We start from the raw sequence: 225,772 nt of genomic DNA on the forward strand, positions 1-225,772 counted from the left end.
GGAACGCGTCAGGCCGCTGCTGCAGCAGCTGGCGCAGGCGAGCGAGGGGCTGGGGTCGGCGCAGCAACCGGTCACGGGCTCTATCACGCTGGGCCTGACCCCCACGATGATGGTGCTGTTGGGGCTGCCGCTGATCCAGGCGGTGCGCGACGCAGCGCCCGGCGTCAAGCTCAATTTCCTGACCGGCTATAGCGGCTACGTGCATGAATGGCTATCCGATGGGCGGCTGGACATCGCCATCCTGCACGAGGCGCGGCGGTCCCAGCATATCGCGGTCGACCCTTTGCTGGACGCCCGGCTGTTCCTGGTTTCGTCCGCAGGCCGCAGCCCGAAGACCGGGCGCGCCCGGCCCCGCAGCTTCCCGGTGCGCTCGCTGGCGGGCCTGCCGTTGGCCCTGCCCAGCCAGACGCACGGATTGCGCCGGGTGCTGGATGCGGCCGCGGCGAAACAGGGCATCCGGCTGGATGTGGCGTACGAGCTGGACACGCTCAGCCTGATGAAAGAGGTAACCGTGGCGGGCATTGCGCATACGGTGCTGGCGATGCCGGCCGTAATGCGCGAGGTGGTCGCGGGCCAGCTCGAGGCGATTCCCCTTTGCACGCCGGACCTGAGCACGCGCCTGTCGATTGCCACCTCGCTCAATCGGCCATTGACCAGGGCGGGCCGGCTGGTGATCGACCGGCTGCGGCCGGCGCTGCAACAAGCCATCAAGGCGGCGCCTGTCGCCCTGCACTTGCGGGGCTTGCCGTAGCCGCAAGCTAGGCCGGGCAGGCATAGCTGCTAAACGTGCTGGAACATAGGCCGCCAGGCCATGGCTATGCATAATCTCCCAAGCGTCGGCCAGCGGCAGGCCGCGATGCCGAAAAGATCAACGGGAGACAAGCATGCTGCAGAAGATGATGCGGATTTTGGCGGTATCGGCAGGGCTGGTGGCGATATCGACGGCGACCGCCGCCAGCGATTACCCGAACCGGCCGATTACCCTGCTCATTCCGGTTGCGGCGGGCGGCACCACGGACATTGCAGGCCGGGCCCTTGCCAAGCAATTGACCGACGAGCTCGGACAGACGGTTGTAGTCGAGAATCGGCCGGGCGCGAGCGGGGGCATCGCCAATGCCCAGGTTGCACGCGCGGCGCCGGATGGCTATACGCTGGTGCTGTCGTATGAGGGATTCCATACCGGCAACCCGGTGCTGACCAAGCAACTGACGTGGGATCCGGTCAAGGACTTCACGCCGATTGCGGAAGTGATACGCGGGCCCCACTTGATTTTGGTTCCGGCCAATTCGCCCGCCAAGTCGCTTCAGGACCTTATCGACCTGGCCAAGAAGAACCCGGGCAAGCTCAACTTCGCATCGTCGGGCGTGGGCTCGATCCAGCACCTGGGCGGCGAGCTTTTCCAGATCACCACCGGCACGGATATGGTGCACGTGCCCTACGGCGGCGCGGCGCCTGCCATGCAGGACTTGATTGCATCGCGCATCGAAGTGTTCATCACCACGCCCCCCACGGCAATGGGGCACCTGCAGGCAGGCACGCTGCGCGCCTTGGCGATCACCAGTGCGCAGCGTCATCCTCAATTGCCCGATATTCCCACCACGGCCGAGGCCGGCCTGCCCGATTTCCAGCTTGAAGCGTGGTTCTCGGTGTTCGGGCCAGCGGGCATGCCCGACGAGGTCGTGCAGAAACTCTCTGGCGCGATGGAGAAGGTCATCACATCAGACACCTTTATCTCGGCCATGCGCGAGCAAGGCTCTAATGCCAGCTACCGCTCGCCGCAGGAATTGGGGCAGATCGTGAAAGATGACCTGGCCAAGTGGACCAAGGTGGTGCAGACCGCAGGTATTGCGGCCAACTGAATCATCCGGGGGAGCCTGTCCGCTTGAGCATCGCCTGCGCGCTGGCGATGATTTCGCCATCGGCCTGCAGTTCCCCCTGCATGAACACCAGGCTGGACGTCTTGCGCATGACGCGTCCGCGCACGGCCAGAAATTGCCCGGGGCGGGCAGCGGCAAGATAGTGGGTGTCGAGCTGCACCGTCACGCAGGGCTGGCGTGCCATGGCGTCCCAGGCAATGGTGCTGAGTGCATGGTCGAGCAATGTCGCGATCAGGCCGCCATGCACGAGCCCGGCGGGGTTGGCGTGCGCGTCGCTGGCAAGCAGCCCGTATGCCCAGCCGTCGGCTTCGCGCCGCGTCCATAACGGGCCGACGAGCTGCGAAAACCCCTTGCCGGTACGCGGGGCCCAGCCCTCGGATTGCAACCATGCTTCTGTGTCTGCCCCGGCCATTTTTCGCTCCCTGGATATGTGCGGCGCCAAATACGTTGCTTTACCTGGCCATCATCTGCGACAGCGCCTCGGCCTCGGCCTGCATGCGCTTGGCCAGGTCCAGCGCCCGCGCGGCGCTCATGTGGTTGGCCAGCGCCGCGCCCACCAATGAATGGCTGAGACGGCCGCGTGCATCGAAGACCGGCACGGCCACCAGCGCCACGCCGTCGATGTAGTTGCCGCGATCGATACTGAAACCCTTGCGACGCACAGTGTCGACTTCTTTGCGCCAGGCTTCCATGTCGGGCGGCTGATCCCAGCGCAGTGACTTGAAGCGGCGTTCGAGTTCGGCGTCGTCGATGTCTGCGTAGGCGGCAACCAGCCGCCCCGTGGCGCTGAGCAGCGCGGGAAACCGGCTGCCCACGTCGACGTGCAGGCGAAACGGCGCGCGCGAACGCGACAAGGCCAGCACCACCATGTGGTCCAGGCCCGTGATCTCGACGCCTATGGCCGTGATGTTGTCTTCTTGCGCCAGCTTGTCCAGCACCGGCTGGACCAGGCTGGGGAAAGGGCTGGTTTCCAGGACGTTGCGCGCCAGCGCAAGCATGCCGACGCCCAGGCTGTAGCGCTTGCTGCTGCCATCGACCTTGACGAGCCCTTCGCTGACCAACACCCGCAAGATGTGCAGGCAGGTGCTGGTGACCATGCCCAGTTCTTCGGCAATGGCCTTCAGGGTCATGGGCCCCTGCCCGCGGCCCAGCAGGCGCAGGATGGCAATGGCGCGCGATACGGCGGGCACCTCGCGGATGCGCGGGCCTGACGGGGCTTTCGCCGGTTTGGTTTCGCTCATGCGGATTCTGTCTCCGTACAAAACTTTGGCAAGGATACGCCGGCCGCGCGAGATCAGGAATTCCGGGACGCATGCTGCATTTCCTATAATTGTACATATACAATTTTAGAACGCTATTGACAATTTTATTCGGGCGGCGCAAAGTTTGCCCGACACGATTGAGGAGACAAGGCGCCATGGCAAAGTTGACGGACTACCTTTCGTATGCCGATGCGCAAACCCACTGCACGCCGTCCGGGCTGTGGGAATTGTTCGATGGCGACCGCGAGCGCCTGAACATCGCGCATGAATGCATCGACCGCCACGCAGGCAGCGGCCGGCCGGCCGTGATCCTGGTGCGTGCGTCAGGCAATGACGAAGTGCTGGGCTTTGACGAACTTGCGCGCGAATCGTCGCGCTTTGCTCATGCACTGGTGGCGCGCGGCATCCAGCCGGGCGACCGCGTGGCCGTGATGCTGGAGCCGTCGCGGGAGTTCTACGTAGCCCTGTTCGGCGCAATCAAGATGGGCGCCATCGCCGTTCCCTTGTTCACGCTGTTCGGGCCGGACGGCATCCGCCTGCGCATCGAAGACTGCCGCCCCCGCCTGTTGATCACCAACGCCGAAAAGGCCGGGCAAGTACCGTCGCTGCCGAACCTGGAGGTGGTGGTCGCGGACCAGGACCTGATTCCGCCGCCCGGGCAGTATCCCGATCACTTCCAGACGCAAAGCCGTGCGGACGACCTGGCCATCTTCCAGTACACGTCAGGCACGACGCGCGAGCTTCCGGACGCCGTCAGGCACAGCCACCGCGCCATCGTCACTTTGATGCTGGCCGCGCTGTACGGCACGGGCATACGGCCGGGCGACCGCTATATGTGCCCGTCGTCTCCGGCATGGGGGCACGGGCTGTGGCATGGCACGCTGGCGCCGTTGGCGCTGGGCGTGACCATAGGCGCCTATTCGGGCAAGTACAACGCCGAACGCCTGCTGCAGGCTTTGCAGGACCACCGCTTCAACAATCTGTCGGCGGCGGCCACGCATTACCGCATGATGCGCAACTCGGGCGCGGCCGGCCAATACCAGTATTACCTGCAGAAATTGTCCTTCACGGGCGAGCCCATCGATAGTGAAACGGCGGAATTCGTGCAGGCCACCTTCGGCCGGCCGGCCTGCAGCATGTACGGCACTACCGAAATCGGCGTGTGCCTGGTCAGCTACCCCGGCGCGCCGGACTTCAAGGTCAAGCCGGGTTCGCTGGGCAAGGCGGTGCCGGGCCTGCGCGTGCAAGTGCAGGATCCCAGCGGCGCCCCCTGCCCGCCCGGCGTAACGGGCGAACTGAAGGTTTGGCGGCGCGGCGAATGGGTGCCCACCAAAGACCTGGGACGCACGGATGAAGACGGCTACTTCTGGCATGGCGGCCGTGCCGATGACGTGATTATCTCGGCCGGCTGGACCATGAGCGCCGTCGAGATCGAAGACGCCATTCTGAAACACCCCGACGTGGCAGAGGCCGCCGCCATCGGCGTGCCCGACGCCGTGCGCGGCCAGGTCGTGAAGGCCTTCGTAGTCGCACGCAGGCCAGGCGACGAGGCCTTTATCCGCGAAATCCAGGACGGCGTACGCACGCAGCTGAGCCAGCACGAGTATCCCCGCCAGGTGGTGTTCGTGGCGGAACTGCCCAAGACCCCGGCAGGAAAGATTCACCGCAAGAAATTGCGCGACCAGGAAGCGGCGCAGCGCGCGGCCGTTGCCGAACATTAATTCGAGAGAGGACACGGAGACACCATGTTGACCAAGACCGAAACCGCACGCAGTTTTCCCAAGATCACCGAACGCGGCCTGGACGAGCTGCGCGCCCGCATCGGCGTAAAGATCGGCGCCACGGCCGAACCCTGGTGCTACGAGGCCACGCGCGACAACATCCGCCACTATGCGCACGGCATTGGCGACGACAACCCGTTGTGGTGCGACCCGCAATACGCGCAGAACACCCGCTATGGCGGCATCATCGCCCTGCCCAGCTTTCTGTTTGCCACCAGCCGCATCGTTTCCGGATACGTGGGCGGCCTGCCCGGCGTGCACGCCATGTGGTCGGGGGCCGACTGGACCTGGCACAAGCCCGTACGCCGCAACGACGAAATCCGCACCGAAGCCTATCTTAAAGACCTGATCGAGCACGAAACGCGCTTTGCGGGCCGCGCGGTCCAGCAGATCTACCATGTGGATTTCTTCAACCAGGAAGGCGACAAGGTTGCCGAAGCCGACAGCTGGTGCTTCCGCACCGAGCGCGACCACGCCCGCGAACAGGGCAGCAAGTACAAAGAAGTGCGCGCCCGCGAGCCGCGCCGCTACACCGAAGAAGAGATCCGCGCCGCCTATCAGCTGTATGCGCAGGAAGAAGTGCGCGGCGCCAACACCCGCTACTGGGACGACGTGCAAGAAGGCGAAGAACTCCCGGTGCTTTTCAAGGGCCCCATGACGGTGACCGGCTTCATCGCCTACGCACAGGGCTGGGGCGGCCTGTACATCCGCGCCAACAAGCTGGCATGGCAACTGATCGACGCGCACCCCGGCGTGGGCATCACCAACCGGTTCGGCATCCCCGACGTGCCGGAGCGGGTGCACTGGGAAGAAGATTTCGCCCTGGAAGTGGGCGCGCCGGGCGCGTACGACTACGGCCCCGAGCGCAATTCCTGGCTGACGCACCAGCTGACCAACTGGATGGGCGACGACGGGTTCCTGCGCAAGTCGTACTGCAAGATCCGCCGCCACAACCCCGAGGGCGACATGCTGTTCTTCAAGGCACGCGTCAAGCGCAAGTACGTAGAAGACGGCAAGCACCTGGTGGAAATCGAGCAAGAGGCGCGCAACCAGGATAACGAGTTGTCCGTGCTGGGCACCGGCGTCGTAGAGCTGCCCGCGCGCGGTTGAACCACGGCCCCTTTTCTCCCCGGCCAGGGCTGGCCGGGGTCTTACGTTTGTGAGGGTGCGATCATGTTCGACGCTTCCGAACACCATGGCGGCGCGCTTGCAGGGCTGAAAGTCATCGACCTGTCGCGCGTTCTGGCCGGGCCGTTGTGCACGCAGATGCTGGCCGACAACGGGGCGGATGTCATCAAGGTTGAGCCTCCGCTGGGCGACGAGACCCGCACGCTGGGGCCGCCGTTCGCCGACGACGGCAATGCCGCCTACTTCGGCTCTGTGAACCGTGGCAAGCGGGCCATTACGCTGGACCTTACCCAACCCGGCGCGCACGATGTCTTGTTTGCGCTGCTGCAGGATGCCGACGTGCTGGTCGAGAATTTCCTGCCCGGCACCATGCGCCGCTGGGGGCTGGACTACGACACGATACTGGCGCCCCGCTTTCCCGGCCTGGTGTACTGCACCATCAGCGGCTTCGGCGAAGACGGGCCGTTGGGCGGCCTTCCCGGCTACGACGCCATTCTGCAGGCGATGTGCGGGTTGATGAGCATCAACGGCGAGAACACCAGCGGACCCACGCGCATCGGCATTCCCATCGTCGATCACCTGACCGGCTACACGGCCATGACGGCCATTCTGATGGCGATCGTCGAGCGCAGCCGCAGCGGACGAGGCCAGCGCGTAGAGGCGACGCTGTTCAATACCGCCCTGAGCTTGCTGGTGCCGCATGCCGCCAACTGGCTCGCTTCGGGGCAGGCGCCACGCCAGATGGGCAGTGCGCATCCCAATATCGCGCCGTATGACAAGTTCAATTGCCGGGACGGGCAGATTTTCCTGGGCATTCTGAACGACCGACAGTTCGGCCGCTTCTGTGAACACCTGGGCCTGCACGACGTGCTTGCGGACCCCCGATACGCGCACAATGCCGACCGCCTGGCCCACCGCGACGCCCTGCGCGTGGCCATCGAAGCGGCGCTGGCAGGGCGCAGCCGCCAGACGCTGTGCAAGGAACTGATGGCGCTGGGCGTGCCTGCGGGCCCCGTCAACAGCGTGCCCGAAGCGTTCGAGCAGCCACATGCGGCCGGCATGCTGGTGCAGCGCGACGGCTACCGCGGCGTGGGTTTGCCCAACCGCCTGTATCGCACGCCGGGCCAACCGGGCGGCAATCCACCCGGCTTTGCCCAGCATACCGATGAAGTCTTGCAGCAAGCGGGCCTGTCCGCCGTAGCCATCGCGCACCTGCGCGAAAGCGGCGTGCTGCCCGGCAGTACCCAGTCGTGTGACGCAGTCGTTTCAGATCTACAACAAGCCAATAATTCCACCGGGAGACGTTCATGAAACAGAGATTGAGTGCCTTGTTCATCGCAGCGGTTTCTTTTTGTTCAACGGCATGGGCCGATACCTATCCCACCAAGCCCGTGCGCGTGATCGTGCCGTACCAGGCCGGGCAAGGCACGGACGTGGCCACGCGCTTTTTGTCCGAGCGCCTGGCCAAGGAACTGGGCCAGCCGTTTGTCGTCGAGAACCGCCCGGGCGCCGGCGGCAACATCGGCACGGCCGAGGTCGCGCGCGCCGAGCCCGACGGATACACCTTGTTGATGGGCACGAACGGGACGCACGTGCTCAACCAGTATCTGTTCAGCACGCTGAACTTCGACCCGGCCAAGAACTTCGATCCGGTCATGCTGGTCAGCACGTTCCCCATGGTGATCGTCACGCGTCCGGAGTCTCCGTACAAATCGCTGGACGACGTACTGAAGGCGGCCAAGAGCAAGCCGGACGGCGTGGACGTGGGCCTGCCCAGCACCACGGCCCGCCTGGTGCTGGAACTGCTGGAAAAGCAGACGGAAACCAAGATCGTCGGCATTCCCTATAAGGGTTCGGCGACGGCGATGACCGACCTGATCGGCGGCCGGGTAAGTCTGGGCGTGGATACGATCAGCGCAGTGTCGGCGCAGATCGACGGCGGCAAGCTCAAGCCGCTGGCAGTGACGTCGCTGAAGACGTCGCCCTTGCTGCCCGGCGTGCCCTCGGTCGCCGAAGAAGGCGTCAAGGGATTCGAGGTCGTTGCCTGGAACGGCATGTATGCGCCCCACGGCACGCCGGCGCAAGCCATCCAGTCATTGAACCAAGCGCTTGCAAAGATCCTGAAGGATCCCGAAGTGCAAAAGCGCCTGCTGGCGCTGGGCCACGTGCCCGCGGGCGGCACGCCGAAGGATCTGGGCGACTTTGCGCAGAATGAACGCCAGAAGTGGGCGCCCGTGATCGCCGAGGCCGGCCTGAAGGCCAACTGAGCAGGCCGCGCAAGGCGGAGCCGCCTCAGGTTCCGCCCTGCAGGGCCGCGGCCACGCCGCGCCCGGAAACATCCAGCACCTGCGCCATGACCTGCGCCTGCCAATCGAAGTAGGGGTTGAATGTCAGGCGCGCGTGGGTTTTGCCTTCTTCGCGGTATCCCCAATCCGAAAACCATACGGGCGCGCCTTGTTCGCACGCGGCACGCTCGGCTTCGGCCTGCCCGTTCCAGCATATGCGCAGGCTGCCGGCATCGCCATAGAGCGCATTTGCTGGTGAAAACAGCGGCCCCATATGGGAAAACTGGCTGATTCGCCGTTCGGGCAGGTAGTCGGGGCGAACCAGGATACGCTGGTCGCGCGCGAATTCCGCGCGCTCGCGGCCATACCACACCAGCCGGCTGGCGGGGTGGGTGAACCGCGTCCGGAACACCTCTGCAAGGTAGACGCTGTCGAGCACGGAGTCATGCTCGGCCACGATCATCAGCACGGGCTTGCCGTAGGGCGCGCGGCCAAGCGCCTGGCGCGCCGCCTGGCTGCTGCGGTAGAACTGGGCGAAACCATTAGTGGGCACCGTCAGGTATCGCACGGTGTTCTGCATGGGCCGCACACCATCGGGCTCGCGCAGCCAGGGACGCGCCCAGCCTATCCAGGGGGCCAGCCAATCGTATGCACTATTTGAGCGCAATGCCGGCGAAAACAGCAGCAGGCCGGCGACGTCCGGGTGCGCATAGGCATAGTCCACCACCAGGTTGGCGCCGGTGGAAAACCCGCCCAGGTAGACCTGGGCGGCTTCCTTGCGCAGCGCCTGCGCCTGTTCGGCCAGCACCTGCCGCCAGTCTTCGAGAGTGACGTCAAGCAGGTCGGCGGGATGGGTGCCGTGACCGGGCAGCAAAACCGTGCGCACCAGGAACCCGCGCGCCGCAAGCTGTTCGCCGATATCGTGGAACGACCACGGCGAATCGCCCAGGCCGTGCACCAGCAATATGCCTTTATCCGCGGGCCGGGCGGAACGCCATTCGCGAGGCGCATTCCAGGCCAGCTCGGCGGCGCGATCGTTGCTTTGGAAGTGGCGCCGCTGCTGCAGCGCCCGCAGGGCATCCTGGCGGTGGGCCTCGAACGTAACCTGCCGGACGGCATCGTAGCGACCCGCCGGTGACGTGCAGGCGATAGTGAGCAGCGACGCGCCCACGGCCAGCGCGAATCTCGCGAAGATCATAGGGAATACTTGATTTTCCGGTCCACAGCATAGCGGCCGCCCCCGCGCGCCGCAATATACAGCGCCAGGAACAGCATCAGCACGGGGAACTCGATGCCGCGGTCGATCCATGGCCAAGTGGGGCCGAGCGCATAACAGATGCCCGCCATCTGCACGGCAATGGCCAGCGCGACCGGACGAGTCCACAGGCCGATGGCCAACATGACCGCGCCCAGCGTTTCGAGCAGCATGACCAGCAACGCCAGCTGCGGCGCAAACGGCAGCCCCATGACGTTGCGGATCAGGTTGATGGACCCTGCCATCGGGTCGGCCATGGACCCGTGCGGGATGCCCAATGCCTTGGGCAGGCCATGGGTAAGCATGATGATGCCGAAGGCCAGGCGCAGCAACGCGTACAGGCAGGGTTCGGCGCGGTGATAAAGGCGCTCCAGCCCCGGAAACAGCAAGCGCGCGCCAGTTGGCGCCTGGGCGTCGGCGTCGGTGTGCCGGGCCGGCGTAGAAGTCGTCATGTCTGTCGCCTCTTGAAGATGAATAACCGGACAGGCGCGCCTTCGATGCCACGCCATGGGCGGCATGGTGGCACGCGGGCGTCATCGGATAAATGCCGCGCGTCCGGCTTGTGAATTCAACGGCACTCAACAATGCGTCGACGCGGGAAATGCCGGCAATCCTGGCCAGAAAGCAAACAAAGTTCACGACATGAAATTCCCGCGCCGCGCAGGCATTCCCGCAAGCGCGAGGCGGCGCTATGGTGCCAGAACCCACATCACACGCGGCCCTGCATCGACCATGACATTGACTTCTCCGTCCGTTGCGCTACCGCCGGGCGCTTGCGACAGCCACACCCACGTGTTCCTGGATCCCCATGACTATCCGTGGGCTGAGGTGCGGCGCTATACGCCGCCGCCCGCCTCGATAGCGCAACTGATCGAGCTGCACGACGCCCTGGGCATAGACCGCGTGGTTATCGTGCAGCCCAGCGTCTACGGCGCGGATAATGCCGCGACACTGCATGGGCTGCGCGTGCTGGGGCCGGGACGCGCGCGCGGGGTGGCGGTGATCGACGAAAACGTGACCGATTCCGAACTGGATGCCATGCACACACTGGGTGTGCGCGGCGTGCGCGTCAATCTGGAAATCGACCAGGCCAGCAATGCCGACACGGCGACGGCGCAGCTGCGCGCGACGGCGGCGCGCGTGGCGCGGCTGGGCTGGCACGTGCAGATCTACGCGAACCTGCCGTTGCTGGCCGCCTGTGCGCCCGTGTTGAGCGCCCTGCCGGTACCCGTGGTGCTGGATCACTATGCGGGCGCGACCGCCCGCGGCGGCCTGCAGCAGCCGGGCCTGCAAGACGTGCTTGCGCTGGTGGCCGAGGGCAATGCCTACGTCAAACTGTCGGCCCCGTATCGCCTGTCGCAGGCGCCGGGCTACAGCGACATGGAACCGCTGGCGTGCGAGTTCATACGCACCCGCGCCGACCGCATGGTATGGGGCAGCGACTGGCCGCATCCGCAGCCCGGTGTGCGCGCCGACCCCCGCGACATCAGCCCGCCTTTCGACGTGGATTCTGCCGCCGTGCTGGATGCGCTGCGCAGGTGGGCGGGCGATGCTGCCACGTTCTACCGCATTCTCGTGGAGAACCCGGCCATGCTCTACCAATTCGACGGCTAAGGCGACGCACCTGCCGCGACCTCATACCAACAAAGGAGACAACCATGCTGAAAACACCCCTGATCCGGGCCGCCGCGCTTGCCCTGCTGTGTGCCGCCCTGGGCGGCGCCCACGCACAGTCGCCCCAGGTCATCAAACTGGGCTGGCCCACGTCGGACAGCGCCACCGACCCCCTGGCCATGAGCGCGCGGGCCTTCAAGGAAGCCCTGGAGCGCCAGTCGGGGGGCACGATGCAGGTGCAGCTTTATCCCAACCGCCAGCTGGGCGATGACAAGCAACTGGTCGAAGGCACACGCTTTGGCACCGTGGACGCGGCGGTGGTCACCAATGCCGTCACGGCGCAGACCGAGCCCGCATTCGGCGTGCTGGACCTGCCCTTCCTGTTCGAGAATGAAGCCCATGTGCACAAAGTGCTGGACGGCGCCGTGGGCGACGAGCTGGCCAAGCGCATGGCTGCCAAGGGAGTGGTCGTGCTGGGATACTTCGAGGGCGGCTTTCGCAGCATGATCAACAACACGCGCCCCGTGTCGCAGCCCGCCGACCTGCAGGGCGTCAAGGTGCGGGTGATGCAGAACCCCATCTACATCGACCTGGTCAATTCGCTGGGCGGCGCCGCCGTGCCCATGGCCTGGGGCGAGACCATCACGGCTATCCAGCAAGGCACCATTGACGGGCTGGAACTGCCTGTGGCCCTGATCGAGCCGTTGAAGGTCAGCGAGTTCGCCAAGTACCTGTCGCTTACCAACCATACGTTTACCGCCTACGAACTGCTGATGAACAAGCGGCTGCTGGACAAGATGACGCCCCAACAGCAAGAGTGGGTGCGCGCCGCCGCCAAAGAAGCCGTCAGGGAACAGCGCCAGGCCATGGCCGGGCAGACGCCCAAGGCGCTGGCCAGCCTGCAGAAAACCTCGATGCAAGTGAACCCGATTGCGGAAGTCGCCAGCTTCCGCAGCGCGGTCGCGCCCATATACGACAAGGCCCGCAAGGCGGGCCAGGGCGACCTGATTGACGCAATACTGGCCGCCGCGCCCGGCGCCAAATGAGGAAACTGATGCAGGGGCTGGCGGCAGCCACCAAGGTTGCCGTGCGGGTGCTGACGGTTGTCATGCTGGGGGCGTTGGCGGTGCAGGTCATTATGCGCACGGCGTTCAATGCACCGCCTTCCTGGACCGAGGAAATCGCCCTGCTGGCCTTCAGCTGGACGGTGTTGCTGGGCATGGCTTACGGGGTACGCGAAGGGGTGCACGTGCGCATGGATCTGCTGCTGGATGTGCTTCCCCGCGCGCTGCGCCGCTTGACGGAACGCCTGGTGCTGAGCGCGATCGTGGCGGTGGGTGTGTACCTGGTGGTGGCCGGATGGCAGTACACCGAAAGCGCGTTCGGCATCACGTCTGCGGCCACCGGTTATCCGATGCCGCTGCTGTACGCGAGCTGTGTCGTCAGCGGCGCGCTGGTTGCTGCCTTTGCGCTTGAGCGGCTGCTGGCGGGCGCGGCCGCCAGCGACGATCCGGACCCTGCCGAGGCATTGCAATGAGCGCAGTTGCGGCGATTCTTTCCCTGGGGTTCGCGGGGCTGGTGCTGCTGGGCGTGCCATTCGCGTTTGCGCTGGCGATCTGCATCATTGCGTCGATCACCATCAGCGGCATCGATCCCATGCTGTTGCCGCAGACGCTGGTGGCGGGCACACAGAGTTTCAGCCTGCTGGCGATTCCGTTCTTCATGCTGGCCGGCGAAATCATGTCGGCAGGCGGCCTGTCCAAGCGGCTGGTCAACGTGGCCGACGTATTCGTGCGCCATCTGCCGGGCGGCCTGGGCCTGGTGGCCATTCTGGCGGCGGTCGTGTTCGCGGCGATAAGCGGCTCGGCCCCGGCCACGACGGCAGCCATCGGCGCGGTCATGATTCCGGCCATGGCCGAACGCGGCTATTCGAAAGCGTACGCCACCGCGCTGTGCGTGGCGGCCGGCGTGCTGGCGCCGCTGATTCCGCCGTCGATCGCCTTCGTGATCTGGGGCGTGATCGCCGAGCAATCCATCGTGAAGCTGTTTTTGTCCGGCGTGCTGCCGGGGCTGCTCATGGCCGGGGGCATGGCGCTACTGGTGCTGCTGCACGCGCGCCGGCACCATGTAGCCTGCCGCCCGCGCGCCACGCTTGCCGAGATCGCCACCGCGCTGCGCCAGGGGGTATGGGTATTGTTGGCGCCCCTGCTCGTGCTTGGCGGCATCTACCTGGGCCTGTTCACACCCACCGAGGCGGCCGTGGTGGCTTGCCTGTATGCCTTGCTGGTTACGCTGTTTATCGAACGCACGCTGAAAGTGACGCAGCTGGGCGCCATCATTACGCGGGCCATCTCGACCACCGCCCTGGTGCTGGCCATTGTGGGTTTCTCGCAAGGGTTCGGCGTGCTGGTCGCGCAAGAGCAGCTGGCATCGACGCTGACCACCTGGCTGGCCGACCACGTGCATACCAAATGGGTGATGCTGGCCGTGCTGAATATCGGCTTTTTCTTGCTGGCCGCGGTAATGGATGAAGTGGCGATCATGGTCATCCTGGGGCCCATGCTGATTGCCATCGGGCGGCAATACGGCGTGGACCCCATCCATTTCGGCAGCATGATCGTCACCAACGTGGCTATCGGCATGGCGGCGCCGCCCATCGGCTATTGCCTGTTCATCGGCATGGCCATCAGCAAGCTCAAGCTCTGGGACGTGGGCCGCGCCATCATTCCGTTTGTGCTGGTGATGCTGGTGGTGTTGTTCCTGGTGACCTACGTGCCGGCATTTTCGCTGGCGCTGCCGGCGAGCTGGTAGCCCTGCGCGACGGCGTCGGCGATGCCCGCCACCACCCGCCCGCGGGCGTCGTCGCCGCCCGCCCGCAGCGCATACGAAGGATGCCAGGTGGCCAACAGCCATGCGCGGCCCAGGCGCATGGGCCGTCCCATGCATTCTTGCAGGCGGGCCCCGGGCCCCGCGATGGCTCGCAGCGCCGTGGCGCCCAGGGCAACGATGACCTCGGGACGCACGCGTTCGAGTTCTTCTTGCAGCCAGAGCGAGCATGCATCGATTTCGCGTTGGGCCGGCGTCTTGTGGATGCGCCGTTTGCCGCGAGCCACCCATTTGAAATGCTTGACGGCGTTGGTAAGGTACAGCGCATCGCGCGGCACGCCGGCGCATTTCAGGGCTTCGTCGAGCACCTGGCCGGCCGGCCCGATGAAAACCTGCCCGGCCAGGTCTTCGTGGTCGCCCGGTTGTTCGCCCACCAGCATGACGCGCGCCGCATCGCGGCCCTGCCCCGGCACCGCCTGCGTGGCGTGGCGCCACAGTTCACAGCGGCGGCACGCGTCGAGCGCGGCGGGCACGGGCCGCTGCGGCTGCGCGCGCTGCGCGTCTACCGCCACCGGCTTGCCCGGCATGTCGCCCACGCCCTGTGCCTGGGCGTGCCGGCGCGCGCCATGGCGCGCCTGGGCGATCATGGAGGGAATCAGCGCCGCTTCGGGCAGGCCCTTCCAGAAACGCACGGGCATGCGCTGGTGCAGCGCCGCTTCGTTCAGGCGCGCCGGGTTGAAGGTGCTTTGGTAATACAGCCGCCACAGCGCCTCGGCCGGATCGGCTGCAGCGTCGGCCCGCAACGCCTGCGCGTCGGCGGGCGCGTCGGTAATGCGCAGGGCGCTGCCATCCCAGTGGGCCAGGCCGTGCGGCGTGCCTATGCACCACGTCGCATGGCCCATGCGGCGTGCGAAGTGATCGGCGGCGTCGGCCAGCACATCGTGCCGGGGCTCATACCAGGCCACGTACTGCGGCATGCCGGGGCGATCGCTGCGACGAAAGCGGACATAGGCGATCATGTCATGGTGGTCGCGGCGTACGGCCTTGGCCATGGCATGCAGCCGCGCGCCGTCTTCATCGGCCGCCGATACGCCGGCCCGGTCGCCGTGCGTATAGCGCCACAGAACGCGATACAGCAAAGCCCACGGCCGTGGCGACCGATACTGCGCGGCCTCGCGCAGCAGTTGCGCGAACTCTCTGGAAACACGCACCTGCGGCGGCGCCGGAGGCAAGCCCGGGCAAGGCGCTTCGGCGTGGGGCTCATCGCCAGGCGCGGCATAGTCCAGCGCAATCTGCGCGGCCTGTGGCTGATGCGGCGCGTCTTCCCAGGCAAGGGTTTCAGGGGGCCATTGCGCCGCGAGCGCGATCAGGGCCTGTTTGCGCCAGCCGGCGTAGGTGGGCGTCACGACAAGCCTGCGTTGAACGGCGTGGCTCATAGCAGGGACAACTGTGCCGGGGCGGGGCTGAGCGCCCGGCGCAGTTGTTCAGAGGTGGGGTCGGCCAGCGGCGGCCGGTAATCTTGCACCACGACGAAGGGCCGCAGTTTTTGCATGGGGCAACGCAGGCGCACCAGGTCTTGGTAGCGCACGGCTCGCAGGCGGCGCAATTCGACCAGGCGCTGGGCGTTGCGTATGCCTATGCCGGGCACGCGCGCCACCAGCCGTAGCGGCGCGCGGTTAAGGTCCACCGGAAACAGGTCGCGGTGCGCCAATGCCCACGCCAGCTTGGGATCGATGTCCAGCGGCAGGTCGCCCGAGCCCTGGAACAATTCTTCGGCGCGATAGCCGTAGCCGCGCAACAGGAAATCGGCCTGGTACAGGCGATGCTCGCGCAACAGGGGCGGCGCCTGCGCGGGCAGGCCGGAGGGGCTGTCGGGGATGGGGCTGAAGGCGGAGTAATACACGCGCTTGAGCTTGTACGCGCCATACAGCGCCTGCGCGGTATTCAGGATGGCGCGGTCGTCCGCGTCGTCGGCGCCGACGATCATCTGCGTGCTTTGCCCCGCCGGCGCGTTGCGGCGTTTTTCTTCGCGCGCGGTTTCCTGCGCCAGGCGGATCGAGCCCATGGCCCGCTTGATGGTGCCGGCGTTCTTCTCGGGCGCCAGGCGGTACAGGCCCTTGTCGGTGGGCAGTTCGATATTGACGCTGAGCCGGTCGGCATACTGGCCGGCAAGCGTAATAAGGCGCGGGTCGGCGTCGGGGATGGTTTTCAGGTGGATGTAGCCGCGAAACTGGTGGGTTTCGCGCAGCGACCGGGCCACCTGCACCAGTTGTTCCATGGTGTAGTCGGCATTGCGGATGATGCCCGAGCTCAGGAACAGCCCGTCGATGTAGTTGCGCCGGTAGAAGTCGAGCGTGAGATCGACCACTTCGCGCGGCAGGAAGCGCGCGCGCGGCACGTTGCTGGATCGCCTGTTGACGCAGTACTGGCAGTCGTACTGGCAGAAATTGGTAAGCAGTATCTTCAGTAACGAGACGCACCGGCCGTCGGGCGTGAAGCTGTGGCAGATGCCCGCGCCCGTGCTGGCGCCCAGCCCCGCGCGCCCTTTGGAGTCGCGGCGCGGCGCGCCGCTGCTGGCGCATGACGCGTCGTATTTGGCGGCGTCAGCCAGAATTTCGAGCTTGGTGGCGATTTCCATATACTGCATATTTATACAGCAAAATTGCCTGCCGCCTGGTGTTGCAATGCCCTGCATGCCGGGTAAATTGTGGGGCACGTCCCGCCGCCACTCCACGGAGCCAGCCGTCATGACCGCCACTTTCACTCCCGCCTGCACAACCTTCCGTGCCCTGCACGAAAACGGCTGCTTTATCCTGCCCAACCCCTGGGACGCGGGCAGCGCCAGGTTTCTGCAAAGCCTGGGTTTCAAGGCGCTGGCCACCACCAGCTCGGGCATGGCCTGGTCTCGCGCCCGACCAGATGGCGGCGCAAGCCTGGACACGGTGCTGGCGCACCTGCGCACCATGGTGGCGGCTACGCCGCTGCCGCTGAACGCCGACTTCGAAAACGGCTATGCCGACGACGCCGAAGGCGTGGCGCGCAACGTGCGGCTGGCCGTCGAAACCGGCGTGGCGGGGCTATCCATCGAAGACGCCACCGGCGACGCCGCCCAGCCACAATATTCACTTGGCGTCGCAGTGCAGCGCCTGCAGGCAGCGCGCAGCGCCATCGACGCGGCGGGCACCGGCACATTGCTGGTGGGGCGCGCCGAAAATTTCATCGCGGGCAACCCCGACCTGCACGACACCATCGCCCGCCTGCAGGCGTACGCCGAGGCGGGGGCCGATTGTCTGTACGCGCCGGGCATACACACGCGCGAACAGATCCGTGCGGTGGTCGCCGCGGTCGCGCCCAAGCCAGTCAACTTGCTGGTAGGCTCGACCACCGAACTCAGCCTGGACGACATCGCGTCGCTGGGCGTGCGGCGCATCAGCGTAGGCGGCGCGCTGGCGCGCTCGGCATGGGCAGGGTTTATGCGCGCCGCGCAATTGCTGGCACAGGGCCACCTGGACACCGCGTTTGCCGACGCGGCCCAGGGCAGCCAGCTCAATGCCTTGTTCGGCGCCCGCCCATGACCGGAAACATCCAGCGCAAGAAGGCGAGTGTGCGCCATGACGGCGACGCCTACACTGACATGACCACGCTTGCCTGCGCCCCCACGCGCAGGCAGCGCCCGCAAGGAGCCTGATCATGTCATACACCTGCAAGACCATCGCCACGCCCGTAGGGCAGCTTACGCTGGTGGCGCGCCAGATGAAGCTGGTGGCCGTTCTCTGGGAAAACGACCGGCCCGGCCGGGTCCCGCTGGGCCCCCTGAATCACGATCCGCACGATCCCGTGTTGTGCGAAGCCGAACGCCAGCTCGGCGAATACTTCTCCGGGCATCGCGATACGTTCGATCTGCCGCTGGACTTCCACTACGGCACCGAATTTCAAAAACAGGTCTGGAACGCGTTGCTGACCATCCCGTACGGCCAGACCCGCAGCTATCGCGACATCGCCGCGCAGATCGGCCGCGACAAGGCGGTGCGCGCCGTGGGCGCGGCCAATGGTCGCAACCCCTTGTCGATCGTGGCGCCTTGCCACCGCGTGGTCGGCGCCACCGGGCAGCTCACCGGCTTTGCAGGAGGCCTGCGCGCCAAGGCCCTGCTGCTGGCATTGGAAACCAAACAAGGAGAACTCGCGGCATGAACACGCAGCGCAGCGTCATCATCGGACAGGACGGGCTTGCCCGGCCGCCCTGGGCAGCGCACGATCCGATGCTGCAGCACTATTACGACACCGAATGGGGCATGCCGGTGCGCGACGAACAGGGGCTGTTTGAACGGCTCAGCCTCGAATGCTTCCAGTCGGGGCTGTCGTGGGCCACCATCCTGCGCAAGCGCGAGGCCTTTCGCAAGGCATTCCGCCATTTCGACCCCGATGCGGTGGCGGCCTTCAACGCCAGCGATATCGACCGCCTGATGGCCGACGCGGGCATCGTGCGCAACCGTGCCAAGATCCTGGCAACCATCAACAATGCGGCGGCCACCATCACGCTGCGCGCCGACGGCGGCCTGGCGGAATTCATCTGGTCGTTCAAGCCCCCCGCCACGCCCGAGCCGCGCACGCTGGACGAAATCCCCACGGTGTCCGAAGCATCCACCGCACTGAGCAAGGCCTTGCGCAAGCGGGGGTTCTCGTTTGTGGGGCCCACCACGATGCATGCACTGATGGAAGCCGTGGGCATCGTCGACACGCACCTGCTCGACAGCCATCGGCGGGGCAGTTCGGGGGTTTGGCCGCGCTGACGTTGCCGCGCGCACAAACGCCCGTGCATGGCGCACGGCGCGGAAGTCGCGCCATAATCAAGGAGTCGGCCTCTCTGCAGGCAGCTACCGGGAAAGCCCATGTATCGTTCACTGTGCCGCTTCTTCCTCATCAGCGCCGCGGGCATGCTGGCCGCGTGCGCCACCAGCCCGTCGTCCGATTCCGCGCCAGCCGCGCTGTCGGCCTATCACTGGGACCTTGCCCAGGCCCATGACGGCAATGGCGCGCCGCAGCCTGATTGGGCGCCCCCCGCCACCCGCCAGGGGCAGCCCCTGCGCCTGAGTTTCGCCGACGGCCGCTTGTCGGTGTCGGGCCTGTGCAATCGCCTGGGCGCCAGCTATACCCTGCAGGGCAGCAGAATCAGCATTTCGCCTGTGGTGGGCACCATGATGGCCTGCCCGGAAGCCGCCGTCATGCAATACGAACAGGCGTTGGGCCAGCGCCTGCCGCAGGCCGCCGCCTGGCGCATCGACCAGGGCCAGGGCGGCCCCGCGCTGACACTGACCTTCAACGATGGCGCGACATGGACGCTGGCGGGCACGCCTACCGACCAGACACGCTTCGGCACGGCAGGCCAGACCCTGTTCATGGAAGTCTCCGCGCAGCGAGTTCCCTGCTCGCACCCCCTGGTGCCCGGCAAACAATGCCTGCGGATCCGCGAGGTTCAGTTCGATGCGCAGGGCCTGAAAACCGGCCACGGCGAATGGCAGGCCTTCTATGACGAAATCGAGGGGTACACCCATGAGCCCGGCGTACGCAACGTGCTGCGCGTCAAGCGCTATGAACGCCCGCAGGCGCCGGCCGATGCCTCGCGCTACGCATACGTGCTGGACATGGTAGTGGAAAGCGCCCGCGAATAATCGATATCGCGGCCGCGGCGCACGGCCCGGCGCAGGCTTGATCGCCGTCAAGGGCGCCGCGGCCTGCGTCGATACAACATCGAACCTGCGCGCCGCCCTCGCCCCTTTTTCCGCCCCATGCCATGGCCTATCCCATCCTGCTGATCGTGCACCTGTTTGCCGCCATTGCATTCGCCGGCACGGTGTTCTTCGAAATCATCATGCTGGAAGGCGTACGCAGGCACGTGCCGCGTGAAGCTATGCGCGTCATCGAAGCGGCCATAGGCGCGCGCGCCCGCCGCATCGTGCCGTGGATCATCCTGGCGCTGTATGGGGCCGGGCTGGGCCTGGCGTGGCAGCACCGGCACGCGCTGGCCCTGTCACCGGCCGGCAGCTTCGGCGTATTGCTCTGGTTGAAGATCGCATTGGCCGCAAGCGTGTTCGGCCACTTTGTCGCGGCCATGGTGTTGCAGCGCCGCGGCCGCCTAAATGGCCGCAACTCGCACCGCATCCACGTCAGCGTGTTCTGTCATGTGCTGCTGATCGTCTTGCTGGCCAAGGGCATGTTCTACCTGCACTGGTAGACGCCGCGCTATTGGCCGGCGTTCGGGAAGAACAGCTGCTGGCCATTTACCTTATAGGCGGCAATGGCGTCCTGGCCGGCCTTGGACGTCACCCAGTCTACGAACTGCTGGGCCTGCTTGGCCTTGACGTGCGGGAATTTGGCGGGGTTCACCACCATGACGCCGTACTGGTTGAAAAGCCGCTTGTCACCTTCGACCAGCACAGCCAGATTGCCCGGGTTCTTGAAGCTGAGCCAGGTGCCGCGGTCGGTCAGCGCATAGGCATTCATCGATGACGCCATATTCAGGGCGGGGCCCATGCCGCAGCCACAGGCCTTGTATCCCTTGCCCTGGTCTTGAACCTGTGCCGCCTTCCAGAATCGCAGCTCGGCAGCGTGGGTGCCGCTCTTGTCGCCGCGGGATACGAACGGTGCGTTGTCCTGCGCGAGTTTGGCCAGCGCCTTGACGATGTCGTTGCCCTTGACGCCGACCGGATCATCTGCGGGCCCCACGAGCACGAAATCGTTGTACATCACCGGATAGCGCTTGGTGGCATAGCCGTCGGCCACGAACTTTTCTTCTGCGACCTGGTCGTGCACGAACAGCACATCGGCATCGCCGCGGCGCGCCATGTCCAGCGCCTGGCCCGTGCCCTGCGCCACCACTTTGACGTCCACGCCGCTTGCCTGCTTGAACGCCGGCAACAGATGCGAAAACAGGCCGGACTGCTCGGTAGAGGTGGTGGACGCCATGACGATTGTTTCGGCGTTGGCAGCCGGCGATGTAACAAGCGCCGCCGCCAGCAGCGCCGGAGCGGCGGCGCGCCGCAATAAGTTGGTGAGTTTCATGTTATGCGTTCTCCTTTGACGAACAGGCGCGCCGCCTCGGGCAACGGGCCATAGAAAAAATCGTCGACGGGCAGGTCGGTGATTACCTGCCCGCGCTCCAGGTAAATCACGCGGCGCGCCAGGCGCTTGACCTGCCCCAGGTTGTGGCTGCTGAACACCATGGCGGGCGCGCGATCCGCGCCGCCGCTGGTGAACGCCTGCATCATCTGCTCGACATCGCGCTTGGCGTGCGGATCGAGGCTGGCGGTAGGCTCGTCCAGCAGCAGGACGTCGGGCTGCAGCGCCCAGGCCCGCACCATGGCCAGGCGCTGCTGCTGGCCACCGGACAAGGTCTTGGCATTGCGCTGCGCCAGTTCCGACATGCCCGCGCGCGCCAACGCTTCCTGGCCCCGCATGCGCGCATCCCGCCAGCGCATGCCGCGCAGCCACAGGCCCAGCGTGACGTTGTTCAGTGCCGATGTGCGCAACATGTAGGGGTGCTGGAACAGCATTGCCTGGCGGCGGCGCGCCAGGCAATGCGCCACCCCGCGCGTGGGCTGGATCAGGCAATGCAATAGACGCAGCAAGGTGCTCTTGCCGCTGCCATTGGCGCCCACCAGGGCCACGCATTCGCCGGCGTGGATCTTCAGCGACACCCCGCGCAGCGCCCGCACCGCGCCGTAAGCGACGTCGACCTCGTGCAGATCGAACAAGGGCCTAGGCGGGGCGGGCGCACGGCTGTCGGTTGCACCGCCGGGGCCCGGAGCCGTTTCGGTGCGCAGGCCTTTCACTGCACAGCCCCCGCCGCCCCGAACAGGCCCGACAGTCCGGCGTCGCGCCGCTCGCGCCAGCGCCGCACAAGTGCCGCCAGGATGTTGAGCAACAGCACTACCAGCAGCAATATCAGGCCCAGCGCCACCGCCAGCGGCAGGTCGCCCTTGCTGGTCTCGAGTGCGATGGCCGTCGTCATGACGCGCGTGTAGCCTTCGATGTTGCCGCCCACCACCATCACCGCGCCCACTTCGGAAACGGCGCGCCCGAAGGCGGTAATCACGATGGTCAGCAAGGTGAAGCGCTCGTCCCACACCAACAGCAGCGCGCGTACCATGGAGCGCGCACGCAATGAACGCAATTGCTCGCCATGATGGCGCTCGGCGTCTTCGACCGTCTGGCGCACAAGCGCGGTAACGATGGGCACCACCAGCACGGTCTGCGCCAGCACCATGGCCTGGAACGAGAACAGCCAGCCCAGAAAGCCCAGCGGGCCGGAATGAGACAGCAGCAGGTACACCACCAGGCCCACCACCACCGAAGGCAGGGCCAGTGACGTATTCAGCAGCGTCAACACGATGCCGCGGCCACGAAAACGCGCTACGGCCAGCCACGATCCGGCGGCCATGCCGAACACGCACGCCAGCAGGCACGCACAGGCGCTGACGGCCAGCGATCGCGCCACGATGGACAGCAGCACTGAGTCGGCGGTCGCGATAAGGTGGATTGCGGTCAGGACGCTGTCGGCCAGGGTATTCATGATGGTCTTGGTCTGAGGTGTACTGAGGGTATCGCAGCAGTATCATGCAAGCCATATGAAACGGATTGCATAAGCCCGACGGCCTATCCGGCCCGCGCGCTTAGGGCATACTCGCGAACGTGCATCGTATCGACCTTACCTACCAGCTCGGCGCCGACAGTGACGCCGCCCCGGCCACCATCGGCAATGCGCTGATGGACCTTCTGTTTGCTGTGCGACAGCACGGCTCGATATCGGCCGCTGCCAAGGCGCTGGGCCTGTCGTACCGGCACGTGTGGGGCGAACTCAAGAAATGGGAACAGACCCTGGGCCGCACCCTGATCGTCTGGGACAAGGGCCAGCCCGCGCGCCTGAATGAGTTCGGCGAAAAACTGCTGTGGGCCGAACGGCAGGCGCAGGCTCGGCTGGCTCCGCAGATCAACGCGCTGCGCGCCGACCTGGAACGCGCCTTTGCGGTGGCGTTCGACGACGCTGCGCATGTCGTGCCGCTATACGCCAGCCACGACGACGCGCTGGGGGCGCTGCGCGACCACGCGGTTTCCAGCGCGAAGCTCTATCTGGACATCCGCTATACCGGCAGCGTCGATGCCATCCGCGGCCTGAACGAGGGGCGTTGCGTGATCGCGGGGTTTCATACTCGCAACGATCCGGTGCCCGGCTCGCTGACCGAGCGCATCTACAAGCCGTTGCTCAAGCCCGGAATGCACAAGATCATCGGCTTTGCACAGCGCAGCCAGGGCCTGATCGTGGCGCGCGGCAATCCGTTAGGCCTGCGCACGCTGGCAGACCTGCTGCGGCCTGGAACACGGTATGTAAACCGGGCGCTGGGCACGGGCACCCGCGTGCTGTTCGACGAATTGCTGGAGCAGGCAGGCCTGGCATCGGCCGATGTCGCGGGCTATGCGCGCACCGAGCCGTCCCACACTGCAGTGGCCCATGCGATTGCGGCGGGCACGGCCGACGCGGGCCTGGGCATCGAGTCGGCGGCGCGGCAGCACCATCTGGACTTCTTGCCGCTGGTGCAGGAAAGCTATTTTCTGGTGTGCTTGAAATCAACGCTGGACCTGCCGTCTACGCGCGCCCTGCTGGACGTGCTGCGCAGCGCGGCCTGGCAGGCCGCGCTGGCGCGCATGCCGGGATACGCGCCGGCGCAGAGCGGACAGGTGCTGTCGTTGCGGCGCGTGCTGCCATGGTGGAGCTTCCCGCCCAAGCCGCCCGCACGCGGCGGGCGCGGCGGCCCGCGCTAGGTCGCGGCCAGGCGCGAGGCCGCCAGCTCGGGCTGCAACACCAGCCGCTCGGGCGCTGTGTAGCACACGAAATGCCGGTTCACGGCCCTGCCGATGGCGCACAGGCCCAGGCCGCGCGCGAGCTCGTAACCCATTTGTGTAATGCCGCTGCGAGACACCACGACGGGCACGCCCATCTGCGCCGATTTCATGATCATCTCGCTGGTCAGCCGGCCGGTGGTGTAGAACACCTTGTCGGCGCCGCCCTGCTGCGCGGGCGGCTGCAGCCACATCCAGCCGGCCAGGGTGTCAATGGCGTTGTGGCGGCCTACGTCTTCCACGAACATCAGCATCGTCTCGTCGCGAAACAGCGCGCAACCATGCACCGACCCCGCCGACTTGTAAGTGGTTTCCTGCAGGCGAATAGCGTTGAGCAGGCCATACAACTGCGCCTGCGTCAGGCGGGCGTCCGGGTCCAGCCGCACCTGGTCGAGCTCTTCCATCAGGCCGCCGAACACGCTGCCCTGCCCGCAGCCCGTGGTGACTACACGCTGGGCCGTACGGGCCTCGATATCCGCGATGCCGTGGCGGGTGACGACGGACGCGGCGTTGACCTCCCAGTCGACCATAATGGATTCGACTTCGTGCACGTCGCGGATCAACCGCTGGTTGCGCAAATAGCCTAGCACCAGCAGCTCGGGCATTGCGCCCAGCGTCATCAGGGTGACGAGTTCGCGGCGGTCGACGTAGATCGTCAACGGCCGCTCGGCCGGAATCGAGATGACTTCTGACGCGCCGTGCTCGTTGACGACAGTGACTTCGCGGGTAAGCGGCGCGCGCGCCTGCGTCAGGGCCGGCAGCGATGCAGCGCGTGCTGTGCTCACTTGGACGACTTGTCGCCTTCGGCCTCGGTCTGCGGCGAACTGGGCGGACCGGCGGCCGGCTCTGCCGGAGAATGCGCGCCGGACCCTTCGCGCGGCTGCACGGACGCCGGCGCGTACACAAAAGGCCCCGGGTCCACGCAGGCCGAGGTAGGCACGGGCTGCACAGGCTTCTTGCCGGCGCCCTGGACGCGGGACAGATACTCTGCGGCCACCCGGTCTTGCGCTTCGCACAACTGGTAGGCCGCCACCTTTGCGGTCCAGGCGGCGCGCGCCTTGGCTTCTGCGGCCTTGGCCTGTTCGGCGGCAGTGGGCTGTGGCAACGCCGCCTGCGCGGTGGCGGCAAGCAGGGTAAGAGAAAATGCGGCAAGCAGTTTCATGGCGTACTCCTTATCAGGCGCCGGCCGGGCGAGCGCCCTGGCGCTTGGCGCTCTTGGGACGCGTGCGCTGGGCCGGGATCTTGCCCGCCTTGATGTCTTCGTACCAGACGTCATGGTGCTCGCGGGCCCAGGTCTCGTCAACGTAGCCGGTTTTCATGGCCTTGTAGGCGCCCTGCATGCCTATCGTGCCCAGGTAGATGTGGCCCATGATCATGCACATCATCAGGATGACCGACACGGCATGCACCATGTGGGCGATCTGCATGTTGCCACGGGTGTACACCAGGCTGCCCGGAATCACGCGATCAAGGAACAGGCCCGAGGCCACGACGATGATGCCCAGCGCCAGCATACCGAACCAGAACATCAGCTTCTCGCCCGCGTTGAAGCGCCCGGCCGGCACGTGCTGCGACCGCAGCAGGCCGCCGCCCTTGCGCAGCCACGTCCAGTCGTAGCGGCGGAATATGTTGTCTTTGACGAAGGTAAGCAGCACCACCGCCAGCGACACCGCAAACACCGGTCCGACAAAGTTGTGCACCGTCTTGAGCACCCACGTCAGCCAGCCGAACAAGGCGCTGCCCATCCAGGGCAGCATGATGTGCCTGCCAAAGGCCATGACGATGCCGGACAACGCCAGGATGACGAATGCCGCCGCATTGACCCAGTGGGCCGCCCGCTCGAAGTAGGTAAAGCGCTCGATCTTGCGGCCGGTCTCGGCCTCGCGCAGCTTGATGGAGCCCTTGGCCAGGTAGAACAGCAGGATCGCCACCAGGGCGATCAGCAGCAACCCGCCGCCATAGGGAATGATCCAGTGATTGCGCACCTGGCGCCAGGCCTCGCCCGCGTTGGTGTACAGCGACCCGGGATACTGCACGAAGCGCTGGATCAGCACGCCGGCTTCCGGGGCCTGCGTGCGCGGCAGGCTGCTGTAGCCCGGCTCGCCGGAGTTGACCTGGCGCCACATGGGGGCATTGTTGCCGGGCTGTACCTGGGCACGCTGCGCGTTGGTCTGTTCGGCGTAGCCCGGCAGCTCGGCCGCGTCGGGCTTGACCTCGAAAATATTGGCGCTCTTGATGCCGCCCAGGCCGCCGTCGGCCGGCGCGGCAGTCTGTGCCGCCGCCGGCGCCGCCAGGGCCGCGCCGATCAGGATTGCCGCGAAGATTGACCGTACCATGGCAGCCTCCGGTCAGTTGACTTTGTTGTACTCGTTCTGCCCGCGCTGCGTGCGCAGGTTGAGCTCACGCGACCAACTGGCTTTATCGCCGGGCTTCCAGCCCGGCGCGACGAAATTGCTTCCGGTTCCTGCATACAGGGGCTCGCCCGTATTGGTGCCGGAGCGCACTTCTTGCGAGGGTTCGGAACACGCCGCCAGCGCCAGTGCCAGCAGCCCTGCGTAGGCTATGCGCGTCATCATGATTTGCCCTTTGCGTCTGCGGCGGGCGGCTGGCCCGCCTGTTGCGACCCATAGGCCGTGCCCCAGCCCCAGACTTCCGCGCCCTTGCCGCGCGTGACCACGCGGGTACGGAAGATATCCGCGACCACATCGCCATCGCCGGCCAGCAGCGCCTTGGTGGAACACATTTCGGCACAGGCGGGCAGCTTGCCCTCGGCCAGGCGGTTGCGTCCGTACTTTTCGAATTCGGCTTCGCTGCCGTGCTCTTCGGGACCGCCCGCGCAGAAGGTGCACTTGTCCATCTTGCCGCGCACGCCGAAGGTGCCCTGCGAGGGGAACTGCGGCGCGCCGAACGGACAGGCGTACGAGCAATAGCCGCAGCCGATGCAGGTGTCTTTGTTATGCAGCACCAGGCCTTCTTCGGTGTGGTAGAAGCAATTGACCGGACACACCGCCATGCAGGGCGCGTCGCTGCAGTGCATACAGGCCACCGAGATCGATTTTTCGCCAGGCACGCCATCGTTCAGGGTGACCACGCGACGGCGGTTCACGCCCCATGGGATCTCGTGTTCGTTCTTGCAGGCGGTGACGCAGCTGTTGCATTCGATACAGCGTTCTGCATCACACACAAATTTCATTCTTGCCATGACGCGTCTCCTCAGGCCTTCGCAATGTTGCAGATGGTGGTCTTGGTTTCCTGCATCATCGTCACAGAGTCATAACCATAGGTGGTGGCGGTATTGACCGCTTCGCCGCGCACCACGGGCGCCGCGCCTTCGGGGTAGCTCGACAGCAGGTCGGCCCCTTGCCAGTGGCCCGCGAAGTGAAACGGCATGAAGGCGGTATCCGGACCCACGCGCTCGGTAACCAGGGCCTGCACGTTCAGCCGCGCGCCAGTAGGCGTGCTGACCCACACGCGGTCGCCGTTGCGGATGCCCCGCTCTGCCGCCGCCTTGGGGTTGATTTCAACAAAGCTCTGTTGTTGCAGCTCGGCCAGCCACGGGTTGGAGCGCGTTTCGTCGCCACCGCCTTCGTATTCGACCAGGCGGCCCGACGTGAGAATGATGGGGAACTTCTCGTAGAGCCGGTCGGCCACGTTCTTTTGCTGCAGCGATGTGTACAGCGTGGGCAGGCGCCAGAACGTCTTGAGGTCGTCGTGCGACGGATACTTGGCGACCAGGTCCGGCCGCGTGCCGTAGATGGGCTCGCGGTGCTGCGGAATGGGGTCGGGGAAGTTCCAGACCACGGCCCGCGCCTTGGCGTTGCCGAACGGATAGCACCCGTGGTTCTGCATCGTCACACGGATAATGCCGCCCGACGGGTCGGTTTTCCAGTTCTTGCCTTCGGCCGCCTTCTTTTCGGCGTCGGACAGTTCGTTCCACCATCCCAGCTTCTTGAGCAGGATATGGTCGAACTCGGGGTAGCCGGTGGTCAGGTCCGCGCCCAGCGAATGCGAGCCGTCTTCGGCCAGCAGGTTTTCGCCGTCGCGCTCTACGCCGAAGTTGGCGCGGAAGTTGCCGCCGCCGCGCATGACGTGCAGGCTGGTGTCGTACAGGTTGGCGGTGCCGGGATGCTTGAGTTCGGGGTTGCCCCAGCACGGCCAGGGCAGCCCGAAGTAATCGCCGGTAAGGTCATAGCCCGTTTCGGGGTCTTTGCCGCCCTTGGCGCGCAGGGTCTTGACGTCGAACACATGCATGTTGCGCATGTGCGCCTTCAGGCGCTCGGGGCTCTGACCCGTGTAGCCGATGGTCCAGACGCACCGGTTGATTTCACGCAGCACGTCTTCGATCACGGGCTCGTCCATGCCCTTGACCTTCTGCATTTTGTAGTTCTTGACGAACTCTTGTCCGAAGCCCAGCTTTTCGGCCAGCTGGTACATGATCATGTGGTCGGTGCGGCTTTCCCACAGAGGCTCGATGACGCGCTCGCGCCATTGCAGCGAGCGGTTCGACGCGGTACAGGAGCCGCTGGTTTCGAACTGCGTGGCCGCCGGCAACAGATAGACCGCCCGGTTGGGGTTGAGGTCTTCGGGCTTGCCCGGCATGGCAGCCATGGCCGCGGTGGCCGACGGATACGGGTCGACCACCACCAGCAGGTCGAGCTTGTCCATGGCGCGCTTCATTTCGAGGCCGCGCGTCTGCGAGTTGGGCGCGTGCCCCCAGTAGAACACCGCGCGCAGGTTGGTGGGCTGGTCGATGACGTCGGGGTTCTCGAGCACGCCATCGATCCAGCGCGACACGGTGATGCCCGGCTTGGTCATCAGGTCGGGCGAGGCGTACCGGCTCTTGATCCATTCGTAGTCGACGCCCCACGCGTCGGCGAAGTGCTTCCACGAACCTTCGGTCAGGCCATAGTAGCCAGGCAGGGAGTCCGGGTTGGGCCCCACGTCGGTGGCGCCTTGCACGTTGTCGTGGCCGCGGAAGATGTTGGCGCCACCGCCGGAACGGCCGATGTTGCCCAGCGCCAGTTGCAGGATGCACGAGGCGCGCACCATGGCGTTGCCGATACTGTGCTGCGTCTGTCCCATGCACCACACCACGGTGCCCGGGCGGTTCTCGTGCAGCGCCTTGGCCACGCTGAACATGGTGGCTTCGTCAACGCCACAGGCCTCTTCGACTTTGTCGGGCGTCCACTTGGCCAGGACGTCGGCCTTGACCTTGTCCATGCCATAGACCCGCGCATCGATATAGGCCTGGTCTTCCCAGCCGTTCTTGAAGATGTGATACAGCAGGCCGAACAGAAACGGGATGTCGGTGCCCGAGCGGATGCGCACGTATTGGTCGGCCTTGGCCGCCGTACGGGTAAAGCGCGGATCCACGACAATCATCTTGCAGCCCGATTCCTTGGCATGCAGCATGTGCAGCATGGAAACGGGGTGGGCTTCGGCGGCGTTGGACCCGATGTACATGGCGACCTTGGCATTCTGCATGTCGTTGTACGAGTTGGTCATGGCGCCATAGCCCCACGTATTGGCCACGCCGGCCACCGTGGTCGAGTGGCAGATGCGAGCCTGGTGGTCGCAGTTGTTGCTGCCCCAATAGCTGACGAACTTACGCAGCAGGTACGACTGCTCGTTGCTGTGCTTGGACGAGCCGATCCAGTAAATGGAATCCGGGCCGCTTTCCTTGCGCAGCTGCATGAGCCGTTCTGAAATCTCGGTCAGGGCGGTGTCCCAACTGATGCGTTGGTACTTGCCGTTGACGAGCTTCATGGGATAGCGCAGGCGATGTTCGCCGTGGCCGTGCTCGCGCACGGCGGCGCCCTTGGCGCAGTGCGCGCCCAGGTTGATGGGCGAATCGAAGACGGGTTCCTGGCGCACCCACACGCCATTCTCGACCACCGCGTCGATCGCACAGCCCACCGAACAGTGCGTACAAACGGTGCGATACACGCTGGTCTTGGTATTGCCGACCGGCACCTTGCGGTCTTCGGCGGCCCGCGCGGGCTTCACAAGGGCCAGCGGCGCGGCGGCCAGGCCGGCGCCCACGCCTATGCCCGAACGGCGCAGGAAGGTGCGGCGATCCATGGTGGGCAGCGCCTGCGACATGCCGCGGCGCAGGCTGTGCATGAATTGGGTTTCGGCCGCGGTATCCCGTGCGGCAGCGGTTTTTTTGGTAAGCAGCATGCCGGACTCCGTCAGACGAGCGTGGTTTTGTAGTACCGCTTGACGTGTTCGCTTAAGCGATAGCCGCCGCCCCGCTCTGGCGGCGTAGGCGTGGCGGCCGCAGGTTGCGGCTGCGTAGCCGCTCCAGGCAGGGCGGCCGCGCCCGCTACGGCTGCGCCGGCCGTCGCGGCGCCAGCCAGAAACGCCCGGCGTGAGAGTCGTGGGGAGGTCTTGGACATGTCTGTCTCCTCTGGACCAGCGAGATATGAAATGCTTTGCATACTGTACCCTGTACCTTGCCCTGGGGCAATTTCGCCGCCACGGATGCGAATTAAGAATCAGTGCGCTCGCTCAGGCGAGCATGTCGAAGCCCTGGGCCTCTACGTGCATGAAATCACGCGTGAAATCGGCTGCGTGCGCATAGAAGCGCGCCGCGGGATGCATCGTTATTGCATCGCACAAATCGCCAACCCATGGCTGAAGGTGCGCCCGGAAAAAAGCACTTTGCTGCGTCAGGTTGGCCACCGCGGCGTCCGGCCCGGTAATGAGCCAGCGCATGACTTCGCAAAGGTAGGCGACGTGGTCTTCGGTTTCCGGCATGGCGGGGTCGCGCTCCAGCCCCAGGGCGGCCAGGTCGTCGCGCAGCCGCACCAAGGGTTTTTCGTTCAGGAAGCCCGCCAGGTAATGCGAGCCGAACAGATAGATTTCCGGCTTGCCGACACCGCCGTACAGGGCGTCATATTCAGCCTGTATGGCAGCCGCGTCGAGGTCGCGCGCGGCCGCCGCCAGGGCGTTCCAGGACACTTCGAGCAGGCTGCCGGGCGTAGCCGGGGCGGCGTCGCGCAGGGTCGCCAGCAAGTCGGCGCCCGGCGCGGCGTAATAAAGGTGCGCAAGCAGGCCGTAGATTTCGCCGCGGGCGACGTCTTCGTCGAGCCCGGCGGAGGGCATGGCAACAGGCGGAGCGGAAGCGTTCATAGGTCGGTGATCCGGACTTCGTCGGACGCTGAGTACAGGTCGATCACGCGGCAGTCGCCGCACATTTTCAGGCGCTCGAGCGCGGCGCCCTGGAACATGGCGTGGCCCTGCAGGCGCTGCAGCATGGCGCCTACGCCTTTTTGCGTGCCGAAGGCATTGCCGCAGCGCACGCAATGGAACGGCTGCGTTTCATTGAGCACCACAGCTTCTTTGCGACGCTCGGACAAGAGCAGGCGCGGCACCAGCCGGATCGCATTTTCGGGGCAGGTTTTTTCGCAAAGACCGCACTGAACGCAGTTCTTTTCTATGAATCGCAACTGCGGCAGCTGAGGGTTGTCTTGCAGCGCGTTGGCCGGACAGGCGCTGACGCAGCTCATGCACAGGGTACAGGACTGGGCATCGACTGCAACCGCGCCAAAAGGCGCGCCCGTACCGGGAACGCCGGCAGGCAATTCGATGGCTTCCGGCAAAGCGCCCGGTGCGTGGGCGATCAGATGGTCCAGCGCCAGGGCGAGTGTGGCGCGCTTTTCGGGCGCGGCCGCAAAACGCGCCGCCTGCGCAGGCCCGCCGGGAGCCTGCGGCGCCAGTTGCTGCAAATGCGCGTCCAGCGCGTCGGCCGTATCGGCGCGCAGCAAGTGCAGATGGCGGCCTTCGTAACCCAATCCGTTGAGAATGGCCTGGGCGGATTCCATCTGGGCCTGCAGGGCGTCGAAATACTGCGGCGCCTCTTCGTCGGTGGCCAGCACGGCGACTTGCGCGGCGCCGTAGGCGATGGCGGAAAGCCACAGGTCGACGCCCAGGCTGGCGGTATGCCACAGCGCCACGGGAATGACGTTGGCCGGCACGCCGTGCGCCAGCTTGAGCTGAGCGGCGCGGCCCAGGGTTTCGATAAGCTGCTGGCCGTGCTGCTGGCTGTGCAGCAGCAACACCGCGTCGCGCCCGCCCGCCTGTGCATAGGTGGACAGCAGCGTACGCAGCTTGCGGGCCTGGTCGGGGTTGCGCGGGTAGCTGTACGACATGGCCCCCGACGGGCACACCGTCGTGCATGCGCCGCAGCCCGCACACAGGTGCGGATCCACGACGATCTGCTGGCGGCGCTTGTCGCTGCGTATGGCTTCTGCCGAACAGACATCCACACAGGCACTGCAGCCTACCGTCTCGTTGCGGCTATGGGCGCACAGCGACTGCTTGTAATCGAAAAACTTGGGCTTTTCGAATTCGCCCACCATGTCGCGCAACTTGAGCAGGACGGCGGGGTCGCGGCCATCCCACACAAAATAGCCCTGCGGCAGCTCATGGCGGCGCAACTGCGGCGTGGCGCCAAGGTCGAGCACCAGATCATATTGCTCGGTGAACTGGCGAGGCGGGCGCTGGAAATCGATGGCGCCTGCCACCGTACAGGACGCCACGCAGTCACGGTGCGCCTTGCACAGCGTGGTGTCGACTTGGTAGTCAAAACCGATGGCGTTCTCGGGACAGGCAGTCAGGCATGCGTTGCAGCGGGTGCAAAGATCCAGGTCAATGGGGTTGTCCTGCGACCAGGTGAGCTCGAACGCCCCCAATCGGCCCTGCAACCGGTCGAGCCTGCCCGCCAATACGGGATAGCGGCGCGCCTGGGCGCCGCCATCGCGGCCCGCATTCTGCACGAACAATGTCACCTGCAAGGCGTCATCGAGCAACGCCGCGGCCTGCTCGGCGCGGTCGAGCGGGCCGATGATCAGTAGGCGGCCGGCGCTTTGGTAGGTAACCGTGGGCACCGGGTCGGGGTCGGGCAAATGGGCAGCCGCCAGCAGGGCCGCCAGCTTGGGCATGGCCTGCGCGGCGTCGCGGCTCCAGCCGCCGGTTTCGCGGATGTTGACAAACCGCACCGGCGCCACGGCGCCCTCGGTGGCGCGGCCCAGTTCGCCGAACAGGCGCTGTTCTTGCGTACAGGCCACCACAACGGGCCCCGCGCCGCGCACCGCCTGCTGGAAATCGCCCGCCTGGTTGCGGCACAGCAGGGAATGTGGCGCAAGGGGCTCGCCCAGCGCGCGGCCGAGCTCGTCGGGCGCCAGCGGCATGGTGCGGTTGCAATCGCAGATCAGAGTGGTCATAGGTTCTGTTGCGTAAAGAAGTCGAGCCTGCCCGCGCGCTTACCGGTTGACATCCGGGTCGGCGCCGGCGGCCGGCCGGACAGGGCACTGTACCCCTTCTTCGACCGAACGCGAACCGGCCGGCGGTTCAGCGCCGCCTTGCACAGGGGCATCCGGCTCGGCCTGCGCGTCAGAAGGGCCTGCAGCGGGCTGCGTGTCTTGCGCGTCGGGGGGATCAGCGGCGGCTTGCCCGGCGCGCGACCCCGGCGCGGCATCGGCCTCGTCGTCGTCGAACATGGCCAGTGTGCGCGCGCTGGCCAGCCGACGCAACATCGACGCAGGCATGGGCTCCATGGCCGAATAATCGTCAATATAGACATCCAGCCCGTCCATGATGTTGAAGTGCGGGTCGGCGAACAGTTTCTTCAGGGCGGCGTTTTTGATTTCGGGCGCCACCTGCCCGGAAACGAACGGCGAGAAATCGGAATCGGGCGTCAGGGCCCGCACGTCGTCGAGCGTCAGGGCCGGCGGCTCTTGGCGGGCGTCTGCCGGGCGCTGCTCCGGCGCCGTCGACACGCCAGGCGTGGCTTCGGCAGGGGCGGCCGGCTCAGCAGACGCGGCGTCTTGCGCCGGGTCGGCCGGCGCAGGCGCGTCGTGCTCGGACGTGCCTGCGCGCGCCTGTGCCTTGCGCCGCGCCCAGCGGCGCAGGAAACCGTCGTGCCCCGCGTCGTTCATGGCTGGCCTTCGCCACGGAATTTCTTGATCGTGGACACCGAGGCGGGATTGCCGAAGCGATCCTGCAGCGTCTGGAAGCTGGCGGGGCGCTTGCGCCGCTTGGGCTCGGGCACGTAGTAAAGCGCAATGAAGGCGTTGAGCCAGTCGATGATCATGGGCGGCGCCGGCACCTGCTCGACGGTTTCCTGGGCATCGAGCCAGCGGCCGGCATCGTGATAGCTGAGCGTGACGATTTCGGGCCGCGCGCGCGGTTCGCCGCCATCGGCGGGCTCGTGCATGCGCCACAGCACGAACCAGCACGGGGCGGGCGTCGTGGTGTTGAGCACGTAGCCTTCGACGTCGTCTTTGAACAGGCGCACGGTGAAGCCGGGGTGCAGCCACCGCTCGTGCGCATCGTCTTTATAGAGCAGCCGTTCGCTGTCGCCGAAGGTTTCTTCGTTGGCCACGACGTCATCGAGCACCCAGCGCCATTCCTGCCAGCGGCTCATGGGCCCGGTGATGCGCTCTTTGCGCATCACCACGGCAACGTCCAGGCTGATGGGAAGGGTGTCGTTCATGGCGAAGCCTACTTGACCCGGCTGATCGCAATGGCCGAAAGCTTGGAGGAATGGTCTTTGGCCATGCCCGCCATGGCCACCGCCACCTGGCGGGCCACCGATTTATAGATGCCGGCGATCTCGCCATCGGGGTCGGCCACCACGGTGGGCTGGCCGCTGTCGGCCTGCAGGCGGATGTTGATGTCCAGCGGCAATGCGCCCAGGTACGGCAGGTTGTAGTCGGCTGCCATTTTCTTGCCTCCGCCGGCGCCGAATATATGCTCGGCGTGACCGCACTGGCTACAGACATGCACCGCCATGTTCTCGACCACGCCCAGGATCGGCACGCCGACCTTTTCGAACATTTTCACTCCCTTGCGGGCGTCGAGCAAGGCGATGTCCTGCGGGGTGGTGATGACGACCGCGCCGGTCACCGGCACCTTCTGGCTGAGCGACAGGTGGATGTCGCCCGTGCCCGGCGGCATGTCGACGACCAGGTAATCCAGGTCTTTCCAGTTGGTCTGGCGCAGCAGTTGTTCGAGCGCCTGTACCGCCATGGGCCCGCGCCAGATCATGGCCTCGTCGGCATCGACCAGGAAGCCGATGGACATGACCTGCACGCCGTAGTTCTCGAGCGGCTCCATGGTGGTGCCGTCTTCGCTTTGCGGACGGGCGTCGATGCCCATCATGAGCGACTGGCTGGGGCCGTAGATGTCGGCGTCCAGCACGCCTACCCGCGCGCCTTCGGCGGCCAGCGCCAGGGCCAGGTTGACGGCGGTGGTGCTCTTGCCGACCCCGCCCTTGCCCGACGCCACGGCAATGATGTTCTTGATGTTGGGCAGCAACGCCACCCCGCGCTGCGCCGCGTGGGCCACGATGACCGAACGCAGGTTGACCGAGACATTGCCCACGCCCGGCACGGCGCGCGCGGCGGCGATCAGGGCGCTGCGCAGCGCCGGGATCTGGCTCTTGGCCGGGTAGCCCAGTTCGACATCGAAGGCGACGTCGGCGCCATCGATCTGAAGATTCTTGACCGTTTTGGGCGTGGCCACCGGCCGGCCCGTGTTGGGGTCGATGACGGCCTGCAAGGCCTGAATTAGTGTATCTGAGGCGACCATGGGGTCTTTTACGCAAAAAATAGAAGAAAGCCGCTGCCGCGGCCGCTCGGTTCATGTTAGCAGAGGGGCTTGCGCCGCCGCATGAGGGCCTGCATGCAAGCGCGTAGGCCGGTTGCCGCTGGTCTATACTGGCCGCCAGACCGCGACGTGGAGCGCGGCCTTTTGCATCGCGTGCCATGATCGATAAAGCAGACATCACGGGCCTGATACTCGCGGGCGGGCGCGGCAGCCGCATGGGCGGTGTCGACAAGGGCCTGCAGAACTACCAGGGAATGCCCATGGCCGTGCAGGCGCTGTTGCGCCTGTCGCCACAGGTGGGCCACACCATGATCAACGCCAACCGCAACCTGTCGGCCTACGAGGCCATGGGCGTGCCGGTATGGCCCGATACGCTGCCCGACTACGCCGGCCCGCTGGCCGGCCTGGCGGCGGGGCTGGAACGCTGCGAAACGCCCTATCTCGTCACCGTGCCGTGCGACTGCCCGCGCTTTCCGCTGGACCTGGTCGAACGCCTGGCCGAGGGGCTCGCGCAGCATGACGCAGACATCGCCATGGCCGCCACGCTCCAGAACGGCCAGATGCGCACACAGCCGGTGTTCTGCCTGCTCAAGAGCGCTCTGCTGCCCAGCCTGATCGGCTTCTTGCAAAGCGGCCAGCGCAAGATCGACGCCTGGACAGCCACGCATCGCTGCGTCGAAGTCAGCTTCGACGACGCCCAGGCCTTTGCCGGGGCCAACACGCTGGCCGAACTGCAACAGCTTCAGATATGACTCGCCCCTTGCCTCCCAGCCTGGCGTCCATCGCCTCTTGTATCAGCGGCTACGATCCGGCCGCCCTGCCGGTCGAACAGGCCCGCGCCTTCATCGACCAGCTGGTGCCCCGCCTGCGCGCCACGGAAATGCTGCCTTTGCGCTCCGCGCTGGGCCGGGTACTGGCGCGCGACATCATTTCGTCCCTGAACGTGCCGGCGCACGACAATTCCGCCATGGACGGCTACGCGTTCGCGGGCGCCCAGCTTTTGCCGGACGCCGACACCATCTTGCAGGTGGTGGGCAGCGGCATGGCGGGCGAGCCGTACGCCGGCCAGGCGGCCTCCGGGCAGTGCGTGCGCATCATGACCGGCGCGGTCATGCCGCCCGGCCTGGACACAGTCGTGCCACAAGAGTTCGTGCGCCAGGAGGGCGACCGCATTGTTGTTCCGGCGGGCGTCGTGCAAACGGGCGACAACCGCCGCCTGGCGGGCGAAGACCTGGCCAAGGGCGAGGCCGCCCTTGCAGCCGGGCGCGTGCTGCGTCCGGCCGATATCGGCATGCTGGCCTCGCTGGGGCAGGCCGAAGTGCCGGTCGTGCGGCGGCTGCGCGTGGCGTTCTTTTCCACGGGCAACGAACTGCGCTCCATCGGCGAGCCGCTGGACGAAGGCTGCGTCTACGACAGCAACCGCTACACCCTGCACGGCATGCTGCAGCGCCTGGGAGTCGACCTCATCGACATGGGCGTGGTGCGCGACGACCCGCAGGCCCTGGCCGACGCATTCAGCGCTGCGGCGGCGAACGCGGACGCGGTGATCACATCGGGCGGGGTCAGCGTGGGCGAAGCCGACCACACCAAGACAGTCATGGCGCAACTCGGCGACGTGCTGTTCTGGCGCATTGCCATGCGGCCCGGCCGACCAATGGCTATCGGCCGCATCCAGGCCGAACACGGCGACGCCATCCTGTTCGGCCTGCCGGGCAACCCCGTGGCCGTCATGGTGACTTTTTACGCGCTGGTGCGCGACGCGCTGCTCACCATGGGCGGCGCCACCCCGCAGCCGCTGCCGCTGCTGCGCTGCGCCGCCGCGCATCCCATACGCAAGAAGCCGGGCCGCACCGAATACCAACGCGCCATCGTCTCGCCGGCTGCCGATGGCGGCTGGCAGGCCGCCACGACCGGATCGCAGGGGTCGGGCATCCTGCGCAGCATGAGCCAGGCCAACGGCCTGATGGTGTTGCACCACGACCAGGGCAATGTCGCCGCCGGCGAACTGGTAGACGTACTGCCTTTCGAGGGCCTGCTTTGAACGCCATGCACGAGCCCCGCATGACCCGGATCATCGGCTTTGCCGGCTGGAGCGGCGCGGGCAAGACCTCGCTGCTCACCAAGCTGATACCGTGCCTGAAGGCGCGCGGCTACAGCGTATCGACGCTGAAGCACGCCCATCACGCCTTCGACATCGATACGCCGGGCAAGGATTCCTATCGCCACCGGGAAGCCGGCGCCACCGAAGTGCTGGTAGCCTCGTCGGCGCGCTGGGCGCTGATGCATGAATTGCGCGGCGCCACCGAACCGGAGCTGGGCGAGTTGCTGGGCGCCATGAGCCCTGTGGACTTCATCCTGGTCGAAGGCTTCAAGCGCAACGCCCACATCAAAATCGAAGTCCATCGCCAGGCCAACGGCAAACCGTGGCTTTACCCCGATGACCCCAGCATCGGCGCTATCGCCAGCGACATCAAACCAACGGGCGCCGCGCTGCCGTGGGTATCGCTGGACGACTGCGAAGCCGTGGCCGACCTTGTGGTTTCACTGGCCTGGCCGCTGCCCCTGGCCGTGGAACGGCTCGGCGCCCAGCCGGTTTGACCGCCGGCGCGGCCGGATAGGTGTCTGACACCCTTCGGGAGTCAGACACCACACATGCCAAGCGCGATGCCGGAATGACGCGGCCAACGCAACGGTAAAGGTGTCTGACTCCCGAAGGGTGTCAGACACCGCCAACGCCAAGCGCGATGCCGGAATGACATCACCGACGCAACAGCAAAGGTGTCTGACTCCCAAAGGGTGTCAGACACCGCCGATGCCCAGCACGATGCCGAAATGACGTGGCCAACGCAACGGCAAAGGTGTCTGACTCCCGAAGGGTGTCAGACACCCCCCTTACAGATACCTGAAGCCGCCTCGTTGACACTTGGTAACCGACTGGGGTTATCCCAATAGCGAAGCGTGCCCGATCTGGCATTAAATTACGCGCTGCGATCGACATCCGACCGGACACTTCGTAAGGAAGCACCCTTGAATTTCATTTTTCGTGGTAATGAGCTGCTGGTCCACGAAGCCGGCATCGCCTTGCCCGATGCCAGCGCCTGCGCATTGCTGGGCCTGCAGCCTGGCGCCTTGCAACAGGTTTGGCTGGACGACCCCTCTATCCGTACCACGCATGTACCGGCGACGTCCGAAGCGCCCCCGGGGTACGCGTTTCGCAGCCTGCGTGGGCTGCTGTCGGAACTGGGCGAACACGCGGCGCTGGCCGGCCGCGCATTCCAGATTTGCGAATGGGCCCGTACACATCGGTACTGCGGCGTATGCGCCACGCCCATGCAGCCGGCCGGCCACGAGTTCTGCATGCGCTGCCCTGCCTGCGGCATGTCGGCCTACCCCCGCATATCGCCCGCGATGATGGTGCTGGTGCGCAAGGGCGACAGCATCCTGCTTGCCCGCCATGCCACCTATGCCACGGCGCGCCATACCGCCCTGGCCGGTTTTGTCGAGCCCGGCGAAAGCATCGAAGACGCGATCCATCGTGAAGTCATGGAAGAGGTAGGGCTTGCAGTAGACAACCTGCGCTATTTCGGCAGTCAGTCGTGGCCGTTTCCCCATTCGCTGATGATCGCCTTTACCGCTGAATACGCGGGCGGAGAAATCCGCCTGCAGGCCGACGAGATCGCCGAAGCGAATTGGTACGGGCCGGGCGATGCCCTGCCCCAGATCCCCATGCGCGAATCCATCGCTGGCCGCCTGGTGCGCGCAAATCTTCCGGCCGGCGCCTGTACCTGACTCTGCACCGCCTTGTGCCGGTACCCGTGTACCGGTGCATGCCGGATCCTATGCGACATTCCACACTTCTCTTTATCGGCGCGGCCTACGCGTTGCTGACCCTGAGCCGCCTGGCGCTTTCCGCCTGGCAATGGCGACGCGTCCAAAAAGCCGGCGGCCTGCGTCCCATACTGCTGGGCGGGCTGCGTATCGACACGCACCAGATCGCGGTATTGGCCGCCCTGCCGGCGGTGCTGTCGCCCTGGCTGGGGCATCTGCCCCAGGCCGCCGCGGCCACCAGCATCTGGCTACAGGTGTGCTGGGTCCTGCTGGGTTTTCTGGAAGTCGCCACCCCGGCCTTCATCACCGAGTACGACACCCGGCCCAACCGCCTGTTCGTGGAATACCTGAAGCATCCGCGCGAAGTATCGGGCATGCTGTGGCGCGGCTACAAGCTCGAACTGGCCGCTGCCGTCGTATCTGTGGCGGCGCTCATTGCCGTGGGGCACGCGTTGTTCGGCGAGCCGCTGCCCGACGCGCGCTGGGCGTGGTGGCAGATGGCGCTGGGCAGCCTGGGCGCGCTTGCCGCGGTAATTCTGGCCATACGCGGCACGCTGGGCCATCGTCCCATCAATCCGTCCACCGTGGCGTATTGCAACGACGGCATGTTGAATACGCTGCCGCTGAACTCGCTGTACAACGTGTTCTACGCCGTGTACAGCATGAAGAACGAGAAATCCGCCGCTGCCGTGTACGGCCGCATGCCGGGCGACCGCATGCACGACATCGTGCTGTCGTGCGCGGGCCTGCCCGTTCCGCCCACGGTGGCCACGCACCCCAGCGTGCATCGCCAGGAGCCGACGCGGTCGCGCGGGCGGCCCGCCAATATCGTGATCATTCTGGAAGAAAGCCTGGGGGCGCAGTACAGCGCCGCGCTGGGCGGCGCCAACCTCACCCCGCACCTGGACGCCCTGGCACGCGAGGGTTGGGCGTTTGCGCGGGCCTACGCCACCGGCACGCGTTCCGTGCGCGGCCTGGAAGCGGTAACGGCAGGCTTCCTGCCAACACCGGCGCAGGCCGTGCTCAAGCTGCCTGCGGCGCAGCGCGGGTTCTTTACGCTGGCCGATGGCCTGGGGCGCCAGGGATATCGTTCGCGCTTCATCTACGGCGGCGAGTCGCACTTCGATAACATGAAGGCCTTCTTCCTGGGCAATGGTTTCGACGAAATCATCGACCTGCCGGACTTCAAAAACCCGGCGTTCGTAGGCACCTGGGGCGCGTCGGACGAAGACATGTTCACGCAGCTGGACGCGCGCCTGCGCGCCGATGGCGATCAGCCTACGTTTACGCTGGCCTTCAGCGTGTCGAATCATTCGCCCTGGGAATACCCCGCGGGGCGCATCCAGGTCGACGGCAACCCCGCCACGGTAGAAAACACGGTGCGCTACGCCGACTGGGCGCTGGGGCAGTTCTTCGAGTGGGCGCGCCAGGCGCCGTACTGGGAAAACACCGTGTTCCTGGTGGTGGCCGACCACGATTCGCGCGTGTTCGGCGACACGCTGATACCGGTGCGCCATTTTCATATTCCGGCGGTGATCCTGGGCGGCGGTATCGCGCCGCGCCGCGAAGACGGCATCATCAGCCAGATTGACTTGCCGCCCACGCTGCTGTCGCTGGCCGGCGTAACCTGCGCACACCCGATGCTCGGCCATGACCTGACCCGCAGCATTCCCAACCGCGCGATCATGCAATACGAAAGCCACTATGGTTATTTGAAGGGCGATGACCTGCTGGTACTGCTGCCGGGCAAGGCGCCGGTGCAGTTCCGCTACCAAATGCCTGATCACTGCGCGGCAGTCGAAGTGGACCAAGCCCTGGCCGAAGAGGCGCTGGCTCATGCGCTGTGGCCCAGCTGGGCCTATCGCGAAGAGCGGTATTGCTTGCCGCCTGCTGCCTGAGTGGCGGGACCTTTACGCAACGGCGCGCGCTTCACCGGAGACGGGAAAGAGCCAACAGGCCGGCAAGAATGCCAAGGTGTCTGACACCCTTCGGGAGTCAGACACCTACACCAAAAAGCACCAACCTCCGCTCCGGGCCTACCCTGCTAGGTGTCTGACTCCCAACGGGTGTCAGACACCCACGCCAAGAAACACCACCCTCCGCTCCTGGCCCCCCCCGCCCAGGTGTCTGACTCCCAACGGGTGTCAGACACCCACGCCAAGAAACACCACATCCACTCCTGGCCTACCCCGCCCCGGTGTCTGACTCCCAACGGGTGTCAGACACCTATGCAGCGTACCGATGCATCAGGTGCGATACGACGGATCGCGCCGGTTGAGCATGCGCAGCATGGCGGGCCATTCGAGAATGCCGTGCGGGCGTCGCACCTCGGGCTTGTACAGATGCTCGGTCTTGGCGACGACATCGGGATCGGGGATATTCAGCTCGGTGTTGCATGCCATGGCATCGACCTGCGCGCGGCAGGCCATCTCCAGCCAGTAGATGGTGTTGAACGCCTGCGGGATGTCGGCGCCCGTGACCAGCAGTCCATGGTTGCGCAGGATCATCGAATCGCGGCTGCCCAGGTCGCGCACCAGGCGTTCGCGTTCCTCGGTGTCGATGGCCGGACCTTCAAAGTCATGGTAGGCAATGCTGGCGAAGCGCATGGCGGTTTGTGTCAGGGGCAGCAACCCGCACTTGAGCGCCGATACCGCCATGCCGGCGCGGCTGTGCGTATGGATGACACAGTGCGCGTCGCGCCGCGCGCCGTGCACGGCGCTGTGGATGACGTACCCGGCCGGATTCACGCCGTAGTCCTTGTGCGGATTGAGCAGAACGTCGCCAGCCAGGTTGATGGTGATCAGGCTGGATGCGGTGATCTCTTCGTACAGGTACCCATAGGGGTTGATGAGCAGGCGATCGGCCTCGCCGGGAATGCGCGCCGTAATGTGGTTATAAATCAGGTCGCTCATGCCATACAGCGGCATCAGCCGGTATGCGGCCGCAAGCTCGACGCGGGTTTCCCATTCCTGGGCCGAAACGGCGGACTTCACGTCCATGGTCAGATCTTCATTCATGCGATGTCTCCTTCGCAACGAAAGGCGGGACTGCTCGCGGCGCGACATGCGCTGCTCTCTGACTACCGATGCTAGGGTGACGCGCAACCCGCCACAAGGCCGTCCGAGGCCGGCGCGGCCGCTTTTTTTCACGGCGCGAAATTTATACCGGCCGCGGCCGTGAACGATGCACATCCGACGCCTGGCAAAGCCTTAATGCACGCCGGCCGATCGGCGCCGCCCGGATCAGTATCCGCCCACATGTGCCGGAGGGCGCAACGACTGCCGCGCGTCGGCTTCGATGGCTGCCACGGCGTCGAGCATCTGTTCGTGATGGCCGGCAATGGCATTCTCGTGCAGCGTCGCATTGCTGCCGGTCAGCGTCAGGCCGGCAAACGGGCGGCCATGGGCGTCGCGTATCGCGACCCCCATGGCGGTGATCCCCGGTGCCAGGTCGCTGACGGTATAGCCGAACCCGGCCGCCGCGCTGCGCTCACGCATGCGCGCCAGATCTTTCAGGCGCGAAGATCCGCGTGAGCGAACCTCGCGCTGCGTGTTCTCTTCGATGATGCGCGAGCGCTCGTCGGGCGCCAACAACTGCAAAATGGCCAGGCCCGCCACGGCGGCGAACAACGGACGACGCGATCCCACACGGATAAGCATGCCGGCCAGATCGGCGCGAGAGCGATTCTGTGCAATGCAAACGGTGTCGTTGCCGCTGCGCAGGCTGAGACTGGCAATGCAGCCTGTACTGGCGGCGACCTGCTCCAGGCGGGGCGCAGTCAGTTCGCGAAAATGCGCGTACTCGGGCAAGGCCAGCCCCATTTCGAATAGCACCTGCCCCGGGTAGTACTTCACGTCCTGCGGAAATCGGTGGGCGTATCCTTCTTTGACCAGGCAGGTCAGCATGCGATGACAAGTCGCTCTGTCCAACCCCGCCTGTTCGGCAAGATCGGACAGGCGCCAGCCGAACTCGCCGCGCGTGCTCAATGTCTTGAGCAACCAGAGTGTGCGCTCGACACACCGTGTGCCCAGCACCGTACGCGACTTCGGTTCGTGCGCGGGGCCGTCTGACGGCAACGCCGCTGCATCGATCCCCATGGCTGTCGTCGCGATGGCCGCAGGGATATCTCGCCCACCCATGTTCCTCTCCTTTGCCGTTGCGCCGGCGTTTTTCTTGTGGGTGCGGGCGTCTGCCCTGATTTCTCGCCGGCCCGGGTCATTCTAGAAGCTGGGCTTCATCGCGCGTGCCGCGCGCGCGGGAAATTTCATGATATGAACTTTTTTAGCCCGCCTGGGTAACCGCAGATCGCCGGCTGGGCGATAGTGGCCCGCTACGACAGCTACCCCCATTCAACGCCATGCCCGACCCCATCACGCCCGAGGCCTCTTTCGATCTGACCGGCAAAACTGCCCTGGTGACCGGCTCCTGCAGCGGCATCGGCCTGGAAATCGCGCGCGGCCTGCTGCGACACGGCGCCCGGGTGGCGATTCATGGGCGCAATGTCCGGCGGGCGCAAGAGCTCGCCGAGCAACTGGGGCCTCATGCCGTGGGCTGCGCCTTTGATCTTGCGAACGCGGCGCAGCGCGAGCAAGGCCTGGCAACGGTGCGCCACGCGCTGGGCGAGATCGACATCCTGGTCAACAATGCCGGCGTTCGCAACCGGCAACCCTTATCGGGCCTGTCGCTCGACGACATCCGGCAGGTGTTCGAAGTGAATCTGTTCGGAGCGATCGAGCTCTGCCGCGCCGTATTGCCCGCGATGTGCCGCAACCGATACGGCCGCATTGTGAACGTGTCGTCGTTGAGCGGGCATCTGGCCCGCGACGATGATTTCGCCTATCCCATCAGCAAGCAGGCCCTGGAAGCCATGACGCGGGTGCTCGCGGTGGAACACGGCAAGCATGGCGTCACCTGCAACGCGGTGGCCCCGGCCACCATTGCCACCGACTTCAACCGCACCCTGTTGACCACCGAAGCCAACCTGGCCCGCATCCGGCAACGCAACCCGCAGCAACGCACCGGCGAGCCGTCGGAGGTGGTGGGCGCTGTGCTGTTTTTTGCCTCGCCCGCGGCGTCGTATGTCAACGGGCAGACCTTGCGGGTGGACGGCGGCTATAGCGTGCAGTTCTAGCGCCCGCCAAAACGGCCCGCCATGCCTCGGCCAGGCGGGCGGGCCAGAACCGGCTTGCCAATAGAAAAAGCCAGATCAGCTGAAAACTGATCTGGCCCTGGGAATTCGACCACATAAGTGGTCGGGGCGAGAGGATTCGAACCTCCGACTCCTGCGTCCCGAACGCAGTACTCTACCAGGCTGAGCTACGCCCCGATTTGCCTGCGGCTGTTGGTACTACCAGAGCCGCCGCGCTTTTCAGCGGTCTCGATTTACCGCGAAAGCGCAAAATTCTAGCAGGGATTCTTGATAAACGGAAATCGGGAAGCCGGACAGGGCCTGGCGGGCCGCGTCGGCCTCGGTTTCGGCTGCCAGCCGGGCGTGTTCCAGGGCGTCGGTGGACTGGATGGCCTGGGCCACGGCGGCAAAATCGGCGTCGCCCGTCTTGATGGCGTCGCGGATCAGCTCGCGCTGTTGCGGGGTGCCGGTTTCCATGACGCGGATGAGCGGCAGCGTGGGCTTGCCTTCGCGCAGGTCGTCGCCCACATTCTTGCCCAGCGCGTGGGCATCGCCGCTGTAGTCGAGTACGTCGTCAACCAGCTGGAAAGCCGTGCCGATGTGGCGCCCGTAGGCCGCGGCGGCGGCTTCCTGGTCGGGCGTGGCGCCGGCCAGCACCGCGCCCACCTGTGCAGCGGCCTCGAACAGCTTGGCGGTTTTATAGCGCACCACCTGCAAGTACCGCTCTTGCGAGACGTCCGGGTCATGCACGTTGAGCAACTGCAGCACTTCGCCTTCGGCGATGACCGTGGTGGCCTCGGACAGGATCTGCATGATGCGCATGGAGCCGGCCTCGACCATCATTTCGAATGAGCGCGAGTACAGGTAGTCGCCCACCAGTACGCTGGCGGCGTTGCCGAACATGGCATTGGCGGTTTCGCGGCCGCGGCGCAGGTCGGATTCATCGACCACGTCGTCGTGCAGGAGCGTGGCGGTATGGATGAATTCCACCACGGCGGCCAGCAGCCGATGCTGGTCGCCCTGGTAACCCAGCGCCCGCGCCATCATCAGCACCATGGCGGGCCGCATGCGTTTGCCGCCCGCGCCGACGATGTAGTCGGCGATCGTCCGGATGAGTACAACTTCCGAATCCAGGCGCGCGCGGATAACCGCGTCGACGGCCTTCATGTCATCGGCAATAGGGGCGATCAGCTCAGGGAGATTCAAGACGTATCCGGCACATGACAGGGCGAGCCGACCCGTGGCTCTTTGATTCGCCGGGGCGGCGAACCGCGCCGGAACCGGGGTCTGCCGAATTATACGGGTATGCGTCGCCGTGGCCCGCCGCGCCGATCACAGCCCCCGCTTGCGCAGGCTGGCGTACAGGGCGCGCACGCCGAACGTCCAGGGCGCAATCGCGTTGCACAGGCCCACCTTGTTGACCAGCGCACCCAGCCGGGGCGTCGAAATGCGCACGGTATCGCCCTGCCGGTGCGTAAACCCGCTGCCCTTGCCATCGCGGTCCTGGGTGGGCGAGAACATGGTGCCCAGGAACAGCATGAAACCGTCCGGATACTGGTGATACTCGCTGGCCTGCCGCACCAGGTCGAGCGGGTCGCGGCTGATTTCGCGCATGTGGCTGACGCCGTCCAGCACGAAGCCGTCGTCGCCCTCGATACGCAGCGACACGTCGTCCTGCCGCAGGTCGTCCAGCGTGTAGCGCTCGTCGAACAGGCGCACGAAGGGCCCGATGGCGCACGACCCGTTGTTGTCCTTGGCCTTGGTCAGCAGCAAGGCGCTGCGGCCCTCGATGTCGCGCAGGTTGACATCGTTGCCCAGGGCAGCGCCCACCGCCTGGTTGCGGCTATTGACGGCCAGCACCACCTCGGGCTCGGGATTGTTCCATTCAGACTGGGGCAGCAACCCCACCCATGCGCCGGTGCCCACCGAAGCCATGGGCGGCGCCTTGGAAAACACCTCGGCATCGGGTCCGATGCCCACTTCCAGGTACTGGGACCACTGCCCCCGCGCCTGCAGCTCGGCCTTCAGCGCCATGGCCTGGGGCGAGCCGGGCTGCAGTTGCGACAGGTCCGACCCGATCAGCGCATGGATGCGGGCGCGCACCTGTTCCGCCTGTGCGGGGTCGCCGCCGGCCTGTTCCTCGATCAGGCGTTCGAGCAGGCTGACGGCAAAGGTTACGCCCGCGGCCTTGACGGGCTGCAGGTCGCAGGGCGCCAGCAGCACGGGCCCAGAGCTGTCGCCGGCCAGGGTACGCGTCAGCAACTCGCCCACATTACCCAGGCTTTCGCCTTTGCCCTCGCGGGCGATGGCGACGCAGTCGGGGCTGTCGAGCAGGTCGGCCACCGTGGGCGCAAGCGCGGTCAGGTCCACGACCTGCCCCTGGCGCACCACCACCACGCAAGGGCCATCTATCGGCGCTGGGCGCCACACGCGGCCAACCAGCAAGGCATGGTCGAGGTCGACGGGCAAGTCATTGAGCGGGTTCATGCGTTGTCTCCGGTGTTGGGCTCGGCGCCCTGGTGGGGATGATCGGCAAAGTCTAGAAAGCGCCCGCGGCACTGTCCAATATAATGATTTTTTATCCAATATATTGGACAGCCCGTGTCGGTATCCGATTACGACGTGCCGGCGATACGCCGCACGCACGATCTTCTGCGTACGCTCGCCTGCCAACGCACGCCATTGCGGGCTGCCGACCTGGCCCGCGCCTGCGATATGCCCCGCAGCTCGCTGTACTTGCTGCTGGATACGCTGGTGCGTCGGCGCTGGATCGACCGGGCGGGCGACGGTTATGTCATCGGGCTGGAACTCATGGCCCTGGGCACGGCGTATCTGCGGCACGACGGCCTGCAGGCCGCTTTTCGCGCCGCGGCCAGCGAGTTCGTCGAGCGGCACAACGAAGTCATGCAGCTGGCGGTGCTGGATGGCGCCGAAGTGGTCTACCTGGCCCGCGAAGACGCCCGCCGGCCTGTGCGCCTGGTGTCCGAACTGGGGTCGCGGCTGCCGGCCCATGCCTGCGCGCTGGGCAAAGCCCTGCTGGCCAGCCTGCCCGATGCCCGGTTGCAGCAGTTGCTGCCCCCGGTGCTGGCGCCCGTCACCGAGCGCACCTGCACCGACCGCGCGACACTGCTCGCCGACCTGGCCCGCGTGCGCACCGAGGGCCTGGCCCAAGAGCACGAAGAGGTGGCGCAGGGGCTGCATTGCTACGCCGCGTACGTGGGCGAAACGGCATTGGGCAAGCGCGTGGCGGTCAGTACGTCCATCCCCGGCGACCGCCTGGAAGACCACCACGCGCAGGCCGTGGCCCTGGGCGTGCAACGGGCGGCGCGTTCCATTGCCGCGCGGGTGGCCCTGGCCCCGGAACCACGCTAAGCGCCCGGCCCGCAACAGGTTTTTGACTTTTCCACAGGCGCACGCTAGAATTTATGGTTCGGCGCACACCGATTTTGGCGCGTGTTACGTAACGGTGCCAACTTCTGTGCCAACCTCGCTGATCAACCCGGCAGTGCCAACCCGCATTGCCAGCTTGTGTTCTGGCGGGTGTATGCCGATGCAGTAATTGCCGTGGGCTTGCGGCCCCGGCCAACCCAGGACTCACGTCCTAGCAGTAAATACCCATAGCGGTAAAACCTAAGGAACTATCCCATGTACGCGGTCGTAAAAACCGGTGGCAAGCAGTATCGCGTTGCCGCTGGCGAAAAACTCAAGGTAGAACAGATACCTGCTGACATTGGGCAAGAAATCACCCTGGACCAGGTCCTGTCGGTGGGCGAAGGCGACCAACTGAAAGTTGGCACCCCTCTCGTCGCTGGCGCCGTGGTCAAGGCGACGGTTCTTGCGCATGGCCGGCACGACAAGGTCAAGATCTTCAAGATGCGCCGTCGCAAGCACTATCAGAAGCATCAGGGCCACCGTCAGAACTACACCGAGATCCGCATCGAAGCCATCACGGCTTGATGACTCTCCGGTACTGATTAGCAGGAGCTATTTAACATGGCACAGAAGAAGGGCGGCGGCTCTACGCGGAACGGTCGCGATTCAGAAGCGAAACGATTGGGCGTCAAGGTTTTTGGCGGCCAGCAAATCCCGGCTGGTTCGATCATCGTGCGCCAGCGCGGCACTCGCTTCCATCCCGGCACCAACGTCGGCATCGGCAAGGATCACACCTTGTTCGCGCTGATCGACGGCAAGGTTCAATTCGGCTTCAAGGGCCCGTTGAACAAGCAGGTCGTGTCGGTGGTTGCGGCCGAGTAACGGTCTACCGTTAACTACACGGCAAAAGCCCTGTCGCATGCGGCAGGGCTTTTTTGCTTCAGGAATACATATGAAATTCGTAGACGAAGCCACCATCGAAGTCATCGCCGGTAAAGGCGGCAATGGCGTGGCGAGCTTTCGCCGCGAAAAATTCATCCCCAAGGGCGGGCCCGATGGCGGTGACGGCGGGCGCGGCGGCAGCATCTTTGCCGTGGCCGACCGCAACATCAACACGCTTATCGACTTCCGCTACGCGCGCCTGCATCGGGCCAAGAATGGCGAAAACGGCCGCGGCTCCGACCAATACGGCGCGGCAGCCCCCGACATCACCCTGCGCGTGCCGGTAGGCACCGTGGTGTACGACGCCGACACCGGCGAACAATTGTTCGACCTGAGCCACCACGACCAGAAGGTAACGCTGGCCGCCGGCGGCCAGGGCGGCATGGGCAACCTGCACTTCAAGTCCAGCGTCAACCGCGCGCCACGCCAGTGGACGCCGGGCAAAGAAGGCGAGCAGCGCCGCCTGCGGCTCGAACTGAAGGTGCTGGCCGACGTAGGCCTGCTCGGCATGCCCAATGCCGGCAAGTCCACGCTGATCAGCCGCATTTCCAATGCGCGCCCCAAAGTGGCCGATTACCCGTTCACCACCCTGCATCCCAACCTGGGCGTCGTGCGCACCTCGCCGTCGCGCAGCTTTGTGGTGGCCGACATTCCCGGCCTGATCGAAGGCGCCTCTGAAGGCGCGGGCCTGGGTCACCTGTTTTTGCGGCACCTGGCGCGCACGCGGGTGCTGCTGCACCTGGTGGATATTTCGTCGGCCGACCCGGACGTCGACCCCATCGAACAGGCTGTGGCCGATGCGCGCGCCATTGTCGAAGAACTGCGCCGCTACGACCCCGAACTGGCCGCCAAGCCGCGCTGGCTGGTGCTGAACAAGCTGGACATGGTGCCCGCCCCCGAAGACGCCCGCAAGCGCTTCATCGAACTGTTCGAATGGCAAGGCCCGGCGTTCGGCATATCGGGGCTGAGCGGCGACGGCACGCAAGAGCTGGTCTGGGCCCTGCAAGACTACCTGGACGAACAACAGCGCAAAGACCACCTGGCTCAGGATCAGGCCGATGGCACCTATGTGGCCGAAGATCCGCGCTTTGATGAAACGCGCAGCGATGCGACGCCGCGCGGCGGTGACGAATAAGCCATAATCGCACTTTCGTCTGTCGCCGCCTGCGCGGCGGCCCACCGATCATCGCAACACCCGGCCATCATGACTGCCGACTCTACCGCCGTCTCTGTTGTCGCCTCTGCCACGCGCATCGTGGCAAAGGTCGGCTCATCCCTGGTTACCAATGAAGGGCGCGGCCTGGACCGCGCCGCGGTGGCGCACTGGGCCGCCCAGATCGCGGCGCTGCGCCAGCAGGGCAAGCAGGTAGTGCTGGTTTCCAGCGGGGCCATCGCCGAAGGCATGGCGCGCCTGGGCTGGCGCAAGCGGCCCTCGGTAATGCATGAGCTGCAGGCCGCCGCCGCCGTGGGCCAGATGGGCCTGTGCCAGGCCTACGAGGCGGCCTTCGCCGAATACGGCCTGCGCACGGCGCAGATCCTGCTTACCCACGAAGACCTGGCCGACCGCCACCGCTACCTGAATGCGCGCAGCACCCTCTTTGCCCTGCTGCGCCTGGGCGTCGTGCCCATCGTCAATGAAAACGACACCGTGGTCACCGATGAAATCCGCCTGGGTGACAACGACACGCTCGGCGCGCTGGTCACCAATCTGATCGAGGCGGATACGCTGGTCATTCTGACCGACCAGCGCGGCCTGTACGATTCCGACCCACGCAAGAACCCCGATGCCCGGTTCGTGGCCCATGCGCAGGCCGGCGACCCCGCGCTGGAAGCCATGGCGGGCGGCGCCGGCACAGGCATAGGCACCGGGGGCATGCTGACCAAGATTCTGGCGGCCAAGCGGGCAGCCCACAGCGGCGCGGACACGGTGATTGCGTCCGGCCGCGAGCCCAACGTACTGACGCGGCTGGCCGGCGGCGAATGCATCGGAACCGAGCTTCAGGCCGTGTTGCCGGTGTGGTCGGCGCGCAAGCAATGGCTGGCCGACCATCTGCGCCTGCGCGGTCGGGTGATCCTGGACGACGGCGCCGTACGCGCCCTGCTGCACGAGGGCAAAAGCCTGCTGCCCATCGGCGTGGTGGAGGTGCAGGGCGAGTTCGGCCGCGGCGACGTGGTGGCGTGCGTGGACATGCACGGCAACGAATGCGCGCGCGGCCTGATCAATTATTCGTCGGCCGATACTCGGCGCATTCTGCGCCAACCGTCGTCACAGATTGCCCGCATTCTGGGCAGCATGACCGACCCCGAGCTGATGCATCGCGACAACCTGGTGGTGGTGTAGCCGCGTGAACGTCGGGCGCGGCGCCGCCATCGGCCAGCAGGATATAGCCCCACTGCCTGACCGCCAGCAGCGGCAGCTGCACGCCCAGCCGCTGGGCCTTGGCGCGCAGGCGCGACACCAGCACGTCTACGCTGCGCGACGATTGCCGCCGGGCTGATCGTCGGGGCGGCGCGCAAACCAGTTGTTCCCGCGGCAAGCGGTGTCCGGGCGCCCCCAGCAGGCGCAGGAAGAAAGCGCTTTCGGCGAAAGTCAGGGGCAGGCGTTGGCCGTGCGGCCCGGCCAGAACCCGCCCCCCTTCGGCCAGGCGCCAGGCCGGCGAGTTCGCCTCGGCAGGCGGCGCGACACCGTCGCGCAGGCGCAGCAGCGCGCGCCCCAGGCAGGCCAGTTCGCGTACGTCGATTTCCAGCGGGCAAGCCATGTCGGCGCCCGCCTGCAAGGCCAGGATGCGCGATTCGACTTCGCCATAGGGCGCAAGCACGATCAGAACCGCCTGCGGCGCGCCATTGCGCGCCGCGACGATCAGGTGGCGCAGTGATGCCGCAGGCGCATCCAGCAGGACGACCTGCGCCGGCCCGGTACGGGCCAGCTCGCCCAGGTTGCCGGGCGCACCGTCGCGCACCGACCAGCCCACAGAGGCCAATGACCGCACCAGCTGCGGTCGGCGAGGCGAAATGCCGCCCTGGATCACGATGGCTTCTATCGTCTGCATTGGCCGCCCGAGAGAAAAATTACAAACGTAATAATTTAGATCGCCAATGTAATTCCTTAGCACGGTTCAATCGGCCGGTGAAGACATTTTCGGACCGATTGAAGCACGCCCGGGTGCTGCGCCAACATACCCAGCAGTCGCTGGCGCGTGCTTGCGGGTTGTCGCAAAGCACGATTGCCAGCTATGAAAACGGCGAGCGGCGTTCAAGCCGCTCGTTACGCAAGATTGCCCAGGTATTGCGCGTGGAGTCCGAATGGCTGGAAACCGGCAACGGCCCGATAGACCGGCGCACGGTCTATACCGCCCCGGATACGCCCGCGCCGGCGGGCAGCAAGGTGATGGAAGGCGACGCGCCAGGCAGCCCGCCGCCCTTGACGCCCTGGCCTTTTCCCAGCGTGGCGCCGTCGCGGGTCAACGCCCTGCCCGCCTCGGCCAGGCGTGAATTGGACAAGTGGTTGCGGATGATGGTGGATGGCTATCTGCAATCGTATGGCGAGGCCAGGCGACGCAAGGGCCGATGAGCCGGGCGACTGTTTCCCGGCGTGCGAGCCCGGAATTTTGTTTCTGTTTATGTAGCGCGTCCACCATTAACGACCGCGTTCTAGCGGGAAGGTGTCTGACACCCTTCGGGAGTCAGACACCGTATGCGATAAGGTCCGGACGTAGCGACGCGGTGTCTGACTCCCGAAGGGTGTCAGACACCATCGTGAGCACCGGCTCGACAGCAGACAAGTCCGGTTTCGGCAGGAACGGTCGGACGCCCCGATCGTGCGCATACGGTGTCTGACTCCCGAAGGGTGTCAGACACCATGGTGAGCACCGGCCCGACAGCAGACAAGTCCGGTTTCGGCGGGAACAGCCGTGCGCCCGGACCTTGGATGGCCCTGTTCCGTCAAGGCACCTTGGAGGCCGGCGCGGTGGGGGCGGCCGGCGAGGGCGGGGTGGCGCTGGCGCCGTTGGCCGGCGCGCCCTGGTCGCCGCGGATCTTCGCGGCGATTTCGGAAGCGGCCTGCGCCGACGACACGCTGAAAGCCAGCACGCCGCGGTTCAGCGGCTCGGCGATGCGCGGCGCGGCGACCAGTTCACGGTCGATGACCAGTGCCAGCATATTGCCGATGTTCTGGCTGCTGACGTCATTGAGCTTGCGCGCGCCTTCTTCGGTAAAGCGCAGGCCCACGAAGTTCTGGCCTTCGCGATCAACCAGGGCGGCCGCTTCGGTCAGGTCGGCGCGGGTCAGCACGGGCTGGCGCTGCATGAACAGCGAGCCGTCGGGCACTTTTACTTCCATCAGGCCGGGACCGCCCTGGGCCTGGGCCACGTAGAACTCCACCACCGATACCGTGGCTTGCTGCGTAGCCTGGGGCTGGGGCTGGGCGGCGGCATCGGCGTCTTTCTTGGACGCCGTCTGGCAGCCCGCGAGCACGAGCGACATCACCGCGAGAGCCGGAGCCAGTTTACGTAGAGACGTTTGCATATCGGTATTCCTTCTTCAATGACTGGGGGCTGGCATGCCAGGCTACGTGCTTCCCGGCGTTACAAAAAAGTGTACAGGTCTGGGGCGTGGTCCGACTAGCCCCAAGCGTATGCATATGTAAAGCGACAATACGGCCTATACTGCGGATTCGCGCAGGGGTACTCGCTGGCCGGCAACGGTCCGCGTGTTGAGAGAGTCCCTTCGTACCAGTACGGATAATGCCGATGCTGGGAGCGTATTCCGTACCTGCCGCACACGGCCTTTCCGGCCGGTCCAGCTCGGAATCCTTCCCGATTCGGCTCCAAATTCACCATTGGAGCTTTCCATGAACGCCAATCCCAAGTTCCTGGCAGCCACGGCGGAAGTCGATGCCGCTGCCGTCACGCCGCTTCCCCAATCGCGCAAAGTGTACGAAACCGGCACGCGTCCGGATATCCGCGTGCCGTTTCGCGAAATCGCGCAGGACGACACGCCCACCATGTTCGGCGGCGAGAAGAATCCGCCCCTGACGGTGTACGACACGAGCGGCCCCTATACTGATCCTGACGTTCGTATCGACATCCGCCGCGGCCTGCCGGCCCTGCGCAAGGCCTGGATTGAAGAGCGCGGCGACACCGAACTGCTGGACGGACCGTCCAGCGCATACGGCCGCGAGCGCCTGAACGACCCGAAGCTGACCGCCATGCGCTTTGACTTGCAGCGCCCGCCGCGCCGCGCCAAGGCGGGCGCAAATGTCACGCAGATGCACTACGCACGCCGCGGCATCATCACGCCGGAAATGGAGTTCGTGGCCATACGCGAGAATCTGCGCCGCGAACATTACCTGGAGACCCTGCGCGCCAGCGGCCCCGACGGCGAGAAGCTGGCGCGCCGCCTGACGCGCCAGCACCCCGGGCAGTCGTTCGGCGCATCCATTCCCGATGTGATCACGCCGGAATTCGTGCGCTCGGAAGTTGCGCGCGGTCGGGCCATTATTCCGGCCAACATCAACCATCCGGAAATCGAGCCGATGGCCATCGGCCGCAACTTCCTGGTCAAGATCAACGCCAACATCGGCAATTCGGCCGTCAGCTCGGGCATCGCCGAAGAGGTCGAAAAAATGACCTGGGCGATCCGCTGGGGCGGCGACACGGTGATGGATCTTTCCACAGGCAAGCACATTCACGAAACCCGCGAATGGATCGTGCGAAATTCGCCTGTGCCCATCGGCACGGTACCCATCTACCAGGCGCTGGAGAAAGTCGACGGCAAGGCCGAAGAACTGACGTGGGAGATCTTCCGCGACACCCTTATCGAGCAAGCCGAGCAAGGCGTGGACTATTTCACGATACACGCGGGCGTGCGCCTGCCGTTCATCCCCATGACGGCCGATCGCATGACAGGCATCGTGTCGCGCGGCGGCTCGATCATGGCCAAATGGTGTCTGGCCCATCACAAAGAAAGCTTCTTGTACGAGCGCTTCGAAGAAATCTGCGAGATCATGAAGGCGTACGACGTGAGCTTTTCGCTGGGCGACGGGTTGCGTCCGGGCTCGGGCTATGACGCCAACGACGAGGCACAGTTCGCCGAATTGAAGACGCTGGGCGAGCTGACGCAAGTTGCCTGGAAGCACGATGTGCAGGTCATGATCGAAGGCCCGGGCCATGTGCCCATGCACATGATCAAGGAAAACATGGATCTGCAGCTGGAACACTGCCACGAGGCGCCGTTCTATACGCTGGGCCCGCTGACCACCGACATCGCGCCGGGTTACGACCACATCACGTCGGGCATCGGCGCCGCGCTGATCGGCTGGTATGGCACCGCGATGCTGTGCTACGTGACGCCGAAGGAACACCTGGGCCTGCCCAACAAGAAAGACGTGAAAGACGGCATCATCACGTACAAGATCGCCGCCCACGCTGCGGACCTGGCCAAGGGCCATCCGGGCGCGGCGATTCGCGACAATGCACTGTCGAAAGCGCGTTTCGAGTTCCGCTGGCAAGACCAGTTCAACCTCGGGCTGGACCCCGACACCGCCCGCGAGTTCCATGACGAAACCCTGCCGAAGGACTCGATGAAGGTGGCGCACTTCTGCTCGATGTGCGGCCCGCACTTCTGCAGCATGAAGATCACGCAGGACGTACGCGACTACGCAGCAGCGCAAGGTGTTGCCGAGCAAGAGGCGTTGCAGAAGGGTATGCAGGAAAAAGCGGTCGAGTTCGTGAAGAAAGGCGCGGAGATTTACCACCAGACGTGATCGCTCGGGGGGTGTCTGACACCTTCGGAGTCAGACACCGGGGGGCCCGGGTTGCCTTGCGAACGGGCCGTCGGCCGTCGCGGGGGGTGTCTGACACCTTCGGAGTCAGACACCGGGGCAACCTGGGTTGCCTGGAGAGCGGACCGTTGGCCGTCACGGGTGGTGTCTGACACCTTCAGGTGTCAGACACCTATGTGTGGCGGGCGGCGCCGGCGATGCCGGATCTAGGCAGCGGTGTAGGCGGTTTTGACGGTGGTATAGAACTCGGCGGCGTAGCGGCCTTGCTCGCGCGGGCCGTAGCTGGAACCCTTGCGGCCGCCGAACGGCACATGGTAATCGACGCCCGCCGTGGGGCAGTTGACCATTACCATGCCCGCCTGCGCGTCGCGCTTGAACTGCGTGGCGTACTTCAGCGACGTGGTGCATATGCCCGCCGACAGGCCGAATTCGGTGTCGTTGGCCAGTTCCAGCGCATGTTCGAAAGAGTCGGCTGGAATGACGGTGGCCACCGGGCCGAAGATCTCTTCGCGGCTGATGCGCAGGCTGTTGTCGCAATCGACGAACAGCGCCGGATTCATGTAGTAGCCATCGGCTGCACGCTTGACGCGCTCGCCGCCATAGGCAAGCCGGGCGCCTTCGTCGCGGCCGATCTGTACGTACTTCAGGTTTTGCTCGAGCTGGCTGTCGTCTACCACCGGGCCGATGTCGGTGCCCGGCAGCAGCGCATCGTCGATCTTGAGGGTTTTCAGGCGTTCCTGCACGGCCTCGACAAAGCGCGGATAGATGCCCTTTTGCACGATCAGACGGCTGGAGGCGGTGCAGCGCTGGCCGGTGGAAAAGAACGCCCCGTTGACGCAGCTTTCTACCGCAACCTTCAAATCGGCGTCGTCGAGCACCACCATGGGGTTCTTGCCGCCCATTTCCAGCTGCACCTTGGCCATGCGCATCATCGCGGCCTGGGCCACGCGGCGGCCGGTCGCGACAGAGCCCGTGAAGCTGATCGCGTCTACACGCTTGTCGTCAAGGATGGTTTGACCCACGATGCCGCCACGGCCCATCACCAGGTTGAACACACCCGGCGGCAGGCCGGCGCGGCTGAGAATTTCGGCCAGCGCCCATGCGCTGCCCGGCACCAGGTCGGCGGGCTTGAACACCACCGTATTGCCATAGGCAAGCGCGGGCGCGATTTTCCAGGCGGGAATCGCGATGGGGAAGTTCCACGGCGCAATGATGCCGACCACGCCCACCGGTTCGCGGGTCACGTCGGCCTCGATGCCCGGTCGCGTCATGGGCAGCTTTTCGCCCTGGATGCGCAACGCTTCGCCGGCGAAGAACTTGAAGATATAGCCCGCGCGCGTGGCCTCGCCGATGCCCTCGGGCAAGGTCTTGCCTTCTTCGCGCGACAGCAGACGGCCCAGTTCTTCTTTGCGCGCCAGAATCTCGGTGCCCACCGCATCCAGAATGTCGGCCCGACGCTGGCCGGTGGTTCGGGCCCATTCGTATGACGCAGCACGGGCCGCGGCGATGGCATCGGCGGTCTGCGCCGCGTCTGCCTGCGCATACTCGCCCACTACGTCGGCCAGGTTGGAAGGGTTGATGTTGCTGCGCGTGTCGATGCCTTCGACCCACGCTCCGTTGATGTAGTTGGCATGCATATGTCTCTTCCTTCAAGTAAATGTGCAAAACGCGTTGCGCCGCCCCGGGCGGGCGCCGGACTTACAGCAGCTTGCCCGGGTTGAGGATGCCCGCAGGGTCGAGCAGGCGCTTGATATCGCGCATCAGACGCAGTTCAAGGGGGTTCTTGCTATGCAGGAAATGGTCGCGCTTGAGTTGACCGATTCCGTGTTCTGCGCTGATGCTGCCCCCGTAGCGATTGACCTCGTCCAGCACGACATCGGTTACGGCCGCACCGTGTTCGGCCGCCCATTCCCGGGGAGCGCCGGCCGGGCGCGACAGGTTGTAATGCAGGTTGCCGTCGCCGAAATGGCCGAAGATGAAAGGCCGCACATCGCCATGCGACTGGCGCAATCTGGCTTCGGCCGATTCCATGAAATCGGGGATGCGCTCGATGGGCAGCGAGATGTCGTGCTTGAGATGGGGGCCCTCCGCGCGCAGCGATTCGGAGATTTCTTCGCGCAGCTTCCACATGGCCTGCAGTTGCGCAAGCGACGCGGACACGGCGGCGTCCAGGCACAGCTCGCGTTCCAGGGCGTCGCCGACCACGCTCTCCAGCAGCGCATTCAGGGCCGTTTCGTCGGCCGTGTCCGCCAGTTCGATCAGCACATAGCCTGGATAGCGCTGCGCGAAAGGATTCTGCACGCCCTGCGCGTGGGCCAGCACCAGTTCAAGACATTCGCCGGTAAAGAATTCGTATGCCTGCAGCCGCGGCCCGCACTGCTCGTACACCAGCTGCAATAGCTGCAGGGCCTGCCTGGGCGACTGCACCGCCGCCAGCACCACGGAGCGCACGCCGGTACGCGGAAACAGGCGCAGCGCCACGGCCGTGATCACGCCCAGGGTGCCTTCGGCGCCGATCAGCAACTGCTTCAGGTCGTAGCCCGTGTTGTCTTTGCGCAGGGTGCGCAGGCCATGGAAGATTTCGCCGGTGGGCAGCACCGCTTCGATGCCCAGCACCAGCTCGCGCGTCATGCCGTAGCGCACCACATTGACGCCGCCGGCGTTGGTGGAAACGTTGCCGCCGATCTGGCATGAATCTTCGGCAGCCAGGCTGAGCGGCAGCAGGCGGCCGGCCTCGTCGGCGGCGCGGCGCAGGTTGCCCAGTATGCAGCCCGCTTCGGCCACCATGGTGTTGGCGATGGTGTCGATGGAGCGCACCTGGTTCATGCGGTCCAGCGACAACACGACGTTGGCGGCACCCTGGTCGGGCGTGGCGCCGCCGCACATGCCGGTGTTGCCTCCGCGCGGCACCACCGGCACGCCTTCTTGCTGGCACAGCGCCAGGCATTGTGCGACGTCTTCGGTGCGGCGCGGCCGAACCACGGCCTGGGCGTTGCCTCGGTACAGGCCTCGCCAGTCGCTTAGCCAGGGCGCGATATCGTCGGCCGCCGTCAGCACGGTATCGGGACCCAGCGCCTGCACCAGGCGCTGCGGGAATTCAGTGGGATTCATGGTGTAGACCCGGATTGGATAGAAGAGAAATCGAGCCGCAGCCGCTCGGCGGCGCGCTGCAGATGCCGTACGGCAGCCGCCCGTGCGCGCGGCGCGTCGCGGTCGGCAATGGCCTCGTACAACGCCACGTGTTCGCGATATACGTCTGCGGCAAGGTTGGCCTGGTGCTGCTGCGTGTTTTCGCGGGCGATGCGTACGGCGGCGCGCACTTGCAAGTTGAGGTACTGCAGCAACTGCTGGTAGTAGGTGTTGTGCGTGGCCACCGCAATGGCCGCGTGAAAGCCGATGTCCTGCTCCACGCCCTGTTCATCGGCATGGTATGCGGGGCTTTCCAGCGCGGCCAGGCAGGCCGCCATTTTTTCGAGGTCGGCGTCGTTGCGGCGCAGGGCGGCCAAGGCCGCCGCGCCGCCTTCGAGTTCCATGCGCAGTTCATACACGCAGGCCAGTTGGACGCGGTCGAGCGCGACCCGGCCGGGCACCTGGAAGCCCCGACTGGCCGTGCGCGACACCACGGTGCACCCGGCGCCCTGCCGGCTTTGCACCAGCCCCTGGGCGCGCAGCCGCTCGGTGGCCTCGCGGATGACGGCGGCGCTTACGCCATAAAGCTGCGACAGCGCCTTGCCTGCGGGCAACTTGGTGCCCACCGGGTAACGCCCGGCGGCAATGTCGGACGCCAGCTTGCCGGCGACCTGTTCGGTCAGGGTTAGCGACTTGGTCAGCATCCCGGTATTGTACGATGTCTTCAGGTTATCTGAGAACTTTAGTCGCGAAAGCCAGATTATTGCGTTGAAAGCAATTATCAAGTGACAAAACAGCGTATTCACGACTTGCATCGAGGTAACTAAGCTCTCGTCATGGCCCGGCACATGCCGGCCTCTCTGACGGAGACCCCGATGAAGCTCTACCACCACCCTCTTTCCGGTCACGCCCACCGCGCCCGCCTGTTCCTTGGACTGCTGGGGTTGCCTCACGAACTGATAGAAATCGATGTGACCCGGCGAGAGCACAAGACGCCGGAATTCCTGGCGCTGAATCCGTTCGGGCAGATTCCCGTGCTGGACGACGATGGCGTGATCGTTGCAGACTCGAACGCCATCCTGGTGTACCTGGCCAAGAAAGCCGGACGGACCGACTGGCTGCCCGAAGATCCGGAAGGCGCCGCCCGGGTGCAGCGCTGGCTGTCCGTCGCGGCCGGCGAAGTCGCGTACGGGCCCGGGGCGGCCCGCCTGGTGGCGCTGTTTGGCGCCCCATTCCATGCCGATGAAGTCATCGGCCGGGCGCATGCGTTGCTGGAAAAACTGGAAAACCACCTGGCCGGGCGGGACTGGCTGGCTGCCGGCCATCCCACGATCGCCGACATCGCGATCTATAGCTACGTTGTGCGCGCACCTGAAGGCCATGTCGACCTGGACGGCTACGCCGCCGTAAACCGCCTGCTGCGCCGGATAGAAGCACTGCCGGGCTTCGTGCCGTTTGCCCACACCCCTGCACAACCGGCGGCCTGAGCGGCGCCGGCACGCCCAGCGCTTTCCGCCTTACGCTTACCGGACGCCAACAATGACAGCCATCCTGCCCAAGCTGCCCGCCTGGCACGCGGGCGAGACCTTTCTTCAAGAAAATCTGGGGGTGGCCGAGCGCATGCGGGAACTGGGACAGCGTGTGATCCGCGATTACATGCCCGACCAGCATCGCGAGTTCTATGCGCAGTTGCCCTTTGTCGTGCTGGGTTTGGTCGATAGCGATGGCGACGCCTGGGCAACGCTGGTATGCGGCAAGCCGGGGTTCATGGCGTCGCCCACGCCGACGACGCTGCACATCGCTGCGCGCGCCGATGAAGGCGACCCTGCCGCGGCCGGCCTGCGCGTCGGCCAGTCTATCGGGCTGCTGGGCATCGAATTGCATACTCGCCGGCGCAACCGCATGAACGGAATCATTGCGGCGCTGGACGATGAGGTGCGCGTCGACGTCGACCAGAGTTTCGGCAACTGCCCGCGCTACATCCAGCTGCGCGACTTCGCGTTCACGCGCGACCCTCGCGAACGCGGGGATGCGCCGCGCGTGCGCCTGGACGGGCTGGACGCTGCGGCGCGGGCGCTGATCGAGGCGTCCGACACATTTTTTGTGGCCTCGTACGCCGACCGCGAAAGCCGCCGCCAGGTAGACGTATCGCACCGCGGCGGCAAGCCCGGCTTCGTGCGCATCGACGAAGACGGGCTGCTTACCATCCCCGACTTCGATGGCAACCTGTTCTTCAACACACTGGGCAATATCGTGCACAACGGCAAGGCGGGCCTGGTGTTCGTGGACTTCAGGACGGGCGACATGTTGCAGATGAGCGGCGATGCGGCAGTGATCCTGGATTCGCCGGAGATTGCGGCGTTCGAGGGGGCGCAGCGCCTGTGGACCTTTCGCCCGCGCCGCGTCGTGCAAAGCGCCGGCGCATTGCCGCTGCGCTGGTCGGTCCGCGAGCAAGGCGGGTCGCCCCATACGCTGATGACGGGCGACTGGCGGCAAGCCGCAACACGGCTGCGCCCCAGCCAACCCTCGACACGCTGGCGGCCTTTTGCGGTGACGCGCATCGTTGACGAAAGCGCATCGATACGATCATTTCACCTGGAGCCGGCGGACGGACAGGGGGCGCCGCCGCACATTGCCGGGCAACACCTGCCCATACGCGTCGGCCTGCCCGGCGGCGCGCGGGCGATACGCACCTACACATTGTCTGTCGCGCCGTCAGACGGAGGTTATCGCATCAGCGTCAAACGCCAGGGAACCGTTTCGCAATACCTGCACGACCGTATCCGCGCGGGCGACGTCATCGAAGCCGGCAGGCCGGCGGGCCAGTTCACCATGTCTGCCGCATCGGACAGGCCCGCCGTGCTGCTGGCGGGCGGCGTGGGCATCACGCCCCTGCTCGCCATGCTGCGCCATAGCATCCATGAAGGCCGGCGCACCGGACACATGCGGCCCGTCGTGCTGTTCTACGCCGCGCGTTCGAAGGCCGAGCGCCCCTTCGATGCCGAACTTTCCGAGCTGGCCGCCGCGTCGCAAGGGGCGCTGCGGCTGGTGCGCGTGCTTGGCGACACAACCGGCGCGCAGGAAGGCCAGGATTATGACGCAGCGGGCCGCATCGATATGGCGCTGCTGGCGCGCCGGCTGCCGTTTGACGACTGCGATTGGTTTCTTTGCGGCCCGCCGCCGTTCGTGCAGGCCCTGTACAACGGACTGCGCGGCAACGGCGTGGCCGACTCGCGCATCCATGCCGAAGCGTTCGGCCCGGCGTCGCTCGTGCGCACGCCGGATGCCCCGGGCACGCCCGCGTCCCCTGCCCCGGCGCGGCCCGCGCCTGCTGCCGGGCCCGTGCCGGTGATGTTTCTGGAGTCGGCAACAGAGTCACGATGGACGCCCGGATCGGGTTCGTTGCTCGAACTGGCCGAGGCATGCGGCCTGGATCCGGCTTTCGGCTGCCGCACAGGAAGCTGCGGCAGCTGCAGGACCCGGCTGCTCAAAGGCGCCATCACCTATACGAAGGAACCGACCGCCGCGGTTGCCGCCGATGAAGTGCTGCTCTGCTGCGCGGTGCCGGCGCAACAAGACGCCGACCGAGCCCAGGCGGTGCACCTGGCGCTTTAGCGCGCCGCCCTTCGCGCCATGGCGGCCGGGGCCGGGCCACGTAATATACAAGGCGGATCAACATGCGGGAGAAGCCCCGAATGGACCGCTGGCAGGCAATGCGCATCTTCGTAAAAGTGGCCGAGACGGCAAGTTTCGCGGGGGCGGCCCGTCAACTGCAGATGAGCGCGGCTGCCGTGACACGCGCCATTGCCGCGCTCGAAGACGCCATAGGCGCGCGACTGTTCGTGCGCACGACACGGTCGGTAAAACTCACGGAGCCCGGCGGACGATACCTGGACGATTGCAGGCGCATCCTGGCCAGCATCGAAGAGGCCGAAGCCGCCGCGGCCGGCTTTTATGCCGCCCCTTCCGGAACGCTGTCGGTCACTGCCCCGGTACTGTTCGGACGCATGTACGTGCTGCCTGTCGTGCACGAATATGTGCAGCAGTACCCCAATGTCGACTGCCGCGTGATGTTCGTCGATCGCCAGGTCAACCTGATCGACGAAGGCATAGATGTGGCGATACGCATCGGACACCTGCAGGACTCAAGCTTCGCCGCGGTACAGGTGGGCACGGTGCGACGCGTGGTGTGTGGCGCGCCCGAGTACTTCGAACAGCATGGGGTTCCGCTGACGCCCGCCGATCTGAAAAAACACCGGATCGCGGCGTCGACGGGGGTATGGGGTTCGCCGGAATGGCGCTTTGCAGGTGACCAGCGCGTCACCATACACAACTGGCTGCAGTTCAACACCAACGATTCGGCCATCGACACGGCGATGGCCGGCCTGGCGCTGACGCGGCTGCTGCACTACCAGATCGAGCCGGCCCTGCGCGAAGGGCGCCTGCAGATTGTGCTTGCCGATTATGAAGACCCGCCGCTGCCCATACACGTGGTCTATACCGAAGGCCGGCAGGCCCCGGCTAAAACGCGAGCGTTCGTAGACCTGGCGGTGGCGGCGCTGCGCGGACGCTGACGGCTATGCCGCTGCGGCGGGCGCCCTGTGGCCGCACACCTGGCATTCGGGGTCGCGCTGCACATTGACGCTGCGCCATTGCATCGTACGCACGTCCAGCCACAGCAGCCTGCCTGCCAGGCTTTCGCCGATGCCGGCCAGCAGCTTCAGGGCTTCGGCGGCCTGCGTGGCGCCGATGATGCCCACCAGCGGCGCAAACACGCCCATAGTGGCGCAGTTGGCCTCTTCGACTTCGTCGGCCTCGGGAAACAGGCAGTGATAACACGGGGAGTCGTCGCGCCGCAGGTCGTACACGCTGACCTGGCCGTCAAAGCGGATGGCAGCGCCGGACACCAGCGGCTTGCGATGCTGCACGCAAGCCCGGTTGATGGCGTGCCGGGTGGTGAAGTTGTCGGTGCAATCGAGCACCAGGTCGGCGGCCGCCACGGCGTCGCCCAGGCGTTGGCCGTCCAGGCGTTCGACACGGGCGGTGACACGGGTTTCGGGGTTGTACGCCGCCAGCGTGTCGCGCCCCGATTCGGCCTTGGGCCGGCCCACGCTGGCATTGACGTGCAGGATCTGGCGCTGCAGGTTGCTGAGCTCGACGGTGTCGTCGTCGGCCAGGGTGATATCGCCCACGCCGGCGGTGGCCAGGTACAGCGCGGCGGGCGACCCCAGGCCGCCCGCGCCGATGATCAGGACCTTGCCGGCCAGGAATTTTTCCTGGCCTTCGATACCCAGCTCGTTGAGCAGGATATGCCGCGCATAGCGCAGCAGTTGCTGGTCGTTCATTTGGCCTTGGCGGGCTCGACTCCGGACGGCGTGATGGTCAGGCGCTCGGGGTCGCCGCTGCCCGCCGCGGCCGATGCCTTGGCTTGCGCGCGGAGATTGCCCTTTTGCACCGGCTTGCCGGCCAGCAGATTCAGGGCCTGCTGCAGCTGGAAGTCGTCCTTGCCGCCGAACTCGAACATCTTGGCCGCGGGCGGCGGCGTGTCGAGATCGAGCGTGGATTTGATCTCGTCGCTCTGGTTGTTGGACAGGTGGCGTTGCAGATCGGCTTCGCGCGGCAGGCGGAACAGGTCGCCATCGGCCGTGTCGGCCACCACGTAGTCGGGCTCGATGCCGGTAGCCTGGATGGAGCGGCCGCTGGGCGTGAAATAGCGCGACGTGGTGAGCTTGACGCCGGTGTCCTGGCTGAGCGGCAGGATGATCTGCACCGAACCCTTGCCGAACGTGCGGTTGCCGAGCACTTTGGCGCGCTTGTGGTCTTGCAGCGCGCCGGCCACGATTTCGGAGGCCGAGGCCGAACCCACGTTGACCAGCACCACCATGGGCACCGTCTTGACCCACGCCGGCAGGCCCGCCAGGTAATTGCCTTCGCCGCGCGCGTATTCGGCCGGCGTGGCCAGGTACTTGTGGCGTGAATCGGGTGTGCGGCCATCGGTGGACACGACCAGCACATCGGGCGGCAGGAACGCTGCGGACACGCCGATGGCGCTGGTCAGCAGGCCGCCGGGATCATTGCGCAGGTCCAGGATCAGGCCCTTGGGGGCGCCCTTGGCGCCCAGCTCTTTGAGCTGGCGGGCCAGGTCGGAACCGGTTTTCTCCTGGAATTGCGCGATGCGCACGTAGGCGACGCCGCCATCGAGCATCTTGCTGCGCACGCTGCGCACCTTGATGATGTCGCGCACGATGCGCACCACCACCGGCTGCGGGTTGTCGGCGCGCATGATGGTCAGCGTGATAGGCGTCTTGGGCGCGCCGCGCATGAGCTTGACGGCTTCGCTGAGCGACATGCCCTTGGTGGGCGTGTCGTCGATCTTGATGATGAGGTCGCCCGCCAGGACGCCCGCGCGCGCAGCCGGAGTGTCTTCGATGGGCGAGATGACCTTGACGAAACCGTCTTCGGCGCCGACCTCGATGCCCAGGCCGCCGAATTCGCCCTGGGTGCTGGTCTGCATATCGCGGAACGCGTCGGCATCCAGGTAGGCCGAGTGCGGGTCTAGACTGGACACCATGCCGGAGATGGCATTGTTGATCAGGGTCTTGTCGTCGACCGCCTCGACGTAGTTGTTCTTGATGGCGGCAAACACATTGCTGAGCTGCCTGAGCTCATCCAGCGGCAGGGGGCTGCCACGCTGCGCGAGCGCAGTGACGCCCAGGCTGAGCAAAATGCCCGCCACCGCGCCGATGGCGACCAGACCGAAACCGCGAAACTTGCGAGTGCCCATGCACACTTCCTGATATTGATACCGGGTTATAGGGCCAGCCACTGGGCCGGGTCCACCGGAGCGCCACGATGGCGAATTTCAAAGTATAGGCCCGATTCCACCTGCCCGCCGGTGGCGCCCACCGTGGCGATGGCGTCGCCGGCACCGACCGGTTCCCCAACCTGTTTCAGCAGGCTCTGGTTATAGGCGTACACGCTCATGTATTGCTTGCCGTGATCGACGATGATCAGGTTGCCGAACCCCCGCAGCCAGTCTGCATAGACCACCGTGCCCGGGGCCACTGCCTTGACCGGCGTACCGGCGGCCGTACGCAGCACAATACCGCGCCAGACCCCGCCATCGGGCCGATCGACCCCGAATCGACCCTGTACCGTACCACGCACCGGCGGCGGCAGGCCCCGGCGCAGGCCTTCGCCACCCCCCGGGGGGAGCGCGGCGGTGCGGCGCGCGGCAGCTGGCCGGGCGCTGCCGGCGTCTTCGTACCGGGCTTCGGGCTCGGCCGCGCTGCCAGGCTGCCGGGCCGGGCGCGGGTCGGGACTGGCCTCGGGCGCAGGCGCGGGGGGCGCGGCCTGTGCCAGCACACGAGTCTGGCCCGATCCGAACGGCTTCAGCCCCGCGGCATCCGGGTCGGCAACCGCCACGGGGCCGCGCGGACGGTCGGGCTGCGGCTGGCGAGCCGCCGCCTCGACCTGCTCCCGCGCCCGGGCGGCATCGCGGGCCTCGGCGCTGCGGCGCGCCTCTTCGGCCTGACGCGCCGCCTGGGCACGCCGTTCGGCCTCGGCTTTCTGACGCGCCTCTTCGGCCAGGCGGGCTTCCTGGGCGCGCCGGACGGCTTCGGCTCGCAAGCGAGCCTCTTCGGCGCGCCGCGCCGCTTCGGCCTGTTCGACGATGGCTTTTTCGAGCTCGCCTATCAGGTTGGACAGCCGCGTGTCGTCACGGCCCAGCTTCTGGGCCTCGGCCCGTTGCGCGGCGATCTGCCCCTCCAGGCGGGCCAATAGCGTGGCGCGCTCTTTCTGCTGGGCCACGAGCTCGGCTTTCTGCGATTCGGCCTCTTTGGCCATGGCCTGGATATCGGCGCGGCGGGCGTCGGCCTGCTGCTGCAGCTGCGCCAGGCGATCAATATCGTGACGCAGCGCCTGCACGGCGCGGGCGCGCGCGCGAGAGACGTAGCCCAGATATCCCAGGTTGCGTCCGAGCTCGTGCGGGTCGTCGCCGGAAAGCAGCGCCGCCCAGGGAGACAGGCCGCTGGTGTACTGCGTGCGCAGTTGGTCGGCCAGTTCGGTGCGGCGCTGTTGCAGGGCCTGCTGCTGGGCGCCAATCTGGCTTTCGAGCTCGCCCAGTTGCGCTTCGGCGCGACGATTGTCGTCGGACAGCTCGCGCAGGCGGCGATTGATGCGCGAAATGGCGGTTTCGGAAGCCTTGAGCGCGTCGGCCGCCTCTTTGCGGGCGGACTCGCGCGCGTCGATTTCTTTTTGCAGCGATTCGAGCCGGTCGCGCAGCGCGGCCTGCTGCTGTTCGGCCTGCGATTGGCGCTGGGACAGATCCGCAGACGCCGCGACCGACGGCCATGGCGTTGCCGCCACCGCCGCTACCCACAGCAAACCCGCTGCAAACCGCATGAATCAGTCCTTTTTTGCCTTGCCCTGGGCCGCAACGGCCGCCATCGCGGCTTCGATCTCGGCGGCATCGCCCAGATAATAATGGCGGATCGGGCGCAGCTCGTCATCCAGTTCGTAGACCAGGGGCTGCCCGGTGGGGATATTCAGGCCCACGATGTCGTCGTCCGACATATTGTCCAGGTGCTTGATCAGGGCGCGCAAGCTGTTTCCGTGCGCGGCCACCAGCACGCGGCGGCCGGCCCGGATCGCCGGGGCGATGGAATCGTTCCAGAACGGCAGCACGCGCGCCACAGTGTCTTTCAGGCATTCGGTGGCGGGCAGCTGGTCGGCCGGGATTTTCGCGTAGCGGCTGTCAAAGCGCGGATGGCGCTCGTCGTCGAGCGACAGCGGCTCGGGCGCGATGGCATAGGCGCGGCGCCAGACCAGCACTTGCTCATCGCCATACTTGGCAGCGGTTTCCGCCTTGTTCAGACCCTGCAGGCTGCCATAGTGGCGCTCGTTCAGCCGCCAGCTGATTCCTACCGGGGTGTACATGGCGTCCATGGCGTCCAGCGCAATCCAGAGCGTGCGGATGGCCCGCTTGAGCACGGACGTGAAGGCCAGGTCGAACTCGTAGCCTTCTTTTTTGAGCAGTTCGCCCGCCTTGCGGGCCTGTTCGCGGCCGTTGTCGGTAAGATCGACGTCGGTCCAGCCCGTAAAGCGGTTTTCGAGGTTCCACTGGCTTTCGCCGTGACGCATCAGTACGAGTTTATACATGGTTTTCAGCCGCTCGCAGGCGGGTTTGGAGTTGACGAATGCGCTCATTTTATAATTGAGCGATTTTGCCCCTGGTTTTCTCTAGGCAAGCGGCCTGCGCCGCGCGCCAGGGCCGGCCGGGCCGCCGTTTATTGGCCGGTTGCGCGCCGTATGTGCACGCCCGGCTTATTTCAGTTCAGGAACCTCTGTGGATCTTCTGCAATTCTTGGTAGATAAGAACAATATCTTCATCGTGGCGGTTGCCCTGGTGTCCGGCATCATGCTGGCTGTGCCGGCGCTGCGCAAGGGGCGTGCCGGCCAGGGCATCAGTACCTCCGAAGCCATCCAGATGGTCAACCAGCGCCACGCGGTATGGATCGACGTGCGGCCGGCCGAGGCTTTCCGGGCGGGCCATATCCCTCAGGCACGCAACATGCCGGCAGCCGAACTCGAGCAGAAGGCCGGCTCGCTGCCCAAGAACAAGCCGCTGGTGCTGGTGTGCGAAACTGGGCGCGATGCCGGACGCGTGGCCAGCCGCCTGCGTTCCCAGGGTTTCGCGGAAGTGGCGGTCATGGAAGGCGGCATGCGGGGTTGGTCCGCTGCCGGCCTGCCCGTCACCCAGAAACCCTGATCCGGAGCCAGCGATGCCGAAAGTTGTCATGTATTCGAAGGACTATTGCCCCTACTGCGCCAGGGCCCAGAGCCTGCTGCAGCAGCGCGGCGTCACCGACCTTGAAGTCGTCCGCATCGACCAGGACCCGTCCCAGCGCGAAATCATGATCCAGCGCACGGGCCGGCGCACGGTGCCGCAGATTTTCATCGGCGACAAGCACGTCGGCGGCTGCGATGATCTCATGGCGCTGGACCGCGCCGGGGGCCTTGCTCCCCTGCTCGGCGACTAAGCTGACCGCGGGGCCGCCGGCCCCGGTCGTTTTTCTTTGCCCACCCTAACGGAAATATTCATGGCTGATCAGGATCAAAACACCCAGCAAGCAGGCAACGCGCCTTCGTTCAATCTGCAGCGCGTCTACCTGAAAGACCTGTCGCTGGAAATGCCCAACGCGCCTCACGTGTTCCTGGAACAAGAGCAGCCGCAAGTCGAGGTAAGCATCAACGTGGGCGGTCAGCGTCTGGCTGAAACGGTGTTCGAATCCACCGTCACCGCCACGGTCACGACCCGCATCAACGACAAGGTCCTGTACCTGGTCGAAGGCACGCAGGCCGGCATTTTCGAACTGGCCAACATTCCGGAAGAGCAGATGGATCCGCTGCTGGGCATCGTGTGCCCCACCATGCTGTATCCGTATCTGCGCGCCAACGTCGCCGACGCCATTACCCGCACGTCGCTGCCGGCGCTGCACCTGGCCGAAGTGAATTTCCAGGCCCTGTACGAGCAGCGCCTGGCCGAACTGGCCCAACAACAGCAGGGCGGCGACAACGGATCGGATTCCGGCATCATTCTTCCGCCGGGCGCCACCCGCCAGTAAGCCTGCGGCCGCGCCATGACCCAAGCGCCCGCCTCGTTGAGCGTCGCCGTTCTGGGCGCGGGTAGCTGGGGCACTGCCCTGGCCGCCATCGCCGCCCGCCGCCATCGCACGGTACTGTGGGCGCGCGACGCGGCCCAGGCCGGCGCCATGGCCGGCGACCGCACCAATGCGCGTTACCTGCCGGGCATTGCCCTGCCCGACGCGCTGGCCGTTACCAGCGACCTGCCGGCCGCGCTGGCGCCGCTGGCGGCCGATCCGCAACGCGCGCTGATCATTCTGGGCGTGCCCGTGGCCGGGCTGCACGCCACCTGTCTTGAACTGGCGGCGCGGCTGCCCGCCCTGGGCCTGGCGCAAACGCCCATCGTCTGGACTTGCAAGGGCTTCGAAGCCGATACGGCGCGGCTGCCGCACGAAATCGTGGCCGACGCGCTGTCGGGCATGCCCGAAGCCCGCGCGGGCGTGTTGTCCGGCCCGTCGTTTGCCCGCGAGGTCGCACAGGGCCTGCCCGTGGCGCTGACGATCGCCAGCACGCATGAAACCGTCCGAGACGCAGCCACCCGGGCGCTGCACGGCGGCCCGGTGCGCGTCTATGCCAGCACCGATGTCGCCGGCGTCGAAGTCGGCGGCGCACTGAAAAACGTAATTGCCATCGCCTGCGGCATTGCAGATGGCCTGGCCCTGGGCACCAATGCGCGGGCGGCGCTGATCACTCGCGGCCTGGCCGAGATGAGCCGCTTCGGCGTCGCGCTGGGCGCGCAGGCCGAGACCTTCGCCGGCCTGACCGGCCTGGGCGACCTGGTGCTGACCGCCACCGGCGATCTGTCGCGCAACCGCCGCGTGGGCCTTGAGATCGGCGCCGGCCGCAAGCTCGACGAAGTGCTGGCCAGCGGCGTCACCGCCGAAGGCGTGCGTTGCGCCCGCGCGGCGCTGCAGCGTGCCCAGGCGCTGGGCGTGGAGCTTCCCATTACCGAGGCAGTCTGCGCCGTGCTGTTCGAAGGCGTCGCCCCCATGACCGCCGTATCGGCGCTATTGGCTCGCGAAGCGCGGGTGGAAACCTGACTATCACCAAAGGAGCTTGCTTCATGTTTACCGTCCGTACCTTCCGGGCCCGTACGCTGCTGCGCCGACTTGCGGTGGCGCTGACCGCCGCAGCCTTGCTGCCCGCCGCTGCCATGGCGCAATGGCCCGAGCGGCCGATCCACCTGGTGGTGCCTTTTCCGCCGGGTTCGTCACCAGACCTGCTGGCGCGCACCATATCCGAACCCCTGTCGCAGGCCCTGGGCCAGCCCATCGTGGTCGACAACAAGCCCGGCGCTGGCGGCAATATCGGCACGCGCATCGTGGCCAGGGGCACGCCCGACGGCTACACCTTGCTCTACACCATCAACGGGCCCCTGGTTACCGCCCCCCGGCTCTACCAGAAGACGCTGGGCTACGATCCGCTGAAAGACCTGGCGCCCGTTACGCTGGTAGCCACCAGCCCCAACGTGCTGACGGTGCCGGCCAGCCTGCCCGTAGAGAACGTGGCCGATTTCGTGAAGCTGGCGCGCGAGCGCAATGGCGCGCTGAACTATGGGTCGGTGGGGCCGGGCAGCTCGGCTCACCTGGCCATGGAAATGTTCAAGAGCGAGGCCAAGGTCGATCTCGCGCACATTCCTTATTCCGGTTTCCCGCAGGTGATCAGCGCCATCATCGCGGGCGATGTGCAGGCCGGTTTCATGGTGCCCGCCATCGCCATGCCGCAGGTGCGCAGCGGCAAGGTCAAGGCGCTGGCCATCACCAGCCTGGAGCCCAGCGAATCGCTCGAAGGCGTTCCCACCATGGACAAGCAGGGCTACCCTGGCTTCGAAGCCATTTCATGGAACGCCATTCTGGCGCCGGCCGGCACGCCCGCCCCCATCGTCGAGCGCCTGAACCGCGAACTGGCCGCCATCATCAACAGTGAAGCGGTGCGCAAGCAATTGGCCCAGCAGTATTTCACCGCCGCGCCGTCTACCCCGCAGGGCCTGACCGAGCGCATCCAGAAAGACACGGCGCGCTGGGATGCGGTGATCGAGCAACTGGGTCTATCGCTGGATTGAGCAGGCCCCGGCCCCAGGGCATCCCTGGGCGTCGCGTCATCGGTGTCAGGCACCTGCCGGAGCCTGACACCAGCGATACCGCCATTGCCTGCGCTGGCGGCACGGCACGCACGGACTCGAGCCTGTCCCGAAGGATGCCACGGGCCGGTGTCTGACCCCCGAACAATGCCACGAGCCGGGTGTCTGACTCATGCCACGAGCCGGTGTCCCAGCCGGTGTCTGACTCCCGAAGGGTGTCAGACACCGACATGCGCCCGCTTTGCCGGCCGTTCTGCCGCCTCCATCCCAACGACCTCGGCAAGCGTGCGTCCATCTGGTACTGTCATGACCAGTCCCCGCCGTGGAGCCGCGCATGAAAGTCCTGATCGCCCGCCTTAACCACGAAACCAATACGTTTTCCCCCGTGCCCACGCCCCTGGCGGCATTCGGGGAAAACGGGCCCGACTACGACGGCGACGCGTACCGCGCCAACCACGGCCAGCGCACGGCGATGGGGGCATTCATCGACCTGGCCCTGGCGCGCGGCGCCGAGATCGTGACGCCCGTATCGGGCTGGGCATACCCCAGCGGCCCGGTGGCCGCCGACGCCTACGACGCCATGTGCGCCCGCATCGTCGCGGCGGCGCCCGGCTGCGGTGCGGTGCTGCTGGACCTGCACGGCGCCATGGTGGCCGAACACCGCGACGACGGCGAAGGCGACTTGCTGCGTCGCGTGCGCGAAGCAGCGCCGGACGCACCCATTGGCGTGGCGCTCGACCTGCATGGCAACGTGACGCAGGCCATGGTCGACCACGCCGATGTCATCGTCGGCTTCAAGACTTACCCGCACGTCGATATGTACGAAACCGGCGAACATGCGGGCCGACTGCTCTTCGGAATGCTGGAAGGCCGGTGCAAGCCGGTCATGGTGTGGCGGCAACTGCCCCTGATGACCCATACCCTGCGATCGGCCACCGACCAGGGGGCCATGCAGGCTGCAGTAAGTGCGGCGCAACGGCTCGAAGCAGACGGGTTGCTTGCGGTGTCGGTGCTGGCGGGCTTCAGCCTGGCCGATATCGAACGTCCGTGCATCAGCGTGATCGCCGTGGCCGATGGCGATGCCGCGGCCGCCGACCGGGCGGCCGACGACATCGCAGCCCAGATCTGGCGCGACCGCGACGGCTTCGTCTATCGCAGCGAACCGCTGCAGGAATCGCTGGCCCGCGCTCGGGAAATGGCGCATGGCCAGACCCGCCCCGTGCTGCTGCTGGACCACGGCGACAACTGCAATTCCGGCGGCACCTGCGATACGACCGCCGTCCTCGAGGCCGCGCTGGCGCAAGGCATGGAAGGCATCCTGGCCGGGCCGCTTTGCGACCCGCAAGCCGTGGCGCAACTGATCCAGGCCGGCGAAGGCGCGCAGGTGTCGGTGGCGGTGGGCAACAAGCGGTCGCTGGCCCATCTGGGCATACACGCACAGCCCCTGGTGCTGCACGGCACGGTGCGCGCCATTACTGATGGCCAATATCGCATCAGCGGCCCCACCTACACCGGCATGCTGTGCCACATGGGGCGCACAGCCGTATTGGATGCGGGCGGAGTGTGCCTGGTGCTGTGCGAACGCCCGCACGAACCCTGGGACCTGGGCGTATTCGAAAGCGTGGGCCAGGACCCACGCCGCGCCCGCTACCTGTTGTTGAAATCGCGCATGTATTGCCGGCCGGTGTTCGTGCCGATCTCGGCCGGGCTGGTAGAGTGCGACAGCCCCGGCGCCACCACCTCGGACTACACCATCTTTCCGTACCGCAAGCGCGCCCGGCCGCTATATCCGCTTGAGGCGGCCGACTACGGCGCACGTTGATGCCCGCCTAGACCGCGCCGGCGTACCCCTGCTGGCGCCAGGCCTCGAACACCGTCACCGCGACGGCATTGGACAGATTCAGACTGCGCTGGCCCGCGCGCATGGGCAGGCGCAAACACTGGCCGGGCTCGAACAGCGCCATGTGCTCTGCCGACAGGCCGGCGGTTTCGCGGCCGAATACAAACACATCCCCGGGCTGGAACGACACATCGGCCAGACAGCGTTGCGCGCGCGTCGTCATGGCGTAGACCCGCCCCTGCCCGGCCGCGGCCAGTGCCTGTGGCAGGCTGTCGTGCACCTGGACGGGCTGCCATTCGTGGTAGTCGAGGCCCGCGCGGCGCAGGCGCGCGTCGTCCAGTTCGAACCCGAGCGGCCGCACCAGGTGCAACCGGGCCCCGGTGTTGGCGCACAGGCGGATGGCGTTGCCGGTATTGGGAGGAATTTCAGGGCAGACGAGTACGACGTGGAACATGGATTTCATCCTGGCGCGGCCGCATGGGGCGCCGTGCATTGCCGCTATTGTGCCAGGGAGACGGGGCTTGTTGCCGGGCCTCTACTTATGCATGCGCTAAGTCTTCCTTTCAGAAAAGCAAAGCGCCGCACGGCCCCGAATACGCGCAGGCGCGCGCGCTTCGCGCCAAAATAGGCGGTTTGGGGCAGGCGGCAGGCCCGGCCATGACAAACATATAACGGAGGCAAGCATGAAGCGTTACCAACTCTACATTGACGGGCAGTATGTCGACCCTGCGTCGGGTGCGTGGTTCGAGTCCGACAACCCGTGCGACGGCAAACCCTGGGCCACCATGCCACGCGGCAATGCAGACGACGTCGATCGCGCCGTGCAGGCCGCCCACCGCGCCGGCACGCAGGGCCCCTGGGCCAGTTACACGCCCACCCAACGCGGCCAGCTGCTGCATCGCGTGGGTGACCTGATCGCCCGCGAGGCCGAGGCGCTGGCGCGTACCGAAGTGCGCGACAACGGCAAGCTGTACGCCGAAATGGCCGGCCAGCTCAAGTATGTGCCCCAATGGTTTTATTACTACGGCGGGCTGGCCGACAAGATCGAGGGCACCGTGCCGCCCATCGACAAGCCCGGGCACTTTGGCTATACGCGACGCGAGCCGCTGGGCGTGGTGGCGGCCATCACCCCCTGGAATTCGCCCCTGCTGCTCACGGCCTGGAAGATCGCGCCCGCGCTGGCCGCAGGCTGCACCGTTGTGCTCAAGCCATCTGAATTCACATCGGCGTCCACGCTGGAATTCGTCAAGCTTTTCGAACTCGCGGGCTTCCCGCCGGGCGTGGTGAACGTCGTGACGGGCTTTGGCGCCGAAGTCGGCACGCCGCTGGTCACGCATCCGCTGGTGCGCAAAATCACCTTCACCGGGTCGGACGCCACGGGCCGCCTGATCAACGAGCAGGCCGCACGCCACTTCAAGCATGTAAGCCTGGAACTGGGCGGCAAGTCGCCCAACATCGTATTCGACGACGCCAACCTGGACGATGCGGTAAACGGCGCCGTGTCGGGCATTTTCGCGGCCACGGGCCAGACATGCATTGCCGGGTCGCGACTGCTGCTGCAAGACAGCATCTACGATACGTTTGTTGAAAAGCTGGTGGCGCTGGCGCGCACGGCCCGCATGGGCGACCCGATGCAGCCGGACACGCAGGTGGGGCCGATTACCACTCCGCCGCAGTACCAGAAGGTGCTGGAATATATCGATATCGCCCGCAATGAAGGCGCGCGCCTGCTGCTGGGCGGCGAAGCGGTGCGCGAGGGCCCCTGGAAAGACGGACGCTTCATCCAGCCCACGATCTTCGGCGACGTAGACAACCAGATGCGCATCGCGCAGGAAGAAGTGTTCGGGCCGGTGTTGTCCATCATCCGCTTCAAAGACGAAGACGAAGCCGTAAAGCTGGGCAACGACGTGCGCTTCGGCCTGGGAGCGGGCGTGTGGACCCGCGACATCGGCCGCGCACTTCGCATGGCCGAGCGCATCCAGTCGGGCACGGTATGGGTGAACACGTACCGCCTGGTCAGCTACCTGATGCCGTTCGGGGGCTACAAAGACTCCGGACTGGGACGCGAAAGCGGCATCGACGCCATGCGCGAATACCAGCAGGTCAAGAGCGTCGTGATCAACGCCGGCTCGCCGGTCGGCAACCCCTTTGTAATGCGCTGAACGCCCAGCAGACCGTGCGCCGTCAGCGGAAGCCGGCGCAAGAAGGTGTCTGACTCCCGCAGGGTGTCTGACACCTTCGGAGTCAGACACCAGAACGCGATGGGATGCGCCACACCAGCACGGTGTCTGACTCCCGCAGGGTGTCAGACACCCCCGCGCATTTCTTTCGCCTTCGGCCACTTTGCTGCGCCATCGCCCGGCCGCTCGGCTGCGCGGCCGTCACGCCACGGGGTGCGGGCGGCGACCAGTACGATGACCTCGGCTGCTCCGGCCTGCAACAGCGCACGCGCCGCAGCGTCGACGGTGCTGCCCGTTGTCATCACGTCATCCACCAGCCCCACGCACTGTTCGTGCAATGGCCTTGTGCACGCGAACACGCCCTGCGCGCCCAGGCGGCGCGCCGCGCGATTGCCGCTGGCCTGGCGCGCGCCTTCGCGCACGCGGCGCAATAGGCCACGTCGCAGCGGCCGATGCAGCCTGGCGGACAGCCCTGCGGCCAACTCGGCTGCCGGATTGAAGCCGCGGCGGCGCAGCGACGCCTGGCTGGCCGGAATAGGCGCCAGCACCATATCCGCCGGCAAGGGCAGCGCCTGGCGCGCGGCCTGGTCGGCCAGCAACTGCGCCAGCGCCGTGGCCAGCCCATAGCGCCGCTCGGCCTTGTAGCGTCCGATCAGCGAGTCGAACGGCGGCTCATAGTCGAACGCGGCGATTGTTCGCGCGAAAGCCGGCGGGGTGGCGTGGCAGTCCGGACACGCGCGGCCCGGGCCGGCCAGCCGCAAGGCGCAGCGCGAACAGCGCGCAAGGCCGGCCCGCATCGTCTGTGAAATATCGTCGGCGCAACCGGCGCAAAGCAGCCCGCCGGCCGCCCTTCCTTCGCACAAGGGGCAATCGGAAGGCAGCAGGGCCACCCCCCGCCGCACAACCTGCCGCAAGACCCTTGCACCCGAATGCGCAATAATGAAAGGCATGACGGCCTCCGCAACATCGCCGGCCCCTATCACAGCACGTATCTGCAGCGCCGCCGCCGTGCGGCGCGCCCTTCATGTCACAGCCTGCATCCGCCCCCCTGCCCTCGCTACCCTTGGTGCCCGCCCACGTCGTACGCCAGTTTTCGCGCCGTGGCGATTTGTCTGACGCGCAGTTCCTGTATGCCGAGGTCGCCCGGCGCATGCTCGGGCGGCTGCAATACATCCGGCTGCAACCCGGTGCGCTGCTGGACGCCGGATGCGGCGCGGGTGACAACCTGCCGCTGCTGCGCGAACGGTACCCGGACGCCAGCTACCTTGGCTTGGATGCCAGCGCGGCGGTGCTGGACCACGCTCGTCAGCGCTACGCGCCACGCGGCGTCGCGCGGTTGCTCAACAAGCTGCCCGGGCGGCGCGGCGACGCCCCGCAGTTCGTATGCGCCGACCTGGCCGATACCCGGCTGGCGCCCGAGTCGCTGGACCTGGTGTGGTCGAACCTGGCGATGCATTGGCACCCGGCGCCGCACAGCGTGCTGGCAGAATGGCGCCGCGTATTGAAAGTGGGCGGCCTGGCAATGTTCTCGTGCCTGGGGCCGGCCACGCTGCGCGAGTTGCGCCAGGCACTGGACGACGCCGGCCTGCGCACCGCAACGCCGGCATTTGTGGACATGCACGACTTCGGCGATCTGTTGGTGGAAAACGGCTTCGCCGACCCTGTCATGGACCAGGAAACCCTTACGCTGACCTATCGCTCTCCTGAACGGCTGCTGGAAGACGTGCGCGCACTCGGCGGAAACCCCGCACGCGGTCGGCGCGGCGGGTTAGTGGGACGCTCCTGGCGCGACCGGCTGTGCGCCGCGCTAGAGGCCCAGCGCAATGCACAAGGGGTGATTCCCCTGACCATCGAAGTCGCATACGGGCACGCCTGGCGGGCCGCCGCCCGGCGCAGCGCACCCGGCGAAACGCACCTGTCGGTCAGCGCAATTGGCGGCCGGCGCAACGCGAGCTGACGCCGCCGCAGGCTGAAAGCGCCGGACTGCGCGTCCCGAACAGCGCGTCCCGAACAGCGCGTCCCGGACTACGCGTCTCGAACTACGCGTCTCGAACTGCACACTCCCGGACGAAACCCGGCTGGCGGGCGGCCGTGCGGCCCGCCATCTGGCGGCGAAGGTCAGTGCAGACGGTCGGGGTGCCAGCCGGCGGCGCCCCCTACATCGGGCGTGGCCAGGGCCTGCACCTCGTGCATCGGTTCGGAGTTCGCACGGATGCGGCGGCGCGGCACTTCGGAAGACGGCCCCAGTTCGCGTTCGCCGCGCCACGCGCGTGTCATCGATTCCACCACCAGCGGCAGTTCGCGCACACGATGGAACTGGCTGCGCAGCCAGCGGGAATCGTTGCCGTTGCGGATGGCTTCATCGCGCAACGCGCCGAGCATGTCGGCCGTGCCCAGCTCTTCGGCAATGGGCATCAAGCGCTGGAACAGGCTGCGCAGGTGGTCGATCAGGCGCATCCGCTCGCCGGCGGGGGTCACATAGCTGCCTTGAAGGCCGAAGCGGCAGGCCTGGAAATGGTTGCTGCGGTAAGCCAGCCACGCCGACGACGACGGCTCGGGGTCGCGGGCGGCCAATACCGCCAGGGCCTGGGCGAACGCAGCAAGCTGGCACGCGCGCTCAACTGTCAGCGGGGTGTCGCACACCCGGATTTCAACCGTGCCGAATTCCGGCTTGGGGCGGATGTCCCAATACAGATCCTTGATACTTTCGGCCAGTCCGCTAGTGCGCAGTTGTGCGATGTGCGCTTCGAAACGGTACCAGTCGGTCACCTCGGCCGGCATGTGGCCAGCCAGCGGGAAGCTGCTGACGGCATTCAGGCGGCAGCACGAGAACAGCGTGTCCACGCCTTCGTAGTAGGGCGATGACGCGGCCAGCGCAATGAAGTGCGGCACGTACGGCGACAAGCCGCGCACCAGGCGCACGGCGGCGTCGCCGGAAGCCACGCCCAGGTGGATATGCTGGCCGAACACCGTGAACTGGCGCGCCAGGTAGCCGTACATTTCTGCCAGGTACTGGAACCGCGGCGAATCAGAAATTGCGCGTTCCTGCCAGCGCATGAACGGGTGGGCCCCGCCCCCGGCCACCGACACGCCCACCGCATCAGCGGCCAGGCACAGCGCGTCGCGCATCTCGCGCATTTCCGCCAGCAGCCCCACGGGGTGTTCATGCACCGAGGAATTCAATTCGATCATGGACCGGGTGATCTCGGGTTTTACCCGGTCGGCAATGGGGTGGTTGGCCATCTGGGCCAGCAATTCATCGGCCGCGGCGGCCAGGTCGAAACTGCGCGGATTGATCAGCTGGAGTTCTAGTTCGATGCCGAGCGTGTTGGGGGCGGACGAATTGAACGGGATTTGTTCCATCTCCGACTCCTTAAGATTTAGTTTGTGGAAGCGCGCCGTTCGACCTTGAAGCCCGGCTGCTTCCCGGGGGGTACTCGACGGCGTCTTATGCGTGCATGATAGCCGCAACTTTATGTCTGGAAGAGTCAAAATCGTGACAAATGTGCGCAACTTCAACACACGATAGGTTTTCTCCTGTGACTACAAAGTAAGTAAGTGCTCGCAGCCTAGGCAGGGCGCGGCTCGTGGGGCAGTACCCCGCCAAAACCCGCATGAAATCGCGCCTTTGCACAGGAGCGGGATAACCCTTGCCCGGGTTATTCCTAGCCTTTGCCGGGCCGTTTCTTAACGCGAAGTGACGGCGCGAACGCCGATTTTGCGGCGGCGCACCAATGAAGTTTGCGCACGCTCGCCATGCGGATCGGTGCGCCCACAGATGAGGGGAAGGACGGCCGGCCGCAGCTGCCGCCGACGCTATTTGCGCCAGAACATGGGGGTGAACAGCACGACGACTGTCAGCAGTTCCAGGCGCCCGATCAACATCGCAAAGGTGCAAACCCAGGTCTGGAAGTCCGACAGCACCGCGAAGGTGCCCATGGGCCCAACGGGCCCCAGGCCGGGGCCGGTGTTGTTGATGCTGGCGAACACGGCCGAGAAGGCGGTAATGGGCTCCAGCCCGGTAACCAGCAGCAGGCTGGTCAGCACGCCGATAGACAGGCCGTACACGAGCATGAATGCCAGTACCGATGCCATGACGCGCTGGTCGACCAACCGGCCGCCCATGCGGATGGGGTTGACGGCATTCGGGTGCAGCATGGTCACCAGCTCGTTGCGCGCCTGCTTTACCAGCAGCAGCGCGCGCACCATCTTGATGCCGCCGCCGGTGGAGCCGGCCGAGGTGACAAAGCCCGAGAGCAGCAACATTGTCAGCGGCGCAATCAGGGGCCACACGGCGTAATCGACGTTGGCAAAGCCGGTAGTGGTAGCCACCGAGATGGTATTGAACATGCCGTAGCGCAGGGCCTGCAGCGGCTCGGTATACACGCCGCGGAAGTACAGGTAGCCCGAAATCACCAGGCCCGCGCCCAGCATGATCACAAGGTATGGGATGGTCTGGGGGCAGAGCACGTAGGCGCGCAGCCGCCGCTGCCGCAGCGCGCTGAAGTGCGTGGCGAAGTTGATGCCGGCCAGGGTCATGAAAACCATGGCCACCATTTCGACCGACACCGAATCGAAATAGGCAAAGCCTTCGTCGCGCGTGGAAAACCCGCCCAGGCCCATGGTCGTGGCCGTGTGGCACCACGCGTCGAACCAGCTCAGCCCCACCGCCCGATACGCCCCCAGGCACAGCAACGACAGCCCGAAGTACACCGCGTACAGCGCCTTGGCCGTGCTGGCGATGCGCGGCGTGAGGCGCTCGTCTTTCATGGGGCCGGGCGTCTCGGCGCGCACGACCTGGTGTCCGCCCACGCCCAGCAACGGCAGGATGGCCACGGCCAGAACCAGGATGCCCAGGCCGCCGATCCACACCAGGGTGGCCCGCCACAGGTTGATAGAGGCAGGCAGCTGGTCCAGATTGGCCAGCACCGTCGCGCCGGTGGTGGTCAGCCCCGACATGGCCTCGAAGTACGCATCGGTGAACGACAGCGCAAGGCCGGCGCGGTCGAAGTAGATCAGAAACGGAATGGCGGCGAGCAGCGGCAGCGCGACCCACACCACCGATACCAGCAGAAAGCCGTCGCGCGCATGCAGTTCGCTGCGCGCGCGACGCGTGGCCAGCCAGACGGTCGTGCCCGCGCCGAACGCCAGCAGGAAGCCGTCGAGAAAGGCCGTAAAGCCGGCGTCATCGCCCAGGTAGGCAACCGCCAGCGGCAACAGCATGGCGAGCGAAAACACCACCATGGTCAGGCCCGCCACGTAGAAGGTTGCCAGCAAGCGGTTCATGCAGATGGCCGTATGGATAAAGCGGGCTGGCGGGGGCAAAGGCGCATGGCTGCTTAGAAGAACGACGCCGAAACCTGGAACAGTTTTTCGACGCGCGGCATCATCTGCCGCGAAGGAGCAAAAACGATGACGTGGTCGCCGCTTTCGATGACCGTGTCATCGTCGGGCATGAGTATTTCGTCGCCACGCGCCAGCGCGCCGATGCTGGCCCCGCGCGGCAGCCGGATATCGCCCACCGCACGGCCCACCACCTTGGACGTGCGGGCATCGCCGTGCGCCACGGCCTCGATGGCCTCGGCCACGCCCTGCCGCAACCGGTGCCCCACCGTGATGTCGCCGCGGCGCACGTGGCGCAGCAGCTCGCTCATGGTGGCGTGCGATGGCGAAACGGCAATATCGATATGGCTGCCCTGCATAAGCTCGCCATATGCCTGGCGATTGATAAGGGCGATGACGCGGCGCGCGCCCAGGCGTTTGGCCAGGAGCGACGACATGATGTTGTCTTCGTCGTCGCTGGTCAGGGCCAGCCAGGTATCCATGTCGCCGATGTTCTCGCGTTCGAGCAATTCTTCGTCGGTGCCGCTGCCGTGCAGCACCAGTACGCTGCTGGGCAGCTCGGCCGCCAGGTATTCGCACCGCTTCAGGTTGCGCTCGATGATGCGCACGCTGTAGTTTTCTTCGGCCAGCTGGCGCGCCAGCCGCAGGCCGATATTGCCGCCCCCGGCGATCATGACGCGATGCACCGACTTTTCGGCCTCGCGCAGCTTCCGCACGGCGCGGCGGGCGTGGCGGGAATCGACCACCAGCACCACTTCGTCGCCCGGGGCGATGACCGTGCCGTGCCCCGCCTGCAGCGGGCGGCCATCGCGCACGACATCAATCACCCGGGCGGCCACGTCGGGCCATACGTCGCGCAATTGCGCCACCGGGTGATGCGCCATGGGGCTGCCATGCCCCACCCTGACGGTGACCACGCTGATGCGGCCGTCGGCGAATTCCACCACCTGCAGCGCCTCGGGAAACTCGATCAGGCTGTGCAGGTACGTGGTGACGCTTCGTTCGGGGCTGATCAGGGCGTCGATACAGAAGCCGTCTTCGCCCATCAGTTCGGGATGTTCGGCGAAATCGGGCATGCGGATGCGGGCGATGCGCCGCGGCACATTGAACAGCTGGCGGGCCATCTTGCAGCCCACCATATTGGCGGCATCGGATGCAGAGCAGGCTATGAACAGGTCGGCGTCGGCCGCGCCAGCGCTTTCCAGCACCGACACCTGGGTGCCATCGCCGTGAACCACGCGCAGATCCAGCCGATCTTGCAAATATCGCAACTGATCGACATTGGTGTCGATCACGGTGATGTCGTTCTGTTCCGACACCAGGTTTTCGGCCACGCTGGTGCCAACGCGACCGGCCCCCATGATGAGGATCTTCATGTGCCCCGCTTGCGTGCGGACTCGATGCCCAGCTGCTTGAGCTTGCGGTACAGGTGCGTGCGCTCGAGGCCGGTGCGCTCGGAAACGCGCGTCATGCTGTGGTTCTCGCGCGCCAGGTGGTACTCGAAATAAATGCGTTCGAACTCGTCGCGCGCTTCGCGCAGGGGTTGATCAAGGGCGATGGACCCGAGCCGGCCGTTGGACAGCGGCGTCTCGGGGCTGGCGGGCGCCGGGGCCAGCGCGCCGGGCGGATCGAGCTCGTCTTCGGGCAGGGCCAGGGGCGTCACGGCAGCCAGCGGGGCGACGGCCGGCGCGGGATGCGGCGCACGCCCTCGCGCCAGCCCCGCCGAGATGGTCTTGAGCAGGCGCTGCAGCGTGATGGGTTTTTCGAGGAAGTCCATGGCGCCGATGCGCGTGGCTTCGACGGCGGTATCGATGGTGGCGTGGCCGCTCATCATGATGACGGGCATGTCCAGCAGCCCCTGCGAGCCCCATTCCTTGAGCAGGCTGACCCCGTCGGTGTCGGGCATCCAGATGTCGAGCAGCACCAGATCGGGGCGGGTGCGCTGCCGCGCCGCGCGCGCTTGCGCCGCATTTTCGGCCAATTCGACCGTGTGCCCCTCGTCGTAAAGGATTTCGGACAGAAGCTCGCGAATACCGACTTCGTCGTCAACCACCAGAATTCTGGCCATAAACCTTCCACCTATTGCGTAGCCGCATTATCCTTTTCTTGCGCGGGCGCGTCCATAGCAACGGCGCGCGACGCCAGCCGGGTGAGCAGTATCGAGACTCGCGCCCCCCCTTCCTTGCGATTGGCCAGGTCGATCCTGCCGCCATGCTCTTCGACAATTTTGCGCACAATGGCCAATCCTAACCCAGTACCATGGGCCTTGGTCGTGACGTACGGTTCGAAAGCCCTTTGCATGACCTTCTGAGAGAACCCCTGGCCGGTGTCCGCGACGGTGAAACGAACCGCCGGCTGCGCCGCCTCGTCGCCGTCGGAACCCTGCATAAGCTGTGTGGTGACGCGCACCTGGCCCTCGTCGCCCTGGTCGGCCACGGCATCGCGCGCATTCGACAGCAGGTTGTGGATGACCTGCCGCAGCTGGGTGGGGTCGCCTTCGATCAGGGGCAGGCCGGGCTCCAGCTCGACACGCAGGTTCAGCGCTTCGCGGTGGCGCACCGCCCCCCTGTCGCCAGGCTCCCACCCGTACAGCGCCAGCACATCGGCCACCAGCGCGTTGAAATCGATGGACTGCATCACGGCCGGGGGCGTGCGGGCGTACTCGCGGAAATCGTCGACCATCTGCTTGAGCGAGCCCACCTGGTTGACGATGGTATTGGTAGAACGCTCAAGCATCTGGCGGTCGCCCGGCTCCAGGCGATCGGCCAGCTTCATGGCCAGCCGCTCGGCCGACAGCTGGATAGGCGTGAGGGGGTTCTTGATTTCGTGCGCCAGGCGGCGCGCCACCTCGCCCCAGGCCACCGTGCGGTTGGCCGAGATCACCTCGGTGATGTCGTCGAACACCACCAGGTACCCATTGCCCCGGCCATCCACGCGCAGATGCGTGCCGCGGGCCAGCAGGGTGAGCGTCTGCGGCGGTTCGTTCGAGTCGGCGGGCGGCGCCAGCGTGATCTCGAACTGTTGCTGCCAATGCAGGCGTTCCGAGCCCACGGCCTCGTGCTGCGCGAAGGCCTGGCGCACAACCTGGATGAACTCCAGCAAGCCATCAACGGTTTCGAGCGGCCTGCCGATCACCGAGCGCAGGTCGGCCTGCAGGATGGACTGCGCGCCCTGGTTCACCGTGGTGACGCGGAACCCTTCGTCGAACACGAGCACGCCCGACGACAGGTTCGACAGCACGCTTTCCAGGTACACATTGGAACGCTCGAGCTGCCGGCGGTTGCTTTCCACCATGCGGCGCGCCTCGTCGAGCTGGCGCGTCATGGCGTTGAACGAACGGGTCAGCTGGCCTACTTCGTCGCGCTCGGGCGGCTCGGGCAGCGGGCGGTAGTCGCCCACCGCCACGGCCTGCGTGCCGGCGGCCAGGCGCAGCAGCGGGCGCACCAGGCGCTTGGACAGCGACAGCGCCACGGCAATGGCCGCGAACACGGCCAGCAGCAACGCCAACGTCAGCGTAATGCCATACAGCTTGCGCAGCCCCAGCCGCGACAGCGCCAGTTCCTGGTAGTCGCGAAACCCCTGCTGCACGCGATTGGCGTTATCGGCGATCTGCTCGGGCACGGGCTGCAGCAGCTGCAGCCAGCGCGGTTCGGGCTGCAGGGCGGTCAGGCTGTCGTAGCGGGCCGGCGCATTCAGGGGGATGACCACGCGCAGCTGCAGGCTGGGCTTGCCCCCCGCGACGCTGTCATCGGCCTCGGCGGCCGAATAGCCGCGCCCCAGGCGCAGCTGGTTCAGCACCGTGGTGGGCGGAATCTCGGGCAGCAGCTGGCCGTACTGGTCCGTCGAAAACGCCACCAGCCGGCCGCTGCCGGTGAATACCATCACGTCCTGCACGCCGCTGGATTCGCGCAGCCGCGTCAGGGCCAGCGGAATATCGCGGTCGGCGACATTGTTGAGCTCGGCGGCCATGGCGCGCGCCTTGGCGTCCATATCGGCCAGCAGCGAATCGAGCGCGGCGCGGCCCAGGTTCAGCCCGGATTCAAGCGCGCTGTCGACGCGCACGTTGAACCAGGACTCGATGGACCGCGACATGAACTGCACGGATACGGTGTAGATCAGGGCGCCGGGCACCACGCCGATCAGGGCGAAGGCCAGCGCGAAGCGTGCCGTCAGGCGCGCGCCGAACTGCCGCCGGCGGATCTGCCGCACCAGCCGGGTGGTCAGCGCCACCACCCACACGAACAACGCCAGCGCGAACACGCCGTTCAACACCAGCAAGGTGTCGTAGTAGCGCGCAAAGCGCGATGCGTTGCCGGTAGACCAGGCCAGCAGGCCCAGCAAGGCCAGTCCGCTGACGGCGCCGATGATCAGCGCGATGCGCAGCAGCATTCTCATGACGGATCCTGGGGTTCAGCCAGCGAAAATGAAAAATCGGCCCAGGGGGTGGCCAGCGACCATGAACTGCTGTTGAGCGCGTTGACCTGGAACGGGCGCGCCAGGTGTGAAGTGTCCAGGCGCAGGCGCAGCTGGCCGCTGTACGGCACCCCGTAGTCGAGGTCGGACACATCGACCACTTGCCAGCCGCGGATGTGGCGCACGATATCCATGGCTTCGTCCAGCGACGACACCGGCAGGCTGAGTTCGCCCGCCCCCGCCCGCCATTGCCGCGTCAGGGCGTTGTACACCACGCGCCAGGTGAGCGACGTATCGACCACCGTTTCGTCGAACCACCACCACCGCGAGCGGCTGACGACGAGGTCGGCGGTGAAATACAGCGGCAGGCCCCGTTCGGCTGCGTCGCGCAGCTGGCTGTTCAGCGTGATGTCGACGTCGGCGTCGACTTCGAGCTTACCGTCGCGTATGACCGGGTCGATGCGCGCCACGCGGGGTTCCGCCGCGAACGCCGACCCGCCGGCTCCGAGAGGAAGCAGCAGAAATGCCAGCAGTAGCGCGCAACATAGGCGAGAGATCATCGACATTCGTCATCCGGCCGCATCGGCCAGCCTGTGTCCCTATTCTTGGTGATTCATGACTGCTTGGCAAATAGCGCGTAGAAAAAGCCGTCGTGCTGGGCCTGCAGTGTTGCGCCGATCGCAACAGGCAAAAGCTGGCCGGGCGCGGCCAGCCGCAGGGCGTCGGGGTGGCGGCGGGCAAATGCGTCGGCCTGCCTGGCTCCTTCGGCGGGGAACACCGAGCAGGTTACGTAAAGCAATCGGCCGCCGGGCGCGACGGTACGCCACAAAGCATCGACCAGCCGCGCCTGCAGGCGGGCCGTGCGGGCGATGTCGGGCGCGCGCCGCAGCCAGCGGATGTCGGGATGGCGCCGGACGATTCCCGACGCCGTGCAGGGCACGTCGGCCAGCACGGCGTCGAAGGGCTTGCCATCCCACCACGCATCCAGATCGGCGGCATCGGCTGCCGCCACGGCCACCCGGCCGCCGCGCAGCCCCAGGCGGTCAAGGTTCTGCTCGACGCGCGCCAGCCGCCCGGCATCGGCATCCAGGGCCAGCAGATCGAGATCGGCCAGTTCCAGCAGGTGCGCCGTCTTGCCGCCCGGCGCGGCGCAGGCGTCCAGCACCCGCTCGCCGTCACGCGGGGCCAGAAGCGGCGCGGCCAGCTGTGCGGCCGCGTCCTGCACCGACCACCAGCCTTCTTCGAATCCCGGAAGCTGCTGCACCGGGCGCGGTTGCGCCAACACCAGGCCAGACTGGCCGACCGGCACAGAGCCAATGCCGGCATCCTGCAACGCCTGGCTGACCTGGTCCCGCGCGGCCCGGCGCGTATTGACCCGCAGGGTCAGCGGCGCCGGAATGTTGGCCGCGTCCAGGACGGCCTGCCATTGGTCCGGGTAAACCCGGCGGAGCTCGTCCACCCACCAGGCCGGGTGGTTCCAGCGGGCTTCGGGATCATCGCTGATGGCGGCTTCCAGCGCGTCGCGCTCGCGCAGGAAACGGCGCAGGCAGGCGTTGAGCAGCCCCTTGTACGCCGCCAGGGGACGCTGGCCGGCGGCAGCGGTCACTGCCTGGTTGACCACGGTGTGTGGCGCATACACGGGCATGCCCGGCATGCTGGCCGCATGGGCCTGCTGCGTGTCGCCGGGCGCCGCGCGCAACAGCGCCAGCGAAACCCGCAGCAGCGCGTCAAAGAGCGGCCCGGGCGACCGCTGCACCAACTGGTGCCCGATCGCCGCGGCCCAGCCCAGCTGGCGCATGGCGTGGAACGATACCGCCTGTACCGCCGGGCGCAGCGGCGCCGGCACGGCGGCCAGCGCGTCGGTCAGCGACCGCCCCTGGTCGACAGCGCGCACGGCGCTGGCGGTAGCTTGCAGAATGGCGGATAGCGCCGGCCGGGGCGGCGCAGGGGGGGGGGAACCAGGGGTGACGAAGGGCGGGACCATAAGCGATACACAACAATGCAACCCCGGTATGGTAGCCGCTCGCTGGACGAATTCCGCACGTCGGATCAGACTGGCGCCTTGTGCGTGCATTTAGAGCGGCCTTCCCGCCCGCTACCCATGACACTTGCCACATTGCTGCTGTTTGCCATCACCTCGGGCATCACCATCGCCACGCCGGGGCCCACCGTGCTGCTGGCCATGAGCAACGGCTCGCACCATGGCGGGCGCCGTGCTGGCCGACATGGCGCTGGTGGCCATCGTGGCGTCGGGGCTGGGGGTGCTGCTGGCGGCCTCGGAGGCCGCGTTCCAGCTACTGAAGTGGGCCGGTGCCGGCTACCTGGCCTATCTGGGGTGGCGCCTGCTGCGCACCGATGCGGCCGCCGCCCTGCCCGGGCCGGCCGGGGCGCGGCCGCCCGAAGCGCGCGCGTTGTTCCTGCGCAGTTTCCTGGTGGCGGCCACCAACCCGAAGGCCTTGCTGTTCATGTCGGCATTCTTGCCGCAGTTCATACGCCCGGCCGCGCCGCTGCTGCCGCAATACCTGGCGCTGGCTGCCATACTGGCGATACTGAACCTGGCCGCCATGCTGGCCTATGCAACGCTGGGCGCGCGCATGATGCCTGCTCATGAAAACCTCAACAAGAAACAGGTGCCGCGCCGCACTCCTTCTCTTTCGGATTCGACCTGCAGGCGCCAGCCCTGCATGTCGCACACCCGTTTGGCGATAGCGAGCCCCAGTCCGCGCGGAAAGCCGCCGTCATCGTCCGGCGTTGTAGCCGGCGCATCTTTCAGCCGGCCGCTGTAATAGCGCTGGAACACAAACGGCAACTCTTCAGCCAGGATACCCTTGTCCGTATCGCGCAGCTCTAATGAGCCGTCGCCGCCAACGCCGCGACCAGCTTGGCCGGAGCAGCGTGTTCAATGGCGTTGCGCCCGCGCCACGCGGTGCCGGATATCACCCGGCAGCTCCGCGTTGAGCAACATGACTTCGCAGGCGGCCATGATACAAAGCGCGCCCATGCCCAGCACGATCAGGCCAAAGTCGCGCACCCGGGCTTCATGGTCAGTCGCGTCGTACAACACATACAGACGCCCGCGCGAAGTGTCGGCCACCATGACGTGCCAGGTTTCCGCGCCCGGCTCCAACAGATGCAACCGCGGCGGCAAACTGTTCAATTGCGAGGGCATGTTGCCGCCAGCCGCGCCGTCTTGCAGCCAGGCCCGCATCGACACGCCGAGTTCCCGCGCGCCTTGCGCAGGCCCATCTGCTCGAAGGCCAGATAGGCCAGCAGGGCCAGCGCGGCCACGAAAACAGCCACCGCGCCCGTCAGCGCTCAGACGACGCGTTGGGTCAGCGTGCCCCCTTCATTGGGCGGCTCCGGACGGCACGAGGCGCCAGCCTGATCCGCTCGGAAGCCTGACACCTGGACGGCTATATCAATCCACCGGCTGCGGCTCGCCCTCGAATGTGTACCGGGTGAAAGACTGGCCGAACGAGGGCATGGCGGCTATATCCATGGTCAGGCCGACAGGATCAATAATGATTGTTGCCACCGTGGCGGTGCGGCCACCGGTCAGGGTGCCGCGCGGCGGGCGGCACACCGAATAAGGCGTGGCCCAATCGTCGGCCAGGGCGCGCCGCACATCCGCCACACTGATGCGCGGGCCGCATGCATCGAGCAGTTCGCGCACGCGCCAGGCGCGATAGTACGTGTCCACTGCATTGCGAAGCCCGGCTTCGCGCACCTTGCCCAATGCCACCTCGCTTATGAAATGGTTGGAATGGGTCAGCAGACCGTTCTGCGGCAACAGCGTAAAGCTCTCGTCCGGCACGCACTCAAAGTCCATCAGCCAGCCATCCTGGCTGACGATCATGTTGCTGGAGCACGCCTTGGGCGTGGCCGCCAGCAGTTGCATCGCGACAGCCACATGGCGCTGCTCGAGCGCGGCGCGGCGGATGCTGCTGAGGGGCACGCCGCTCTGCGTGTAATCGCGGTCGCAGCTGATGTAGTTGCCGGTGAGCGCCAAGCCGGCCGAATTGAGGCCGTGGCGCGCCAGGCCGCCGGCCTCTACCAGCGTGACCAGGCTCAAGCCATCTTCGCCCTGCACCCGCAGCACGATAGTGCTATCGCGCGCGTCCGGATCCCAGTCCCAGTTATGGGCATGGATCATGCGGCCGTCGGCGCTGCGCTCGGGCATGACGATCGCGGCCGTGCACTCGCCTTCGGCCGGGTCGATGGCAGCCTGGCGGCCCAGCAAGCGGGCCTTGGCAATGACCTCGGTACGCGCGTTGATCAGGACGACATCATCGAACGACACGCCCGATCCGGCCGCGATGCCGCGCATTTCTTCGCCGTGCTCGGGCCGGAACGTCTCGATCTGCGCGGCGAACTCGGCAATCAGGGCGGCCTGGCCGGCCGGGTCGGTGCCTATCTTGTCGAGCTCGCCGCGATAGTAGCGGGCGCTGTGCGCAATGCGTTCGGGCACAGCGGCTCCGTATTGGCGGCCACGCTCAAACGGCGCGCCGGAGATAGAAACGAAAGGAAAGGGGGTCTGCATGTAAAGTCCGTATGAATAGTGTGGGCGGGAAATCAGCGGCCGGAAGGCGTCAGCACAAGGCTGTCGCCGCGCACCTGCAATGAAGTGCCCAGCGCCAGCGAGCCTTGCAGCAGCAGGTCGCGCTCATGGGGCAGTGCACTTACCGGACGCACCAGGGTCTGGTTGGCGGCATTGCGCTGGGTGAACGACAGCTCGATCTCGCCCACCGTGCCCGCCCCATCAATGGCCACCCGCAACATGCTGCCCACCCAGTCGGTATGGGGGTCGTTGTGGTGCGCCATCTGGAACGAAAAATTGCCCCCGCCATAGAAGATCGGCCGGCCGCGGTAGGTCTCGATGGGCAGAATCATGTGCGGGCCATGCCCGAACACAATGTCGGCCCCTGCGTCCACCGCGGCGTGGGCGAATTCTCGCTGGTACTGCAGCACTTCGCGCCGGAAGCCCCAATGCAGCGACGCCACCAACACGTCGGCCCGCTCGCGCAAGTCGGCCACGTCTTGCCGATAGCGTTGCAATGAATCCGGATCGGCCCAGGTAACTACCTGCGGGGGCACGCCCGGACGAGTACGGGCGGCCTGCTGCTCCAGCGCGGGGCGATAAGCCGTATGCCCCTTGATGACCGCCACGCCCGGCTGCCCCGGGCCTGCCTCATGGAAATCCGGCCAGTACACCGCGGTGCGCTGCAGAAAGCCGTAGCGCACCCCGGCCCGCTCGACGACCAGGCCGGCGCGCGCCTGCGTATCGTCCGCCCCCGCCCCCACATGGCCGATACCCAGGCGATCGAGCTCGACCAGGGACGCCATGACCGCCTCGCGCCCGATGGTCACATTGTTGGCGTTGCCCGCCACTTGAACGCCGGCCTGGGCCAGCGCCGCGCCGACCGCTGGCGGCACATAGAAACCGCGCCGCTCCACGGCGTCGCCGGGCAGGTCATACAGGCAGCATTCCAGGTTGGCGAACACCATGTCCGCCCGCCGCAGGGGCTCGCCGACGTGCTCGAACAAGCCGCTGGCGTCATTGACCCCGCGGAAGTTGATATCGCCTAGCAAATAAAGAACTTGTGGCATGGCCGCGTCAATCCTTCTTGCTGACTTCCCAGAGCTGCGGGGTGCCGAAGACCGACGACTCGAAGCCGCTGACGTTCTTGCGGTACGCGCCCGTGGCCAGCGTATTGAAGATCGGGATAAGCGGGACCTGCTCAAGCATGCGGGCATGAAGATCGTCAAACATCTTCTGGCGCTGCGCGGGATCGGTCTCGCGCATGGACTGCGTCAGCAATTCCAGCGACTCGGCATCATCCCAGACTTTGCGCGGTTGCGTGTCTTTCGGGCCCATCACGCCCTCGAAACTGAGAGAGGGGTCCATCCGGCTGGAGTACGAGAACGACATCATCTGGTAATTGCCCTTTTGCCACTTGTCCTGCTGGGCGCCCCACTCCAGTACCTCGATGTCCGCATTGATCCCGGCCTGCTGCAGCATGGCGTGAGCGATGACGGCAGCGTCGTAGTTGGGCTGGTTGCGCCGGTTAGTGGAAATAACGATCTTCTCGCCCTTGTAGCCAGCCTCGGCCAGCAGCTTCCGGACACGCGCCGGGTCATGCTGGAAGCCGCGCGCCTGTGCCTCGCCGAAAAACGGCGACTCGCTGGGCACCAGGGAGTTATTGGGCTCGGCCAGGCCGTAGGTCACGCCATCGACCAATTGCTTGTAATCGAGCGCGGCGGCAATGGCCTGGCGCAGCTTGGTATTGGACAGCAGCTTGTCGCGCGTCTGCAGCGGAAAGGTGGTGGGAGACAATTGCGGCGACACGGTCGTCGCGATATCGGCATGGTTCTGCAGCTCGCTCATCTCTGAATAGGGCACCTTCGACATGAGATCGATCGCGCCGCTTGCGAGCGCCGTCTTGGCAGTGGCCGGATCCGAAATGACCACAAAGCGCACTTCGTCGACCAGCGGGCGCTTGCTGCCCACATAGCCGTCGGGCCCGCCGGGCAGGCTGGCGTAGTCGTCATTGCGCACCAGGCTGATGTATTCGCGCTGGCGCCATTCGCCCAGCTTGAACGGGCCCGTGCCTATCGGCTTGTCCCACGTGCCGTCCGCCTTCAGCGAATCGCGGTGCGTAATAGCCGTCATGCCGCAGTCATTGCGCGCCAGCGAACTCAAAAACAGCGGATCAGGATGGTTAATGCGGAACACCACCGTCTTGGCATCGGGCGCCGTGACTTCCTCTACTTTCAACCGCACCCGTCCGTCGAAATCAGACAGGCAGCGCCACCCCGTCTTGGGGTCCATGAAACGGTTCCAGCTCCACAGCACGTCGTCGGCCGTCAGCGGCTTGCCGTTGTGGAACTTCACCCCCTCGCGCAGGTGAAACGTATACGCCAGGCCATCGTCCGACACCTCGATGCGCTCGGCCAGCAAAGGCTGCGGCTGCCCTTTCGCGTCGTAGCCCACCAGACCTTCCACCATGTGCAGGACCACTCCGTCGGTGTTGCCATCGCGGTTGACGCCGGGGTCAGTGCTGCGGATATCGGCGTCCTGGTGGACGCGCAGGGTCGTGGCAGCCACGGTGCTCGTGGCGCACAGCGCGGCTACGGCCGCGGTAAGAAGAAAATGCTTTTGCATTCAGATTGCTCCGTCTAGAAGGCAAAGAAAAATCAAAAACTGGCCTGGCTGCCCCGCGCTATGCCATACGTGGCATAGCGCGGCTCCAGGCAAGGCATGCGGGCCACGGCCATGGTTCCGGCGGCCGGCTCCATAAGCAGCGTGGCAGTAGTACTGGATGGGTAACCCTGACCGCCCATGCGCGGCGGCCGGCACACGGAATATGGGCTGGCGTGGCGGTCGTCAAAGGCCTGCTTGAGGTGGTCGAGGCCGACGAGGGGGCCCGCCGACCGCAAGGCCTGGAGTACGCGCACGTCCCGATTCGGGCTCTCGGGCGACGTCGCCATGCCGGTCTCGCGGAGTTTGCCCAGCGCCACGCGCGTACTCCAGTGATTGGCGTGCACCAGCAGCCCGTCTTCCGGATACTGCAAAAAGGTCTCGTCGGGCGCGCATTCCAGGTTCACCGACAGGCCCAGGCTGGTGCCCAGCATGACGTTGCACGAGCAGGCCTTGGGCGTGGCGGCAACAATCTGCAGCGCGACGGCATAGTGCTCTTGCTCGAGCGCCTTGCGACGCACCAGCGGCAGCGGTATGCCGCTCTGGGTGTAATCGCGGCTGCTAGCCAGGCCGTTACCGTTCAGGACGATCCCGGCGGAGTTCATGCCGTAGCGCGCCAGGCCGCCCGCTTCGACAAAGGTGAGCACGTCCGGGCCGTCTTCGCGAAGAACGCGCAAGATAATGACCGTATCGGCGCAGTCCACCCGGTTATCCCAGTTCTGGCCTTGCAGCAGGTTGCCGCTGGCGCTGCGCGCGGGCAGCACGGCCGCGCTGGTGCAGGCATCATCAGCGTCGGGTTGAGGCCCATCGGCGCGAGCCGCTCTGGACAAGCGGGCCTGCGTCACGATTTCGGTACGCGCGTTGATCATCAGCACTTCGTCAAAGCGCACACCGGCACCATCGGCGACGCCTTGCATTTCGTCCAGGTAGGCCGGTTCGAACTCGGCAATCTGGCGGCGGAATTCGCCTATCAGCTGGTCCAGCCGACTGGCCGGAAAGCCGAATTCATTGAGCGCGCGGGCATAAATGTCTGCGCTGCGCCGCACCCGGCGCGCCGCCTGCTCGCCGTGCTGGCGGCCGCGCTCATAGGGGGTGCCATGCACCTCGACCAGCGGAAAAAATATGTTGTCGTCCATGGGTTCTCTTCAAAAGCCGGCTCGTTGGCGCTTAGCCACCGGCCGGGCCTTGTTTGGCGACTTCCCAGAGCCGCGGGCTGCCAAATACCGATGCGCGATAGCCGGTTACGTCGTTACGCGCCACATCGTTGACCAAGGTGTTGAACAGCACGATCAGCGGCACCTGGTCGATAGCATTGCGATGCAACTGGTCGAAGGCGGCCTGGCGGGCAGCGGGGTCGGCCTGGCGCATGGCGTCGGCCAGCAAGGCGAGCGACGCCGGGTCTTCCCATACCTTGCGCGGCTGGGTGGCCTTGGGGCCCATCACCGATTCGTAGCTCAGGGCGGGATCGAGGCGGGCGGAATAGCCGAACGCCATCAGCTGATAATTGCCCTTTTGCCATTTGTCCTGCTGCGCGCCCCACTCCACCACTTCGAGCTCGGCATTGATGCCGGCCTGCTGCAACATGGCCTGGGCGATCAGCGCCATATCAAAATGGTGCGTGTACTGTTTATTGGTGGTGATCAGCAGGCGCTCGCCCCGATAGCCCGCTTCGGCAAGCAGCTGCTTGATGCGGGTGGCGTCGTGTGTAAACGCCTGCTTCTGGACTGCCGTGTGATAGGGCGACGACAACGGCACGACAGACTGGTTGGGCTCGGCCAACCCATAGGTCACGCCGTCAACCAGCTGCTTGTAATCGATCGCGGCGGCGATGGCACGACGCATGGCCAGTTTGCCCAGCAGCGGATCAGTCGTCTGGAACAAAAGCGTATTGGGCGCCCAGATCGACGACGGATAAACGGTAAGACTCGGGTCTTTCTTGAGTTCTGCCGCCTCGGCGTAGGGCAGGCGATGCAGAATGTCGATGTCGCCGCGTTGAAGGGCCGCCTTGGCGGTTGCCGCGTCGGGAATCACCACAAAGCGCACTTCGTCGACCAGCGGGCGCTTGCTGCCCACATAGCCGTCGGGCCCGCCGGGCAGGCTGGCGTAGTCGTCGTTGCGCACCAGGCTGATGTATTCGCGCTGGCGCCATTCGCCCAGCTTGAACGGGCCCGTGCCTATCGGCTTGTCCCACGTGCCGTCCGCCTTCAGCGAATCGCGGTGCGTAATAGCCGTCATGCCGCAGTCATTGCGCGCCAGCGAACTCAAAAACAGCGGATCAGGATGATTGATGCGGAACACCACCGTCCTGGCATCGGGCGCCGTGACCTCTTCTACCTTCAAGCGCACACGGCCGTCGAAGTCAGACAGGCAGCGCCAACCCGTCTTGGGGTCCATAAAGCGGTTCCAGCTCCACAGCACATCGTCGGCCGTCAGCGGCTTGCCGTTGTGGAATTTCACCCCCTCGCGCAAGTGAAATGTATACGCCAGGCCATCATCCGACACCTCGATGCGCTCGGCCAGCAAAGGCTGCGGTTGGCCTTTCGCGTCGTAACCTACCAGGCCTTCCACCATGTGCAGCACCACCGAATCAGTGTTGTTGTCACGGTTGACGCCGGGATCGGTGCTGCGAATGTCTGAATTAGTGTGGATGCGCAGGGTAGTGGCCGTGGCCGGCGCGGCATCCAGGACGCCCGCTGCAAGCAAACTGCCGGCAAGGAAAAAAGCGGGTAAGCGCGGTCGATGCATGGAAGTCTCCCAAGGTGGATAGTCGGCCTTGCGGCCGCTTATGGTTTTGTGTTGCCCGCGCCTGGCGGCTATTGCACACCGGCCTGGCGCGAGCCGCGGGGTGCGCCTCTAACCGGGCTGGGCCGCGGTATCGTCAAACCGCCAGCGCAGCCGCACCCCGCCCGCGTCATTGGCATCCAGCGCGGGAATAGCCGACAGCAGGCGGCGGGTATAGGATTCGCGCGGATGGTCGAAGATGGCATCGCGTGTCCCTTCTTCGACGATGCGCCCGTCCTGCATCACGACGACACGGTCGGCCACCTGTTCGACCACGCTCAGGTCGTGGCTGATGAACAGACACGAGAACCCGTGCTTGCGCTGCAACTGCGCGAACAGCTCCAGCACTTGCGCCCGCACCGTGACATCCAGGGCCGAAACCGGCTCGTCGGCAATCACGAAAGCAGGGCGCCGCACCACCGCGCGCGCAATGGCCACCCGCTGGCGCTGCCCGCCCGACAACTCGTGCGGAAAGCGGCGCGCATAGTTCTCGTCCAGCCCTACCTCGCGCAACACCTCTGCCACCCTGGCCAGGCGGTCCTGCCGGCCCAGCTGCGGCATCTGGCGCAGCCCTTCGCCCACCAGCTCGCCGATGGTCATCCGGGGGTTGAGCGATGAATAAGGGTCCTGGAACACCATCTGGCAGTTCAACCGGTAGTCTTTCCAGCCCGCATCCGACTGCTCGATGGAACGGCCGCGGAACATGATGGTTCCGGAGCTAGGCTGGATCAATCCGGCAATGGCGCGGCCCAGGGTGGTCTTGCCGGAGCCCGAGCCGCCCACCACCGCCACCACTTCGCCGGGCCGGATCTCGATATCGATGCCGTGCAGCGCCCGCTTGGGCGCCGTGCGCCGCAACAGTCGCTGCCGCCCCGGATACTCCACAACCAGCTTGCTGACAGACACCAGGGGCGCCGCGTCAGGAACCGCGCGCGCTTCGCCACGCCGCGGCATCGCGGCGAGCAGGCGCTGCGTATAGGGATGCTGGGGACGGGCAAGCAGGTCTTGCGTGGTGCCGCGTTCTACCGCTTCGCCGTTGCGCATCACTACCACCCGCTCGGTATAGCGGGCCACCATGGCGAGGTCATGGCTGATCATCAGCACCGCCGTATTGCGGGCCCGGGTCAGCTCCACCATCAGTTCAAGTACGTCGCGCTGCACCACCGCGTCGAGCGCCGTGGTGGGTTCATCCGCCACCAACAGGGCAGGCTCGAGCAGCATCACGGCCGCCAGCATCATGCGCTGGCGCATGCCGCCCGAGAACTCATGCGGCCAGGCCGTCAGTGCGGCCTGAGGGTCGCGGATTCCCACTCGAGTAAGCATGTCGAGAATCAGCGTCCGCCGCCTGCTTGCGTTCAGGTCTTTGCGATGCAGGGCCAGGCCCTCATCTAGCTGGCGCCCGATGGTCATAGACGGGTTGAGCGAAGTCATGGGTTCCTGGAACACCATGCCGATGCGCGCGCCACGCAATTGCCGCAATTGCGCCTGGCTGGCGTGCGTCAGGTCCTGCCCCTCGAACAGGATGGCGCCGCCCGCACGTACCAGCGGCGGCGGGGTCAAGCCCAGTATGGCCCGGGCCGCCTGCGTCTTGCCGCTGCCAGACTCTCCGACAATGCCCACCATCTCGCCCGGCGCGACGTCGAATGACACCTGCTTGACGATCTCGCGCCCATGGCGGCCCACCGTAAGTGTCAGGTCGCGCACCTCGACCAGCTTGCCGGCGCCTTTTACGCCGCGCTGCAATTCGCTATTGCCCATATTTACCGATCCGTGACTGGTTGCGGCCATCTCAATGGTCCCCGCCGCGCATGCGCGGATCCAGGCGATCGCGAATTGCATCGCCCAGCAGATTGATCCCCAGCAGCGTTAGCGCAATACACAACCCGGGCAGAACGCTCAAATACGCGGCCTGCGCCATGAATGGCCGCGCCGAGGCCAGCATGTTGCCCCAGGTGGGCGCGGGGGGCGGCACGCCCAGCCCCAGAAATGACAGCGCGCTTTCAGCCAGAATGACCCAGCCGAACATCGAAGTGGCCAGCACCGTCAGCGGCGCTATACAGTTGGGCAGCACGTGGTGCAGCATCGTGTAGTACTCGGAATTTCCCAGCACTCGCGACGATTCGATGAATTCCCGTTCGCGCAGCGACAGCACCGCCCCACGCACGATGCGGGTCACCGAAGGGGTATAGGCCAGCCCCAGGGCCAGGACGATGCCGTATTTGTTGGCGCCCACCACAGCCAGCAAGGCCAGGGCCAGCAACAGGCCCGGAAATGCCAGCAGCGCGTTATTGAAGGCCATGACGATACGGTCAGTCCAGCCGCGCAGGAAACCCGTCAGCACGCCCACCGAGGTGCCGATCACGACCGCGAAACCTACCGTCAGCACGCTGATCCATACGCTGGTGGACGCCCCGGCCATCAGCCGCGAGAGCACGTCCCGCCCGAATTCGTCGGTTCCCAGCCAATACTGGCCTCCCGGGGCCTTCAGGCGTGCCGTGAAATTGATGGCCAGGGGATCATACGGCGTCCATACGGCTCCGAGCAGCGCGGCGACCAACAGAATGCCGATCAGAATGCCGCCGAGAAGCGCGTTGGGAGCCAGCTTGCGCCGCCTGGCCGGCGCGGGGACCGCGCCCGCGGGCTGTGTCGTCGTAAGATTGGGCATAGTCATTCTGCGGTTACCCGCGGGTCGAAGACAGGATAAAGAAGGTCGATCACCAGATTGACCACAACGTACACCACCGCCACGAACAGCAAACAGCCCTGAATGACGGGGTAATCGCGGGAATAGATCGAATCGACCAGCAGCCGGCCCAGCCCGGGAATGGTGAACACGGTCTCGACCACCGCAATGCCGCCCAGCAAGTTGCCGAGCACCAGGCCTATCAACGTCCAGGTCGGGCCGAACGAGTTCTTGAAAACATGCCGCATCAGGACGACGCGCTCGCTGAGCCCCTTGGCGCGCGCGTGTGTGACGTAATCCAGCCGTAGCACTTCCAGCGCGCTGGCACGCGCCATCCGCATCAGCACGCCGATTTCGTGCAGAAACAAGGTCAGGATCGGCATGATCAGATATAGCGCCGCCGCGCGGGCGTCCTGCCCGAACGAGACGTAGCCCACCACCGGCAGCCATGACAGCTTCAGCCCGAAAAACAAAAGCAGCAGCAAGCCCAGCCAGAACGTGGGAATCGACACCAGCAGCGTTGCCGCTCCTACCATCACCAGATCCAGCGCGCTGTTCTGGCGCCAGGCCGCGATAATGCCGGCCGGCACGGCAACCAGCGCGGCAAGCAGAACCGCCGCCACCACGACCTGCGCACTGACCAGAAAACGGCTCCAGACCAGGTTCAGCACGCTTTCGCCGGTGCTGATCGACTGGCCCAAGTCACCCTGCAGCAGATGGCCGAACCAGATAATGAATTGCTGCAGCCAGGTCTGGTCGAGGCCCATGCGGCGACGCATATCTTCCAGCGCGGCCGGGTCGGCCAGATCGCCCAGCAGCAGCTGGGCAGGGTCTCCGGGAATCAGCCGGATCAGGACGAACACGGATACCGACACAATCAAAAGTGTCGGCAGCGCCATCCCCACCCGGGTCATGACGAAGCGAAGCATGAGTCGCGAGTCTCCGATTGGTGGCAGAAAACCGGCAGGCATGCCACCTGGTTTCTTATTGCGGGCTGGTCAAAGACCAAGGCGCCACTGTCGGCCATTGCAACAGATAAGTAAAATTAAAATTTATTTAAACTAATCGAAGAAAAACTTATCTATCGATTTCCAATGAGCTCGATCCGGTTCTTCCGCACCTTTGTGGCCGTCGCGCGCAGCGGCTCGTTTTCCGCCGCGTCAGAGCGCGTGGCGCTGACCCCGACGGCTGTCAGCCTGCAGATGCGTGCGCTAGAGACCGATCTGGGGCAAGAGCTGTTCGACCGCACCGGCAAGATCGTGGCGCTGAATGAACGCGGGCATCGCCTGCTTCCCAAAGCCGAAGCGTTGCTGAGCCAGTACGACGAAATGCGCAACGACGACGAAGGCCACCACGAAGTGGTGGGCGCCATCTCGGTGGGGGCGGTCGCCACCTCGATGGCCCTGCTGGCACGCACGGTGCTGGCGCTGCGCGTCTCGCACCCAAAGCTACGCGTCCACCTTGAAAACAATTATTCGGGCGACCTGTCCATGCGCGTCAAAGAAGGCAAGCTGGACGCCGTGCTGGCAGTGAAAAACTCACACCGCATTCCGGCGGGCACCACCTGGACGCCGCTCTATTCCGAGCCGCTGGTGTTTGTAGCGAACCGCCGCGCCGCGCAAGGACGCAGCGTGAAAGACCTGCTGCAAAAGCGTCTCTTCTTGCAACCGGCGCTCAGCACGCATACCGGCGCGCTGGTCGAGCGCTTCATGCGGCGCCAGCGCCTGCAAGTGCGCGACACCCTCGAAATGAACTCGTTGCGCACGATAGTCGAACTGGCCGAGCAAGACATAGGCGTAACTATCGTGCCCATGCCCCGCAACGCGTCCTGGGAAAGCGATGAACGCCTCAGTGTGCGGCGCTTCGACGATCCACGGGCGCAGCGCGCCATGGGCTTGTTCGAAAGCGAAAAACGCAGCCACCTGACGAGTGTCGTGCGGCGCAGCCTGCTTGATGAACTGGCAGGGTCGGCAACGCCTTAGGTAGCCCTGCGTGGAAAACCGGCCGCGAACCTATTCCACGAACTGGGAGTTCGCGCCCGATAAAGCGGCGCGGCCGCGCCAGTACTTCCGAGAAGGCTGCGACCAGCTAAAATCCCGCGTTTGGCTTCGCAATTCTGGGCACCCCTTTTCGCTCGGTCCGGGCCACACACGGAAGCCCATATGAAAATCCCCGCAAACTCCACACAATCCAAGAAACCCGCTCCCAAAGTGGGGTTCGTCAGCCTGGGCTGCCCCAAGGCCCTGGTCGATTCCGAACGCATCCTGACGCAGCTGCGCACCGAGGGCTACCAGATCACGCCCAAGTACGATGGCGCCGATGTCGTAGTCGTGAACACCTGTGGTTTCATCGACAGCGCCAAGGCCGAATCGCTCGAAGCCATCGGGGAAGCCCTGGCCGAGAACGGCAAGGTCATCGTCACCGGTTGCATGGGTGTGGATGAGTCGGCCATCCGCGACGTGCATCCCAGCGTGCTGGCCGTAACGGGGCCGCAACAGTACGAGCAAGTGGTGCGCGCGGTGCATGACGCCGCGCCGCCCAAGACGACCCACGATCCCTACATCGACCTGGTGCCGCCGCAAGGCATCAAGCTCACCCCCCGCCACTACGCCTATCTGAAGATTTCCGAAGGCTGTAACCACCGCTGCAGCTTCTGCATTATTCCGTCGATGCGCGGCGACCTGGTCAGCCGGCCCGTGGGCGACGTGCTGAGCGAAGCCGAACGCCTGGTCAAGGCGGGCGTCAAGGAACTGCTGGTGATCTCGCAAGACACCAGCGCCTATGGCGTGGACGTGAAATACCGCAGCGGGTTCTGGAACGGCCGCCCGGTCAAAACGCGCATGTCCGAATTATGCGCGGCGCTGTCTGAACTGGGCGTGTGGACCCGCCTGCATTACGTCTATCCGTATCCCCACGTGGACGAGGTGATTCCCCTGATGGCGCAGGGCAAGATCCTGCCGTACCTGGACATTCCGTTCCAGCATGCCAGCCCCAAAGTGCTCAAGGCCATGAAGCGGCCCGCATTCGAAGACAAAACCCTGGCGCGCATCCAACGCTGGCGCCAGGAATGCCCCGACCTGACGCTGCGCTCGACGTTCATCGTAGGTTTTCCGGGCGAAACCGAAGAAGATTTCCAGTACCTGCTCGACTGGATGAGCGAAGCCCAGCTCGACCGCGTCGGCTGTTTCCAGTATTCGCCGGTGCAAGGCGCGCCCGCCAACGCGCTGGACGGCGCGGTGCCTGACGAGGTCAAGCAGGAACGCTGGGAACGCTTCATGGAACACCAGCAGCAGATTTCGGCGGCACGCCTGCAAACCCGCATCGGCCGCGAAATCGATGTGCTGATCGATGAAGCGACCGACGAAGGCATCGTGGGCCGCTCCAGCGCCGATGCGCCCGAGATCGACGGCAACGTGTACGTAAAATCCCAGAGGCCGGTCAGCCCGGGCAGCCTGATCCGCGTGCGCGTCACCGATGCGGACGAATACGACCTGTACGGCGACGCGATCTGACGCGCCCTCTCTCTGGGCGGCGGCGGGTGTCAGGCGCCCGGCGGCAGCCTGTCGCCCGCAGCGCAGGCATCCCGCCCCGCTGTTTCCGCCGGGTCAGTCTTTTTCCAGAAAGTCCGACAGCTCATCGGCGTGCTCTTCCTCGACGGCCAGGATCTCTTCGAGCAGGCGGCGCGTGGTCGGGTCATTGTCGCCCACGTAGTCCACCATCTGCCGGTAACTGTCGATGGCGATGCGTTCGGCGATCAGGTTTTCCTTGATCATTTCTTCGAGTGAATTGGCCTCGACATACTCCGAATGGCTGCGCTCGAGCAGGCCGGCGGGCGACATGTCGGGCGCGCCGCCCAGTTGCACGATGCGTTCGGCAAGGCGGTCGGCATGGCTGAGCTCTTCGGCGGCGTGTTCCGCGAATTCGGCCGCAACGGGTTCGGCGTTCAGGCCGCGCGCCATGAAATGGTGGCGCTTGTACCGCAGCACACAGACCAGTTCGGTGGCCAGGGCTTCGTTCAGCAGCCGCAGCACCGTTTCACGGTCGGCCCGGTAGCCTTCGGTGACGGCGCCCGATTCGATATCCTGGCGCGCCTTGGCGCGAATGGCGCCGACGTCCATCTTGAACGCGCCGCCCGAGGCGGCTTGCGGTTGGGAAATAGCTTGGGTCATATCGCTGGCTCCTTGGTGGGTTCATAGGGCAAGACGATGCGGCGCACGGCGCCTTTACTGAAGAGTGTATCGGCCGGCCCGTGCCCGCGCTGTGTCCAAACATTGCCCCCCTGTCCGGAGACCGCCGCCAAGTTGCGTAAACTAGTTACCGTTGGCGCCGGTTGCGGCGCGGTGATTTGTAACGTGTCTGTGGTCTTATGAAGCTGAACAATGTCTGCGTGTACTGCGGCTCCAACCCTGGCAGCCTGCCCGACTACGCCGAAGGCGCGCGCGAACTGGCCCGCGAGCTGGTGCGGCGCGACATTGGCCTGGTGTATGGCGGCGCAAGCGTAGGCATCATGGGCATCGTGGCCGACACCGTCATGGCCGAGGGCGGCCGCGTCATCGGGGTGATTCCCGAGCCCCTGATGCGCAAAGAACTGGGCCACTCCGGCCTGACCGAACTGCATGTCGTGGCGTCCATGCACGAGCGCAAGACGATGATGGCCGAACGCGCCGACGCCTTCGTGGCGCTGCCCGGCGGCGCGGGCACACTCGAAGAAATTTTCGAAACCTGGACCTGGGCGCAGTTGGGCATGCACCAGAAGCCGTGCGGCCTGTTGAACATTGCGGGCTATTACGACCAATTGGCCGGGTTCCTGGATCACGCCGTGCAACAGGCATTCATGCGCGCCGAGCACCGCGCCATGCTGTTCGTGGAAGATCGGCCGGCCGCTTTGCTGGACCGCTACGCTTCTTATAAACCGCCCACCGTATCCAAATGGATCGAACGGGGCGAACACTGATAATACCCCTCACCATCGCGTATTCCGCCATGCCCTCCGCCATCCCCACCACGACTGCCGCCCTGATGCGCAACTATCTGCGCGCCAAGGACGAGAACCGCCCGCTGTACATGGCGCGCGCCTTCGCCAGCGATGCGGTGCTGAAGATGACGCTGCGTACGCCGGCCATCGCCTTTCCGCCCGAAGCGCGCGGCCTTGACGCCATTACCGAAGCGCTGGTGCGCACCTTCGGGCAGACCTACGAAAACGTATTTACGTTCTACCTTGCCCATCCGGGCGAGCACGCCGTGCTTACCGAGTACGCCTGCGACTGGTTCGTGGGCATGACGGAAAAAAACACCGGGCGCGTGCGCATCGGCTGCGGCAGCTACGACTGGGAATTCCAGGCCGCGCCGCACCTGGCGCGCAAGCTGACCATCACCATTGAAACCATGCTGAGCCTGCCGCCCGACACCGAGGCGCAGATTTTCGGCTGGCTGGCCTCGCTGCCCTACCCCTGGATCGATGCGCGCAACCTCGTCAACAGCGCGCCGCCCATCGAGGCCCTGGCGCCTGTCATGCACTGGATCCGGCGCGCCGACCGCGATGCCTACCCGCTGGACGGCACGGCTTGAAATACGACCTGGCCGCTTTTGACTTCGACGGCACACTGGCCGACACCCTGCCCTGGTTCGAATCCATACTGGATGGCGTGGCCGACAAGTACGGATTTCGCAAGGCGGGGCCCGCCGAACGCGAGCAGCTGCGCCATCGCGGCGCGCACGACATCCTGAAGATCCTGGGCATCCCTTTGTGGAAAATGCCGGCCATCATGGCGCACGTGCGCCAGCTGATGCGCGACGTCGACCCCAATGTGCAGGTGTTCGACGGCATCCCCGAGGCGCTGACCGGGCTGCGCGCCGCCGGCCTGCGCCTGGTGGTGTTGAGTTCGAACTCCGCGGCCAACGTGCAGCGTGTGCTGGGGCCGCGCGCCACCGAATGGTTCGACGATTTTGAATGCGGCGCCGACATGTTCGGCAAGGCGGCCAAGCTGAAACGCCTGCTTGCCCGGCATCGCGTCGCGCCGCAGCGCTGTGTGCTGGTGGGCGACGAAATGCGCGACATCGATGCCGCGCGCAAGGCCGGCGTGCAGGTCGCCGCCGTAAGCTGGGGCTACAACCACGCCCAGGCCCTGCGCAGCCATGCGCCGGACATCCTCGTCAACAGCCCCGCCGAACTCGTGGGCGCGCTCGCAGGCTGAGCGTGGTGTCTGACACCCTGCGGGAGTCAGACACCGTAGCACCGGGGGCGTCGCGGAGAACCGGTGTCTAACGGGAACAGGTGTCTGACTCCCGTAGGGTGTCAGACACCAATCATCAGACTTCTGGCTGCCAGCCGCGCACGAAGACATCGGCCGGCTGGCGTTTGCCGCCGGCCTTTTGCAGTTCGAGCACGCGCAGGATGCCGTCGCCCGTGGCGATGTCGATTCCGTCGGGCCCGGCGCGCAGCACGGTGCCGGGGGCTGCGGCCACCGACGCTTGCAGCGGCTGCGCTCGCCACACCTTCACGGGGTCCGCCAACCCCGGCAGGCGCAGCGTCGCGCCCGGCACGGGGTTGAAGGCGCGCACGCGGCGCGCCAGTATGGCGGCCGGCAGGTTTAAATCGAGCACGGCCTCGGCCTTGTCGAGCTTGGCGGCATAAGTCACGCCTTCGGCCGGCTGCGGCCGGGCGGGCAGATTTCCCGCTTCCAGGGCGCGCAGCGCCTGCACGATGGCTTGCGCCCCCGCCGCTGCCAGCGCGTCGTGCAGCTGCGCGGCCGTGTCTTCGGCCCCGATGGGCACGCGATGTTCCAGCAGCATGTCGCCGGTGTCGAGCCCATGGTCCATCTGCATGATGGTCACGCCCGTTACGGTATCGCCCGCCTCGATGGCGCGCTGGATGGGCGCGGCGCCTCGCCAGCGCGGCAGCAGGCTTGCATGGATGTTGAGGCACCCCCGCGGCGGCAGCGCCAGCGTCCAGTCCGGCAGGATGAGGCCATAGGCCGCCACCACCATGACTTCGGGCGCGGCGTCCTGCAATTGCGCCTGAGCTTGCGCAGCGTCTTCGGGGTAGCGGCCGTCAAGGCGCAGGCTGCGCGGTTGCGCCACCGGGATGCCCGCGTCCAGGGCGGCCTGCTTGACCGGGCTGGGCGTCAGTTTCAGGCCGCGCCCGGCAGGCCGGTCGGGCTGAGTCAGCACCAGGGGGACGTCGTGGCCCGCGGCCAACAGGGCCTGAAGCGCCACGCGCGCGAATTCGGGCGTTCCGGCAAAGACCAGGCGCATGGGATCAGGCCCGCAGCGCTTCGCGCTCGGCTTTCTTGAGCTTGGTCTTGATGCGGTTCTGCTTCAGGTTGGACAAATACTCGACAAACACCTTGCCGTCGAGGTGATCGAGCTCGTGCTGCACACATACCGCCAGCAGGCCATCGGCCTCGGCCTCGTACGGCTTGCCGTCGATGTCCAGCGCGCGGTAACGGATGCGGGCCGCCCGTTCGACCTGGTCGTAGATGCCGGGCACCGACAGGCAGCCTTCTTCGTATGTCTGGCGCTCGTCGCTTTTCCAGGTGATTTCGGGGTTGATCAGCACACGCAGCTCGTCGCCGTCTTCCGAGACATCGATGACGACGACGCGCTCGTGCACATCGACCTGAGTGGCCGCCAGGCCCACGCCGGGCGCTTCATACATGGTGTCGGCCATGTCGCGCACCAGTTGGCGGATGCGGTCGTCCACTACCGCCACCGGCTTGGCCTTTTTGTGCAGGCGCGGATCGGGATAATGAAGGATGGGAAGCAAAGCCATGGCGTACGAATGAGGGGGCTGGCAATTCAGCAGACAATGTAATGATAATTCATCAGGGGCTTGATATCTAATAGATTCCGGCTAATACGCACATTGGCCCCGGTGCGCGCAAGGCCGTTTTGGTCGCGCCGGCGCAACCGCAGCAAAGAGCCTGTGCGACACTACCGGACCCTTGCCAGGCCCATTGCCGAACCTATGCCGCTTACGCATACCCACGACGAGTTATCCGCCTGGCTGCGCCTGTCGCTCGAACCGGGGCTGGGCCCCGCCAGCGCCTATCCGCTGCTGTCTGCGGTGGGCCTGCCCGAGCACATCTACTCGCTGGGCGCAGCCGCCCTGGCGCGCCACGTGCCCCAGGACCTGGCGCGCCAGCTGGCCGCGCCGGCGCCGGCCGCCATGCAAGAGCAGATCGACCGCACCCTGCAATGGGCCGACGAGCCCGGCCACCATGTGCTGACGCTGGCCGACCCGGCCTATCCCCAGAGCCTGCTCACGATCGCGGACCCGCCCGTCCTGCTATATGTAACCGGCGACCCCGCGCGCCTTGCCCAGCCGGCGCTGGCCGTGGTGGGCGCGCGCAGCGCCACGCCCGGTGGCTGCGACAACGCGCGCGCGTTCGCACGGCATCTGGCCGGCCATGGATGGTGCGTGGTCAGCGGCCTGGCGCAGGGCATAGACGCGGCCGCCCACGAAGGCGCCCTGCAGGCCGGCCCGCAAGGCGCCGGCACGGTGGCGGTCATGGGCACGGGCGTCGACCGCGTCTACCCCGCCCGCCATCGAGACCTGGCGCACCAGGTCGCCGCGCACGGCGCCCTGGTGTCCGAATTGCCCCTGGGCATGGGCCCGCTGCCGCATCACTTTCCCCGCCGCAACCGGCTGGTGGCCGGGCTTGCGCGCGGGGTACTGGTGGTCGAGGCTGCGCGCCAGAGCGGCTCGCTGATCACCGCCCGGCTGGCGGGTGAAAGCGGTCGCGAAGTGTTCGCCATCCCCGGTTCCATCCATTCGCCCCTGTCGCGTGGCTGCCATGCCCTGATACGGCAGGGCGCCAAGCTGGTTGAGACGGCCCAGGACATTACCGACGAACTGGGCGCCCCCATGCGCGCCGGCCGCGCCAAAGCGTCGGGCGTTGCCACGCCGGACCAGGCACCAGCGCCCGCCACTGCGTCCCACGAACCACCGCTGCTGCGCGCCCTGGGCTTTGATCCGCTGCATCTGGATGCGCTGCAGGCCCGGACAGGGCTGGATATCGCGACGCTGAACGCCCAATTGCTCGAGCTTGAGCTCGCGGGCCATGTCGCCCGCCTTGACGGGGGACGGTTCCAGCGCCTGAAATAGCCGCCGGCTGCGATTATGATTATCGCAGTCGACGCCCACCGGGCGCGCTTGCACACACAGGAAGAGACATGCCGCTGCCCACCCGCGTCAAGATCGTCGAGGTTTCGCCCCGCGACGGCCTGCAGAACGAAAAAGAGATCATCCCCACCGATATCAAGGTGGAACTTGTCGACCGCCTCACTGCTGCGGGGTTTCCCAATGTCGAGGCCACCTCGTTCGTATCGCCCAAGTGGGTACCGCAAATGGCGGACGCCGCCGATGTCATGGCGCGCATCCAGCGCAAGCCTGGCGTGATTTATTCGGTGCTCACGCCCAACCTGAAAGGCTTCGAGGGCGCCCTGGCAGCCAAGGCCGACGAAGTAGTGATCTTCGGCGCGGCCAGCGAAGCGTTTTCGCAGAAGAACATCAACTGTTCCATCGCCGAGTCGATCGCGCGCTTCGAGCCCGTGGCCCAGGCCGCCCGCGATGCCGGACTGCGGCTGCGCGGCAGCATCAGTTGCTCGCTGGGATGCCCCTACCAGGGCGAAGTGCCGGTGTCGGCGGTAGTAGACGTGGCGCGCCGCTACGTGGCGCTGGGATGCGATGAAATCGATGTGGCCGACACCATCGGCGTGGGCACGCCGCAACGCGTGCGCGAAGTCATGGACGCGGTAACGCAGGTGGTCGACCCCGGCCGCGTGGCCGGCCATTTCCATGACACCTATGGGCAGGCCCTGGCCAACATCCTGGCCGCGCTCGAAGCCGGCGTCAGCATCTTCCACACCTCGGTCGCCGGGCTGGGCGGCTGCCCGTATGCCAAGGGCGCCACCGGCAACGTGGCCACCGAAGACGTGCTGTACATGCTGCGCGGCATGGGGATCGAAACCGGCATTGATTTCGACGCGGTGGTCGACATAGGCCAATGGATGTCGGCCCACCTCAGCCGCAAGAGCGGCAGCCGCGCCGGCAACGCCATAGCCGCCAAGCGCGCGGCCTGACCGCAACGCCGGAACCCTGACAGATGAGTTCGCTCTACGCTGCCCCTACCGCCGAAGAACGCGAAGCCCTGCTGCGCGAAATCGGCCCGCTGCCCCTGTCAGGCCAGGCCTGGCCCGACTGGGTACGCATCCTGGCCTGGATCATCCTGGCCATCATCGGGGTGCAGATTGTGTCCTCGGCCATCCGCCTGCCGCCTGGGCAGGTCAACACCGTGCTGGCCCTGACGGTTGCGCTGTGCTTCCTGGGCCTGACGCTGGTGTCGTGGCACATGCAAAGGTCTGTCACCACCATCGACGAAACCGGCCTGCGCCAGACCTGGATCACCCGGCGTGAGGTCGCCTGGCAGGATATTCACTTTGCCAAGTTCGTGCCCCTGCTGTTCTCGAAGCGGCTGGTCGTGTTCACGCAGCGCGGCCGCCCGGTCGTATTTCAGGGCGGAACCCGCGAACTACAGATCGCGTTCGCGAAAATCTCGCTGTTGTACCGCCGCAAGCGCTAGGGGCTGGCGCGGCGGCTTCAGGCCGCCAGCGACACCGATACCGGCGCGTTGGCTTCGCAAGCGTCGAGCGCCCGCGCCAGGCGCTCGATGCCCTGTGCGATCAGGCTTTCGTTCATGGTGGCAAACGACAGGCGCATGGCGTGCGGGTCGGCCTGCGCGGGGTCGGCGTAAAACGCCTTGCCCGGCACATATACCACCCCTTGCTCGATGGCGTACGGCAGCAGGCGGGTGGCATCGGCCTGGCCATTCAGGCGTGCCCAGAAGAACATGCCGCCTTCGGGCTTGATGAACGTCACGCGGCCGTCCAGGTGCTTGTGCAATGCCTGCGCCAGCGCATCACAGCGCAGGCCATAGGCTGCACGGATGCGCGGCACATGCTCGTGGTAACGGCCGTTGGCCAGGTACTGCGCCACGATTTCCTGCACCCAGGCCGACGAGGCCATGTCGTCGGCAGCCTTGGCCCCGACGCAACGACGCCGCACTTCGGCCGGCGCCACCAGCCAGCCGATGCGCAGCGACGGCGCCATGGTCTTGGACATGGTCGAGATATACACGGCCCATTGCCGCGCCTGGCCGTCGGCCAGCGCGGCAATGGGCGGGACGTGTTCACCGGCAAAGCGCAGCTCGCCATAGGGGTCGTCTTCCACGATCAGGAACTGGTGCTTGACGGCCAGTTCGAGCAGCCGCAGGCGCCGCTCGCGGCTGATCGTGGCGCCGCAGGGATTGGAAAACGAGGCCACCACGCATACCATCTTGGGCCTGATGCGCCCGGCCATTTCGTCGAGCTGTTCCAGGTCGATACCCTGCGGACCGGACGCGACGGGATGCACGGTGGCGCCGGTATAGCGCAGCGCCTGCACCGAATTGGGAAACGCCGGGCTTTCGATAAAAGCGTGGTCGCCCGGCTGCAACATGACGCGGCTGACCAGCGCCAGCGCCTGTTGCGACCCCCCGGTCACGGCCAGCTCGGTGCCGGGATCGCAGACGACCCCGCGTTCGGCGCTCAGGCGCGCCAACTCGTTCTTCAGGCTGGCTTGCCCATCGATGTCGGAATACTGCAGGCAGCCGCCCAGTCGGGCCAGCACCTGGGTGGATGCGATGGTGAGGCCTTCTACGTCGAACAGTTCCTGGGCCGGATAGCCGCCCGCCATGGAAATGCTGCCGGGGCGCATGGCATACGCCATTAACGAGCGGATGGGAGAAGCGGCGGGGGTCTGGAAAGGCGCCGCGAAGGCGTAGCTGGGTGCTGCGAAAGACATGGTTTGGGCTGGGCCGGCAAGAATGACGGGCATCGGCGCGGCGCCTGGCCGCGAGACGGCAGATAAGCTGCAACAATTGGCAAATGCCAGCTGATTCTATGGCCGCCCCCAAGGCGGGTCAATGCGCGCGCGCGGCGGCAGACGTGCTGCGCGGGCGGCGCGCGATAATCATGAGGTTTTTGTGTGATATCCCCCACAAGCATGCATTCTGAAGACACAATGGCCGCCCGCGTGGCGCAGGTGCGGCAGCGCATCGATGCCGCCTGCGCCCGGGCGGGCCGGCCGGCGGGAAGCGTGGCGCTGTTGCCGGTCAGCAAGACGTTCCCCCCGCAGGCTGTACGCGAAGCCGCCGCCCTGGGCCTGCGCCGGTTCGGCGAAAACAAAACCCAGGAAATCCGCCAGAAGGCGCCGGAACTGGCCGACCTGGATATTCAATGGGTCATGATCGGCCATTTGCAGACCAACAAGGCCAAAGACGCCGCGCGCGACGCCGCCGAGGTTCAGTCGCTTGACCGCCTGGACCTGGCGCACGCGCTGCAGCGGCGGCTGGAGGCGGCCGGCCGGCAACTTGACGTGCTGGTGCAGGTGAAGACCTCGCCCGAACCGTCCAAGCATGGCCTGCCGCCCGAAGAAGCGCCGGCTTTCCTGCGCACGTTGGCCAGCGAATGCCCCGCCCTGCGGGTACGGGGCCTGATGACCATGGCAGTGCAGTCCGACGATGCGCAAGCGGTACGCGCCTGCTTTCGCGCGCTGCGGATGCTGCAGGAGCAGCTGCGCCAGGAGGCGATCTCGGGCGTGGAGCTCGACCGCCTGTCGATGGGCATGAGCGGCGATTTCGAGATCGCCATCGAAGAAGGCGCCACCGAAGTGCGCATCGGCAGCGCGATATTCGGTGCGCGTAACTACGGGCAGGCCGGCTGAAACCCGCGCGCCCGGCGCCAGCGGGCGCTGACGCTCGGGTTGCGGTGCTGCCGCGGTATCTTGTGGACGGAAGTGGTGTCAGGCACCCTGCGGGAGCCAGACACCTGAGCTCGCGAGACGCCTGAGCCAGCAAGACGCCTGAGCCAGCGGGAGCCAGACGCCCGCGGGCACCTGGAAAGGGGGTGTCAGGCTCCGCAGGTGCCTGACACCGATGCGCCCGCACGGCGGGCGTGTTAATGCTTCATGTGTCCGCCATGGTGCTGCATGCCGGCGTTGTGGCCGATGGGCTTGACCTTGAACTTGACGGCCACTTGGCCGGCGTTCTGGAACGTCAGGGTGGCGGGAACCTCGGCGCCTTCGGCAAAGGGCTGCTTCAGCTTCAGGAACATCACGTGGTAGCCGCCCGGGGCCAGCTTGACTTCGCCGTCGGCCGGCACGGCAATGCCGTCGGGCAGGTGGCGCATGCGCGCCACGCCGTTTTCGGTTTCGACGGTGTGCAGCTCGATGCGTTCGGCCGCGTCCGACGTCACCGACACCAGGCGATCGGCCGTCTTGGCATCGTTGTCGATTTCCATGTATCCGGCTCCGTTGACCTGCCCCGGAGCGCTGGCACGCACCCACAAGTCGTCGATCTCGATCTCGCCAACCTTGTAGTCGCCGGCCCAGGCCGAGGTGGCCGCGCACAGACCCAGCGCCGCGACAAACGCCCATTGACGGATTTTCATGTAAGGCACCTCCGATACTGCCGGCCCGCATCCGCGCCGGCGGGTTAACGCCGCCGGACCAGGCTGCCGGCGGCCGCCAAGACCGACCGGGTCAAGGCTTCCATAGCCTGCGAGTTTACCCGCCAGTGCTGCCAGTACAGCGGCACGTCTTCGGTGGCGCGCGCCCGCAGCGGCACCAGGCGGCCGGAATCCAGTTCATGCTTGATCAGCGGCAAAGGGTTCATGGTCCAGCCCAGGCCGTCCAACGTCGCTTGCACGAAGGCCCGTGACGACGGCAACCACCACACCGGCGGCTGCCACGGCTGGTCGCCCATGACCTTGCGCGCAAAACGCGCCTGCAGTGCGTCTTTGCGATTGAAGACCAGCACCGGGGCGCTGGCCAGCGTGCGGGCGCTGACGCCCTGCGAAAAATAGCGCGCATGGAATTGCGGCGTGCAGGTCGCGACATAGCGCATGCTGCCCAGCGCGTGGATGCGACAACCCTGCACAGGGTCGCCCAGCGCCGTCACCGCGCCCAGCACCGAGCCGTTGCGCAGCAACGCCGCGGTGTGGTCCTGGTCTTCGGATTGCATATCCAGGGTGGCGCGGGTGCTCACGGCAAACAAGCGGGCTGCCTCCATGAACCAGGTTTCCAGACTGTCGTGGTTGACGGCTACCGCAATGCTGGCGTGCGGCACATCTTCGCCCTGCAGCCCCAGGCGGTCCAGCGCATCGTGTTCAAGCAGCGCCGTCTGCTCTGCCAGTTGCACCAGCACCTGGCCGTCCGCCGTGGCCACGGCCGGCACCGAGCGCTGCACCAGCAGGCGGCCCACACGGGCTTCAAGCGCCTTGATGCGCTGCGACACCGCCGAAGGCGTGACGTGCAGCGCGGCCGATGCCCGCTCGAAACTGCCTTCGCGCACTACGGCGGCCAACGCGCGCAGGCTGTCGTGGTCGAACTTCATGATTTAGTTTTACTTAATATGGTTAAACAAAATTAGCTTTATTTCACCATCAATACAAGCCAGAATTCAGTTCAAAGCCGCGGCAGGTCGCCGCGGCGCTGTTATTTCGGGCCAGTGACTCCATGTTTAGCGTAGCGACTCTTCCCACTTTGCTGACCGCCTGGGCCAGTGGCACCGCCACCGGCCTGGGGCTGTTTGCAGTGGTGGGCGCCCAAAGCGCGTTTATTCTGCGCCAGGGCCTCATGCGCGCGCACCTGTTCAGCGTGCTGGCGCTGTGCGCCACGCTGGACGCGGTTTTCATCTTTGCCAGCGTATGGGGCCTGCAGGCGCTGGCAACGTGGTTCCCTTGGCTGACGCAGGCGATCCTTTGGTTTGGCGTCGCCTTCCTGGCCTGGTATGCCCTGCAATCGGCCCGCCGCGCGCTGCGGCCGCAAGGCGGCCTGGTGGCGGCGCGCGCGGCCGTGCCGTCGCGCCGGGCGGCGTTGCTGGGGGCTGCCGGCTTCACGCTGCTCAATCCGCACTTCTGGCTCGACATCATGGTGGTGGGGTCGCTTGCCCACAGCTTCGACCAGGCCCGCCTGGCCTTTGCGGCCGGCGCGCTGACTGCCAGCCTGGTATGGCTGGCCGCCCTGGGCCTGGGTTCGCGGCTGCTCGCACCGTGGTTTGCCAACCCGCGCGCCTGGCGCGTGCTGGATGGCAGCATCGCCGTGATCATGGCCGCGCTGGCGCTGCGGCTGGCTTATAACGGGCTGTAGGCTGGCGCCGCGCGCTATTCGTACGAACGTACGTCGTCGATGACTTTACCGTCGTTGGGCAGTGTGCCGGGCAGCGCCCATTGCACATCGGCGCGCAGTTTGGTGATGTCGCGCACCGATTCCGCGACGCGGCGCGCCAGCGCTTCCGATTGCTCGGACGATTCCGCCTGCAGCATCATGCGGTCGGAGCCTGTTTCCCCGCTTACCACCAGGCGCGCGCGCGTGATTTCGGGGTGACGGGCCAGCACTTCGGCAACCTGCGACGGATGCACGAACATGCCGCGCACCTTGGTGGTCTGGTCGGCGCGCCCCACCCAGCCCTTGATGCGGATGTTGGTGCGCCCGCAGGGCGACAGCCCCGGCAGGATCGCCGACAAGTCGCCGGTGCCGAACCGCACCAGCGGGTAGTCTGGATTGAGGGTGGTGACCACCACTTCACCGACTTCGCCGTCGGGCACCGGTATCCCCGTGCCGGGCCGCACAATCTCCAGGACGATATCTTCTCCTACCACCAGGCCTTCGCGGGCCTCGGTTTCGAACGCAATCATGCCCAGGTCGGCGCTGCCGTAGGCCTGGTAGCCCTCGATGCCGCGCGCGGCCAGCCAGTCGCGCAGCGACGGCGGAAAGGCCTCGCCCGACACCAGCGCGCGTCGCAACGACGGCAAGGGCACACCCATTTCGTCGGCCTTTTCCAGAATGATCTTCAGAAAGCTGGGCGTGCCGGTGTAGCCGCTGGGCGCCAGGTCGGCAATTGCCCGCACTTGCTGTTCGGTCTGCCCCGTGCCGCCCGGGAACACCGCGCAGCCCACTGCATGCGCGGCCGTCTCCATCATCGACCCGGCCGGCGTGAAATGGTACGAAAAGCAGTTGTACGCCAGTTCGCCGGGCCGGAAACCCGCCGCATACAGGGCCCGGGCAAAACGCCAGTAGTCGGCGCGCCCGCTTTCGGGTTCGTAGATGGGCCCCGGCGATGCAAATACGCGCACGGCCTGGCCCCACCCTATGCTGGAAAATCCGCCAAACGCCTTCGCGGCGCCCGCCGGGCCGCTGCCGGCGCGGCTGCGCTGCTGCCGTTCGAGCAGTTCGTGCTTGCGCAGCACCGGCAGATCGGCCAGCGCCTGGCGAGAATTCACACTGCGCGGGTCAATGCCGCGCAGCTGTTCCGCAATGGCCGGGGCGCCGGCCATCGCGCGTTCGATCGCCGCGGGCAGCGCCGCCATCAGATCGCGTTCGCGCTGTTCAGGGGCGCGGGTTTCCAGTGCATCAAAAAACGCAGGCATGAGATCGCACTCTTCGGGGTACCGGGTGGGACGGAGCCTTCATCACTACGGGCCGCTCAGGCCAGCCAGCGCTTGCGGCGCCGGTAGAACTTGTTGTCGCGGAAACTCTTGCGCTCGCCGCTGGATATGCCCAGGTAGAACTCTTTGACGTCTTCGTTGCGCGCCAGGTCAGCGGCGGCCCCGTCCATCATGACGCGCCCGTTCTCCAGGATATAACCGTAGTCGGCATAGCGCAGCGCGATATTGGTGTTCTGTTCCGCAAGCAGGAAGCTGACCCGCTCGCGCTGGTTCAGGTCGCGCACGATCTCGAAAATTTCCTCGACGATCTGCGGCGCCAGGCCCATGGACGGCTCATCGAGCAGGATCATATTGGGGTTGGCCATCAACGCCCGGCCGATGGCCGTCATCTGCTGTTCGCCGCCCGAGGTATAGCCGGCCTGGCTGGTGCGCCGCTGCTTCAGCCTGGGAAAATACTGGTACACGCGGTCCAGGGCAGCGGCCATATCACCGCGGCTCAGGTTGCGCGTATAGGCGCCCGTGAGCAGGTTTTCTTCGATCGTCAGGTGGGCAAAGCAATGCCGCCCTTCCATGACCTGCACCACGCCGCGCTTGACCAGTTCGGCGGGCGACAGCTTTTCGATGCGCTGGCCCCGGTACTCGATGTAGCCCTTGGTCACGTCGCCGCGCTCGCCCTTGAGCAGGTTGGATACGGCCCGCAAGGTGGTGGTCTTGCCCGCGCCGTTCGCGCCCAGCAGCGCCACGATGCGCCCCTCGGGCACTTGCAGCGACACCCCTTTCAGCACCAGGATGACGTGGTTGTAGATGACTTCGATGCCGTTGACGTCGAGCAGCATGTTGACGGGTTCGGCGGCGGTTGCAGCGGTCATGGCAATTCCTGCGCATGGGGGCCGCCGGCGCGCACGCGCCGGCGGCCGATTCACATCAGCCTTCGCACTTGCGGGGCGAGATGTTCTTCTCTTTGGCGTACTTCTCGGCGGCTTCCTTCACCAGCGGGCGGGTCACCGACTTGTCCGACTGGTACCACTCGGACACGACCTTGAACTCCTTGCCGTCCCACTGCGCGATACGGGCCCAGTCGTCGCCCATATGGTTCTCGCAAGACGTCTTGACCGGCCGCATGATCTCGCCAAAGCCGAGCTCGTTCAGCCTTTCCTGGGTGAGGTTCAGGTTTTCGAAGCCCCAGCGCACTTGCTCCGGCGTCATGTGCTTGCCCTTGCCGAACTTTTCCTGGGCGGTGCGTATGGCCTCGACCTGCAGCATCGAGATCATCATGCCGCGCGTGTGCGCGATGGTGCCCAGCGTGGTGTTGCCCGACGCGTCGCTGCCCTGGCCCTTGTCGTATACGTACTTCTTCAGGTCTTCGTACACCTTGCCGTGCGCGGCGCTGTTGTGAATGGTGATGGCGTTGTAGCCCTTGGCCACCGTGCCCAGGTCTTTCACGTCGCCTTCAGACCCGGCCCACCAGATGGCGTACATCTTGTCGCGCGGATAGCCGCTGGCCTGGGCTTCGCGAATGGCGGTGGGAGTCATGATGCCCGCGCTCCAGAGCAGCACATAGCTGGGCCGGGACTGGCGGATCTGCAGCCACGTGGATTTCTGTTCCACGCCAGGCGCCGTCACGGGGTAGAGCAACAGCTCGAAGCCATGGGCCGCGGCACGCTTCTGCAACAGGGGGATGGGTTCCTTGCCGTATGGCGAGTCGTGGTACACCAGCGCGATCTTCTTGCCTTTCAGCTTGTCCAGCCCGCCTTCCTTCTTGGCGATGTCCTGGATCATCACGTCGGCGGCTGTCCAGTAGGTGCCCAGCAGCGGGAAGTTCCATTCGAACACCGTGCCGTCCACCGATTGCGACAGCCCGTAGCCCATGGTTTCCACCGGCACCTTGTCGACGACGGCCTTGTCCGAAACCGCGAAGGTAATACCGGTTGACTGCGTATCGAAGCCGGACGCACCGCCGTTCTTGGCCTTCAGGCGCTCGTAGCATTCCACGCCGCGGTCGGTGGCGTAGGCGGTTTCGCATTCTTCGTAGACGATCTTCACGCCGTTGACGCCGCCGTCGCGCGCGTTGACCAGCTTCAGATAGTCGAGCTTGCCGTCGGCCCACGGTATGCCCAGCGGCGCGAACGACCCGGTGCGGTACACCAGCAGCGGAACGAACTGCTCTTCTGCCGCCAACGCCGGCGCGGCGGCCGACGCCAGCGCACCGGTAGCAGCGACGATGGCCGCTGCCCATTTCAGGTTAAGACGCTTCATCTCCATTACCTCCTGCTTGGTGTGCTTGACACCGGGTTTGGCCCGGTCTGAAGCCGGGTAGTCAAAAGGCCGCGCAGCCGCTTGTGGCGGGCGCGCGGCCGGGAATCAATGCGGGAACGGCCAGATACGCAGCTTCTCTTTGCCGATGCTCCACAGGCGGGCCAGCCCGTGCGGCTCGGCAATCAGGAAAAACACGATGAGCCCGCCGAACACCATATGTTCGATGTGCGCGGCGGTGTCCACCGACAACGACAGGCCCAGCAGGTGCGGCACATTGGTCAGCGCCACCGGCACCAGCACGATGAACGCCGCACCGAAAAAACCGCCCATGATGGAGCCCAGCCCGCCGATGATCACCATGAACAGCAACTGGAAGGAACGGCCCAGGTCGAAGGCCAGCGGCTCCCACGAGCCCAGGTGGATGTAGCCCCACAACGCGCCGGCCACGCCCACGATGAATGAACTGACGGCGAACGCGGTGAGCTTGGCGTACATGGGGCGTATGCCGATCACCGCCGCTGCGACGTCCATGTCGCGGATGGCCATCCATTGGCGTCCGATGGCGCCGCGCACGAGGTTCTTGGCCAGCAGGGTGAACACCACGACGAACAGCAGCACGAACATGTAGCGCTGCGCGGCCGATTGCACCGGCAGGCCGAACGCGGTCAGGGCAGGCACCGACACGCTGCCCGAGGACGAATAATTGGTAAAGAACGCGATGCGCAGGAATGCCCAGTCGACGAAGAACTGCGCGGCCAGCGTGGCCACCGCCAGGTACAGGCCGCGGATGCGCAGACTGGGAATGCCGAACAGCACCCCCACCAGCGTGGCGAAGCAGCCCCCCAGCAGAATCTGCGCCACCAGCGGCATACCCGGAAAACGCACGCCGAAGTTCCATGCCGCATAGGCTCCCACGGCCATGAATGCGCCCGTGCCCAGCGAAATCTGCCCGCAATACCCCACCAGGATGTTCAGGCCCACGGCGGCCAGCGACAGGATCAGGAACGGGATCAGAATGGCGCGCAACAGGTAGTCGCTGGCCAGCAGCGGCACGCCCACGAAAGCGAGCGCGAGCAGCAGCCCGATGAAGATGCGGTCCTGGCGGATCGGGAAGATCTGCTGGTCGGCGCGATAGCCGGTCTTGAATTGGCCGTTTTCGCGATAGAACATCTTGTTTTCCCCTAGACCCGATCGATGATTTTCTCGCCGAACAGCCCCTGCGGGCGGAACAGCAGGAAGACAAGCGCCAGCACATACGCGAACCAGATTTCGATGCCGCCGCCCACCAGCGAGCCCAGATACACCTCGGACAGCTTTTCGCCCACGCCGATGATGAGTCCGCCCAGGATGGCGCCGGGCACCGATGTCAGCCCGCCCAGGATCACCACCGGCAGCGCACGCAGCGCGGCGGTCGACAGCGTGAACTGCACGCCGAACTTCGAGCCCCAGATAATGCCGGCCACCAGCGCCACCAACCCCGCCACGCTCCAGACAATGACCCAGATGCGGTTCAGGGGTATGCCGATGGATTGCGCAGCCTGGTGGTCGTCGGCCACGGCGCGCAGCGCCCGCCCGGTGCTGGTGTACTGGAAGAAAAGCGCCAGGGCCGCCACCAGCAAGGCCGCCACCACGGCGGCGGTGAGGTCTTCCAGGTTGATGAGGATGCCGCCTTCGAACACCGAATCCAGGATGAACGCCGGGTCTTTGGGCATGCCCACGTCGATGCTGTAGACCGAGCTGCCGAACGCGATCTGGCCCAGCCCGTCCAGGAAGTAGCTGATGCCCAGGGTAGCCATCAGCAGCGTGGTGACTTCCTGGTTGACCAGGTGGCGCAGCACATAGCGCTCGACTGCCACGGCCAGCACGAACATCAGCACGGCGCTGACGATAAAGGCCAGCACGTTGGCCAGCAACATGCTTTCGAAGCCCAGCCACGCCGGAAGCCATTCCGAAAACCGCGCCATCGACAGGGCTGCCACCAGCACCATGGCGCCCTGGGCGAAGTTGAACACGCCCGATGCCTTGAAGATCAGCACGAACCCCAGGCCGATCAGGGCGTACAACATGCCGCTCATCAAGCCGCCGAACAGCGTTTCCAGGAAGAATCCCATGTCTCTCTGCCTTGCTAATGCGACACGCCCAGGTAGGCCTGGATAACCGCTTCATTGGCACGCACGTCATCGGGCCTGCCATCGCCGATCTTCTTGCCGTAGTCCAGCACCACGACACGATCCGATATGTCCATCACCACCCCCATGTCGTGCTCGATCAGCACGATGGTGGTGCCGAACTCGTCGTTCACATCCAGGATGAAACGGCTCATGTCCTGCTTTTCTTCGATGTTCATGCCGGCCATGGGCTCGTCCAGCAGCAGCAGGCGCGGCTCCATGGCCAGCGCGCGGCCCAGGTCCACGCGCTTTTGCAGCCCGTACGGCAGGCGTCCCACCGGCGTCTTGCGATGCGCCTGGATTTCCAGGAAGTCGATGATGTTCTCCACGAACTCGCGATGCCGGATTTCCTCGCGCTCGGCCGGCCCCCAGCGCAGGGCCTGCGCCAGCAGGCCGCAATGCATGCGCAGGTTGCGGCCGGTCATGATGTTGTCCAGCACGCTCATGCCCTTGAAGAGCGCCAGGTTCTGGAACGTGCGGGCGATGCCCATCTCGGCCGCGCGGCGGGGGCTCATGCGCGCATAGCGCCGGCCGTCGAATTCGATGCCGCCCTGCTGGGGGGTATAGACGCCATTGATGACGTTCAGCATCGAGCTCTTGCCCGCGCCGTTGGGGCCGATGATGGCGCGGATTTCGTGTTCGCGCACATCGAACGAGATATCGGTCAGCGCCTTCACGCCGCCGAACGACAACGATATGTTCTGCAGGTCGAGCAGCACCTTGCCGATGCGCTGGTCGCGGTCTGGTTGGGTCATCTTCTACGCGGCCCGGGCAGTAATGGGAGGAAACGTCTTGACCGGCCGGATCTTCAGGTCGGCAGCGATCTTGCCCACCCGGCCGTCTTCGAACTTGACTTCGGTCTCGATGAACTGCGACGCCCGGTCCGAAAACAGCGCATCGATCAGCACCGCGTACTTCTGCGCAATGAAGGCCCGCCGCACTTTGCGGGTACGGGTCAGTTCGTCGTCGTCGGGGTCGAGCTCTTTATGCAGGATGAGGAAGCGCGCAATTTGCGAGGCCGCCAGCTTGGCGTCGCCGGCCAGGTCGGCGTTGATCTGCTCGATGCACTCGGCCACCAGCTGGTAGACCTCGTCCTTGCCGGCCAGGTCGGTATAACCGGCGTACGGCAGGCCGCGGCGCTCGGCCCAGTTGCCCACGGCTTCCAGGTCGATGTTGATAAACGCGCAAACATAGTCGCGCCCATCGCCGAACGCCACCGCCTCTTTGATGTGCGGAAAGAACTTGAGCTTGTTTTCGAGATACTTGGGCGCGAACAGGCTGCCGTCGGCCAGCTTGCCCACGTCTTTGGCGCGGTCGATGATCTTCAGTTGCCCGTCGGCGTCCAGGTAGCCCGCGTCGCCCGTATGGAACCAGCCATCGGCGTCGCGCGCTTCCTGGGTGGCCTGCGGATTGCGGTAATACTCCTTGAACAGCCCGGGGCTTCTGACCAGGATTTCGCCATTGTCCGCCACGCGGATCTCCACGCCGCTGACCGGCGGGCCCACCGTGTCGTCGCGCACCTGGCCGTCGGGCTGCACACAGACAAACACCGATGTCTCGGTAGAGCCGTACAGCTGCTTGAGGTTGATGCCGATCGACCGGTAGAACACGAACAGGTCAGGGCCGATGGCCTCGCCGGCGGTATAGGCCACGCGCACACGGCTCATGCCCAGGGCGTTGCGCAGCGGCCCGTACACCAGCATATCGCCCAAGGCATAGCGCAGACGGTCCCAGGCGCCGACCTGCTCGCCATCCAGGATGCGCACCCCCACACGGCGCGCCAGATTCATGCACCAGCGGAACATGGCCCGCTTGATGCGGCCCGCGTCTTCCATGCGGATCATCACATGGGTCAGCAGGCCTTCCAGCACGCGGGGCGGCGCAAAGTAGTAAGTCGGGCCGATGTCGCGCATATCGATGGATACGGTTTCGGGCGACTCGGGGTGGTTGACGGTAAACCCGCTGACCAGCAGCTGGGTATAGGAAAACATGTTCTGCCCGATCCAGGCCGGCGGCAGATAGGCCAGCACCTCTTCCCGATCGGTGAGTTTTTCCATATCGGCCACGGCGCGCGCGCGGTCGATCAGCGCATGGTGGGTCAACACCACGCCCTTGGGCTTGCCGGTGGTGCCCGATGTGTAGAACATGGCCGCGGCATCATCGGGCTGCACGGCGGCCACCGCCTGCTCGAAATACCCGGCGTGGGCCTGGGCATGGTCGCGCCCCGTGGCCTCGAGCTGCTCGTACGAGCGCAACATCGTGTCGACATAATGGCGCATGCCGCGCGGATCGTCATAGACGATGTGCGCCAGGTCGGGACATTGGCCGCGCACTTCGAGCAGCTTGTCGACCTGTTCCTGGTCTTCGACCACGGCCACCGTGATGGCGGCATCCTGCAGCACGTAGACCATCTCTTGCGCGACGGCGTCCTGGTACAGCGGAACCGGTATCGCTCCCAGGGCCTGCGCCGCCATCATCGCAATGTACAGGCGGGGGCGGTTCTCGCCGATGACGGCCACGTGCATGCCCTGACGGATGCCCAGCGCGGCAAGGCCATGCGCGGCCAGCCTGACATGCTGGGCCACTTCGGCCCAGGTCAGGGTTTGCCAAATGCCCAGGTCTTTCTCGCGTATAGCGGGCCGCGACCCGCGCACGCCGGCATGCTGCAACAGCAGGCCGGGAAAGGTGCCAGACGCGTCCGGCAGGTTGCCGGCTGCAGGCTGTGCATGCGCCACGTTGTCTCCTCCGGTTTGGGGGCCGCCCCTTGGGTGGAGCCTATGCTGGCGGCATAGGCACCGGGGCGGCACTTGACCAGTTCATGTTCGAATTACGGCAGCAGTTAAGGTATAAGCTTGGATTGCCACCGACTGTCACGATTGCGACATTCCAAGACCATTTAGGGTATTCCCCCATGCAGCTAGCCGATTCCCTGCACCTTGCCGCGGCCTGGTTCCGCGTCTTGACCGACGAGCAGCAGGCGCGCGTCGAGCGGGATATCACGGTACAACCCGCGCAGGCTGGCACGATCATAGAACGCAAAGGCGAACTCGCACAGGTGTGGATAGGCGTGCTGGCCGGTCTGGTGAAGGTATCGGTGGGCAACGCCGAAGGCAAGGTCGCGTCGCTTACCGGGGTGCCCGCAGGCGGCTGGATCGGCGAAGGTTCGCTATTGAAGCGCGAAGTCCGCAAATATGACGTGGTGGCGCTGCGCGATTCGGTGGTGGCGCGCCTGCCGGCGGCCACGTTCGACTGGCTGCTCGACAACAGCATTCCGTTCAACCGCTACCTGTTGCACCAATTGAATGAGCGCGTGGCGCAGTTCATCGGCAAGGCCGAATACGACCGCCTGCTCGATCCCGACGCCCGCGTGGCGCGCTGCCTGGCCGAGTTGTTCAATCCGCTGCTGTACCCCGGCATGGGCATGCGGCTGGCAATTACGCAGGAAGAAGTGGGATACCTGGCCCGGGTATCGCGGCAACGCGCCAACCAGGCGCTGGGCAAGCTCGAAGAAGCCGGCCTGGTGCGCGTCGAATACGGGGCGGTGCGCGTGCTTGATCTGGATGGGCTGAAAGGCTACGGCGCGGACACCACGGCCGAGTAACCACGCGGCAAGGGTGTCTGACACCTACCAATAGAGGCTGTGGCTGCACCCGTGCCGATGCGGCGAACGCGCGGTGTCTGACACCCACCAACAGAGGCAGTGGCTGCACTCGCGTCCACGCCGCGAATGCGCGGTGTCTGACACCTGAAGGTGTCAGACACCCACCAACAGAGGCAGTGGCTGCGCCCGTGTCCATGCCGCGAATGCGCGGTGTCTGACACCTGAAGGTGTCAGACACCCCACCAACAGAGGCAATGGCTGCACCCGCGTCCATGCCGCGAATGCACGGTGTCTGACACCTGAAGGTGTCAGACACCCCACCAATAGAGGCAGTGGCTGCGCCCGTGTCCATGCCGCGAATGCACGGTGTCTGACACCTGAAGGTGTCAGACACCCCACCAATAGAGGCAATGGCTGCACCCGCGTCCACGCCTCGAACGCACGGTGTCTGACACCTGAAGGTGTCAGACACCCACCAACAGGGGCAATGGCTGCGCCCGCGCCATGCCGCGAATGTGCGGTGTCTGACACCTTAAGGTGTCAGACACCCACCAACAGAGGCAGTGGCTGCACCCGCGTCCACGCCGCGAATGCGCGGTGTCTGACACCTTAAGGTGTCAGACACCCACCAACAGAGGCAGTGGCTGCACCCGCGTCCATACCGCGAATGCGCGGTGTCTGACACCTTAAGGTGTCAGACACCCACCAACAGAGGCAGTGGCTGCACCCGCGTCCATACCGCGAATGCACGGTGTCTGACACCTGAAGGTGTCAGACACCCACCAACAGAGGCTGTGGCTGCACCCGTGTCCATGCCGCGAATGCGCGGTGTCTGACACCTGAAGGTGTCAGACACCCACCAACAGAGGCAGTGGCTGCACCCGCGTCCATGCCGCGAATGCACGGTGTCTGACACCTGAAGGTGTCAGACACCCACCGACAGGGGCTGTGGCACCACTCCGCGCCCTGACGCGCCGCTTGCGCGGTGTGCGGATATGCCGCAACATCACCGCATCCGTCGACCCGCCCTGATTGCCTTGCCCTGATGTTTGCCCACGCGCAGTCCGACCCGTCGCTTTCCAAAGATGATTACGAAGCCCAAGAGGCGCGCCTGCGCGTGGCGCTGCTCAAGGCCCAGTACCGCAGGCTCGAGCGCGCCGAACAGGCGTTGCTGGTCGTGGTGGCAGGCATCGACGGCGCCGGCAAGGGCGACACTATCAATCTGCTCAACGAATGGATGGACCCCCGCCATATCAAGACGATGGCGTTCGGCCCGCCCGAAGGCGAAGAACTCGAGCGGCCCGCCTTGTGGCGCTATTGGAACGACTTGCCTGCCAAAGGCCGCACCGGCATCGTGTTCGGTTCCTGGTACGTGCCGCTGCTGCGGGAAGCGGCGCGCAAGAAGCCACGCACGCGCCGCATCGAAGCGCATGCCGAGTCCATCCGCCGCTTCGAGGCTTTGCTGGCCGCCGAAGGCGTGCAGGTCATCAAGCTGTGGTATCACCTGTCGGCCCAGGCGCAGCGGCAGCGCACACAGCAACTGCTGGCCACCCCCGAAACGGCCTGGCAGGTAACCCCGGCCGACCGCAAGGTGCAAAAGAAGTACACGCGCCTGTGCGAAGCCGGCCGCCAGGCCATCGAGCTTACCGACAGCCCGCACGCGCCCTGGACTGTCATTCCCAGCGCCGATGACCGCCTGCGCGCCATACGAACCAGCGAAACGGTGCTCGATGCGCTGAGCCGGCGGCCGCCCCGGGTGGCCGCCGGCCCGGCGCGCCCGGCGCCCGCAACCCGCCCGCCGCAGCGGCTGGCCCGCGTCGACGATGACGCCCGGGTCGACAAGGACGAATACGCGGCGGCCCTGCCGCTCTGGCAAGGACGGCTCGCAAAGGCGGTACGCTCGCCGGCATTCCGCGAGCGCTCGCTGGTGCTGGTTTTCGAAGGGCAGGATGCTGCCGGCAAAGGCGGCGCCATCCGACGCGTGACCCGCGCGCTAGATGCTCGCCAGTTTGACCTGACGCCGATCGGCGCCCCCGCCGCATACGAACTGGCGCGGCCCTATCTATGGCGCTTTTGGCGCCGCCTGCCGCGACGCGGCCGTATCGCCATCTTCGACCGGTCGTGGTACGGCCGCGTACTGGTCGAACGCGTCGAACGCCTGGCCAAACCGGCAGACTGGCGGCGCGCCTATGCAGAGATCAACGATTTTGAACAACAGCTTGCCGATCATGGCGCCATCGTGCTGAAGTTCTGGCTGGCCATCACACCGGACGTGCAGCTGCAACGGTTTCGCGAGCGCCAGCAGTCGCCGTTCAAGCATTTCAAGATCACCGCCGACGACTGGCGCAATCGCGAAAAATGGGACGCCTACACGCTTGCGGCCGACGCCATGCTGGCGCGCACCGACACGCCGCACGCGCCCTGGCACGTGGTGCCATCCAACGACAAGCGCTACGCTCGCATCCAAGTACTGAAACACATCGTCGAAACCCTGGAACGCTCTCTTTAACTGCTGCCCACTATGCAAAAACCCGTCAAATCCGCCCCCGATATCCGCGCCGTAACCGCCGCCAACTTCGAAGCGTGGCTCCCGCTCTGGAAAGGCTACCAGGCCTTCTACAACGTCGACATTGACGACGCCGTCACGCGCACGACCTGGGAACGCTTTCTTGATCCCGCCGAGCCCATGTACGCAGCACTGGCCTACGACAACGGCCGGGCCGTGGGCATGGTGCACTGGATATTCCACCGCTCGTGCTGGACGGCGGGCGATTACTGCTATCTGCAGGATCTGTTCGTGGCTCAGGACGTGCGCGGCGGCGGCCATGGCCGCGCCCTGATCGAGCACGTCTACGCCCAGGCTCGCGCAGTGAACGCGGCACGCGTGTACTGGCTGACGCACGAAACCAACCATACGGCCATGCAGCTTTACGATCGCATCGCCGAGCGGTCCGGCTTCTTGCAATACCGGAAGACCCCATGAGCGAACGCGACTCCGGCTGCCCGCTGTGTCGCGACGACGCGGGTGCGGCGCTGTGGCGCGGCTCGCAACTGCGCGTCATCGAAGTGGACGAGCCGGATTACCCAGGCTTTACCCGGGTAATCTGGAACCACCATATTTCCGAAATGACCGACCTGCGGCCCCAAGAGCGCGAGCTGCTCATGCGCGCCGTGTTCGCGGTAGAACAAGCGCAGCGCGACGTCCTGGCGCCCGACAAAATCAACGTGGCGTCGCTGGGCAACATGGTGCCGCACTTGCACTGGCATGTGGTTCCACGCTGGCGCGGCGACCGGCATTTCCCCGACGCCATCTGGGCCCCGCCGCGCCTGGCCCCAGGCGCCGAACCGCCCGAATGGCACGATCGACAGGCCCGCGTGCGGCAATTGCTGCCGCGCTACCGCAGCCGGCTTGTCGACGCCATGAATGCATTATCGAAGCAATGACGCCTACGCAATTGGTGTCTGACACCCTACGGGAGTCAGACACCTGACCACCGGCGCACCCCCCTGCAAATCGGTGTCTGACTCCCGCAAGGTGTCAGACACCTGACCGCCGGCGCACCCCGCTGCACATCGGTGTCTGACTCCCGCAGGGTGCCAGACACCTGACCACCGGCGCACCCCGCTGCACATCGGTGTCTGACTCCCGCAGGGTGCCAGACACCTGACCACCGGCGCACCCCGTTGCAAATCGGTGTCTGACTCCCGTAGGGTGTCAGACACCTGACCGCCGGCGCACCCCGTTGCAAATCGGTGTCTGACTCCCGCAGGGTGTCAGACACCTGACCACCGGCGCACCCCGTTGCAAATCGGTGTCTGACTCCCGCAGGATGTCAGACACCCGACCACCGTCGCGCCCCGCTGCAAATCGGTGTCTGACTCCCGCAGGGTGTCAGACACCTGACCACCGTCGCGCCCCGTTGCAAATCGGTGTCTGACTCCCGCAGGGTGCCAGACACCTAGGTCAGAAAACTGCGCAGCACGCTGCCCGGGATCCGTCCGGCATCAGACACCACATCAGCAACAGCGCCGCGTCAGCCGGGTTTGCCGTCTACTCGCGGGCGTGCCAGGCGCGGCGCGTAGGTGAGTGCGTAAAGCGCGAAGCCTGCCACCCAGCACACCGCCGCGCCGTATACCCAGTGCAGGTACCCTGCCGGCCACAGCAGCGGGCCGATGACGCGCAGCACGGCGGCCGCCACGATCAGCCAATAGGCCCAGACCTCGGCGCGCCCGGCAATCAGCCGGCGGCCGGTATGCCCCAGGGCCGTGCGCGTGATCATTGCAATGATGGCTGTACCCACCACGCCCACGGCGAACGCATGTTCGGCCACGCCAGGAGCCACCCATCCCAACGCGCCGGCGGCCAGCAGCAGAAAGCCCGCCGGCAACCACGCATAAGCCAGGTGCAAGATCCACAAGATGGGGCGGTTGCCGACGGCGTACCCGCGCCAACCCGCCACACGCAGCGCCAGCAACACACCGGCAATGGCAGCAAGCGGCGCCATCAGCCAGGCCGGCGCATGCAGCACCCACGCCAGCAGCGCCGCAACGGTAGCGGCCACGATGGGCTTGCCCAGGCGCGGGTCGTTCTTCAGGCGGAACCCGGGGACGGCATTGGTGGTGAACATGGGCAGCACGCGGGCGCCTATGACCGTAACAAACAGCACCGGCAGCGCCAGGCCGGCCACGCAGGCCTGCAAAGCCAGCGCGGCGTCGCCTTGCCATGCGTAGAAGTGATACGCAAAGTTGATGGCGGCATAGACCCACAACGCCAGCGCCAGCGGATAGTTGCGCCGGTTGCCCGCCCGCACCAGCACGCGCGTGAAGGCCAGCGCCGCCAGGGGCAGGAACAACCCATCAAGCAGCGCGGCCCAGGGGGCCGTTGCCGCCCACATGGCGATGCGGCCCGCGATCCAGAGCCCCGTCAGGGCCGCCAGCGCGCCGCCGGCAGGCGTGTCCACCCCTGTCCAGGTGCGCCCGGCGGTAAACAAAAAGCCCACCACAATGACAGCCGCAAAGCCGAACACCATTTCGTGGGCGTGCCACAGCAGCGCCACGCCCATGGAGCCTGCGGGCGCCGGCAGCAGGCCGGCCAGCTGCCCGGCCCATACCGCCACGGCCAGCGCGGCGAACACGGCGCCGCACAAATAGAACGGACGAAACCCCAGGGCAAACAACGCCCATCCCGCGGAAGCTTGTGGCTGGGGTTCGGAAGGCCGATGCAGCTCGGCGCGCGTAACAGTTATATGGGCCATGGCGTATCAATAAGAATGTGGCGCTGCGCAAGGCAGGACGGCAATCGAGTCTACCGTTGCCGCGCAACGGCACACGCTTTTGGCAAGCAATGATCAGCTTATTGCATTTGTGGTTGCGTCAACGCAATAACCACTGTCGCATATAACGTACAAACGTCTGATTATTTGGCTTGCTGAGACAAGGTAGCTAATCTGTAGGGTTGTTCGATACGGACCGGCATCGTCGCCGGTTCGTGCATACGGGAAGCACACCATGAAGATTGCATCTTGCCTGCTGGGCGCCGCCATTGTGATGGGCGCGGCAAACGGCGCTCAGGCCGCCACCCTTGATGTCGTGAAGCAGCGCGGCGAACTGCGCTGCGGCACCACCACCGGCTTTGCCGGCTTTTCGGCGCCCGACGCTCAAGGCGTGTGGCGTGGCCTGGACGTGGACCTGTGCCGCGCCATCGCGGCCGCCGTATTCGGCGACGCCAACAAAATCGAGATCGTGCCGTTGAACTCGCAACAGCGCTTCACCGCGCTGCAGTCGGGCGAGATCGACGTGCTGACTCGCAACACCACCGTCACGCAGCAACGCGACACCGCGCTGGGCATCATCCACGCCGGCATCAACTTCTACGACGGCCAGGGCTTCCTGGTGCCCAAGTCACTGGGCGTCAAGAGCGCCACCGAACTGAACGGCGCCACCATCTGCCTGCAAACCGGCACATCCAACGAGAACACCCTGGCCGACTGGGCGCGTGCGCACAACGTCGAATACAAGCCCGTGGTGATAGAAACCTTCAATGAAGTCGTCAATGCCTTCGCGGCAGGGCGCTGCGATGTGTTCAGCACCGACGCCTCGGGCCTGGCCTCGATCCGCATCTCGAAGCTGCAAAACCCGGACGACTACATGGTGTTGCCGGAAATCATCTCGAAAGAACCGCTGGGCCCCTTCGTGCGCCAAGGCGACGACGCATGGCTGAATATCGTGCGCTGGTCGCTGTCGGCCATGATCGAAGCCGAGGAATACGGCGTCACGTCGGCCAACGTCGACCAACAAACCGGCAGCCCCAACCCCAACATCCGCCGCATCCTGGGCGTCACCCCCGGGGCCGGCGCCAACATGGGCCTGGACGAGAAGTGGGCCTACAACATCATCAAACAGGTCGGCAACTACGGCGAGAGCTTCGACCGCAACGTAGGCGCCAAGAGCCCGCTGAAAATCGAACGCGGCCTGAACGCCCAATGGACCCAAGGCGGCCTGATGTACGCCCTGCCCATCCGTTGACGCTCAAGGTATAACGCCGGCGGCCCCATCGGCAATCAGGTGTCCGGGGGGCCATACGACATGGGCCTCGCCAGCAGAACCAAAAACGGGGCGATCAACTCAATTGACCGTATACCCCCGCCCCTTGAAGCAAGCCCCCATTGCCCGGCTATACGACTCCGTGGACACCGACGTGGTGTATTCGCTGATGTTGTCGGGGTCGAACCCGCTCTGGTTCATTGCCCAGCGCCGGCATTCCTGCCTGTCGCGCGCCTGCTGCGCTTCGGTCTGCCCCTTGGCCGGATAGGCAATTACATCGAGGCTGGCCGTAGCCACGCCCGGCGCCACATAGGCAACGGGCGGCGGCGCATACACCGGGGCCGGCGCGGAATACACCGGCGCGCCATAGACCGGCGCCGCATACGTTGCAGGGGGATAGTAAATAGTCGGAGACACATACGTGACCCCGCTGTAGCCATAGCGCGGCCCCGTGCTCAGGGCCAATGCCACGCCCGTGCCCAGCAGCGCGGCGCCGCCTAGCCACCAACCGCTGCCATAGTAGCCCCCGTAATAGCGGCCATGGGCCGCGGCCTGAGCGCTGAGTGCGCTGAGCGCGGTAAGCGCGGCGGCGGCCAGGGCGCCACGCCAGAATCTGGACTTCATGATGTCATTCCCGAAAATCAACTGCCCCCAGCCTCAGTACCGGGCGGCAGGCAGCCAGTCATGTCTACTTTACTGCGACGCGCGGCCCAGATGGGCACCCGCTGCGCGATTCGCGCGTTGAAGTGGAATCACGCTGTATCGGGCGATACACGACGCAACGCAGGCCGGCTATGCAAAAATCGCGCCCATGCCTCATGACAATCGCTTGCAGCAACATTCCCTGGCGGCCCAGGTCGCCGCCCTGCCGCCCGCGTGGCGGGCCGCGTTGCAGGACCCTCCGGTAGCGCGCGCGCTGGAAAACGTGACTGCGTATGTGGAAGACCGGCTCGCCCAGGGCGCCATCGTGTACCCCGCCACGCCATTCCGGGCGCTCGAAGGCCTGGCGCCTTCCGACGTACGCGTGGTGATCCTGGGGCAAGACCCCTACCACGGCGCGGGGCAGGCGCAGGGCCTGGCATTCTCGGTGCCCGACGACTGCCGGCGCCCGCCCAGCCTGCGCAATATTTTCAACCAGGTCGCGCAGGACTGCCCCGGCACGCCGCTGCCGCGCGGCAATGATTTGTCGCGCTGGGCGCGCCAGGGCGTGTTGCTGCTCAACACCTGCCTGACGGTCGAAGACGGCGCGCCGGCCTCGCATGCCCGGCGCGGCTGGGAAGCGGTCACCGACGCACTGATCCGCCAGGTGGCGGTCGACCCGGCCCCCAAGGCCTTTCTGCTCTGGGGCGCGCACGCGCAGGCCAAGCAGGCGTTGCTTCCTGACAACAATCGTCATCTGGTGCTGACGGCCAACCACCCTTCGCCATTGTCGGCCCGGCGCCCGCCCGTGCCCTTCGTGGGATGCGGACATTTCGCCCAGGTGAACGCCTGGCTGGCCGCCCAAGGAAAATCCCCTATTGACTGGGCAACCGAAAATACTGATATACGGCAGGGCGAATTCAGGTTATGATCGCCGCACTGCACAAAATTATGTCCGGCATTTATCGCGCCACGTTGCGCTTGCCACGCAGTTCGTCGGTTCAGCATTCCGACCTCATGCCGGACACCATCGATTCCTGACCTCCTTTCCTTACGCCCTGCGTCTGTTCTCTTGACGCGCCGCGCGCACGGTTGATCCGGTCGGCCCGATGCTCCATCAACCGTCGCCCGGATCTCGCCTCTTTCCCCTTGGCTGGCCCGGCACATGCGCCGCTATGAGCGGCAAGGACAAGTAATGTCTTTTGAATCCCTGGGTCTTGCCCCCACCATCCTTACCGCCCTGCAACAGGCGGGCTTTGCCGCTCCCACGCCGGTGCAGGCGGCCGCCATCCCGCAGGCGCTGGCCGGCCACGACCTGATGGTGTCGTCGCAAACCGGCAGCGGCAAGACCGCCGCCTTCATGCTGCCCGCCCTGAACCGCATTGCCGGCCAACCCGGCAACAAGGGCGTCGGCGTGCAAGTGCTGGTGCTGACCCCCACCCGCGAGCTGGCCCTGCAGGTTACCGAGGCCACCGCCACATACGGCCGCAACCTGGCAGGCCTGCGCACTGCAACCGTAGTGGGCGGCATGCCGTACGGCGCGCAATTGAAAGCCTTGTCGCGTCGCGTCGATGTGCTGGTGGCCACGCCCGGCCGCCTGATCGACCACCTGAAGGCCGGCCGCGTCAAGCTGAACACAGTGCACACACTGGTGCTGGACGAAGCCGACCGCATGCTCGACATGGGTTTCATCGAAGACATCGAAACCATCATCGAGCGCCTGCCGCAAGAACGTCAGACGCTGCTGTTCTCGGCCACGCTGGACGGCACGGTGGCCAAGCTGGCCGCGCGCATGATGCGCGAACCCCAGCGCATTGAAATGGCGGGCCAGAAAGAAAAGCACACCAACATCACGCAAAGCCTGCTGTACGCCGACGACGCCAGCCACAAGATGCAGCTGCTGGACCACGTGCTGCGCGACGCCAAACTGGACCAGGCCATCGTGTTCACGGCCACCAAGCGCGGCGCCGATGACCTGGCGGACCGCCTGGCCGACCAGGGTTTTGCGGCGGCCGCCCTGCACGGCGACATGAATCAACGCCAGCGCACCCGTACGCTGACCCAGTTGCAGCGCGGCCAGCTGCGCATTCTGGTGGCCACCGACGTCGCCGCGCGCGGCATCGACGTGCAAGGCATCAGCCACGCGGTCAACTTCGACCTGCCCATGCAGGCCGAAGACTATGTGCACCGTATCGGCCGCACCGGCCGCGCCGGCCGCGACGGGCAGGCCTTTACCCTGGCCACGCACGCCGAACGCCATAAAGTGCGCCGCATCGAGCATTTCATCGGCCAGCCCATCACGCCCGAAACGATTGCCGGCCTTGAGCCCAAGCGCACGCCCCGCCCGTATGGCGGCGCGCCCGGCCGGGGCGGCAAGCCCTTTGGCAAGCGTCCGGGCGGCTATGCGAATGACCGCGCGCCGACGCGCGAAGGTCGCGGGTTCCGTGCGGATGCCGCCCGCGACGGCGGATGGCGCGGCCATGATGAGCGGCCCGCGCGCGCCCCTGGCGACCGCGATTTCCGTCCGGCCCGTGCATACGGCGACCGCCCCGCTCACCATGACTGGCGCGCCGAGCGCGACGCCCGTCCGGCGGCGGGCGGCTATGAGGCCCGTGCGCCGCGCGGCGAGTTCCAGCCGCGTGGCGAGCGCGCGCATGGCGAGTTCCAGCCGCGCCGCGAATTCCAGCCCCGCGGTGAGTTCCAGCCGCGCGGTGAGTTCAAGCCCCGCGGCGAATACCAAGCGCGCGGCGAATTCAAGCCTCGTGGTGAATTCAAGCCTCGTGGTGAATTCCAGGCGCGCGGCGAGTTCAAGCCTCGCGGTGAGTACCAGCCGCGAGGCGAATTCCAGCCTCGCGCTGCACGCGCCGATGGCGACTTCCGTGGCGCGGAACGCCGCCCGGGCGGTTTCCGCCCGTCGGCCAAGCCCTTCTCGCAACGGGCAGGCGGCCCCGCCAAGCCCTACGGCAAGCCCGGCGGCGCCCGCCGCGGCTGATGCCGCCCGACACGCAGGCGGCATGGGACAATAACGCCCATGCCACCGTCTGCGTCTCTTCCTCCTCTTGACCCCGACAGCGCGCGCCACAGCGCGCGTGTCGCGGCGCATCTGCGCCAGGCCATCGTCGAGCACGATGGATGGCTGCCCTTCGACCAATGGATGGCCCAGGCTTTGTACGCGCCGGGCCTGGGCTATTACGCGTCGGGCCATATCAAGCTTGCATCGCCCGCCCATGCACCCGCGCAAGGAGTGCCGATCGCCGCGGGCGACTTCGTCACGGCGCCGGAACTGACGCCGTTGTTCGGCCACACTGTCGCCCTGCAAGTCGCCCAGGTGCTGGCCGCCACGGACACCACGGTCGTGCTGGAATTCGGCGCCGGCACGGGCGCGCTGGCCGACAGCGTGCTGGCAGGCCTGGACGCGCAAGGCATCGCCGCGCAGTACCAGATCATCGAAGTGTCTGCTGACCTGCGCGCGCGCCAGCAAGAACGCCTGCAAGTCTATGGCGACCGGGTGCAGTGGCTGGACGCCCTGCCCACGGCCTTCTCGGGCTGCGTGCTGGCCAACGAAGTGCTCGACGCCATGCCGGTTTCGTTGTTCAGTTACGCGCCCGACGGCACGGTGCTCGAGCGCGGCGTGGCGCTGGGCCCCACTGGCGGGTTCGCCTGGGAAGACCGCCCGGCATCCGAAGCGCTGGCCCGGGTCGTCGCGGCGCGCCTGCCGGCCCTGCCGGGATACGTATCGGAAATCAACCTGCAGGCCGAAGCGTGGATGCGCGCCATGGCGGGATGGCTGGCCTGCGGCGCCGCATTGCTGTTTGACTATGGTTTCCCGCGCCACGAGTACTACCACCCGCAGCGCGCGAGCGGCACGCTGATGTGCCACCTGCGCCACCATGCGCATGCCGACCCCCTGGTGGCGCCGGGCGCGCAGGATATCACCGCTCACGTGGACTTCACCGCCATGGCGGATGCCGCGCTGGAATCCGGCTTGCAGGTGCTGGGCTACACCTCGCAGGCGCGGTTTCTGATGAATGCGGGCCTGCCCGAACTGCTGGCGCGCCACGACCCCGGCGATGTGTCCGCCTACGCCCGCACGGTCGCCCCGGTGCAAAAGCTGCTGAGCGAGGCCGAGATGGGCGAGCTGTTCAAGGTGCTGGCCGTGGGCCGCGGAATACGCACGCCCTTGCTGGGCTTTGCACGCGGGGACCGGCTGGCCTCGCTGGGCTGAGCGGCCAGGGGCCTATAGCCCCGCCAACGCATCCAGGCGAGCCCGCTGCAACGCCGGCTTGATGCGCGCCGGGTCGCCCGCGCACTGGCGGGCGATGGCGCCGGCGTCAATGCGGCGCACCGCGTCAACGCGGCGGAGCCAGGCTGGCTCGTCGATGGGCGCCACCACTGCGGCGGCCCGCAGTAAAGCCGCGAACCGATCCGGCTTGCGCAACGCATCGCACGACTCGATCAACGCCAGCTGCGAGGCCGTATCGCCGGCATCGGCCTGTTCTGCCACGCGCGGCAACAGGCGCGCCTGGTCGGCGCATTCGGCAGGCACGCGCAGGCGGCGGCCCAGCTCATCGCGCTCGGGCGTCAGGCGGCACAGCAACGCATAGCGGCCCGGCAACGGCAGGTTTGCCGCCGATGCGCGATCAAGGTCGCTTGCCACCACGCTGACATGCTGCAATTGCGGCATCACGCGGGCGAGCGCGCCGGACTGCTCCAGTACATCGAGCATGCGCGACGGCGTGGCGGCCATCAGGCCGCGCGACACTTCTTTCCAGACGCGCTCCGGCACCAGGGCGTCCGCCTCGCCGGCCTGCACCATGCTGCGGCATAACTCCAGCGTCTCGGGCGCCACGGCAAAGTCGCCAAAGCGGGCTGCAAAGCGAGCCAGCCGCAGGATGCGTACGGGGTCTTCGGCGAAGGCGTCGCCCACATGGCGCAATATGCGCGCCTGGATGTCGGCCGAGCCATTGAGGGGGTCCAGCAACTGGCCCTGGGGCGTGCGGGCGATGGCGTTGACGGTCAGGTCGCGCCGGCGCAGGTCTTGCTCCAGCGTGACGTCGGCCCCGGTATAGAAGGTGAACCCTTTGTAGCCGCGCCCAGACTTGCGCTCTGTGCGGGCCAGCGCGTATTCCTCCTTGGTGCGGGGATGCAAAAACACCGGGAAATCGCCGCCCACCGGAATAAACCCGCGCCGCGCCATGTCTTCGGGCGTGGCGCCCACCACGACCCAGTCGCGGTCGCCGGCCGGCAGGCCCAGCAACGCATCGCGCACCGCGCCGCCCACCACATACACCTGCAAGCCCTTGCAATCGGGGTCGGGCGTAAAGGCCTGGTTTGCCGTCACTGCAACTCCGCCTGGCGCACGGCGGGCGGCTCGATGCGGCCCAGCCGTTCTTTGAGCGATTGGGGCTGGCCGGTGAACATGGCGGCGTAGTACGTGGCGTTGGACAGCACGTGTTTCACGTACAGGCGGGTTTCGGTGAAGGGAATGGTCTCGGCGAAAATCGCGCCTTCTACGGGGTGCGACAAGGTGGCGCGCCAGTTGCGCGGCCGGCCGGGCCCTGCGTTATAGCCGGCGCTGGCCAGCACCTGCGACCCATCCAGGCCGGTCAATACGATGTTCAGGTAATTGGTGCCCAGAATGGTGTTGGTGTCGAAATCATTGACGCTGGAAGGCGTGAAATCCGCCATGCCGATCTTGCGCGCCACCCACTTCGCGGTGGCCGGCATCAGCTGCATCAGCCCCGATGCGCCCACGTGCGAGCGCGCATTCATGATAAAGCGCGATTCCTGGCGGATCAGGCCATAGACCCACGCGGGGTCCAGAGAGATGGCGTTGGCCTGCGCCGTTACCCGCCCTTCGAAGGGCGCGATGAAGCGCTGGGAAAAGTCCACTTCTTGCTGTGTGCGTTCCGATGTGTTGATGACTCGATCGTAGACGTCTTCGGCCCGCGCCAGCTCTGCGGCCGCCAGCAGTTGGCGGTCGGACATGCCGCGCAAGGCGAAATTCCATTCGCCCACGGCCTCGGGACGCCAGCCCAGTCGGAACAGGTGCACGGCGCGCTGCAGGCCGGCGTTGGCGCGCGCTTCGGCCATTTCGGCGTCGGTAACCGGGGCGGGGCGCGGCGGCACCATAATGGCCCGGCCCAGTTCTTCGGCGGCCAGCTGGCCATAGAAGTTGTACTGGCCGGCGATGCTTTCGTAGCCCTGCCGCGCCTGCGTTTCACGGCCCAGCGCCGCATCGCCGCGCGCCTTCCAGTACACCCAGACAGGTTCGGCCTGCTGGGCGGCGGGCATGTGCCTGATGGAATCGATGACCCAGCGCCAGTCGATTTTGGGCTGGCGCAGCGCCGAGCGCACGCGCCACGCGCCGTTGTAGTCGGTCAGTTCGACGGTATTGCCGGCCTCGCGATACCAGGCGTCGGCGCGGCTGTCGAGATTCAGCGCCGCAATGAGCGCATACTGGCTGCGCACCCATGCCAGGTCAGACTTTGTGAGCGCATTGGCCCATTCGCGGCGCAGGTAGGAATCGGCCACGTCCAGGTCTTGGCGGGCCAGCCTGGCCAGCGCCAGCGTGACGAGTTCTTTTTCGTTGCGGCCCACCCGCTTGCGCTCTTGCCGGGTAAGCCATTTCATGGGGCTTTTCAGCAGTGCTTCGAACGCCTTCTGGTCGCTGGGTTCGAACAGCAGGTCGGCGAACCTGCGCGCATCGGCCGTGCGGTCGGTTTCGACCGCGGCGCGCAAGAGCGGCTGCAGTTCTTTCCAGCCCAGCACGCCATCGGCCACGAGCTGATCGGCCAGGTTCCAGCAATCGCGCCCCGGTGTAAAGGCGTCCAGCGCCTGCCTGGCGGTGGCGCGCTGGCCCGTCAGATGGCGGGCTTCGAGAATGGCGCACTGTACTTGCGAACGGGCATCGGCCACGTCGCCCAGTTCACGGGCGGTTTCGAAATCGCCGCGCCGCACCGCGGCCTGTATCCAGCTGCCGCGCAGGCGTTCGGCCAGATAGGTGCCGTCGTGCTCGCGCAGGAACTGGGCGGCCTCGTCTCGCGGCATGACATTGCCGGGCGGGTTCCAGAGCTTGTAATTCAGCAGCCAGTACTGCGGATAAACGCCCAGCAGGTCGCCGCGCGCCTGCTCGGCCAGCATGGCCAGCACCGACCATTGCTTGCGCTGGTTGGCCTCGCGCGCCGCCACCACAGCCTGCAGGGACGGGGTCTGGGGCGTGGGCGGCAGGCCCGCCAGCTTGGCGGGCGGCACCGAAATGACAGGGCGCGCGGCGGCGGGCGCCGCGTGGGCAGCCGGGCGCGGCTGCTGCGCGTCGACTGACGTGCACGCCGCCGTAAAAAGCGCCAACACCGGCAGCCACCGGCGACCGCGTGGCTCGGCCCGTGCCGATTTCTGATAAGGTCTTGATTCAAGCCACTGACGCATTGCGACCCGCATGGACATCCAAAATTCCGAACAGAATAACGCAGTCGCGCTACGCGCGCGATTGCGGCAAGCCCGCGCTGCGCTGCCCGAAGCACAGCGCAGCCGGGGCGGCCTGCTGATGCGCGGCCGGTTGTTTACGTGGCTGAACGTCGTGCGCGAACAGGCAGCCAAGCGCGGCCAGCAGGGCCCTGCCACCATAGCAGCTTTCTGGCCGCTCGAGGGCGAGCCCGACCTGCGCCCGCTGCTCGAACAATGGGCGCAGGCCGGCGTCGCCCTGGCGTTGCCCGCCATACGCGCGGCGGGCGAACCGCTCGAATTCCGCGCCTGGACGCCGGGCGACGCGCTCAGCCCGGGCCCATACCAGGTGCAGGAACCTTCGGCCGACCGCCCGGTGCTGCAGCCGGACGTCATCCTGGTGCCCACCCTGGGCTACACCGCGCAGGCCGACCGCCTGGGCTACGGCGGCGGCTATTACGACCGCACCCTGGCGGCCCTGCGCGACGCCGGCCACGACTACACCGCCATCGGCGTGGCCTGGAACGAAGGCCTGCTCGATGTCGGCTACCGGCCCGCCGCACACGACGTGCGGCTTGATGCCGTGCTGACGCCCGATGGCTGGGTGCCCCATCCCCCGGTGCTGGGCCCGGATGCGCCCACCGGGGGCACCTTCGGATCGTACGTGTTACGCTGAGCCGACCGGTGCCGGCACGCGGGTGCCCGCGTGCCGGCACCATGCCCGCCATACGCCGTATGCCTGCCCATGCCGGGCATGCGCAAAATCTGGCGCCCGCCGCGGATCATCCCGTATACCTGCAGCGACGCCCTTCTGCTAAAACGGACGCAGGCCTTGCGGCGGCCGGGCGCGGCGCGCCCCCGTCCCGGGCCGCGTGTTCCATCCGGACCGCGCCCGGCCCCGATCGCACGCAGGAGGAACCATGCAGTTTTCCCCGCCGCCCGGTGCGGCATACGATGAAATGGTCGACGCCGACGGCGCGGTGCGGCCACACTACCGTGCGTTTGCAAAATGGCTGGGGCAGCAGCCCGCCGAAACCATGGCCGCCCGCCAGATCGAGGCCGACCTCAACTTCCGGCGCGTGGGCATTACCTTCTCGGTGGCGGGCGACGAGGCCGGCACCGAACGCCTGATACCGTTCGACCTGATTCCGCGCATTATCCCTGCCGCCGAATGGCAGCGCCTGCAGGCGGGCCTGAAGCAGCGGGTTCGCGCGCTGAACCTGTTTATCCACGACATCTACCACGATCACAACATCGTGCGGGCGGGCATCGTTCCGGCCGAACAGGTGTTCCTGAACGCCCAGTACCGTCCCGAGATGCAGGACGTGGACGTAGCCGAAGACATCTACTGCCACATCGCCGGCATCGACATCGTGCGCGCCGGGGCGGGCGAGTTCTATGTGCTGGAAGACAACTTGCGCGTGCCCTCGGGCGTGTCGTACATGCTCGAAAACCGCAAGATGTCGATGCGCCTGATGCCCGAGGCCTTCAGCCGCATCAACGTCAGTCCGGTGGCGCATTATCCCGACCTGCTGCTGGACAATCTGCGCGAAGTGGCCCCGGGCGGCATAGAAAACCCCACGGTAGTGGTGCTGACGCCCGGCATGTACAACTCGGCCTATTTCGAGCATGCCTTCCTGGCCCAGCAGATGGGGGTGGAACTGGTCGAGGGCCAGGACCTGTTCGTGGACCAGAACACCGTATACATGCGCACGACGCACGGGCCGCGCCGCGTGGACGTCATCTACCGGCGCGTAGACGACGACTTCCTCGATCCGCTGACGTTCCGTGCCGATTCCGCACTGGGCGTGCCGGGCCTGCTGTCGGTCTACCGGGCGGGTCGCGTGACGCTGGCCAACGCCATTGGCACGGGCATCGCCGACGACAAGTCCACGTACCAGTACGTGCCCGACATGATCCGCTTTTACCTGCAGGAAGATCCCATTCTTTCGAACGTGCCCACCTGGCGCTGCTCGCGGCCGGATGAACTGTCGCACGTGCTGGCCAACATGCATGAGCTGGTGGTCAAGGAAGTGCACGGGTCGGGCGGCTACGGCATGCTGGTCGGCCCCTGCTCGACCCGCGCGCAGGTCGAAGCCTTCAGGGAGCGCGTGCGCAGCCAGCCGGCCAACTACATCGCGCAGCCCACGCTCGCGCTGTCCACCGTGCCCACCTATGTGGAATCCGGCGTGGCGCCGCGCCATGTCGACCTGCGCCCCTACGTGCTGTGCGGCAAAGATATCCGCACCGTGCCCGGCGGGCTGTGCCGCGTGGCCCTGGTGGAAGGGTCGCTGGTGGTCAACAGCAGCCAGGGCGGCGGCACCAAAGACACATGGGTACTGGGAGACTGACATGCTGAGCCGCACTGCCGATCACCTGTTCTGGATGTGCCGCTATATCGAGCGGGCCGAGAACACCGCGCGCATGCTTGATGTGAACCTGCAGATGTCGCTGCTGCCGCAGGACGACCAGGCCGGCGACACTCTGTGGAGCGCCGTGCTGCGCATCTCGGAGCTGCAAAGCGGCTACGACGCCCGCTACCCGGCCGTCACGCCGATGGACGTGCTGCATTACATGGTGCGCGAACCGTCCAACCAGTCGTCGATCTACGCCTGCCTGCATGCCGCCCGCGAAAACGCGCGCGCCGTGCGCGGCAGCCTGACCACCGAGGTATGGGAAACCTACAACGCCACCTGGCTGGAATTGCAGCGGCACCTGCAAGATCAGCTGCCGGAACGCAACCCGGCCAAGTTCTTCGAGTGGGTGAAGTTTCGCGCCCACGTCGCGCGCGGCGTCACCATCGGCACCATGCTTGAAGACGAAGCGCTGTATTTCATGCGCCTGGGCATGAACCTGGAGCGCGCCGACAATACCGCGCGCCTGCTCGATGTGAAGTTCCACGAGGCAGATGGCGACACGCCCGCGCGCGCCAGTGAGTTCTACCGCTGGTCGGCGCTGCTGAGCTCACTGTCGGGGCTGGAGATCTACCGCAAGGTATATCGCGACATCATGACCCCCGACCGCGTCGCCGAACTGCTGATCCTGCGCCCCGATATGCCGCGTTCGCTGCTGGCCACCGTACAGGCCCTGACCGAAGACCTGACGCGGGTGTCGAACCAGTGGTCGGCCGAAACGGAACGACGGGCCGGCCTGCTGCACGCGGAGCTGCGCTACGGCCGGATCGAGGACATTCTGCGCAGCGGCCTGCATCGGTACCTGGAACGCTTTCTGGAGCGTATCAACGACCTGGGCGACCGCATCAGCCGGGATTTCCTCGTGTCGCTGGCGGCTTAGCGCAAAGGGAGCAACGCATGAAGCATCTGATCCGACACGTGACCCAGTACCGCTACACCGCCCCGGTAAGCTACAGCGTCCAGACGCTGCGGCTGACGCCGCGCACCGACGAGCACCAGCGCACGCTGCGCTGGCGCATCGACGCGCCGGGCGCGCTGGAACAGCAGGTGGATGCCTACGGCAACATCACGCACATGCTCACCCTGCGGCGTCCGCACGATCACATCGAGCTGTGCGTGACCGGCCAGGTCGAGATCGCGCCGCTGTCCGATGGCCGCCTGCGCCAGGAAGAAAACCGCCTGCCCGTGCATGCCTATTGTGTGCAGACATCGCTGACGCAAGCCGACGATACGGTTCGCGATTTCGCGCGCGCGGCCTTGCCGCAGGGGCTGCGCACGCCGGCCGATGTGCTGGAGCTGGCCAGCGCCATCTGCGACAGGGTCATGTACGAGCCGGGCACGACCGACGTGACGACGGCGGCCAGCCAGGTGCTGCGCCTGGGCCACGGCGTGTGCCAGGACCATGCGCATCTTTTCCTGGCCTGCGTGCGCGGCCTGGGCGTGCCGGGGCGCTACGTCAGCGGATATCTGTACACCGAGGCCGAGCATGCTGCCAGCCACGCCTGGGCCGATGTGTGGCTGGACGGCCTGGGATGGACCAGCGTCGACATCACGAACCGCCAGTTCGCGTCCGACTGCCACTGCCGCCTGGCGGTGGCGCGCGATTACGATTCGGCCTCGCCCGTGCGCGGCGTGCGGCACGGCGGCGGCGAAGAATCCATGACCGTATCGGTACACGTGCAGACGGCACAGCAATAGGCGCCGCAAATGGGGCCAGGTTGAGCCCGCCCGGGCCGTCTGGCCCTACAATACGCCAGCCGTATCCCACCCTACGACCATGACCTACTGTGTAGCCGCCCGCCTGGATGCGGGCCTGGTTTTTCTGTCCGACTCGCGCACCAACGCGGGCGTCGATCAAGTCAGCGTTGCCCGCAAGCTCAATGTGTTCCAGAAAGCCGGCGATCGCGTCATGGCATTGCTCACATCGGGCAACCTGGCCATCAGCCAGGCGGTCGTCAATGCATTGGCCCAGCAGGACGCCGGCAGCCCCGACTCGCTATGGTCGGCGCCCGACATGTACGAAGCCGCGCGCCGGGTGGGCGTGGCGGTGCGCCGCGTGTACGAGCGCGATGCCGAAGCCCTGAACGACCATGGCGTCGACTTCAATATCAACCTGATCTTCGGCGGCCAGATCGGCACAGAACGCTGCCGGCTGTTCCAGGTTTATTCGGCCGGCAACTTCATCGAGGCCAGCACCGATTGCCCCTACGTGCAGATCGGCGAGGCCAAGTACGGCAAGCCCATACTCGACCGCGTGCTGCGCCCCGCCACGCCGCTGGACGAAGCCGCCAAGTGCCTGTTGATTTCCATGGACTCGACCCTGCGATCGAATATCTCGGTGGGGTTGCCGCTGGACATGCTGGTGTATGAAAGCGGCGCGCTGCGCGTGACGCATTTTGCGCACATCGACGAAGACAACGAGTACTTCCGCATGATACGCAAGACCTGGGGCGCGCGGCTGCGCCAGGTTTTCGCCGAAATCGCCGATCCGGCATGGACCGAAGCCCCGGCTTCGGATTCGCTGGCCGCGGCCGGCCGGCTGTACCAGCCGCACGCCGTGACCCCTGACGACGGCGCGGGCGAAGCGCCGCCCTTGCAGGTGCTCGCGCAGGACCCGGGCCAATCGCAGCCCGAATAGCCGTCTGCCGCGCCTGGCGGCGACGCCGCCGTCTTCAGGCAAACCGCGCCGGCAAGAAGGGCGCCATTTCGGCCGTATCGTCACCCCGCACCACGCTTTCGGCCACCAGCCGTGCCGTGACGGCTGCAAACGTGAGCCCCAGGTGTCCGTGGCCCAGCGCCAGGCTCACGGCCTTGCAGGACGGCACGCGACCCACGATGGGCAGCGAGTCCGGCGTAGATGGCCGCGCGCCCACCCACCTGGACGTGACCGTCGGGCGCCTGCCCAGCATGGTCGCCGCGTCTGCTTCGAGCAGGGCGAACAGTTCATCGCTGGCGGGGTGGTCGGGCTGCGCGAACTCGGCCACGCCCGCCACGCGTATGCCGCCCAGCATGGGGGTCAGGTAGACGGACCTTTCCAGCCACGCCACGGGCCGCGTCAACGCGATGTCATCGGCCTGCAGCATCAGGTGGTAGCCCCGTTCGCTGACCAGCGGCAGGCGCAAGCCCAGCGCGGCGGCCAGCCGCGCCCCAGCCGCTCCTGTACATACCACCACATGATCACAGGCCTGCTGCCGGCCGCCGCCCGCCACGGTGCACCCGTGCCGCGCGGCCTGTATCGATTCAACTTCCATGCGCACGAAGCGCCCGCCCGCCCGCGCGAACTGCGAGGCATAGCGCAGGCACAGTTCATGGGGATCGCGCGCGTAGCGGCCGCCGGGATAGTAAATGCCGCCCGCGTGAAAATCGGCGACGGCGGGTTCCAGCGCCGCGGCCTCGGCCGCGCTTAGCCGCGCCGCGCGTGCGCCCAGGCGTTCACGCAACCCCACATGCCCGGCCAACGCCTGCTGCAGGCCGGCCCTGCTGGAACTCAGCGCCAGCACGCCGCTGTCGCGCACCAGCGACGTGGCGCCGGCGTGCTGCAGCAGCGTAGTGGTGTCCTGCACCGCCGTGCGCTGCAACGCGACCAGGGCCCGGCAACCGGCGTGGAACCGGGATGGCGTGCAGGCTCGCGTAAAGCCCGCGGCATAGCGCAGCATCGGGGGCAAATAATGACGACGCACCGCCACCGGGCTGGACCGGTCGAGCAACGCGCGGGGCAGCTGCTTGAACTGCGCCCAATTGGCAAACGGCACGCGCGCGTAGTCGGCCATCACGCCGGCATTGCCGAACGATGCGCCGCCGCCGGGCGGCGCCTTGTCTATCAGGATGACGTCGCGCACGCCCGCCCGCTGCAGCCAGAGCGCCACGGACAGGCCGACGATGCCCGCCCCGATGACTGCGACCCGCTTGGTTTGGCTCATTGCCGTTCGTGACTTATAAAGGACAGGTTGTACCGGGATCATTCATTCCGGGCCGCCAGCGCATCCACCGGGGCGCACGCATCAAGAGGCCTTTATGCAAGTCAAGCGCATCGTTCCCAATATTGCTACCGCAGATATGGCCACGGCCCGCCGCTTTTACCAGGAAGCGCTGGGGCTGCAAGTACTGATGGACCACGGCTGGCTGGCGACCTACGGCACGGCGCACCAGGCGACGGTACAGCTCAGCGTGGCGACGCAGGGCGGGTCCGGCACCCCGGTGCCCGACCTTTCCATCGAAGTGGACGACGTGGACGAGGCCCTGCGCCGCATGCGGGCAGGCGGCTTCGACATCGAATACGGACCGGCCGACGAGCCTTGGGGCGTGCGGCGTTTTTATGTGCGCGACCCCTTCGGCAAGCTGGTGAACATCCTGGCGCATCATTGACACCGCGCTGAAGAGCCGCATGGATGCGGCGGTACACGGACCCGGCGCCGGGTCCGTGTTTCTTCCCCCCTGAAATCTGCCGGCTACTTCTTGGCGTTTTCCGCCAGGCCCAGCTTCTTGACGATTTCGCCTTCGAGCTCGAACTGCTCGGCGGCGTAGCTGGCATAGTCTTCGGTCTTCATGTAGCTTTCCTGCATGCCGAACTGGAACAGCGCGTCCTGGAATTCCTTGGTGTCGGCCACCTGCTTGAACACGTCATGCAGTTTCTTCACCACGGCCGGGTCCATGCCCTTGGGGCCGATGATGCCCATGGGCGCGTAGATCGGGGGCGTGCCGTCCACTTCCTGCAGCGTGGGCGTATCGGGGAACTGCGGCGCACGCTGGGCGCCCCAGGTCACCAGCATGCGCATCTTGCCCGACTTCACCATGGGCAGCACTGTGGTCGATCCGGCGTACACGTCGACAAAACCGCCCATCACCGCCGGAATCACTTCGGATTCGCCCTTGAACGGAATGTGCCGCCATTTGATGCCATGGCGCGCCGCGGTTTCTTCCATCATGACGTTCGAGAAACTGCCCACGCTGGCCGTACCGTAGGTGATCTTGTCCGGGTTGGCCTTGGCGTAGGCGACAAGGTCGTCGAACGTCTTGAACGGCGAATCCGCCAGCACGCCCGCGCCCACCGTGTAGCCGGCCAGGGCGACGATGTAGGTAAAGTCCTTGAGCGGGTCGTACCCCACGTCGGCGATGTGCGGCATGCGCAACGTCGGGCTCAGGATCACGGCCAGCGTATGGCCATCGGGGCTGGCGCCCACCATGGCCTTGGAGCTCAGCGTGGCGCCGGCCCCGCCGCGGTTTTCCACAATGATCGACTGGCCCAGTATCGGCTCGGAAAGCTCGGCCAGGCGGCGCGCCACCATGTCGGTGGAACCGCCCGCGTTGTACGGCACGATAAGGCGGATCGGGCGCGACGGATAATCGGCCTGCGCGAACGCGGGCGCGGCAGCCACGGCGGCCGACGCGGCGACCAGCGCCGCAATACGTTTAAACAGGTATTTCATGGTTTTCCCCTTGTTGTGCGGCCGCCCGTTATTGCGCCGCGGACCAGATTTCGCCGAATACGCGCTGGAAATTGCCGCCAAGCACGCCTTCGATCTGCGCAGCGGTCAGGCCGCCTTCTTCCAGCGCCTGCGTGATGCGCGGAAACTGCACGGGCGTGGGAATTTCTTCCGGATACCGCGCTTCCATCACATCGCCGAAGGCGCTGGAAAAATCGCCGCCCGACGCGGCATACTTGGTGCGCGACATCACCATCACGTGACGCACCGCCTCGTACGTATCCACCGACGGATAGTCGGTGCCGATACCCACGTGTTCGTATCCCACCAGGTTGCCGATATGCTTGATATTGGCCACGAAGTCTTCCAGCGTGGGACGCTGCCCCGCCTGGCCCCGCCAAAGCAGGTAGGCATGGATGCTGCAGCCGATAACCCCTCCGGTGTCGGCCACCGCGCGGATCACATCGTCGGACTTGTTGCGGGGACGCTCGATCACTGCATTGGCGTTGGCGTGCGTCAGCAGCACGGGCTTGCTGCTGTGGCGGGCCGCGTCCAGGCAGGTTTGCGGGGCGCAGTGGCTGAGGTCGATGGCGATACCAACCCGATTCATCTCTTTCACCATGTCGACGCCCAGCATCGACAGGCCGGCGTTGCGCTTTTCCAGGCAGCCATCGCCGATCAGGTTGGCTTCGTTGTAGGTAAGCTGGATGACCCGGATGCCCAGCGTATGGAAAAGTTTGACGCGGTCGACCTGGTCTCCCAGTGGCTTGGCGTTCTGCCAGCCCATGATGAGGCCCAGCTTGCCCTGTTGCTTGGCCAGCGCGATATCGCCGGCCTGTTGCACGAGCAGCCACGACCCGGACGGGTCGAGCGCGCGCTCGCGCCAGGTAATGGCGTCGCGCAGTGCTTCTTCGAAGCCCGCGCTCATCTCGGTAACGGTAAGGTTGATGGCGCTGACGCCCCCTGCGAGCATGTCGCGTGTATTTCCATCACTGAAGAACACCAGCCCGTCGATGACGACCGACTTGCGGTGCAGGGCTTCGGATGTTGCGCTCATTGAATTCTCTCCTGATGCAATCGTTGCGGGCCGCGAGCCCATTGTGCAAGCTATAAAAAGCGCCCCAATCGGAACGCGCCCATATCTACAGCGGGCCGGTTGCCCAACAGCAGGTCTTTCATCACCTCGCCCGCGGCGGGGCCGATGCCGAACCCGTGCCCGGAGAATCCGGACGCCAGGTAGAGGCCCGGCACAGCGTCCACGGCCGACATCACCGGCAGCGCGTCGGGAGTCACGTCGATGTAGCCCGCCCACGACTGGGCCACCCGCGCCTGGGCAAATTCCGGAAAGGCGTGCACGACGTTCTGCCAGGCCTGGCGCAACCCGGCCTGCGAAGGCCCGGGATCCAGCACGCGGGTTCTTTCAAACGGCGACACTTGGTCCAGCGCGAAACGCCGGGGCACGGCCAGTTCTTCGAAAAACCGCTTGCCCACGCGCAGGCGCACAAAGTCGCGGTTGCGCAGCCAGCTCCTGACAAAGCTGCCGAACAGCCGGAAGCTGTCGGGCACCAGGTCGGCCATGGACGCGCCGAATTGCGAAACGGTGTAGCCGCCGTCGCCGCGCTTGCGGCAGGTGAAATTCTTGCCGTTGATGGCGGCCAACGGGCCCGCGTCCAGCGCCGTGGTGCGCAGCACCGACCCTCGCACCTTGAGCTGGGGAAACTCCACGCCGAGATTTCCGCAGAACAGCCGCGACCATGCGCCTCCGGCCAGCAGCGCCGACTGCACCGCCACCGCGCCGTGCTCGGTGACCACCGCGCTGACCTTGCCGCCGCTTTGCTCCACACCCCGCACCGCGCAGTTTTCGTGCACCAGCGCGCCCGCCTGGCGGGCAAGGTCGGCAATACATTGCGTGGCGATGGCCGGCTCTGCCACGCCGTCCGAGGCGCTGTACATGGCGCCCGACCATTGCCGGGCCGACGCGGGAATCAACGATGACAATGCCGCGCGCTCAAGCAGGGTCGCGTCTACGCCATAGTCCCTCACGCTTTGCAGCCAGCCCTGGTGCTGCTGCCTGTCGGCATCGGCCTCCTGCAGGTACAGCACGCCGGTGTTCCGGAACCCCACATCGACCTGCGCCTGGATATCGGCCCACAACTGCTTGGCGCGGATTGCCAGCGGCACTTCGGCCGGGTCGCGCCCCAGCGTGCGCACCCAGCCCCAGTTGCGCGACGACTGCTCGCCCCCGATATGGCCCTTTTCGAATACCCCCACGCGCACGCCCGCGCGCGCCAGCGCATACGCGGTGCTGACACCAATAATTCCCCCGCCAATGACTGCCACATCTAGTGTTTTGGGTAGTGGCCTGGCCGCACCGGTATTTGACATTAATATCGTTATTCGATAACACAACTTGTAATGCGATATTTATATATCGATATGGCCGTGCCGCGCAATCAGGAAATCCCGGATGGCATCGGCCATGGATACGTACAAGGGCCAGGAACGACGACGCCGCCCACAGGGGGCGGCGCGAAAGAAATAGCCATTTGGCGCAGGGCGCCCCAACTCGGGGCGGGCCGGATGGCCTGTTAGGCGGGCAGGTCGAGTTCGCGCCAGATGGCCAGGGGAGCCTCGGCGTGATTCAAGGTATAGAAATGCAGGCCGGGCGCGCCGTTGTCGAGCAGCGTCTGGCACAGCTCGCCCACCACATCGACGCCGAAGGCGCGGATGGACGCCTTGTCGTCGCCGAACTCGGCCAGCCGCAGCCGGATCCAGCGCGGGATCTCGGCGCCGCACATTTCCGAGAATCGCACCAGCTGGTTGTGGTTGGTAATGGGCATGATGCCCGGCACGATGGGTATCTTCACGCCCTTGGCTTGCGCACGATCGACAAAATCGAAGTACGCGTCGGCGTTGAAAAAGTACTGTGTAATGGCGGCGTCGGCGCCGGCGTTGACCTTGGCCACGAAGTGATCCAGGTCGACCGACGGGCTGGCGGCCTGCGGATGCATTTCGGGATACGCGGCCACTTCGATGTGGAACGTGTCGCCGGTCTGTGCACGGATGAACGCAACCAGGTCGGCGGCGTAGCGCAGTTCTCCGGGGTCGCCCCCCATGCCCGAGGGCAGGTCGCCGCGCAGCGCCACCAGGCGGCGCACGCCCTGTTCGCGGTACGCCGCGAGTATGTCGCGCAGGCTGTCGCGCGTGGCGCCAATACACGACAGGTGCGGCGCGGCATCGCAACCCAGGTTCTGCAGCATGCGCACCGTATCGGCCGTGCCGGCGCGGGTAGAGCCGCCCGCGCCGAACGTCACGCTGACATAGCGCGGCTGCATGGCCAGCATCTGCTTGGCCGCGCGCACCAGGCGCTCTTGGGCGGCGATGTCGCGCGGCGGGAAAAATTCCAGGCTCAGTGCAGCGGTAGTTGAGGCGGTCATCAGAAGAAGAAATCAGGGAATCAGGCGCGAAAGCAGCCCGGAAATGATGCTGTACAGAATGGCGCCCGCCACGGCCCACCAGAAGCCGTTGACCTGAAAGCCTCGCAGGATGGAACCGGCCAGCCAGAACAGCAGCGCGTTGAGCACGATCAGGAACAGGCCCAGGGTCACGATCGTGATGGGCAGCGTCAGCAGCACCAGCACCGGCTTGACCAGCATGTTCAACAGACCCAGCACCAGCGCGGCGATCAGGGCCGAGCCAAAGCTCGCCACCGCGATACCCGGAAGCAGGTAGGCCACGGCGAGCAGGGCAATTGCGTTCAGGATCCAGACGAGTATCAAGGTCATTGCGATCTCCGGTTAAGCGCCAGAATGACGGTGGGGCCGCCCAGGTGGGGCCGCCTAGGTGGGGCCGCCCAGGTGGGGCCGCCGCGCCACCTGGCGCGGCCTGCCTATTGTGCTACAGATCAATAACGATAGTGCTCGGGCTTGTAGGGGCCTTCTACCGGCACGTTGATGTAGCTGGCTTGTTCCGGACGCAGCTCGGTGAGCTTGGCGCCCAGTTTCTTCAGGTGCAGGCGCGCCACTTTTTCGTCCAGATGCTTGGGCAACACATACACCTGGCCGCGCACGTAGGCGTCGTTACGCGTGAAGAGTTCGATCTGCGCGATGGTCTGGTTGGCAAACGACGAAGACATCACGAACGACGGGTGGCCCGTGGCGCAGCCCAGGTTCACCAGCCGGCCCTTGGCCAGCAGGATGATGCGCTTGCCATCGGGAAACACCACGTGGTCGACCTGCGGCTTGATCTCTTCCCACTGGCAGTCGTCCAGCGACGCCACGTCGATTTCGTTGTCGAAGTGGCCGATGTTGCACACGATGGCCTGGTCTTTCATGGCCGCCATGTGCTCGCGCGTAATGACGTGGTAGTTGCCGGTGGCGGTGACGAAGATGTCGGCATGAGGCGCGGCTTCTTCCATGGTGACCACTTTGTAGCCTTCCATCGCGGCCTGCAGCGCGCAGATCGGGTCGACCTCGGTGACCCACACCTGGGCGCGCAGCGCGGCCAGCGCCTGGGCGCAGCCCTTGCCCACGTCGCCATAGCCGGCCACGACGGCGATCTTGCCGGCCACCATGACGTCGGTGGCGCGCTTGATGCCGTCGACCAGCGACTCGCGGCAGCCATACAGGTTGTCGAACTTGGACTTGGTGACCGAGTCGTTCACGTTGATCGCGGCAAAGGCAAGCTCGCCCTTTTGCGCCATCTGGTACAGGCGGTGCACGCCAGTGGTGGTTTCTTCGGTCACGCCGCGAACTTCGGCCAGGCGGGTCGAATACCACTTGGGGTCGCGCGCCAGCGTGGCCTTGATGGAAGCAAACAGCACGCGCTCTTCTTCGCTGCCCGGCTTGGACAGCACCGAGGCGTCTTGCTCGGCCCGCGCACCCAGGTGCAGCAGCAGCGTGGCATCGCCGCCGTCGTCCAGGATCATGTTGGCGTGACGGCCTTCCGGCCATTCGAAAATGCGGTGCGTGTACTGCCAGTATTCTTCGAGCGTTTCGCCCTTGACCGCGAATACCGGCGTGCCGGTGGCGGCGATGGCCGCGGCGGCGTGGTCCTGGGTGGAGAAGATATTGCACGACGCCCAGCGCACTTCGGCGCCCAGCGCCTTCAGCGTCTCGATCAGCACGCCGGTCTGGATGGTCATGTGCAGGCTGCCTGCGATGCGCGCGCCCTTCAGGGGTTGGCTGGCGGCGAATTCCTCGCGGATGGCCATCAGGCCCGGCATCTCGGTTTCGGCGATGGCCAGCTCGCGCCGCCCCCAGGCGGCCAGCGACAGGTCGGCAACGTGATAATCAGCAACGGCTTGGTCGGAAACTGCGTTCATGTGTGTACTCCGGTAAATATTCAACGGCAACGCGCGTCGCGGGCGGCCGACGGAAGCACAGATCATGGAAAGCGCGCCCGCCTTTATCGACCCTGCGACAAAGGTGAGCGCCGTTGCTGGACGCCGCCCGGGGCGGCGCCTGGTGAGATTCCTGAGCCTGGCGACCCGGCCGCCCGCGTGTGTGGCAGCCATGGATCGTCGCAGCGCTCCTCAGGACTGGCTGAATTGTACCGGGTGCAGGCGGGCGCGCAACACTGGGCGGCCGCCGGCCGTAGTTCACGCCGGGCTGGCGGGATGCGCCGCGGCGCCACCGTGGGCCGCGGCGGCCGGCGTCAGCGGCGCCAGGGCGGCCAGCAGGTCCTGCGCCACGCTTTCCCAGGTGCGCTTGAGCGCCCCTTCGCGCACCCCGGCACGGTCCAGCTCCAGGGCCTGACGGCAGGCCATGCCCAGATCATCATTCACAAAGCCCGTGGCCCCGGCGTCTATCACGGCACGCGGCGCTTCGGAATGAAAGGCGGCCACCGGCGTGCCGCAGGCCATGGCTTCCAGCATGACCAGGCCAAACGTGTCCGTCGTGCTGGGAAACACAAACACGTCGGCGGCCGAGTAATAAGCCGGCAGCTTGTCGTCGGTCTGCATGCCCAGGAAATGCGCCTGGGGGTACGCCTGGCGCAGGCGCGCCTCGTCGGGGCCTGCGCCGATCACCACTTTGCTGCCCGGCAGGTCCAGCGACAGGAAGGCGTCCAGGTTCTTCTCGCGCGCCACCCGCCCCACGCTCAGGAAAATGGGCCGCGGCAGGCCGGCGAAGGCGTCGCGGCGCCCCGGGCGGAAGTGTGCCGCGTCCACCCCGCGCGACCACACCCGCAGGTTGGCCAGGCCGCGGGCGGCCACGATGTCGCGCACCGTGGGCGTGGGCACCAGCACGCAGGCCGAAGGCCGGTGAAACCAGCGCAGATAACGCCATGGCAAGGCGGACGGGATCCCCATGCGCGCCTGCAGGTAATCCGGAAACATCGTGTGAAATGACGTGGTGAACTGCCAGCCGCGGCGCAGCGCCAGGCGGCGCGCGGCCAGCCCCAGCGGGCCTTCGGTGGCGATGTGCAGCGCATCGGGCACGATGTCGCCCAGCACGCGGCGCAGCTGCCGGCCGGGCGCCACGCACAGGCGCAGTTCGGGCTCGGACGGCGCGGGCACCGTGCGCGCACCCGTGGGGCTGACCACCAGCAGTTCGTGGCCCCACAGGGTCAACAGGCGCTGCATGGTGGTCCAGGTGCGCACCACGCCGTTGACCTGCGGGGGCCAGGCGTCGGTAACAAGCACGATCCGCATGGGATCCTCCGGACACGGAAGTCGTCGATAACCGGATTTAGCCTGCGGTATGTGACCGGGCCAAGACAAAGGCGCCGTGCGCCCGTCGGTCAGCCTTTGCGGCGCGGGTATCCCTGCGCGCGGATACGCTGCCAGACGGCCTGCTTTTCGTCGTCGGTCATGAAGACCCAGTTGGACACTTCGGCGGCCGTGCGACCGCAGCCGCGGCAGATCTCGTCGAACAGGGTGGAGCAGACGGCCACGCAGGGCGAATCGGTAGCGGTAAAGGCCTGTCGGGAAGCGTCGGCGCAGACAGCATCCGGGGCGCCGGCGCCCTTGGAAGGGGTGTTGCTCATGCGCGGCAGCTTAACACCCCTGCTATGTCCCCTATTGGGATATCCCTGCTGCCGGGGCGGTCTGCCGGTGCCGCCGCTCGCAGCGACACAGGGAAATTCCCGTAGTAATTATTATTGCGAATTATTATCATGTCGTTTTTTAATTACGGGGGCAGGAAGTGGACGACATTTCCCAGGATAATCCGGGCCGGCCAAGGCGGCTGACCGCGATCAGGCACGTGCTGGCAGGCGGCGCGGCGTTGTACGCTGCCGCGCTGTCGGCGCAGGGCGCCGATTCCGCCAGCGCCCCCGCCGTGCTGCCCACGGTCACTGTCACCGGCGCGCCGGTCGCCCTGGACGAGGCGCCCGCCGCCATCGCGGGCGGGCAGATCGGCGGCGGCGCCCGCATGGGCATCCTGGGCAACACGTCGGTCATGGACACGCCCTTCAGCGTCACCAGCTATACCGCCCAGACCATAGAAAACGAACAGGCGCGTTCGGTGGCCGATGTGGCCACCATGGACCCGTCCGTGCGCATGGGCAGCGCCCGCTCGAACATCAACGAAGACCTGACCATCCGCGGCTTCTCGGTGCCCACGTCGGACTTTGCGTTCAACGGCATGTTCGGCCTGACGCCCTATTGGCGCGCCCCGGTAGAAGCGCTGGAACGCATCGAAATCATCAAAGGTCCATCGGCGGCGCTGTTCGGCATGACTCCGGGCGGCAGCGTGGGCGGCGTGGTCAACCTGGTTCCCAAGCGCGCGACCGACGAGCCCATTACGCGGCTGACCGGCAGCGTGATGTCGGATTCGGTATTCGGGGTGCATGCAGACATCGGGCGCCGCTTCGGGCCCGACAACGCGTTTGGCATACGCGTAAATGCAATGATGCGCGACGGCGATACGCCCATCAAAGACCAGTCGGCACGTGACGCGCTGGGCTCGGTGGCCCTGGATTACCGTGGCAAGGCCCTGCGCGCGTCGCTGGACCTGCTGTGGCAGAAGGAACACATCGACAACGTGGTGCGGCAGTTCCAGCTGGGCCCGGGGCTGGACGCCATTCCCAAGGCGCCTGCCGGAAAGAACCCCTATCCCGGCCTGGGCTGGAGCGACGGCCGCAACGGCTCGGGCGTGCTCAAGGTGGAATACGACCTGACGGATCACCTTACCGCGTATGCCGGCTATGGCCAGCGCAAGCTGGACTGGGATGCCATTGCGGCCAACCCCGTCCTGCTGAATTCGCAGGGCGATTATTCGTATTTTGGCGGCTGGCAGCGCATGACGGTAGACAGCAAGTCCACCGAACTGGGCTTGCGCGCCCATTTCAATACCGGCCCTGTCAGCCACAAGGCGGCGTTCAGCTACACCCGGCTCGACCAGGATTCCAGACTGGGGTTCTACACCGGGTATCCGGGCGGCACGTCCAATATCTATTCGGGCGATGTGTTCGACACGCCGTCGACGGCGGGCATCGATAACCCGCTGAACCGCTATCAAAGCACCCGGCTCACCAGCTACGCGCTGGCCGACACCATGGGATTCATGCAGGATCGCCTGCAGTTATCGCTGGGCGTGAGGCGCCAGCAGGTAGAAGGCCAGAACTACAACTTCACCAACGGCGAGCCCAGCGGCCCCCGCTACGATAAAAGCGCCACCACGCCGTTTGCCGGGATCGTGTTCAGATTGCGGCCCGATGTATCGCTGTATGCCAGCTATGTCGAAGGCCTGTCGCAAGGCGATACCGCTCCGACCAGCGCCGCCATCACCAATCCCGGCGAAACGCTGCCGCCGTTCAAGTCCAAGCAGAAAGAAATCGGCGTCAAGTTCAGCCCGAGCGACAGCACACTGGCCACGCTCGCGCTTTTTGAACTGACGCGCCCCAGTTCCGGGATATCCGGCAATACGTTCGGCGAGTACGGCGAGCAGCGCAATCGCGGGGTCGAGCTTACGTTCGCCACCGAAGTGGCGCGCGGGGTGCGCCTGCTGGGCGGCGCAAGCTATATCGATGCGGTCATCACCGAAGCGGTATCGCCGGACCTGCAGGATAACCAGGCCATCGGCGTGCCCGACTGGCAGATCAACCTGGCAGCCGAATGGGACACGCCCTTCGTGCCGGGCCTGACGCTGCTGGGCCGCGTCGTGTACACGGACAGCAGCTACGCCGACGCGGCCAACACGCTGTCGCTGCCCAGCTGGACCCGCTTTGACGCGGGCGCGCGCTACGAAACCCGCGTCAGCGGCAAGCCGGTGACCTTCCGCTTCAACGTGGAGAATCTGTTCAACAAGAACTACTGGGGCACCTCGACCAGCGGCTACCTGTTCGTCGGCAACCCGCGCACCTACACCTTGTCGGCGAGCATCGCTTTCTAAGGACATGACGATGTCCACGCAAACCTGGTCCTGGATACACAAGTGGAGCAGCCTGGTCAGCACGGCGTTCCTGCTGCTGCTGTGCATCACCGGCCTGCCCCTGATCTTTCACGAAGAGATCGAGCATATGCCGGGGTGGTAGAGGCGCCCCCGATGCCGCCCGGCACGCCCTACGCCAGCCTGGACCGGATCGCACAGGCCGCCCACGAGCGCCGCCCCGGCGAGGTCATCCGCTATATGTTCTGGGACCAGGACGAGCATCCCGACCTGACCTATGTGTCCATGGCCCGCGCCTTGGACGCGCCTCCCGATGAAAACAACGCCCTCATCGTCGATTCGCGCACGGCCCGGGTGCTGGACGAGCCGGCCACCGACGAGGGGTTCATGTACATCATGCTCCGGCTGCACACCGACATGTTCGCCGGACTGCCGGGCATGCTGTTCCTGGGCGCGATGGGCCTGCTGATGGCGGTGGCGATCGTGTCGGGCGTGGTGCTGTACTACCCGTTCATGCGCCGGCTGAAATTCGGCGCGCTGCGCGCCGGGCGCAGCGCCCGCATCAAATGGCTGGACTGGCATAACCTGCTGGGCATCGTCACCGTCGTCTGGCTGCTGGTGGTAGGCGTCACCGGCAGTATCAACACCCTGAGCCGCATTGTGCTGGGCGTATGGCAAATGGACCAGATGGCCGAGATGACGGCGCCCTACCGCGGCCTGCCGCCCGTGACACAGCCGGCCCACCTGCAGGCGTCGCTGGAAACCGCGCGCGCCGCCGTGCCCGGCATGACGGTAAGCCTGGTGGCATTTCCCGGCACGATGTTTTCCAGCCCCCACCACTACACGTTCTTCATGAAAGGCAGCACACCGGTGACCTCGCGCCTGCTCAAGCCGGCCCTGGTCGATGCATCCACCGGCGCGCTGACCGACTCGCGTGAGATGCCGTGGTACGTGAAGACACTGTTCCTGTCGCAGCCGCTGCATTTCGGCGACTACGGCGGACTGCCCTTGAAAGTGTTGTGGGCCATACTGGATATCTTCACGATAATCGTGCTGGGCAGCGGCCTGTACCTGTGGCTGCGCAAGCCCACGGCGGCGGCCTCGCGCCGGAAGGCCGGCGACGCGCCCGACTTCGCGGATGCGATGCAGGACGCCGGCACACAAGAGGCCGCGCGATGAACCGCAATGCTACGCATACCCGTACCGACCATGCGCAGTCGGCGCGCGAGGTGTTTCGCGTGCCGGTATGGCTGGGCCTGGCGTCTATCGTGGGACTGCTGTCGGCGCTGTTTGGCGACGGCGCATGGGACGGATTGTCCTGGCTGACGATGCTGGCGCCGGTGGCGGCAGTATGCTGGGCGTGGCGCTGGCGCCTGACTCCCGCAAGGGGTGCCGGGCGCCAGCCGTAGTGCGTCAGGCTGCTTGCTTCAAGGCCTGGGCCTTGTCCACCGCTTCCCAGGTGAACTCGGGTTCGGCGCGGCCGAAGTGCCCATAAGCCGCCGTCTTGGTGTAGATGGGGCGCAACAGGTCGAGCATATTGACGATGCCCTTGGGGCGCAGGTCGAAGTGCTCGCGCACCAGCTTGGCGATCTGGTCGTCCGGGATCACGCCGGTGCCTTCGGTGTACACCGTGATGTTGATGGGTTCGGCCACGCCAATGGCGTAGCTGACCTGCACCTGGCACTGGCGCGCCAGGCCGGCCGCCACGATGTTCTTGGCGACGTAGCGCGCCGCGTAGGCGGCGGAACGGTCGACCTTGGACGGATCCTTGCCCGAGAACGCGCCGCCGCCGTGGGGGCAGGCCCCGCCGTAGGTGTCCACGATGATCTTGCGGCCCGTAAGCCCGCAATCGCCCTGCGGCCCGCCAATGACAAAGCGGCCGGTGGGGTTCACCAGGAACTTCGTGCGCGGGGTGATCAGGCCGTCCGGGAAGCTGGGCTTGATGATGTCTTCGATGACGGCCTCGTGGATGGCCGACTGGGAAATCTCGGGCGAGTGCTGCGTGGACAGCACCACCGTGTCGACTTCGACCGGGCGGCCGTCAACGTAGCGGAAGGTGACCTGCGACTTGGCGTCGGGGCGCAGCCACGGCAGGCGGCCGTCTTTGCGAAGTTCGCTCTGGCGCTGCACCAGACGGTGCGCATACCAGATGGGCGCCGGCATCAGGTCGGGCGTTTCGTCGCAGGCATAGCCGAACATCAGGCCCTGGTCGCCCGCCCCCTGGTTCAGGTAGTCTTCAGAGTTGCGGTCGACGCCCTGGGCGATGTCGGGCGACTGCTTGTCGTAGGCGACCAGCACCGCGCAACCTTTGTAGTCGATGCCGTAGTCGGTATTGTCGTAGCCGATGCGGCGAATGGTGTCGCGCGCCACCTGGATATAGTCGACGTTGGCCTTGGTGGTGATTTCGCCGGCCAGCACTACCAGGCCGGTATTGCACAGCGTTTCAGCCGCCACGCGCGCGTGCGGATCCTGCGTGAAAATGGCGTCGAGAATGGCGTCGGAGATCTGGTCGGCCACCTTGTCCGGGTGCCCTTCCGACACGGATTCGGAAGTAAAGAGAAAATCGTTATTGGCCACGGATGCGTCCTTACGAAACCGGCGTAGCCGGCACACAGGGTTGACGAGGCGCGTAGCGCCCCGGATCCGAACCTGCCTGTGACGATCTGGGCGCGACGCTTTAGCGGATTTTGCCCGATGCGCAGCCTGCGCCCCGGGCGTCGCCCCGCAAGTTGTCGGTTAACTCGGCGACTGCGGGCATTTTAGGCGAAAATGCCCGCTTCATGCAGACCGCCTGAATCTATCGATATACCGTTGCGCGCGCCGCGCGTGCCCCTGCCGTTGTTACTGTTGCATGCTGCTTGCCCTGTTCCGCGCCGTCGCCCTGATCCCCCTGCCCGTGCTGCATGCCCTTGGCCGCGCGGTGGGGCTGCTGGTTTACGCCATTCCCGGGCGCTACCGGCAGCGGCTGCGCGCCAACGCGGCGCAGGCGGGCTATCCCGATGCGGCATTCGCGCGCCGCGCGGCCGCCGAGACCGGCGCCATGATGGCCGAAATGCCCAAGGTATGGTTTAGCAGCGCCGAAGCCCTGTCCAAGGCCGTGTCCGACAGTTTCCAGGTGGCGCAGGCCGCGCGCGACGCGGGCCGCGGCATCCTGTTCCTGACCCCGCACCTGGGCTGCTTCGAGATCACCGCGCGCTACATCGCGGCGCGCGGCACGCCCATGACCGTCATGTTCCGCCCGCCGCGCATGCCGGCGCTGGCGCCGCTGCTGGATGCCGCGCGCAATACGGCCGACATGAAAGCCGTGCCCGCCACGATGCAGGGTGTGCGCGAATTCGTGCGCGCCCTGCGCCGGCACGAATCGGTAGGGCTGTTGCCCGACCAGGCGCCCGGCGAGGGCGAAGGCGTGTGGGCGCCGTTCTTCGGGCGCATGGCGTACACCATGACGCTGCCGGGCAAGCTGGCGGCACAAACCGGCGTAGCCGTCATCGTGGTGGCGGGCGAACGCCTGCCGCGCGGACGGGGCTGGCGCCTGCACTTCGAACAAGTGCCCGAGCCGCTGCCCGCCGATGCGCAAGGGCAGGCGGCGCTGTTCAACGCCGCCATGGAAAAGCTGATCCGCCGCATCCCGCATCAGTATTTGTGGAGTTACAACCGCTACAAGACGCCGCGCGGCGCGCCACCGGCCCCGCGCGCAGATGCCACCGACACCCCCGCCGTACATGACTGACTTCAAGACGCGCGCGCTGGCCGCGCTGTTTGCCTGGTTTGGCCGCATGCGTCCGGCCACGCGCCAACGCGTGGGCGCGGCGCTGGGCTGGCTGGCGCCTCGGCTGGCCCGATCGCGGGCGCGCATCGTGCGCATGAATCTGCGGCTGTGCTTTCCCGACGAGCCCGAGGCCTTGCGCGAACGCTGGCTGCACGAGCATTTCCGCGCCCTGGCCCAGACTATCGTCGATCGCGGCGTGCTCTGGTATGGCACGCCCGAGGCCGTGCGCGAGATGGTTACCCAAACCGGCGCCGAACGCATCAACGCGCTGATCGCCGAAGGCCGCCCGGTGTTGCTGCTGGCGCCGCACTTCGTGGCCCTGGACGCGGCCGCCACGCGCCTGACCATGGAAGTGCCCAGCAGCGCCACCATGTACACCCCGCAGAGCGACCCCTCGGTGGATGCCATCGTGAGCCGGGGCCGCGCGCGGTTTAACGAAGTCTTTCTGGTCAGCCGCAAAGACGGCGTGCGCGAGCTGATCCGGCACCTGCGCGCGCCGCGCCCCGTCTACTACCTGCCCGACATGGATTTCGGCCGCAACGGCGCCGTGTTCGTGCCGTTTTTCGGCGTGCCGGCCGCCACGCTGCTGGCAACGGCTCAGCTTGCCCGCAAATGGGATGCGGCGGTGCTGCCGGTCATCGATTTCTGGGACCCTGCCACCGGGCGCTACCACGTCGAAGTGCTGCCGGCGCTCGACGACTTTCCTGGCGAAGGCTCGCTCGAAGACGCCACCGCCAGGCTCAACCGCGAGATCGAGGCCTGGGTCCGGCGCTGCCCCAGCCAGTATTACTGGGTGCACCGGCGCTTCAAGACGCGGCCGCTGGGCGAAGCCAAGTTCTACTAGACTCGCCACCGCCGCGCAGTAATGGGCGATAATCCCCAGATGATCTGGAACTTCACCAAAATGCACGGGGCCGGCAACGACTTCGTCGTGCTCGACGGCGTGCGCCAGGCCATCGCCATGACGCCCGAGCGCGCCCGCGCGCTGGCCGACCGGCATTTCGGCGTGGGCGCCGACCAGATCCTGCTGGTCGAGCCCGCCACCGTGCCCGACGCCGATTTCCGCTATCGCATCTTCAATGCCGACGGCTCCGAAGTCGAACATTGCGGCAACGGCGCGCGCTGCTTCGTGCGCTTTGTCCACGAACAGGGGCTGTCCAGCCGCAATCCGCTGCGCGCGCAGATCGCCACCGGCGTGCTGATACTCGACGAAGGCGCCGACGAACAAGTCACCGTCGACATGGGGGTCACCCGGTTCGACCCCGCCGCCCTGCCGTTTGACACCGCCGGCCTGGCCAGCACCGCGCAAGGCGACGATACGCTGTGGCACCTGGATCTGCCCGGCGCCCCGGCAGGGCTGCCGCGCAATGTCGCGGTATCGGCCGTGGCGATCTCCAATCCGCACGCCGTGCAGCAGGTCGACGACGTCGACACCGCGCCGGTGGCGGCCATCGGCCCCCTGGTCGAACAACATCCCCGGTTTGCGCGCCGCGTCAACGCCGGCTTCATGCAAGTGGTCGACCGCCACACCATCCGGCTGCGCGTCTACGAGCGCGGCGCGGGCGAAACGCTTGCCTGCGGCACCGGCGCCTGCGCGGCGGTGGCCGCCGGCATCCGGCGCGGCCTGCTCGATACGCCGGTGCGGGTGCAAACGCGCGGCGGCACGCTGACGGTCGACTGGAACGGCGAACGGCTGCGCATGACCGGCCCTGCAGCTTCCGTCTATACCGGCCAGGTCGACATCGACAAACTGGTTTTTTCCATGGCCCTTGGCCGCTGATCCCACGCCCTCATGACCGATACCGCTTTCACCGCCCAGGACGTCGCGGATTTCCTGCAGAACCATCCCGAATTCTTCGACCAGCATGCCGACATCTTCGCCACGCTGCAGGTGCCGCACCCGCATGGCGCGCGCGCCATTTCGTTGGGCGAACGGCAAATCCTCACCCTGCGCGAGCGCAATCGCGAACTCGAATGGCGCCTGAACGAACTGACCCACTACGCCGATTCCAACGAAGCGATCGGCGAACATGTGTCGCTGTGGTGCAGCCGGCTGCTGGGTGAATCCGAACCACAGCGCCTGCCGGGCGAAATCGCCCTGGGCCTGGCCGAGCAGTTCGACTTGAATCACGTTGCGCTGCGGCTCTGGAACCTGCCGGGCCAGCCGCCCACCGGCTATGGCGAACCGGTATCGGCCGACGTGCACGCATTTACCGACAGCCTCAAGGCGCCTTATTGCGGCACCGACACAGGTTTCGAGGCAATCGGCTGGCTGGATGCCAAACCGCAATCCGTGGCCCTGATCCCGCTGCGCCTGGACGCCGACCAGCCCAGCGTAGGCCTGCTGGTGCTGGGTTCGGACGACCCGGAGCGCTTCAGCCCCGACATGGGCACGGTGTTTCTCGAAAACATTGGCAGGCTGGCCTCCGCCGCGCTGCGCCGTCTGGCCGCGCCCGCCCAGCCCTGACTCCACCGGGCCGCCGCCGGCATGCACCGCCCGTTGCCATCATGACCCGCGCCGGCCCTGCCTTGCCAGCCCTGTCGGCGCCGCTGGACGATTGGCTGCATCACCTGCGTACGCAACGACGTTATTCCGCCCATACGCTGGACGCCTACCGGCGCGACCTGGCTCAGCTCGCGGCGCTGGCCCAGGCGGCTGGGCTGCCCCTCGAGAGCCTGGGCAACGGCCATATCCGCCAGTTTGTGGCGCGCCTGCATGCGCAAGGCCAGGGGCCGCGCAGCATCGCCCGCACACTGGCTGCGTGGCGCGGTTTCTATCAATGGTGGGCGCCTGCGGCAGGCCTGGCGGGCAACCCCGTGGCCGGCATACGCGCGCCCAAAGCCGCGCGCGCGCTGCCCAAGGCGCTGTCGGTCGAACAGGCGCAGGCCCTGCTCGACCATGACGCCGCTCGCCTGACCACCGACCCGGCCGGCCTGCGCGATCACGCCATGTTCGAGCTGCTGTATTCCAGCGGGTTGCGGTTGTCCGAGCTTGTGGGCCTGGACCTGCGCTACGAACGCACCGCTACATATGAATCGCGCGGCTGGCTGAACCAGGCCGACGCGGAAGTCGTGGTGCTGGGAAAAGGCAACAAGCGCCGCACCGTGCCGGTGGGGCAGGCCGCCCTGGCCGCCTTGTTGCGCTGGATAGAAGTGCGGCCGCAGTTGGCGGCGGCCAACGCGGCCGAACCCGACGCGGCGGCCTTGTTCGTGGGCGCGCGTGGGCGCCGCATTTCCCCGCGCGTGGTGCAGTTGCAGCTGGGCAAGCTGGCGTTGGCCGCCGGCCTGCCCGCGCACGTGCATCCGCACGTACTGCGTCACAGTTTCGCCAGCCACGTGCTGCAATCTGCACAAGACCTGCGGGCCGTGCAGGAACTGCTCGGCCACGCCAATATCTCGACCACACAGGTCTATACGCGGCTGGATTTCCAGCACCTGGCCAAGGCGTACGACCAGGCCCACCCCCGCGCCGGCCGGAAGTCGTAACCCACACCGCAACGGCACACCGTACGCAAGCGCAATCCGGGGGTGTCTGACACCCTACGGGAGTCAGACACCTGGTTAGTGCGAGACACCTGACGTTAGTGGGCAAGAGGGGCGAACATACGGCTGCCTCGACCGGTGTCAGACTCCCGCAGGGTGTCTGACACCTGACGTCAGTGCGCAGAGGGGCGGGCATACACGTGCCTCGACCGGTGTCTGACTCCCGCAGGGTGTCTGACACCTGACGTCAGTGCGCAGAGGGGCGAGCGTACACCTGCCTCGACCGGTGTCTGACTCCCGCAGGGTGTCTGACACCTAACGTTAGTGCGCAGAGGGGCGAACGTACGCCTGCCTGGATCGGTGTCTGACACCCTACGGGAGTCAGACACCTGACGTTATTGCGCAAGAGGGGCGGGCATCTGACACCGATCCTGCCGTCAGTAAGTCACGCGAAGGCCAAGCAGCACGCTGCGCCCAGGCAGCGGCGCGGCCTTGGCAATGAATGACGCGTGGTTGTAGGCCAGTTTGTCCAGCAGGTTCGTTCCGCGCAGATACACATCGTACGCGGCGCCGTCTGCCAGCTTGCCGCCATAGCTGACCACGGCATTGACCATGTCATAGCCTGGCGTGCCGGATTCATACGCCGCCAGGTCGTCCTGGCGGAACACATGAGCGTATTCCACCCCGCCCGACCACTGACGCCACGTTGCATCTGCGCGCACTCCCAGCCGGGCCGCCGGAATGCGCGGCAAATTTCCGTGGCCGCCGGTGAGCTTGCCGCGCACGTAGTCGCCAAACACCGCCGCTGAAAACACCTTGCTGAACTGGTGGCGCACCTCGCCTTCCAGGCCGGTGAATTCCGCGTCGCGCTGCGAATATTCAATCAACCGGAAATCTTCGTACTGGTCCAGCGTGTTGGCGTAGATGTAGTTCCTGACCCGGTTGTGAAACGCGCTGACGCTGAACGTCGTATCGCCCGCGTGCTTGCGCAGGGTCAGGTCGATGTTGTGCGAAGTTTCCTTGCCCAGGTCCGGATTGCCGATCTCGTAGGTATTAGTCGCCAGGTGCACCCCGTCGGCGTACAGCTCCTGCGCGGTGGGCAGGCGCTGCGAACGCGACAATGACAACGCCACGGCATACTGCGGCGCGAAATCCCAGATGGCGGCGGCCGACACCGATGTCGCCGACTGGCTGGAGCGCGGCTGCCCGCCTTCCGGAGAAATGCGCTGCCAGTCCTGACGCGCACCGACTTCGAACCGCCAGTCGCCCCAACGGTATTCTTCCAGCAGGAACACGCCGGTCGATTGCGTGTCGCTGCGCGGCAGGAACGCCTCTTCGCCCTCGGCGCTGAAGTCGCTGTAGGCATTCTGGATACCCAGCACCCCGCGCCATCCGTGTACCGGCTTGTGCTCCAGTTCCACGCGGGCGTCGTAGCCACGATTCTTGAACGTGGTGCCCACCACGCCCCCTTCAATTTCTTTGTGCTGGTAGTCGGTCAGCCCGGCGCGCAGGCGGATCTTCTCGAATCCCGGAAACGGATCGGTGTACTCGGCGCGCAGGTCCAGCCGGTTGCTGCGCAACTTGGTGTAGGGCGCGGCTTCGCCTTCTTCGTGGTCATGGTCGTGATCGTGGTCGTCATGGCCATGCCCGCCGCAATGCAGGTGCGTGCCGTGCGGGTGGCAACCTTCGTATTCATGATTGTGGCCCGGCAAGCCGTACTTGCTCTCCAGGTAGGTGTAGGCCACCCCCACATAGCCGCGCGGGGTTATCCACGACAGGCCTACCGACCCCTGCGAGGCCCGGCTGTACGAGCCGGCCAGCTCGCCGCCCGGCCAATCGGGCACGTCGTAGTCGCTGGTGCGGCGCTTCAGGCCTTCGATGCGCACGGCGAACTCGTCTTTGCCGGCGGTAATGCCCACCACACCAGCACGTTCGCCGGTACCCGTGGCGCCCCGGACCTCGGCCTCGGCCTGCACACCGCGTTCGGGCACTACGGTGGGGATCTTGCGATCCAGCACATTTACCACCCCGCCTATCGCGCCGCCGCCATACAACAGCGTCGCCGGCCCGCGCAGCACCTCGATGCGGTCGGCCAGCAACGGCTCTACCGTCACCGCATGGTCGGGCGAGATGCCCGAGGCGTCCATGACTTCCGAGCCATCGGACAGCACCTTTACCCGCGGCGCAGTCTGCCCCCGTATTACCGGCCGGCTCGCGCCCCCGCCGAACGTGTCCGAATGAATGCCCGGCAGGCCGCCTAGCGTGTCGCCCAGGGTGTCCTGGCGACGCTCGAACAGGGCCTGGCCGTCCAGCACCACGGCCGGCTGCGCCATGCTGAGCGTGTCCAGCCCCAATGCACTGGCCGACACCGTAATCGGCGGCAGCGTAGCCGCTTCGGGCGGCTCGGCCGGCGCCTGGCGCGCCTGGACTACCGGGTATGCCAGGCCCAGCACCAGCCCCGCGGCCAGCGGCAGGGGTCGTATCTGCATCGCGTTCTCCTAACGTTATAACATTACATTTACGGAATGATATAACATATCGATTTCGTCGGAAACGCGCCGCCGCCCCCGCCAGGTCAGTTTTCTGATACCTTCCGGGGATCGCCCGCCTGGCTTGCCGCGTAATGCCCGCTACTTCCCGCCCTTCCCGCGCCGATTCCGTCGACGAGCAGCTTCGCACTGCGGAATCCCTGTGCGAGCAGCGCGGGCGCCGGCTGACCCCCATACGCCGCAAGGTGCTGGAACTCTTGCTGCGGCACGGCCGCAGCCTGAAAGCCTACGAATTGCTCGAGGCGATGCGCGCGGTGCATCCCGGCGCCGCGCCGCCCACCGTGTACCGCGCGCTCGACTTCCTGGTAGAAGAAGGCCTGATCCACCGGCTGGACGCGGTCAACGCCTGGACAGCCTGCCACGACGCGGCCGGCGCGCCGCATGACCTGCTGGTGGTGTGCACCGGGTGCGGGGCGGTAGCAGAAGTCAGCGACCCCGCCATGAGCCGTCAACTGGCCGAACGCGTGGCGCGCACAGGCTTTACGCTGGCCACTCACGAAACCGAAATCCGGGCCCTGTGTCCGCAGTGCCAGCAAAAATCCCAGGCCGAGCCGCGCGGCGCCCATCATCACGGGCACGCCCACTGAATCGTGTTGTTTCAAGTGTGACGGCGCAGCGTCGATGCGCGTCGGTGCAGCCGGCCTTTTGCCCGGCTCGCGCGGGCAGGGCTTGATATCCGGCAATTCATCCCCATATAACGACATCCAGCGGATTACAGCCGCGTTTTTCCGCGTTCCTGCGCAGGGCGCGGGTGGGGTTGGTCCGGGTTTGCCCCCCTGCCCCGACTGTGCTGTAATCCTGCGTCCAGCCGCAACTGCGGCCCCGTTGTCCCCGCCAAGTGGCGCCCCATGCGCCCGCAGGCTTTTCGCCGTCGACTTGCCATGAATACGCAGCGCAGTTTGGACAAAATGGTCCCCGTCACGATCCTCACCGGCTTTCTCGGTGCCGGCAAGACCACCCTGCTCAAACGCATTCTTAGCGAATTCCATGGCCGCCGCGTCGCGGTCATCGAAAACGAGTTCGGGCCCGAAGGCATCGACAACGACCTGCTGGTGCAAGACACCAGCGAAGAAATCGTCGAACTCAGCAACGGCTGCGTCTGCTGCACGGTGCGGGGCGACCTGATGCGCACGCTGGGCGACCTGCGCGCCAAGCGCCAGGCCGGCGAACTGAACTTCGAACGCGTCATCATCGAAACGACCGGCATGGCCAACCCCGGCCCGGTGTGCCAGACGTTCTTCATGGACGACGAAATCGCCGAGTACTACCGGCTCGACGCGGTCATCACGGTGGTCGACGCCAAGCACGGCATGGCCACGCTCGATGCGCAGGAAGAAGCCCAGAAGCAGGTTGGCTTCGCCGACCGCATCCTGGTGTCCAAGAAAGACCTGGTCAACGACGCCGACTACGAAGCGCTGCGCGCCCGCCTGGTGCGCATGAACCCGCGCGCGCCGATTTCGCCGGTCAACTTCGGCGAAGCCGACCTGAAGTCCATCATCGACATCAGCGGCTTCAACCTGAATTCCATTCTCGACATCGACCCGGATTTCCTGGCCGACGAACATCCCGACGCGGCGCACAGCCACGCCCATGGCCACGATCACGGCCACGACCACGATCATGACCACGATGGCGAATGCGGGGATCATTGCCATCACGAACACCACCATCATCATCACCACCACAACGACGAAATCGGCGCGTTCGTGTTCCGCTCGAACAAGCCGTTCGACCCGGCCCGCCTGGAAGAATTCCTGGGCGGCGTGGTGCAGGTGTACGGCCCCGACCTGATGCGCTACAAGGGCATCCTGTACATGAAGGGCATCAACCGGCGCATGCTCTTTCAGGGCGTGCACATGATGATGGGTGCCGAACCCGGCAAGCCGTGGACCGCGGCCGAGAAGCCTTCTACCAAGATGGTCTTCATCGGACGCAAGCTTCCCCAGGAAATTTTCACCCGGGGTCTTGAGCAGTGCCTGGCGGGCTAACGCCGCAATCCAGACGCGCGTCGCGCGCCAGGATCGATTCATAGTGGAGTGTTTTCATGGCTACCAAGGCAGCAACCAAAAAATCAACCAAGTCGACGAGCGATACGGCGATTGATCTGCCCAGCGAACAAGAATTGCTGGCCATGCCCGAATCGGAATACATGAACGAACGCCAGCTGGCGTTCTTCAAGGAACGGCTCAAGCAGCTCGAGCAGGACATCCTGGCCAATGCCGGCGAAACCACCGAGCACCTGCGCGAGACGCAATTCGTGCCCGACCCCGCCGATCGCGCCACCATCGAAGAAGAGCACGCGCTGGAACTGCGCACGCGCGACCGCGAGCGCAAGCTGCTGAAAAAGGTGCAGCAGTCCATCGCCCGCATCGACAGCGGCGAATACGGCTGGTGCGAAGAAACCGGCGAGCCCATCGGCATTCCGCGCCTGCTGGCGCGCCCCACGGCCACCCTGTCGCTCGAAGCCCAGGAACGCCGCGAAATGCGCCAGAAGCTCTACGGCGACTGATCGCGTCCCCTATTAATTTTCCGCTGTTCAAGGCCGCGCGGTATTACCGCTGCGGCCTTTTTTACGTCCGCGGGGCGATAATCGTACAAGGCCAACCCGCGCTGCACGCTTGAAATCCGCGATTTCGCCCTTAGTTAAGCCCTTCAACGGAAGGAACGCATGGAACAATTTCACGCCACCACCATCGTCTGCGTGCGCCGCGGCAACCGCGTTGCGCTGGGCGGCGACGGCCAGGTCACCCTGGGCAACATCGTCATCAAGGGTACCGCCCGGAAAATCCGCCGCCTGTATCACGACAAGGTACTGGCCGGCTTCGCCGGCGCCACGGCCGACGCCTTCACGCTGCAAGAGCGCTTCGAAGCCAAGCTCGAAAAACACCAGGGCCACCTGATGCGCGCCGCCGTCGAACTGACGCGCGACTGGCGCACCGACCGCGTGCTGCGCCGCCTGGAAGCCATGCTGATCGTGGCCGATGCCGAACACACGCTCGTGCTCACCGGCAACGGCGATGTGCTCGAGCCCGAACATGGCCTGGCCGCCATCGGGTCGGGCGGCGCCTATGCCCAGTCGGCCGCCCTGGCGCTGCTGCGCAATACCGAATTGCCGCCGCAAGACATCGTCAAGCAGGCGCTCGAAATAGCGGGCGACATCTGCATTTACACCAACCAGAACCACGTCATCGAAACACTGGGCGAATAAGCCCGCCGCCTGGCCTGGCGCAAGGATTCCTCAATGTCCGCATCCACCATGACCCCCGGGGAAATCGTCTCCGAACTCGACAAATACATCATCGGCCAGAACCGCGCCAAGCGCGCCGTGGCGGTGGCGCTGCGCAACCGCTGGCGCCGCCAGCAGGTTCCCGAACCGCTGCGCCATGAGATCCATCCCAAGAACATCCTGATGATCGGCCCCACCGGCGTGGGCAAGACCGAAATCGCGCGCCGCCTGGCCAAGCTGGCCAATGCGCCCTTCATCAAGATCGAAGCCACCAAGTTCACCGAAGTCGGCTATGTGGGGCGCGATGTCGACACCATCATCCGCGACCTGACCGAATATTCCATCAAGCAGACGCGCGAGCTCGAAATGCGCCGCGTGCGCACGCAGGCCGAAGACGCAGCCGAAGATCGCATCCTGGACGCACTGGTGCCGCCGGCCCGGGGCGCGTCGGGCGAACCGGTGCGCGGCGAAGAAAGCAATGCGCGGCAAACCTTTCGCAAGCGGCTGCGCGAAGGCAAGTGCGACGACCTGGAAATCGAAATCGAGATCGCCCAGCCCATGCCGCAAATGGACGTCATGACGCCGCCGGGCATGGAAGAAATGGCCGAACAGCTGCGCGGCATGTTCGCCGGGCTTGCGCGCGACAAGAAAAAGTCCAAGAAAATGAAGGTCAAAGAGGCCTTCAAGCTTATCGTCGAAGAAGAGGCGTCCAAGCGCGTCAACGAAGACGACCTGCGCGCCGCGGCCATCGCCAATGTCGAGCAGAACGGCATCGTCTTCCTGGACGAGATCGACAAGATCGCGGCGCGCCAGGAAACCGGCGGGGCCGATGTCTCGCGCCAGGGCGTGCAGCGCGACCTGTTGCCGCTGGTCGAAGGCACCACCGTCAACACCCGCTACGGCATGGTGCGCACCGACCATATCCTGTTCATCGCGTCGGGCGCGTTCCACCTGTCGCGTCCGTCCGATCTCATTCCCGAACTGCAGGGCCGCTTTCCCATCCGGGTCGAACTGGATTCGCTCACCACGCAAGATTTCGTGCGCATCCTGTCGGATACCGACGCCTCGCTGATCAAACAGTATTCGGCGCTGCTGGCCACCGAAGACGTTCAACTCGACTTCACCGCCGATGGCATCGAGCGGCTGGCCGAACTGGCGTTCTCGGTTAACGAACGCACCGAGAATATCGGCGCGCGGCGCCTGTACACGGTAATGGAAAAGCTGCTTGAAGAACTGTCGTTCGATGCCACATCCAGCAGCGGCGGCGTGGTGAAGGTCGACGCCGCCTACGTTGACGCGCAGTTGTCGGAAGCCGCCGCCAGCCAGGACCTGGCGCGCTACGTGCTATAGCGTCGCGCGTGTCGCCGGACCTGCTGCACGGCGGCCCGGCGGCACGGCGGCACGGCGGCCCGGCGGCGCGCCGTTTCTTATTTGCCGATCTGCGTGATGACGTAGTTGCCGCCCTGGCGGGTAGCGGTAAAGCGCACGCTGTCGCCAGGCCGGATGTTGGCCAGCAGGGCCGGGTCGGCCCGATACACGAGTGTCATGGCGGGCAGATCCAGCGCCTTGATCTCGCCATGCTTGATCGTGACCTTGCCTTCGCCGGGATTCACCCGACGCACCTCGCCGCTGGCGGTGGCGCTGGCCTGCGCGGCCGCCTGCGCCGGCTGCGCGCGCGCGGGCGCCGTCGCCCACCCGGCCAGAATGGCAACCGCCAGCACGCCGGCTGCCGCTTTGTACAACTGATGCATGGCATGGCTCCTTGTGAACGCAGGGCAGGCCGCGCCGGCCCCGCACCCAGACATACCGGTACAGGATAACGCGTTCGCGCCGCGCCGCGCTGGCACTACACTAAGGTATTGTTTCATCACGCAACCATCAAGACAGGGCATATCCAATGGGCAACCGACTTTCCGCCGTGGCGACGCGCACCGGCGATGACGGCACCACCGGCCTGGGCGACGGCAGCCGCACCGGCAAAGACGCTCCCCGCATTGCCGCGCTGGGTGATGTAGATGAACTGAACAGCGTCATCGGCCTGCTGCGCACCGAGTCCCTGCCCGACGACGTACAGGCCGATCTGGGCGTCATCCAGAACGACTTGTTCGACCTGGGCGCCGAACTATGCATTCCCGGCCACACGGCCATCGAGCCCGGCCAGCTGGCCTTCCTGGATGAACGCCTGGCCCATTACAACGGCCCCTTGCCGCCGCTGCGCGAGTTCATACTGCCGGGCGGATGCCGTGCCGCGGCGCTGGCGCACCTGGCGCGCACCGTGGCCCGCCGCGCCGAGCGCGCCGTGGTCGCCCTGGGCCGCGTCGAGCAATTGAACGCGCCGGTACGCCAGTACCTTAACCGCCTGTCAGACCTGATGTTCGTGCTGGCCCGCCACCTCAATGGCGCGCAAGGCACCGGCGATGTGTTCTGGACGAGCCGCCATTCGCGCGTGCAGCCCTAGACGGCGGCCTTTATAGACCTGCCTGCGCGTCATCATGAGTATCCTCGTCACCGGCGGCGCCGGCTTCATCGGATCCAACTTCGTTCTGCGATGGCTCGAACAGACGGACGAGCCCATCGTGAACCTGGACAAGCTGACGTACGCCGGGCATGCCGGCAACCTGGAAAGCGTGCGTGGCGATCCACGGCACCAGCTGGTGCAGGGCGACATCGCCGACCACGCCCTGGTTGCGCGCCTGCTGCGCACCCACCGCCCGCGCGCCGTGCTGAACTTCGCGGCAGAGTCGCACGTCGATCGCGCCATACGCACCCCCGGCGCATTCATACACACCAACGTGACCGGCACATTCCAGTTGCTGGAAGCGGTGCGCACCTATTGGCTGTCGCTGGACGACGCCGCGCGCGCCGGCTTCCGCTACTTGCAGGTGTCTACCGATGAAGTCTATGGGTCGCTCGAGCCCGACGCCCCGCCCGCCGCCGAAGGCGATGTGTACCGGCCCAATAACCCCTATTCGGCCAGCAAGGCCGCGGGCGACCACCTGGCGCGCGCCTATTGGCAAACCTACGGGCTGCCCGTATTGACGACCCATTGCCCGAACAATTATGGGCCGCGCCAGTATCCCGAAAAGCTGATACCGCTGCTGATTCATCATGCGCTGGCCGGCAGGCCGCTGCCCTTGTATGGCGACGGCTCGCATGTGCGCGACTGGCTGTATGTGGATGACCATTGCGATGGCCTGCGGCGCGTACTCGAAGGGGGCGAACCGGGCCAGGCATACCATATCGGCGCCAACCAGGAACGCAGCAACCTGCAGGTGGCGCGGGCCGTGTGCGCGCTGCTGGACGCGTGGCGTCCGCGCGCAGACCACCGCCCGCATGACGAGCTGATCTGCTTCGTACAAGACCGCCCCGGGCACGACAGGCGCTACGGTATCGATGCCGGCAAGATCCGCCGCGAACTCCGGTGGCAACCGATGCACGACTTCGACACCGGCCTGCGCGCCACCGTGCAGTGGTATCTGGATCACCCCGATTGGGTCGCAGGCGTGGCAGGGGGGGCCTATCGCCATTGGTTGCAGACGCAGTACGCGCCATGAACATCCTGCTGCTGGGCGCCACGGGCCAGATCGGCAACGCCTTGCGGCGCACACTCTTGCCGCTGGGCCGCGTCGTCGCGCCCTCGCGAGCGCAGGCAGACCTGGCCGATCTGGACAGCCTGGCCGAATACTTGCGCGCGCAGTCGCCCGACATCATCGTGAACGCGGCCGCTCATACCGCCGTTGACGCCGCCGAGGCCGACGAGGGTTCCGCCCGGCGCATCAATGCCGATGCCGTGGCGATAATGGCCGCGCAGGCGCGCAACAGCGGCGCGGTGCTGGTGCACTATTCCACGGATTATGTCTTCGACGGAAGCAAGCCGGCGCCCTATATCGAAACGGATACGCCACGCCCCTTGAACGCATACGGCCGTTCCAAGCTGGCCGCCGAGCATGCCATCGCGGCAAGCGGCTGCCGCGCGCTGGTGTTGCGCACCAGCTGGGTTTACGCAGCGCACGGCAGAAATTTTGTAAAGACCGTACTGGAACTGGCCCGCCAACGTGAAACACTGCGCGTGGTGGCAGACCAGGTCGGCAGCCCCACATCGGCCGAGCTGGTGGCCGACGTCACCGCGTTGGCGCTGGCAGCCCACCACAGACATCAGTTGGCCGATGGCATTTACCACCTGACGGCGGCCGGCAGCACCACCTGGCACCAGCTGGCCTGCCACACCGTGCAGCGCGCGCATGAACGGGGCATGGTGTTGCGGCTGCAACCGCAGCGCATACAGGCCATCGGCACGGAAGACTATCCCCTGCCGGCGCCCCGGCCGCGCAATTCCCGGCTCGATACGGGCCGGTTGGCCGCCGCCCTGGGGTTGCAGTTGCCCGACTGGACCGCCCACCTCGAGCTCACCATCGATGACCTTGTGCGCCACGCGAACGAAACCCGGCAGAGTCCGCCATGAAAGTCACGCCGCTTGCCATTGCCGATGTGTTGCTGATCGAGCCCGACGTCCACAGCGACGCGCGCGGCTACTTCTTCGAGAGCTACAACGCCGCGCGGCTGAATGCCGCATTGGCGCGCACGCCGCAGTTCGTGCAGGATAATCACTCGCGTTCGGTGCGCCACGTCGTGCGTGGGCTTCATTACCAGATCCGCCGGCCGCAGGCCAAGCTGGTGCGCGTCGCGGCGGGTGCGATATTCGATGTGGCGGTGGACCTGCGCCGCTCATCGCCCACGTTCGGCAAATGGACGGGGGCTGTCCTGTCGGCCGACAACAAGCGCCAGCTATGGGTGCCCGAAGGTTTTGCGCACGGCTTCATGGTGCTGACCGATGTGGCGGAAACCCTGTACAAGGCTACCGACTACTACGCGCCCGAATACGAGCGATGCATCATATGGAACGACCCGTGCATCGGCATCGATTGGCCCGACGTCGGGGAAGTCATTCTGTCTGACAAAGACAAGCGCGGCGCGGCCTTGAAAGACGCCGACACCTACGATTGATGCCGGCGCGCGCCTCGTCAATGTCGGACGCCGGCCAATAGACCTGCCTGCGCGTCATCGTTGTGCCATCAGGTGTCTGACACCGTAGGGTGTCAGACACCGGCTCTCAGGCGACGGACGCCATGCCGGCGCGCGCAAGCGTGTGCACAGCTTAGTTCACACCCGCGGCATGGGCCTGCTGGTCGGCATGGTACGACGACCGCACCATGGCGCCCACCGCCGCGTGGCTGAAGCCCATGGCATAGGCTTCGCGCTCGAACATCGCGAACGTGTCGGGATGCACATAGCGCAGCACCGGCAGGTGATGTTCGGACGGCTGCAGGTATTGACCGATGGTGAGCATGTCTACGTCATGCGCACGCATGTCGCGCATGACCTGCAGGATTTCTTCGTCGGTTTCGCCCAGGCCCAGCATCAGGCCCGATTTGGTGGGCACTTCGGGATGCAGCTTCTTGAACTCGGCCAGCAGCTTCAGCGAATGCGCGTAGTCCGACCCCGGCCGCGCTTGCTTGTACAGGCGCGGCACGGTTTCCAGATTGTGGTTCATGACATCGGGCGGGCCGGCGTTCAGGATGGCCAGCGCACGCTCCAGGCGGCCACGGAAGTCGGGCACCAGCACTTCGATGCGCGTCTGGGGCGACAGCGCGCGGATGCGCGAAATGCAATCGACGAAATGGGCCGCGCCGCCGTCGCGCAGGTCGTCGCGGTCTACCGAGGTGATCACCACATACGACAGCTTCAGCGCGGCGATGGTGCGCGCCAGGTTCTCGGGTTCGTCGGCGTCGAGCGGATCGGGGCGCCCATGGCCGACATCACAGAACGGGCAACGCCGCGTGCATTTATCGCCCATGATCATGAAGGTGGCCGTGCCCTTGCCGAAACATTCGCCGATATTGGGGCAGGACGCTTCTTCGCACACCGTGTGCAGATTGTGCTCGCGCAGGATGCGTTTGATGTCGTAGAAGCGCGAGCCCGGCGCGGCGGCCTTGACGCGGATCCACTCGGGCTTTTTCAGGCGCTCGGCCGGCACGACCTTGATGGGAATGCGCGACGTCTTGGCCTGCGACTTCTGCTTCTGGGTGGCGTCGTAGGCGGCCGGCGCCCCGGATTGCGGATCATTCGGGGAAACAGAGGGCTCGAGCGTGGACATTCGTCACCTTCGTCATGACCGCGCCGGCAGACAGCGGCAAGGTCCGGTAAAAAAAGGCATTTTAGCGCGTTACCCCGTCGGGCTCCGGCAACGCGGCCAGCAGCCGCTCGGCCAGCCGCTGGCCGACGCGCTCCAGGTCGCAGCGCGCGCCGCACGCGGCCATGTCGACGGTGGCCAGGCCGGCGTAGCCGCAGGGGTTGATGCCCAGGAAAGGCGCGAGGTCCATGTCGACGTTCAGCGCCACCCCATGATACGCGTAGCCATTGCGGATCTTGATGCCCAGCGCGGCGATCTTGGCCAGCTCGCCGCCGGGCCCGCGCGGCACGTACACGCCGGGCGCGCCCGGCTGCCGGCACGCATCGGCCACGCCGAAGTCGGCCAGCGTGCCTATGGCGGCGTCTTCGAGCAGCCGCACGTATTCGCGCACAAACAGGCCCGCGCGCCGCAGGTCGAACAACGCATAGGCCACCACCTGCCCCGGCCCGTGGTAGGTGACCTGGCCGCCGCGATCGCACATCACCACGGGAATGTCGCCCGGGTTCAACAGGTGTTCGGGTTTGCCCGCCTGCCCCAGGGTGTACACCGGGGCGTGTTCGCACAACCAGACCTGGTCGGGCGTGTGGCGGGCGCGCGCGGCCGTGAAGGCCTGCATGTCGTGCCAGACCGCGGCGTAATCGGCCGGTCGGGTCAGCCACCGGATCATGGCGCGCGCCTGGCGGTTTGCGTTACAGCACGATGGACACCATGGGGTGCCCGTGCAGCGCGCGATACAGGTTATCGAGCTGCTCTCGAGAGGTGGCCCGCACGGTGAACGTCAGCCCCACGTAATTGCCACCCTTGCTGGGGCGCATTTCCACCGTGGCGGGATCGAAGCCCGGATCGAATTGCCGCACCACGTCGGTCATGGTCTGGGCAAAGTCGGGGTGCTGCTTTCCCATTACCTTGATGGGAAAGTCCGACGGGTATTCGATCAGGGACTCTTCGGGAGGGATATGGTGCATGGTCGGCTCGGCGCGCTGGCTCACAGGGCGGCGATACGGGCATCATACCCCGCACGCAGCCGGGCATAAACGGGGCCAGGTTTGCCACTGCCCACCGGCTTGCCGTCCAGCGTGGTCACCGGCAGCACCTCTTTGGTGGCAGAGGTCACCATCAGCTCATCCGCGTTGGCGACTTCTTGCTGCGACAATGGCCGCGCCTCGAAATCGATACCGGCTTCCTCGGCCAGCTCGCCCATCAGGCCATAGCGAATGCCTTCCAGGATAAGGTTGTTCTTGGGCGGCGCCAGCAGCTTGCCGCCGGAAACCACCCAGATATTGCTGGAAGAGCCTTCGGTGAGGAAGCCATCGCGGAACTGCGCCACTTCGTCCACGCCCGCATCCACCGCTTGCTGCCGCGCGAGCACGTTGCCCAGCAGCGAGACCGACTTGATTTCGCAATGCAGCCAGCGTTCGTCCGGAATACTGATCAGGCTGACGCCTTTTTCGCGCTGCGCCGCCGACGGCGGGTTGAACACGGTGGCCATGCCGAACACCGTGGGGGCGATGTCCTGCGGCGGGAAGGCGTGGTCGCGCTTGTATACGCCGCGCGTGACCTGCAGGTACACGATGCACGTAGGGGTGGCCGAACGGCGCGCCAGTTCGCCGATGACGTCGACCCACGCGTCGCGCGACATGGGTTGCGCGATGCGCAGCGCCTTCAGGCTGCGGTCGAGCCGGTCCAGGTGTTCGGCCATGCGGAATGGCTTGCCGTTGTACACCGGCACGACTTCGTAGATGCCGTCGCCGAAAATGAACCCCCGGTCCAGCACCGAGATCCTGGCCTGGTCGGCCCGCGTGAATTCACCGTTGAGATATACCTGGCTGTCGCCCGGCATGCCCGGAATCATGGATGGCTCCTGAAAAGATCCGGGGCGGCAACGCCGCCCCGTAAAAAAAGGGTTACTGGAACTTGCGCTTGACCATATCGACCAGACGGCCAAAGAACCCGGCGCGCTCGACCGCGTCTTGCACCACCAGCGGTTCGGTGCGCAGCACCTTGCCGTCGAGCGTGAGCTGCAGGGTGCCGACCTGCTGGCCCTTGGACAGCGGCGCCACCAGCGGATCGGTGCGCTGCGCCACGGGCTTGATATCGCCCGCCTTGCCGCGCGGCACGGTCAGCGACACGGGGTTGGGAGGCCCGAGCTTGACCGTTTCAACGGTGCCTTCCCAGACGCGCGCATCGACGCCCGGCTGGCTCTTGTCGTACAGCGTCACGGTGTCGAAATTCTGGAAGCTCCAGTTGAGCAGCTTCAGGCTTTCTTCGGCGCGCGTGGCCTCGCTGTCGGCGCCGGCCAGCACGCTGAGCACGCGGCGGTCGCCACGTATGGCGGTAGACACCAGGCAATAGCCCGCGGCGTCAGTGTGGCCCGTCTTCATGCCGTCGACCGAGGGGTCGGCCCACAGCAGGCGGTTGCGATTGGGCTGGGTGATCTTGTTGTACGTAAATTCTTTTTGCTTGTAGTAGTGGTAGTACTCGGGATGGTCGCGGATCAGCGCGGCCGACAACAAGGCCAGGTCGGCCACGGTGGTGATGTGCTGCGGGTCGGGCAGCCCCGTGGCGTTCATGAAGTGCGTGCGCGTCATGCCCAGCCGCTGGGCTTCCTGGTTCATGATGGCGGCGAACGCCGACTCGCTGCCGCCCACGGCTTCGGCCAGCGCCACGGACGCATCGTTGCCCGATTGCACAATGACGCCCTGCAGAAGTTCGTCAACGGTAACGGGCTTGCGCGGCTCGATGAACATGCGGGAACCGCCCGTGCGCCATGCCTGCTCGGAAACAGGCACCTGCTGCTCGAGCGTGATGCGCTTTTCTTTCAGGGCGTTGAACACCACATACGCCGTCATGATCTTGGTCAGCGACGCCGGCTCGATCTGCGTATCGGGGTTGGATGCGGCAAGCACCTGACCGCTGGTGACATCGACGGTGATCCATGCGCGCGCCGCGATGGTGGGCGCGGGCACGGCCGACAGTTCCACCACAGGTGTCGTCGCCGCCGCGGCAGGCGCGGTGCTGGACACGGGCGCCGCCGGCTGCTGTTGTGCCCACGCCGGCGCCGACGCGTACATCAGCGCAGACAGGACGGCGCCGGCCACGGCCTGGCGAGTGAACACAACGGAAGTCGGACGGATACGGTTTATTTTCATTAGCACGAAGATTCCACGGTCAAGAGCCGCCCAGCGGGCGCAAAGCTGCAACATTATAGGAGCGGGATAAGACTGCACGGGCGCGATAATGTTCCTTGCCATGCCGGCATGGCAGCGCCAGGGGCGCCCATCGGCGCGCCGCGCGTCAATCGAGGGCCACTTTCAGGCGGGCGTTCACCAGTGCGCGCAGCACCAGGAGCTTGCCGTGGAAAAAGTGCGATGCGCCCGGCACCACGACCACCGGCACGTCGCGCGGGCGCGCCCAGTCGAGCGTTTCCGACAGCGGCACCACTTCGTCCTGCTCGCCATGCACCATCAGGGTATCGGCAGGCACGTCGACTTCCTGTTCCTGAAAACGCTGCACGGCGGCCCCCATCAGCATCAACGCGGCGGGCAGCGCGGTGTCGCCGGCCGCGGCAAGGCCCGCGTAGGTCTGCGCGGCCACGGCCGTGCCGAACGAAAACCCGGCCAGCACCCAAGGCGCCTGGGCCAGCTCGGGGTAGCGTTCGCGCACCTGGGCCACCAACCCCAGCATGTCGCGCGTTTCGCCGCGCGCCTTGTCGAACTGGCCTTCCGACTTGCCCACGCCGCGGAAGTCCGGCCGCACGGCCATCAGGCCTTGTTGCACGCAGGCGCGCGCGATGGTGGTGACCACCTTGTTATCGCGGGCGCCTCCCTGCAGCGAATGCGGATGCAGCACCAGGGCCCAGCCTCGGGGCGACCCGGCGGGTCGGTCGATGGCGCAATCAATGACACCGGCCTCGCCGGTGTAGGTTTCGGTGTCGGTACGTGCAGACATGGGAAAAGCGTCAAAATAGGGTTGGCAGCCTGCATGTTACCAACCCCGCCTGCGCCGTAAAGGCGGTCGCGGTGCCCTACAATCGCGCCCATGCTTACTGACGCCCGCCACACCGATCTGCCCGCGCCCGATGCGCTGGCGCGCGAGCTGTCCGCGCGGCTGGAAGACTTCCAGTCCATCGCGTGGACGGCCAGCACCGGCTCCACCAACGCCGACCTGCTGGCGCGCGCCCGCGCGGGAGCCGGCACGTGGCTGCTGGGCACGCACCTGCAGCAGACCGGCCGCGGCCGCGCCGGGCGACCCTGGCAGAACCGCAGCGGAGCGGCGCTGATGTTTTCCTGTGCGTTTCCGGTACGCATGCCGGCCAGCCGCCTGCCGGCGCTGTCGCCGCTGGCCGGCATGGCCGCGTGCGAAGCGCTGCGCAGCCTGGCGGGCGGCGCGCCGGTGCTGTGCGTCAAGTGGCCCAACGACATTCAATGGCACGACGCCAAACTGGCCGGCGTGCTGGTCGAAACCACGCGCGACCCCGCCGTGCCGGGCGGCTATGCCGTCGTCATCGGCATGGGGGTGAACCTGCGGGACGCCGACACCCTGTCGCAGGCGCTGGGGCGGCCCGTGGCCGACTGGACCTTGGTGGCCGAGCAGGCGGGCGGCGCGGCGGCCGCCGCCGCCGATATCGTCAGCGCCGTGGCGCGGGCGTGGCAGGCGGCGGTACGCGAATTCGAAACCGGCGGCTTTGCCGCATTCCAGCGCCGCTACGCCGCCGTGGACGCACTGAAGGGCCGCGAGGTCAATGTCATCGACCAGGGCGCCGTGTTGTTCAGCGGCACGGCCGACGGCCTGAGCGACGACGGCCGGCTGTATATCCAGACGGCCAGCGAACGGGTGCCCGTATCCGTGGGCGAAATCTCGATCCGGCCCACGGCCGCCCTGGCGGGGAACCGCTCATGATCCTGCTGATCGATTCCGGCAACAGCCGCCTGAAGGTAGGCTGGCTGGATGCGCCCGCCGCCGCTCGCGAACCGGCCGCCGTGGCGTTCGACAACCTCGATCCCGACGCCCTGGGCGACTGGCTGGGCACGCTGGGCCGCACGCCCGGGCTGGCCCTGGGGGTCAATGTGGCGGGCCCGGAGCGCGGAGCCGGCATCCGCGCCGCCCTGGCGCGCCATGGGTGCCCGGTGCACTGGGTAACCTCGCGCGCCCGGCTGCTGCACCTGCGCAACGGCTACACGCAGCCATCGCAACTGGGCTCGGACCGGCTGGTGGCCCTGCTGGGCGTGCTGGGCCGCCTGCCGCAAGACCACGCGCCATTCGTGCTGGCGTCGTTCGGCACGGCCACGACCATCGACACTGTCGGCGCCGACAACGAATTCATCGGCGGGCTGATCCTGCCCGGGCCGGCGCTGATGCGCAATTCATTGGCGCGCGGCACCGCCAACCTGCCCGTGGCCGACGGCCAGGTTGTCGACTTTCCCCTGGATACGCACCGGGCCATTGCGTCGGGTATCGCCGCCGCCCAGGCGGGCGCCGTGATGCGCCAGTGGCTGGCCGCCAGCCAGCGCTGCGGCCGCCCTGCCCAGCTTTATGTGGCAGGCGGCGGCTGGCCCGAAGTGCAGGCCGAGACCGAGATGCTGCTGGCCCTGGCCGGCAAGGCCGCCGGCCAGCCGCCCGCGCCGGTGTACCTGGACCGCCCGGTGCTGGACGGCCTGGCGCTGCTGGCCGGACAGCCCGACCCGCTGTCATTCTGAGGGGCATGCGATGCGCATACTGTTCTTGCTGATCGTGGCGGCCAACCTGTGGGTGTATGCCCTGGGCCAGGGCTGGCTGGGCGCCCGTCCCGACGACGCCGGCCGCGACCGTGCAAACGCCGGGCGGGAACTGAACGCCGACCGCGTGACACTGACACCCCGCCAGGCAGGCTGACCTACCGCCGGCTCACCAGGCGGCGTGCGATTTTCACGGCGTGTGCCGCTTTGTACGGTGTCTGACACCCAAGGGTGTCAGACACCCTTGCAATGCCGCGGCGGGAAATGCTTCCACACCATACGGTGTCTGACACCCAGGGGGTGTCAGACACCCTTGAAACGCCGCGACAGGAAATGCCTCCACGCCATGCGGTGTCTGACACCCAAGGGTGTCAGACACCCCTGAAACGCCGCGACGGGAAATGCATCCACGCCATACGGTGTCTGACACCCAAGGGTGTCAGACACCCCTGAAACGCCGCGACCGGAAATGCATCCACACCATACGGTGTCTGACACCCAAGGGTGTCAGACACCCCTGAAACGCCGCGGCGGGAAATGCATCCACGCCATACGGTGTCTGACACCCAGGGGTGTCAGACACCCCTGGGTGTCAGACACCCCTGAAACGCCGCGACGGGAAATGCGTCCACGCCATACGGCGTCTGACACCCGAGGGTGTCAGACACCCCAGAACCTGGCGCTGGAATTCCCGCTATAACCACGCCTGCAGCGCCTGCAATGTGCGCCGGGTGGCGCCTGCGTGGGTGGCAGACCAGGCTTGGGCGGCCCGGCCCATGGCCTGGCGGCGTTCGTCGTCGTCGAGCAGGGACTGCGCGGCATCCAGCGCGGCGGGCGGGTCGGCGGCGCGCAGGGCGGCACCGGCGGCGATGGCATCTTCGGCCGCCTGCTTGAAATTGAACGTATGCGGCCCGACGACTACCGGCACGCCCGCGGCGCAGGCTTCGATCAGGTTCTGCCCGCCCAGCGGGGCGAAGCTGCCCGCCACGATGGCCACGTCGGCCGCCGCGTAATAAAACGCCATCTCGCCCAGCGAATCGCCCAGCACGACGTCAACGGCGCCCTCTACGGGCGGCAAGTCTTGCAGGCGGCCCTGCAGCGCCGAACGGCGCACGCAGGACAACCCCGCCGCGCGCAACTGCCCCGCGGCGGCGTCGAACCGCTGCGGGTGGCGCGGAATCAATACATAGAGCACCGGGCGCCCCGCGCCGGAACGCGCGCGCATGGCCTGGGCGAAGGGAACATCTTCGCCTTCGCGCGTGCTGGCCACGACCACCACAGGCCGCCCCAGCGCCTGTCGCCAGGCCCGCCCGGCCTGCACTTGATCGGCGGGCAAGTCCAGGTCGAACTTCAGGTTGCCCGTGACGCGGACCCGCCGCGCCCCCGCCTGTTCCAGTCGCCGGGCATCTTCGGGCGTCTGGGCCAACACGGCATCCAGCCCCGCCAGCGCGTCGCGCAGGGCGGTTCCCATCCATCCCGCCTGCCGCAGCGACGACACCGAAAAACGCGCGCTGACCAACGCCATGCGCACCCCTTGCCGGCGCGCCTGCGCCAGCAGGTTCGGCCAGACCTCGCGCTCGATAAGCAGCCCGCAGCGCGGCGTATGCCGCTGCAGAAAACCGCGCACCGCGCCGGGAAAGTCGTAGGGCAGCCAGGTCTGCCGCAATTGCCCCGCGGCAATTGCCTGGCCAAACAGCCGCGCCCCTTCGGCCCGGCCCGTTGCAGTCGTATGCGTCAGCAGAACCGGCAGCCCCGCGTCGAGCAGCGCCTGGACCAGCGGCTGGGCCGCGCGCGTCTCGCCCAGGCTGACCGCATGCACCCACACGGGCGGCCGGGCGAAGGGCGCCGGCTCGGCCGGGTCGGCGCGGCCGAAACGCGCCGGCGAAAAAATGCCCCACTCGCCGCCGGCCCGCCGGGCGCGCCTGGCCATCCACAGCCACGCCAGCGGCGCCGCCGCATACAGGGCAAGGGTATAGGCGCCGCGCCGCATGTCAGCCCGCCGCGCCGCGGCTACGGGAAACGCGGGCGGTGCGCGTGCGCATCGTCAGTTGGCCGCCAGGGCCTGGTCTATCGAAGCCAGCACCGCCTCGCGCGAAGGCGGCGCGCCCCGGTCGCCCAGGCTGGCGGTGAAACTCGCGCCGATCAGCGGCGTGCGCACCGGGGTGGACGCCCGGTATATGCCGATAGTCGGCCGCCCCAGCGCGGCCGACAAGTGCGTCAGCCCGCTGTCCAGGCCCACCATGACGCGCGCCCCTGCGAGCTGGCGCGCGATCGAGGTCAGGTCCATGCGCGGCAGCACCTCCACACCGTCCAGGCCTTCGACCAGCGCCTGGGCGCGCGCCGTTTCCTGGGCGTTGCCGGCCAGCAGGCGCAGGGTGCACCCGGCGCCGCGCAGGCGTTCGAACACCGCGCGCCAGTCGGCTTCCGGCCAGAGTTTGTCGTCGCGACTGGCCGACGGCATGATGACGGCATAGCCCCGATCGGTGTTCAGGTGGTGATGCGGCCGGGCGCAGCATTCGGTGCGCGCCAGGCAGGCCCGCGCCTGCGCCTGGGCTTCGTCCACAAAGGCTTGCAGGCCGAAATCGGGCGGCCCGGTATACGTGTAGCCAAACGCCAGGGCGGCCAGCGTGCGCTGGCGGATGACGGCGGGCTGCCAGAACTCCACCCGGTGACGCCGCTGGTAAAACAGTGACGCCAGCGGTTCGCGGGCCGACCGCCAGTCCAGCCCGTGGCGCACGCCGCGCGTCTGCCTGACCAGCCAGGCCGACTTCAACAGCGCCTGCATGTCGAGCACGACGTCATATTGCACGGCGCGCAAACGCTCGGCCAGCGCCTGCCGTTCGGCCTTGACCGGCGCCGACCACCAGGCTTTGCGCCACCGGCGATGGGCCACCTTGATGACCTCGTTGACCGCAGGGTGCCAGCCCGGAATTTCTGCGAAAGCCTCTTCCGCCACCCAATCGATCACGGCGTCTGGCACATGGCGGGCAATATCCGAGATTGCCGGCAGCATGTGCACCAGATCGCCAAGTGACGAGGTGCGGACAATGAGAATGCGATTTGCCATCAATTACTAGTAGGAACTTTCCGGCGTATTCGGGCAAAAGACCACAACGGCCTTCGCGTTATTATTAATGGCATGCTAGACCCCGATCCGGGACGGGTCACAACCATGAATCCCGGCAATTTACAACAATCCCACGATTTATGACGTCTCCCCCAATCACCGACCGCAAGGTCCGCTTCGCTCTGGTAGGCTGTGGTCGCATTTCAAAGAACCACATCGGCGCCATCCAGACTCACCAGGACCGCGCCGAACTCGTCGAGGTCTGTGATACCAACCCGGCCGCGCTGAAGGCCGCGCACGACGCCACCGGCGCGCGGCCGTTCGAGTCGCTGGGGGAGCTGCTGGCCCAGAGCACTGCCGATGCCGTGGTACTGGCCACCCCTTCGGGGCTGCACCCCTGGCAGGCCATCGAAGCCGCGCAGGCCGGCCGCCACGTCGTCAGCGAAAAGCCCATGGCCACGCGCTGGGAAGACGGCAAGCGCATGGTCAAGGCCTGTGACGAAGCCGGCGTGCACCTGTTCGTCGTCAAGCAGAACCGCCGCAACGCCACGCTGCAGCTCGTGAAAAAAGCCATCGAGCAGAACCGCTTCGGCCGTATCTACATGGTGACGGTCAACGTATTCTGGACGCGGCCCCAGGAGTACTACGACGCGGCGCGCTGGCGCGGCAAATGGGAATGGGACGGCGGCGCCTTCATGAACCAGGCCAGCCATTACGTCGACCTGCTCGACTGGCTGATCGGGCCGGTTGAAAGCGTGTACGCCTACACCGGCACGCTGGCCCGCCACATCGAGGCCGAAGATACCGGCGTGGCGGCCGTGCGCTGGCGGCATGGCGCCATGGGTTCGATCAACGTCACCATGCTGACCTACCCGCAAAACCTGGAAGGCTCCATCACCATCCTGGGCGAAAAGGGTACCGTGCGGGTGGGCGGGGTGGCCGTCAACCGCATCGACGAATGGAAATTCGCCGAGCCGCATCCGGACGACGACAAGATCCGCGACGCCAGCTACGAAACCTCGTCTGTCTATGGCTTTGGCCACCCGCTTTATTACGACAACGTCATCAGCACGCTGCGCGGCGAAGCCCAGCCCGAAACCGACGGGCGCGAAGGCCTGCACTCGCTGGCCCTGCTGACGGCCATTTACCGGTCGGCGCGCGATGGCGTGCGCATTCCCCTGCCGCTGGACTGACCATGACAACCATTCATCCCACCGCCATCGTGGACGAAGGCGCCCGCATCGGCGCCGACTGCCGCATCTGGCACTGGGTGCACGTTTGCGCCGGCGCCGCGATCGGCGACGGCTGCTCGCTGGGCCAGAACGTCTACGTGGGCAACCGGGTACGCATCGGCAACCGCGTAAAAATCCAGAACAACGTGTCGGTATACGACAACGTCATCCTGGAAGACGACGTATTCTGCGGCCCGAGCATGGTGTTCACCAACGTCTACAACCCGCGCGCGGCCATCGAACGCAAGAGCGAATACCGCGACACGCTCGTGCGCCAGGGCGCGACCCTGGGCGCAAACTGCACCATCGTATGCGGCGCCACCATCGGCCGCTATGCCTTCGTGGGCGCCGGCGCGGTGGTCAACAAAGACGTGCCCGACTTTGCGCTGGTGGTGGGCGTGCCCGCACGCCAGATCGGCTGGATGAGCCGCCATGGCGAGCAGCTTGACCTGCCCCTTGCGGGCAATGCCCAAACTACCTGCCCCCATACCGGCGACCGCTACATACTGACCGACGGCGTCTGCCGCCTGGCCTGAGAGCTCCTATGCAATTCATCGATCTGAAAAAGCAATACCAGGCACTGCGCGACCCCATCAACGCGCGCATCCAGGCCGTGCTGGATCACGGGCAGTACATCATGGGCCCCGAGGTCAAGGAACTCGAAGCCGCCCTTTGCGCCCATAGCGGCGCGCGCCATTGCATCACGGTGGCATCGGGCACCGAGGCCCTGCTCATGTCCCTGATGGCGCTGGGCATCGGGCCGGGCGACGAAGTCATCACCACGTCGTTTACCTTCGTGGCCACCGCCGAAGTCATCGTGCTGCTGGGCGCCAGGCCGGTATTCGTCGACGTCGAGCCCGACACCTGCAATATCGATACGTCGCTGATCGAAGCCAAGATCACGCCGCGCACCAAGGCCATCATGCCGGTGTCGCTGTACGGCCAGGTGGGCGACATGGACGAAGTCAATGCCATCGCCGCGCGCCACGGCATCCCCGTCATCGAAGACGCCGCGCAGAGCTTCGGCGCCACGTACAAGGGCCGCAAGAGCTGCAACCTGTCCACCATCGGATGCACCAGTTTCTTCCCCAGCAAGCCGCTGGGCTGCTATGGCGACGGCGGCGCCATCTTCACCGATGACGACGCAATTGCCCAGGCTTGCCGAGAAATCCGCGTGCATGGCCAATCGGCCCGCTACTACCACACGCGGGTCGGCGTGGGCGGCCGCATGGACACCCTGCAATGCGCCGTGGTGCTGGGCAAGCTCGAACGCTTTGAATGGGAAATCGGCCAGCGCATCGAAATCGGCGCCCGCTACAGCCGCCTGCTCGCCGACCTGCCGGCCGGCGCCCGCACCGTCACCGTACGGCCCGACCGCGACAGCGTCTGGGCGCAGTACACCGTCATGGTCCCCAACCGCGACCAGGTGCAGGCCAAACTGAAAGAGGCCGGCATACCGACGGCCATCCATTACCCCCGCCCCATCCACGCCCAACCGGCCTACGCGCAGTATGCCGAAGGGGCCGGCGCCACGCCCGTATCCGACATGCTTGCCGAACAGGTCATGAGCCTGCCCATGCATCCCGACCTGGATCCCGCCACGCAAGACCGGATCGTGGCCGCACTGCGCGACGCGCTTGCCTGATCGCTCTATATTTCGGCTCGCATGACACTTCCAGTTCTTCTGGTCTCGGTCGGCACATTTGCGCTGGCATGGCTATCGACCCGCTGGGCAATAGCACTGGCAACACAGAAAAACCTACTGGACCATCCAAACCATCGCAGCTCGCATGTCCGCGCAACTCCGCGCGGAGGCGGCATTGCCATCGTGCTGGCTCTCTACGCCGGCACGACCGCGCTATACGCGATGGATCTGGTACCCGGGCAACTACTGCTCGCGCTGGCGTGCGGCCTGCCTGTCGCGATTGTGGGTTATGTCGATGACATCATTTCCCTCAGCGCTCGGGTAAGACTACTGGTACAGGCGCTCTGTACCGCCGCCTTATTGTGGCTGGCAGCCCCCCTTCCCGAGCTCTCATTTGGCAGTTATGTCATTCCGGCTCCCGCTGCAGCGGTGCTGTATGGCGTAGGAATCATTTGGCTGACCAATCTCTACAACTTCATGGACGGCATCGACGGCATCGCATCCGGGCAAGCCATAGCGGCAGGTGCGGTGTGGGCGCTTGGGGCGCCTTTGGCGGCACCTGCCGCCCTGGTGCTGATCGGCGCGGTTGCAGGCTTCCTACGTCACAACTGGCCACCCGCACGCATTTTCATGGGCGACGTCGGGAGTGGCTTCTGTGGGTTTACATTGGGAGCGCTCGCGTTGATATGGGCGCGCGATAGCAATACGCCCATCATATGGTGGCTGATTCCATTGGCACCTTTTATTTCCGATGCAACCACTACGCTCGTAGTGCGCATATTGCGCGGCAAGAGGCCGGGCGTCGCCCATCGGTCGCATGCATACCAACATTTGGCGCGGCGCTTCAACGCGCATCTGCCAGTAACCCTAATTTATACAAGCATATCCACGCTATTCGCCGGGATCCTGTTCTGGTGGGCAAGCGCAGAGCCCATCCAGCGCGCGCTGCCGGCGCTTCTTGCGTGCACTGTCCCATTGTGCGTGGTAGCAGCGTTGCTAGGTGCAGGCCGGGATTGACCCTCCCCCTGCTATAAGAACTATGACGACAGCGCAATGAACATCGTGATCTTTTCGCATTACGCCGGTTCTCCTGAACATGGCATGGTGTTCCGAAACTACGCTATGGCAAGAGAATGGGTGCGCCAAGGCCACGATGTGACAATTGTGGCCTCCGGATACTCCCACGTACGCCAACATCAACCGACCTTCAAGGGCCGCGTTGGGATACAGATGCTCGACGGCGTGCGATATGTTTGGCTTTGGGGGCCCCGATATTCGCCTGCAAGCCACTTCGGCCGGGTCGCCAGCATGGGCGCGTATACACTGCAGTGCCAGCTTTTTCCGCTGCCTGCGGGAAGGCGCTACGACGTGGTCATCGCCTCATCGCCGCACCCATTCACCATTTATCCGGCGGCTCGCCTGGCGCGTCGCCATAAGGCGCGTTTGATTTTCGACATCCGCGATTTATGGCCGCTTACCCCTATCCATTTAGGCGACGCCCCTACCTGGCATCCATTTATCCGAGCAATGCAAGCTGCTGAGGACTATGGTTGTCGCCACGCTGATTTGGTGACCGCCGTTCCGCACAACGCGGAACCCTACCTGCAGAGCAGAGGCCTTGCGGCGGGACGCTTCCTGCCGATCGGAAACGGCGCATTGGTAGACACAGTGCCACCTCAGCCCTTGCCAGAACAGCATGCTGCATTACTGGCCCACCTACGAGACAGCAATGCATTCATATTGGGATACGCCGGCACACTGGGCCACGCGAATGCAATGGAAGCCGTCGTCGATGCATTGCCTCGAACGCATTCCCGGGTTCACCTGGTCATGATGGGCGACGGTTCCAGTCGAGAGTCACTCCAAAAGCAGGCAGGGCGACTAGGCTGCCTCGAACGTGTGCATTTTCTGGCACCCGTCACACGTCGGCAGGTTCCGAGTTTCCTGAACCGGATAGACGTAGCGTATGTAGGCCTGCATGCTTCCCCTTTGTACGCCTATGGGGCGAGCCTGACAAAGCTTAACGACTACATGCTTGCAAGCGTACCTATACTTTACAGCGTGGGCGACACTAACAATCCTGTGCAGGCGTCGGGGGCCGGGCTATGTTGCCCTCCTGGCGACCCGTTAGCCATTGCGACTGCTATAGATCAGATGGCAGCCATGTCTTCCGACCACCTGCACGCCATGGGGGCGGCTGGACGCGAATGGTGCCTGGCCAATAACTTGGTAGCGCATCACACTAGGCATATTCTGTCCACCCTCGAGCAGTTACCCTCTCGAAGCCGGGCAGCGTAACGATACATACGGCCCCCATCCGGTTAATCCGAGATACTTTTAGTCGCATTTTTCATAAGAGCGGGCCGAGTACATTCTTGATGTACTAGCAGACGATAGAACGAATTTTGGCGTCCACCTACACCCCCCGGCGTGTTGCGCTTCTTGGCGCAGCCAATAGCATACATACCGTGCGATGGGCCAATGGCCTGACGCAACGCGGTATAGACGTGCATTTGCTGTCTCTGCATCGACCTGCACCCGAACTCTCTGACTCGGTCGAATTCCACCCGCTTCCTTTTCGGGCGCCGACAGGTTATTTCCTGGCGGCACCAGCAGTTCGCCGCATACTGAAGAAAATCGGCCCAGAATTAGTGAACGCCCATTACGCGACAGGGTATGGCCTGCTGGCGCGCCTGGCCGATGCGCGACCGTTGCTGCTCTCAGCTTGGGGAAGCGACATCTACAGATTCCCCTGTAAGTCGCGGTTGCACCGGCGAATTTTGGCGAGCAACCTGAACCACGCGACGCTGATCGGCTCCACGAGCCACGCGATGGCACACCGCATCAAGGCCGTGGGCGACTTCCCCGTAGTGGTAACGCCGTTCGGGATCGATCATCTCCAATTTTCCCCTGGTGAGCGGCGCCCCCCCTCGACTGCCGGCCCCATCGTAATCGGCGCTATCAAGGGCCTGGAACCCCAATACGGGATAGACACGCTATTGCAGGCCTTCCACATCGCGGTGTCACAACTCGAGCGGTCGCATCCGGACATCGCGCGTCGTCTGCAGTTGCGAATCTATGGTAAGGGCAGTCAACTATCTACACTGCAACAATTGGCTCACGAACTTGGCGTGCAAGACCGCGTGGTGTTCGCGGGTTTCATACCCCACGCAGAGGTTCCCAAAGCCCTGGCAGAACTGGATGTCTACGTCGCACTCAGCCGCCAGGACAGCTTTGGCGTCGCGATACTCGAAGCGTCGTCTTGTGGCGTTCCGGTCGTCGTCTCTGATGCAGATGGTCCTGCGGAGGTCGTTGCCGACGATGAAACTGGTTTCATCGTACCAGTGGAAAATCCGGGCTTCGCCGCTGCACGCATCGTGGATCTCGTGCTCGATCCCCAGCAACGCGCCCGCATGGGAGCCTGCGGCCGGGAACATGTGCTGCGGCACTATACCTGGGAACACAGTCTTGACGTCATGCTCGAGGCGTATCGTAAAACGCTACGTCTGGCGCGTTCTGGCACCGGTCCGGACTCGCCATGAAACTGCTCTTGCTGCTGGTGGTGGCCAGCTTCTCGATTATTCACCTGCTCGAATTCCTGAGCTACTACGCGCGTGTAGCCGGGAGCCTGGCCGGCAAGCCGGTAACCGGCTATGCCATCCAGAACGCCACCACGACGGTCACACGATTCTTCTATCTGGCGTTGATGCCCATGCTGGGCTTTCTGATCGACCGCAGCGTGCCGCGCGAACATTATCTGTATATGGGGCTGGCGGCCTTAGGCGGCGCCACCATGCTATCGCTGCTTGCCTATGCGCTGCGCCGCCACTGGATCGTGCGGCTGGCCAATTTCATTACGCGCAATGAAGGGCAGCCCCTCATCACACTGGGTGAACTACGCACCAAGCTCGATGCGCCGACCGCACCGGCACCGGCCACCATCGCGCCGTTGGCCGCGGCCGTGTTTCTCTGCTATGCCCTGGGCGTATTGCTGTCGTATTACTTCGCGCTCGTGTTCCATGATTACCGCAGCACGATTTCACAGTTGTCCGGCATCATCAACGGCGGCGCCACGGTGCTGCTGACTTTTATTCTCGAACCCCGTATCGCGCACATTGTCGACAGCCACACACCTGCCCGAGTTTATGCTGCGGTGCAGCGCATGTTGGTGGGCAGACTGATTGCCGTAGGCATTGCTGCGCCCGCGATCTTTTATGCCATCTGCTCTGCCTTCCCCTGACTATCCGCGCTTCGCATTGGCGCAGCGGTTACTGGTGGCCGCCTGCGTCCTGATGCTGCTGGGCTCGTCGATATACCTGGCACCCCCGTTACGGCCGTTCCATTGGGGCCTAGCGCTGTTGGCCCTGGCGTTCTGCATCGATGGACATACCCGCCGCAGCCTGTTGTACGGCCGGGTCATGCCTGCCGCCATCGCGGTCCTGCTGCTGATATGCGCGCAGGCGCTGTGGGCGCACAACTTCCCGCGCTACGTACAGTACGCGGTTATCTTCATCATCAGCCTATCGTATGCGCTGTTGGGAGAACACCTTGCCCGACAGGGCAGTGCATACCTGCGCTGGATACCATGGTTGGTGGCGCTATGGTTCTTGATGGCGCTGGTGCCGTGGTTTGATCTCATCACCTATTCCGAGCGCTTTCGTGCGCGCTTTCCGCTTACCGGCGGCCCTTGGGACAACATCAACAACATGGCGACCGCTCTGGTCGTGGTCAACCTGCTGTGGCTACTGGCGCGGCGGCGCCTGTCGTTGGCGTTGTTTGCTGCCGGTTGGCTGTATTGCCTAGTGCTGAATCGGCGGGCCGACATGCTGGGCATGATGGTGCTGGGGGCCGTCTACCTGGTTTTTCTACTGGAGGGATCCTGGCGCCGCAAGGTAACGCTGGCGCTTGCATGGGCCGCCGTCACCGGTGCTGGCTTGTTGTGGCAGCAGTATGGCGGCATGACCCTGCGCGCCCTGCCCCAGATCACCCTGAACGACGGTGAATGGGAATTAGTCACGTCCAAGGGGGATCTGTCGACTGGCTCGCGCAAGGTACTGCTCATGGACATGATCGGCCAAGCCCGCGACATGCCTTGGTGGCAATGGTTAGCGGGAATGGGTGCAGGCCAACTCAACGTGCTATGGCCGACGCGAGAGGGACTGGTACCTTGGGGTTCGCCCCACCTCTTCTGGCTAGAGATGCTGTTTTACTTGGGCGTTGCGTGGCCGTTGTTCTTATTATGGCTGTTCTGGCGGCTGGACTGGATCGGCCGCACATGCCTGCTAGTCATCGGTATCGCCGGAATAGCCCCAAGTTCGATGGTTTATTTCCAGCCTTTCTGGTTCTTGTTGGGCGCCATGCTTGCCCAGTTGCCCCGTCCAGCATACCGTCGTGCAGCTCTGGCAACTTCGGCTAACCGGGCTGCGGCGGCCGAGGTCGGGCGGACCCCCGCGCGAGACTGATCTGACCGGGCGTTCCCGGTAAAATTCGCCATCCTTCGACCTCAGGCCCACGTTTTTCATGTTCATGCCCGCTGCCTTGCGACGATTCCTTGTGAATCTGCCGCGCCCCTGCAAGCAAATACTGGCGGCGCTGCTTGACGCCGTGCTGCTGCTAGCGTCGTTCTACTTGGCCGTCTGGGCGCGGTTCGAAGTGCTGTACGTAAACCACTACTATGCGATTCTGTCGCTGGTGGCCTGTGCCAGTGGCGTCACTGCATTAGCAGCATTCCGGGTCTACTATTACATCCTGCGCTACATGAACGAGCGCGTGCTGCTGGGCGTTGCGGGCGGGGTTATCGTATCGGTGCTGGCCGTCACCGCCATCGACACGTTCCTGCGCCTGTCGTTTGGCTTGTCGCGCGCTGTGCTGGTCATCTACCCGCTCATCGCGCTCATCCTGCTGCTAGGCGTTCGGCTTATCGCGCGGCGCGTGCTGTTTCCCGGCACACGGACAGCGGCCGCGGGCCTGCAAACGCCCGTCGTCATCTACGGAGGCGGCAGCCTGGGTTCACAGCTGGCGGCCGCGCTGCGGGCCAGCCCGCACTACCTGCCGGTGGCCATGATCGACGACGATCCGCGCAAACACCGCCTGGTCATGGCGGGCCTGCGCATCTACCCGCCATCGCAATTGGCGCGGCTGGTTGCCAAATACCAGGTCGCGCAGTTGCTGATTGCCATGCCGTCGGCCTCGCGCACGCGCATCCGGCAAGTGGTCGAGATGGCCGAGCCCTTCCGGCTGCGCATTCGTACGGTATCCAGCCTGCGCGAACTTGTCGATCCACGCCGCGGGCCACGGCTGCGCGACATCCAGGTCGAAGACCTGCTGGGCCGCGACCCCATTCCGCCCATTCCCGAGCTGCTGGGGCGCTGCGTCACGGGCCGTTCCATCATGGTAACGGGCGCGGGCGGCTCTATCGGGTCGGAACTGTGCCGCCAGATCCTCGAATTACGGCCGCACCGCCTGGTGTTGTTCGAAATATCCGAACCCGCACTCTACGCTATCGAGCAGGAACTCGTCGCCTTGCGCAATGCCGCCGGCAGCGATACCGAACTGGTTGGCATTCTGGGCTCGGTGCGCGACTACGAGCACTGTCTGCTGCAGTTGCGCCGCCATGGCGTGCAAACCGTGTATCACGCTGCCGCCTATAAACACGTGCCCATCGTCGAACACAACATTGCCGAAGGCATACAAACCAATACCTTTGGCACGCGCGCCATGGCCCGCGCCGCCATCGCAGCGGGCGTGCAAGACTTCGTGCTGATCTCCACCGACAAGGCGGTACGCCCCACCAATGTCATGGGTGCGTCGAAGCGGTTGGCCGAACAGGTGCTGCAAGGCTGTGCGCAAATCGGGTCCGCCACGCGCTTCTCGATGGTGCGCTTCGGTAATGTGCTGGGCAGCTCGGGCAGCGTGGTGCCGCTGTTTCACAAGCAGATCCTTGCAGGCGGCCCCATCACCCTGACGCACCCGGACATCACGCGCTATTTCATGACCATCCCCGAGGCGGCCCAGCTGGTGCTGCAGGCAGGTTCCATGGGCGAGTCGGGCTCGGTGTTCCTGCTGGACATGGGCGAAGCCGTGCGCATCCGCGACCTGGCCGAGCGCATGATCCACCTGTATGGCCTGACTGTGCGCGACGAAGAAAACCCGTCGGGCGATATCGAGATCCGCATCACGGGGTTGCGTCCGGGCGAGAAACTGTACGAAGAACTATTGATCGGAGAAGCTTCGCAAACCACCGAGCATCCTCGCATCATGAAGGCGCGCGAACACTGCCTGCTGCATGCCGAACTGGAAGCCGGCCTGCAGGCGTTGCAGAGCTACCTGCAGGCCGACGACCTGGAAAGCGTGCTGCGCCAACTGCGCGTACTGGTACCGGAATATGCAGCCGCCAAACACTGATCCCACACCGGGCGTCCGAATCGCCCACCTTACCAGCGTGCATGCCCGCTATGACGTGCGCATTTTCTTAAAAGAGTGCGGAAGTTTGGCACGTCGCGGGTACGCCGTGCGCCTATATGTCGCAGACGGCAAAGGCGATGAAGTAAAGAACGGGGTAGAAATTCGCGACTTGGGTAAAACCGGCAAGCGTTTTTTGCGCATGCTGATTAAGCCCTGGGCTTTATTCCGCGCTGTACGCCGTGATGGCGTACAGGTTGTGCATTTTCATGATCCCGAGATCATCCCTGCTGCCCTAGCTCTGCACTGGCAGGGCGTAACGGTCATTTATGACGCGCACGAGGATGTGCCACGTCAGATTCTTAGCAAACGTTGGTTACCCAAAGGCTCGCATCGGGCCGTGGCACGCCTGTTCGAATGGCTTGAAAATTTTGCTGCCCGACGCTTTGCGGTTGTAGTGACCTCCACTCCACATATCGCCGCGCGCTTTCGCGCAGCTGGTGCACATGCGGTGAACGTCAACAACTTCCCCATGGCGCACGAGTTGGCAGTGGAGCGCACGGCGGACGCTAGCGAGGCGGATGCGCCTAGATCGCGCACCATCTGCTATGTCGGCGGTATTAGCGACATTCGAGGCATCAAGGAAATTATGCAGGCACTGCCTGCGGCCAATGCAACACTGCTTCTGGCGGGCCCTTTTCAAACACCGGGGCTGCGAGCGCAGTTGCAGGCGATGCCCGAATGGCACCATGTCGAGTATCTGGGAGTCGTGGACCGAACGGGCGTGCGGCAGATAATGGCACGATCACAACTGGGCGTAGTCCTGCTTCACCCAGTCAGCAATTACCTGGATTCACTTCCAATCAAGATGTTCGAGTACATGTCTGCAGGACTACCGGTACTTGCTTCTGATTTTCCACTCTGGCGCCAGATCATCGACGGAGCGGACGCCGGCGCGTGCGTTAATCCGCTGGACCCAGAAGCGGTCGCGCTAACACTGAACAACATGCTGGACGACCCGCAAAGGCTACGCCGCCAGGGCGAAGCCGGCCGCCGGGCCGTACACGAACGCTACAACTGGGCCAACGAAGAACGCACGCTGCTGCAGCTTTATCGCGACCTCTGCCAGCCCGGGGCCAGCACGCGACGGTAAAGGTCTATCAGGCGTTGCGCTTCATAGCGCCAGTCCAGGGCCAGCGCCGCGCGCCGGGCGGCCTCGCGCTTGCGTTGGAAATCTTCGGCATCGATGCTGTCCACCACAGCCGCGAACTCGTCCGCCGAGTACGTGCCGACCCAGCCCGCGCCCGTATCTCGCACGATGGCCGCCTGGTCGGGCAGATCATTCACCATCACCGGCACGCCGCCCTGCAGGCACTCGAATAGCTTGTTGGGCAACGCATACCGGTAGCTCAGGCAGGCGTCTTCCAGCAACGACAACCCGATATCGGCGCCCGCCACGCGCGGCACCACATCTGCCAGCGGCACGGGCGGATGCAGATGTATACGCGGGCACGCTGCCCTTGCCGCTTCGATATCGCGCGACAGCGCGCCGCTGCCCATGAACAGAAGGTGATGACGGCACTCGGGCCGCTGGAACACCTGCAACAAGAACGGAATGCCGCGGCCGCGCGCCAGATTGCCCACATAGATGAAAAGCCGTGCATCGTCCGGCACGCCCAGTTCCTGGCGCCATGGATACGGCGCGGCCGTCGCGGGCGGACGGTTCGGAATATTGCGCACCAGCGTCACATCCAGACCGGGATACTTTTGCGCATACCACTGCACGATCGATGGGCTGACGGTAATCATCGCGTCCACGCGCGGCATCAGGCGGCGTTCAGTCCATCGCGACAGGCGCTGGCGCACGCCGCGCAAGTCCATCATCTCGGTTTCGAGCTCGTGGGCGTCATAGATCAGCCGCGCCCCAGTGCGCTTCTGCAATGCCGCGGCAATAGGCAGCGGAGACAGATCGTGGCAATGAATAATGTCCCACTGCACGCCCCCATGCCGCCTGATGATGCGTGCCGCCCATTCCGCATACTTGGCGGACTGGCTGGCCAGATCTTTGGGGAGGCGCGCGCGCGTGGCCAGCGGCACCCGCCATACCGAACGACCCGGGCCAAGCGCTTCGCGCTCGGGCAGATAGCCATCTCCCAGCGCCACGACTTCGAGTTCGTTCACCACGCTGGATTCGACCAGCGACCGGGTCTCTTTGAGTATGCGCGAATCGGAGACGAAGTTATTGCGCACTAGGTGCAGCGCTTTGACTGCCATGATGATCGAATTCTCTTGGGGTAGTCACTTACTGGCAGCGCTACAGGCGGGCCGCCACGCCACCGCAGCCCGAGGGCGTGGCGGCGATGGCGCATTGTACTGGCCTGGAAGACCGGCACACCCTGTTTTATGGCCCGGGCAGACCCTGATTCGACCGAAATCCCCTAAAATTTCGCCTGCATTCATCTACTCGTCATTCGACCAATGTCACCAGCCACGCTTAGTCCAACCCACCAAACTTGCACCCGCTGCGTCATGGACACAAGCGATCCCGCCATCTCGTTCGATGCGCAAGGGGTGTGCAGCCACTGCCGGCGTTTTGACTTGGTCATTTCCAAAGCATGGCATCCCAACGAACATGGTGCTGCACTGTTGTCAGCCCAACTCGACGACATGCGTGCGGAGCGCCGCGGCCAAGAGTACGATTGCATCATGGGACTGAGCGGCGGAATAGATAGTTCCTATCTGGCCTTGAAGGTCAAGGAAATGAACATCCGTCCGCTCGTTGTGCACGTAGATGCTGGCTGGAACAGCGAACTCGCCGTCCATAATATTGAACGCGTCGTCAATTATTGTGGGTTCGATCTGACCACGGTAGTCATCGATTGGGAAGAAATGCGTGACCTCCAAGTGGCCTACCTGCGCGCGGGAGTGGCGAATCAAGATGTCCCACAAGATCACGCGTTTTTTGCTTCGCTTTACCGCTATGCCATCAAGCATGGCATCCGCCACGTGATCAACGGCAGCAACTACGCTACCGAATCGGTCCTTCCGCAAACGTGGGGCCATAGCGCCATGGATGGGCGCAATCTAAAAGCCATTCACAAGCGCCACGGCACTCGCCCCTTGCGTACATTTCCGGTGCTCGGTTTCGTCGAGAAGAACATCTATTATCCGTACATCAGGAAGATGAAAGTGCTCCGCCCCCTGAACCTTATGCCGTACGATAAGCGCCATGCGTTGCGGCATCTTCAGGCGACGATCGGGTACAAGGACTACGCGTACAAGCATGGCGAATCCGTGTTCACACGATTCTTCCAGAATCATTACCTGCCGACCAAGTTCGGCTACGACAAGCGACGCGCGCACCTCTCCAGCGAAATCCTGGCAGGGCTGATGACTAGGGAAACCGCGCTACAGCTCCTGCAAGAGCCGCTTTACGACGCAAATGACCTTCAGCGCGACAAAACGTATATCGCGAAAAAGTTGCGCCTCCCGCCGGAAGAGTTTGAGGCACTTTTGCTCTCTCCTGGGCACGCTTATTCCGAGTATGCCAATCAGGACCAGATGTTCCGAATTATGCGTGCCGCTAAACGCCTGCTGCTGGGGCGCCGCAAAACAAGCCTGGATCCGGCAGGCGCACAAGCAGGCGAATCATGATTTCCGTGCTCGTGCTGGGCACTGGAAACTTCGGTTCTATTCTGAATATGCTGCGCTATATCGGGGCACCAGCGCGATTAATCTCCACGCCTGAAGAAGTTCTGACGGCGCAGAAGATACTTCTTCCCGGCGTCGGTGCGTTTGACAACGCCATGCAAGCTATGCGCCAGCGCGGGCTTGTTGAGCCGCTCAAGCTCCGTGCGCTGCAAGACGGCGTGCCGCTGCTAGGCATCTGCCTGGGCATGCAGATATTGGGGTTCGGCAGCGAAGAGGGCAACCTGGAAGGGCTCGGATTAATAGCGGGGCAGTGCAAACAGTTCCGGTTTCCTGACGCCTCTCGCCTGAAAGTGCCACACATGGGTTGGAATTTTATCGAGCCGCAAAAGTCGAGCGCGCTGCTTGATAAATTGCCCAATGACCCGCGATTCTATTTCGTACACAGCTATCACTTCGAATGTCAGGACGCCGCCGACCGTCTAGCGCAGACCCGCTATGGCATTGAGTTCACTAGCATGGTAGAGCGTGGAAATATCACTGGCGCGCAGTTTCATCCTGAGAAAAGCCATAAATTTGGTATGGCGCTACTAAGAAACTTTGCAAATCTTCCACCATGCTCCGCACCCGTGTAATTCCGTGCCTGCTACTTAAGGGCGGCGGCCTCGTAAAGACCCGGAAGTTCGACCGACCTGCCTACGTCGGCGATCCTATCAATGCGGTACGTATTTTCAACGACAAGGAAGTCGACGAACTAGTTTTTCTGGATATTGAGGCCTGCCACAACAACCTGGGCCCGAATTTCGAGCTTATCCAAGACATCGCAAGCGAAGCTTTCATGCCGTTTGCTTATGGTGGCGGTATCAGCAGCGTCGAACAGGCCTTGCGCTTGCTGGCGTTGGGAGTTGAGAAAGTAATCCTTAATACCCACGCCGCCCAATCGCCCGATCTGATAGCGGGTATTGCGCGCGCCGCCGGCAGCCAAAGCGTGGTGGTGGCCATCGACGTAAAGCGCGATTTCTTTGGCCGCCAGCATGTGTACACCAAGGGAGGGACCCAGCGCGTCTCCTCCGACCCCGTGGAATATGCCAGACGCATGGAGCAAGCCGGGGCGGGAGAGCTGATGCTGACGACCATCGATCGAGAGGGAACCCGAACCGGCTACGACTTACCCTTGATCGAATCGGTTAGCCGTGCTGTATCGATTCCTCTCATCGCCAATGGTGGAGCCGGAACCCTGACCCATTTGCGGCAGGCGTGGCATGCCGGGGCGTCCGCGGTCGCAGCAGGTAGCATGTTCGTCTACCATGGCAAGCACGATGCCGTATTGATCACTTATCCTCGGTACAGCGAACTCGAAAAACTGTTTACCGATGAGGCTACTGGTTAGTGCGATCAGCGCGAAAATGACGAGGTTGCGTTACAAAAACTGTGCGACGAAATCCTGATAGCGGGCCTGCCAATCAGCCGCCCAGACCTGCGTCCGCACCTTAGAGTCAGGCCGTGAATCAGCAACTCGGCCGTGCAGCAACTCCGGCACCTCGGCGTAATCCAGAAACTGAAATATGGACGTCGGCATACGGTTGCGAGCAATATCACAGTCTATTACCCTGGTCGGGACGCCTAGCCCCACCGCTTCGAACATCAGCGTGGTAATGTCGCCCACGACCAAAGCGGCTCCAGCCATACTGCGATAGACGTCCGGCTCCGTGTCAAGACGGATGCGTGTATCCGTAAATAGGGCGGCATAATTGACTGCCGCCATCTGGCGCTCACCAGGGTGCGGCCGGAAACGCACCTCGAAACCAGCCGGCAACGTGCTCAAGAGCCCTTGCACCACCGATCGATAGAAGTCCGGCCCAACGCCAGTGGATGCCAGTAAAACATAGGGTGTTCCAGCCGGAGGCGTATCAGCCAGACAGTAACCGCTCATCCGGGGGCTGCCGATAACCACCTTCTGGCTTGGCGTGCATATGGAGTCCGCCCAATATTGACCGAAAGTGAGCAAATAGTCGGGTAGCCCGTCTCGATAAATGGAATCCGCCATCGAGGCGGCATAGTTGTAAGCGTAGTGATCGTGCCCGATATAGCCGTGCTGAAATTCTGCAACCGGTATTCCAGCTGCACGCGCCCACCTTATTACATAGGACCATATCCCCCCATAGCTCGCTCCATCAATCTGCAGCAGTTTGGGACGCCTAGCATCGAAGAAACGTTGGTAACCCGTGTACCAACTGGCAGCACTGCGAGCGCTGCCCTCCAATGTGCGGCGCATATGCTGGAAGTGAGCAGGACCTAGAGTGTCGCCAAACGCCTCGCGCAGCTTTCGGACGAAACCATCGATGGCTTGCTGTTCAGCGAAGGACAGGCGCCGCAGGCGCTTAGCGAATCTCGACCATAACGTGATCCAGTCGTGCTGCGTCGATACGTCAGGATGCGTCCTTGGTCGCGAATACCCCCAGTTCTTGCTCAGCTCAATTACCTGTGAGCGCGCGCTGATAGCTTGCGCACAATAATCGGTGAGCCAATTGAAGTACCGCCCCTCAACAGGGCGATGAATATTGGTTCCCCCAGTGGCGATGTAGACAACATCCACCTGCTCGCCACGCGCCGAGGTGCCATTGCGCGCTGCCCAAGTCCGATAAAAATAGCTGACTCCGGGACGAGCTCGAACACCCCCTTTTTTCTGAAAATTGGTGCCCTCGATGGCATCATACAAAGCGGCGGCAATATATGAACGCACCATTCCCCACATCGGCACGCGCCACGGAGACAATGCGAACTCGGCTGGGTCAACTTGATCTTCGAAAGCCATCACCCGCTGCAGACTGAGTGGTATCTGCATTAAGACCTCCGATTGGTTACCACTGTTCGCCGCCAGAACGAGAACCAAGGCAAGCGCTCCACGCGTGCCGCCATGGCCCAGGTACAGATAAACAGCAGGAAGTTGGACAGGCAGACTGCCTGCGCCGCACCCACGGCGCCGTTGATCCGGATGAACAGTATGGAACTGAGCACGCTGAACGCGCCCAGCGCCAGCGTCAGGCCGGCCAGGCGCCCGGTCTTGCGGTGATAGAACAGGTAGTTGGTCACCATGTAATACATGCCCGTAAACGCCGCGCCAAAGGCCAGCCACATCAGGAACTCTGACGCGCCTGCATAGCGTTCGCCCAGGTAGAAACTGACGAACCACGGACTGGCAACCGTAACCAGCCCCGCGCCGGCCAGCGCGACGACGAAATACAGGTACGTGGCCTGCACCAGCTTGCGGCGCAAGGCATCGGTCGGCGACGCAAGCCGGCGATACAGCCAGGGGGAATAGGCCTGGTTGACGGCAGTGGCGACCAGCGAGATCACCATGGCCAGTTGCGCCGCGACGGAATACAGGCCGACGTCGTGCATACCTGCCATTGTGTTGAGCACGGCGCGGCTGATCAACACCACTGCCACGCTGCCTATACCGTGTGGGATGAGCGGCAACCCGAAGGCCAGGATGTCCTTGGCGTACTCGCGATTCCAGCCCAGGCGTACGGTGCCGCGCGCCAGCATCAGGCCCAGCAATACGATGGCTACGCCGATGGTGGCGCCCAGGTGCCCGTACACCCGTCCGGGCCAGCCCATCGACAGGGCAACGACGAGCCACACCGACGCCGCCATGATGGCCAGGGTATACAGGTTCTGGATAAACGCGTAGCGCAACGCCAGGCCGCGCATTTGCATCAGTTTCAACTGCAACTGGATCACTACCTGCCAGGTGGCAGACAGTACGCCAAGCAGCAGCCAGCCCAGCGACAGGCCCGTATAGCGCTGCAGCACAGGCGCAAAGGCGGCCGCCAGCAGGCTGACCAGCGCAGCCGAACACAGGATCAGGACCAGGCCGGTGCCCATGTAGGCGGGCAGCGCGATGCCCTCTTTCTTGAAATACCGCACGCTCGTCGAGCCGGGCAGGTACAGGCCGATGGCAATGCCGAACAGGTTCATGGCGCTGGTGAACATGGCCACGTGGCCCATGTCGTCGGGGCTGAGATACCGCGTGAAAATCGGCATCAGCAAGAACGGAATCGCGCTGTTCAGGCCGCTGCTGAACACATACGACGCCGCCTTGCCCAGCAGGCCGCTCATGGGCGTGCCGGCCCGGCCGGCGCCCGGGCCGGCAACAGATCAGGATGCGGATACGGTCGAGCCATCATCAGGGCAATTGCGCCACGAAGCGTTGCATGACGGGATAGTGCCTGTCGATATTCGCGCGCACACTGCTGAAGCGCACGCCTTCCCGTAGCTCGTAGTCGCACACTCGCACGATATCTTGCGCCAGGCCGGGCGCGGGGATGTACGACCCTTGCCGGGACAGCCGCAGTTTGCGCAGAACCCGGTCTTGCACCGAGCGGCGATGGCCCAGATAGGCATCAAGCACCACGCCGCCCGCCACCAGCCGGGTAGCCTTGCCGCGACCATCTTCGCTCAATAGCACCGAGGGCCGCGACACGCTGCTCATGAAAATATGGGCGTGGACACGGAATCCCACATGCAGGTCGCAATCGCCGTAATACGCGATGAGCTTTTCTGCGCTACCCGAAATGTCTTGATAGCGGATCCGCTGGCTTTCGAGCCACGACGCCATCCGCTGCTGCGCATCGAAAAGCGGCGAAGCGCGCCCGTAGGCGGACACGTAATGGTCCGATAGCGAGTGATGGAATGCGACTTCCAGCACATCGTTGCCATAGCGCTCGGCAAGAGACGTGATGATCTCGCGCGTTTGGGCAGCCATGCCTGGCGAAACGGCCATGGCCACGCCTGTGGAAAAAGCCACTTTGCGCGGCGTGGCGTTGAACTGTACCGGCGTATTCAAATGCGGCAGGCTGTAATACGCGGGGCAGCCGGTCATGAGAAAGTTGTCGTAGCCTGCCGCGGCCGCCGCGTTCAGCGTGTGATAGTCGCGCACGCTGGACAAGTAGCCGCTGTCGCGTACGCGATCCAGCAGCTGGCGGGTCTGCGCGGAAAGCGGGTAGCGGTGTGTGTCCTGCCATTCGCCCAGGGGCGACTTCCAGCCCACTCCCATGGCGATAATGGGCGCTTGCAGGCGGCGCAGATCGGACGTCAGCGCATAGATTCCGGGGTACATCCCCGACTGGAATGACGGGCCACCCAGCAGAATAATGGCCTTGGCCGAGTTGATCTCGTCCAGCTCGTCGTCGGCGATGGGTTCCCAGGCATTGCGGTCGATCAGTTCCCGGTCGGGCCGCAAGGCGCGCAGCAACGCCATGGCCCGATGCTTGATCAGGAAATCGCCGGCATTGTTGCGGCTGCCGGTCAGCAGGACGTAGCGGTTCGGACCCATGCTAGGCGCCTGCCTCGCCAACCATATGCCACGCCAGCAGGGCGTCTTCCGCAATATCGCAGGTTGCCTGCCGCCCGATGATGTCGTCCCAGTGCACCGGGCTGATGCCGTGGCCCGGCCGCTTGGCGATCAGCATGTCTTCAGTCAGCGTTTCGCCGGCCTTGATGTCGCGCGCGGCAACGATGCTGCGCCGCGCGTGCAGGCGCGCGGGTGCTTCGTGGTCCAGCGTGCGGCCTTCGCCGACCAGCTCGCGGTACACCGCCAGCTTTTCATTGAACCGCGCCAGATCGTTGCAGTCCATGGCGTGGTAGTGATCGTTGCCGGGCAGCGTCTTGTCGTGCGTGAAGTGCTTCTCTAGGATGCAGGCGCCCAGCAGCGTGGCGGCCTCGAGCGCACTGATGGTGGCATCCGGCACGACATGGTCGGAATAGCCGATGGCCACTCCGGGGAACGCGCGGCGCAACAATGCGATTCCATTGAGTTGCGCGTTTTCGCGCGGCGTCGGATAGTTCAGCACGCAGTGCAGCAGCGCCAGTTCGGTTGCTCCCGCGGCCTGCAAGGTCTCGACGGCATGGGCGACTTCCGGCAAAGTGGACGCGCCTGTCGAAAGAATGACCGGCTTGCCGGTGCCCGCCACTTTGCGCAGCAGGGGCACGTTGGTGATGTCGGCCGAAGCGATCTTGAAGAACGGCACCAGCGGATTCAGGAAATCCACCGCGCCCATGTCGAACGGCGTGGACGAGAAATCAATGCCGACCTCGGCACAGAATCGCGCCAGCGCTTCGTATTCCGCCGCGCCGAAGCGGTCGTACTTCTTGAACAACTGGTATTGGCTGGGCGTGGCTTCTTTCGACGTGTCCCAGTAAGCCGGGCTGTGGCGCGACGCAATGGTCTCGGCCTTGTACGACTGGAACTTCACCGCGTGGGCGCCGCCTTGCTTGGCTTCGCGCACCAGCCGCTTGGCCAGTTCCATGTCGCCGCCGTGGTTCACGCCGATCTCGGCAATGATGTATGGGTTCAGCCCGTCGCGAATGGCGCGGCCGTTGATCGAAAAATAATCTTTGGACATGACGGTTTCCTAATCGAGCAAGGCCAGCATCTGGTTGATGACACGCGCCTTGCCCTGGCTGAGGTCAAGCGCCTGCATGCGCGCGCGCATGTCGCGGCGCAATGCCGCATCGGCCAGCAACGTGGCGAACGCCTGCGAAAGCTGCGCGTCGGTCACGTCGCCACGAAAACCCAGGTTCATCACGCCGTGCTCGGAGCCGGCAAAGGTGTGGGTCGTTTCGCGCCGGTTCTGGCACACCACCAATGTGGGCACACCCAGCGATGCCAGTTCAAATACGGTGCGCCCGCCAGACGTAATGGCGACATCGGCACGCGCCATGTGGTCGGAGATCCGCTTGGTGGACTGCGTAACCGCGATCCGGGCGTCGACATGCCGCGCCAGCACGGCGCGCAGGTCGTCCTGGTGGGCGTAGCCCGGGCCCAGCACCACGTCGAGCGCGATGCCGCGCGCCTGGCACACGGGCGCAACCAGGTCGAGCACACGCGCCGTCAGGTTGCCTTCGTCCACCCCGCCAAAGGTCACCAGTACCCGGGCGACGTTGTCGTGCACGGGCATGTGCGGCGCGTACAGGAACTCATCGCGCAGGCAGAAATATTCGGCGCCGCAGCGTACCTGCGGCAGCGACGACCGCCCGGGATACAAGGCGTTGAATACCAGGTCGGCACGCTCATGGCCGGGGCCCAGGTCTTCGAAATTGACGACCTTGCAGCCCAGCGCGTGCAGCCCGTCGATGTAGTCCGCTTCGGTATCCAGGATATCGTTGACCACCAGATGCGGCTGCAGGCCAGCAATGGTGTCGAGCAAACCGCCCGCAGGCGCGATCGTGACGGCGTAATTGAACTGCCGCAGATAATCGGCGGCGAGTTCGCTGCCGGCGTCGCAAACAAAGTGCAATTCGTGACGCACCATCTCGTGGGCCAGCATCGCTGCGCGGTACGCGTGCCCGAGGCCGACGGCAGGGTATCCCACCACGGCGAATACGATTCGCTTGCGCGCCAGCAGGCTTTCACACAGGAACAGGTCGGCCACGCTGTCGATGTCGAAGCTGCGCTCGGCCGGCATTTCCAGCAGCTGAATGCGCGCGCCGATCCGGGTGCCGGCCTGCAACTGCCCACGTCGACAGGCGATGATGGCCCCTGTTTCGCGAAAACTGGGCGGCAGTTGCTGCCGGTTGACGCGCGCGGCATAGTCGGGCACCGGCTGGCCGTCGCGCAGGGTCCAGCGCAAATGGCGGTCATCGACTACCGACAGCACCGTGTCGGCATCGGGGTGCGCCGAAAACAGCGCAAGCGCACGCTCGATATCGGTGGCCTGCACCAGCGGCGACGTCGGTTGCACGGTGATCACGATGTCGTACTGCTGGCCGTAGCGGCGTTCGGCCTGCGCGGCGGCGCTGACCACCACCGGATCCAGCGTCACCTGGTCGGCGGCCAGGCTCGCATCGCGCATCAGGACTTCGGCGCCAAAGCGCTGCGACAGCAGCGCAATTTCTTCATCGTCGGTAGACACCGCCACGCGATCCACGCCTTGCGCAGCCAGGGCGGCCCGGATGGCGTAACTGATCATGGGCTTGCCTGCGACGGGCCGTATGCTCTTGCGGGGGATGCCTTTGGATCCGCCACGGGCGGGGATCACTACGAGAACAGACATGTGTATGGATATGTATAAGGCCCGACGCCACGGTGCGACGCCGCACTATATTGTATGTTGTGCAGTGTGCCGCCCCGCCTGGAGGACCAGTGCGATTCATCATTACCGGCGCAACCGGCTATATCGGCCGCCACCTGTTGCGGCAAGCCCGCGAACGCGGCCATGATTTGGCCGTTTATACACGCCAGCGCGCCGGCCTGCCCGGCGATGTCACGGCGCTTTCTTACGATGCCCCGCTGCCGGCGGCGTTTCACGGCGCCGACGCCCTGATCAATCTGGCCGGCCGGGCCCATACGACGGACACCGGCGCGGGCCACGACGCCTTCGACGAGGCCAACCACCAATTGCCGCGGCGCCTGGCTGACCAGGCCCGCCAGGCGGGCGTGCGGCGCTTCGTGCATGTCAGTTCGATAGGCGTGTATGGCAATACGCGGGACGAACCGCTCAACGAGGCGGCCCCCCTTGCGCCGGACACGCCCTATGCCCGTTCCAAGGCCCGGGGCGACGAAGCGCTGCAGCAGCAATATGAAGACGCGCCCACGCAACTGGCGATTGTGCGGCCGCCGATGGTGTACGGGCCGGCTTGCCCGGGCAATTTCGCGCGGCTGCGCAAGCTGCTGCAAACCGGCGCGCCCCTGCCGTTCGGCGCATTGGATGCGCCGCGTTCGTTTATCTATGTTGCAAACCTGGCAGACCTGCTGCTGCACGTGGCGGCACACCCTGCCGGCCACGGCCTTTTCCTGGCGGGCGACGGCTCGGACTACACCGTGCCGCAGCTGCTGCGCGCCATGGCGCAGGAATCGCGCCGGCCGGCGCGCTTGTTCCCGGTGCCAGCCGCGTGGCTGCGGGCCGCCGCAAGGCTGGCCGGCCTGCGCCGCGAAATGGACAGCCTCACCCGGCCCCTGCTGGTCGACTGGTCCCATGCGCATGCCGCACTGGGCTGGACGCCCCCCGTTGATCCGGAAACGGCGCTGCGCGCCAGCCTGGCCTGACATCCGCACGTTTCAGGCAGACTGCGTGGCGCGGTCGCGGCGCGGATACGTCAACGCCAGCATCGCCCCCACCCAGATCGAATAGAAGGCCACCGTGCGCATGCCGCGGAACATCAGTTCCGTCAGGCCGAATATGGCAAAGCCCAGACAGATGCACAGCCCCATGGCGGCGGCCGTACGGATGGCGCGGTCGCCGTCGCCGATGCGGCGGGCGAAGTACCAGGCCGGCAGCAGGTAGATCACCAGCAGCCCGCCCAGCAGACCCAGGGCGCCGTACTGCGCCAGCACGTAAAGCATGTCGTTGTGGGTTTCGCCGTAGGTGCGGGCCACATCGGCCGATACGATGCCGCGCTTCTGCAGGGCTTCGAGGGTGGGGTCGAAACCTTTTTCGCCTACCCCGAACACGGGGCTGGCCTTCCACATTTCGAGCGCGGCGCGCGCCAGCTGCAGGCGCACACACACCGACGTGTCGCTCAGCTCGTGCACCTGGCATTCCTTCCACTGCTTCACGCCCGCCTCGACGCGGTCGTTGAGCGCATCGTTGGCCGCGATGACCCCGCAGCCTATCGCCACGGCGGCGCCCACGGCGGCCAGCCGGCGCGACCAGGGCACGCGGTTGTAGGCGCACACGCCGATCAGCAGGAACACCGGGATGGCCAGCCATCCCGAGCGCGTTTCCGAAGCGATGAAACCGGCGAACCCCAGGCCGCCGGCCAATAGCTTTACCGCGATCTCGGTGCGATGCCAGCGCGTCAGGCGCCAGCCTATCGACAGCCATGCCATGACGGAGAACAACAGCGTCAGGTTGCCGAACGTGACGCTGTTATAGGGGGTATAGCCCGCTGTATAGGGACGCGACCCGGCCACCTGCTGCGGAAACAGCAGCAGCCACGCCGCAGTGAGGGCCCCGGCCAGGATGCCCCATTGAATCTGGCGCAGCCACGCGGGCCTTGCATACAGCAGCACCCACGTAACGGGCAGGATGGCCGCGGCGCGGATCGCGCGCTCAAGCCCCGCGCCGCTGAATTGCCCGTGATACAGCTGGCTGGCCAGCACCGACGCCACGACCATGACCATGCCGACGCCCAGCGGCTTCCAGGTGTCCCAGAATCCGGGCAGACGCAGCGACGGCCGACAGGCCAGGCCCCCCAGGCCGATGGCAAATGCCAGGACCAGCACGTAGAAGATGACGCTGGCCGCGCTGGACACGGTCATCAACAACGGCGGCGAGACCGCCACCAACACAGGCAGCAACGCGGCCCAGCTTATACGTAAGAACACCAAAAAACTCCGTGCGCAGGCTGCGCGTTAGAGCCGCCGTGCAAATTGATTAACCAACTAGATTTTAACCGTATCGAATTGTGATATTACGATACATCAAATTATTAAATGAAAATCGTTGTGCAGGCTGGTCGCTTGGCGCAATCTGCCCGTCGGCGTGACAACTGCGTCTTGCAGGGCCACAATGGAACCAAAGCACCCCAGGAGACCGCCATGCGCATTGCGGATGCCCAATGGATACCCTCCACCCCACACCAAACGTGGGATGCCCTCATGGATCCGGAAGTGCTGCAGAAGTGCCTGCCGGGTTGCGTCCGGGTAGAAAAACGCACGGCCACGGAATACGCGTTGTCGTTGCACGCCAGGGTGGCCGGCCAGGAATCGCACTATGAATGCGATGTGCTCCTGTCCGAACTCAACCCCCCGCACGGCTGCGCAGTGGCCTTCGATGCCAAGAGCACGGCCGCAAGCCTGGCGATCGGCACCGCGCAAATCACCCTTTCCCCCAAAGACGACGGCACGCGCCTGGCTTATACCGTGGCGGCCATGGCGGGCGGGTCGCTGGCCCAGGTGGGCGAGCCCATCCTGATGAACGCGGGCGGCAAGCTGGTGAACAAATTCTTCGGCGCGTTCATCGAGCACATGGCCAAGGTGCCGCGCGCCGCGCCTCCCCCCGAACCCGAAGAGCCCGAGCGCGGCCTGGCGGCTTCGCGCTGGTCGTGGCTGGCCGTGGCGGCGGTGGTGCTGGTCATACTGGGCTACCACGCCTTCTACAAATAGGTGAAATCCCTAAGCCGGCAGTGATATGCTTGGCGTCATGACGACGCCTGCCGCGCCAGCACCCGTTCCTCCGCCCGGTTCCCCCTTACGCTCCCGTCGCGATCTGCTCAAGGCCATGCTCGGCGTGGCCGCCACGGTAGTGCTGGCGGCGTTCGATTCCACCATTGTCAGCACGACCTTGCCCCGGGTGGCCGAAGCCCTGGACGGCATGGCGCTGTATGCGTGGGTGGGCACCGGCTACCTGCTGGCCACGGCGGCGTCCATCATGATTTTCGGTCGCCTGGGCGACCTGTACGGGCGCAAGCCCTTGATGCTGCTGTCAGTGTCCATTATTGCGCTGGGCTCCATCGCCTGCGGCCTGTCGCAGTCCATGCCTCAGCTCATTGCCTTTCGCACGTTGCAGGGCATAGGCGGCGGCATGATGATCGCCACGGCATTTGCCGCGCCCGCCGACCTGTTTCCCGACGCCAAAGAAAGGGTGCGATGGCTGGCGCTGGTTTCGGCCGCGTTCGCCATGGCAAGCGGCGTGGGCCCGTTGCTGGGCGGCGCGGTCACGCAGGCGCTGGGATGGCGCGCGGCGTTTTTCATTGCGCCGGTTGCCGCGGTGGCCGCGCTGTTGCTGCTGGCGCGCTATTTCCCGCGCATACGCCCGCACGCAGGCGCGGCCAAGCCCCGCATCGACTGGCTGGGCAGCGTGTTGCTGGTCGTGGCGGTCAGTGCGCCGCTGGCCGCCATGGAACTGGCGTTTGCCCCCGGGGACGGGCTGCCCATGGTGGCCCTGGCGCTGATGCTGGCCGGCCTGGCCGCCATCGCGTTGCTGCTGCCGTACGAACGGCGCGTGGCATCGCCGATCTTCCCGCTGCGCGTCATCGCCCGCCGGGAATCGCAGCTGCTCAATCTTGCCGCGGTGGCCGTGGGCGCGGTCATGTTCGTGCTGATTTTCTATACCCCGCTGCTGCTGCAGGCCGAAATGGGCTATACCCCCAGCCAGGCCGGCCTGCTGCTGACGCCACTGGTGGCGGCCATCCCGGTGGGCAGCATCATCAACGGGCTGTTGTTTCCCAAGCAAAGCGAGCCGCAGCGGCTGATGGTGTTTGGCGGCTGCCTGCTCGCCGTGGGTTCGATGATGGTGTTCGTATTCAGGCCGGACACACCTGTCGCCTGGATTCTTGCTGCGTTCTTCGTCAACGGGTGCGCGCTGGGATTCATGCTGCCCAACCTGACCCTGTTCATGCAGATGCTGAGCGAGCGGCGCGACGTGGGGGTGGCGTCGGCGCTGGTGCAGACCACACGGGCCATCGGCAGCGCCGCCGGCACCGCGATGGTGGGCATCATCATCGGCCATACGTCGGTGCTGGACGGCGTGCGCGCCGGCCTGATCATCTGCGCCGTGCTGGCATTGGCCAGCGCAGTCCTGGCGCATCGCGTCAAGATGAAGAACGTGCTCAAGCGGGCCACGGCGCCGCGCCATTCCTGACCGGACATCACTGCCATGCGCTATCGCGACCTGCGAGACTTGCTGCTTCTGGCTGCGGTTTGGGGCGGGTCGTTTCTCTTCATGCGCTTGGCGGTGCCCGAATTCGGCCCGGGGCCGCTGATGGAACTGCGCGTGGGGCTGGCCGCGCTTTCCCTGCTGCCGCTTGCCGCGCTGCGCGGCAAGCTGCCGCTGATCGCGCGCCGCTGGAAGGCTATCCTGGTGGTGGGCGCGCTGAATTCCGCCGTGCCTTTTCTGCTGTACGCCTACGCGGCCCAATCGCTGGGCGCGGGCTTCATGTCGGTGGCCAACGCCGTGACGCCGGTATGGGGCGCGGTGATCGGCTGGCTGTGGCTGAAAGACCGGCTGGCGCCATCGCGCATGGCCGGCCTGGCCATTGCCGTGCTCGGCATTGTGGTGCTCGTGTGGGACAAGCTCGATTTTGGCGCGGGTGGCCAGGGCCCCGCCGTGCTGGCCGCCGTGTCGGCTCCCTTCTTCTACGGCATTGCGGCCAACTGGGCCAAGCGCTATCTGGGCGACGTCGATGCCCTTTCCAACGCCACGGGCAGCATGATTGCGGCGTCGCTGGTGCTGGCGCCGCTTGCCATTGCCACGTGGCCCGCGCAGCCCGTGTCGGGCCAGGCCTGGATGGCCACCATCGCGCTCGCCCTGGCGTGCACCGGCGCGGCGTACATCGTGTTCTTCAGGCTGATCGCCAACGTGGGGCCCACCGCCGCCGTCAGCGTCACCTTTCTGGTGCCCGTATTCGGCGTGCTGTGGGGGATGTGGTTCCTGGATGAAACGGTTACCCCGCAGATCCTGGCGGGCGCCGCCGTGATCCTGGCAGGCACTGCCCTGGCGCTGGGGCTGGTGCGGCTGCCCGGCGCCGCAATGCCCAAAGCCTGACGACAGGCGTTTGCGGCTCGCCAATACTTATCAGTTTGAAACAGACGCGACAAAGCTTGTCGTTCCGGCTGGTGCCAGCGAAACATTGCTAGGATTTCGCTGCCCTGTGGCGAATTGGCCAAGCCGCCTGCAGGAGCGCCCGCCCGCCGGGCCAGCGCTGTACCGGCTTGCACCGCACAACGACATGCCCCATGGACGTCAGATCTCTTGAAAGGTCCGGAGACGTCGCCGCGCTGCGCGCGGGCGGCGAGCTCCTGCTCATCGGCCCCTGGACGGTATTCCAGGGGGTTTCGCAGTCGCTGATCATTCGCGATCCCGCCCGCCTGCGCACGGTGCTGTACCCGCATCTGCGCGACGATTCTTCGTTGGCCAAGCTGGCGGCCCTGTACCGCCGGCTTGTGTGCACCGGTTCGGTGGGGGGCCACTACTCGCCCGAACAGACCGCCGAACAGATGGTGGCGCTGATGCGCTTTGGCCAGATCGTGGCGGTATCTTTGCCCGATACCTCTGGCCAGGACGGTCACGGCAACGTGCAGCCCGCGGCGTTCACGGGCAACCCGGCCGGGCCGGTAACGCAGTGGTCGCTGGCCGAGCGTTTCGTCTATGTGCTCGAACGTGTTCCCCCGCATATGCCGCCCGCGCTGGCCACCGAATTGGAGCAGGCGCTCAGCGGCACCAATCTGGCGATCATCGTGGGCGTGCTGGTGGTCTGGGCAGGCTCGCACGCCGTGGGCGTGGGTTTCCTGGCCGACGCCGCGCTGCTGGCCATCGGCTTTGCCCTGGCGGGCTGGGCGATCTTCGACGGCATCAAGCATCTGGTGCAGTTCTTCACCCTGACCAAGAACGCGTCCAGCAGGGCCGAACTGGATCAGGCGGCGCGAGAATTCGCCAATGGCGCCATGACGATAGGGGTGGGCGCGCTTATCGCGCTGCTGACGCGCGGCGCGACGCGCCTGGCGCCACGGCCGGTGGGCCGCTCAACGCCGCAGCCGGCCGAACCCACGCCGCAGACGCCCCGGCAAGTGCGGGAAGCGGCGCCACAGGCGGGCGCCGCGCCCCAAAGCCCGCAGGCGCCGCGCGTCTTTCATACCAGCGATCCGGGCGTGGACACACTGATCAACCAGATCGAAAGCCGGGCCCCCGGCACGGTCCGGCAGGCAGAAATCAATATCATGCGGCCCGATGGCTCGCCCTATACCGACTTCGACATCGTGACGAACACCCATGTCATCCAGGTGAAGACCGGCGGCGGCAATGGTATCGTGAAACAGATCCAGACCAGCCAGCAATTGACTGATCTGCCCGTCATCGGCTTTGACGCGAATAAACTGGCAGGCATGAATCGGTCGTTCAAGCCGTCGATTCTCCATAGCGCGCAACAGAACAACATCACCATCGTCGATAACGTCGACGATCTGATGAAGTTGATTGGCAAGTAATGACAGAGGCACCAGATGCGGGATATCGCATTGATCACCACGGCGACATACGGTCTCGAAGCAATGCAGCAGGCGCTGCCGCGCGATGTTTCTTCGTTCATCGACCAGGATGAGCAACGTCTTGTCTTGCAAGACGACAACATCGACAACTTTATCGAGATCGCCCGCGATGACTCGATAGGCGACTACTACGAAACGCCAGAAGAGCTGGCTGCCCTGGAAAAGCTGCCCGGCACGCCCCGCTTTTACCTGGTGCACTTCAAGAACATCGAAAGACTGAAACGCGTGCTGCGCGACATCGCCAACCGCGACGACGTTATTGTCGACAACGATTTCGGGATCCTGGAACCGGGCGCCGAGTTCGTCCGGCGCTGCGCGGCGTCGCCGGGATGGGATTGGGCCAAGCCCGCGTAGCAGGCGGGATGACATGCATGACTTAACAGGCTCGCGTCCTGCGTCGAACTGGCTGCACCCCGAGGCCGTCCAGGATGCGCGACAGGCATGCATCGACTTTCTGGCACAGCGCGCCGACATCGCGCAGACACAGGCCGCACTGCGCCAGTCCGAACAGACCATCGTGGCGCTAGAGGAAAGCGGGCTGCGCGCCTTGCTGTTCGAAGCCGAGAACCAGCTCGAAGAAATTCGATTCACGGTACCGGATAAGCAGCAGCCCGCGGCTGCGGCAGCCGTGATACGGCGTGTGCTGGACGGGCTTTGCCAACCGGGCAACACGCGGCGCTGACGCGCCGTCGCGTCCCGTTCAGTATTCCCCCGAACGCCCCGTCAATGCCACGCCGATGCGCAAGAGCGTATAGGCCGCCGCATCGATGCCGCGCCGCAGCCAGCCGCGCCGCCGGTAGTCCAGCGGCCGTACAAAGCGGCCGCCGCTGGTAATGGCGCTTTCCAGGCGATGCTGCAATTCCCATGCGAAGGGCTGGTCGTCTACCACCACGTTCGCTTCGCGGGCCAGCAGCAGGCTGAACGGATCCAGATTGGACGACCCCACCATGGCCATGTTGTCGATGACCGCGACCTTGGCGTGCAGGTAACCCGGCATGTATTCATAGATCTCGACGCCGCCGCGCAGCAGCTGGTCGTACAGCGAACGGGTGGCGTGGTACTGCATGTGGTATTCGACCTTGCCCTGCAGCAGCAGCCGCACCCGCACGCCGCGCGCGGCCGCGCGCAGCAGCGCCTTGCGAAACTGGCGGCCGGGAAAGAAGTAAGCGTTGGCGATCAGGATGTCGCGGCGCGCATGCTGGATGCCATACAGATACGCGCGCTCGAAGGTCTGGCGAAACCGCAGGTTGTCGCGCAACACCAGCGCGGCGCGCCGCCGGCCGGCACCCGCAGCGGCCGGGGTGTGCGGCAAGGCCAGGCGCAGGCGCGGCCATTCGCGCGGGTGACGCCGCAGGCGGGCCCAGTTCAGGCGCACCCACAGGAGTTCCTGCGCGTGCACGGCATAGGCCACCAGCGGCCCGCGCACGCGCACCGCAAAATCAAAGCGCGCGCCGGCAATATTGTCGGCGGGGTCGAGATCATCGTAGTCGTCGACGATGTTGATGCCGCCGATGAAGACCGTCTCGCCATCGATGGCCGCCACTTTGCGATGCAGGCGCCGCAGGCGGCTGCGCGACGGCACCAGCCTGCGATACCACGGCGGCTCGGGGCGATAGATGCGGCAGTAGCCGCCCGCATCGGTCATGCGCGCGGTGACAGCTTCCGCCACGTCGGCGCTGCCGAAACCGTCGAGCACCAGGCGCACTTTCACGCCCCGCCGCGCGGCCCTTTCCAGGCATTGCAGCACTTTCTCGCCGGTACGGTCGAGAACGAAGATATAGGTTTCCAGATGGACGCTTGTTTGCGCGGCGTCGATGGCCTGGCATAGCGCCGGAAAAAAATCGGCGCCATTTTGCAAGAGATCGATGGCGTTGTCGTCGGTCCAGTCCAGCCTGACGATGTCGCCCTTCACGGCAATTCAAGCTCCGCCAGCAGGGGCGCATGGTCGGACAGCCGCGCCCATTCGCGCCCGCGCAGCACCCGGGCGCTGCGCACTGCGAAGCCGCGCTGGTAGATGCGGTCGAGCCTGAACCACGGAAACACGGCCGGAAAGGTGCGCGGCGGCGGCAGCGGGCAATAGGCGCCCCCCATGCCCAGCTGGTTGCTGCGTTCGAGCACGGCCACATCATTCGGCACGCCACGCAGCACGTTGCCCAGCCGCCGCACCGAATCGCGCAGGCGCGGCAGCTCGCCGCCGTGGGTGCGCGGCGCATGAGAAAAGACTTCGTACAGGCCCAGCTGCTGCACGAACAAGGGCGCCAGGCGGTCGCCCCAGTCGTTGAAATCGCCGGCCACGAGGATGGGATCGCCCTCGGGCACCAGCCGGCTGATCCGGTCGGTCAGCGCCTGGATCTGGCGCGTACGGCTGCCGGCGAACAAGCCCAGGTGCACGACAAAGCAATGCAGGTTGCGGCCGTCGACCTCGACGCGCGCGTGCAGCAGCCCGCGCTGTTCCAGCCGATGGTCGGAGATGTCCTGGTTTTCGTGTTCGAGGATGGCGTAGCGCGACAACAGGGCGTTGCCGTGCTCGGACCGGTTGCGGATGGCATTGCAGCCGTAGGCCACGTCCAGGCGCAAGGCCGCGGCCAGCGATTCGTGCTGGGCATCCAGCAGCGAGATATGGTTGTTGCGGCCCTGAACCTCTTGCAGGAACACCAGGTCGGGACGCAGGTTGTACAGCCCCAGGCGCAAATCGTTCAGGGATTCGCGCGTGCCCAGGGAAGACCTTCCCTTGTGGATGTTGTAGCTGACGACGCGGATAAGCGACATGAACCGAATGACGCCCCTTCGTTGTGGAAGCCCCGCGCGTCGCCGCGCGGGCCCCCCGGGTGGCGGGTGCAAGCCGCCAGGCGGCGGCTCCGTATGCCCGCAGATTACTTCATTTCACTTCGACATTGCGCAGGCGGATGTGCAGTTCGCGCAGTTGTTTCTCGTCGACCTCGGACGGCGCCTGGGTAAGCAGGCACTGTGCGCGCTGCGTCTTGGGGAAAGCGATAACGTCGCGTATCGATTCGGCGCCCGTCATCATGGTGACGATGCGATCCAGGCCGAACGCGATGCCGCCGTGCGGAGGCGCGCCGTAGCGCAACGCGTCGAGCAGGAAGCCGAACTTCTCGCGCGCTTCTTCGGCGCCGATCTTCAGTGCGCGGAACACCTTGCTCTGTACGTCTTCGCGGTGGATGCGCACCGAACCGCCGCCGATTTCCCAGCCGTTGAGCACCATGTCGTAGGCCTTGGCAATCGCCTTGCTGGGATCGGTTTCCAGGAAGTCTTCGTGGCCGTCCTTGGGGCTGGTGAACGGATGGTGCGCGGCGGTGTAGCGGCCTTCTTCTTCGTCGTATTCGAACATGGGAAAGTCCACCACCCACAGCGGCTTCCAGTCGCCCGACACCAGGCCGGCCTTTTTGCCGAACTCGCTGTGGCCGATCTTGACGCGCAGCGCGCCGATGGCATCGTTGACCACTTTGGCGCGGTCGGCGCCGAAGAAGATGATGTCGCCGCTTTGCGCGCCGCTGCGCTTGATGAGTTCGCCCAGCGCGGCGTCGTGCAGGTTCTTCACGATGGGCGACTGCAGGCCATCACGGCCCTTGTCGGCGTCATTGACCTTGATGTAGGCCAGGCCCTTGGCGCCATAGATGCCCACGAACTGCGTGTATGCATCGATCTCGCTGCGCGACAGCTCGGCGCCGCCGGGCACGCGCAAGGCTACGACACGGCTGCCCGCGGCGGTGGCCGCTGCCGCGAACACCTTGAAGTCGACGTCGCGCATGATGTCGGTCACGTCGGTGAACTCAAGGTTCACGCGCAGGTCAGGCTTGTCGGAACCGTAGCGCTGCATGGCTTCGGTCCAGGTCATCTGCGGGAACGGAGCGGGCAGCTCGACGCCCTGCACCGTCTTGAAGACGTGACGCACCATGTCTTCGAAGATCTGGCGGATTTCGAACTCGTCCAGGAACGAGGTTTCGCAATCGATCTGGGTGAATTCAGGCTGGCGGTCGGCGCGCAGGTCTTCGTCGCGGAAGCACTTGGTGATCTGGTAGTAGCGGTCGAAGCCCGACACCATCAGCATCTGCTTGAACAGCTGCGGCGACTGCGGCAACGCGAAGAAATGGCCGGCGTTGACACGTGACGGCACCAGGTAGTCGCGCGCACCTTCGGGCGTGCTCTTGGTCAGCATGGGCGTTTCGATGTCGATAAAGCCCAGCTGGTCAAGGAACTTGCGCACTTCGATCGACACGCGGTAGCGCAGCATCAGGTTGCGCTGCATCTGGGGACGGCGCAGGTCCAGCACGCGATGCGTCAGGCGAGTGGTCTCGGACAGGTTGTCATCGTCAAGCTGGAAGGGCGGCGTGATCGACGCGTTGAGAATCTCGACGTCCTTGCACAGCACTTCGATTTCGCCCGAAGCCAGTTCCGGGTTGGCCGTGCCTTCGGGGCGCAGGCGCACCAGGCCGGTGACGCGCACGCAGAATTCGTTGCGCAGACGCTCGGCGGTGGCGAAGGCTTCGTTGTCGGGATCGAACACGATCTGCGCCAGCCCGGCGCGATCGCGCAGGTCGATGAAGATGACCCCGCCGTGGTCACGGCGGCGGTTCACCCAGCCATACAGGGTAACGGTCTGGCCGAGATGGTCGCGACAAACCTCGCCGGTGTAGCAGGTACGCATTGCGGGATGACTCCTAGGTGCTGTGGTCAGCGTAAAAATTCAAGAATCGACGGCCGGGGCCATCGGGATGGGGGCGGCGGCCGCGGCCGGGACAGCCGGCGGCGCCACGACGCCCATGGAAACGATGTACTTCAGGGCCGCGTCCACGCTCATCTGCAGCGCGACCACCTGGTCGCGGGGCATCATCAGGAAGAACCCCGACGTGGGATTCGGCGTGGTGGGAACATAGACGCTTACATGCTCACCGGCCAGGTGGCCGGCGATCTCGCCGCCGGGCGCGCCCGTCAGGAATGCGATGGTCCAGCAGCCGGCGCGCGGATACTGCACCAGCACGGCCTGGCGAAACGCCTGGCCGTTGGGCGCGAGCACCGTATCGCTGACTTGCTTTACCGAATTGTAGATGGAACGCACCAGCGGAATCCGGCCGAGCAGTGCTTCCCATTGCTCGAGCAGGGTGCGGCCCAGCAGGTTGGCGGCGAACACGCCGGTCAGCAGCACGACGGCGATGACCAGCGCGAAGCGGAAGCCGGGAATATCAATGCCGAACAGCGATTGCGCCGACAAGAAGCCTGGCACGAAGCCTTCGAGGGTTGCCACGAGCAGACCCAGGACCCACAGGGTGATGGCCAGTGGAATCCAGACCAGCAGCCCGGTGATGAAGTGCTTCTTGAAAGCGCGCATGGTATGCCGGCGGGTGCTCAGGTCGCGGCGGCAGGAGCGGCAGGGGCGGCGGCGGGGGCCGCAGAGTCGCTCTTGGCCGGAGAATCGGTCTTGGCCGCAGAGTCGCTCTTGGCCGCGGAGTCGGCGCCCGCTTTGGCGCCACCCGGCCCGTTGCGGAAGTCGGTGACATACCAGCCCGAGCCCTTCAATTGGAAGCCGGCGGCCGTGACTTGCTTGGCGAACGTGGCCTGGCCGCACTCGGGGCAGGCCGAAAGCGGCGCATCGGAGATCTTCTGCAGCACGTCCTGGGCGTGGCCGCAGGCGCTGCACTTGTAAGCGTAGATAGGCATGACAGGGATTTCCAGGCAAACCGGCGCATCAAAAACCGCCGTTTCACGGCCCGCGACAGGCGGACAGTGACCAGGCGGCGCCGGATCAATACGGGAAAGTGTTGAATTTTAGCGGTTTTTGCCAAAAAGGCCGCAGCCGGCGCCGCATAGGCGGGGGCTGGGTGGCTGCAGGCCTCATTAGGGCGGGATGCCGGCGTCCGGCATAGCCTTGATCCGGCGCCTGCTGTCGGTCTGACGCCCAGTCCCCTCGGGACGGCATCTCTACAACAAGGCGGTGTCTGACACCAAAGGTGTCAGACACCCAATGCCGGGGCGGCCGATGCCGCATGTGGCTCCCGCGGCGGGCCTGGGTTGGTGTCTGACACCTTTGGTGTCAGACACCCAATGCCGGGGCGGCCGATGCCGCATGTGGCTCCCGCGGCGGGCCTGGGTTGGTGTCTGACACCTTTGGTGTCAGACACCCAATGCCGGGGCGGCCGATGCCGCATGTGACTTCCGCGGCGAGCCTGGGTCGGTGTCTGACGCCTTTGGTGTCAGACACCCAATGCCGGGGCGGCCGATGCCGCATGTGACTTCCGCGGCGGGCCTGGGTCGGTGTCTGACACCTTTGGTGTCAGACACCCTATACCGGGACGGCCGATGCGATGTCGGGCGCCTGAAGGGATGGGCTGCGGCGGCGCTCAGCGGCCCAGGGGCAGCAGGAACATGCCCGCCGCCACCAGGGTGGGCACCAGCGCGGCCATGAGAAGCCGGCCCGCCGAGATCGACTGGTCGGGAAAGAATGGACGCAGGATGGCAAAGCCGGCCGGATTGGGCGCGTTGGCGATGACGGTCAGGCCTCCGCCCGTGACCGCGCCAGCCACCAGCATGTACCGCCAGAGCTCGCTCGACCCTTCCACGAGCGAACCCAGGTAGGTCAGCGCGGCATTGTCGGTGACGGCCGTCAGCGCCGTAGCGCCCCAGAAAAGCACCATGGGCTCCAGGCCGCCCAGCAGATCCTGCAGCCACCACTTCTGCAGCCCGCCCAGGATCACCAGGCCCGCCAGGAAGAAGCCCACCATCAGGCCTTCGCGAATGAGCAGGCGATCCTGGTGACGCGCATAGGCGTGGGCGAAGCCGATGAACATCATCAACATGCCCAGGAACACGGCGGGATGATGCGCCGTCAACACCACGCCCACCAGGAACAACAGGTGGATGGCGATGACCAGCGGCGGCACGGGATCGCGCTTGGGTTGGGACTCGCCAGCCGCATGCACGCCGCCCCCCGTGCCAATGCTGCCGTCGGTCAGTGCGCCGCGGCAGACCCAGGTCAACACGGAGGCGTTCACGAACACCGCGACAACCGCGCGCCAGCCGAAATGGGTGGCCATGTAGGCGGTGTCCCACCCGAAGGTCGAGGCCACCATCAATACCGGCGGCGCCGCATATGCCGTGAGCACGCCGCCGATCGAGATGTTGACGAACAGTACGCCCAGGGTCAGGTACTTGAAGCGGGTGTGACCCGCCATACGGAAATAGCCGTCGCGCAACAGGATGGCGGCCAGCGTCATGGCCGCCGGCTCGGTAATGAACGACCCGCCCAGCGGCACTACCGACATCACCACGAAGAAGGTGGCCACTTCGCGGCGCATGGGCAAGATGCGCGCCAATGCGCGCACGCCCATGCCGACGAGTTCCAGGATGGGGCGGCTGGCCGCCACCACCATGATCGCGAACACGAACAGCGGCTCGGTGAAGTTGCGCGTGTCCATGTATTCGATGGCCGCGCCGCTGCCGCTGAGCAGGGCCATGCAGACGATCAGCACAAAGGCCCACACCCCGAATACCGCCTCGACTTCCGAAAGCAGGTGCCATATGCCGGCATGAGGGCCGTTGCGATGCGCCAGGCGCGCGAAGACGGGAACGGAAAATGTGTGGATGACGGCCACCGCGAACAACACGGTGGCAAGCAGCTCGATATTGTCAGGCATCAGAAGGCAACCCCGGGATAGCTGTGTGAGACGAAGCCCAGGCCCCGCCCGCGCATGCGAAAACTTCTGGACTATAACGCAGCCGCCGCGCGCCGCAGCAGCTCGGCGCCCTTCTCGGCGATCATCACGGTGGGCGCATTGGTGTTGCCCGACGTGATGGTCGGCATGACCGAGGCGTCCACCACGCGCAAGCCTTGCAGGCCATGCACGCGCAGTTCAGGATCGACGACTGCCATGTCGTCCACGCCCATCTTGCACGTGCCTACGGGGTGAAAAATCGTGGTGCCGATGTCGCCCGCCGCCCGCGCCAGCTCGTCGTCCGACTGCAGTGCGGCGCCCGGCCTGTATTCTTCGGGCGCATAGGCGGCCAGCGCCGGCTGCGACACGATGCGGCGGGTCAGGCGCAGGCTTTCGGCCGCCACGCGGCGGTCGGCGCCGGTTGACAGGTAATTGCACAGGATATGGGGATGATCGTCGGCCTGCGGGCTGGCAATGCGCACGTGTCCGCGGCTGGTGGGCCGCAGATTGCACACCGAGGCGGTGAAGGCGGGAAACGCGTGCAGCGGATCGCCGAATTTTTCCAGCGACAACGGTTGCACGTGGTATTCGACATTGGCGCGTTCATGCTCGGGCCCCGAGCGCGCGAACGCGCCCAATTGCGACGGCGCCATGCTGAGCGGCCCGCGCCGCCACAAGGCATATTGCGCCGCCATGGTGGCCTTGCCCCACAGCGTGCCGGCGATCGCGTTCAGCGTCTTGGCGCCGGTGACGCGGTACACCATGCGCAGTTGCAGGTGGTCTTGCAGGTTCTCGCCCACGCCCGGCAAGTCGTGCAGCACCGGAACGCCGCGCTCCTGCAGCAACGCGGCCGGGCCCACGCCCGACACCTGCAGCAGTTGCGGCGAACCGATGGCGCCCGCCGCAAGAATCACCTCGGCCCGGGCGCGCGCGATCTGCTCGCCGCGCTCGTCCAGGCGAAACGCCACCCCTTCGGCGCGGCGATGCCGGAAGACAATGCGCGATACCCGTGCGCCTGTCATCACGCGCAGGTTCGGCCGGTTGGCCACCGGCTTGAGAAACGCGCTGGCGGCGCTCCAGCGCACGCCGCGCTTCTGGTTGACTTCGAAGTAGTCGCAGCCTTCATTGTCGCCCTGGTTGAAGTCGGACACTGACGGAATGCCCGCCTGCGCAGCCGCCGCGCGAAACGCATCGAGCAAGTCCCAAGACAGGCGCTGCCGCTCGACGCGCCATTCGCCCGCCCCGCCGTGAAAGGCGCTGTCGCCGCCGTGATGATTTTCACTGCGCTTGAAGTACGGCAGCACATCGTCCCAACCCCAGCCCGGGTTGCCCAACGCCGCCCAGCCGTCATAGTCGGCGCGCTGGCCGCGCATGTAGATCATGCCGTTGATCGACGAGCTGCCGCCCAGGACGCGGCCGCGCGGGTAGCCCAGGCTGCGGCCGTTCAGGCCCGCGTCGGGCTGGGTGCGGTAGCACCAGTCGGTGCGCGGGTTGCCGATGCAATAAAGGTAGCCCACGGGAATGTGGATCCAGTGCCAGTTGTCGCGGCCGCCGGCTTCGAGCAGCAATACCCGGGTGCCGGGGTCCGCCGACAGGCGATTGGCAAGCAGGCAGCCAGCCGAACCGGCGCCCACCACGATGTAATCGAATACCAGGTCGGTACCGTCGCTGCCGGCCATTGCGCACGCCCTCCTTTGTGAACCGGCGCGCCCAGGCGGCCAGCGGTATGGTGCGGGTTGTAGAACACAAGCGCCCCGGCTGCCAACCCGGACAGCCCCTAATGGCGCGGCGCCGGGCTGCGCCCCCGCCAAGCGGGCTTGACTATACGTAACACAGGTTGAAAGATCGGCTGATAACGTCGATGATTTCGTTCAGTTTTTTGTCAGCTACGCGCCGGACGGTAGTTGCAGTCCGGACGCGCGTTCCGGAGACTCGCATGCCCGCGCCTGCCCTTGCTGTGCCCGTGAATCGCCGCGCCTTGCGCCATGCCATGGCAGCCCTGGCGGCCACGCTGGCCGTGGCCGCCTTGCCGCTGCAGGCGGCCGAACTGGTCGAACTGGACGTCCCGTTTGTGCCCACACCCGAAAAAGCGGTTGCCAGGATGCTGGAAATGGCCGCGGTCGGCCCCCAGGATACGGTGTTCGACCTGGGCTCGGGCGATGGCCGCATTGCGATCGCGGCCGTGCGCGATTTCCGGGCAAGCAGCGCCACCGGCGTGGACATCGACCCGCAGCGCGTCGCCGAGGCCCGCGCCAACGCAAAACAGGCCGGCGTGCAGGATCGGGTGCGGTTCATGGAACAAGACCTTTTCGAAACCGATTTCTCGAAGGCGACGGTGGTGACCATGTATTTGCTGCCCGACGTCAACATCAAGCTGCGCCCCCGGATTCTCGACGAACTGGCGCCGGGCACGCGCATCGTGTCGCATGCATTCACCATGGGCGACTGGGACAGCGACCAATACCAATCGGTAGAGGGGCGCTCGCTGTATATGTGGATTGTGCCGGCGCGGGTGGCCGGCACATGGCGCGTTGCCCATCCGCAGGGCGACATCACATTGCAGGTGGCGCAGCTTTACCAGAAGCTCACCGTGACCGCGCGGCGTCACGACGCCATGCTGGGGGTGCAGCAGGCGCGCCTGCAAGGCGACCGCCTTGAACTGCTGCTTGACGATGGCGGCCAGCCCCTGCGGTTAGTGGGCCGGGTGCGCGGCGACACGATTGACGCCGTGGCTGCCGACGGCGCAGAGCAAGGCTGGCAGGCCACCAGGCAGGCATCATGAGCGCAGCATCCGAAACAACAACGGGCCGGCCGGCCGGGCTGTCGGTACTGGATGCGGTGGCGGTACTGGTGGGCGTGGTCATCGGCATCGGCATCTTCGGTTTTCCGCCGCTGGTGGCTCAGCATGCCGGCTCGCCCGCCATGTACATTCTGCTGTGGCTGGCCGGCGGCGTCGTCATGCTGTTGGGTGCGCTGTGCTATGCCGAGCTGGGATCCACGTATCCGGACTCAGGCGGCGAATACCGCTACCTCAGCCTGGCATGGGGCCCCCGCACGGGCCTCATGTTCGCCTGGGCGCGATGCACGGTCATCCAGACCGGCGCCATCGCCGCGGTGGCGTTCATCTATGGCGACTATGCGCAGCAATTGCTGGATCTGGGCAGCCATGGGCCGGCGCTGCACGCGGCGCTGGCGGTGGCCGCGCTGACGATCCTGAACATGGCCGGCACGCAACCGTCCAAGCGCCTGCAGATCGTGTTCACGGCACTGACGGTAGTGGCGCTGGTGACGGTGGTGGTGGCGGGCATGGTGGCGGGCGACGCCCCGGCGCGCGCGCTGGCCGCCGAAGACCTGCCGATGCAGGGCAATCTGCCGGCCATGCTGGGCCTGGGCATGGTGTATGTGCTGCTGACGTATGGCGGATGGAATGAATCGGCCTACCTGTCAGGAGAGCTGCGGGACCCGGCGCGCAATGTGAGCCGCGTGCTGCTGATCGGCACGGCGGTGGTCACGGGCGTGTACTTGCTGGCCAATGTGGCCTTGCTGGAAATGTTCGGCCTGCACGGACTGCGGCAGGCGAATGCGGTAGGCGCGGATGTGATGCGCATCGCCGCCGGCCCGTACGCGGCAGTGTTGCTGAGCCTGCTGGTGTGCTGCACGGCGCTGAGCACCATCAACGGCACTATCCTGACCGGTGCGCGGGTGTATGTGGCGCTGGGGGCGGATGTGCCGGCGTTGCGCAGGCTGGGCGCCTGGTCGCCGCGCGGGCAGGCGCCTACCGCGGCGCTGCTGGTGCAAGGCGCCATTACGCTGGCGCTGGTGGGTTTTGGCGCATTGACCGATCACGGCGTACAGGCGATGGTGGCCTATACCGCGCCGGTGTTCTGGTTCTTTATGCTGCTGGTGGCGGCGTCGGTATGGCGGCTGCGGCGGCTGTATCCCCAACGGGCCCGGCCTTTCAGTGTGCCGCTTTATCCGTTGACGCCGCTGGTGTTCGCATTGAGTTGCGCGGGGCTGGTCTGGTCGAGCGCGCGGTACGCGGGGGTAGGCGCGCTGCTGGGCATCCTGGTGCTGGCCGCCGGGTTGCCGCTGTTGCGGGTGGCCCGGGGGGTGCCTGCGGGGGTGTTGCGGGATTAGGGGCGCGCCTTGCTGCCGGCCCGATGTCAGCAGGCGCGAGCGGAAGGGGCTTGGGCTTCCTGCTTCATCTGCATGAGCAGGCTGTGCAGCATTTCGGTGGAAAGGCCATGCAGCACCAGGCGGTATCCGGCTTTCAGGGTGGACATGGGCACCAGGGGGTGCTTGTTGTTGACCAGGATGAGATGCTCGGGCGCCCCGAGGATCTGGGCGGCGTAGATGCCTACGGTTTCGTCCAGCTGCAGCGAGTTTGCCGCGCGCCAGAAGTCGTTGTCGGTCAGCATCAGCTGATACATGGGGGTGAACAGCTCGATGGCGCTTTGCAGGTCCATGAAGTTGCGGCGCCGCCGGGGCATGTCGGCAAGCGCCAGCCCGGGGTCGTGCACCATCGAAAAGTCCACCTGCGCCGGCGCGTGCATAGCTGTGCCGGCCTGGCGCATGGCGCCATTGAGGTTGATGACGAAGTTGAACAGGTTCAGGTCGTGCCTGACGAACATCTCGTCTTTAAGGTCGGCGATGCAGCGCGGTTCCAGCGGCGTGGTCGTGACGGGCACCGGCGCGTTGCGGGCGATGAATGCCAGGATCTGCGAGCCCAGATGAAAATGGCGCAGGATCAGCCAGTTGGCCTCGGGCGACACGAAGTGCTCCAGCCCCCACGCCAGGATGCGGTGCAGCAACTTTGAATGCGACCACTTGCGCGGCAGAAAGGTCTTTGCCACCTGGATCAGGATGATGAACGCGCGCGCAAGCGGCCGCAGGAAGGGCAGCAGGTATTGCCGCGAAGCAGAGCTGGAGTCGGCCAGCCAGGCTTCTTTTACCGTATCGGGCAAGGGCGTGCTGCGGTCCAGGTACAACGCGAGCCACGGGCTGGGGTCCGACGGGTCGTGTTCGCGCGTCAGGAAATCGGGCGTGCGGGCATTCATGCGGACTGTGACTCCATCACGTGGTGGAACTGCATCAAGTAAAGCGCGGCGGTGCGTCGCGCCGTGTCGGCAATGCGGCGTTCGATCTGCCCGCGCTCGTCTGCATCCAGCGCGATCTCGACAGCCATCAGCCAGCGGGCCAGGTGGTTTTCGTCGTTGTGGCCATGGTATTCCAGGAAACGGAAGCAGTCGGGCGGCAGGTCCAGGCTGGCCTTCAGCAGCGGCAGCAAGGCCGGCACGATGCGTTGGCCGGTGCCCTCGATGATGTAGATGGCGCCCAGCAGGCCTACCGGGTCCTGCGTGGCGGCCAGCGCATGCAGGTACGCATTGAGCGCCTCGCCGCCCGGGTTGCGGCGCAAGGCGTCGATATCGGCCTGGTCGCCCCCGGCATTGCGATAGTCCTGGTACAGAATCTTGAAATCGTTCTGCTCTTCGCCGGCGTGCACGCCTATCAGGTCGGCCAGCGGCCGATAGGCTGCACCCAGCGAGGCCGCGCCTTCGCGCATCCACTTGCTTCCCTCGCGCACCTGCGGAACCCACTGCGCCGTCCAGTTCAGATAGTCGGCCGTGGTAAAGCGGCGCTCGCGCAGGCGCCTGATGACCGGCGTGCGCCACACGCGCGAGCGGTAGTCATGCCAGATCGACGCCAGTTCGGTCAATAGCGGGCCCAGGCCCCGGGGGGCGCTGGCCGGATCGTGCGGCGGCGCAATCGACTCGGCATCGTCGCCGGCGAAGGGGGCGTGCGCAGCGGCATGCGCAGCGGCGTGCGCAGCGGCGGGCTGCGACGACGATGCCGCCGCTGGCGCCACGCGGGCAGGGCCGTCGGCGGCCTCGGCCTCGAAGAGCATATAAGCCGTCATGAAGCGGCCGGACTCGGGGATATAGCAGAACACCTGCTGGCCCGGCTCCAACACGTGCGTTTCCAGGAACTCGGCCAGCATGATCAATATGGACGCCGCGCCGGTGTTGCCGCGCCAGGCCAGGTTGCTGAACCAGCGTTCGCGCGGGATGGACAGGCCGGCCTTGTCCATCAGGCCCTCGACAACGGGGATGAACTTCTCGGACGAGTAGTGGCACAGGAAGTGGTCGATGCGTGCGGGGTCGATCCAGCCGTCGCGCACCAGCGCCGCGTATTCATGGATACCGATATCGAACAGGTGGGGCAGCAAACGGATGTTCTGGCGCAGCGCCAGCGCACCGGCTGCCTCGGCTTCGGACCATGATGCGTAGTCCAGGTGGCCCCGGCCGCCTTCGGCAGGCTGGCCCAGTTGCATGCACACCGGATAGTCGCCGGAAAACGAGCGCTGGTGCACCCACTTCAACCGCAGGCGCACGCCGTTTGCCGGGCCGGGCAATGCGGCCCCGCCGCTGCCAAGCAGCACTGCCCCTGCGCCGTCCGACAGCATCCAGCGCAGGAAGTGCGCGTCGAAGTCGGCATCGTAGTCACGCGCCGCGAAGCGCGACCGCTTGAACAGCCGCGACGGCATCTCGCTGGCGACCGCCAGGGCCTGGCGGTGCGCGCCGAGTTCGATGCCTTGCGCCGCGGCCTGGATGGCCGACACGCCAGCGGCGCAGATGCCGTGCACCGAGAGCACTTCCATGGGCGGCGCCGACAGTTCGCCCTGGATCATGTTGGCAAAGCCCGGCATCAGCACATCGCCGCCCGACGAACCGCTGGCCAGCAGCGAGACCCCCGTCAGATCGCGCGACTGCCTGCGCAGGCAGTCGCTGATTGCCTGGGCCGCCTGCCCGGCGTTGGTGCAGCGGGTATTGCCATCCGCATCGATGGCGTAATAGCGCTGCCTGATGCCGTTCTCGGCCAGGATGCGCTGCTTGATCCGCCCCGACATGCGGTTAAGGGGCGCGATGTACCGGTCCATGTCCTGGTTGGAGACGGGCTCGCCGGGCATGAAATAGCCGGCGCTTTCAAGATAGACGCGATCAAAGGCAACAG

207 protein-coding genes, 1 tRNA gene, 3 pseudogenes and 1 riboswitch (2 of these 212 cut by a window edge) are annotated in these 225,772 nt (G+C 65.7%); of the genes and pseudogenes, 107 read left to right on the forward strand and 104 right to left on the reverse strand.

What is annotated here, in order from left to right; translation table 11 throughout:
* Both CAL19_RS16940 and CAL19_RS16945 read left to right on the forward strand, forming a co-directional pair.
* Positions 1–751 carry the 3' portion of a LysR family transcriptional regulator gene (locus tag CAL19_RS16940; RefSeq protein WP_026638923.1) on the forward strand. Its footprint begins 194 nt before the window's first position, so only the last 751 of its 945 coding nucleotides appear in the window; its start codon lies beyond the left edge, outside the window; the stop codon is at positions 749–751.
* Between the two features lie 133 nt (positions 752–884).
* Positions 885–1,859: a Bug family tripartite tricarboxylate transporter substrate binding protein gene (locus CAL19_RS16945; protein ID WP_094797480.1), complete on the forward strand. Its 975-nt coding sequence runs from the start codon at positions 885–887 to the stop codon at positions 1,857–1,859.
* A gap of 1 nt (position 1,860) precedes the next feature.
* Here the strand turns inward: CAL19_RS16945 and CAL19_RS16950 are convergent, their stop codons facing one another.
* Both CAL19_RS16950 and CAL19_RS16955 read right to left on the reverse strand, forming a co-directional pair.
* On the reverse strand, positions 1,861–2,289 hold the full coding sequence (locus CAL19_RS16950) for a PaaI family thioesterase (protein ID WP_038852128.1): 429 nt from the start codon (positions 2,287–2,289) through the stop codon (positions 1,861–1,863).
* A gap of 40 nt (positions 2,290–2,329) precedes the next feature.
* Positions 2,330–3,118: an IclR family transcriptional regulator gene (locus CAL19_RS16955; protein WP_026638926.1), complete on the reverse strand. Its 789-nt coding sequence runs from the start codon at positions 3,116–3,118 to the stop codon at positions 2,330–2,332.
* 176 nt (positions 3,119–3,294) lie between these two features.
* On the opposite strand from CAL19_RS16955, the gene CAL19_RS16960 reads away from it, so the two are divergent.
* The 4 genes from CAL19_RS16960 to CAL19_RS16975 all read left to right on the forward strand — a co-directional run bounded on the left by CAL19_RS16960 (position 3,295) and on the right by CAL19_RS16975 (position 8,315).
* Positions 3,295–4,860: an acyl-CoA synthetase gene (locus CAL19_RS16960; protein WP_094797481.1), complete on the forward strand. Its 1,566-nt coding sequence runs from the start codon at positions 3,295–3,297 to the stop codon at positions 4,858–4,860.
* 24 nt (positions 4,861–4,884) lie between these two features.
* A complete protein-coding gene (locus CAL19_RS16965; RefSeq protein ID WP_026638928.1) occupies positions 4,885–6,030 on the forward strand; it encodes an FAS1-like dehydratase domain-containing protein in 1,146 nt (381 codons plus the stop codon).
* A 63-nt stretch (positions 6,031–6,093) separates the two neighbouring features.
* On the forward strand, positions 6,094–7,359 hold the full coding sequence (locus CAL19_RS16970) for a CaiB/BaiF CoA transferase family protein (protein WP_094797482.1): 1,266 nt from the start codon (positions 6,094–6,096) through the stop codon (positions 7,357–7,359).
* A complete protein-coding gene (locus tag CAL19_RS16975; RefSeq protein WP_094797483.1) occupies positions 7,356–8,315 on the forward strand; it encodes a Bug family tripartite tricarboxylate transporter substrate binding protein in 960 nt (319 codons plus the stop codon). The genes CAL19_RS16970 and CAL19_RS16975 overlap by 4 nt, the downstream gene beginning before the upstream one ends.
* Before the next feature lie 25 nt (positions 8,316–8,340).
* Here the strand turns inward: CAL19_RS16975 and CAL19_RS16980 are convergent, their stop codons facing one another.
* Entirely contained in the window at positions 8,341–9,531 is a 1,191-nt protein-coding gene (locus CAL19_RS16980; protein WP_094797484.1) for an alpha/beta hydrolase, read from the reverse strand.
* Entirely contained in the window at positions 9,528–10,040 is a 513-nt protein-coding gene (locus CAL19_RS16985; protein WP_081745659.1) for a DoxX family protein, read from the reverse strand. The genes CAL19_RS16980 and CAL19_RS16985 overlap by 4 nt, the downstream gene beginning before the upstream one ends.
* Positions 10,041–10,320: 280 nt before the next feature.
* Here CAL19_RS16985 and CAL19_RS16990 point away from each other — a divergent pair, with 280 nt between their 5' ends.
* From CAL19_RS16990 to CAL19_RS17005, 4 genes are read left to right on the forward strand one after another with little or no spacing between them, the layout of a single operon-like run.
* Complete coding sequence (locus tag CAL19_RS16990) at positions 10,321–11,202, forward strand: amidohydrolase family protein (RefSeq protein ID WP_212589911.1); 882 nt, start codon at positions 10,321–10,323, stop codon at positions 11,200–11,202.
* Positions 11,203–11,246: 44 nt separating this feature from the next.
* Entirely contained in the window at positions 11,247–12,248 is a 1,002-nt protein-coding gene (locus CAL19_RS16995) for a TRAP transporter substrate-binding protein (RefSeq protein WP_094797486.1), read from the forward strand.
* Complete coding sequence (locus CAL19_RS17000) at positions 12,245–12,739, forward strand: TRAP transporter small permease (RefSeq protein WP_081745660.1); 495 nt, start codon at positions 12,245–12,247, stop codon at positions 12,737–12,739. The genes CAL19_RS16995 and CAL19_RS17000 overlap by 4 nt, the downstream gene beginning before the upstream one ends.
* Positions 12,736–14,013, forward strand: coding sequence for a TRAP transporter large permease (locus CAL19_RS17005; RefSeq protein WP_026638932.1), 1,278 nt, complete (start codon positions 12,736–12,738; stop codon positions 14,011–14,013). Before CAL19_RS17000 ends, CAL19_RS17005 begins: the two co-directional genes overlap by 4 nt.
* Here the strand turns inward: CAL19_RS17005 and CAL19_RS17010 are convergent.
* Together CAL19_RS17010 and CAL19_RS17015 are read right to left on the reverse strand one after the other, a co-directional pair.
* Positions 13,971–15,464, reverse strand: a complete 1,494-nt coding sequence (locus CAL19_RS17010) for a UdgX family uracil-DNA binding protein (RefSeq protein ID WP_094797487.1) — start codon at positions 15,462–15,464, stop codon at positions 13,971–13,973. The genes CAL19_RS17005 and CAL19_RS17010 overlap by 43 nt on opposite strands.
* Complete coding sequence (locus tag CAL19_RS17015; RefSeq protein ID WP_094797727.1) at positions 15,461–16,666, reverse strand: putative DNA modification/repair radical SAM protein; 1,206 nt, start codon at positions 16,664–16,666, stop codon at positions 15,461–15,463. Before CAL19_RS17015 ends, CAL19_RS17010 begins: the two co-directional genes overlap by 4 nt.
* A 109-nt stretch (positions 16,667–16,775) precedes the next feature.
* Between CAL19_RS17015 and CAL19_RS17020 the strand changes: the two genes are divergently transcribed.
* The 5 genes from CAL19_RS17020 (at position 16,776) to CAL19_RS17040 (ending at position 20,260) form a co-directional block, all read left to right on the forward strand.
* Positions 16,776–17,603, forward strand: a complete 828-nt coding sequence (locus CAL19_RS17020) for an isocitrate lyase/PEP mutase family protein (protein ID WP_094797488.1) — start codon at positions 16,776–16,778, stop codon at positions 17,601–17,603.
* A gap of 115 nt (positions 17,604–17,718) precedes the next feature.
* Positions 17,719–18,219, forward strand: a complete 501-nt coding sequence (locus tag CAL19_RS17025) for a methylated-DNA--[protein]-cysteine S-methyltransferase (RefSeq protein ID WP_094797489.1) — start codon at positions 17,719–17,721, stop codon at positions 18,217–18,219.
* The gene (locus CAL19_RS17030) at positions 18,216–18,818 is read left to right on the forward strand and encodes a DNA-3-methyladenine glycosylase I (protein WP_094797490.1); all 603 of its coding nucleotides are present in this window, start codon (positions 18,216–18,218) and stop codon (positions 18,816–18,818) included. The genes CAL19_RS17025 and CAL19_RS17030 overlap by 4 nt, the downstream gene beginning before the upstream one ends.
* Positions 18,819–18,917: 99 nt before the next feature.
* Entirely contained in the window at positions 18,918–19,697 is a 780-nt protein-coding gene (locus tag CAL19_RS17035; protein WP_026638938.1) for an META and DUF4377 domain-containing protein, read from the forward strand.
* Positions 19,698–19,819: 122 nt separating this feature from the next.
* A complete protein-coding gene (locus CAL19_RS17040; protein ID WP_094797491.1) occupies positions 19,820–20,260 on the forward strand; it encodes a CopD family copper resistance protein in 441 nt (146 codons plus the stop codon).
* Positions 20,261–20,268: 8 nt separating this feature from the next.
* Here the strand turns inward: CAL19_RS17040 and CAL19_RS17045 are convergent, their stop codons facing one another.
* The 3 genes from CAL19_RS17045 to CAL19_RS17055 form a co-directional block, all read right to left on the reverse strand.
* Positions 20,269–21,087, reverse strand: coding sequence for a substrate-binding domain-containing protein (locus CAL19_RS17045; protein ID WP_094797492.1), 819 nt, complete (start codon positions 21,085–21,087; stop codon positions 20,269–20,271).
* A complete protein-coding gene (locus CAL19_RS17050) occupies positions 21,084–21,779 on the reverse strand; it encodes an ABC transporter ATP-binding protein (protein ID WP_094797493.1) in 696 nt (231 codons plus the stop codon). The genes CAL19_RS17045 and CAL19_RS17050 overlap by 4 nt, the downstream gene beginning before the upstream one ends.
* A 74-nt stretch (positions 21,780–21,853) precedes the next feature.
* The gene (locus CAL19_RS17055; RefSeq protein WP_038852134.1) at positions 21,854–22,597 is read right to left on the reverse strand and encodes an ABC transporter permease; all 744 of its coding nucleotides are present in this window, start codon (positions 22,595–22,597) and stop codon (positions 21,854–21,856) included.
* A gap of 119 nt (positions 22,598–22,716) precedes the next feature.
* Between CAL19_RS17055 and CAL19_RS17060 the strand changes: the two genes are divergently transcribed.
* Positions 22,717–23,844, forward strand: coding sequence for a substrate-binding domain-containing protein (locus CAL19_RS17060; protein ID WP_094797494.1), 1,128 nt, complete (start codon positions 22,717–22,719; stop codon positions 23,842–23,844).
* Here the strand turns inward: CAL19_RS17060 and CAL19_RS17065 are convergent.
* The 11 genes from CAL19_RS17065 to apbC all read right to left on the reverse strand — a co-directional run bounded on the left by CAL19_RS17065 (position 23,841) and on the right by apbC (position 35,517).
* Positions 23,841–24,707 (reverse strand): formate dehydrogenase accessory sulfurtransferase FdhD, encoded by an 867-nt coding sequence (locus CAL19_RS17065; protein WP_094797495.1) that lies wholly within the window; start codon positions 24,705–24,707, stop codon positions 23,841–23,843. The two genes, CAL19_RS17060 and CAL19_RS17065, sit on opposite strands and share 4 nt — an antisense overlap.
* Positions 24,704–25,084, reverse strand: coding sequence for a hypothetical protein (locus CAL19_RS17070; protein WP_094797496.1), 381 nt, complete (start codon positions 25,082–25,084; stop codon positions 24,704–24,706). The genes CAL19_RS17065 and CAL19_RS17070 overlap by 4 nt, the downstream gene beginning before the upstream one ends.
* 13 nt (positions 25,085–25,097) lie before the next feature.
* Positions 25,098–26,258 (reverse strand): formate dehydrogenase subunit gamma, encoded by a 1,161-nt coding sequence (locus CAL19_RS17075; protein ID WP_026638946.1) that lies wholly within the window; start codon positions 26,256–26,258, stop codon positions 25,098–25,100.
* 12 nt (positions 26,259–26,270) lie between these two features.
* On the reverse strand, positions 26,271–26,498 hold the full coding sequence (locus CAL19_RS17080) for a hypothetical protein (protein WP_038852136.1): 228 nt from the start codon (positions 26,496–26,498) through the stop codon (positions 26,271–26,273).
* Positions 26,495–27,124 (reverse strand): formate dehydrogenase FDH3 subunit beta, encoded by a 630-nt coding sequence (gene fdh3B, locus CAL19_RS17085; RefSeq protein WP_026638948.1) that lies wholly within the window; start codon positions 27,122–27,124, stop codon positions 26,495–26,497. Before fdh3B ends, CAL19_RS17080 begins: the two co-directional genes overlap by 4 nt.
* Before the next feature lie 11 nt (positions 27,125–27,135).
* Positions 27,136–30,102, reverse strand: a complete 2,967-nt coding sequence (locus CAL19_RS17090; protein ID WP_026638949.1) for a formate dehydrogenase subunit alpha — start codon at positions 30,100–30,102, stop codon at positions 27,136–27,138.
* A gap of 330 nt (positions 30,103–30,432) precedes the next feature.
* Positions 30,433–31,056, reverse strand: coding sequence for a TorD/DmsD family molecular chaperone (locus tag CAL19_RS17100; protein WP_094797497.1), 624 nt, complete (start codon positions 31,054–31,056; stop codon positions 30,433–30,435).
* Positions 31,053–33,149: a 4Fe-4S binding protein gene (locus CAL19_RS17105; RefSeq protein WP_094797498.1), complete on the reverse strand. Its 2,097-nt coding sequence runs from the start codon at positions 33,147–33,149 to the stop codon at positions 31,053–31,055. Before CAL19_RS17105 ends, CAL19_RS17100 begins: the two co-directional genes overlap by 4 nt.
* Positions 33,150–33,188: 39 nt before the next feature.
* Complete coding sequence (locus CAL19_RS17110; protein ID WP_094797499.1) at positions 33,189–33,863, reverse strand: DUF3306 domain-containing protein; 675 nt, start codon at positions 33,861–33,863, stop codon at positions 33,189–33,191.
* A complete protein-coding gene (locus tag CAL19_RS17115) occupies positions 33,860–34,420 on the reverse strand; it encodes a DUF3305 domain-containing protein (protein ID WP_094797500.1) in 561 nt (186 codons plus the stop codon). The genes CAL19_RS17110 and CAL19_RS17115 overlap by 4 nt, the downstream gene beginning before the upstream one ends.
* A gap of 8 nt (positions 34,421–34,428) precedes the next feature.
* Positions 34,429–35,517, reverse strand: coding sequence for an iron-sulfur cluster carrier protein ApbC (apbC, locus tag CAL19_RS17120; RefSeq protein ID WP_094797501.1), 1,089 nt, complete (start codon positions 35,515–35,517; stop codon positions 34,429–34,431).
* A gap of 176 nt (positions 35,518–35,693) precedes the next feature.
* Between apbC and mobA the strand changes: the two genes are divergently transcribed.
* From mobA to CAL19_RS17145, 5 genes are all read left to right on the forward strand, one after another.
* Positions 35,694–36,287: a molybdenum cofactor guanylyltransferase MobA gene (gene mobA / locus CAL19_RS17125; RefSeq protein ID WP_094797502.1), complete on the forward strand. Its 594-nt coding sequence runs from the start codon at positions 35,694–35,696 to the stop codon at positions 36,285–36,287.
* Positions 36,284–37,576, forward strand: a complete 1,293-nt coding sequence (gene moeA / locus CAL19_RS17130) for a molybdopterin molybdotransferase MoeA (RefSeq protein ID WP_094797503.1) — start codon at positions 36,284–36,286, stop codon at positions 37,574–37,576. The genes mobA and moeA overlap by 4 nt, the downstream gene beginning before the upstream one ends.
* 20 nt (positions 37,577–37,596) lie before the next feature.
* Positions 37,597–38,133 carry a molybdopterin-guanine dinucleotide biosynthesis protein B gene (gene mobB, locus CAL19_RS17135; protein WP_026638956.1) on the forward strand — a complete coding sequence of 179 codons (537 nt, stop codon included), beginning with the start codon at positions 37,597–37,599 and terminating at the stop codon, positions 38,131–38,133.
* Positions 38,134–38,562: 429 nt separating this feature from the next.
* Positions 38,563–39,324, forward strand: a complete 762-nt coding sequence (nudC, locus tag CAL19_RS17140; protein WP_026638957.1) for an NAD(+) diphosphatase — start codon at positions 38,563–38,565, stop codon at positions 39,322–39,324.
* A gap of 50 nt (positions 39,325–39,374) precedes the next feature.
* Positions 39,375–41,261: an LTA synthase family protein gene (locus CAL19_RS17145; protein WP_094797504.1), complete on the forward strand. Its 1,887-nt coding sequence runs from the start codon at positions 39,375–39,377 to the stop codon at positions 41,259–41,261.
* Between the two features lie 348 nt (positions 41,262–41,609).
* On the opposite strand, the gene CAL19_RS17150 is transcribed toward CAL19_RS17145, so the two are convergent.
* Complete coding sequence (locus tag CAL19_RS17150) at positions 41,610–42,380, reverse strand: class II aldolase/adducin family protein (RefSeq protein ID WP_038852138.1); 771 nt, start codon at positions 42,378–42,380, stop codon at positions 41,610–41,612.
* Positions 42,381–42,605: 225 nt separating this feature from the next.
* Positions 42,606–43,502, reverse strand: coding sequence for an IclR family transcriptional regulator (locus tag CAL19_RS17155; protein WP_094797505.1), 897 nt, complete (start codon positions 43,500–43,502; stop codon positions 42,606–42,608).
* Between the two features lie 218 nt (positions 43,503–43,720).
* Here CAL19_RS17155 and CAL19_RS17160 point away from each other — a divergent pair, with 218 nt between their 5' ends.
* Positions 43,721–44,494 carry an SDR family NAD(P)-dependent oxidoreductase gene (locus CAL19_RS17160; protein WP_094797506.1) on the forward strand — a complete coding sequence of 258 codons (774 nt, stop codon included), beginning with the start codon at positions 43,721–43,723 and terminating at the stop codon, positions 44,492–44,494.
* A 118-nt stretch (positions 44,495–44,612) separates the two neighbouring features.
* Here the strand turns inward: CAL19_RS17160 and CAL19_RS17165 are convergent.
* From CAL19_RS17165 to CAL19_RS17175, 3 genes are all read right to left on the reverse strand, one after another.
* Positions 44,613–44,689: transfer RNA gene (locus CAL19_RS17165), tRNA-Pro, on the reverse strand.
* Between the two features lie 42 nt (positions 44,690–44,731).
* Positions 44,732–45,697 (reverse strand): octaprenyl diphosphate synthase, encoded by a 966-nt coding sequence (gene ispB / locus CAL19_RS17170; RefSeq protein WP_026638962.1) that lies wholly within the window; start codon positions 45,695–45,697, stop codon positions 44,732–44,734.
* A gap of 126 nt (positions 45,698–45,823) precedes the next feature.
* The gene (locus tag CAL19_RS17175) at positions 45,824–46,978 is read right to left on the reverse strand and encodes a fumarylacetoacetate hydrolase family protein (protein ID WP_094797507.1); all 1,155 of its coding nucleotides are present in this window, start codon (positions 46,976–46,978) and stop codon (positions 45,824–45,826) included.
* Between the two features lie 114 nt (positions 46,979–47,092).
* Here CAL19_RS17175 and CAL19_RS17180 point away from each other — a divergent pair, with 114 nt between their 5' ends.
* The 6 genes from CAL19_RS17180 to CAL19_RS17210 all read left to right on the forward strand — a co-directional run bounded on the left by CAL19_RS17180 (position 47,093) and on the right by CAL19_RS17210 (position 52,376).
* On the forward strand, positions 47,093–47,863 hold the full coding sequence (locus CAL19_RS17180) for an IclR family transcriptional regulator (protein ID WP_038852139.1): 771 nt from the start codon (positions 47,093–47,095) through the stop codon (positions 47,861–47,863).
* A gap of 273 nt (positions 47,864–48,136) precedes the next feature.
* Entirely contained in the window at positions 48,137–48,448 is a 312-nt protein-coding gene (gene rplU, locus CAL19_RS17185; protein ID WP_012251502.1) for a 50S ribosomal protein L21, read from the forward strand.
* A 36-nt stretch (positions 48,449–48,484) separates the two neighbouring features.
* On the forward strand, positions 48,485–48,745 hold the full coding sequence (rpmA, locus tag CAL19_RS17190) for a 50S ribosomal protein L27 (protein WP_026638965.1): 261 nt from the start codon (positions 48,485–48,487) through the stop codon (positions 48,743–48,745).
* Between the two features lie 70 nt (positions 48,746–48,815).
* Positions 48,816–49,940: a GTPase ObgE gene (obgE, locus tag CAL19_RS17195; protein WP_094797508.1), complete on the forward strand. Its 1,125-nt coding sequence runs from the start codon at positions 48,816–48,818 to the stop codon at positions 49,938–49,940.
* Between the two features lie 69 nt (positions 49,941–50,009).
* A complete protein-coding gene (gene proB / locus CAL19_RS17200; protein ID WP_026638967.1) occupies positions 50,010–51,146 on the forward strand; it encodes a glutamate 5-kinase in 1,137 nt (378 codons plus the stop codon).
* A 786-nt stretch (positions 51,147–51,932) separates the two neighbouring features.
* Entirely contained in the window at positions 51,933–52,376 is a 444-nt protein-coding gene (locus CAL19_RS17210) for a helix-turn-helix domain-containing protein (RefSeq protein WP_094797510.1), read from the forward strand.
* 371 nt (positions 52,377–52,747) lie between these two features.
* Here CAL19_RS17210 and CAL19_RS17215 read toward each other — a convergent pair whose 3' ends face one another.
* Positions 52,748–53,329 carry a SecDF P1 head subdomain-containing protein gene (locus CAL19_RS17215; RefSeq protein ID WP_094797511.1) on the reverse strand — a complete coding sequence of 194 codons (582 nt, stop codon included), beginning with the start codon at positions 53,327–53,329 and terminating at the stop codon, positions 52,748–52,750.
* A gap of 325 nt (positions 53,330–53,654) precedes the next feature.
* On the opposite strand from CAL19_RS17215, the gene thiC reads away from it, so the two are divergent.
* On the forward strand, positions 53,655–55,568 hold the full coding sequence (gene thiC, locus CAL19_RS17220; RefSeq protein WP_094797512.1) for a phosphomethylpyrimidine synthase ThiC: 1,914 nt from the start codon (positions 53,655–53,657) through the stop codon (positions 55,566–55,568).
* A 224-nt stretch (positions 55,569–55,792) separates the two neighbouring features.
* Here the strand turns inward: thiC and CAL19_RS17225 are convergent, their stop codons facing one another.
* The 3 genes from CAL19_RS17225 to CAL19_RS17235 form a co-directional block, all read right to left on the reverse strand.
* Positions 55,793–57,223 carry an aldehyde dehydrogenase family protein gene (locus CAL19_RS17225; protein ID WP_094797513.1) on the reverse strand — a complete coding sequence of 477 codons (1,431 nt, stop codon included), beginning with the start codon at positions 57,221–57,223 and terminating at the stop codon, positions 55,793–55,795.
* 61 nt (positions 57,224–57,284) lie between these two features.
* Positions 57,285–58,697, reverse strand: coding sequence for an FAD-binding oxidoreductase (locus tag CAL19_RS17230; protein WP_094797514.1), 1,413 nt, complete (start codon positions 58,695–58,697; stop codon positions 57,285–57,287).
* A complete protein-coding gene (locus CAL19_RS17235) occupies positions 58,694–59,419 on the reverse strand; it encodes a FadR/GntR family transcriptional regulator (RefSeq protein WP_094797515.1) in 726 nt (241 codons plus the stop codon). Before CAL19_RS17235 ends, CAL19_RS17230 begins: the two co-directional genes overlap by 4 nt.
* Before the next feature lie 171 nt (positions 59,420–59,590).
* On the opposite strand from CAL19_RS17235, the gene CAL19_RS17240 reads away from it, so the two are divergent.
* The 3 genes from CAL19_RS17240 (at position 59,591) to CAL19_RS17250 (ending at position 63,289) form a co-directional block, all read left to right on the forward strand.
* The gene (locus CAL19_RS17240) at positions 59,591–60,202 is read left to right on the forward strand and encodes a glutathione S-transferase family protein (RefSeq protein WP_026639873.1); all 612 of its coding nucleotides are present in this window, start codon (positions 59,591–59,593) and stop codon (positions 60,200–60,202) included.
* Positions 60,203–60,254: 52 nt separating this feature from the next.
* Positions 60,255–62,330 carry a pyridoxamine 5'-phosphate oxidase family protein gene (locus tag CAL19_RS17245; RefSeq protein WP_094797516.1) on the forward strand — a complete coding sequence of 692 codons (2,076 nt, stop codon included), beginning with the start codon at positions 60,255–60,257 and terminating at the stop codon, positions 62,328–62,330.
* Positions 62,331–62,410: 80 nt separating this feature from the next.
* A complete protein-coding gene (locus CAL19_RS17250; RefSeq protein ID WP_026639875.1) occupies positions 62,411–63,289 on the forward strand; it encodes a LysR family transcriptional regulator in 879 nt (292 codons plus the stop codon).
* Between the two features lie 3 nt (positions 63,290–63,292).
* Here CAL19_RS17250 and CAL19_RS17255 read toward each other — a convergent pair whose 3' ends face one another.
* The 4 genes from CAL19_RS17255 to gpmA are packed head-to-tail and all read right to left on the reverse strand — an operon-like array spanning position 63,293 to position 67,874.
* The gene (locus tag CAL19_RS17255; RefSeq protein WP_026639876.1) at positions 63,293–64,060 is read right to left on the reverse strand and encodes a HesA/MoeB/ThiF family protein; all 768 of its coding nucleotides are present in this window, start codon (positions 64,058–64,060) and stop codon (positions 63,293–63,295) included.
* Positions 64,057–65,499: a S41 family peptidase gene (locus tag CAL19_RS17260; protein ID WP_026639877.1), complete on the reverse strand. Its 1,443-nt coding sequence runs from the start codon at positions 65,497–65,499 to the stop codon at positions 64,057–64,059. The genes CAL19_RS17255 and CAL19_RS17260 overlap by 4 nt, the downstream gene beginning before the upstream one ends.
* Positions 65,500–65,525: 26 nt before the next feature.
* On the reverse strand, positions 65,526–67,118 hold the full coding sequence (locus CAL19_RS17265) for a murein hydrolase activator EnvC family protein (RefSeq protein ID WP_094797517.1): 1,593 nt from the start codon (positions 67,116–67,118) through the stop codon (positions 65,526–65,528).
* Between the two features lie 3 nt (positions 67,119–67,121).
* Positions 67,122–67,874: a 2,3-diphosphoglycerate-dependent phosphoglycerate mutase gene (gpmA, locus tag CAL19_RS17270; protein ID WP_026639879.1), complete on the reverse strand. Its 753-nt coding sequence runs from the start codon at positions 67,872–67,874 to the stop codon at positions 67,122–67,124.
* Positions 67,875–68,061: 187 nt separating this feature from the next.
* Between gpmA and CAL19_RS17275 the strand changes: the two genes are divergently transcribed.
* From CAL19_RS17275 to CAL19_RS17300, 6 genes are all read left to right on the forward strand, one after another.
* Positions 68,062–68,484 (forward strand): rhodanese-like domain-containing protein, encoded by a 423-nt coding sequence (locus CAL19_RS17275; protein ID WP_026639880.1) that lies wholly within the window; start codon positions 68,062–68,064, stop codon positions 68,482–68,484.
* Positions 68,485–68,497: 13 nt separating this feature from the next.
* The gene (gene grxC, locus CAL19_RS17280) at positions 68,498–68,755 is read left to right on the forward strand and encodes a glutaredoxin 3 (protein WP_026639881.1); all 258 of its coding nucleotides are present in this window, start codon (positions 68,498–68,500) and stop codon (positions 68,753–68,755) included.
* Positions 68,756–68,815: 60 nt separating this feature from the next.
* Positions 68,816–69,340, forward strand: coding sequence for a protein-export chaperone SecB (gene secB, locus CAL19_RS17285; protein WP_026639882.1), 525 nt, complete (start codon positions 68,816–68,818; stop codon positions 69,338–69,340).
* A 15-nt stretch (positions 69,341–69,355) separates the two neighbouring features.
* Entirely contained in the window at positions 69,356–70,399 is a 1,044-nt protein-coding gene (locus tag CAL19_RS17290) for an NAD(P)H-dependent glycerol-3-phosphate dehydrogenase (RefSeq protein WP_094797518.1), read from the forward strand.
* Between the two features lie 23 nt (positions 70,400–70,422).
* The gene (locus CAL19_RS17295) at positions 70,423–71,421 is read left to right on the forward strand and encodes a Bug family tripartite tricarboxylate transporter substrate binding protein (RefSeq protein ID WP_026639884.1); all 999 of its coding nucleotides are present in this window, start codon (positions 70,423–70,425) and stop codon (positions 71,419–71,421) included.
* 352 nt (positions 71,422–71,773) lie between these two features.
* On the forward strand, positions 71,774–73,261 hold the full coding sequence (locus tag CAL19_RS17300; protein WP_094797519.1) for a M81 family metallopeptidase: 1,488 nt from the start codon (positions 71,774–71,776) through the stop codon (positions 73,259–73,261).
* A gap of 7 nt (positions 73,262–73,268) precedes the next feature.
* Here CAL19_RS17300 and CAL19_RS17305 read toward each other — a convergent pair whose 3' ends face one another.
* Complete coding sequence (locus tag CAL19_RS17305) at positions 73,269–73,733, reverse strand: tRNA (cytidine(34)-2'-O)-methyltransferase (protein WP_026639886.1); 465 nt, start codon at positions 73,731–73,733, stop codon at positions 73,269–73,271.
* Positions 73,734–73,962: 229 nt separating this feature from the next.
* Here CAL19_RS17305 and CAL19_RS17310 point away from each other — a divergent pair, with 229 nt between their 5' ends.
* Positions 73,963–75,441 carry an aldehyde dehydrogenase gene (locus CAL19_RS17310; protein WP_026639887.1) on the forward strand — a complete coding sequence of 493 codons (1,479 nt, stop codon included), beginning with the start codon at positions 73,963–73,965 and terminating at the stop codon, positions 75,439–75,441.
* A 143-nt stretch (positions 75,442–75,584) separates the two neighbouring features.
* Here the strand turns inward: CAL19_RS17310 and CAL19_RS17315 are convergent, their stop codons facing one another.
* Complete coding sequence (locus CAL19_RS17315; protein ID WP_141214396.1) at positions 75,585–76,409, reverse strand: phosphoribosyltransferase family protein; 825 nt, start codon at positions 76,407–76,409, stop codon at positions 75,585–75,587.
* 74 nt (positions 76,410–76,483) lie between these two features.
* On the opposite strand from CAL19_RS17315, the gene CAL19_RS17320 reads away from it, so the two are divergent.
* Positions 76,484–77,416, forward strand: coding sequence for a methyltransferase domain-containing protein (locus tag CAL19_RS17320; protein ID WP_026639898.1), 933 nt, complete (start codon positions 76,484–76,486; stop codon positions 77,414–77,416).
* A gap of 161 nt (positions 77,417–77,577) precedes the next feature.
* Here the strand turns inward: CAL19_RS17320 and CAL19_RS17325 are convergent, their stop codons facing one another.
* The 7 genes from CAL19_RS17325 to rsmB form a co-directional block, all read right to left on the reverse strand.
* On the reverse strand, positions 77,578–78,822 hold the full coding sequence (locus tag CAL19_RS17325; protein WP_094797520.1) for a YbdK family carboxylate-amine ligase: 1,245 nt from the start codon (positions 78,820–78,822) through the stop codon (positions 77,578–77,580).
* 453 nt (positions 78,823–79,275) lie between these two features.
* Positions 79,276–80,745, reverse strand: a complete 1,470-nt coding sequence (locus CAL19_RS17330; RefSeq protein WP_026639896.1) for a TrkH family potassium uptake protein — start codon at positions 80,743–80,745, stop codon at positions 79,276–79,278.
* 53 nt (positions 80,746–80,798) lie between these two features.
* Complete coding sequence (gene trkA, locus CAL19_RS17335; protein WP_094797521.1) at positions 80,799–82,178, reverse strand: Trk system potassium transporter TrkA; 1,380 nt, start codon at positions 82,176–82,178, stop codon at positions 80,799–80,801.
* Positions 82,175–82,870, reverse strand: a complete 696-nt coding sequence (locus tag CAL19_RS17340; RefSeq protein ID WP_026639894.1) for a response regulator — start codon at positions 82,868–82,870, stop codon at positions 82,175–82,177. The genes trkA and CAL19_RS17340 overlap by 4 nt, the downstream gene beginning before the upstream one ends.
* Before the next feature lie 11 nt (positions 82,871–82,881).
* Positions 82,882–85,197, reverse strand: a complete 2,316-nt coding sequence (locus tag CAL19_RS17345) for a sensor histidine kinase (RefSeq protein ID WP_026639893.1) — start codon at positions 85,195–85,197, stop codon at positions 82,882–82,884.
* The gene (locus tag CAL19_RS17350; RefSeq protein WP_094797522.1) at positions 85,194–85,781 is read right to left on the reverse strand and encodes a DUF4390 domain-containing protein; all 588 of its coding nucleotides are present in this window, start codon (positions 85,779–85,781) and stop codon (positions 85,194–85,196) included. Before CAL19_RS17350 ends, CAL19_RS17345 begins: the two co-directional genes overlap by 4 nt.
* Before the next feature lie 47 nt (positions 85,782–85,828).
* Positions 85,829–87,199: a 16S rRNA (cytosine(967)-C(5))-methyltransferase RsmB gene (gene rsmB, locus CAL19_RS17355; protein WP_094797523.1), complete on the reverse strand. Its 1,371-nt coding sequence runs from the start codon at positions 87,197–87,199 to the stop codon at positions 85,829–85,831.
* Between the two features lie 117 nt (positions 87,200–87,316).
* On the opposite strand from rsmB, the pseudogene CAL19_RS17360 reads away from it, so the two are divergent.
* Positions 87,317–87,821: pseudogene (locus CAL19_RS17360) on the forward strand (LysE family translocator); the annotation flags it as partial.
* Here CAL19_RS17360 and CAL19_RS19975 read toward each other — a convergent pair.
* The 9 genes and pseudogenes from CAL19_RS19975 to CAL19_RS17405 form a co-directional block, all read right to left on the reverse strand.
* Positions 87,821–88,527: pseudogene (locus CAL19_RS19975) on the reverse strand (sensor histidine kinase). The pseudogenes CAL19_RS17360 and CAL19_RS19975 overlap by 1 nt on opposite strands.
* Positions 88,528–88,633: 106 nt before the next feature.
* Positions 88,634–89,755, reverse strand: a complete 1,122-nt coding sequence (locus CAL19_RS17370) for a C45 family autoproteolytic acyltransferase/hydolase (RefSeq protein WP_026639889.1) — start codon at positions 89,753–89,755, stop codon at positions 88,634–88,636.
* Positions 89,756–89,787: 32 nt separating this feature from the next.
* Positions 89,788–90,822 (reverse strand): CapA family protein, encoded by a 1,035-nt coding sequence (locus tag CAL19_RS17375; protein WP_081745712.1) that lies wholly within the window; start codon positions 90,820–90,822, stop codon positions 89,788–89,790.
* A gap of 7 nt (positions 90,823–90,829) precedes the next feature.
* Positions 90,830–92,377: an ABC transporter substrate-binding protein gene (locus tag CAL19_RS17380; RefSeq protein WP_094797525.1), complete on the reverse strand. Its 1,548-nt coding sequence runs from the start codon at positions 92,375–92,377 to the stop codon at positions 90,830–90,832.
* A gap of 32 nt (positions 92,378–92,409) precedes the next feature.
* On the reverse strand, positions 92,410–93,549 hold the full coding sequence (locus CAL19_RS17385; RefSeq protein ID WP_026639941.1) for a C45 family autoproteolytic acyltransferase/hydolase: 1,140 nt from the start codon (positions 93,547–93,549) through the stop codon (positions 92,410–92,412).
* A 31-nt stretch (positions 93,550–93,580) separates the two neighbouring features.
* Entirely contained in the window at positions 93,581–95,158 is a 1,578-nt protein-coding gene (locus CAL19_RS17390) for an ABC transporter substrate-binding protein (RefSeq protein ID WP_094797526.1), read from the reverse strand.
* Between the two features lie 108 nt (positions 95,159–95,266).
* Positions 95,267–96,952, reverse strand: a complete 1,686-nt coding sequence (locus CAL19_RS17395) for an ABC transporter ATP-binding protein (RefSeq protein WP_051423768.1) — start codon at positions 96,950–96,952, stop codon at positions 95,267–95,269.
* A gap of 31 nt (positions 96,953–96,983) precedes the next feature.
* Positions 96,984–97,859, reverse strand: coding sequence for an ABC transporter permease (locus CAL19_RS17400; RefSeq protein WP_051423769.1), 876 nt, complete (start codon positions 97,857–97,859; stop codon positions 96,984–96,986).
* A gap of 2 nt (positions 97,860–97,861) precedes the next feature.
* Positions 97,862–98,806, reverse strand: a complete 945-nt coding sequence (locus tag CAL19_RS17405; protein ID WP_026639742.1) for an ABC transporter permease — start codon at positions 98,804–98,806, stop codon at positions 97,862–97,864.
* Between the two features lie 165 nt (positions 98,807–98,971).
* Here CAL19_RS17405 and CAL19_RS17410 point away from each other — a divergent pair, with 165 nt between their 5' ends.
* Together CAL19_RS17410 and rimO are read left to right on the forward strand one after the other, a co-directional pair.
* Positions 98,972–99,859, forward strand: coding sequence for a LysR family transcriptional regulator (locus tag CAL19_RS17410; protein WP_026639743.1), 888 nt, complete (start codon positions 98,972–98,974; stop codon positions 99,857–99,859).
* Positions 99,860–100,039: 180 nt separating this feature from the next.
* Complete coding sequence (rimO, locus tag CAL19_RS17415; protein ID WP_094797527.1) at positions 100,040–101,389, forward strand: 30S ribosomal protein S12 methylthiotransferase RimO; 1,350 nt, start codon at positions 100,040–100,042, stop codon at positions 101,387–101,389.
* A 93-nt stretch (positions 101,390–101,482) separates the two neighbouring features.
* Here rimO and CAL19_RS17420 read toward each other — a convergent pair whose 3' ends face one another.
* Positions 101,483–102,046 (reverse strand): ferritin-like domain-containing protein, encoded by a 564-nt coding sequence (locus tag CAL19_RS17420; protein WP_026639745.1) that lies wholly within the window; start codon positions 102,044–102,046, stop codon positions 101,483–101,485.
* A gap of 197 nt (positions 102,047–102,243) precedes the next feature.
* On the opposite strand from CAL19_RS17420, the gene CAL19_RS17425 reads away from it, so the two are divergent.
* Genes CAL19_RS17425 through CAL19_RS17435 form a run of 3 tightly spaced genes read left to right on the forward strand, consistent with a single transcriptional unit; the run spans position 102,244 to position 104,071 of the window.
* Positions 102,244–102,831 (forward strand): TIGR00730 family Rossman fold protein, encoded by a 588-nt coding sequence (locus tag CAL19_RS17425; RefSeq protein WP_094797528.1) that lies wholly within the window; start codon positions 102,244–102,246, stop codon positions 102,829–102,831.
* A gap of 29 nt (positions 102,832–102,860) precedes the next feature.
* The gene (locus tag CAL19_RS17430) at positions 102,861–103,445 is read left to right on the forward strand and encodes a hypothetical protein (RefSeq protein WP_094797529.1); all 585 of its coding nucleotides are present in this window, start codon (positions 102,861–102,863) and stop codon (positions 103,443–103,445) included.
* Positions 103,442–104,071 carry an HAD-IA family hydrolase gene (locus CAL19_RS17435; RefSeq protein WP_094797530.1) on the forward strand — a complete coding sequence of 210 codons (630 nt, stop codon included), beginning with the start codon at positions 103,442–103,444 and terminating at the stop codon, positions 104,069–104,071. Before CAL19_RS17430 ends, CAL19_RS17435 begins: the two co-directional genes overlap by 4 nt.
* A gap of 115 nt (positions 104,072–104,186) precedes the next feature.
* Here CAL19_RS17435 and fmt read toward each other — a convergent pair whose 3' ends face one another.
* The gene (fmt, locus tag CAL19_RS17440) at positions 104,187–105,131 is read right to left on the reverse strand and encodes a methionyl-tRNA formyltransferase (protein ID WP_094797531.1); all 945 of its coding nucleotides are present in this window, start codon (positions 105,129–105,131) and stop codon (positions 104,187–104,189) included.
* Between the two features lie 4 nt (positions 105,132–105,135).
* Positions 105,136–105,648 (reverse strand): peptide deformylase, encoded by a 513-nt coding sequence (def, locus tag CAL19_RS17445; RefSeq protein ID WP_094797532.1) that lies wholly within the window; start codon positions 105,646–105,648, stop codon positions 105,136–105,138.
* 195 nt (positions 105,649–105,843) lie between these two features.
* Between def and dprA the strand changes: the two genes are divergently transcribed.
* The 3 genes from dprA (at position 105,844) to CAL19_RS17460 (ending at position 108,460) form a co-directional block, all read left to right on the forward strand.
* Positions 105,844–106,983, forward strand: coding sequence for a DNA-processing protein DprA (dprA, locus tag CAL19_RS17450; RefSeq protein WP_094797533.1), 1,140 nt, complete (start codon positions 105,844–105,846; stop codon positions 106,981–106,983).
* 68 nt (positions 106,984–107,051) lie between these two features.
* On the forward strand, positions 107,052–107,960 hold the full coding sequence (locus tag CAL19_RS17455; protein WP_094797534.1) for a hydroxymethylglutaryl-CoA lyase: 909 nt from the start codon (positions 107,052–107,054) through the stop codon (positions 107,958–107,960).
* 23 nt (positions 107,961–107,983) lie between these two features.
* Complete coding sequence (locus CAL19_RS17460; RefSeq protein WP_026639753.1) at positions 107,984–108,460, forward strand: membrane protein; 477 nt, start codon at positions 107,984–107,986, stop codon at positions 108,458–108,460.
* A gap of 17 nt (positions 108,461–108,477) precedes the next feature.
* On the opposite strand, the gene CAL19_RS17465 is transcribed toward CAL19_RS17460, so the two are convergent.
* A complete protein-coding gene (locus CAL19_RS17465) occupies positions 108,478–109,719 on the reverse strand; it encodes a PLP-dependent aminotransferase family protein (RefSeq protein ID WP_026639754.1) in 1,242 nt (413 codons plus the stop codon).
* 201 nt (positions 109,720–109,920) lie between these two features.
* Between CAL19_RS17465 and CAL19_RS17470 the strand changes: the two genes are divergently transcribed.
* Positions 109,921–110,640, forward strand: coding sequence for a YggS family pyridoxal phosphate-dependent enzyme (locus CAL19_RS17470; RefSeq protein WP_094797535.1), 720 nt, complete (start codon positions 109,921–109,923; stop codon positions 110,638–110,640).
* Between the two features lie 233 nt (positions 110,641–110,873).
* On the opposite strand, the gene CAL19_RS17475 is transcribed toward CAL19_RS17470, so the two are convergent.
* Both CAL19_RS17475 and CAL19_RS17480 read right to left on the reverse strand, forming a co-directional pair.
* Positions 110,874–111,365 (reverse strand): copper chaperone PCu(A)C, encoded by a 492-nt coding sequence (locus CAL19_RS17475; protein WP_026639756.1) that lies wholly within the window; start codon positions 111,363–111,365, stop codon positions 110,874–110,876.
* 44 nt (positions 111,366–111,409) lie between these two features.
* Positions 111,410–112,309 (reverse strand): LysR family transcriptional regulator ArgP, encoded by a 900-nt coding sequence (locus tag CAL19_RS17480; RefSeq protein ID WP_026639757.1) that lies wholly within the window; start codon positions 112,307–112,309, stop codon positions 111,410–111,412.
* A 122-nt stretch (positions 112,310–112,431) separates the two neighbouring features.
* On the opposite strand from CAL19_RS17480, the gene CAL19_RS17485 reads away from it, so the two are divergent.
* The gene (locus CAL19_RS17485) at positions 112,432–113,064 is read left to right on the forward strand and encodes a LysE/ArgO family amino acid transporter (RefSeq protein WP_094797536.1); all 633 of its coding nucleotides are present in this window, start codon (positions 112,432–112,434) and stop codon (positions 113,062–113,064) included.
* A gap of 14 nt (positions 113,065–113,078) precedes the next feature.
* Here the strand turns inward: CAL19_RS17485 and CAL19_RS17490 are convergent, their stop codons facing one another.
* The 7 genes from CAL19_RS17490 to CAL19_RS17520 all read right to left on the reverse strand — a co-directional run bounded on the left by CAL19_RS17490 (position 113,079) and on the right by CAL19_RS17520 (position 121,491).
* A complete protein-coding gene (locus CAL19_RS17490) occupies positions 113,079–114,344 on the reverse strand; it encodes a phenylacetate--CoA ligase family protein (RefSeq protein WP_026639759.1) in 1,266 nt (421 codons plus the stop codon).
* A 56-nt stretch (positions 114,345–114,400) separates the two neighbouring features.
* Positions 114,401–115,231, reverse strand: a complete 831-nt coding sequence (locus CAL19_RS17495; protein ID WP_026639760.1) for an ABC transporter ATP-binding protein — start codon at positions 115,229–115,231, stop codon at positions 114,401–114,403.
* Positions 115,232–115,286: 55 nt separating this feature from the next.
* Positions 115,287–116,624: an ABC transporter substrate-binding protein gene (locus tag CAL19_RS17500; protein WP_026639761.1), complete on the reverse strand. Its 1,338-nt coding sequence runs from the start codon at positions 116,622–116,624 to the stop codon at positions 115,287–115,289.
* A gap of 99 nt (positions 116,625–116,723) precedes the next feature.
* Complete coding sequence (locus CAL19_RS17505; protein WP_026639762.1) at positions 116,724–117,788, reverse strand: branched-chain amino acid ABC transporter permease; 1,065 nt, start codon at positions 117,786–117,788, stop codon at positions 116,724–116,726.
* Positions 117,789–117,799: 11 nt separating this feature from the next.
* Positions 117,800–118,729, reverse strand: a complete 930-nt coding sequence (locus CAL19_RS17510) for a branched-chain amino acid ABC transporter permease (protein WP_026639763.1) — start codon at positions 118,727–118,729, stop codon at positions 117,800–117,802.
* Positions 118,730–118,743: 14 nt separating this feature from the next.
* The gene (locus CAL19_RS17515; protein ID WP_026639764.1) at positions 118,744–119,541 is read right to left on the reverse strand and encodes an ABC transporter ATP-binding protein; all 798 of its coding nucleotides are present in this window, start codon (positions 119,539–119,541) and stop codon (positions 118,744–118,746) included.
* A 3-nt stretch (positions 119,542–119,544) separates the two neighbouring features.
* Positions 119,545–121,491: an AMP-dependent synthetase/ligase gene (locus tag CAL19_RS17520; protein ID WP_432759171.1), complete on the reverse strand. Its 1,947-nt coding sequence runs from the start codon at positions 121,489–121,491 to the stop codon at positions 119,545–119,547.
* 206 nt (positions 121,492–121,697) lie between these two features.
* Between CAL19_RS17520 and CAL19_RS17525 the strand changes: the two genes are divergently transcribed.
* The 4 genes from CAL19_RS17525 to CAL19_RS17540 all read left to right on the forward strand — a co-directional run bounded on the left by CAL19_RS17525 (position 121,698) and on the right by CAL19_RS17540 (position 125,831).
* Positions 121,698–122,387, forward strand: coding sequence for a Crp/Fnr family transcriptional regulator (locus CAL19_RS17525; protein WP_026639766.1), 690 nt, complete (start codon positions 121,698–121,700; stop codon positions 122,385–122,387).
* 1,045 nt (positions 122,388–123,432) lie between these two features.
* Entirely contained in the window at positions 123,433–124,896 is a 1,464-nt protein-coding gene (gene pap / locus CAL19_RS17530; RefSeq protein ID WP_094797538.1) for a polyphosphate:AMP phosphotransferase, read from the forward strand.
* A gap of 12 nt (positions 124,897–124,908) precedes the next feature.
* Positions 124,909–125,370 (forward strand): GNAT family N-acetyltransferase, encoded by a 462-nt coding sequence (locus CAL19_RS17535; RefSeq protein WP_026639938.1) that lies wholly within the window; start codon positions 124,909–124,911, stop codon positions 125,368–125,370.
* A complete protein-coding gene (locus CAL19_RS17540; RefSeq protein WP_094797539.1) occupies positions 125,367–125,831 on the forward strand; it encodes an HIT family protein in 465 nt (154 codons plus the stop codon). Before CAL19_RS17535 ends, CAL19_RS17540 begins: the two co-directional genes overlap by 4 nt.
* Positions 125,832–126,421: 590 nt before the next feature.
* Here the strand turns inward: CAL19_RS17540 and CAL19_RS17545 are convergent.
* Positions 126,422–127,642 carry an NnrS family protein gene (locus CAL19_RS17545; RefSeq protein WP_051423854.1) on the reverse strand — a complete coding sequence of 407 codons (1,221 nt, stop codon included), beginning with the start codon at positions 127,640–127,642 and terminating at the stop codon, positions 126,422–126,424.
* A 253-nt stretch (positions 127,643–127,895) separates the two neighbouring features.
* Between CAL19_RS17545 and CAL19_RS17550 the strand changes: the two genes are divergently transcribed.
* The gene (locus CAL19_RS17550; RefSeq protein ID WP_094797540.1) at positions 127,896–128,912 is read left to right on the forward strand and encodes an amino acid ABC transporter substrate-binding protein; all 1,017 of its coding nucleotides are present in this window, start codon (positions 127,896–127,898) and stop codon (positions 128,910–128,912) included.
* 99 nt (positions 128,913–129,011) lie between these two features.
* Here the strand turns inward: CAL19_RS17550 and CAL19_RS17555 are convergent, their stop codons facing one another.
* Positions 129,012–129,554 (reverse strand): hypothetical protein, encoded by a 543-nt coding sequence (locus CAL19_RS17555; protein ID WP_094797541.1) that lies wholly within the window; start codon positions 129,552–129,554, stop codon positions 129,012–129,014.
* A 187-nt stretch (positions 129,555–129,741) separates the two neighbouring features.
* Between CAL19_RS17555 and CAL19_RS17560 the strand changes: the two genes are divergently transcribed.
* From CAL19_RS17560 to CAL19_RS17570, 3 genes are all read left to right on the forward strand, one after another.
* Complete coding sequence (locus tag CAL19_RS17560) at positions 129,742–130,500, forward strand: uracil-DNA glycosylase (protein WP_026640712.1); 759 nt, start codon at positions 129,742–129,744, stop codon at positions 130,498–130,500.
* 264 nt (positions 130,501–130,764) lie between these two features.
* Positions 130,765–132,561 carry a DEAD/DEAH box helicase gene (locus CAL19_RS17565; protein WP_051423865.1) on the forward strand — a complete coding sequence of 599 codons (1,797 nt, stop codon included), beginning with the start codon at positions 130,765–130,767 and terminating at the stop codon, positions 132,559–132,561.
* A gap of 39 nt (positions 132,562–132,600) precedes the next feature.
* Positions 132,601–133,794 carry a class I SAM-dependent methyltransferase gene (locus CAL19_RS17570; protein ID WP_094797542.1) on the forward strand — a complete coding sequence of 398 codons (1,194 nt, stop codon included), beginning with the start codon at positions 132,601–132,603 and terminating at the stop codon, positions 133,792–133,794.
* Positions 133,795–133,806: 12 nt separating this feature from the next.
* On the opposite strand, the gene CAL19_RS17575 is transcribed toward CAL19_RS17570, so the two are convergent.
* Both CAL19_RS17575 and CAL19_RS17580 read right to left on the reverse strand, forming a co-directional pair.
* Entirely contained in the window at positions 133,807–134,910 is a 1,104-nt protein-coding gene (locus CAL19_RS17575; RefSeq protein WP_094797543.1) for a CCA tRNA nucleotidyltransferase, read from the reverse strand.
* Positions 134,907–136,997 (reverse strand): lytic transglycosylase domain-containing protein, encoded by a 2,091-nt coding sequence (locus CAL19_RS17580; RefSeq protein WP_026640716.1) that lies wholly within the window; start codon positions 136,995–136,997, stop codon positions 134,907–134,909. The genes CAL19_RS17575 and CAL19_RS17580 overlap by 4 nt, the downstream gene beginning before the upstream one ends.
* Positions 136,998–137,007: 10 nt before the next feature.
* Between CAL19_RS17580 and CAL19_RS17585 the strand changes: the two genes are divergently transcribed.
* The 5 genes from CAL19_RS17585 to CAL19_RS17605 all read left to right on the forward strand — a co-directional run bounded on the left by CAL19_RS17585 (position 137,008) and on the right by CAL19_RS17605 (position 142,064).
* Positions 137,008–137,688: a 5-formyltetrahydrofolate cyclo-ligase gene (locus CAL19_RS17585; protein WP_026640717.1), complete on the forward strand. Its 681-nt coding sequence runs from the start codon at positions 137,008–137,010 to the stop codon at positions 137,686–137,688.
* Between the two features lie 244 nt (positions 137,689–137,932).
* Complete coding sequence (locus tag CAL19_RS17590; RefSeq protein ID WP_094797544.1) at positions 137,933–139,363, forward strand: circularly permuted type 2 ATP-grasp protein; 1,431 nt, start codon at positions 137,933–137,935, stop codon at positions 139,361–139,363.
* Position 139,364: 1 nt separating this feature from the next.
* Positions 139,365–140,306 (forward strand): alpha-E domain-containing protein, encoded by a 942-nt coding sequence (locus tag CAL19_RS17595; RefSeq protein ID WP_026640719.1) that lies wholly within the window; start codon positions 139,365–139,367, stop codon positions 140,304–140,306.
* Positions 140,307–140,323: 17 nt separating this feature from the next.
* Positions 140,324–141,124 (forward strand): transglutaminase family protein, encoded by an 801-nt coding sequence (locus CAL19_RS17600; RefSeq protein ID WP_094797545.1) that lies wholly within the window; start codon positions 140,324–140,326, stop codon positions 141,122–141,124.
* A gap of 79 nt (positions 141,125–141,203) precedes the next feature.
* Positions 141,204–142,064 carry a peptidase gene (locus CAL19_RS17605; protein WP_094797546.1) on the forward strand — a complete coding sequence of 287 codons (861 nt, stop codon included), beginning with the start codon at positions 141,204–141,206 and terminating at the stop codon, positions 142,062–142,064.
* 34 nt (positions 142,065–142,098) lie between these two features.
* Here CAL19_RS17605 and CAL19_RS17610 read toward each other — a convergent pair whose 3' ends face one another.
* Positions 142,099–143,346 (reverse strand): NAD(P)/FAD-dependent oxidoreductase, encoded by a 1,248-nt coding sequence (locus CAL19_RS17610; RefSeq protein WP_170941562.1) that lies wholly within the window; start codon positions 143,344–143,346, stop codon positions 142,099–142,101.
* A gap of 94 nt (positions 143,347–143,440) precedes the next feature.
* Here CAL19_RS17610 and CAL19_RS17615 point away from each other — a divergent pair, with 94 nt between their 5' ends.
* Complete coding sequence (locus CAL19_RS17615; RefSeq protein WP_026640723.1) at positions 143,441–143,791, forward strand: glyoxalase superfamily protein; 351 nt, start codon at positions 143,441–143,443, stop codon at positions 143,789–143,791.
* Between the two features lie 83 nt (positions 143,792–143,874).
* Here CAL19_RS17615 and CAL19_RS17620 read toward each other — a convergent pair whose 3' ends face one another.
* The 8 genes from CAL19_RS17620 to CAL19_RS17655 form a co-directional block, all read right to left on the reverse strand.
* The gene (locus CAL19_RS17620; protein WP_094797548.1) at positions 143,875–144,852 is read right to left on the reverse strand and encodes a tripartite tricarboxylate transporter substrate binding protein; all 978 of its coding nucleotides are present in this window, start codon (positions 144,850–144,852) and stop codon (positions 143,875–143,877) included.
* 28 nt (positions 144,853–144,880) lie between these two features.
* Entirely contained in the window at positions 144,881–145,906 is a 1,026-nt protein-coding gene (locus CAL19_RS17625; protein ID WP_051423857.1) for a dipeptidase, read from the reverse strand.
* 50 nt (positions 145,907–145,956) lie between these two features.
* The gene (locus CAL19_RS17630; protein ID WP_419670210.1) at positions 145,957–147,189 is read right to left on the reverse strand and encodes an NAD(P)/FAD-dependent oxidoreductase; all 1,233 of its coding nucleotides are present in this window, start codon (positions 147,187–147,189) and stop codon (positions 145,957–145,959) included.
* Between the two features lie 248 nt (positions 147,190–147,437).
* Positions 147,438–148,286 (reverse strand): methylenetetrahydrofolate reductase [NAD(P)H], encoded by an 849-nt coding sequence (gene metF, locus CAL19_RS17635; RefSeq protein ID WP_026640727.1) that lies wholly within the window; start codon positions 148,284–148,286, stop codon positions 147,438–147,440.
* A gap of 12 nt (positions 148,287–148,298) precedes the next feature.
* Positions 148,299–148,634, reverse strand: a complete 336-nt coding sequence (locus CAL19_RS17640; protein WP_026640728.1) for a phage holin family protein — start codon at positions 148,632–148,634, stop codon at positions 148,299–148,301.
* A 119-nt stretch (positions 148,635–148,753) separates the two neighbouring features.
* Complete coding sequence (ahcY, locus tag CAL19_RS17645) at positions 148,754–150,172, reverse strand: adenosylhomocysteinase (RefSeq protein WP_094797550.1); 1,419 nt, start codon at positions 150,170–150,172, stop codon at positions 148,754–148,756.
* Positions 150,173–150,270: 98 nt separating this feature from the next.
* Positions 150,271–150,390: riboswitch (S-adenosyl-L-homocysteine riboswitch) on the reverse strand.
* A 58-nt stretch (positions 150,391–150,448) separates the two neighbouring features.
* On the reverse strand, positions 150,449–151,501 hold the full coding sequence (locus CAL19_RS17650) for a glycosyltransferase family 4 protein (protein WP_094797551.1): 1,053 nt from the start codon (positions 151,499–151,501) through the stop codon (positions 150,449–150,451).
* Between the two features lie 89 nt (positions 151,502–151,590).
* On the reverse strand, positions 151,591–151,836 hold the full coding sequence (locus tag CAL19_RS17655) for a DUF1289 domain-containing protein (protein WP_026640731.1): 246 nt from the start codon (positions 151,834–151,836) through the stop codon (positions 151,591–151,593).
* Positions 151,837–151,994: 158 nt separating this feature from the next.
* On the opposite strand from CAL19_RS17655, the gene CAL19_RS17660 reads away from it, so the two are divergent.
* The 3 genes and pseudogenes from CAL19_RS17660 to CAL19_RS17670 all read left to right on the forward strand — a co-directional run bounded on the left by CAL19_RS17660 (position 151,995) and on the right by CAL19_RS17670 (position 155,590).
* Complete coding sequence (locus tag CAL19_RS17660) at positions 151,995–154,184, forward strand: TonB-dependent receptor (protein ID WP_094797552.1); 2,190 nt, start codon at positions 151,995–151,997, stop codon at positions 154,182–154,184.
* Positions 154,185–154,194: 10 nt separating this feature from the next.
* A pseudogene (locus CAL19_RS17665) lies at positions 154,195–155,360 on the forward strand (PepSY-associated TM helix domain-containing protein).
* Positions 155,357–155,590, forward strand: coding sequence for a hypothetical protein (locus tag CAL19_RS17670; protein WP_094797553.1), 234 nt, complete (start codon positions 155,357–155,359; stop codon positions 155,588–155,590). Before CAL19_RS17665 ends, CAL19_RS17670 begins: the two are co-directional and overlap by 4 nt.
* Positions 155,591–155,594: 4 nt before the next feature.
* Here CAL19_RS17670 and metK read toward each other — a convergent pair whose 3' ends face one another.
* On the reverse strand, positions 155,595–156,758 hold the full coding sequence (gene metK, locus CAL19_RS17675) for a methionine adenosyltransferase (RefSeq protein WP_026640733.1): 1,164 nt from the start codon (positions 156,756–156,758) through the stop codon (positions 155,595–155,597).
* A 274-nt stretch (positions 156,759–157,032) separates the two neighbouring features.
* Here metK and CAL19_RS17680 point away from each other — a divergent pair, with 274 nt between their 5' ends.
* The 5 genes from CAL19_RS17680 to xerC are packed head-to-tail and all read left to right on the forward strand — an operon-like array spanning position 157,033 to position 161,436.
* The gene (locus CAL19_RS17680) at positions 157,033–157,911 is read left to right on the forward strand and encodes a lysophospholipid acyltransferase family protein (RefSeq protein WP_026640734.1); all 879 of its coding nucleotides are present in this window, start codon (positions 157,033–157,035) and stop codon (positions 157,909–157,911) included.
* Positions 157,904–158,794: a lysophospholipid acyltransferase family protein gene (locus tag CAL19_RS17685; protein WP_026640735.1), complete on the forward strand. Its 891-nt coding sequence runs from the start codon at positions 157,904–157,906 to the stop codon at positions 158,792–158,794. Before CAL19_RS17680 ends, CAL19_RS17685 begins: the two co-directional genes overlap by 8 nt.
* A gap of 21 nt (positions 158,795–158,815) precedes the next feature.
* A complete protein-coding gene (gene dapF / locus CAL19_RS17690; protein WP_026640736.1) occupies positions 158,816–159,730 on the forward strand; it encodes a diaminopimelate epimerase in 915 nt (304 codons plus the stop codon).
* A 12-nt stretch (positions 159,731–159,742) separates the two neighbouring features.
* Complete coding sequence (locus CAL19_RS17695; protein ID WP_094797554.1) at positions 159,743–160,417, forward strand: DUF484 family protein; 675 nt, start codon at positions 159,743–159,745, stop codon at positions 160,415–160,417.
* A 41-nt stretch (positions 160,418–160,458) separates the two neighbouring features.
* Positions 160,459–161,436 carry a tyrosine recombinase XerC gene (xerC, locus tag CAL19_RS17700; RefSeq protein WP_094797555.1) on the forward strand — a complete coding sequence of 326 codons (978 nt, stop codon included), beginning with the start codon at positions 160,459–160,461 and terminating at the stop codon, positions 161,434–161,436.
* A 434-nt stretch (positions 161,437–161,870) separates the two neighbouring features.
* Here xerC and CAL19_RS17705 read toward each other — a convergent pair whose 3' ends face one another.
* The gene (locus tag CAL19_RS17705; RefSeq protein WP_094797556.1) at positions 161,871–163,922 is read right to left on the reverse strand and encodes a TonB-dependent receptor domain-containing protein; all 2,052 of its coding nucleotides are present in this window, start codon (positions 163,920–163,922) and stop codon (positions 161,871–161,873) included.
* Between the two features lie 134 nt (positions 163,923–164,056).
* On the opposite strand from CAL19_RS17705, the gene CAL19_RS17710 reads away from it, so the two are divergent.
* From CAL19_RS17710 to hslU, 5 genes are all read left to right on the forward strand, one after another.
* Entirely contained in the window at positions 164,057–164,569 is a 513-nt protein-coding gene (locus tag CAL19_RS17710; RefSeq protein WP_026640740.1) for a Fur family transcriptional regulator, read from the forward strand.
* Positions 164,570–164,863: 294 nt separating this feature from the next.
* Positions 164,864–165,970: a CobW family GTP-binding protein gene (locus CAL19_RS17715; RefSeq protein WP_094797557.1), complete on the forward strand. Its 1,107-nt coding sequence runs from the start codon at positions 164,864–164,866 to the stop codon at positions 165,968–165,970.
* Between the two features lie 56 nt (positions 165,971–166,026).
* On the forward strand, positions 166,027–166,491 hold the full coding sequence (gene dksA / locus CAL19_RS17720) for an RNA polymerase-binding protein DksA (protein WP_038852538.1): 465 nt from the start codon (positions 166,027–166,029) through the stop codon (positions 166,489–166,491).
* A 159-nt stretch (positions 166,492–166,650) separates the two neighbouring features.
* A complete protein-coding gene (gene hslV, locus CAL19_RS17725; protein ID WP_026640743.1) occupies positions 166,651–167,190 on the forward strand; it encodes an ATP-dependent protease subunit HslV in 540 nt (179 codons plus the stop codon).
* A gap of 33 nt (positions 167,191–167,223) precedes the next feature.
* On the forward strand, positions 167,224–168,558 hold the full coding sequence (gene hslU, locus CAL19_RS17730; RefSeq protein ID WP_094797558.1) for an ATP-dependent protease ATPase subunit HslU: 1,335 nt from the start codon (positions 167,224–167,226) through the stop codon (positions 168,556–168,558).
* 77 nt (positions 168,559–168,635) lie between these two features.
* On the opposite strand, the gene CAL19_RS17735 is transcribed toward hslU, so the two are convergent.
* Positions 168,636–168,959: a copper-binding protein gene (locus tag CAL19_RS17735; protein ID WP_026640745.1), complete on the reverse strand. Its 324-nt coding sequence runs from the start codon at positions 168,957–168,959 to the stop codon at positions 168,636–168,638.
* A gap of 146 nt (positions 168,960–169,105) precedes the next feature.
* On the opposite strand from CAL19_RS17735, the gene CAL19_RS17740 reads away from it, so the two are divergent.
* From CAL19_RS17740 to rfbC, 4 genes are read left to right on the forward strand one after another with little or no spacing between them, the layout of a single operon-like run.
* Complete coding sequence (locus tag CAL19_RS17740) at positions 169,106–169,666, forward strand: cob(I)yrinic acid a,c-diamide adenosyltransferase (RefSeq protein ID WP_026640746.1); 561 nt, start codon at positions 169,106–169,108, stop codon at positions 169,664–169,666.
* A 34-nt stretch (positions 169,667–169,700) separates the two neighbouring features.
* Positions 169,701–170,762 (forward strand): dTDP-glucose 4,6-dehydratase, encoded by a 1,062-nt coding sequence (gene rfbB / locus CAL19_RS17745; protein WP_026640747.1) that lies wholly within the window; start codon positions 169,701–169,703, stop codon positions 170,760–170,762.
* Positions 170,759–171,670 (forward strand): dTDP-4-dehydrorhamnose reductase, encoded by a 912-nt coding sequence (rfbD, locus tag CAL19_RS17750; protein WP_038852540.1) that lies wholly within the window; start codon positions 170,759–170,761, stop codon positions 171,668–171,670. Before rfbB ends, rfbD begins: the two co-directional genes overlap by 4 nt.
* Positions 171,667–172,212 (forward strand): dTDP-4-dehydrorhamnose 3,5-epimerase, encoded by a 546-nt coding sequence (gene rfbC, locus CAL19_RS17755; protein WP_026640748.1) that lies wholly within the window; start codon positions 171,667–171,669, stop codon positions 172,210–172,212. Before rfbD ends, rfbC begins: the two co-directional genes overlap by 4 nt.
* 151 nt (positions 172,213–172,363) lie before the next feature.
* On the opposite strand, the gene lipA is transcribed toward rfbC, so the two are convergent.
* The 6 genes from lipA to CAL19_RS17785 all read right to left on the reverse strand — a co-directional run bounded on the left by lipA (position 172,364) and on the right by CAL19_RS17785 (position 177,346).
* Entirely contained in the window at positions 172,364–173,362 is a 999-nt protein-coding gene (lipA, locus tag CAL19_RS17760) for a lipoyl synthase (RefSeq protein ID WP_026640749.1), read from the reverse strand.
* A gap of 61 nt (positions 173,363–173,423) precedes the next feature.
* Positions 173,424–174,065, reverse strand: coding sequence for a lipoyl(octanoyl) transferase LipB (gene lipB, locus CAL19_RS17765; protein WP_026640750.1), 642 nt, complete (start codon positions 174,063–174,065; stop codon positions 173,424–173,426).
* Between the two features lie 22 nt (positions 174,066–174,087).
* The gene (locus CAL19_RS17770) at positions 174,088–174,363 is read right to left on the reverse strand and encodes a YbeD family protein (RefSeq protein WP_026640751.1); all 276 of its coding nucleotides are present in this window, start codon (positions 174,361–174,363) and stop codon (positions 174,088–174,090) included.
* 20 nt (positions 174,364–174,383) lie between these two features.
* On the reverse strand, positions 174,384–175,250 hold the full coding sequence (locus CAL19_RS17775) for a D-amino acid aminotransferase (RefSeq protein WP_094797559.1): 867 nt from the start codon (positions 175,248–175,250) through the stop codon (positions 174,384–174,386).
* Positions 175,251–175,302: 52 nt separating this feature from the next.
* Positions 175,303–176,547, reverse strand: coding sequence for a D-alanyl-D-alanine carboxypeptidase family protein (locus CAL19_RS17780; RefSeq protein WP_094797560.1), 1,245 nt, complete (start codon positions 176,545–176,547; stop codon positions 175,303–175,305).
* Between the two features lie 145 nt (positions 176,548–176,692).
* Positions 176,693–177,346, reverse strand: coding sequence for an alpha/beta hydrolase (locus CAL19_RS17785; protein ID WP_094797561.1), 654 nt, complete (start codon positions 177,344–177,346; stop codon positions 176,693–176,695).
* Between the two features lie 90 nt (positions 177,347–177,436).
* On the opposite strand from CAL19_RS17785, the gene CAL19_RS17790 reads away from it, so the two are divergent.
* The 3 genes from CAL19_RS17790 to CAL19_RS17800 are packed head-to-tail and all read left to right on the forward strand — an operon-like array spanning position 177,437 to position 179,269.
* A complete protein-coding gene (locus CAL19_RS17790) occupies positions 177,437–178,297 on the forward strand; it encodes a biotin--[acetyl-CoA-carboxylase] ligase (protein WP_094797562.1) in 861 nt (286 codons plus the stop codon).
* Positions 178,294–179,094, forward strand: a complete 801-nt coding sequence (locus tag CAL19_RS17795) for a type III pantothenate kinase (RefSeq protein ID WP_026640756.1) — start codon at positions 178,294–178,296, stop codon at positions 179,092–179,094. The genes CAL19_RS17790 and CAL19_RS17795 overlap by 4 nt, the downstream gene beginning before the upstream one ends.
* Before the next feature lie 10 nt (positions 179,095–179,104).
* The gene (locus tag CAL19_RS17800; RefSeq protein ID WP_094797563.1) at positions 179,105–179,269 is read left to right on the forward strand and encodes a hypothetical protein; all 165 of its coding nucleotides are present in this window, start codon (positions 179,105–179,107) and stop codon (positions 179,267–179,269) included.
* A gap of 537 nt (positions 179,270–179,806) precedes the next feature.
* Here CAL19_RS17800 and CAL19_RS17805 read toward each other — a convergent pair.
* Together CAL19_RS17805 and waaC are read right to left on the reverse strand one after the other, a co-directional pair.
* A complete protein-coding gene (locus tag CAL19_RS17805; RefSeq protein ID WP_094797564.1) occupies positions 179,807–181,102 on the reverse strand; it encodes a 3-deoxy-D-manno-octulosonic acid transferase in 1,296 nt (431 codons plus the stop codon).
* Positions 181,103–181,156: 54 nt separating this feature from the next.
* Positions 181,157–182,179, reverse strand: coding sequence for a lipopolysaccharide heptosyltransferase I (waaC, locus tag CAL19_RS17810; protein WP_026640758.1), 1,023 nt, complete (start codon positions 182,177–182,179; stop codon positions 181,157–181,159).
* 140 nt (positions 182,180–182,319) lie between these two features.
* On the opposite strand from waaC, the gene CAL19_RS17815 reads away from it, so the two are divergent.
* The 10 genes from CAL19_RS17815 (at position 182,320) to CAL19_RS17860 (ending at position 193,610) form a co-directional block, all read left to right on the forward strand.
* Complete coding sequence (locus CAL19_RS17815) at positions 182,320–183,372, forward strand: Gfo/Idh/MocA family protein (RefSeq protein WP_026640759.1); 1,053 nt, start codon at positions 182,320–182,322, stop codon at positions 183,370–183,372.
* 2 nt (positions 183,373–183,374) lie between these two features.
* Positions 183,375–183,947, forward strand: a complete 573-nt coding sequence (locus CAL19_RS17820; protein WP_026640760.1) for an acyltransferase — start codon at positions 183,375–183,377, stop codon at positions 183,945–183,947.
* 8 nt (positions 183,948–183,955) lie between these two features.
* A complete protein-coding gene (locus CAL19_RS17825) occupies positions 183,956–185,056 on the forward strand; it encodes a DegT/DnrJ/EryC1/StrS family aminotransferase (RefSeq protein WP_026640761.1) in 1,101 nt (366 codons plus the stop codon).
* A 21-nt stretch (positions 185,057–185,077) separates the two neighbouring features.
* On the forward strand, positions 185,078–186,073 hold the full coding sequence (locus CAL19_RS17830) for an MraY family glycosyltransferase (RefSeq protein WP_094797565.1): 996 nt from the start codon (positions 185,078–185,080) through the stop codon (positions 186,071–186,073).
* A 36-nt stretch (positions 186,074–186,109) separates the two neighbouring features.
* Positions 186,110–187,354, forward strand: a complete 1,245-nt coding sequence (locus CAL19_RS17835) for a glycosyltransferase family 4 protein (protein WP_094797566.1) — start codon at positions 186,110–186,112, stop codon at positions 187,352–187,354.
* 107 nt (positions 187,355–187,461) lie between these two features.
* Entirely contained in the window at positions 187,462–188,598 is a 1,137-nt protein-coding gene (locus tag CAL19_RS17840; protein ID WP_269320903.1) for a glycosyltransferase, read from the forward strand.
* A complete protein-coding gene (locus CAL19_RS17845; RefSeq protein WP_026640764.1) occupies positions 188,595–189,296 on the forward strand; it encodes a lipid II flippase family protein in 702 nt (233 codons plus the stop codon). Before CAL19_RS17840 ends, CAL19_RS17845 begins: the two co-directional genes overlap by 4 nt.
* On the forward strand, positions 189,271–190,518 hold the full coding sequence (locus CAL19_RS17850) for a hypothetical protein (protein ID WP_051423860.1): 1,248 nt from the start codon (positions 189,271–189,273) through the stop codon (positions 190,516–190,518). The genes CAL19_RS17845 and CAL19_RS17850 overlap by 26 nt, the downstream gene beginning before the upstream one ends.
* A gap of 58 nt (positions 190,519–190,576) precedes the next feature.
* Positions 190,577–192,460: a nucleoside-diphosphate sugar epimerase/dehydratase gene (locus tag CAL19_RS17855; RefSeq protein WP_038852542.1), complete on the forward strand. Its 1,884-nt coding sequence runs from the start codon at positions 190,577–190,579 to the stop codon at positions 192,458–192,460.
* Positions 192,441–193,610, forward strand: a complete 1,170-nt coding sequence (locus CAL19_RS17860) for a glycosyltransferase (RefSeq protein WP_094797567.1) — start codon at positions 192,441–192,443, stop codon at positions 193,608–193,610. Before CAL19_RS17855 ends, CAL19_RS17860 begins: the two co-directional genes overlap by 20 nt.
* Here the strand turns inward: CAL19_RS17860 and CAL19_RS17865 are convergent.
* On the reverse strand, positions 193,568–194,731 hold the full coding sequence (locus CAL19_RS17865) for a glycosyltransferase (RefSeq protein WP_094797568.1): 1,164 nt from the start codon (positions 194,729–194,731) through the stop codon (positions 193,568–193,570). The two genes, CAL19_RS17860 and CAL19_RS17865, sit on opposite strands and share 43 nt — an antisense overlap.
* A gap of 204 nt (positions 194,732–194,935) precedes the next feature.
* On the opposite strand from CAL19_RS17865, the gene CAL19_RS17870 reads away from it, so the two are divergent.
* The 3 genes from CAL19_RS17870 to CAL19_RS17880 are packed head-to-tail and all read left to right on the forward strand — an operon-like array spanning position 194,936 to position 197,495.
* Complete coding sequence (locus CAL19_RS17870; RefSeq protein WP_094797569.1) at positions 194,936–196,111, forward strand: N-acetyl sugar amidotransferase; 1,176 nt, start codon at positions 194,936–194,938, stop codon at positions 196,109–196,111.
* The gene (gene hisH / locus CAL19_RS17875; protein WP_094797570.1) at positions 196,108–196,740 is read left to right on the forward strand and encodes an imidazole glycerol phosphate synthase subunit HisH; all 633 of its coding nucleotides are present in this window, start codon (positions 196,108–196,110) and stop codon (positions 196,738–196,740) included. The genes CAL19_RS17870 and hisH overlap by 4 nt, the downstream gene beginning before the upstream one ends.
* A complete protein-coding gene (locus CAL19_RS17880; protein ID WP_094797571.1) occupies positions 196,722–197,495 on the forward strand; it encodes an AglZ/HisF2 family acetamidino modification protein in 774 nt (257 codons plus the stop codon). Before hisH ends, CAL19_RS17880 begins: the two co-directional genes overlap by 19 nt.
* Positions 197,496–197,525: 30 nt before the next feature.
* Here the strand turns inward: CAL19_RS17880 and CAL19_RS17885 are convergent, their stop codons facing one another.
* The 5 genes from CAL19_RS17885 to CAL19_RS17905 form a co-directional block, all read right to left on the reverse strand.
* Positions 197,526–198,920: a hypothetical protein gene (locus CAL19_RS17885; protein ID WP_141214397.1), complete on the reverse strand. Its 1,395-nt coding sequence runs from the start codon at positions 198,918–198,920 to the stop codon at positions 197,526–197,528.
* Positions 198,921–198,949: 29 nt separating this feature from the next.
* Positions 198,950–200,227, reverse strand: a complete 1,278-nt coding sequence (locus CAL19_RS17890; protein ID WP_094797573.1) for a lipopolysaccharide biosynthesis protein — start codon at positions 200,225–200,227, stop codon at positions 198,950–198,952.
* A gap of 67 nt (positions 200,228–200,294) precedes the next feature.
* Positions 200,295–201,443, reverse strand: a complete 1,149-nt coding sequence (locus CAL19_RS17895) for a polysaccharide pyruvyl transferase family protein (protein WP_094797574.1) — start codon at positions 201,441–201,443, stop codon at positions 200,295–200,297.
* A 1-nt stretch (position 201,444) separates the two neighbouring features.
* The gene (locus tag CAL19_RS17900; protein WP_094797575.1) at positions 201,445–202,512 is read right to left on the reverse strand and encodes an N-acetylneuraminate synthase family protein; all 1,068 of its coding nucleotides are present in this window, start codon (positions 202,510–202,512) and stop codon (positions 201,445–201,447) included.
* A 9-nt stretch (positions 202,513–202,521) separates the two neighbouring features.
* Complete coding sequence (locus CAL19_RS17905) at positions 202,522–204,162, reverse strand: cytidylyltransferase domain-containing protein (RefSeq protein WP_094797576.1); 1,641 nt, start codon at positions 204,160–204,162, stop codon at positions 202,522–202,524.
* Between the two features lie 89 nt (positions 204,163–204,251).
* Between CAL19_RS17905 and CAL19_RS17910 the strand changes: the two genes are divergently transcribed.
* Complete coding sequence (locus CAL19_RS17910) at positions 204,252–205,154, forward strand: NAD-dependent epimerase/dehydratase family protein (RefSeq protein WP_026640772.1); 903 nt, start codon at positions 204,252–204,254, stop codon at positions 205,152–205,154.
* A gap of 12 nt (positions 205,155–205,166) precedes the next feature.
* Here the strand turns inward: CAL19_RS17910 and CAL19_RS17915 are convergent, their stop codons facing one another.
* On the reverse strand, positions 205,167–206,435 hold the full coding sequence (locus CAL19_RS17915) for an O-antigen ligase family protein (RefSeq protein ID WP_141214398.1): 1,269 nt from the start codon (positions 206,433–206,435) through the stop codon (positions 205,167–205,169).
* A gap of 213 nt (positions 206,436–206,648) precedes the next feature.
* Between CAL19_RS17915 and CAL19_RS17920 the strand changes: the two genes are divergently transcribed.
* The 6 genes from CAL19_RS17920 (at position 206,649) to CAL19_RS17945 (ending at position 211,776) form a co-directional block, all read left to right on the forward strand.
* On the forward strand, positions 206,649–207,215 hold the full coding sequence (locus tag CAL19_RS17920) for an SRPBCC family protein (protein WP_094797579.1): 567 nt from the start codon (positions 206,649–206,651) through the stop codon (positions 207,213–207,215).
* 37 nt (positions 207,216–207,252) lie between these two features.
* The gene (locus CAL19_RS17925) at positions 207,253–208,692 is read left to right on the forward strand and encodes an MFS transporter (RefSeq protein WP_094797729.1); all 1,440 of its coding nucleotides are present in this window, start codon (positions 207,253–207,255) and stop codon (positions 208,690–208,692) included.
* 15 nt (positions 208,693–208,707) lie between these two features.
* Positions 208,708–209,595: a DMT family transporter gene (locus CAL19_RS17930; RefSeq protein WP_094797580.1), complete on the forward strand. Its 888-nt coding sequence runs from the start codon at positions 208,708–208,710 to the stop codon at positions 209,593–209,595.
* 191 nt (positions 209,596–209,786) lie between these two features.
* Positions 209,787–211,034, forward strand: a complete 1,248-nt coding sequence (locus CAL19_RS17935) for a DUF308 domain-containing protein (RefSeq protein WP_094797581.1) — start codon at positions 209,787–209,789, stop codon at positions 211,032–211,034.
* Positions 211,035–211,049: 15 nt separating this feature from the next.
* On the forward strand, positions 211,050–211,448 hold the full coding sequence (locus CAL19_RS17940; RefSeq protein WP_026640777.1) for a hypothetical protein: 399 nt from the start codon (positions 211,050–211,052) through the stop codon (positions 211,446–211,448).
* 13 nt (positions 211,449–211,461) lie between these two features.
* Complete coding sequence (locus tag CAL19_RS17945; protein WP_094797582.1) at positions 211,462–211,776, forward strand: hypothetical protein; 315 nt, start codon at positions 211,462–211,464, stop codon at positions 211,774–211,776.
* Between the two features lie 18 nt (positions 211,777–211,794).
* On the opposite strand, the gene clsB is transcribed toward CAL19_RS17945, so the two are convergent.
* The 7 genes from clsB to CAL19_RS17980 all read right to left on the reverse strand — a co-directional run bounded on the left by clsB (position 211,795) and on the right by CAL19_RS17980 (position 220,440).
* Entirely contained in the window at positions 211,795–213,006 is a 1,212-nt protein-coding gene (gene clsB / locus CAL19_RS17950) for a cardiolipin synthase ClsB (protein WP_094797583.1), read from the reverse strand.
* The gene (locus tag CAL19_RS17955; protein WP_026640780.1) at positions 213,003–213,863 is read right to left on the reverse strand and encodes an endonuclease/exonuclease/phosphatase family protein; all 861 of its coding nucleotides are present in this window, start codon (positions 213,861–213,863) and stop codon (positions 213,003–213,005) included. The genes clsB and CAL19_RS17955 overlap by 4 nt, the downstream gene beginning before the upstream one ends.
* A 109-nt stretch (positions 213,864–213,972) precedes the next feature.
* A complete protein-coding gene (gene aspS / locus CAL19_RS17960; RefSeq protein ID WP_094797584.1) occupies positions 213,973–215,760 on the reverse strand; it encodes an aspartate--tRNA ligase in 1,788 nt (595 codons plus the stop codon).
* Between the two features lie 39 nt (positions 215,761–215,799).
* A complete protein-coding gene (locus CAL19_RS17965; RefSeq protein WP_026640782.1) occupies positions 215,800–216,441 on the reverse strand; it encodes a DUF502 domain-containing protein in 642 nt (213 codons plus the stop codon).
* Positions 216,442–216,458: 17 nt separating this feature from the next.
* A complete protein-coding gene (locus CAL19_RS17970; RefSeq protein ID WP_026640783.1) occupies positions 216,459–216,770 on the reverse strand; it encodes an FmdB family zinc ribbon protein in 312 nt (103 codons plus the stop codon).
* Between the two features lie 680 nt (positions 216,771–217,450).
* Entirely contained in the window at positions 217,451–218,743 is a 1,293-nt protein-coding gene (locus CAL19_RS17975) for a putative Na+/H+ antiporter (RefSeq protein ID WP_094797585.1), read from the reverse strand.
* A gap of 71 nt (positions 218,744–218,814) precedes the next feature.
* Positions 218,815–220,440 (reverse strand): GMC family oxidoreductase, encoded by a 1,626-nt coding sequence (locus CAL19_RS17980; RefSeq protein WP_026639573.1) that lies wholly within the window; start codon positions 220,438–220,440, stop codon positions 218,815–218,817.
* 257 nt (positions 220,441–220,697) lie between these two features.
* On the opposite strand from CAL19_RS17980, the gene CAL19_RS17985 reads away from it, so the two are divergent.
* Both CAL19_RS17985 and CAL19_RS17990 read left to right on the forward strand, forming a co-directional pair.
* Complete coding sequence (locus CAL19_RS17985; protein WP_094797586.1) at positions 220,698–221,543, forward strand: SAM-dependent methyltransferase; 846 nt, start codon at positions 220,698–220,700, stop codon at positions 221,541–221,543.
* On the forward strand, positions 221,540–222,898 hold the full coding sequence (locus tag CAL19_RS17990; protein WP_094797587.1) for an APC family permease: 1,359 nt from the start codon (positions 221,540–221,542) through the stop codon (positions 222,896–222,898). Before CAL19_RS17985 ends, CAL19_RS17990 begins: the two co-directional genes overlap by 4 nt.
* A 26-nt stretch (positions 222,899–222,924) precedes the next feature.
* Here the strand turns inward: CAL19_RS17990 and CAL19_RS17995 are convergent, their stop codons facing one another.
* Together CAL19_RS17995 and CAL19_RS18000 are read right to left on the reverse strand one after the other, a co-directional pair.
* A complete protein-coding gene (locus CAL19_RS17995) occupies positions 222,925–223,818 on the reverse strand; it encodes a DUF6999 family protein (RefSeq protein WP_026639570.1) in 894 nt (297 codons plus the stop codon).
* Positions 223,815–225,772 carry the 3' portion of a StlD/DarB family beta-ketosynthase gene (locus CAL19_RS18000; protein ID WP_094797588.1) on the reverse strand. The gene runs 4 nt beyond the window's last position, so the window shows 1,958 of its 1,962 coding nt (coding positions 5–1,962); its start codon lies off the right edge, out of view; its stop codon occupies positions 223,815–223,817. Before CAL19_RS18000 ends, CAL19_RS17995 begins: the two co-directional genes overlap by 4 nt.

Origin of the sequence: Bordetella genomosp. 7, assembly GCF_002261265.1 — a bacterium.
Classification (GTDB): Bacteria; Pseudomonadota; Gammaproteobacteria; order Burkholderiales; family Burkholderiaceae_B; genus Bordetella_A.

What these genes read in the sequence shown, in the direction of transcription:
- CAL19_RS16945 (WP_094797480.1), top strand. Translation starts at nt 885, where the DNA reads ATGCTGCAGAAGATGATGCGGATTTTGGCGGTATCGGCAGGGCTGGTG.
- CAL19_RS16950 (WP_038852128.1), bottom strand. Translation starts at nt 2,289, where the DNA reads ATGGCCGGGGCAGACACAGAAGCATGGTTGCAATCCGAGGGCTGGGCC.
- CAL19_RS16955 (WP_026638926.1), bottom strand. Translation starts at nt 3,118, where the DNA reads ATGAGCGAAACCAAACCGGCGAAAGCCCCGTCAGGCCCGCGCATCCGC.
- CAL19_RS16960 (WP_094797481.1), top strand. Translation starts at nt 3,295, where the DNA reads ATGGCAAAGTTGACGGACTACCTTTCGTATGCCGATGCGCAAACCCAC.
- CAL19_RS16965 (WP_026638928.1), top strand. Translation starts at nt 4,885, where the DNA reads ATGTTGACCAAGACCGAAACCGCACGCAGTTTTCCCAAGATCACCGAA.
- CAL19_RS16970 (WP_094797482.1), top strand. Translation starts at nt 6,094, where the DNA reads ATGTTCGACGCTTCCGAACACCATGGCGGCGCGCTTGCAGGGCTGAAA.
- CAL19_RS16975 (WP_094797483.1), top strand. Translation starts at nt 7,356, where the DNA reads ATGAAACAGAGATTGAGTGCCTTGTTCATCGCAGCGGTTTCTTTTTGT.
- CAL19_RS16980 (WP_094797484.1), bottom strand. Translation starts at nt 9,531, where the DNA reads ATGATCTTCGCGAGATTCGCGCTGGCCGTGGGCGCGTCGCTGCTCACT.
- CAL19_RS16985 (WP_081745659.1), bottom strand. Translation starts at nt 10,040, where the DNA reads ATGACGACTTCTACGCCGGCCCGGCACACCGACGCCGACGCCCAGGCG.
- CAL19_RS16990 (WP_212589911.1), top strand. Translation starts at nt 10,321, where the DNA reads ATGACATTGACTTCTCCGTCCGTTGCGCTACCGCCGGGCGCTTGCGAC.
- CAL19_RS16995 (WP_094797486.1), top strand. Translation starts at nt 11,247, where the DNA reads ATGCTGAAAACACCCCTGATCCGGGCCGCCGCGCTTGCCCTGCTGTGT.
- CAL19_RS17000 (WP_081745660.1), top strand. Translation starts at nt 12,245, where the DNA reads ATGAGGAAACTGATGCAGGGGCTGGCGGCAGCCACCAAGGTTGCCGTG.
- CAL19_RS17005 (WP_026638932.1), top strand. Translation starts at nt 12,736, where the DNA reads ATGAGCGCAGTTGCGGCGATTCTTTCCCTGGGGTTCGCGGGGCTGGTG.
- CAL19_RS17010 (WP_094797487.1), bottom strand. Translation starts at nt 15,464, where the DNA reads ATGAGCCACGCCGTTCAACGCAGGCTTGTCGTGACGCCCACCTACGCC.
- CAL19_RS17015 (WP_094797727.1), bottom strand. Translation starts at nt 16,666, where the DNA reads ATGGAAATCGCCACCAAGCTCGAAATTCTGGCTGACGCCGCCAAATAC.
- CAL19_RS17020 (WP_094797488.1), top strand. Translation starts at nt 16,776, where the DNA reads ATGACCGCCACTTTCACTCCCGCCTGCACAACCTTCCGTGCCCTGCAC.
- CAL19_RS17025 (WP_094797489.1), top strand. Translation starts at nt 17,719, where the DNA reads ATGTCATACACCTGCAAGACCATCGCCACGCCCGTAGGGCAGCTTACG.
- CAL19_RS17030 (WP_094797490.1), top strand. Translation starts at nt 18,216, where the DNA reads ATGAACACGCAGCGCAGCGTCATCATCGGACAGGACGGGCTTGCCCGG.
- CAL19_RS17035 (WP_026638938.1), top strand. Translation starts at nt 18,918, where the DNA reads ATGTATCGTTCACTGTGCCGCTTCTTCCTCATCAGCGCCGCGGGCATG.
- CAL19_RS17040 (WP_094797491.1), top strand. Translation starts at nt 19,820, where the DNA reads ATGGCCTATCCCATCCTGCTGATCGTGCACCTGTTTGCCGCCATTGCA.
- CAL19_RS17045 (WP_094797492.1), bottom strand. Translation starts at nt 21,087, where the DNA reads ATGAAACTCACCAACTTATTGCGGCGCGCCGCCGCTCCGGCGCTGCTG.
- CAL19_RS17055 (WP_038852134.1), bottom strand. Translation starts at nt 22,597, where the DNA reads ATGAATACCCTGGCCGACAGCGTCCTGACCGCAATCCACCTTATCGCG.
- CAL19_RS17070 (WP_094797496.1), bottom strand. Translation starts at nt 25,084, where the DNA reads ATGAAACTGCTTGCCGCATTTTCTCTTACCCTGCTTGCCGCCACCGCG.
- CAL19_RS17075 (WP_026638946.1), bottom strand. Translation starts at nt 26,258, where the DNA reads ATGGTACGGTCAATCTTCGCGGCAATCCTGATCGGCGCGGCCCTGGCG.
- CAL19_RS17080 (WP_038852136.1), bottom strand. Translation starts at nt 26,498, where the DNA reads ATGATGACGCGCATAGCCTACGCAGGGCTGCTGGCACTGGCGCTGGCG.
- fdh3B (WP_026638948.1), bottom strand. Translation starts at nt 27,124, where the DNA reads ATGGCAAGAATGAAATTTGTGTGTGATGCAGAACGCTGTATCGAATGC.
- CAL19_RS17090 (WP_026638949.1), bottom strand. Translation starts at nt 30,102, where the DNA reads ATGCTGCTTACCAAAAAAACCGCTGCCGCACGGGATACCGCGGCCGAA.
- CAL19_RS17100 (WP_094797497.1), bottom strand. Translation starts at nt 31,056, where the DNA reads ATGAACGCTTCCGCTCCGCCTGTTGCCATGCCCTCCGCCGGGCTCGAC.
- CAL19_RS17105 (WP_094797498.1), bottom strand. Translation starts at nt 33,149, where the DNA reads ATGACCACTCTGATCTGCGATTGCAACCGCACCATGCCGCTGGCGCCC.
- CAL19_RS17110 (WP_094797499.1), bottom strand. Translation starts at nt 33,863, where the DNA reads ATGAACGACGCGGGGCACGACGGTTTCCTGCGCCGCTGGGCGCGGCGC.
- CAL19_RS17115 (WP_094797500.1), bottom strand. Translation starts at nt 34,420, where the DNA reads ATGAACGACACCCTTCCCATCAGCCTGGACGTTGCCGTGGTGATGCGC.
- apbC (WP_094797501.1), bottom strand. Translation starts at nt 35,517, where the DNA reads ATGGTCGCCTCAGATACACTAATTCAGGCCTTGCAGGCCGTCATCGAC.
- mobA (WP_094797502.1), top strand. Translation starts at nt 35,694, where the DNA reads ATGATCGATAAAGCAGACATCACGGGCCTGATACTCGCGGGCGGGCGC.
- moeA (WP_094797503.1), top strand. Translation starts at nt 36,284, where the DNA reads ATGACTCGCCCCTTGCCTCCCAGCCTGGCGTCCATCGCCTCTTGTATC.
- mobB (WP_026638956.1), top strand. Translation starts at nt 37,597, where the DNA reads ATGACCCGGATCATCGGCTTTGCCGGCTGGAGCGGCGCGGGCAAGACC.
- CAL19_RS17145 (WP_094797504.1), top strand. Translation starts at nt 39,375, where the DNA reads ATGCGACATTCCACACTTCTCTTTATCGGCGCGGCCTACGCGTTGCTG.
- CAL19_RS17150 (WP_038852138.1), bottom strand. Translation starts at nt 42,380, where the DNA reads ATGAATGAAGATCTGACCATGGACGTGAAGTCCGCCGTTTCGGCCCAG.
- CAL19_RS17155 (WP_094797505.1), bottom strand. Translation starts at nt 43,502, where the DNA reads ATGGGTGGGCGAGATATCCCTGCGGCCATCGCGACGACAGCCATGGGG.
- CAL19_RS17160 (WP_094797506.1), top strand. Translation starts at nt 43,721, where the DNA reads ATGCCCGACCCCATCACGCCCGAGGCCTCTTTCGATCTGACCGGCAAA.
- CAL19_RS17175 (WP_094797507.1), bottom strand. Translation starts at nt 46,978, where the DNA reads ATGAACCCGCTCAATGACTTGCCCGTCGACCTCGACCATGCCTTGCTG.
- rplU (WP_012251502.1), top strand. Translation starts at nt 48,137, where the DNA reads ATGTACGCGGTCGTAAAAACCGGTGGCAAGCAGTATCGCGTTGCCGCT.
- rpmA (WP_026638965.1), top strand. Translation starts at nt 48,485, where the DNA reads ATGGCACAGAAGAAGGGCGGCGGCTCTACGCGGAACGGTCGCGATTCA.
- obgE (WP_094797508.1), top strand. Translation starts at nt 48,816, where the DNA reads ATGAAATTCGTAGACGAAGCCACCATCGAAGTCATCGCCGGTAAAGGC.
- proB (WP_026638967.1), top strand. Translation starts at nt 50,010, where the DNA reads ATGACTGCCGACTCTACCGCCGTCTCTGTTGTCGCCTCTGCCACGCGC.
- CAL19_RS17215 (WP_094797511.1), bottom strand. Translation starts at nt 53,329, where the DNA reads ATGCAAACGTCTCTACGTAAACTGGCTCCGGCTCTCGCGGTGATGTCG.
- thiC (WP_094797512.1), top strand. Translation starts at nt 53,655, where the DNA reads ATGAACGCCAATCCCAAGTTCCTGGCAGCCACGGCGGAAGTCGATGCC.
- CAL19_RS17225 (WP_094797513.1), bottom strand. Translation starts at nt 57,223, where the DNA reads ATGCATGCCAACTACATCAACGGAGCGTGGGTCGAAGGCATCGACACG.
- CAL19_RS17230 (WP_094797514.1), bottom strand. Translation starts at nt 58,697, where the DNA reads ATGAATCCCACTGAATTCCCGCAGCGCCTGGTGCAGGCGCTGGGTCCC.
- CAL19_RS17235 (WP_094797515.1), bottom strand. Translation starts at nt 59,419, where the DNA reads ATGCTGACCAAGTCGCTAACCCTGACCGAACAGGTCGCCGGCAAGCTG.
- CAL19_RS17240 (WP_026639873.1), top strand. Translation starts at nt 59,591, where the DNA reads ATGAAGCTCTACCACCACCCTCTTTCCGGTCACGCCCACCGCGCCCGC.
- CAL19_RS17245 (WP_094797516.1), top strand. Translation starts at nt 60,255, where the DNA reads ATGACAGCCATCCTGCCCAAGCTGCCCGCCTGGCACGCGGGCGAGACC.
- CAL19_RS17250 (WP_026639875.1), top strand. Translation starts at nt 62,411, where the DNA reads ATGGACCGCTGGCAGGCAATGCGCATCTTCGTAAAAGTGGCCGAGACG.
- CAL19_RS17255 (WP_026639876.1), bottom strand. Translation starts at nt 64,060, where the DNA reads ATGAACGACCAGCAACTGCTGCGCTATGCGCGGCATATCCTGCTCAAC.
- CAL19_RS17260 (WP_026639877.1), bottom strand. Translation starts at nt 65,499, where the DNA reads ATGGGCACTCGCAAGTTTCGCGGTTTCGGTCTGGTCGCCATCGGCGCG.
- CAL19_RS17265 (WP_094797517.1), bottom strand. Translation starts at nt 67,118, where the DNA reads ATGCGGTTTGCAGCGGGTTTGCTGTGGGTAGCGGCGGTGGCGGCAACG.
- gpmA (WP_026639879.1), bottom strand. Translation starts at nt 67,874, where the DNA reads ATGTATAAACTCGTACTGATGCGTCACGGCGAAAGCCAGTGGAACCTC.
- grxC (WP_026639881.1), top strand. Translation starts at nt 68,498, where the DNA reads ATGCCGAAAGTTGTCATGTATTCGAAGGACTATTGCCCCTACTGCGCC.
- secB (WP_026639882.1), top strand. Translation starts at nt 68,816, where the DNA reads ATGGCTGATCAGGATCAAAACACCCAGCAAGCAGGCAACGCGCCTTCG.
- CAL19_RS17290 (WP_094797518.1), top strand. Translation starts at nt 69,356, where the DNA reads ATGACCCAAGCGCCCGCCTCGTTGAGCGTCGCCGTTCTGGGCGCGGGT.
- CAL19_RS17295 (WP_026639884.1), top strand. Translation starts at nt 70,423, where the DNA reads ATGTTTACCGTCCGTACCTTCCGGGCCCGTACGCTGCTGCGCCGACTT.
- CAL19_RS17300 (WP_094797519.1), top strand. Translation starts at nt 71,774, where the DNA reads ATGAAAGTCCTGATCGCCCGCCTTAACCACGAAACCAATACGTTTTCC.
- CAL19_RS17305 (WP_026639886.1), bottom strand. Translation starts at nt 73,733, where the DNA reads ATGTTCCACGTCGTACTCGTCTGCCCTGAAATTCCTCCCAATACCGGC.
- CAL19_RS17310 (WP_026639887.1), top strand. Translation starts at nt 73,963, where the DNA reads ATGAAGCGTTACCAACTCTACATTGACGGGCAGTATGTCGACCCTGCG.
- CAL19_RS17315 (WP_141214396.1), bottom strand. Translation starts at nt 76,409, where the DNA reads ATGCCTTTCATTATTGCGCATTCGGGTGCAAGGGTCTTGCGGCAGGTT.
- CAL19_RS17320 (WP_026639898.1), top strand. Translation starts at nt 76,484, where the DNA reads ATGTCACAGCCTGCATCCGCCCCCCTGCCCTCGCTACCCTTGGTGCCC.
- CAL19_RS17325 (WP_094797520.1), bottom strand. Translation starts at nt 78,822, where the DNA reads ATGGAACAAATCCCGTTCAATTCGTCCGCCCCCAACACGCTCGGCATC.
- CAL19_RS17330 (WP_026639896.1), bottom strand. Translation starts at nt 80,745, where the DNA reads ATGAACCGCTTGCTGGCAACCTTCTACGTGGCGGGCCTGACCATGGTG.
- trkA (WP_094797521.1), bottom strand. Translation starts at nt 82,178, where the DNA reads ATGAAGATCCTCATCATGGGGGCCGGTCGCGTTGGCACCAGCGTGGCC.
- CAL19_RS17340 (WP_026639894.1), bottom strand. Translation starts at nt 82,870, where the DNA reads ATGGCCAGAATTCTGGTGGTTGACGACGAAGTCGGTATTCGCGAGCTT.
- CAL19_RS17345 (WP_026639893.1), bottom strand. Translation starts at nt 85,197, where the DNA reads ATGAGAATGCTGCTGCGCATCGCGCTGATCATCGGCGCCGTCAGCGGA.
- CAL19_RS17350 (WP_094797522.1), bottom strand. Translation starts at nt 85,781, where the DNA reads ATGTCGATGATCTCTCGCCTATGTTGCGCGCTACTGCTGGCATTTCTG.
- rsmB (WP_094797523.1), bottom strand. Translation starts at nt 87,199, where the DNA reads ATGGTCCCGCCCTTCGTCACCCCTGGTTCCCCCCCCCCTGCGCCGCCC.
- CAL19_RS17370 (WP_026639889.1), bottom strand. Translation starts at nt 89,755, where the DNA reads ATGCAGACCCCCTTTCCTTTCGTTTCTATCTCCGGCGCGCCGTTTGAG.
- CAL19_RS17375 (WP_081745712.1), bottom strand. Translation starts at nt 90,822, where the DNA reads ATGCCACAAGTTCTTTATTTGCTAGGCGATATCAACTTCCGCGGGGTC.
- CAL19_RS17380 (WP_094797525.1), bottom strand. Translation starts at nt 92,377, where the DNA reads ATGCAAAAGCATTTTCTTCTTACCGCGGCCGTAGCCGCGCTGTGCGCC.
- CAL19_RS17385 (WP_026639941.1), bottom strand. Translation starts at nt 93,549, where the DNA reads ATGGACGACAACATATTTTTTCCGCTGGTCGAGGTGCATGGCACCCCC.
- CAL19_RS17390 (WP_094797526.1), bottom strand. Translation starts at nt 95,158, where the DNA reads ATGCATCGACCGCGCTTACCCGCTTTTTTCCTTGCCGGCAGTTTGCTT.
- CAL19_RS17395 (WP_051423768.1), bottom strand. Translation starts at nt 96,952, where the DNA reads ATGGGCAATAGCGAATTGCAGCGCGGCGTAAAAGGCGCCGGCAAGCTG.
- CAL19_RS17400 (WP_051423769.1), bottom strand. Translation starts at nt 97,859, where the DNA reads ATGCCCAATCTTACGACGACACAGCCCGCGGGCGCGGTCCCCGCGCCG.
- CAL19_RS17405 (WP_026639742.1), bottom strand. Translation starts at nt 98,806, where the DNA reads ATGCTTCGCTTCGTCATGACCCGGGTGGGGATGGCGCTGCCGACACTT.
- CAL19_RS17410 (WP_026639743.1), top strand. Translation starts at nt 98,972, where the DNA reads ATGAGCTCGATCCGGTTCTTCCGCACCTTTGTGGCCGTCGCGCGCAGC.
- rimO (WP_094797527.1), top strand. Translation starts at nt 100,040, where the DNA reads ATGAAAATCCCCGCAAACTCCACACAATCCAAGAAACCCGCTCCCAAA.
- CAL19_RS17420 (WP_026639745.1), bottom strand. Translation starts at nt 102,046, where the DNA reads ATGACCCAAGCTATTTCCCAACCGCAAGCCGCCTCGGGCGGCGCGTTC.
- CAL19_RS17425 (WP_094797528.1), top strand. Translation starts at nt 102,244, where the DNA reads ATGAAGCTGAACAATGTCTGCGTGTACTGCGGCTCCAACCCTGGCAGC.
- CAL19_RS17430 (WP_094797529.1), top strand. Translation starts at nt 102,861, where the DNA reads ATGCCCTCCGCCATCCCCACCACGACTGCCGCCCTGATGCGCAACTAT.
- fmt (WP_094797531.1), bottom strand. Translation starts at nt 105,131, where the DNA reads ATGCGCCTGGTCTTTGCCGGAACGCCCGAATTCGCGCGCGTGGCGCTT.
- def (WP_094797532.1), bottom strand. Translation starts at nt 105,648, where the DNA reads ATGGCTTTGCTTCCCATCCTTCATTATCCCGATCCGCGCCTGCACAAA.
- dprA (WP_094797533.1), top strand. Translation starts at nt 105,844, where the DNA reads ATGCCGCTTACGCATACCCACGACGAGTTATCCGCCTGGCTGCGCCTG.
- CAL19_RS17455 (WP_094797534.1), top strand. Translation starts at nt 107,052, where the DNA reads ATGCCGCTGCCCACCCGCGTCAAGATCGTCGAGGTTTCGCCCCGCGAC.
- CAL19_RS17460 (WP_026639753.1), top strand. Translation starts at nt 107,984, where the DNA reads ATGAGTTCGCTCTACGCTGCCCCTACCGCCGAAGAACGCGAAGCCCTG.
- CAL19_RS17465 (WP_026639754.1), bottom strand. Translation starts at nt 109,719, where the DNA reads ATGTCTTTCGCAGCACCCAGCTACGCCTTCGCGGCGCCTTTCCAGACC.
- CAL19_RS17470 (WP_094797535.1), top strand. Translation starts at nt 109,921, where the DNA reads ATGCATTCTGAAGACACAATGGCCGCCCGCGTGGCGCAGGTGCGGCAG.
- CAL19_RS17475 (WP_026639756.1), bottom strand. Translation starts at nt 111,365, where the DNA reads ATGAAAATCCGTCAATGGGCGTTTGTCGCGGCGCTGGGTCTGTGCGCG.
- CAL19_RS17480 (WP_026639757.1), bottom strand. Translation starts at nt 112,309, where the DNA reads ATGAAGTTCGACCACGACAGCCTGCGCGCGTTGGCCGCCGTAGTGCGC.
- CAL19_RS17485 (WP_094797536.1), top strand. Translation starts at nt 112,432, where the DNA reads ATGTTTAGCGTAGCGACTCTTCCCACTTTGCTGACCGCCTGGGCCAGT.
- CAL19_RS17490 (WP_026639759.1), bottom strand. Translation starts at nt 114,344, where the DNA reads ATGCCTGCGTTTTTTGATGCACTGGAAACCCGCGCCCCTGAACAGCGC.
- CAL19_RS17495 (WP_026639760.1), bottom strand. Translation starts at nt 115,231, where the DNA reads ATGACCGCTGCAACCGCCGCCGAACCCGTCAACATGCTGCTCGACGTC.
- CAL19_RS17500 (WP_026639761.1), bottom strand. Translation starts at nt 116,624, where the DNA reads ATGGAGATGAAGCGTCTTAACCTGAAATGGGCAGCGGCCATCGTCGCT.
- CAL19_RS17505 (WP_026639762.1), bottom strand. Translation starts at nt 117,788, where the DNA reads ATGTTCTATCGCGAAAACGGCCAATTCAAGACCGGCTATCGCGCCGAC.
- CAL19_RS17510 (WP_026639763.1), bottom strand. Translation starts at nt 118,729, where the DNA reads ATGGGATTCTTCCTGGAAACGCTGTTCGGCGGCTTGATGAGCGGCATG.
- CAL19_RS17515 (WP_026639764.1), bottom strand. Translation starts at nt 119,541, where the DNA reads ATGACCCAACCAGACCGCGACCAGCGCATCGGCAAGGTGCTGCTCGAC.
- CAL19_RS17525 (WP_026639766.1), top strand. Translation starts at nt 121,698, where the DNA reads ATGCAGCTAGCCGATTCCCTGCACCTTGCCGCGGCCTGGTTCCGCGTC.
- pap (WP_094797538.1), top strand. Translation starts at nt 123,433, where the DNA reads ATGTTTGCCCACGCGCAGTCCGACCCGTCGCTTTCCAAAGATGATTAC.
- CAL19_RS17535 (WP_026639938.1), top strand. Translation starts at nt 124,909, where the DNA reads ATGCAAAAACCCGTCAAATCCGCCCCCGATATCCGCGCCGTAACCGCC.
- CAL19_RS17540 (WP_094797539.1), top strand. Translation starts at nt 125,367, where the DNA reads ATGAGCGAACGCGACTCCGGCTGCCCGCTGTGTCGCGACGACGCGGGT.
- CAL19_RS17545 (WP_051423854.1), bottom strand. Translation starts at nt 127,642, where the DNA reads ATGGCCCATATAACTGTTACGCGCGCCGAGCTGCATCGGCCTTCCGAA.
- CAL19_RS17550 (WP_094797540.1), top strand. Translation starts at nt 127,896, where the DNA reads ATGAAGATTGCATCTTGCCTGCTGGGCGCCGCCATTGTGATGGGCGCG.
- CAL19_RS17555 (WP_094797541.1), bottom strand. Translation starts at nt 129,554, where the DNA reads ATGAAGTCCAGATTCTGGCGTGGCGCCCTGGCCGCCGCCGCGCTTACC.
- CAL19_RS17560 (WP_026640712.1), top strand. Translation starts at nt 129,742, where the DNA reads ATGCCTCATGACAATCGCTTGCAGCAACATTCCCTGGCGGCCCAGGTC.
- CAL19_RS17565 (WP_051423865.1), top strand. Translation starts at nt 130,765, where the DNA reads ATGTCTTTTGAATCCCTGGGTCTTGCCCCCACCATCCTTACCGCCCTG.
- CAL19_RS17570 (WP_094797542.1), top strand. Translation starts at nt 132,601, where the DNA reads ATGCCACCGTCTGCGTCTCTTCCTCCTCTTGACCCCGACAGCGCGCGC.
- CAL19_RS17580 (WP_026640716.1), bottom strand. Translation starts at nt 136,997, where the DNA reads ATGCGTCAGTGGCTTGAATCAAGACCTTATCAGAAATCGGCACGGGCC.
- CAL19_RS17585 (WP_026640717.1), top strand. Translation starts at nt 137,008, where the DNA reads ATGGACATCCAAAATTCCGAACAGAATAACGCAGTCGCGCTACGCGCG.
- CAL19_RS17590 (WP_094797544.1), top strand. Translation starts at nt 137,933, where the DNA reads ATGCAGTTTTCCCCGCCGCCCGGTGCGGCATACGATGAAATGGTCGAC.
- CAL19_RS17595 (WP_026640719.1), top strand. Translation starts at nt 139,365, where the DNA reads ATGCTGAGCCGCACTGCCGATCACCTGTTCTGGATGTGCCGCTATATC.
- CAL19_RS17600 (WP_094797545.1), top strand. Translation starts at nt 140,324, where the DNA reads ATGAAGCATCTGATCCGACACGTGACCCAGTACCGCTACACCGCCCCG.
- CAL19_RS17605 (WP_094797546.1), top strand. Translation starts at nt 141,204, where the DNA reads ATGACCTACTGTGTAGCCGCCCGCCTGGATGCGGGCCTGGTTTTTCTG.
- CAL19_RS17610 (WP_170941562.1), bottom strand. Translation starts at nt 143,346, where the DNA reads ATGAGCCAAACCAAGCGGGTCGCAGTCATCGGGGCGGGCATCGTCGGC.
- CAL19_RS17615 (WP_026640723.1), top strand. Translation starts at nt 143,441, where the DNA reads ATGCAAGTCAAGCGCATCGTTCCCAATATTGCTACCGCAGATATGGCC.
- CAL19_RS17620 (WP_094797548.1), bottom strand. Translation starts at nt 144,852, where the DNA reads ATGAAATACCTGTTTAAACGTATTGCGGCGCTGGTCGCCGCGTCGGCC.
- CAL19_RS17625 (WP_051423857.1), bottom strand. Translation starts at nt 145,906, where the DNA reads ATGAGCGCAACATCCGAAGCCCTGCACCGCAAGTCGGTCGTCATCGAC.
- metF (WP_026640727.1), bottom strand. Translation starts at nt 148,286, where the DNA reads ATGACCGCCTCAACTACCGCTGCACTGAGCCTGGAATTTTTCCCGCCG.
- CAL19_RS17640 (WP_026640728.1), bottom strand. Translation starts at nt 148,634, where the DNA reads ATGACCTTGATACTCGTCTGGATCCTGAACGCAATTGCCCTGCTCGCC.
- ahcY (WP_094797550.1), bottom strand. Translation starts at nt 150,172, where the DNA reads ATGAACGCAGTTTCCGACCAAGCCGTTGCTGATTATCACGTTGCCGAC.
- CAL19_RS17650 (WP_094797551.1), bottom strand. Translation starts at nt 151,501, where the DNA reads ATGCGGATCGTGCTTGTTACCGACGCCTGGCCCCCGCAGGTCAACGGC.
- CAL19_RS17655 (WP_026640731.1), bottom strand. Translation starts at nt 151,836, where the DNA reads ATGAGCAACACCCCTTCCAAGGGCGCCGGCGCCCCGGATGCTGTCTGC.
- CAL19_RS17670 (WP_094797553.1), top strand. Translation starts at nt 155,357, where the DNA reads ATGAACCGCAATGCTACGCATACCCGTACCGACCATGCGCAGTCGGCG.
- CAL19_RS17680 (WP_026640734.1), top strand. Translation starts at nt 157,033, where the DNA reads ATGCTGCTTGCCCTGTTCCGCGCCGTCGCCCTGATCCCCCTGCCCGTG.
- CAL19_RS17685 (WP_026640735.1), top strand. Translation starts at nt 157,904, where the DNA reads ATGACTGACTTCAAGACGCGCGCGCTGGCCGCGCTGTTTGCCTGGTTT.
- dapF (WP_026640736.1), top strand. Translation starts at nt 158,816, where the DNA reads ATGGGCGATAATCCCCAGATGATCTGGAACTTCACCAAAATGCACGGG.
- CAL19_RS17695 (WP_094797554.1), top strand. Translation starts at nt 159,743, where the DNA reads ATGACCGATACCGCTTTCACCGCCCAGGACGTCGCGGATTTCCTGCAG.
- xerC (WP_094797555.1), top strand. Translation starts at nt 160,459, where the DNA reads ATGACCCGCGCCGGCCCTGCCTTGCCAGCCCTGTCGGCGCCGCTGGAC.
- CAL19_RS17705 (WP_094797556.1), bottom strand. Translation starts at nt 163,922, where the DNA reads ATGCAGATACGACCCCTGCCGCTGGCCGCGGGGCTGGTGCTGGGCCTG.
- CAL19_RS17710 (WP_026640740.1), top strand. Translation starts at nt 164,057, where the DNA reads ATGCCCGCTACTTCCCGCCCTTCCCGCGCCGATTCCGTCGACGAGCAG.
- CAL19_RS17715 (WP_094797557.1), top strand. Translation starts at nt 164,864, where the DNA reads ATGAATACGCAGCGCAGTTTGGACAAAATGGTCCCCGTCACGATCCTC.
- dksA (WP_038852538.1), top strand. Translation starts at nt 166,027, where the DNA reads ATGGCTACCAAGGCAGCAACCAAAAAATCAACCAAGTCGACGAGCGAT.
- hslV (WP_026640743.1), top strand. Translation starts at nt 166,651, where the DNA reads ATGGAACAATTTCACGCCACCACCATCGTCTGCGTGCGCCGCGGCAAC.
- hslU (WP_094797558.1), top strand. Translation starts at nt 167,224, where the DNA reads ATGTCCGCATCCACCATGACCCCCGGGGAAATCGTCTCCGAACTCGAC.
- CAL19_RS17735 (WP_026640745.1), bottom strand. Translation starts at nt 168,959, where the DNA reads ATGCATCAGTTGTACAAAGCGGCAGCCGGCGTGCTGGCGGTTGCCATT.
- CAL19_RS17740 (WP_026640746.1), top strand. Translation starts at nt 169,106, where the DNA reads ATGGGCAACCGACTTTCCGCCGTGGCGACGCGCACCGGCGATGACGGC.
- rfbB (WP_026640747.1), top strand. Translation starts at nt 169,701, where the DNA reads ATGAGTATCCTCGTCACCGGCGGCGCCGGCTTCATCGGATCCAACTTC.
- rfbD (WP_038852540.1), top strand. Translation starts at nt 170,759, where the DNA reads ATGAACATCCTGCTGCTGGGCGCCACGGGCCAGATCGGCAACGCCTTG.
- rfbC (WP_026640748.1), top strand. Translation starts at nt 171,667, where the DNA reads ATGAAAGTCACGCCGCTTGCCATTGCCGATGTGTTGCTGATCGAGCCC.
- lipA (WP_026640749.1), bottom strand. Translation starts at nt 173,362, where the DNA reads ATGTCCACGCTCGAGCCCTCTGTTTCCCCGAATGATCCGCAATCCGGG.
- lipB (WP_026640750.1), bottom strand. Translation starts at nt 174,065, where the DNA reads ATGATCCGGTGGCTGACCCGACCGGCCGATTACGCCGCGGTCTGGCAC.
- CAL19_RS17770 (WP_026640751.1), bottom strand. Translation starts at nt 174,363, where the DNA reads ATGCACCATATCCCTCCCGAAGAGTCCCTGATCGAATACCCGTCGGAC.
- CAL19_RS17775 (WP_094797559.1), bottom strand. Translation starts at nt 175,250, where the DNA reads ATGATTCCGGGCATGCCGGGCGACAGCCAGGTATATCTCAACGGTGAA.
- CAL19_RS17780 (WP_094797560.1), bottom strand. Translation starts at nt 176,547, where the DNA reads ATGAAAATAAACCGTATCCGTCCGACTTCCGTTGTGTTCACTCGCCAG.
- CAL19_RS17785 (WP_094797561.1), bottom strand. Translation starts at nt 177,346, where the DNA reads ATGTCTGCACGTACCGACACCGAAACCTACACCGGCGAGGCCGGTGTC.
- CAL19_RS17790 (WP_094797562.1), top strand. Translation starts at nt 177,437, where the DNA reads ATGCTTACTGACGCCCGCCACACCGATCTGCCCGCGCCCGATGCGCTG.
- CAL19_RS17795 (WP_026640756.1), top strand. Translation starts at nt 178,294, where the DNA reads ATGATCCTGCTGATCGATTCCGGCAACAGCCGCCTGAAGGTAGGCTGG.
- CAL19_RS17800 (WP_094797563.1), top strand. Translation starts at nt 179,105, where the DNA reads ATGCGCATACTGTTCTTGCTGATCGTGGCGGCCAACCTGTGGGTGTAT.
- CAL19_RS17805 (WP_094797564.1), bottom strand. Translation starts at nt 181,102, where the DNA reads ATGCGGCGCGGCGCCTATACCCTTGCCCTGTATGCGGCGGCGCCGCTG.
- waaC (WP_026640758.1), bottom strand. Translation starts at nt 182,179, where the DNA reads ATGGCAAATCGCATTCTCATTGTCCGCACCTCGTCACTTGGCGATCTG.
- CAL19_RS17815 (WP_026640759.1), top strand. Translation starts at nt 182,320, where the DNA reads ATGACGTCTCCCCCAATCACCGACCGCAAGGTCCGCTTCGCTCTGGTA.
- CAL19_RS17820 (WP_026640760.1), top strand. Translation starts at nt 183,375, where the DNA reads ATGACAACCATTCATCCCACCGCCATCGTGGACGAAGGCGCCCGCATC.
- CAL19_RS17825 (WP_026640761.1), top strand. Translation starts at nt 183,956, where the DNA reads ATGCAATTCATCGATCTGAAAAAGCAATACCAGGCACTGCGCGACCCC.
- CAL19_RS17830 (WP_094797565.1), top strand. Translation starts at nt 185,078, where the DNA reads ATGACACTTCCAGTTCTTCTGGTCTCGGTCGGCACATTTGCGCTGGCA.
- CAL19_RS17835 (WP_094797566.1), top strand. Translation starts at nt 186,110, where the DNA reads ATGAACATCGTGATCTTTTCGCATTACGCCGGTTCTCCTGAACATGGC.
- CAL19_RS17845 (WP_026640764.1), top strand. Translation starts at nt 188,595, where the DNA reads ATGAAACTGCTCTTGCTGCTGGTGGTGGCCAGCTTCTCGATTATTCAC.
- CAL19_RS17850 (WP_051423860.1), top strand. Translation starts at nt 189,271, where the DNA reads ATGCCATCTGCTCTGCCTTCCCCTGACTATCCGCGCTTCGCATTGGCG.
- CAL19_RS17855 (WP_038852542.1), top strand. Translation starts at nt 190,577, where the DNA reads ATGTTCATGCCCGCTGCCTTGCGACGATTCCTTGTGAATCTGCCGCGC.
- CAL19_RS17860 (WP_094797567.1), top strand. Translation starts at nt 192,441, where the DNA reads ATGCAGCCGCCAAACACTGATCCCACACCGGGCGTCCGAATCGCCCAC.
- CAL19_RS17865 (WP_094797568.1), bottom strand. Translation starts at nt 194,731, where the DNA reads ATGGCAGTCAAAGCGCTGCACCTAGTGCGCAATAACTTCGTCTCCGAT.
- CAL19_RS17870 (WP_094797569.1), top strand. Translation starts at nt 194,936, where the DNA reads ATGTCACCAGCCACGCTTAGTCCAACCCACCAAACTTGCACCCGCTGC.
- hisH (WP_094797570.1), top strand. Translation starts at nt 196,108, where the DNA reads ATGATTTCCGTGCTCGTGCTGGGCACTGGAAACTTCGGTTCTATTCTG.
- CAL19_RS17880 (WP_094797571.1), top strand. Translation starts at nt 196,722, where the DNA reads ATGCTCCGCACCCGTGTAATTCCGTGCCTGCTACTTAAGGGCGGCGGC.
- CAL19_RS17885 (WP_141214397.1), bottom strand. Translation starts at nt 198,920, where the DNA reads ATGGCTTTCGAAGATCAAGTTGACCCAGCCGAGTTCGCATTGTCTCCG.
- CAL19_RS17890 (WP_094797573.1), bottom strand. Translation starts at nt 200,227, where the DNA reads ATGAGCGGCCTGCTGGGCAAGGCGGCGTCGTATGTGTTCAGCAGCGGC.
- CAL19_RS17895 (WP_094797574.1), bottom strand. Translation starts at nt 201,443, where the DNA reads ATGGGTCCGAACCGCTACGTCCTGCTGACCGGCAGCCGCAACAATGCC.
- CAL19_RS17900 (WP_094797575.1), bottom strand. Translation starts at nt 202,512, where the DNA reads ATGTCCAAAGATTATTTTTCGATCAACGGCCGCGCCATTCGCGACGGG.
- CAL19_RS17905 (WP_094797576.1), bottom strand. Translation starts at nt 204,162, where the DNA reads ATGTCTGTTCTCGTAGTGATCCCCGCCCGTGGCGGATCCAAAGGCATC.
- CAL19_RS17920 (WP_094797579.1), top strand. Translation starts at nt 206,649, where the DNA reads ATGCGCATTGCGGATGCCCAATGGATACCCTCCACCCCACACCAAACG.
- CAL19_RS17925 (WP_094797729.1), top strand. Translation starts at nt 207,253, where the DNA reads ATGACGACGCCTGCCGCGCCAGCACCCGTTCCTCCGCCCGGTTCCCCC.
- CAL19_RS17930 (WP_094797580.1), top strand. Translation starts at nt 208,708, where the DNA reads ATGCGCTATCGCGACCTGCGAGACTTGCTGCTTCTGGCTGCGGTTTGG.
- CAL19_RS17935 (WP_094797581.1), top strand. Translation starts at nt 209,787, where the DNA reads ATGGACGTCAGATCTCTTGAAAGGTCCGGAGACGTCGCCGCGCTGCGC.
- CAL19_RS17940 (WP_026640777.1), top strand. Translation starts at nt 211,050, where the DNA reads ATGCGGGATATCGCATTGATCACCACGGCGACATACGGTCTCGAAGCA.
- CAL19_RS17945 (WP_094797582.1), top strand. Translation starts at nt 211,462, where the DNA reads ATGCATGACTTAACAGGCTCGCGTCCTGCGTCGAACTGGCTGCACCCC.
- CAL19_RS17955 (WP_026640780.1), bottom strand. Translation starts at nt 213,863, where the DNA reads ATGTCGCTTATCCGCGTCGTCAGCTACAACATCCACAAGGGAAGGTCT.
- aspS (WP_094797584.1), bottom strand. Translation starts at nt 215,760, where the DNA reads ATGCGTACCTGCTACACCGGCGAGGTTTGTCGCGACCATCTCGGCCAG.
- CAL19_RS17965 (WP_026640782.1), bottom strand. Translation starts at nt 216,441, where the DNA reads ATGCGCGCTTTCAAGAAGCACTTCATCACCGGGCTGCTGGTCTGGATT.
- CAL19_RS17970 (WP_026640783.1), bottom strand. Translation starts at nt 216,770, where the DNA reads ATGCCTATCTACGCTTACAAGTGCAGCGCCTGCGGCCACGCCCAGGAC.
- CAL19_RS17975 (WP_094797585.1), bottom strand. Translation starts at nt 218,743, where the DNA reads ATGCCTGACAATATCGAGCTGCTTGCCACCGTGTTGTTCGCGGTGGCC.
- CAL19_RS17980 (WP_026639573.1), bottom strand. Translation starts at nt 220,440, where the DNA reads ATGGCCGGCAGCGACGGTACCGACCTGGTATTCGATTACATCGTGGTG.
- CAL19_RS17985 (WP_094797586.1), top strand. Translation starts at nt 220,698, where the DNA reads ATGCCCGCGCCTGCCCTTGCTGTGCCCGTGAATCGCCGCGCCTTGCGC.
- CAL19_RS17990 (WP_094797587.1), top strand. Translation starts at nt 221,540, where the DNA reads ATGAGCGCAGCATCCGAAACAACAACGGGCCGGCCGGCCGGGCTGTCG.
- CAL19_RS17995 (WP_026639570.1), bottom strand. Translation starts at nt 223,818, where the DNA reads ATGAATGCCCGCACGCCCGATTTCCTGACGCGCGAACACGACCCGTCG.